Origin of the sequence: Flavobacterium alvei, from assembly GCF_002920895.1 — a bacterium.
In the GTDB taxonomy this organism is placed as follows: domain Bacteria; phylum Bacteroidota; class Bacteroidia; order Flavobacteriales; family Flavobacteriaceae; genus Flavobacterium; species Flavobacterium alvei.
Map to the genome: position 1 here is coordinate 1 of NZ_PQVG01000001.1, position 230,686 is coordinate 230,686.

Annotated in this window: 203 protein-coding genes, 1 tRNA gene, 1 pseudogene and 1 CRISPR repeat array (1 of these 206 cut by a window edge); of the genes and pseudogenes, 122 read left to right on the forward strand and 83 right to left on the reverse strand. The window is 34.0% G+C overall.

The genetic code is table 11. The annotated features are described in order from the left end of the window. Nucleotides 1-393: 393 nt before the first annotated feature. From thrS to rplT, 4 genes are all read left to right on the forward strand, one after another. Nucleotides 394-2,340: a threonine--tRNA ligase gene (gene thrS / locus C3L50_RS00005; protein ID WP_103803810.1), complete on the forward strand. Its 1,947-nt coding sequence runs from the start codon at nt 394-396 to the stop codon at nt 2,338-2,340. 16 nt (nt 2,341-2,356) lie between these two features. Next, complete coding sequence (gene infC, locus C3L50_RS00010; protein ID WP_394338020.1) at nt 2,357-2,914, forward strand: translation initiation factor IF-3; 558 nt, start codon at nt 2,357-2,359, stop codon at nt 2,912-2,914. A 98-nt stretch (nt 2,915-3,012) separates the two neighbouring features. Further along, nucleotides 3,013-3,210 (forward strand): 50S ribosomal protein L35, encoded by a 198-nt coding sequence (rpmI, locus tag C3L50_RS00015; RefSeq protein ID WP_011921545.1) that lies wholly within the window; start codon nt 3,013-3,015, stop codon nt 3,208-3,210. A gap of 169 nt (nt 3,211-3,379) precedes the next feature. Further along, complete coding sequence (gene rplT / locus C3L50_RS00020; RefSeq protein WP_103803812.1) at nt 3,380-3,724, forward strand: 50S ribosomal protein L20; 345 nt, start codon at nt 3,380-3,382, stop codon at nt 3,722-3,724. Nucleotides 3,725-3,935: 211 nt separating this feature from the next. Here the strand turns inward: rplT and C3L50_RS00025 are convergent, their stop codons facing one another. Continuing rightward, nucleotides 3,936-4,436 carry a hypothetical protein gene (locus tag C3L50_RS00025; protein WP_103803814.1) on the reverse strand — a complete coding sequence of 167 codons (501 nt, stop codon included), beginning with the start codon at nt 4,434-4,436 and terminating at the stop codon, nt 3,936-3,938. Next, nucleotides 4,433-4,927, reverse strand: a complete 495-nt coding sequence (locus tag C3L50_RS00030) for a glycosylhydrolase-like jelly roll fold domain-containing protein (RefSeq protein ID WP_165783942.1) — start codon at nt 4,925-4,927, stop codon at nt 4,433-4,435. Before C3L50_RS00030 ends, C3L50_RS00025 begins: the two co-directional genes overlap by 4 nt. Before the next feature lie 328 nt (nt 4,928-5,255). Between C3L50_RS00030 and C3L50_RS16575 the strand changes: the two are divergent. The 3 genes and pseudogenes from C3L50_RS16575 to C3L50_RS00045 all read left to right on the forward strand — a co-directional run. After that, nucleotides 5,256-5,480, forward strand: a pseudogene (locus C3L50_RS16575) (DUF6804 family protein); the annotation flags it as partial. A gap of 3 nt (nt 5,481-5,483) precedes the next feature. Beyond that, nucleotides 5,484-6,284 carry an endonuclease/exonuclease/phosphatase family protein gene (locus C3L50_RS00040; protein WP_103803820.1) on the forward strand — a complete coding sequence of 267 codons (801 nt, stop codon included), beginning with the start codon at nt 5,484-5,486 and terminating at the stop codon, nt 6,282-6,284. 108 nt (nt 6,285-6,392) lie between these two features. Continuing rightward, a complete protein-coding gene (locus C3L50_RS00045; RefSeq protein WP_103803822.1) occupies nt 6,393-8,525 on the forward strand; it encodes a S9 family peptidase in 2,133 nt (710 codons plus the stop codon). A gap of 93 nt (nt 8,526-8,618) precedes the next feature. Here C3L50_RS00045 and C3L50_RS00050 read toward each other — a convergent pair whose 3' ends face one another. Then, nucleotides 8,619-9,482, reverse strand: coding sequence for a hypothetical protein (locus tag C3L50_RS00050; RefSeq protein ID WP_103803824.1), 864 nt, complete (start codon nt 9,480-9,482; stop codon nt 8,619-8,621). 562 nt (nt 9,483-10,044) lie between these two features. Between C3L50_RS00050 and C3L50_RS00055 the strand changes: the two genes are divergently transcribed. From C3L50_RS00055 to C3L50_RS00075, 5 genes are all read left to right on the forward strand, one after another. After that, nucleotides 10,045-11,769, forward strand: a complete 1,725-nt coding sequence (locus C3L50_RS00055; RefSeq protein WP_103803826.1) for a tetratricopeptide repeat-containing sensor histidine kinase — start codon at nt 10,045-10,047, stop codon at nt 11,767-11,769. Nucleotides 11,770-11,780: 11 nt separating this feature from the next. Continuing rightward, entirely contained in the window at nt 11,781-12,449 is a 669-nt protein-coding gene (locus C3L50_RS00060) for a DNA-binding transcriptional response regulator (RefSeq protein ID WP_103803828.1), read from the forward strand. 202 nt (nt 12,450-12,651) lie between these two features. Beyond that, nucleotides 12,652-12,861, forward strand: a complete 210-nt coding sequence (locus C3L50_RS00065; protein ID WP_103803830.1) for a KTSC domain-containing protein — start codon at nt 12,652-12,654, stop codon at nt 12,859-12,861. Nucleotides 12,862-12,939: 78 nt separating this feature from the next. Beyond that, nucleotides 12,940-13,263 carry a hypothetical protein gene (locus tag C3L50_RS00070; protein WP_103803832.1) on the forward strand — a complete coding sequence of 108 codons (324 nt, stop codon included), beginning with the start codon at nt 12,940-12,942 and terminating at the stop codon, nt 13,261-13,263. 14 nt (nt 13,264-13,277) lie between these two features. Beyond that, the gene (locus tag C3L50_RS00075) at nt 13,278-13,484 is read left to right on the forward strand and encodes a hypothetical protein (RefSeq protein WP_103803834.1); all 207 of its coding nucleotides are present in this window, start codon (nt 13,278-13,280) and stop codon (nt 13,482-13,484) included. A 449-nt stretch (nt 13,485-13,933) separates the two neighbouring features. Here C3L50_RS00075 and C3L50_RS00080 read toward each other — a convergent pair whose 3' ends face one another. The 6 genes from C3L50_RS00080 to tgt all read right to left on the reverse strand — a co-directional run bounded on the left by C3L50_RS00080 (nt 13,934) and on the right by tgt (nt 21,407). Beyond that, nucleotides 13,934-15,196 carry an asparagine synthetase B gene (locus C3L50_RS00080; RefSeq protein ID WP_103803836.1) on the reverse strand — a complete coding sequence of 421 codons (1,263 nt, stop codon included), beginning with the start codon at nt 15,194-15,196 and terminating at the stop codon, nt 13,934-13,936. A 292-nt stretch (nt 15,197-15,488) separates the two neighbouring features. Beyond that, nucleotides 15,489-17,030, reverse strand: a complete 1,542-nt coding sequence (dnaB, locus tag C3L50_RS00085; RefSeq protein WP_103803838.1) for a replicative DNA helicase — start codon at nt 17,028-17,030, stop codon at nt 15,489-15,491. Nucleotides 17,031-17,170: 140 nt separating this feature from the next. After that, nucleotides 17,171-18,124 carry an acetyl-CoA carboxylase carboxyltransferase subunit alpha gene (locus C3L50_RS00090; RefSeq protein WP_103803839.1) on the reverse strand — a complete coding sequence of 318 codons (954 nt, stop codon included), beginning with the start codon at nt 18,122-18,124 and terminating at the stop codon, nt 17,171-17,173. Nucleotides 18,125-18,239: 115 nt separating this feature from the next. Further along, the gene (locus C3L50_RS00095) at nt 18,240-19,124 is read right to left on the reverse strand and encodes a DMT family transporter (protein WP_103803841.1); all 885 of its coding nucleotides are present in this window, start codon (nt 19,122-19,124) and stop codon (nt 18,240-18,242) included. After that, on the reverse strand, nt 19,111-20,199 hold the full coding sequence (locus C3L50_RS00100; protein WP_103803843.1) for an LptF/LptG family permease: 1,089 nt from the start codon (nt 20,197-20,199) through the stop codon (nt 19,111-19,113). Before C3L50_RS00100 ends, C3L50_RS00095 begins: the two co-directional genes overlap by 14 nt. Before the next feature lie 77 nt (nt 20,200-20,276). Continuing rightward, nucleotides 20,277-21,407: a tRNA guanosine(34) transglycosylase Tgt gene (gene tgt / locus C3L50_RS00105; RefSeq protein ID WP_103803845.1), complete on the reverse strand. Its 1,131-nt coding sequence runs from the start codon at nt 21,405-21,407 to the stop codon at nt 20,277-20,279. A 271-nt stretch (nt 21,408-21,678) separates the two neighbouring features. Here tgt and cas1 point away from each other — a divergent pair, with 271 nt between their 5' ends. Next, entirely contained in the window at nt 21,679-22,587 is a 909-nt protein-coding gene (gene cas1, locus C3L50_RS00110) for a type II CRISPR-associated endonuclease Cas1 (RefSeq protein WP_103803847.1), read from the forward strand. Continuing rightward, a complete protein-coding gene (gene cas2 / locus C3L50_RS00115; protein WP_103803849.1) occupies nt 22,563-22,892 on the forward strand; it encodes a CRISPR-associated endonuclease Cas2 in 330 nt (109 codons plus the stop codon). The genes cas1 and cas2 overlap by 25 nt, the downstream gene beginning before the upstream one ends. Before the next feature lie 153 nt (nt 22,893-23,045). Continuing rightward, nucleotides 23,046-24,202: direct repeats of the CRISPR family, unit length 36 nt; unit sequence AATATCGTGTTTTCTAATCTTTAATCAAACCACAAC. A 97-nt stretch (nt 24,203-24,299) separates the two neighbouring features. Here cas2 and cas9 read toward each other — a convergent pair. Next, on the reverse strand, nt 24,300-28,976 hold the full coding sequence (gene cas9 / locus C3L50_RS00120) for a type II CRISPR RNA-guided endonuclease Cas9 (RefSeq protein WP_103803851.1): 4,677 nt from the start codon (nt 28,974-28,976) through the stop codon (nt 24,300-24,302). A 415-nt stretch (nt 28,977-29,391) separates the two neighbouring features. Between cas9 and C3L50_RS00125 the strand changes: the two genes are divergently transcribed. The 5 genes from C3L50_RS00125 (at nt 29,392) to chrA (ending at nt 34,151) form a co-directional block, all read left to right on the forward strand. Continuing rightward, entirely contained in the window at nt 29,392-29,772 is a 381-nt protein-coding gene (locus C3L50_RS00125) for an HU family DNA-binding protein (protein ID WP_103803853.1), read from the forward strand. Nucleotides 29,773-30,032: 260 nt separating this feature from the next. Then, a complete protein-coding gene (locus C3L50_RS00130; RefSeq protein ID WP_133158828.1) occupies nt 30,033-31,688 on the forward strand; it encodes a sensor histidine kinase in 1,656 nt (551 codons plus the stop codon). After that, nucleotides 31,685-32,317, forward strand: a complete 633-nt coding sequence (locus C3L50_RS00135; protein ID WP_103803857.1) for a response regulator — start codon at nt 31,685-31,687, stop codon at nt 32,315-32,317. Before C3L50_RS00130 ends, C3L50_RS00135 begins: the two co-directional genes overlap by 4 nt. A gap of 115 nt (nt 32,318-32,432) precedes the next feature. After that, on the forward strand, nt 32,433-32,756 hold the full coding sequence (locus C3L50_RS00140) for a hypothetical protein (protein WP_243400305.1): 324 nt from the start codon (nt 32,433-32,435) through the stop codon (nt 32,754-32,756). Between the two features lie 264 nt (nt 32,757-33,020). Next, nucleotides 33,021-34,151 (forward strand): chromate efflux transporter, encoded by a 1,131-nt coding sequence (gene chrA, locus C3L50_RS00145; protein ID WP_103803859.1) that lies wholly within the window; start codon nt 33,021-33,023, stop codon nt 34,149-34,151. Nucleotides 34,152-34,170: 19 nt separating this feature from the next. Here chrA and C3L50_RS00150 read toward each other — a convergent pair whose 3' ends face one another. Further along, nucleotides 34,171-35,739, reverse strand: coding sequence for an NAD(P)/FAD-dependent oxidoreductase (locus C3L50_RS00150; protein ID WP_103803861.1), 1,569 nt, complete (start codon nt 35,737-35,739; stop codon nt 34,171-34,173). A gap of 123 nt (nt 35,740-35,862) precedes the next feature. Here C3L50_RS00150 and C3L50_RS00155 point away from each other — a divergent pair, with 123 nt between their 5' ends. After that, nucleotides 35,863-36,102 (forward strand): hypothetical protein, encoded by a 240-nt coding sequence (locus C3L50_RS00155; RefSeq protein WP_103803863.1) that lies wholly within the window; start codon nt 35,863-35,865, stop codon nt 36,100-36,102. A gap of 72 nt (nt 36,103-36,174) precedes the next feature. Here the strand turns inward: C3L50_RS00155 and C3L50_RS00160 are convergent, their stop codons facing one another. Next, on the reverse strand, nt 36,175-38,370 hold the full coding sequence (locus C3L50_RS00160; RefSeq protein WP_103803865.1) for a RecQ family ATP-dependent DNA helicase: 2,196 nt from the start codon (nt 38,368-38,370) through the stop codon (nt 36,175-36,177). Between the two features lie 85 nt (nt 38,371-38,455). Between C3L50_RS00160 and C3L50_RS00165 the strand changes: the two genes are divergently transcribed. The 5 genes from C3L50_RS00165 (at nt 38,456) to C3L50_RS00185 (ending at nt 41,719) form a co-directional block, all read left to right on the forward strand. Continuing rightward, complete coding sequence (locus tag C3L50_RS00165) at nt 38,456-39,421, forward strand: KpsF/GutQ family sugar-phosphate isomerase (RefSeq protein ID WP_165783943.1); 966 nt, start codon at nt 38,456-38,458, stop codon at nt 39,419-39,421. Further along, complete coding sequence (tatC, locus tag C3L50_RS00170) at nt 39,421-40,242, forward strand: twin-arginine translocase subunit TatC (protein WP_103803867.1); 822 nt, start codon at nt 39,421-39,423, stop codon at nt 40,240-40,242. Before C3L50_RS00165 ends, tatC begins: the two co-directional genes overlap by 1 nt. Then, complete coding sequence (locus C3L50_RS00175) at nt 40,226-40,576, forward strand: carboxymuconolactone decarboxylase family protein (protein ID WP_103803869.1); 351 nt, start codon at nt 40,226-40,228, stop codon at nt 40,574-40,576. Before tatC ends, C3L50_RS00175 begins: the two co-directional genes overlap by 17 nt. A 110-nt stretch (nt 40,577-40,686) precedes the next feature. Then, complete coding sequence (gene lptB / locus C3L50_RS00180) at nt 40,687-41,427, forward strand: LPS export ABC transporter ATP-binding protein (RefSeq protein ID WP_103803871.1); 741 nt, start codon at nt 40,687-40,689, stop codon at nt 41,425-41,427. 43 nt (nt 41,428-41,470) lie between these two features. Further along, the gene (locus C3L50_RS00185) at nt 41,471-41,719 is read left to right on the forward strand and encodes a DUF5808 domain-containing protein (protein ID WP_103803873.1); all 249 of its coding nucleotides are present in this window, start codon (nt 41,471-41,473) and stop codon (nt 41,717-41,719) included. Between the two features lie 3 nt (nt 41,720-41,722). Here the strand turns inward: C3L50_RS00185 and C3L50_RS00190 are convergent, their stop codons facing one another. Further along, a complete protein-coding gene (locus C3L50_RS00190) occupies nt 41,723-42,586 on the reverse strand; it encodes a glycoside hydrolase family 25 protein (protein ID WP_103803875.1) in 864 nt (287 codons plus the stop codon). Between the two features lie 7 nt (nt 42,587-42,593). Next, nucleotides 42,594-43,295: a CDP-alcohol phosphatidyltransferase family protein gene (locus tag C3L50_RS00195; RefSeq protein ID WP_103803877.1), complete on the reverse strand. Its 702-nt coding sequence runs from the start codon at nt 43,293-43,295 to the stop codon at nt 42,594-42,596. Nucleotides 43,296-43,487: 192 nt separating this feature from the next. Between C3L50_RS00195 and C3L50_RS00200 the strand changes: the two genes are divergently transcribed. Beyond that, nucleotides 43,488-44,558 (forward strand): putative type IX sorting system protein PorV2, encoded by a 1,071-nt coding sequence (locus tag C3L50_RS00200; protein WP_449528495.1) that lies wholly within the window; start codon nt 43,488-43,490, stop codon nt 44,556-44,558. 19 nt (nt 44,559-44,577) lie between these two features. Next, complete coding sequence (locus tag C3L50_RS00205; protein ID WP_103803879.1) at nt 44,578-45,714, forward strand: lipoprotein N-acyltransferase Lnb domain-containing protein; 1,137 nt, start codon at nt 44,578-44,580, stop codon at nt 45,712-45,714. On the opposite strand, the gene C3L50_RS00210 is transcribed toward C3L50_RS00205, so the two are convergent. The 4 genes from C3L50_RS00210 to C3L50_RS00225 all read right to left on the reverse strand — a co-directional run bounded on the left by C3L50_RS00210 (nt 45,715) and on the right by C3L50_RS00225 (nt 50,863). Continuing rightward, on the reverse strand, nt 45,715-47,112 hold the full coding sequence (locus C3L50_RS00210) for an exopolysaccharide biosynthesis polyprenyl glycosylphosphotransferase (protein WP_103803881.1): 1,398 nt from the start codon (nt 47,110-47,112) through the stop codon (nt 45,715-45,717). Between the two features lie 207 nt (nt 47,113-47,319). Continuing rightward, nucleotides 47,320-48,672, reverse strand: a complete 1,353-nt coding sequence (locus tag C3L50_RS00215; RefSeq protein WP_103803883.1) for an O-antigen ligase family protein — start codon at nt 48,670-48,672, stop codon at nt 47,320-47,322. Beyond that, nucleotides 48,669-49,748, reverse strand: coding sequence for a glycosyltransferase (locus tag C3L50_RS00220; RefSeq protein ID WP_103803885.1), 1,080 nt, complete (start codon nt 49,746-49,748; stop codon nt 48,669-48,671). Before C3L50_RS00220 ends, C3L50_RS00215 begins: the two co-directional genes overlap by 4 nt. Further along, on the reverse strand, nt 49,745-50,863 hold the full coding sequence (locus C3L50_RS00225) for a glycosyltransferase (protein WP_103803887.1): 1,119 nt from the start codon (nt 50,861-50,863) through the stop codon (nt 49,745-49,747). The genes C3L50_RS00220 and C3L50_RS00225 overlap by 4 nt, the downstream gene beginning before the upstream one ends. A 251-nt stretch (nt 50,864-51,114) precedes the next feature. On the opposite strand from C3L50_RS00225, the gene C3L50_RS00230 reads away from it, so the two are divergent. The 6 genes from C3L50_RS00230 (at nt 51,115) to C3L50_RS00255 (ending at nt 56,534) form a co-directional block, all read left to right on the forward strand. Beyond that, nucleotides 51,115-51,882 carry a ParA family protein gene (locus C3L50_RS00230; RefSeq protein WP_103803889.1) on the forward strand — a complete coding sequence of 256 codons (768 nt, stop codon included), beginning with the start codon at nt 51,115-51,117 and terminating at the stop codon, nt 51,880-51,882. 5 nt (nt 51,883-51,887) lie between these two features. Beyond that, nucleotides 51,888-52,787 carry a ParB/RepB/Spo0J family partition protein gene (locus C3L50_RS00235; protein WP_103803891.1) on the forward strand — a complete coding sequence of 300 codons (900 nt, stop codon included), beginning with the start codon at nt 51,888-51,890 and terminating at the stop codon, nt 52,785-52,787. Further along, nucleotides 52,787-53,347: a DUF5683 domain-containing protein gene (locus C3L50_RS00240; RefSeq protein ID WP_243400306.1), complete on the forward strand. Its 561-nt coding sequence runs from the start codon at nt 52,787-52,789 to the stop codon at nt 53,345-53,347. The genes C3L50_RS00235 and C3L50_RS00240 overlap by 1 nt, the downstream gene beginning before the upstream one ends. An 11-nt stretch (nt 53,348-53,358) precedes the next feature. Then, nucleotides 53,359-54,060, forward strand: coding sequence for a 4-hydroxy-tetrahydrodipicolinate reductase (gene dapB / locus C3L50_RS00245; protein WP_103803893.1), 702 nt, complete (start codon nt 53,359-53,361; stop codon nt 54,058-54,060). Nucleotides 54,061-54,141: 81 nt separating this feature from the next. Then, entirely contained in the window at nt 54,142-55,845 is a 1,704-nt protein-coding gene (lepB, locus tag C3L50_RS00250) for a signal peptidase I (RefSeq protein WP_103803895.1), read from the forward strand. A gap of 65 nt (nt 55,846-55,910) precedes the next feature. Continuing rightward, on the forward strand, nt 55,911-56,534 hold the full coding sequence (locus C3L50_RS00255) for a WbqC family protein (protein ID WP_103803897.1): 624 nt from the start codon (nt 55,911-55,913) through the stop codon (nt 56,532-56,534). Between the two features lie 9 nt (nt 56,535-56,543). Here the strand turns inward: C3L50_RS00255 and C3L50_RS00260 are convergent, their stop codons facing one another. The 6 genes from C3L50_RS00260 to C3L50_RS00285 form a co-directional block, all read right to left on the reverse strand. Continuing rightward, the gene (locus C3L50_RS00260; RefSeq protein ID WP_103803899.1) at nt 56,544-57,593 is read right to left on the reverse strand and encodes an endonuclease/exonuclease/phosphatase family protein; all 1,050 of its coding nucleotides are present in this window, start codon (nt 57,591-57,593) and stop codon (nt 56,544-56,546) included. A 74-nt stretch (nt 57,594-57,667) separates the two neighbouring features. Beyond that, nucleotides 57,668-58,525 carry a rhomboid family intramembrane serine protease gene (locus tag C3L50_RS00265; RefSeq protein WP_103803901.1) on the reverse strand — a complete coding sequence of 286 codons (858 nt, stop codon included), beginning with the start codon at nt 58,523-58,525 and terminating at the stop codon, nt 57,668-57,670. A gap of 66 nt (nt 58,526-58,591) precedes the next feature. After that, entirely contained in the window at nt 58,592-59,374 is a 783-nt protein-coding gene (locus tag C3L50_RS00270; RefSeq protein WP_103803903.1) for a rhomboid family intramembrane serine protease, read from the reverse strand. Further along, nucleotides 59,371-61,227: a DNA mismatch repair endonuclease MutL gene (gene mutL / locus C3L50_RS00275; protein ID WP_103803905.1), complete on the reverse strand. Its 1,857-nt coding sequence runs from the start codon at nt 61,225-61,227 to the stop codon at nt 59,371-59,373. The genes C3L50_RS00270 and mutL overlap by 4 nt, the downstream gene beginning before the upstream one ends. Nucleotides 61,228-61,395: 168 nt before the next feature. Continuing rightward, a complete protein-coding gene (gene ribH, locus C3L50_RS00280) occupies nt 61,396-61,965 on the reverse strand; it encodes a 6,7-dimethyl-8-ribityllumazine synthase (RefSeq protein ID WP_103803907.1) in 570 nt (189 codons plus the stop codon). Between the two features lie 81 nt (nt 61,966-62,046). Next, nucleotides 62,047-62,826 (reverse strand): tetratricopeptide repeat protein, encoded by a 780-nt coding sequence (locus tag C3L50_RS00285; protein WP_103803909.1) that lies wholly within the window; start codon nt 62,824-62,826, stop codon nt 62,047-62,049. Between the two features lie 241 nt (nt 62,827-63,067). Between C3L50_RS00285 and recF the strand changes: the two genes are divergently transcribed. From recF to C3L50_RS00340, 10 genes are all read left to right on the forward strand, one after another. Then, the gene (gene recF, locus C3L50_RS00290; protein WP_103803911.1) at nt 63,068-64,147 is read left to right on the forward strand and encodes a DNA replication/repair protein RecF; all 1,080 of its coding nucleotides are present in this window, start codon (nt 63,068-63,070) and stop codon (nt 64,145-64,147) included. Between the two features lie 84 nt (nt 64,148-64,231). After that, nucleotides 64,232-64,933 carry a thioredoxin domain-containing protein gene (locus C3L50_RS00295; protein WP_103803913.1) on the forward strand — a complete coding sequence of 234 codons (702 nt, stop codon included), beginning with the start codon at nt 64,232-64,234 and terminating at the stop codon, nt 64,931-64,933. A 10-nt stretch (nt 64,934-64,943) separates the two neighbouring features. Next, nucleotides 64,944-65,618, forward strand: a complete 675-nt coding sequence (locus tag C3L50_RS00300; RefSeq protein WP_103803915.1) for a DUF2461 domain-containing protein — start codon at nt 64,944-64,946, stop codon at nt 65,616-65,618. Between the two features lie 8 nt (nt 65,619-65,626). Further along, nucleotides 65,627-66,694 (forward strand): glycosyltransferase, encoded by a 1,068-nt coding sequence (locus C3L50_RS00305; RefSeq protein WP_103804652.1) that lies wholly within the window; start codon nt 65,627-65,629, stop codon nt 66,692-66,694. 2 nt (nt 66,695-66,696) lie between these two features. Then, entirely contained in the window at nt 66,697-68,544 is a 1,848-nt protein-coding gene (gene asnB / locus C3L50_RS00310; protein WP_103803917.1) for an asparagine synthase (glutamine-hydrolyzing), read from the forward strand. Nucleotides 68,545-68,584: 40 nt separating this feature from the next. Beyond that, a complete protein-coding gene (gene murB / locus C3L50_RS00315; protein WP_103803919.1) occupies nt 68,585-69,598 on the forward strand; it encodes a UDP-N-acetylmuramate dehydrogenase in 1,014 nt (337 codons plus the stop codon). 145 nt (nt 69,599-69,743) lie between these two features. Continuing rightward, nucleotides 69,744-70,850 carry a glycosyltransferase gene (locus tag C3L50_RS00320; protein WP_103803921.1) on the forward strand — a complete coding sequence of 369 codons (1,107 nt, stop codon included), beginning with the start codon at nt 69,744-69,746 and terminating at the stop codon, nt 70,848-70,850. Beyond that, nucleotides 70,841-71,392, forward strand: a complete 552-nt coding sequence (locus C3L50_RS00325) for an RNA polymerase sigma factor (RefSeq protein ID WP_103803923.1) — start codon at nt 70,841-70,843, stop codon at nt 71,390-71,392. Before C3L50_RS00320 ends, C3L50_RS00325 begins: the two co-directional genes overlap by 10 nt. Before the next feature lie 772 nt (nt 71,393-72,164). Further along, nucleotides 72,165-72,238: transfer RNA gene (locus C3L50_RS00335), tRNA-Pro, on the forward strand. 203 nt (nt 72,239-72,441) lie between these two features. Then, nucleotides 72,442-73,257 (forward strand): energy transducer TonB, encoded by an 816-nt coding sequence (locus C3L50_RS00340; protein ID WP_103803928.1) that lies wholly within the window; start codon nt 72,442-72,444, stop codon nt 73,255-73,257. A 108-nt stretch (nt 73,258-73,365) separates the two neighbouring features. Here C3L50_RS00340 and C3L50_RS00345 read toward each other — a convergent pair whose 3' ends face one another. Next, on the reverse strand, nt 73,366-74,238 hold the full coding sequence (locus C3L50_RS00345; RefSeq protein WP_103803930.1) for a M48 family metalloprotease: 873 nt from the start codon (nt 74,236-74,238) through the stop codon (nt 73,366-73,368). A 170-nt stretch (nt 74,239-74,408) separates the two neighbouring features. Here C3L50_RS00345 and C3L50_RS00350 point away from each other — a divergent pair, with 170 nt between their 5' ends. The 4 genes from C3L50_RS00350 (at nt 74,409) to C3L50_RS00365 (ending at nt 79,097) form a co-directional block, all read left to right on the forward strand. After that, nucleotides 74,409-75,035: a TetR/AcrR family transcriptional regulator gene (locus tag C3L50_RS00350; RefSeq protein WP_103803932.1), complete on the forward strand. Its 627-nt coding sequence runs from the start codon at nt 74,409-74,411 to the stop codon at nt 75,033-75,035. Continuing rightward, nucleotides 75,025-76,347 carry a TolC family protein gene (locus C3L50_RS00355; protein WP_103803934.1) on the forward strand — a complete coding sequence of 441 codons (1,323 nt, stop codon included), beginning with the start codon at nt 75,025-75,027 and terminating at the stop codon, nt 76,345-76,347. The genes C3L50_RS00350 and C3L50_RS00355 overlap by 11 nt, the downstream gene beginning before the upstream one ends. Before the next feature lie 11 nt (nt 76,348-76,358). Further along, complete coding sequence (locus C3L50_RS00360; RefSeq protein WP_103803936.1) at nt 76,359-77,438, forward strand: HlyD family secretion protein; 1,080 nt, start codon at nt 76,359-76,361, stop codon at nt 77,436-77,438. A gap of 69 nt (nt 77,439-77,507) precedes the next feature. After that, nucleotides 77,508-79,097 (forward strand): MDR family MFS transporter, encoded by a 1,590-nt coding sequence (locus C3L50_RS00365; protein ID WP_103803938.1) that lies wholly within the window; start codon nt 77,508-77,510, stop codon nt 79,095-79,097. Between the two features lie 75 nt (nt 79,098-79,172). Here the strand turns inward: C3L50_RS00365 and yaaA are convergent, their stop codons facing one another. Then, entirely contained in the window at nt 79,173-79,931 is a 759-nt protein-coding gene (yaaA, locus tag C3L50_RS00370; RefSeq protein WP_103803940.1) for a peroxide stress protein YaaA, read from the reverse strand. Nucleotides 79,932-80,176: 245 nt separating this feature from the next. On the opposite strand from yaaA, the gene C3L50_RS00375 reads away from it, so the two are divergent. The 3 genes from C3L50_RS00375 to C3L50_RS00385 all read left to right on the forward strand — a co-directional run bounded on the left by C3L50_RS00375 (nt 80,177) and on the right by C3L50_RS00385 (nt 83,037). Next, a complete protein-coding gene (locus tag C3L50_RS00375) occupies nt 80,177-81,418 on the forward strand; it encodes an ATP-binding cassette domain-containing protein (protein WP_103803942.1) in 1,242 nt (413 codons plus the stop codon). Nucleotides 81,419-81,591: 173 nt separating this feature from the next. Continuing rightward, complete coding sequence (locus tag C3L50_RS00380; protein ID WP_103803944.1) at nt 81,592-82,533, forward strand: TIGR01212 family radical SAM protein; 942 nt, start codon at nt 81,592-81,594, stop codon at nt 82,531-82,533. A gap of 3 nt (nt 82,534-82,536) precedes the next feature. Beyond that, entirely contained in the window at nt 82,537-83,037 is a 501-nt protein-coding gene (locus C3L50_RS00385) for a toxin-antitoxin system YwqK family antitoxin (protein ID WP_103803946.1), read from the forward strand. 227 nt (nt 83,038-83,264) lie between these two features. Here the strand turns inward: C3L50_RS00385 and C3L50_RS00390 are convergent, their stop codons facing one another. Beyond that, nucleotides 83,265-84,362, reverse strand: a complete 1,098-nt coding sequence (locus C3L50_RS00390; protein ID WP_103803948.1) for a 6-phosphofructokinase — start codon at nt 84,360-84,362, stop codon at nt 83,265-83,267. A 366-nt stretch (nt 84,363-84,728) separates the two neighbouring features. Between C3L50_RS00390 and C3L50_RS00395 the strand changes: the two genes are divergently transcribed. Next, nucleotides 84,729-85,307 carry a hypothetical protein gene (locus tag C3L50_RS00395; protein ID WP_133158829.1) on the forward strand — a complete coding sequence of 193 codons (579 nt, stop codon included), beginning with the start codon at nt 84,729-84,731 and terminating at the stop codon, nt 85,305-85,307. A 103-nt stretch (nt 85,308-85,410) separates the two neighbouring features. Here C3L50_RS00395 and C3L50_RS00400 read toward each other — a convergent pair whose 3' ends face one another. Beyond that, entirely contained in the window at nt 85,411-86,454 is a 1,044-nt protein-coding gene (locus C3L50_RS00400) for an RluA family pseudouridine synthase (RefSeq protein ID WP_103803951.1), read from the reverse strand. Further along, nucleotides 86,451-87,053 (reverse strand): PASTA domain-containing protein, encoded by a 603-nt coding sequence (locus C3L50_RS00405; protein ID WP_103803953.1) that lies wholly within the window; start codon nt 87,051-87,053, stop codon nt 86,451-86,453. Before C3L50_RS00405 ends, C3L50_RS00400 begins: the two co-directional genes overlap by 4 nt. A gap of 270 nt (nt 87,054-87,323) precedes the next feature. Between C3L50_RS00405 and C3L50_RS00410 the strand changes: the two genes are divergently transcribed. From C3L50_RS00410 to C3L50_RS00435, 6 genes are all read left to right on the forward strand, one after another. Continuing rightward, nucleotides 87,324-88,292 carry a D-alanine--D-alanine ligase gene (locus C3L50_RS00410; protein ID WP_103803955.1) on the forward strand — a complete coding sequence of 323 codons (969 nt, stop codon included), beginning with the start codon at nt 87,324-87,326 and terminating at the stop codon, nt 88,290-88,292. Between the two features lie 111 nt (nt 88,293-88,403). Then, nucleotides 88,404-88,628, forward strand: a complete 225-nt coding sequence (locus tag C3L50_RS00415) for a DUF433 domain-containing protein (RefSeq protein ID WP_103803957.1) — start codon at nt 88,404-88,406, stop codon at nt 88,626-88,628. Next, nucleotides 88,625-88,966 (forward strand): DUF5615 family PIN-like protein, encoded by a 342-nt coding sequence (locus C3L50_RS00420; RefSeq protein WP_103803959.1) that lies wholly within the window; start codon nt 88,625-88,627, stop codon nt 88,964-88,966. The genes C3L50_RS00415 and C3L50_RS00420 overlap by 4 nt, the downstream gene beginning before the upstream one ends. A 12-nt stretch (nt 88,967-88,978) precedes the next feature. Beyond that, nucleotides 88,979-89,557 (forward strand): TMEM175 family protein, encoded by a 579-nt coding sequence (locus C3L50_RS00425; protein WP_103803960.1) that lies wholly within the window; start codon nt 88,979-88,981, stop codon nt 89,555-89,557. Nucleotide 89,558: 1 nt separating this feature from the next. Continuing rightward, on the forward strand, nt 89,559-90,017 hold the full coding sequence (coaD, locus tag C3L50_RS00430) for a pantetheine-phosphate adenylyltransferase (protein WP_103803962.1): 459 nt from the start codon (nt 89,559-89,561) through the stop codon (nt 90,015-90,017). A gap of 70 nt (nt 90,018-90,087) precedes the next feature. Further along, nucleotides 90,088-90,648, forward strand: a complete 561-nt coding sequence (locus tag C3L50_RS00435) for a PhnA domain-containing protein (RefSeq protein ID WP_103803963.1) — start codon at nt 90,088-90,090, stop codon at nt 90,646-90,648. A gap of 224 nt (nt 90,649-90,872) precedes the next feature. Here the strand turns inward: C3L50_RS00435 and C3L50_RS00440 are convergent, their stop codons facing one another. Both C3L50_RS00440 and C3L50_RS00445 read right to left on the reverse strand, forming a co-directional pair. Then, nucleotides 90,873-92,219, reverse strand: coding sequence for a DEAD/DEAH box helicase (locus C3L50_RS00440; RefSeq protein ID WP_103803965.1), 1,347 nt, complete (start codon nt 92,217-92,219; stop codon nt 90,873-90,875). Nucleotides 92,220-92,334: 115 nt separating this feature from the next. Further along, entirely contained in the window at nt 92,335-92,940 is a 606-nt protein-coding gene (locus C3L50_RS00445; RefSeq protein WP_103803967.1) for an NUDIX hydrolase, read from the reverse strand. Nucleotides 92,941-92,947: 7 nt separating this feature from the next. On the opposite strand from C3L50_RS00445, the gene pyrE reads away from it, so the two are divergent. Together pyrE and C3L50_RS00455 are read left to right on the forward strand one after the other, a co-directional pair. Next, nucleotides 92,948-93,595, forward strand: a complete 648-nt coding sequence (pyrE, locus tag C3L50_RS00450) for an orotate phosphoribosyltransferase (RefSeq protein WP_103803968.1) — start codon at nt 92,948-92,950, stop codon at nt 93,593-93,595. A gap of 65 nt (nt 93,596-93,660) precedes the next feature. Further along, complete coding sequence (locus C3L50_RS00455) at nt 93,661-94,053, forward strand: SRPBCC family protein (RefSeq protein WP_103803970.1); 393 nt, start codon at nt 93,661-93,663, stop codon at nt 94,051-94,053. A 79-nt stretch (nt 94,054-94,132) separates the two neighbouring features. On the opposite strand, the gene C3L50_RS00460 is transcribed toward C3L50_RS00455, so the two are convergent. The 4 genes from C3L50_RS00460 to C3L50_RS00475 form a co-directional block, all read right to left on the reverse strand. After that, entirely contained in the window at nt 94,133-94,951 is an 819-nt protein-coding gene (locus C3L50_RS00460; RefSeq protein WP_103803972.1) for a tyrosine-protein phosphatase, read from the reverse strand. 28 nt (nt 94,952-94,979) lie between these two features. Beyond that, the gene (locus tag C3L50_RS00465) at nt 94,980-97,835 is read right to left on the reverse strand and encodes a TonB-dependent receptor (protein ID WP_103803975.1); all 2,856 of its coding nucleotides are present in this window, start codon (nt 97,833-97,835) and stop codon (nt 94,980-94,982) included. A gap of 262 nt (nt 97,836-98,097) precedes the next feature. After that, nucleotides 98,098-98,505: a helix-turn-helix domain-containing protein gene (locus tag C3L50_RS16245; protein ID WP_165783944.1), complete on the reverse strand. Its 408-nt coding sequence runs from the start codon at nt 98,503-98,505 to the stop codon at nt 98,098-98,100. Nucleotides 98,506-99,247: 742 nt separating this feature from the next. Continuing rightward, a complete protein-coding gene (locus tag C3L50_RS00475; RefSeq protein ID WP_103803980.1) occupies nt 99,248-99,976 on the reverse strand; it encodes a biotin--[acetyl-CoA-carboxylase] ligase in 729 nt (242 codons plus the stop codon). Between the two features lie 95 nt (nt 99,977-100,071). On the opposite strand from C3L50_RS00475, the gene rsfS reads away from it, so the two are divergent. From rsfS to C3L50_RS00510, 7 genes are all read left to right on the forward strand, one after another. Then, on the forward strand, nt 100,072-100,443 hold the full coding sequence (gene rsfS, locus C3L50_RS00480; protein WP_103803983.1) for a ribosome silencing factor: 372 nt from the start codon (nt 100,072-100,074) through the stop codon (nt 100,441-100,443). A 15-nt stretch (nt 100,444-100,458) separates the two neighbouring features. Further along, entirely contained in the window at nt 100,459-102,384 is a 1,926-nt protein-coding gene (gene ftsH, locus C3L50_RS00485; RefSeq protein WP_103803985.1) for an ATP-dependent zinc metalloprotease FtsH, read from the forward strand. Between the two features lie 112 nt (nt 102,385-102,496). After that, nucleotides 102,497-103,099: a lactate utilization protein B/C gene (locus C3L50_RS00490; protein WP_103803986.1), complete on the forward strand. Its 603-nt coding sequence runs from the start codon at nt 102,497-102,499 to the stop codon at nt 103,097-103,099. Between the two features lies 1 nt (nt 103,100). Beyond that, nucleotides 103,101-103,991 carry a phosphatidate cytidylyltransferase gene (locus C3L50_RS00495; RefSeq protein ID WP_103803988.1) on the forward strand — a complete coding sequence of 297 codons (891 nt, stop codon included), beginning with the start codon at nt 103,101-103,103 and terminating at the stop codon, nt 103,989-103,991. Next, entirely contained in the window at nt 103,981-104,634 is a 654-nt protein-coding gene (locus C3L50_RS00500) for a phosphatidylserine decarboxylase family protein (RefSeq protein ID WP_103803990.1), read from the forward strand. Before C3L50_RS00495 ends, C3L50_RS00500 begins: the two co-directional genes overlap by 11 nt. Beyond that, on the forward strand, nt 104,634-104,903 hold the full coding sequence (locus C3L50_RS00505; RefSeq protein WP_103803992.1) for an acyl-CoA-binding protein: 270 nt from the start codon (nt 104,634-104,636) through the stop codon (nt 104,901-104,903). Before C3L50_RS00500 ends, C3L50_RS00505 begins: the two co-directional genes overlap by 1 nt. Before the next feature lie 8 nt (nt 104,904-104,911). Then, nucleotides 104,912-105,682 carry a superoxide dismutase gene (locus C3L50_RS00510; RefSeq protein WP_103803994.1) on the forward strand — a complete coding sequence of 257 codons (771 nt, stop codon included), beginning with the start codon at nt 104,912-104,914 and terminating at the stop codon, nt 105,680-105,682. A gap of 62 nt (nt 105,683-105,744) precedes the next feature. On the opposite strand, the gene C3L50_RS00515 is transcribed toward C3L50_RS00510, so the two are convergent. Beyond that, nucleotides 105,745-107,610: an alpha-amylase family glycosyl hydrolase gene (locus C3L50_RS00515; protein WP_103803995.1), complete on the reverse strand. Its 1,866-nt coding sequence runs from the start codon at nt 107,608-107,610 to the stop codon at nt 105,745-105,747. Between the two features lie 282 nt (nt 107,611-107,892). On the opposite strand from C3L50_RS00515, the gene C3L50_RS00520 reads away from it, so the two are divergent. The 5 genes from C3L50_RS00520 (at nt 107,893) to C3L50_RS00540 (ending at nt 114,006) form a co-directional block, all read left to right on the forward strand. Further along, nucleotides 107,893-109,521: an OstA-like protein gene (locus C3L50_RS00520; RefSeq protein WP_103803997.1), complete on the forward strand. Its 1,629-nt coding sequence runs from the start codon at nt 107,893-107,895 to the stop codon at nt 109,519-109,521. Between the two features lie 164 nt (nt 109,522-109,685). Further along, nucleotides 109,686-110,879: an aspartate aminotransferase family protein gene (locus C3L50_RS00525; protein WP_103803998.1), complete on the forward strand. Its 1,194-nt coding sequence runs from the start codon at nt 109,686-109,688 to the stop codon at nt 110,877-110,879. Between the two features lie 114 nt (nt 110,880-110,993). Continuing rightward, nucleotides 110,994-112,388, forward strand: a complete 1,395-nt coding sequence (locus C3L50_RS00530) for a tetratricopeptide repeat protein (RefSeq protein ID WP_103804000.1) — start codon at nt 110,994-110,996, stop codon at nt 112,386-112,388. A gap of 150 nt (nt 112,389-112,538) precedes the next feature. Next, a complete protein-coding gene (locus C3L50_RS00535; protein ID WP_103804002.1) occupies nt 112,539-113,291 on the forward strand; it encodes a shikimate dehydrogenase family protein in 753 nt (250 codons plus the stop codon). A 127-nt stretch (nt 113,292-113,418) separates the two neighbouring features. Next, the gene (locus C3L50_RS00540; RefSeq protein ID WP_133158830.1) at nt 113,419-114,006 is read left to right on the forward strand and encodes a hypothetical protein; all 588 of its coding nucleotides are present in this window, start codon (nt 113,419-113,421) and stop codon (nt 114,004-114,006) included. 227 nt (nt 114,007-114,233) lie between these two features. Here C3L50_RS00540 and C3L50_RS00545 read toward each other — a convergent pair whose 3' ends face one another. The 5 genes from C3L50_RS00545 to C3L50_RS00565 all read right to left on the reverse strand — a co-directional run bounded on the left by C3L50_RS00545 (nt 114,234) and on the right by C3L50_RS00565 (nt 119,364). Continuing rightward, nucleotides 114,234-114,581: a DUF1508 domain-containing protein gene (locus C3L50_RS00545; protein WP_103804005.1), complete on the reverse strand. Its 348-nt coding sequence runs from the start codon at nt 114,579-114,581 to the stop codon at nt 114,234-114,236. Nucleotides 114,582-114,584: 3 nt separating this feature from the next. Beyond that, nucleotides 114,585-115,187, reverse strand: coding sequence for a GNAT family N-acetyltransferase (locus tag C3L50_RS00550; RefSeq protein ID WP_103804007.1), 603 nt, complete (start codon nt 115,185-115,187; stop codon nt 114,585-114,587). A gap of 70 nt (nt 115,188-115,257) precedes the next feature. Continuing rightward, nucleotides 115,258-115,614, reverse strand: a complete 357-nt coding sequence (locus C3L50_RS00555; RefSeq protein WP_103804009.1) for a hypothetical protein — start codon at nt 115,612-115,614, stop codon at nt 115,258-115,260. Between the two features lie 155 nt (nt 115,615-115,769). After that, a complete protein-coding gene (locus tag C3L50_RS00560) occupies nt 115,770-116,948 on the reverse strand; it encodes an AIR synthase related protein (RefSeq protein ID WP_103804011.1) in 1,179 nt (392 codons plus the stop codon). A 226-nt stretch (nt 116,949-117,174) separates the two neighbouring features. Continuing rightward, on the reverse strand, nt 117,175-119,364 hold the full coding sequence (locus tag C3L50_RS00565) for a glutamine synthetase III family protein (RefSeq protein ID WP_103804013.1): 2,190 nt from the start codon (nt 119,362-119,364) through the stop codon (nt 117,175-117,177). Between the two features lie 203 nt (nt 119,365-119,567). On the opposite strand from C3L50_RS00565, the gene C3L50_RS00570 reads away from it, so the two are divergent. Further along, the gene (locus C3L50_RS00570) at nt 119,568-120,581 is read left to right on the forward strand and encodes a glutamine synthetase beta-grasp domain-containing protein (RefSeq protein WP_103804015.1); all 1,014 of its coding nucleotides are present in this window, start codon (nt 119,568-119,570) and stop codon (nt 120,579-120,581) included. A 129-nt stretch (nt 120,582-120,710) separates the two neighbouring features. Further along, the gene (locus C3L50_RS00575; RefSeq protein WP_103804017.1) at nt 120,711-121,652 is read left to right on the forward strand and encodes a TerC family protein; all 942 of its coding nucleotides are present in this window, start codon (nt 120,711-120,713) and stop codon (nt 121,650-121,652) included. A gap of 61 nt (nt 121,653-121,713) precedes the next feature. Here C3L50_RS00575 and C3L50_RS00580 read toward each other — a convergent pair whose 3' ends face one another. Next, nucleotides 121,714-122,226 carry a hypothetical protein gene (locus C3L50_RS00580; protein ID WP_103804018.1) on the reverse strand — a complete coding sequence of 171 codons (513 nt, stop codon included), beginning with the start codon at nt 122,224-122,226 and terminating at the stop codon, nt 121,714-121,716. Nucleotides 122,227-122,667: 441 nt separating this feature from the next. Here C3L50_RS00580 and purU point away from each other — a divergent pair, with 441 nt between their 5' ends. Continuing rightward, nucleotides 122,668-123,522 carry a formyltetrahydrofolate deformylase gene (gene purU / locus C3L50_RS00585; protein ID WP_103804020.1) on the forward strand — a complete coding sequence of 285 codons (855 nt, stop codon included), beginning with the start codon at nt 122,668-122,670 and terminating at the stop codon, nt 123,520-123,522. 436 nt (nt 123,523-123,958) lie between these two features. Here the strand turns inward: purU and C3L50_RS00590 are convergent, their stop codons facing one another. The 4 genes from C3L50_RS00590 to prfA all read right to left on the reverse strand — a co-directional run bounded on the left by C3L50_RS00590 (nt 123,959) and on the right by prfA (nt 127,252). Then, the gene (locus C3L50_RS00590) at nt 123,959-124,744 is read right to left on the reverse strand and encodes an alpha/beta fold hydrolase (RefSeq protein WP_103804022.1); all 786 of its coding nucleotides are present in this window, start codon (nt 124,742-124,744) and stop codon (nt 123,959-123,961) included. A 148-nt stretch (nt 124,745-124,892) separates the two neighbouring features. Next, complete coding sequence (gene pyrF, locus C3L50_RS00595) at nt 124,893-125,705, reverse strand: orotidine-5'-phosphate decarboxylase (protein ID WP_103804653.1); 813 nt, start codon at nt 125,703-125,705, stop codon at nt 124,893-124,895. A gap of 37 nt (nt 125,706-125,742) precedes the next feature. Then, a complete protein-coding gene (locus tag C3L50_RS00600) occupies nt 125,743-126,102 on the reverse strand; it encodes a four helix bundle protein (protein WP_103804023.1) in 360 nt (119 codons plus the stop codon). A gap of 73 nt (nt 126,103-126,175) precedes the next feature. After that, nucleotides 126,176-127,252, reverse strand: coding sequence for a peptide chain release factor 1 (prfA, locus tag C3L50_RS00605; RefSeq protein WP_103804025.1), 1,077 nt, complete (start codon nt 127,250-127,252; stop codon nt 126,176-126,178). A 545-nt stretch (nt 127,253-127,797) separates the two neighbouring features. Here prfA and C3L50_RS00610 point away from each other — a divergent pair. From C3L50_RS00610 to C3L50_RS00645, 8 genes are all read left to right on the forward strand, one after another. Next, complete coding sequence (locus C3L50_RS00610; protein WP_133158831.1) at nt 127,798-128,376, forward strand: hypothetical protein; 579 nt, start codon at nt 127,798-127,800, stop codon at nt 128,374-128,376. Between the two features lies 1 nt (nt 128,377). After that, on the forward strand, nt 128,378-129,502 hold the full coding sequence (locus tag C3L50_RS00615; RefSeq protein WP_133158832.1) for a hypothetical protein: 1,125 nt from the start codon (nt 128,378-128,380) through the stop codon (nt 129,500-129,502). A 537-nt stretch (nt 129,503-130,039) separates the two neighbouring features. Continuing rightward, entirely contained in the window at nt 130,040-132,334 is a 2,295-nt protein-coding gene (locus tag C3L50_RS00620) for a DNA topoisomerase 3 (RefSeq protein ID WP_103804029.1), read from the forward strand. A 235-nt stretch (nt 132,335-132,569) separates the two neighbouring features. Beyond that, nucleotides 132,570-133,046, forward strand: a complete 477-nt coding sequence (locus C3L50_RS00625; RefSeq protein WP_103804030.1) for a DUF6265 family protein — start codon at nt 132,570-132,572, stop codon at nt 133,044-133,046. Between the two features lie 184 nt (nt 133,047-133,230). Beyond that, nucleotides 133,231-135,372, forward strand: a complete 2,142-nt coding sequence (locus C3L50_RS00630; protein ID WP_103804032.1) for a TonB-dependent siderophore receptor — start codon at nt 133,231-133,233, stop codon at nt 135,370-135,372. A gap of 70 nt (nt 135,373-135,442) precedes the next feature. Continuing rightward, the gene (locus C3L50_RS00635) at nt 135,443-136,579 is read left to right on the forward strand and encodes a PepSY-associated TM helix domain-containing protein (RefSeq protein WP_103804033.1); all 1,137 of its coding nucleotides are present in this window, start codon (nt 135,443-135,445) and stop codon (nt 136,577-136,579) included. Between the two features lie 169 nt (nt 136,580-136,748). Continuing rightward, entirely contained in the window at nt 136,749-139,004 is a 2,256-nt protein-coding gene (locus tag C3L50_RS00640; RefSeq protein WP_103804035.1) for a TonB-dependent siderophore receptor, read from the forward strand. A 69-nt stretch (nt 139,005-139,073) separates the two neighbouring features. Next, on the forward strand, nt 139,074-139,622 hold the full coding sequence (locus tag C3L50_RS00645; protein ID WP_103804036.1) for a PepSY-associated TM helix domain-containing protein: 549 nt from the start codon (nt 139,074-139,076) through the stop codon (nt 139,620-139,622). An 80-nt stretch (nt 139,623-139,702) separates the two neighbouring features. On the opposite strand, the gene C3L50_RS00650 is transcribed toward C3L50_RS00645, so the two are convergent. After that, nucleotides 139,703-142,336: a valine--tRNA ligase gene (locus tag C3L50_RS00650; protein ID WP_103804038.1), complete on the reverse strand. Its 2,634-nt coding sequence runs from the start codon at nt 142,334-142,336 to the stop codon at nt 139,703-139,705. A 208-nt stretch (nt 142,337-142,544) separates the two neighbouring features. On the opposite strand from C3L50_RS00650, the gene C3L50_RS00655 reads away from it, so the two are divergent. Both C3L50_RS00655 and C3L50_RS00660 read left to right on the forward strand, forming a co-directional pair. Next, the gene (locus C3L50_RS00655) at nt 142,545-142,934 is read left to right on the forward strand and encodes a DUF1573 domain-containing protein (RefSeq protein ID WP_103804039.1); all 390 of its coding nucleotides are present in this window, start codon (nt 142,545-142,547) and stop codon (nt 142,932-142,934) included. 24 nt (nt 142,935-142,958) lie between these two features. After that, a complete protein-coding gene (locus C3L50_RS00660; RefSeq protein WP_133158833.1) occupies nt 142,959-143,363 on the forward strand; it encodes a hypothetical protein in 405 nt (134 codons plus the stop codon). A gap of 47 nt (nt 143,364-143,410) precedes the next feature. On the opposite strand, the gene C3L50_RS00665 is transcribed toward C3L50_RS00660, so the two are convergent. Further along, a complete protein-coding gene (locus C3L50_RS00665; protein WP_103804042.1) occupies nt 143,411-144,739 on the reverse strand; it encodes a PDZ domain-containing protein in 1,329 nt (442 codons plus the stop codon). A 123-nt stretch (nt 144,740-144,862) separates the two neighbouring features. On the opposite strand from C3L50_RS00665, the gene C3L50_RS00670 reads away from it, so the two are divergent. The 5 genes from C3L50_RS00670 to lgt all read left to right on the forward strand — a co-directional run bounded on the left by C3L50_RS00670 (nt 144,863) and on the right by lgt (nt 149,789). Then, nucleotides 144,863-146,059, forward strand: coding sequence for a pyridoxal phosphate-dependent aminotransferase (locus tag C3L50_RS00670; RefSeq protein ID WP_103804044.1), 1,197 nt, complete (start codon nt 144,863-144,865; stop codon nt 146,057-146,059). Between the two features lie 134 nt (nt 146,060-146,193). Next, a complete protein-coding gene (folE, locus tag C3L50_RS00675; protein WP_103804045.1) occupies nt 146,194-146,865 on the forward strand; it encodes a GTP cyclohydrolase I FolE in 672 nt (223 codons plus the stop codon). Between the two features lie 97 nt (nt 146,866-146,962). After that, nucleotides 146,963-148,447, forward strand: a complete 1,485-nt coding sequence (gene cysS, locus C3L50_RS00680; protein ID WP_103804654.1) for a cysteine--tRNA ligase — start codon at nt 146,963-146,965, stop codon at nt 148,445-148,447. A gap of 70 nt (nt 148,448-148,517) precedes the next feature. Next, complete coding sequence (yidD, locus tag C3L50_RS00685; protein WP_103804047.1) at nt 148,518-148,766, forward strand: membrane protein insertion efficiency factor YidD; 249 nt, start codon at nt 148,518-148,520, stop codon at nt 148,764-148,766. A gap of 66 nt (nt 148,767-148,832) precedes the next feature. After that, the gene (gene lgt, locus C3L50_RS00690; protein ID WP_103804049.1) at nt 148,833-149,789 is read left to right on the forward strand and encodes a prolipoprotein diacylglyceryl transferase; all 957 of its coding nucleotides are present in this window, start codon (nt 148,833-148,835) and stop codon (nt 149,787-149,789) included. 61 nt (nt 149,790-149,850) lie between these two features. On the opposite strand, the gene C3L50_RS00695 is transcribed toward lgt, so the two are convergent. The 10 genes from C3L50_RS00695 to C3L50_RS00745 all read right to left on the reverse strand — a co-directional run bounded on the left by C3L50_RS00695 (nt 149,851) and on the right by C3L50_RS00745 (nt 166,435). Continuing rightward, nucleotides 149,851-151,395, reverse strand: coding sequence for a T9SS type B sorting domain-containing protein (locus C3L50_RS00695; protein WP_103804050.1), 1,545 nt, complete (start codon nt 151,393-151,395; stop codon nt 149,851-149,853). A 202-nt stretch (nt 151,396-151,597) separates the two neighbouring features. Further along, on the reverse strand, nt 151,598-154,567 hold the full coding sequence (secDF, locus tag C3L50_RS00700) for a protein translocase subunit SecDF (RefSeq protein ID WP_103804052.1): 2,970 nt from the start codon (nt 154,565-154,567) through the stop codon (nt 151,598-151,600). Between the two features lie 222 nt (nt 154,568-154,789). Next, nucleotides 154,790-155,725 (reverse strand): malate dehydrogenase, encoded by a 936-nt coding sequence (mdh, locus tag C3L50_RS00705; RefSeq protein ID WP_103804053.1) that lies wholly within the window; start codon nt 155,723-155,725, stop codon nt 154,790-154,792. Nucleotides 155,726-155,833: 108 nt separating this feature from the next. Continuing rightward, nucleotides 155,834-157,780, reverse strand: coding sequence for a DNA topoisomerase (ATP-hydrolyzing) subunit B (gyrB, locus tag C3L50_RS00710; protein ID WP_103804055.1), 1,947 nt, complete (start codon nt 157,778-157,780; stop codon nt 155,834-155,836). A 777-nt stretch (nt 157,781-158,557) separates the two neighbouring features. Then, complete coding sequence (locus C3L50_RS00720; RefSeq protein WP_103804058.1) at nt 158,558-158,755, reverse strand: hypothetical protein; 198 nt, start codon at nt 158,753-158,755, stop codon at nt 158,558-158,560. After that, nucleotides 158,752-159,411: a hypothetical protein gene (locus C3L50_RS00725; RefSeq protein WP_103804059.1), complete on the reverse strand. Its 660-nt coding sequence runs from the start codon at nt 159,409-159,411 to the stop codon at nt 158,752-158,754. Before C3L50_RS00725 ends, C3L50_RS00720 begins: the two co-directional genes overlap by 4 nt. Nucleotides 159,412-159,415: 4 nt before the next feature. Further along, nucleotides 159,416-161,185 (reverse strand): hypothetical protein, encoded by a 1,770-nt coding sequence (locus C3L50_RS00730; RefSeq protein ID WP_103804060.1) that lies wholly within the window; start codon nt 161,183-161,185, stop codon nt 159,416-159,418. 267 nt (nt 161,186-161,452) lie between these two features. After that, nucleotides 161,453-164,782, reverse strand: a complete 3,330-nt coding sequence (gatB/aspS, locus tag C3L50_RS00735) for a bifunctional amidotransferase subunit GatB/aspartate--tRNA ligase AspS (RefSeq protein ID WP_103804062.1) — start codon at nt 164,780-164,782, stop codon at nt 161,453-161,455. Further along, nucleotides 164,782-166,179, reverse strand: a complete 1,398-nt coding sequence (locus C3L50_RS00740; protein WP_103804063.1) for an amidase — start codon at nt 166,177-166,179, stop codon at nt 164,782-164,784. Before C3L50_RS00740 ends, gatB/aspS begins: the two co-directional genes overlap by 1 nt. 1 nt (nt 166,180) lies before the next feature. Next, nucleotides 166,181-166,435 carry an Asp-tRNA(Asn)/Glu-tRNA(Gln) amidotransferase subunit GatC gene (locus C3L50_RS00745; protein ID WP_103804655.1) on the reverse strand — a complete coding sequence of 85 codons (255 nt, stop codon included), beginning with the start codon at nt 166,433-166,435 and terminating at the stop codon, nt 166,181-166,183. 310 nt (nt 166,436-166,745) lie between these two features. Here C3L50_RS00745 and C3L50_RS00750 point away from each other — a divergent pair, with 310 nt between their 5' ends. Then, nucleotides 166,746-167,999: an LVIVD repeat-containing protein gene (locus tag C3L50_RS00750; protein WP_103804065.1), complete on the forward strand. Its 1,254-nt coding sequence runs from the start codon at nt 166,746-166,748 to the stop codon at nt 167,997-167,999. Between the two features lie 56 nt (nt 168,000-168,055). Here the strand turns inward: C3L50_RS00750 and C3L50_RS00755 are convergent, their stop codons facing one another. The 5 genes from C3L50_RS00755 to C3L50_RS00775 form a co-directional block, all read right to left on the reverse strand. Then, nucleotides 168,056-168,778 carry an RloB family protein gene (locus C3L50_RS00755; protein WP_103804066.1) on the reverse strand — a complete coding sequence of 241 codons (723 nt, stop codon included), beginning with the start codon at nt 168,776-168,778 and terminating at the stop codon, nt 168,056-168,058. Between the two features lie 3 nt (nt 168,779-168,781). Continuing rightward, nucleotides 168,782-169,996: an AAA family ATPase gene (locus tag C3L50_RS00760; protein ID WP_103804068.1), complete on the reverse strand. Its 1,215-nt coding sequence runs from the start codon at nt 169,994-169,996 to the stop codon at nt 168,782-168,784. Between the two features lie 106 nt (nt 169,997-170,102). Further along, entirely contained in the window at nt 170,103-170,552 is a 450-nt protein-coding gene (locus tag C3L50_RS00765; protein ID WP_103804069.1) for a hypothetical protein, read from the reverse strand. Nucleotides 170,553-170,810: 258 nt separating this feature from the next. Continuing rightward, entirely contained in the window at nt 170,811-172,562 is a 1,752-nt protein-coding gene (locus C3L50_RS00770; RefSeq protein WP_103804071.1) for a TonB-dependent receptor, read from the reverse strand. Nucleotides 172,563-172,634: 72 nt separating this feature from the next. Further along, nucleotides 172,635-175,649 carry a tetratricopeptide repeat protein gene (locus C3L50_RS00775; protein WP_103804072.1) on the reverse strand — a complete coding sequence of 1,005 codons (3,015 nt, stop codon included), beginning with the start codon at nt 175,647-175,649 and terminating at the stop codon, nt 172,635-172,637. A gap of 166 nt (nt 175,650-175,815) precedes the next feature. Between C3L50_RS00775 and C3L50_RS00780 the strand changes: the two genes are divergently transcribed. From C3L50_RS00780 to C3L50_RS00790, 3 genes are read left to right on the forward strand one after another with little or no spacing between them, the layout of a single operon-like run. After that, a complete protein-coding gene (locus tag C3L50_RS00780) occupies nt 175,816-176,499 on the forward strand; it encodes a cell division ATP-binding protein FtsE (RefSeq protein ID WP_103804074.1) in 684 nt (227 codons plus the stop codon). Continuing rightward, on the forward strand, nt 176,499-177,386 hold the full coding sequence (locus C3L50_RS00785; protein WP_103804075.1) for a glycosyltransferase family 2 protein: 888 nt from the start codon (nt 176,499-176,501) through the stop codon (nt 177,384-177,386). Before C3L50_RS00780 ends, C3L50_RS00785 begins: the two co-directional genes overlap by 1 nt. After that, nucleotides 177,387-178,313 (forward strand): glycosyltransferase family 2 protein, encoded by a 927-nt coding sequence (locus tag C3L50_RS00790; protein ID WP_103804076.1) that lies wholly within the window; start codon nt 177,387-177,389, stop codon nt 178,311-178,313. It abuts the gene before it with no gap. On the opposite strand, the gene C3L50_RS00795 is transcribed toward C3L50_RS00790, so the two are convergent. Together C3L50_RS00795 and C3L50_RS00800 are read right to left on the reverse strand one after the other, a co-directional pair. Further along, nucleotides 178,290-178,703: a sugar 3,4-ketoisomerase gene (locus C3L50_RS00795; RefSeq protein WP_103804078.1), complete on the reverse strand. Its 414-nt coding sequence runs from the start codon at nt 178,701-178,703 to the stop codon at nt 178,290-178,292. The two genes, C3L50_RS00790 and C3L50_RS00795, sit on opposite strands and share 24 nt — an antisense overlap. Next, nucleotides 178,700-179,527, reverse strand: a complete 828-nt coding sequence (locus C3L50_RS00800) for a glycosyltransferase family A protein (RefSeq protein ID WP_103804080.1) — start codon at nt 179,525-179,527, stop codon at nt 178,700-178,702. The genes C3L50_RS00795 and C3L50_RS00800 overlap by 4 nt, the downstream gene beginning before the upstream one ends. A gap of 43 nt (nt 179,528-179,570) precedes the next feature. Here C3L50_RS00800 and C3L50_RS00805 point away from each other — a divergent pair, with 43 nt between their 5' ends. Continuing rightward, nucleotides 179,571-180,722, forward strand: a complete 1,152-nt coding sequence (locus C3L50_RS00805) for a glycosyltransferase (protein WP_103804082.1) — start codon at nt 179,571-179,573, stop codon at nt 180,720-180,722. On the opposite strand, the gene C3L50_RS00810 is transcribed toward C3L50_RS00805, so the two are convergent. The 8 genes from C3L50_RS00810 to C3L50_RS00845 form a co-directional block, all read right to left on the reverse strand. Continuing rightward, on the reverse strand, nt 180,646-182,016 hold the full coding sequence (locus C3L50_RS00810) for a hypothetical protein (protein WP_103804083.1): 1,371 nt from the start codon (nt 182,014-182,016) through the stop codon (nt 180,646-180,648). The two genes, C3L50_RS00805 and C3L50_RS00810, sit on opposite strands and share 77 nt — an antisense overlap. Before the next feature lie 65 nt (nt 182,017-182,081). After that, nucleotides 182,082-183,551, reverse strand: coding sequence for a serpentine receptor domain-containing protein (locus C3L50_RS00815; protein WP_103804085.1), 1,470 nt, complete (start codon nt 183,549-183,551; stop codon nt 182,082-182,084). Next, nucleotides 183,552-184,922, reverse strand: coding sequence for a class I SAM-dependent methyltransferase (locus C3L50_RS00820; RefSeq protein ID WP_103804086.1), 1,371 nt, complete (start codon nt 184,920-184,922; stop codon nt 183,552-183,554). Beyond that, the gene (locus tag C3L50_RS00825) at nt 184,923-185,108 is read right to left on the reverse strand and encodes a hypothetical protein (RefSeq protein ID WP_103804088.1); all 186 of its coding nucleotides are present in this window, start codon (nt 185,106-185,108) and stop codon (nt 184,923-184,925) included. A 90-nt stretch (nt 185,109-185,198) separates the two neighbouring features. After that, nucleotides 185,199-186,473: an O-antigen translocase gene (locus tag C3L50_RS00830; RefSeq protein ID WP_103804090.1), complete on the reverse strand. Its 1,275-nt coding sequence runs from the start codon at nt 186,471-186,473 to the stop codon at nt 185,199-185,201. A 1-nt stretch (nt 186,474) separates the two neighbouring features. Continuing rightward, nucleotides 186,475-187,575, reverse strand: coding sequence for a DegT/DnrJ/EryC1/StrS family aminotransferase (locus C3L50_RS00835; protein WP_103804092.1), 1,101 nt, complete (start codon nt 187,573-187,575; stop codon nt 186,475-186,477). Continuing rightward, nucleotides 187,572-188,549, reverse strand: a complete 978-nt coding sequence (locus C3L50_RS00840) for a GNAT family N-acetyltransferase (RefSeq protein ID WP_103804093.1) — start codon at nt 188,547-188,549, stop codon at nt 187,572-187,574. Before C3L50_RS00840 ends, C3L50_RS00835 begins: the two co-directional genes overlap by 4 nt. Before the next feature lie 61 nt (nt 188,550-188,610). Beyond that, nucleotides 188,611-189,354, reverse strand: a complete 744-nt coding sequence (locus tag C3L50_RS00845; RefSeq protein ID WP_103804656.1) for an RDD family protein — start codon at nt 189,352-189,354, stop codon at nt 188,611-188,613. A gap of 20 nt (nt 189,355-189,374) precedes the next feature. Here C3L50_RS00845 and C3L50_RS00850 point away from each other — a divergent pair, with 20 nt between their 5' ends. From C3L50_RS00850 to nudK, 15 genes are all read left to right on the forward strand, one after another. After that, a complete protein-coding gene (locus tag C3L50_RS00850) occupies nt 189,375-190,340 on the forward strand; it encodes a stage II sporulation protein M (RefSeq protein WP_103804095.1) in 966 nt (321 codons plus the stop codon). Then, on the forward strand, nt 190,340-191,296 hold the full coding sequence (locus tag C3L50_RS00855) for a hypothetical protein (RefSeq protein WP_103804096.1): 957 nt from the start codon (nt 190,340-190,342) through the stop codon (nt 191,294-191,296). The genes C3L50_RS00850 and C3L50_RS00855 overlap by 1 nt, the downstream gene beginning before the upstream one ends. Beyond that, nucleotides 191,289-192,050, forward strand: a complete 762-nt coding sequence (locus C3L50_RS00860; RefSeq protein WP_103804098.1) for a DUF4129 domain-containing protein — start codon at nt 191,289-191,291, stop codon at nt 192,048-192,050. The genes C3L50_RS00855 and C3L50_RS00860 overlap by 8 nt, the downstream gene beginning before the upstream one ends. Continuing rightward, nucleotides 192,043-193,242: a hypothetical protein gene (locus C3L50_RS00865; RefSeq protein ID WP_103804099.1), complete on the forward strand. Its 1,200-nt coding sequence runs from the start codon at nt 192,043-192,045 to the stop codon at nt 193,240-193,242. Before C3L50_RS00860 ends, C3L50_RS00865 begins: the two co-directional genes overlap by 8 nt. Before the next feature lie 137 nt (nt 193,243-193,379). Continuing rightward, nucleotides 193,380-194,387 (forward strand): AAA family ATPase, encoded by a 1,008-nt coding sequence (locus C3L50_RS00870; protein WP_103804101.1) that lies wholly within the window; start codon nt 193,380-193,382, stop codon nt 194,385-194,387. 65 nt (nt 194,388-194,452) lie between these two features. Beyond that, a complete protein-coding gene (locus tag C3L50_RS00875) occupies nt 194,453-194,791 on the forward strand; it encodes a hypothetical protein (protein ID WP_103804102.1) in 339 nt (112 codons plus the stop codon). Between the two features lie 86 nt (nt 194,792-194,877). Further along, complete coding sequence (locus C3L50_RS00880) at nt 194,878-195,135, forward strand: hypothetical protein (RefSeq protein ID WP_103804103.1); 258 nt, start codon at nt 194,878-194,880, stop codon at nt 195,133-195,135. A 102-nt stretch (nt 195,136-195,237) separates the two neighbouring features. Beyond that, nucleotides 195,238-195,813: a hypothetical protein gene (locus tag C3L50_RS00885; protein WP_133158834.1), complete on the forward strand. Its 576-nt coding sequence runs from the start codon at nt 195,238-195,240 to the stop codon at nt 195,811-195,813. 26 nt (nt 195,814-195,839) lie between these two features. Continuing rightward, nucleotides 195,840-197,171, forward strand: a complete 1,332-nt coding sequence (locus tag C3L50_RS00890; RefSeq protein ID WP_103804106.1) for a DUF58 domain-containing protein — start codon at nt 195,840-195,842, stop codon at nt 197,169-197,171. A gap of 125 nt (nt 197,172-197,296) precedes the next feature. Then, a complete protein-coding gene (locus C3L50_RS00895; protein WP_103804108.1) occupies nt 197,297-198,082 on the forward strand; it encodes a TrmH family RNA methyltransferase in 786 nt (261 codons plus the stop codon). A gap of 79 nt (nt 198,083-198,161) precedes the next feature. Continuing rightward, entirely contained in the window at nt 198,162-199,712 is a 1,551-nt protein-coding gene (locus C3L50_RS00900; protein WP_103804657.1) for a serine hydrolase, read from the forward strand. Between the two features lie 79 nt (nt 199,713-199,791). After that, nucleotides 199,792-202,011 carry a RelA/SpoT family protein gene (locus C3L50_RS00905; protein ID WP_103804109.1) on the forward strand — a complete coding sequence of 740 codons (2,220 nt, stop codon included), beginning with the start codon at nt 199,792-199,794 and terminating at the stop codon, nt 202,009-202,011. An 85-nt stretch (nt 202,012-202,096) separates the two neighbouring features. Beyond that, nucleotides 202,097-202,564, forward strand: coding sequence for a Fur family transcriptional regulator (locus C3L50_RS00910; RefSeq protein WP_103804111.1), 468 nt, complete (start codon nt 202,097-202,099; stop codon nt 202,562-202,564). An 18-nt stretch (nt 202,565-202,582) separates the two neighbouring features. Beyond that, nucleotides 202,583-203,854, forward strand: a complete 1,272-nt coding sequence (locus C3L50_RS00915; protein WP_103804112.1) for an adenylosuccinate synthase — start codon at nt 202,583-202,585, stop codon at nt 203,852-203,854. 52 nt (nt 203,855-203,906) lie between these two features. Further along, complete coding sequence (gene nudK / locus C3L50_RS00920) at nt 203,907-204,488, forward strand: GDP-mannose pyrophosphatase NudK (RefSeq protein ID WP_103804114.1); 582 nt, start codon at nt 203,907-203,909, stop codon at nt 204,486-204,488. Between the two features lie 9 nt (nt 204,489-204,497). Here nudK and C3L50_RS00925 read toward each other — a convergent pair whose 3' ends face one another. Further along, nucleotides 204,498-205,409, reverse strand: a complete 912-nt coding sequence (locus tag C3L50_RS00925; RefSeq protein ID WP_103804115.1) for an AEC family transporter — start codon at nt 205,407-205,409, stop codon at nt 204,498-204,500. A gap of 226 nt (nt 205,410-205,635) precedes the next feature. On the opposite strand from C3L50_RS00925, the gene meaB reads away from it, so the two are divergent. After that, nucleotides 205,636-206,730, forward strand: coding sequence for a methylmalonyl Co-A mutase-associated GTPase MeaB (gene meaB, locus C3L50_RS00930; protein ID WP_103804117.1), 1,095 nt, complete (start codon nt 205,636-205,638; stop codon nt 206,728-206,730). A 62-nt stretch (nt 206,731-206,792) separates the two neighbouring features. Here meaB and C3L50_RS00935 read toward each other — a convergent pair whose 3' ends face one another. The 3 genes from C3L50_RS00935 to C3L50_RS00945 form a co-directional block, all read right to left on the reverse strand. Next, nucleotides 206,793-207,023 carry a hypothetical protein gene (locus tag C3L50_RS00935; RefSeq protein WP_072938897.1) on the reverse strand — a complete coding sequence of 77 codons (231 nt, stop codon included), beginning with the start codon at nt 207,021-207,023 and terminating at the stop codon, nt 206,793-206,795. A 75-nt stretch (nt 207,024-207,098) separates the two neighbouring features. Further along, on the reverse strand, nt 207,099-208,010 hold the full coding sequence (locus C3L50_RS00940) for a prohibitin family protein (RefSeq protein ID WP_103804119.1): 912 nt from the start codon (nt 208,008-208,010) through the stop codon (nt 207,099-207,101). Nucleotides 208,011-208,097: 87 nt separating this feature from the next. Further along, a complete protein-coding gene (locus C3L50_RS00945; protein WP_103804120.1) occupies nt 208,098-209,471 on the reverse strand; it encodes an MATE family efflux transporter in 1,374 nt (457 codons plus the stop codon). Nucleotides 209,472-209,596: 125 nt separating this feature from the next. Here C3L50_RS00945 and C3L50_RS00950 point away from each other — a divergent pair, with 125 nt between their 5' ends. The 4 genes from C3L50_RS00950 to C3L50_RS00965 all read left to right on the forward strand — a co-directional run bounded on the left by C3L50_RS00950 (nt 209,597) and on the right by C3L50_RS00965 (nt 213,949). Further along, nucleotides 209,597-210,427: a DUF6929 family protein gene (locus C3L50_RS00950; protein ID WP_103804122.1), complete on the forward strand. Its 831-nt coding sequence runs from the start codon at nt 209,597-209,599 to the stop codon at nt 210,425-210,427. 108 nt (nt 210,428-210,535) lie between these two features. Then, a complete protein-coding gene (locus C3L50_RS00955; RefSeq protein ID WP_165783945.1) occupies nt 210,536-211,036 on the forward strand; it encodes an RNA polymerase sigma factor in 501 nt (166 codons plus the stop codon). A gap of 2 nt (nt 211,037-211,038) precedes the next feature. Further along, nucleotides 211,039-211,974, forward strand: coding sequence for a hypothetical protein (locus C3L50_RS00960; protein WP_103804125.1), 936 nt, complete (start codon nt 211,039-211,041; stop codon nt 211,972-211,974). A 40-nt stretch (nt 211,975-212,014) separates the two neighbouring features. Then, nucleotides 212,015-213,949 (forward strand): vWA domain-containing protein, encoded by a 1,935-nt coding sequence (locus C3L50_RS00965; protein WP_103804126.1) that lies wholly within the window; start codon nt 212,015-212,017, stop codon nt 213,947-213,949. Nucleotides 213,950-214,002: 53 nt separating this feature from the next. On the opposite strand, the gene mtaB is transcribed toward C3L50_RS00965, so the two are convergent. From mtaB to C3L50_RS00985, 4 genes are all read right to left on the reverse strand, one after another. After that, nucleotides 214,003-215,331 (reverse strand): tRNA (N(6)-L-threonylcarbamoyladenosine(37)-C(2))-methylthiotransferase MtaB, encoded by a 1,329-nt coding sequence (gene mtaB, locus C3L50_RS00970; protein WP_103804128.1) that lies wholly within the window; start codon nt 215,329-215,331, stop codon nt 214,003-214,005. A 160-nt stretch (nt 215,332-215,491) separates the two neighbouring features. Further along, on the reverse strand, nt 215,492-216,694 hold the full coding sequence (locus C3L50_RS00975; protein ID WP_103804129.1) for an ATP-binding protein: 1,203 nt from the start codon (nt 216,692-216,694) through the stop codon (nt 215,492-215,494). A gap of 162 nt (nt 216,695-216,856) precedes the next feature. Continuing rightward, on the reverse strand, nt 216,857-218,032 hold the full coding sequence (locus C3L50_RS00980) for a GlmU family protein (RefSeq protein WP_103804131.1): 1,176 nt from the start codon (nt 218,030-218,032) through the stop codon (nt 216,857-216,859). Between the two features lie 143 nt (nt 218,033-218,175). Continuing rightward, on the reverse strand, nt 218,176-218,427 hold the full coding sequence (locus C3L50_RS00985) for a type B 50S ribosomal protein L31 (protein WP_103804132.1): 252 nt from the start codon (nt 218,425-218,427) through the stop codon (nt 218,176-218,178). A gap of 247 nt (nt 218,428-218,674) precedes the next feature. Between C3L50_RS00985 and C3L50_RS00990 the strand changes: the two genes are divergently transcribed. The 5 genes from C3L50_RS00990 to C3L50_RS01010 all read left to right on the forward strand — a co-directional run bounded on the left by C3L50_RS00990 (nt 218,675) and on the right by C3L50_RS01010 (nt 224,573). After that, nucleotides 218,675-219,202 carry a DUF4199 domain-containing protein gene (locus tag C3L50_RS00990; RefSeq protein WP_103804134.1) on the forward strand — a complete coding sequence of 176 codons (528 nt, stop codon included), beginning with the start codon at nt 218,675-218,677 and terminating at the stop codon, nt 219,200-219,202. A 7-nt stretch (nt 219,203-219,209) separates the two neighbouring features. Next, nucleotides 219,210-220,163 carry a glycosyltransferase family 2 protein gene (locus C3L50_RS00995; protein ID WP_103804135.1) on the forward strand — a complete coding sequence of 318 codons (954 nt, stop codon included), beginning with the start codon at nt 219,210-219,212 and terminating at the stop codon, nt 220,161-220,163. A gap of 54 nt (nt 220,164-220,217) precedes the next feature. Then, entirely contained in the window at nt 220,218-221,945 is a 1,728-nt protein-coding gene (locus C3L50_RS01000) for a phospho-sugar mutase (RefSeq protein WP_103804136.1), read from the forward strand. Next, on the forward strand, nt 221,946-223,775 hold the full coding sequence (locus tag C3L50_RS01005; RefSeq protein ID WP_103804138.1) for an ABC transporter ATP-binding protein: 1,830 nt from the start codon (nt 221,946-221,948) through the stop codon (nt 223,773-223,775). It begins immediately after the preceding gene. A 96-nt stretch (nt 223,776-223,871) separates the two neighbouring features. After that, entirely contained in the window at nt 223,872-224,573 is a 702-nt protein-coding gene (locus C3L50_RS01010) for a DUF2971 domain-containing protein (RefSeq protein WP_103804139.1), read from the forward strand. A gap of 54 nt (nt 224,574-224,627) precedes the next feature. Here C3L50_RS01010 and C3L50_RS01015 read toward each other — a convergent pair whose 3' ends face one another. Both C3L50_RS01015 and C3L50_RS01020 read right to left on the reverse strand, forming a co-directional pair. Beyond that, complete coding sequence (locus C3L50_RS01015) at nt 224,628-227,090, reverse strand: TonB-dependent receptor (protein ID WP_103804141.1); 2,463 nt, start codon at nt 227,088-227,090, stop codon at nt 224,628-224,630. Between the two features lie 11 nt (nt 227,091-227,101). Beyond that, complete coding sequence (locus C3L50_RS01020; protein ID WP_103804658.1) at nt 227,102-228,796, reverse strand: M23 family metallopeptidase; 1,695 nt, start codon at nt 228,794-228,796, stop codon at nt 227,102-227,104. Nucleotides 228,797-228,976: 180 nt separating this feature from the next. On the opposite strand from C3L50_RS01020, the gene C3L50_RS01025 reads away from it, so the two are divergent. From C3L50_RS01025 to rny, 3 genes are all read left to right on the forward strand, one after another. Next, a complete protein-coding gene (locus C3L50_RS01025) occupies nt 228,977-229,267 on the forward strand; it encodes a hypothetical protein (RefSeq protein ID WP_103804142.1) in 291 nt (96 codons plus the stop codon). Between the two features lie 6 nt (nt 229,268-229,273). Then, complete coding sequence (locus tag C3L50_RS01030; RefSeq protein ID WP_103804144.1) at nt 229,274-229,567, forward strand: cell division protein ZapA; 294 nt, start codon at nt 229,274-229,276, stop codon at nt 229,565-229,567. 216 nt (nt 229,568-229,783) lie between these two features. Then, nucleotides 229,784-230,686, forward strand: partial view of a ribonuclease Y gene (gene rny / locus C3L50_RS01040; protein ID WP_103804145.1) — the 5' portion only. 660 nt of this gene lie beyond the right edge of the window; 903 of the gene's 1,563 nt are visible here — the first part of the coding sequence; it begins with the start codon at nt 229,784-229,786; the stop codon falls past the right edge of the window.

Sequence of the window (230,686 nt, forward strand, 5' to 3'; positions counted from 1 at the left end):
TTTTAGTGGATAACTCTTCGTTTGAAACAAAGAGAGAATGGATTCATTAAAGCGAAAATTGGCGTTTTTAAACACCAAGAACACTAAGAAGAAACAAAGCTCACTAAGAAAAGACGCTATAGAACACACAAAGACGCTTCGCCTGTATTGATGTAATGAAATGAGCTTCTGATAATCATTACTATTATATAGAGAGAACTGCTTTCTACTACTCAATCCCTAGCCCTGATGGTAGCGGCATCCTCTTGTGCCGGGGTTCAGCACAAGAGATATAGCGGACAGCAGGAAAAAGCTCCTGAAAACACCATACCATATATTAATGTATAAACTTCTACATATATATTGTATGTATTTTAGTAATGCGCTATATTTGCATTCACAAAATTAAAAACAATGATTAAGATTACTTTGCCCGACGGGTCAGTTAGAGAATTTGATTCAGGCGTAACGCCGATGGAGGTTGCCAAAAGCATTAGTGAAGGATTTGCCAGAAACGTGATTTCGGCTTCTTTCAATGGTACAATTGTTGAAACCACAACCCCTTTGACTACGGACGGCAGTCTTATATTATATACCTGGAATGACGAAGGTGGTAAAAAAGCTTTTTGGCATTCGACTTCGCACGTGATGGCTCAAGTTCTGGAAGAAATGTATCCTGGGATTAAATTAACCCTTGGACCGGCTATCTCGAACGGGTTCTACTATGATGTAGATTTTGAAAACCATAAAATCACGGATGCTGATTTCAAAAAGATTGAAGATCGTGTTCTTGAAATTTCGAGAGAGAAACACGAATTCAAATTGCGTCCCGTAACTAAAGCAGAAGCATTGGAAGCTTACAAAGACAACGTTTATAAAACAGAATTGATTTCGAATCTGGAAGACGGAACGATTACTTTTTGCGATCACTCTACTTTTACTGATTTGTGTCGCGGTGGTCATATTCCAAATACCGGAATCATCAAGGCGATGAAAATTATGAGTGTTGCTGGCGCATATTGGCGTGGTGATGAAAAGAACAAGCAACTAACTCGTGTTTATGGGGTTTCGTTTCCTAAACAGAAAGACTTAACAGAATACCTAGAATTATTAGAGGAAGCCAAACGCAGAGACCATAGGAAATTAGGAAAAGAACTGGAATTATTTGCTTTTTCATCTAAAGTTGGTCAAGGTTTACCGTTGTGGTTGCCAAAAGGAGCTGCATTGCGCGATAGATTAGAGCAATTTTTGAAAAAAGCACAAAAGAAAGCGGGTTACGAACAAGTAGTGACGCCTCACATTGGACAAAAAGAATTATACGTAACTTCTGGGCATTATGCCAAATATGGAGCGGATAGTTTTCAGCCGATAAACACTCCTGCCGAAGGCGAAGAGTTTTTATTGAAACCTATGAACTGTCCTCATCACTGTGAAATCTTCAACACAAGACCTTGGTCATACAAAGATTTACCAAAACGTTATGCTGAATTTGGAACGGTTTATCGCTATGAGCAATCAGGCGAATTGCACGGTTTAACTCGTGTTCGTGGTTTTACTCAAGATGACGCTCATATTTTTTGTACGCCTGACCAATTGGATCAAGAGTTCAAAAATGTGATTGATTTGGTTTTGTATGTTTTTGGTTCGTTGGGATTCGAGAACTTCACAGCACAAATTTCGTTGCGTGACCAAGAAAATAGAGACAAGTATATTGGTAGCGATGAAAATTGGGAAAAAGCAGAAAACGCCATTATTAATGCTGCTGCCGATAAAGGATTGAAAACTGTTGTAGAATATGGCGAAGCGGCCTTCTATGGTCCGAAGTTGGATTTTATGGTAAAAGATGCTTTAGGAAGAAGCTGGCAATTAGGAACAATTCAGGTGGATTACAACTTGCCGGAGCGTTTCGAATTGACATACAAAGGCTCTGATGATCAATTGCATACACCAGTAATGATTCACAGAGCACCATTTGGATCGATGGAACGTTTTATAGCTATTTTGATCGAACACACGGCAGGAAAATTCCCGCTTTGGTTGATGCCAGAACAGGCTATAATATTGTCTTTGAGCGAGAAATATGAAAATTATGCAAAAAAAGTTTTAAGTCTGCTAGAAAATCACGAAATTCGCGCCCTTATTGACAACCGAAACGAGACTATCGGAAAGAAAATCAGGGATGCAGAAATGCAGAAAACCCCGTTTATGCTGATTGTAGGCGAGGAAGAAGAGAAAAACGGCACAATATCCATCCGTCGTCATGGGCAGGAAGGAAAAGGAAACATTACCGTCACAATTGAAGAATTTGCTGCAATTGTAAACGAAGAAATAAGCAAAACACTAAAAGTATTTACAGTTTAACTTAAATTATAAAGTCATAGCAATAAGAAGTAACAGAGGTTATCAACCTCGAGTAGAAAAAAAGGATGCCCACAGGATAAACAATCATATTCGTGGCGTACAAGAAGTAAGGCTGGTAGGTGAAAATATCGAGCCTGGAGTTTTTAAACTTTCCGAGGCATTAAGATTGGCCGACGAATTTGAACTGGATTTAGTTGAGATTTCGCCAAACGCTGAACCGCCTGTTTGCAAAATAATGGACTATAAAAAGTTTGTTTACATGCAAAAGAAACGCGAGAAAGAGCTTAAAGCAAAATCTACTCAAATTGTAGTGAAAGAAATTCGTTTTGGTCCTCAAACGGATGAACACGATTATGAGTTTAAAAGAAAGAATGCCGAAAAATTCCTGAAAGAAGGTTCTAAATTGAAAGCGTTCGTTTTCTTTAAAGGACGTTCTATCATCTATAAAGATCAAGGTCAAATCTTGCTATTGAGATTAGCCACGGATTTGGAAGAATTTGGAAAAGTAGAAGCAATGCCTGTTCTCGAAGGAAAGAGAATGATTATGTTCATCGCTCCGAAGAAAAAGAAGTAAGCAGTTTGCAGAACGCAGATTGCAGAAAATATAATGAGATTGCTTCGCAAGCTCGCAAAGACAAGTAAGTAAGAATAAATTAAAAACACTAGGAAAAAATGCCTAAAATGAAAACCAAATCTAGCGCCAAAAAACGTTTTAAAGTTACTGGTTCTGGAAAGATCAAGAGAAAACATGCTTTCAAAAGTCACATCTTGACCAAGAAATCTAAAAAACGTAAATTAGCTTTGACACATTCAGCGCTAGTTCACAAAACAGATGAGAAAAGCATCAAACAACAATTAAGAATTATATAATAGGTACAAGGTGTTAGGTCTAAGGTGCAGGGTAAACCCAAAACCTCAGACCCAAAACCAAAAACCAAAAAAATTCTTTAGGTTAAAACAATTTAAAATAACCTTGGAGTATGGCCTTAAGTTCCCTTGATTAAATTCGGGACGCCTACTACAAAAAAACAGAAAAATTATGCCAAGATCAGTAAATTCAGTTGCTAAGAGAGCAAGAAGAAAAAAGATAATGAAGCAAGCCAAAGGTTTCTTTGGTCGTCGTAAAAACGTTTGGACAGTTGCGAAAAACGCGGTTGAGAAAGCAATGTGCTATGCTTACCGTGACAGAAAAGCGAACAAAAGAAACTTCCGCGCTTTGTGGATTCAACGTATCAACGCTGGAGCCAGATTGGAAGGAATGTCTTATTCGCAATTCATTGGAAAATGCAAAGCTAATAACATCGAATTGAACCGTAAAGTTCTTGCCGATTTAGCGATGAATCATCCAGTAGCTTTCAAAGCCATACTTAATAAAGTAAAATAAACGTTTTATCAACTCAATTTAAGATTACTTACTTATAGAAAAACCCAGTCGAAAGATTGGGTTTTTTGTTTTTGTAGGACTCATGAAAATAGATTCTATACCATTTATAAATTGGTCTTATTGTCAATTCGAATTCAGTCGATAACCATTAGAGCATCTCGACTGCGCTCGATGTGACAAAAAAACAACTAGACTTTACTATTTCTAATTGCTATTCGTTCTTTTTTAAAATGTATTTTCCAATAATATATTTCGATATTGGTTTCAATGTTTTACCCGTTTCGGGATGCAAGCCTGGTTGATTGAAATACTGATATTCTTTTTTATCTGGAGATTTTCCATACCAAACAAGAGGATTGTCAGTATCTCCATTTTTGAAAAAAGTAGTCGTATCACAAACCGATATTTTTTTGAAATTGTCCAATATCCCTTGATTGAACGGACAAACTTCGGCCGTATCTTTTATTGCATCACATTCAGCTGCTTCATAATGGTTTTTGACCCAAACCATACAATTCTTGTCTCGAAAAAAAATGTCTTTGATGCCAAAACCCGCAGCACCAAAAACAAACAAAGGAATCACCGCAAAAGCTATTTTCTTTGAAACACTCTTCTTATTCAATTCTTGAAAAACAATCTCCTCCTTTTTATCCTCTTTTTTTACCCTTTCCTCTTTTTTTACAAACTCTTTTATAGCAACATCCTCTATCAATTCTTCTTTGTTTCCAGCAATAAATTTCCTGTAAGGTCATGAATTGAAGGTATTCTTTGCCCTTTTTGTATGTAAAGCGTTATATCTGCTTCCCATGGACTACACCAAACGGTCGAAACTTCCTTTCCATTAATCAACACGCGCGCAATAGAACCTAATTGTGGGAATCGAAGTAATACCTGCGTACCCGAAATGGGTTGATCCAATTTAATTGACTTTCGATATACCGATGTTCCAGAATAGTAATTTATTCGGTCATCCACATTCTTGGTCCAGTCCGTTAAGTTAGTAAAAACAACTTCACCAGGTCCTCCCCATTTTGGATCAAAAAAGACTTTCCATTCTCCTTCGATAGCAGTAATTTGTTCGTCGATTCCATTCAACTTTGTTGGAAGAGTGGATAAAGCTTCGTTAGATGTAACAATAAATCCAGATTCGTTGGGCTGCAAAACAACATTTAGCAAGAGTCCGTTTTTGCCGGATGCCGTCAATGAATCTATTTCTGATAAGGCTATTCCTTTTATCCAAAATCAATTGAATGACGATAGCAAAAAAAACAGTTAATAACTACAATGAATATTTAATCCAATACGGATTTCAAAAATTTGCTGGTAAATAGCGCTGTTTCATATAAAATAATTCATCCTTCGGAACATTTTGCATGATAAAGATGAAAAAAAAAATACTCAAAATGAGGTTTCCCGTAAAGAATTGATTTTTAATGGGTGTAGGTTTGGAGGATAAATAATTTTTAAATTAAAAGACTATGAAGTATTATGTAGACTTATAAATATGTCTATTTAAACGCCATATGGATATTACCAATTTGTAAGATATACTGTAATGCTAGGTTTCGCATATTTAGCATTTTCTCTTAACAGTACAAAAAACAAAAACGAAGTATTCCTATACATTACTTTAGCCATTTTATTTCAACCTTTTTTAAAAATTGCCTTAGGCAGAAACCTCCGGAATGTTGTCGATGTAATATTTGGAGTTGGTTTATTACTATCTTTAGCCATTCGCAAAAACATCAAAAAATAGTAAATGAAACAAATAATCCTATTCCTTTTCCTATTCACCACTTCCCTATTCTCCCAACCCAAACTCCTTTCATGGAATCTAGAAAACTTTGGTAGCTCGAAATCAAACACTGAAATCACTTTTATTGCCAATACTTTGAGAGAATATGATATTGTTGCCATTCAGGAAGTCGTGGCGGGCGATGGTGGAGCGCAAACTGTAGCCAAACTTGCGGATGAACTGAACCGGAAAGGAGCAAAATGGGATTACACCATCAGCGAACCAACGAGTAGTAGTGCATACAAAACGGAGCGGTATGCTTTTCTCTGGAAAACCAGCAAAATCAAGAAAATAGGAAGAGCCTGGCTCGAAAAAAAATACCATTTAGAAATAGACAGAGAACCGTATTTCTGCACTTTTGAATATGAAAACAAGCAATTCACAGTGGCCAATTTTCACGCTATAACCAAGAAGATGCAACCCGAAACGGAGATAAAATATTTCAAATTCCTACCCGAGGAATACCCTAATCTGAATTTGATCTTTGTGGGCGATTTCAACTGTCCGCAATCACACACGGTTTTTAATCCTTTGAAAAAGATGGGATATCAATCTATTCTTGTCAATCAGAAAACGTCTTTGAAACAAAAATGTGAATATGATACTTGTCTCGCTTCGGAATTTGACAATATGTTTTATAATTCTTCGAAAATTGCTAGACTCAATTCAGGAGTTCTTCCTTTTTACAAAAATTTCAATTCTCTAAAGGAAGCGAGAGTGATTTCAGACCATATTCCTATTTGGTTTGAATTTTCCCTGAATTAATATTGAAAAAAGGTATCTTCTGTAACAAAATTTTTTAATTTTAGACTGATACAATTATTTGGTAAAATCATTTTTGTACTTTTATTCCCTATCAAAAAACCTACATATATGAAGAATTTTTCTATTCTGGCTCTAAGTTGCTTTATAACAATTGCTACCTTTTCTCAAACCAAAAAACTGACTCTAGAACAAGGGGTTTTAGAACAAAACAGACTCTTCAGAGCCGATAAATTAATTGGATTTCAGTGGATTCCGAACACCACTAATTATACCTATTATACAGATAATTACACCAAAATGGTTGCTGCCTCTGCCACAGATTCAAAAACTATTGAAACGGTAACTTTAGCTGATATTAATTCCGCCTTAGGAACAAAATTGAAAAACTTTTTTGGCATACAATGGATTGATTCAAATGCCCTACTCGTTTCTGAAAGCGGAAAACAATACGCCTATTTAACGACTTCAAAAAAAGGGACGTTGATGCAAGAACCGAAAAGCAGTTGCCAAAATCTAACTTATGATATAAAAAAGAGAAATCTTGCCTTTACAGAAAACAACAATCTTTATTACTACAACGTCAATAAAGAAATAGTTCAAGTCACCAATGAAACCAACGAGGCTATTGTTTCTGGTCAATTTTTTGCTAGAAGTGAATTTGGAATAAGAGACGGAATTTTTTGGTCGCCAAAATCTAACTTTTTAGCTTTTTACCAAAAAGACCAAACTGAAGTTGCTGATTATCCTATATTAGACATTAACGAAACTCCAGGAAAATTAGTCAATATCAAATATCCAATGATTGGTCAAAAGAGCGAAAAACCAAGAGTAGGAATTTACAATCTCGCTAGTAAGAAAACAGTTTTTATTTCACCAAAAGGAAACCTTGATGATTATCTAACCAATCTTTCTTGGTCGCCAGACGAAAAATATGTTTTGATTGCTGAACTCAATCGAGCGCAAAATGATATGTCATTAAACGTTTATGATGCCCAAACGGGAAATTTTGTTCGAACTATTCTTAATGAAAAAAATGACAATTGGGTCGAGCCAGAACATCCTGCTTTTTTTCCGAGCAATGCCAACAATAATTTTGTTTGGATAAGCGAAAAAAGCGGTTTCAACAACTTGTATTATTATTCGATTGAAGGGAGATTAATCAAACAATTGACTCAAAACAAATTTCCTGTGAGAGAAATAATTGGAAGCAATACTGCTGGAAATGAAATTTACTTTAAAGCAACTGGCGAAAACCCTACCAATATGTTGGCCTACAAAGTAGATTTGAATGGCAAGCAAACTTTAATTACCAAAGACCAAGGCGTTCATAATTGCATTCCAAATTTTGATGGAAGTTATTTTTTTGATGAATATTCCAATCATTCAACCCCATCAAAATCGTTGCTGTATAGCAAAAACGGTAGCGCCAAAACACTTTTAGAAAGCAGCAACAAATATGCCGATTTCCAAATGGGAACTGCCGAAATCAAAACCATAAAATCGGCCGATGGAACTACTGATTTATATACTAGATTAATCAAACCCAGCAATTTTGATCCGACAAAAAAATACCCAGTACTTGTTTATGTTTACGGTGGTCCACATGCTCAATTGATAACTAATTCCTATTTAGATGGTGCCAATCTTTGGATGTATTGGATGGCAGAGCAAGGCTATTTAGTATTTACGGTTGATAATCGAGGTTCAGATAATCGAGGTTTTGCATTCGAAAGTGTGATTCACGGAAGATTGGGTGTAAATGAAATCGAAGACCAAATAAAAGGTGTTGATTATTTGAAATCCTTGCCTTATGTAGATGAAAACCGTTTGGCTATTCACGGTTGGAGTTTTGGTGGATTCATAACTACTTCTATCATGCTTCGAAAACCAGATGTTTTTAAAGTAGGAATCGCTGGTGGACCAGTAACCGATTGGAACTATTATGAAGTGATGTATGGCGAACGGTATATGGACACCCCCGCCGAAAACCAAAAAGGTTTTGACGAAGCAAGTACTTTGAATTATGTAAAAAACCTGAAAGGAAAATTACTTCTAATTCACGGAACTAGTGATGATACTGTGGTTATGCAAAACAATTTTGTATTACTGAAAAAATTTATTGAAGCCGAAAAACAAGTAGATTTCTTTGCTTATCCAATGCACGAGCACAATGTTATTGGCAAAGACAGAGTGCATTTGATGACTAAGGTTTTGAATTATGTGATTGAAAATAACAAATAAGTATTGGTGAGCTAAAAAAAGTACCTCAAGGTTTTAGAAACTTTTGAGGTACTTTTTTTTTACAATTCAAAAAAAATTCAACTCAAGATTCTTTCATTTACTAGTACGGATGTACTTGTCAATAATATAGGGCGTAATTTTCTTTAAAGTTCTCCCTGACACGGGATGTAGTCCTGGTTGATTAAAATACTCATATTCTCCCGTCGAAGGATCTTTCCCATACCAAATTAAAGGTTGGTTTTTATCTCCATTTTTGAAAAAAGTGGTTGTATCGCAAACTGCTATTTTCTTAAAATCATCCAGAAGTGATTGATTCATTGGTTGTGCATTATCAATATTTTCTAAATCAGCTAAATCAACAGCTACAAAATGATCTTTTGTCCATACAATCCCATTTTTAGTTGGAAAAAAAATGCTTTTTAAGCTAAAACCTAAAGAAGCAAGAATTAACAAACTCAAGGTTCCAATCAGTAGTTTTTTCTTTAAAGACCACTTTTTTACAATTCCAAAATCTGATTCATATTTAGGTTCGTCCAAAATGGGTTCTGTATTTTCATGAGTTGTTAATTCAATTTTTCTACCATTGATACCTTCAAAATCATCAGTATTTCGAAACTTACGATAAGGTCTAGGCTCGAAACCTACTAAAACTGCAATTAGATCTAAACTTTCTGTCTGACTGATGTCTGTGTTTTTTAATAAAAAATTCTGAAACGGTCTGAATTTATCTGTGTCAAAGCACATTATCTGCCTAATTTTATCTTCGCTTTCATTAAAATTAAAAAACTTTTTAAAAATTGCCAAATCCAAATGTACTGTGGTATGTTCAAATATCAGAGCACACAATCTTTTTAATTTAGCTGGCGAAGGATTCAAAAGATAGTCCGAATACTCTTTAGATTTCTCCTCTTCATATTTATTTTTCACTCCTTTTTTATACGTATCTAGAGCATTCATACTTCATTTTTTTATTAATTATTTAGAAATCATCGGAATCATTCGGAATTATAGGAATCATCGGAATTCCATTAAAATTATTCGACAAAGCTGGCATTTCTTTGCTTCTGAATTAGTTCCTGTCTTAACCTGCAATTAAGACAAATGTACAAAACTAGTTCAAAAAAAGTGTTGCTAAACAGTTTAGCAGGTTCATCCGGGAAGTATGAATTATACTATTCTGTTTCAGCACACTTACTTCCCAAAAAGCACAAAAATGAGCAAGGCAAATTAATGTCTTTTGCTCTGGCAAGAATTCGATTTCAAAATCGGACAGCCCAACTTATGTCTAATTTTTAATTCCAAAAAAATGAAAAGAATATTTTTAGTATCGATGTATATTATCGCTAGCATTGTAATGTATTCCTGTACAGATGACACGTTACCAACCACAAGTAACAACAAAGCGAGAGTCGTAGCAGACGACCCAGGAGATCCTATCAACCCAACTCCACCAATTAAACCGTAATAATAAATTTTCTAAATAGATTTATTATTTAATAAATTTCTGTAATTTCGGGGGATGATTCACAAAAAGTTACATTCCCCGATTTTGGTTTTAGCAACCCTATTTCTTCTTCTGCAATCTTGCGACAAGAAACCAATAATCAATCCCAAAAAAGAGAAAAATTTAGCAGAAATTGATCGTCTTATTGACCTTGGCGACCAATATCTTGAAAAAGTGAATTATGACAGTGCTTACTATTATCACAACAAAGCCAAATCGCTCTGTGATGTAAAGACTGACAATACCCGAATTATCTATTCTTTGGCAAGAATGTCAGAAATTCAACAAAATCAAGGAGATTATTCAGGTAGTGAAACAACAGCTATTGAAGCTCTCCCTTTTGTAAACGAAACCATGGATCCTTCCTACGAGAGTTCTATTTATAATTTACTTGGAGTAGTCTATTTGAAACTTTTCGATTACGATAACTCCCTTTATTATTATAAAAAGGGATTGAATTTAAAAATTGATAAAACCCGAAAATTAAAAATCCAGCACAATATTGCTGTGGTTTATATGGCTAAGCACGATTACAATCAGGCCATACAAATTCTGCTTCCATTGACATTAAAAAAAGAAGTTATAAATGATCCTGCTCCCTATTCAAAAGCACTGGATAATTTAGGTTTTTCTTACTTTAAAGTGGGGAATCCCAAAGGAATTGATTATTTAAATCAGTCATTGAAAATAAAAGAAAAATTAAAAGATGACTGGGGAATGGCGGCAAGCTACCTTCACCTCGCCCAATATTACAAACCAACCAACCCCAAATTAGCGAATGTCTATGCTCGATTGGCATTCGAAAAAGCTACAAAAGTGAATAATATTGATGACCGTTTGGAAGCTTTAGCATTATTAATCCAATCCAGCTCTGGAAATCAATCGAAATTCTATTCAGAAAAATACATACATCTCAATGACAGCATCAACAGAGTAAGACAAAATGCCAGAAACCAGTTTGCCAAAATAAAATATGATTCCAAGAAAGAAAAGGAAGAAAATTTGTTATTAAAAAATCAGAAATCCGAAAATTTACTTGAATTAGAAATACAAAAAAACAAAAATCTACTTTTGCGTTTTCTTATCGCAATAGGTATTTTGTCAACAATATTTTTATATTATTTTTTAAAAGCGATTAACAAAAAAGAAAAAATCCAAACCTCCTACGAGACCGAAACTCGAATTGCCAAAAAACTCCACGACGAGCTGGCTAACGATGTCTTTCAAACTATAGCTTTTGCCGAAACACAAGATTTGGCATCTGCTCAAAACAAAGAAACCTTATTGAACAATCTCGATACTATTTATACCCGAACTCGAAATATTTCTAAAGAAAATAGTGCTATCGAAACAGGCGAAAACTTTGTACCCAATCTCAAAGAAATGATGGCTCGTTTTAATACTTCGGAAATCAATATATTAATAAACGGATTGGATGACTTTAATTGGACTTTATTAGAAAACACTAAAAAAATAACAATTTATAGAGTGCTACAAGAGCTATTAGTGAATATGAAAAAGCATAGCAAATGCAGTTTAGTTGCCATTTCTTTCAAAAAAGAAGAAAATTTTTTACACATCAATTACAGTGATAACGGGCTTGGAGCGTCGCTAAACGAAATAAATTTCAAAAATGGACTCCAAAATGTGGAAAACCGTATTCTAGCTCAAAACGGAACGATTACTTTTGACACTAAATCCAATAAAGGATTCAAAGTCAGTTTTTCAATTCCAATATAATCCGTTTTTTTATGTTTCAAAAAGTGTTAGTTGCCGAAGATTTAGACTCCATCAGTATTGCTGTTGTTCAAGCCATCGAAGACCTTGGCATTACAGAAATACACCACGCCAAATATTGTGATGATGCCCTTTTGAAAGTAAAAAAAGCAATCAAAGACAAACGTCCCTATGATTTACTCATTAGTGATTTGTCCTTCAAAACCGATCATCGAGAGACACAATTGAATTCTGGTGACGAATTAATTGCAGCCGTAAAAAAACTTCAACCTACCATCAAAACCGTTGTTTTTTCTATCGAAGACAAATCCTTTAGAATCAAATCCCTTTTTAATGATTTAGGAATTAATGCTTATGTAGCCAAAGGAAGAAACAGTATTCCAGAACTCATCAAAGCCATTCAAAGCGTTTTTAACAATAACTCTAAAATCATTTCGCCTGAATTATCTCACGCCTTAAGAGACAAATCTCTTATCGAAATTGAAACCTATGATATTTTACTGCTAAAGTCATTGTCTAAAGGATTAACCGTAGATGAAATCGGATTAGATTTCAAAAACTCAGGAATAATTCCCAATGGTGGTAGCAGTCTCGAGAAACGAATCAGCAAGCTCAAAATATTCTTCAAAGCCAATAATAATGTACATCTCATTGCTATTGCTAAAGATTTAGGATTGGTGTGATTGTGGAGTATAAGGTTTAAGGTTAAAAGTTTAAGGGGGTAATTTCCAAAAACACCTAAGTTAATACAGAAGTTTAGTTTTTTTTACTTTCCTAGGTTCATTCCTTTTTCAATTTTTTTTTAAATTATTTTCTCGTTTTACGGTTTTCCGTAAAAAACATTTTTTTATTGGATTTACATTTGAAAAAAAACTGTAAGATCCAATGAATCGATATACCGTAAACGACCGCAACATCATCTCTGTAGGCTATGACGAAGTTCATAAAACCCTTGAAATAGAATTTAAACTTCAAGTAATTCACCAGTATTTTGGCGTAACCCTAGACGAATTTGTAGCATTAATGAAAGCTCCAGAAATTGAAACTCATTATTTTAATAATGTGTATTGCCATTATTATTATGATGTAGATTAATTTATTTTTCAGTTTACGGTTTTCCGTAAGGAATTCATTTAGAATGGATTTAATTTTGAAACCAAATACAATTATACTATGGAAAAGAGCCCAAAAATAAATTTGGATGAGCAAAAAAAGGCGGTCCAAACCAATTGTCCTAAAAAAATTTCAACTAAAAAATGGGACAAACGCTTAGCCGATTTTAAAAATTATACCAAAGAATATCTCAAACAATACAAAAAATCGCTAAAAGGAAATTTCATTTCATTTTGCAAATATCCCTATTTGAAAGCCAAATCAGAAGCCCTGTATGAAGAACTAAATGAAGCCCAAAGCCAAGGCATTTTGACAGAAAAACAACTCATACAAAAATCAAAAACTGAAATAAAAATAGGATCTAGCCCCAGTACACAAGTATAAATTATGCTCAAAACATGAAAAATCTTAACCTAATTATTTTACTAATTCTTGGCTACCAATTGTTTTCCTGTAACCCAAAAACAGAAAAAAAACAACCAACTATTTACAACAACTACAATCAAAATTACAAATTTGATGATGACGAAATGCAAAAAAGAAACACAAAGAAAGTCAAGGATACAAAACAAACACCAAAATACCAAACTAAAAAGAAAGCGTGAAAAATGCTCCAAATTAGGAAAACCCTAAGGAAGTGATTTTTAATCGCAGTAGGTTTACCAAAACAAACAATAAAAACATGAATATTCTAAATTTAAACAGCATAGACTTCAAATTATTATTCCAATTAACAATGGTTGTACTAGCAACTGTGTGGTTGATTTATTTAGTTTATAAGAGAGTGCAGAAGTGAGGAGGGAGAGAAACTATTTCAATTTTATACTTCTTAATTAAAGTCAAAATAGACAACCAATATGATTATTTTACAAATTGTAAAAGTCGTTTTTTAATAGTTAGTTGATAATATGCACTTTAATTCTTCAAAATGCAAGTCATTGCAAGCGGGTGTAATTGAATTTTATAAGGATTTTAATTCCTTGAAAGAAGCGCGTAGCATTTCGGACCACATTCCTATTTGGGCTACTTTTTCTTTGAATTAATACTTCCAGAATTAGGTTTTCAGTTTCTTTTTCCTTGCAGCAGGAAACAAAACATTATTCAAAATCAAACGATAACCTGGCGAATTGGGATGCAAGTCAAGCACCGTAACTGGGTCGCCCACTCTATGCTGGTAATCTTCGGGATCGTGACCGCTAAAAAAAGTAAACATTCCTTTGCCTTTTTCGCCGTGAATGTAACGAGCTTCGCCATTAAGTTCACAACTTCCCATAATCAAAACATTTGATTTGATTAAATTTTGGTCAAAAGCAGTTGTTTGTCCCATAAATCCTTTTACCAATTGCGTATGATTTTGACACAACATACTGGGAATGGGATCCCATTTGGCCGAGAATTCCATTAAGGTAAAATAGTCTTTCTCCATGGGAATCCTTCTTTTTTCGGTCATATCAATATCCGAAAATTCATAATGTTCTGGCTTTCGGTCTAATGTGAAATCTTTGAAAGCAAAAGTATTTCCGTACTGTATTTTTGATTGATAATTGAATTCACTCGGGTCACCATCAAACATAGGTTCGCAAATATCAACACCATCGGCCGATAAAGCAATATCGAAACTATCGGTTGCCGAACACATGGCAAACATAAATCCTCCTCCAATAACAAAATCACGGATTTTTTTGGCCACAGCTCCTTTGGCTTCAGACACTTTTTTGTAGCCTAATTTTGTTGCCAAAATTTCAGCTTCTTTCTTTTGATCGATATACCAAGGCGAATTTCTATTAGATCCAAAAAATTTTCCATATTGACCCGTAAAATCTTCGTGGTGCAAGTGCAACCAATCATAAAGAATCAGTTGATCGCTCAAGACTTCTTCGTCATAAATGGGCGTAAATGGAATTTCGGCATAGGTCAAAACTAAGGTAACAGCATCATCCCAAGGCTGTTTTCCTTTTGGAGTATAAACCGCAACTTTAGGCGCTTTTTCAAGTACAACGGCCTCCATATTTTGAGAAGGACTGGCTATTTCAGCTAGGATTTGATTGGTTTCATCATCACTTAAGACTTCAAAACTCACCCCTCGAATTTGGCATTCTTTTCTGATTTCGGACGCATCGGCTAATAAAAAAGCCCCCCCACGATAATTGAGTAACCAACTGGCTTTGTATTTTTTTTCGATACACCAATAAGTGATTCCGTAGGCTTTAAGATGATTTTTTTGGGTAGTTTCGTCCATTGGCAATAAAATAAACGAAGCTTTTGCCGCAAAGGAAGTCAGCAGTACAACAATAAAAAATATCTTTTTCGAACTCATTTTAAAAATTTATGAATCAAATGTACTGATTTCAATTGATAATGAAATTTATGACTGTCCGCTATTTGTATTAATCTCTTTTTGTCCACGAATTCACTAATTATAGATGAATTAAATGTTCTGAAATTTCACAAATTCTAATTGAATTTGACAATATTAGTGTAATCTAAGAATAATATATAAAAGAGCAATTCGTGAATTCGTGGCTGAAAATGGAGCTTGGACTATAAAGCGGATAGTTATATTGAAATTTATGAATTGTTAATTACCAATTGTCAATTAATCAATTATTTTAAAATGGAACTAAATCATCATCTTCCTCATTCAAATTACTTCCAAAAGCCTCATTTGGAGACGGGAGATTTTTAGTTTGAAAAGGATTCTCGTCCTGATTCATACTCGAAGGCAAATCATCATAACTGCTGTTGTAATCATCAAGATTGTCAAATTTACCAAGGTGACCAATAAATTTTAATCGAACGTTTTCGATACCTCCATTACGATGTTTGGCGATCATAATCTCGGCTTGTCCTGCGGTTGGCGAAGCTTCATCATCATCCCATTCGTCAATTTTGTAATATTCAGGACGGTATAAAAACGAAACAATATCGGCATCTTGCTCAATCGCTCCCGATTCACGAAGGTCAGAAAGCAAAGGTCTTTTGCTAGAACCACGAGTTTCAACCGCACGCGATAACTGCGAAAGTGCAATTACAGGAACATTCAATTCTTTGGCCAAAGCTTTCAAATTTCGAGAAATGGTTGATATTTCTTGCTCTCTATTGCCACCGCCTTTTCCATTACCTCCAGCTGTCATCAATTGCAAATAATCGACAATGATAATTTTGATGCCGTGTTGCGAAACCAAACGTCTGGATTTAGCTCTTAAATCAAAAATAGAAAGTGAAGGTGTGTCGTCTATAAACAAAGGTGCTTTTTCTAGATTTTTCACTTTGGTACTTAACATTGTCCATTCGTGTGGCTCTAATTTTCCGGTACGCAATTTCTCTGAAGACAAACCTGTTTCAGACGAAATCAAACGGGTAATTAACTGCACGGAGGCCATCTCCAAAGAGAACAGCGCCACTGGATGTCCGTAATCGATTGCAATATTTCTCGCCATTGAAAGTACGAATGCGGTTTTTCCCATCGCTGGCCTTGCCGCAATGATAATTAAATCGCTGGGTTGCCAACCCGAAGTCAGTTTGTCTAGATTGGTAAAACCCGTTTCGACACCACTTAATCCTTCTTGTTTGCTAATTTCTTCGATTCGTTTTTTGGCTTGCAAGACCAAACTTTGTGCTGTCTCGGAACTTCGCTTGATGTTTCCTTGGGTCACTTCATACAATTTCGATTCGGCTTTATCTAATAAATCGAAAACATCGGTAGTTTCGTCATAAGAATCTTCGATAATATCTGTAGAAATTCGAATCAAACTGCGTTGAATAAATTTTTGAAGAATAATTCTCGAGTGAAATTCGATGTGTGCTGAAGAAGATATTTTTTGAGTAAGTTGAATCAAGTACAAATCGCCTCCTGCCAAATCTAGTTTTGCATTTTTTCGCAACTGAGCCGAGACTGTTAATAAGTCAATAGGCTGTGTATCTGTAAACAACTGAACGATAGCCTCAAAAATATGTTTATGCCCCTCTTTGTAAAATGCATCGGGTTGCAAAATATCGATTACCTCATCAACCCCTTTTTTGTCAATCATCATAGCTCCAAGCACAGCCTCTTCTAGATCGACAACTTGGGGCGGTAATTTTCCTTTTTCGAGATTGATTATTGTTGTTTTATCGATTCGAATTGGGTTTATATTCTTCACATTTTCCATAGAGCGAAAGTAAGCAAAATTAAAAAAAGAAGCCAATTGAGTTATTAGAAACTATTGTTAATAAGCAATCTTTTTTTGTTAATAAGCATAAAAAAATCCGAAACGATAAGGCTTCGGATTTAGAACAAGTTTGTAAGTTTTTACTCTTTGAAATCCCCCATTTTACAGTATTTATCCATCCTTTGGGCAACTAATTCGTCTGTTGATAAGTCTTTCAATTCGTTGAAGCCTTTGATAATATATTGCTCTACTGTTTTGAAGGCTGATTCTCTGTCAAAGTGAGCTCCTCCAAGAGGTTCAGGAATAATATCATCGACTAATTTTTGTTTTTTCATATCCGCAGAAGTCAATTTCAAGGCTTCGGCAGCTTGTTCTTTATAATCCCAACTTTTCCATAAAATAGACGAACAAGATTCAGGAGAAATCACCGAATACCAAGTGTTTTCCATCATATAAACTCTATCTCCAACGCCAATTCCTAATGCTCCACCTGATGCTCCTTCTCCAACAATAACACAGATGATTGGCACTTTCAATCGAACCATTTCAAAAATATTTCTGGCAATAGCTTCTCCTTGTCCGCGTTCTTCGGCTTCAATTCCTGGAAAAGCTCCTGGAGTATCAATCAAAGTTACCACTGGAATTCCAAATTTCTCTGCCATTTTCATTAGTCGCAAAGCTTTTCGATAGCCTTCGGGATTTGGCATTCCAAAATTTCTATATTGGCGTGTCTTGGTATTAAATCCTTTTTGTTGACCAATTAGCATAAACGATTGTCCTCCAATTTTACCTAAACCACCAATCATTGCTTTATCATCTTTGAACCCTCTGTCGCCGTGAAGTTCAAGGAAAGTTTCTCCACAAAGTGCTTTTATATGATCTAAAGTATAAGGTCTATTGGGGTGTCTTGACAATTGTACACGTTGCCAAGCGGTAAGATTTTTATATATGCTTCTTTTAGTTTCTTCTAGTTTTTTGGTAATTTGCTTGCAGGTATTTGTCACATCAACCTCTGATTCCTGACCGATTACTAGACATTTATCTAACTGATCTTCAAGCTCTTTTATTGGAAGTTCAAAATCTAAATATTCCATAAATTATAGTAGTTTTTGTTTGATTTGAAATGCAAATATAAAATTTAAAATTATCAAAAACGTATAATTAGCATCTAATTACAAATAAATTGACAGTTAAAATCCTTGAAAAAAATTATTTCTTATTAGACAGGTAATGTTTGACAATACCGTTCAGAATTACCGTTAAAACAATCAATAAGGCTCCGATATAAAACTCTACGCTCATTTTTTCTTTTCCACCAAGGATAAAATACGCCAAAATAATTCCATAAACGGGTTCTAAACTGGTGGTTAGCATCACTGTATAAGGCGAAAGTACTCGCATCACCTTTACAGAAGCGGTAAAAGCATAAGCAGTACAAACCGAAGCTAAAATGAGGAGATAAATCCAATCATTGGTAGTCAGAATAAAAAAATCGACATTGAATTTACTAGTAAAAAAAAAGTAAATCGTTATAAAAAACACGCCGGCGAGAAATTCATAAAAGGTAATAACGGAAGATTCGTGTTTTTCGATTAGCTTTCCGTTCATTAAGGTGAATAATACTCCGATAATTATTGAAACCAAAGCATACATAATCCCTTCGAAATAATTGATTTCAACTTGCAAAATCATTCCTAATGCTGCAATAATTATAAGTCCAAAAAACACTTCATACCAAAGCACTTTTCGACCGTAAAAAATAGGTTCTAAAATAGAAGCTAAAAAAGCACCTAAAGAAAAAACGGCCAATGTCACAGAGACATTAGAAACATGAATAGCCTCAAAAAAGAAAATCCAATGAAGAGCAATCAGTAATCCGACAAAAATTAATTTGAAAAATTCTTTTATAGGAATTTGAAAAGATTCTTTTTTAAAGAGAATAAATAGAAACAAAAATACCGATGCAAATAGCATTCTATACCAAACCAAAGCATCGGCCTGAATTGAAATTAAAGCTCCTAATATGGCAGTAAAACCCCATATAAATACAATTAAATGAAGATTTAAATAACTCTTTAAATTACCTTTTTGCATTGCGTAATAAGAAAACAGCCAAAATTCCAAAAACTAGATTAGGAATCCAAACGGCCAATAATGGTGGGAAACTAGATTTTTCGGCCAAGGTTCCGAATATTTTATCGAAAAACACAAAAGAAAATGCCAATGCAATTCCGATGGCTAGACTCAATCCCATCCCTCCTCTTCGCTTCATAGATGAAACCGCAACTGCAATTACAGTAAGAATAAATGCCGATACGGGTATGCTGTACTTTTTATACAAAACGACCTTATAAACATTGATGTTTGAAGAACCACGCTTTTTTTCTTTTTCGATAAATTGGTTTAACTTACCCAAACTCAAGGTTTCGGCTATATAAATAACTGGTGTTATATCGTCGAGATCAAAACTAAATTTAGCATCTTTTTTATCCGATTTTTCAATTTTATCATCCAATCCTCCAACAGTTCGTTTGACATAATCATACATCGTATAATTTTTAGTTTTAGGATTCCACTGTATCCTTGAAGCCGAAATTTTATAAGCTAATTTATCTTTGGTGAATTTTTCATAAGTGAAATTATAAGCCGTTTTAGATGCTACATCAAAACTATTGACATAGATGTATTCATCATTGCTAAGCTGACGGAAAACATCTGTATTTTTTCCCCTTACAGTTTCTTTACCATCACCACGAAGATAAGTATATCTAAAATTATTAAAACCTTCATTCGATTTTGGAACGATAAAAAACCCCATCAACAAAACGATTAACGAAACAATAGTAGCTCCAATCATAAAAGGTCTCAAAAACCGAGTAAACGAAATTCCTGAACTTAAAATAGCAATAATCTCAGTATCATTGGCTAATTTTGAAGTAAACCAAATGACCGATAAAAACAAAAATATCGGAAACAACAAATTCATAAAATAAATTGTAAAATGATAATAGTAAACCAAAATTTCCATAATGGGAATCTTGTTTTCGATCATTTTATTAATCTTTTCCGAAATATCAATTACTATTCCAATAGGTGCAAATAAACCCAACATAACCCCAAATGTGGCCAAGTATTTCTTTAGAATGTATTTGTCTATTATTGTTAACATTTAGTTCGGTTTTGGGTTTTGGGTTTTAGGTTTTGGGTTGAATTACTATCAACTAAAAACTTTCAACTTTCAACTATTTACAATCTCTGGCTCATATTGCGAACCATCATCTCTTTCCAAGTTCTAAAATCTCCGGCTAAGATATGTTTTCTAGCCTCACGAACCAACCACATATAAAACCCAAGATTGTGAATCGTGGCAATTTGTTTTCCAAGGTATTCATTGGCGGCAAATAAGTGGCGCAAATAAGCTTTGCTGTATTCTGTATCCACAAAAGTATGGCCCATTTCGTCAATTACCGAGAAATCGTCTTCCCACTTTTTATTTTTGATATTGATGGTTCCATTGGCAGTAAACAACATTCCGTTTCTAGCGTTTCGAGTTGGCATCACACAATCGAACATATCAATTCCTAAGGCAATATTTTCCAAGATATTAATCGGAGTTCCTACTCCCATCAAATAGCGAGGTTTGTCTTCTGGTAGAATTTCACAAACCACTTCGGTCATCGCATACATTTCTTCGGCTGGTTCTCCTACTGAAAGTCCTCCAATAGCATTTCCTTGTTGACCTGAATTAGCAATATATTCCGCCGATTGACGGCGTAAATCTTTGTAGGTACTTCCTTGAACAATCGGAAAAAAAGTTTGTTCATACCCATATTTAAAAGGCACTTTTTCCAAATGATTGATGCATCTGTCCAACCAACGGTGCGTCATGTGCATCGAACGTTGCGCATAACGATAATCGCACGGATAAGGCGTACATTCGTCAAAAGCCATAATGATATCAGCACCGATGGTACGCTGAATTTCCATTACATTTTCGGGTGTAAAAACGTGGTAGGAACCATCAATATGCGATTTGAATTTCACCCCTTCTTCCTTAATTTTTCGGTTAGAAGAAAGCGAATACACTTGGTATCCACCAGAATCGGTCAAAATATTTCTGTCCCAATTCATAAATTTATGCAATCCACCCGCTTTTTCCAAGATTTCGGTTTGCGGACGCAAGTATAAATGATAGGTATTCCCCAAGATAATATCTGGGTTTATTTCTTCTTTCAGTTCGCGTTGGTGGACTCCTTTTACCGAAGCAACCGTTCCAACAGGCATAAAAATTGGGGTTTCAATAACACCATGATCAGTAGTAATACTTCCTGCTCTGGCTTTGGTATGTGGATCTTTTTGTAATAAATCAAATTTCATCTGTACATTTTTCAGTGCGCAAAGATAAGTTAATTGTGAATTGTGAATTGTGAATTGTGAGTTTTTTTAACAATGTATTTATTTGAGCGTGCCATCACCTCCTCAAGCTATGATGCTGTCAGGCTGTCCGCTATATCTCTCTGCTTCACTACGAGGATGTCGCTTCCATACTTCACGCAAACCAAAAAAAATTATGAAAATGAGGTTTCCCGTAAAAACACCATCATATCTATCAGTAAATTAGTCTTCTACAATATCTAATCCTACTATTATGCTAAAAAAATCCATTTTAATAGAAAATAAAACGGCTATTACTGCCAAAAACCTCCAATTAGTCATTAAATCTGAAATTCGGGAAAGCGCGATTCCCATTGAAGATATTGGTTTTTTGGTTTTAGACCATCAAGAAATTTACATTAGTTTACCAGCTATGAATTTATTGGTAGAAAACAATACATCCGTAATTATTTGTTCTAAAAATCATTTGCCCAACGGAATGTTCCTGAACCTCAACAGTCACCACATCCAGCAAGAAGTCTTCAAAAACCAAATTGATGCTTCCATTCCACTAAAAAAACAATTATGGCAACAAACCATTGTCGAAAAAATAACCAATCAAGGTTTGCTTTTAGAAAGAATCACCCAAAACAAAAACAGTTTCGAATTCCTAGCCAGCAAAGTTTTGAGCGGAGACACTTCTAATATGGAAGGCGTTGCAGCAAGCCAATACTGGAAATCTTTTTTTGATACTTACGACATCAAATTCAGAAGGGAACGTTTTGGAGATTATCCCAATAATTTCCTCAATTATGGCTATGCCATTCTTCGAGCAGCAACCGCCAGAGCACTTTCTGGCAGCGGTTTATTGAACACCTTGGGCATTCATCACAAAAGCAAATACAACGCCTTTGCTCTTGCCGATGATATTATGGAACCGTTCCGCCCCTTGGTTGACGAAAAAGTTTTTGAAATTATGCAAACCTATGACGAACAGGAATTAAACACCAAAATCAAAGCCGAACTCCTGCAAGTACTAACCCGAACCGTTTATTTCAAGGAAGAAAAAAGTCCGTTGATGGTAGCCTTGCAAAAAACGGCTAGCTCCTTGCAGCAATGCTTTATGGGACAAAGAAAGAAAATTAAATATCCCAAATTATGGAACTTAACGCCTACCGAATAATGTGGTTGTTTGTGTTTTTTGATTTGCCAACAGAAACCAAAAAAGACCGAAGAAACGCTTCGGGATTTCGGAACAACTTGCTCAAAGATGGTTTTTCGATGATGCAATATTCGGTTTATGTTCGCCATTGTGCCAGTGGCGAAAGTGCCGATGTACACGAAAAACGCATTCACAACCTTTTGCCTCCATTGGGCAAAGTGAGTGTTTTACGAATAACCGACAAGCAATTTGGCAATATCCTAAATTTTTGGGGCAAAGCCGAAGTCCCCAAAGCACCTCAACCCACACAATTAGAATTATTTTGATCTTCCCCTCCACTGGAGGGGTGCCCAAAGGGCGGGGTGGTTTCTAGAAACAAAAAAATGCCTCAATATTGGGTTATCAAACCAATAAAGAGGCATTTTTTTATACGATATTTACTTTTAATTCTATGAATATCAGAAGGTAACAAGCCAACTAATATCGTGTTTTCTAATCTTTAATCAAACCACAACTTCACGACTCAAAAGGGAATATTCTTTTACAATATCGTGTTTTCTAATCTTTAATCAAACCACAACTTTAGAAGCAGTTGTTTTTTTAGCTGCGTCAATATCGTGTTTTCTAATCTTTAATCAAACCACAACATAAAGCAGGCATTACTCTAGTCATCTTTCAATATCGTGTTTTCTAATCTTTAATCAAACCACAACTAGTAGAACCTAAAGCGTCTGGCAAATCAAAATATCGTGTTTTCTAATCTTTAATCAAACCACAACAGACAAATCGAAACATTATTAAAATCACTTAATATCGTGTTTTCTAATCTTTAATCAAACCACAACGTTGGAATTATAGCAAATCAAGGGGAATGCAATATCGTGTTTTCTAATCTTTAATCAAACCACAACGATGTCTTGTACTGTTGATAATTGATTTGCAATATCGTGTTTTCTAATCTTTAATCAAACCACAACGGTACGAAAGGATAATTTAAACAATGTTGAAATATCGTGTTTTCTAATCTTTAATCAAACCACAACAGTATTTATTTCATTTGTGATTAATGACAAAATATCGTGTTTTCTAATCTTTAATCAAACCACAACTTTACCTACAATTTTATTTGAAGCACCTCTAATATCGTGTTTTCTAATCTTTAATCAAACCACAACTGCAACCATTGCAGTATGTGAATTAGCTTTAATATCGTGTTTTCTAATCTTTAATCAAACCACAACAGAAACTCTTTTGTCGCATTTTTTAGATGAAATATCGTGTTTTCTAATCTTTAATCAAACCACAACACGTCGATTTTATGAAGTTTAGAGAAAAGAATATCGTGTTTTCTAATCTTTAATCAAACCACAACGCTAATACTAAGCACCGTTTCGGCTTTATTAATATCGTGTTTTCTAATCTTTAATCAAACCACAACTTTATCTTTTTGCCATTTAATTTCAATTTTAATATCGTGTTTTCTAATCTTTAATCAAACCACAACTCCTAAAGTAGTGTATATCTCTACATACATAATATCGTGTTTTCTAATCTTTAATCAAACCACAACTGGTCGTCATTACAGTAAACTGTTGATACAAATATCGTGTTTTCTAATCTTTAATCAAACCACAACTGAAAGCTACTGCATCCCTGCTGGGCGGATGCCATACCTTTCAGTTGTGGTTTGAGATGTTTAAGAGTTAGAACGAAATGTCAAAGAACATTCAAATTTACAACTTTTCAATTTTACCAGTAAATGAAATTCTAACTTTTATTGGATTCATTTCTTGATACTTTTTCATACTCGCTATTCTAACTTCCTCCATTTTATTTGTGACAGTTGACGCGAGATGGTGTCTAAATGAATAATCTCCATCTGAAATTTTCTGAACTCGATACAAATAATTACTTAAAAAAGTAAAGTCTTGTTTATTATCATTGAACTCATCATTAGAAAGTCCTAACAAAAACATATCGTTTTCCTGAAAAGTTAACACAAGTTCTTTAGGAGCTGGTTTACCAATTTCTATTTCAGGTAGTTTATAGATTTCATCTTTTTGTTTAACTCTTTCTACTACTTTCCAAAAATTAGTAATATCATCTTTCAACTCCTCATTTTCGTCTTTATAGATTACTATATGATGATTGTTTCTTGGGTTTACATATTGTTTTACTTTTGATTTTAATTGCTGTGCATTACTCATTTCCTCACTAACTCTAACTTTTTTTATTGGAACGGGTTCACCATTTTTATTAGGTAAAGTATAAAGCAATTTAATTTTAGTATGCAATGCTTCAATATTTTCTTTAAGCTCCTTTTCCTCTATTTCTGTGTTTTTTGGTGATTTTAATTGTTTTGAAAGTTGTTCAATTTCTTTATACAAAGGAATTTCTGCTTTTCTTGCCTTTATAATTATTTCTTTAACCTTAATATCAACAATCTTTTCTATTTGTTTATCCGTTTTTAAACTATCAATAGATTTTCTGATATGAAATCCACTATCTCCATTAGGTGGTGTCCTGTTCCCATACAGATTTTCTTTGTGCAGCTGCCCTCTCACAGCCATACCTACACTTTTAAAAGTTTGTCCGTTTTTGGTAATCTTCTTGGTGATTTTTGTTAGGATGTTTTTGTTTTGTTTGTGTGAGATTAGAATACTATTGATGACATTTTTGGCATCGGTATGAAATCCATTCCAAGGTTCTGGAAAATCTAAATGCTCTTTTTCGTGTTCATTCCCTCTTTTCTTGTTTTCAGTTGAGGCATTTTGTTTACTCAACCGCTGGAAAAAGGATTCTTTTGTTAAAGCAATAACTAAAGCATCAATGGCGTGATGGCGATGGTCTTCACGGTTTTTGATTGGGTCAAATTTTATTTCACCAGTATATTTATCAACCCAAGTTGTCCCTTCAACTATTGTTTGTCCTTCTTCGAGAACTGGCTTGGTAGTTTTAACTGGCGAAAATTCAGTTACTTCAGAAACGATGTCAAACAAAACATAATATTTCCCTTTGCCTTCTTCCATTTCAAAATGATGTTGATTGTCCATATCCGAAACAAATGTATTTTCATCATTTGTAGTGCCTTGAATCAAAATTTGATTTTCTTTTACAAGCGGTCTTTCGTTTAATGCTTTTTCAAACGAAACCTTTTCAAAATCTACATCTATGATAAGCCAATACTTTCCATCTTCTAATTCTGCTTCACATTCATAAATATAGGAAGAAAAAAGACCTTCTTTTACTTCTCCAAATAGAAGAATTTGCTTTCCGTTTTTCTTGGGTTGCTCTTCTTTAACTGGTTTTTTAAAATCCTTATTAGTTATTGAAAATGTAGCCCAATAAGTTCCGTTTTCCTTGCCAGTAGTATTTATGGCATTCAATCCATCATTTTTGAATTTATCCTTTTCAATCTTACCTCTTAAAACTATTTCATTTTCCAAAGTGCTTGGTTTGTCTCTAAATACTTGAAGAATATTTTTTGGATTAGACAAAACTAGTTTTGCCCAATAATCGCCATTTGCTAAATCTGGTGCATCTACCTGAAATTTAACATACTGCTCTTTCGATTTAAAAACTCCCTTTTCAATACTTCCAGACAAAAGTGTTTCATTTTCATTTGTTGTTGGTCTGTCATAATAAATTCGTTGTGACAAAACAGGCTTTTTATCATTGTCTAAAACTACATAGTGCTGTATATGTTTATTTTCTTCAATATGTAAATTTGGAATATCCACCGTCATAATAGGCTGTAAAATATTATTCAACCCCCAAAGTCGACGCAATTCGGCTGTTAAACTTCCTGGCATTACACGAACATCAGAACAAACTTGAGATAAGATTTCGCTCGTTTTTTTACTTATATAACGAGTGTCATTTAATTGTCGTTGGATAAAATCGTTGGTTTCAAATTTTGTTTTCGACACAAATCGCTTTGCTTTTGGGTAGGGCAAAACTTTAAAAACACGTCGTTCAATTTCTTCCCACGATTTTGCACCTCCCCAAAGATTTGGATCTTTATTAATTTCATAAAAATCGTGAGGAGTTCTATTTCCTTTTAAACCATTAAATTCTGAATCACACAATGTTTTATTTGCAAAACTATCATCTAAAGAGATTGATTTTGGGATGATATGCTCGATTTGAAATTTATTTTTACCTCCTAATAAATCCGATATGTTTATTGTTTTGTTTGTATAAGGACAAATAGAAATTGGCATTTCTTGATACAAAAGTACTCTTTGAATGTTCTCTCTACTTTGTCGCAAACCAAATTCAATCAATAATTCTTTTGCCTTTTCGTTTTTCTTGTCATTTTCTCTAATCTTATACCCTAATTCTTCTCGTTTCGTTTTACTATTCTTTAAATCCCGCCCAAGTTCAACTCTAATTTGATCAAACTTTCCTTGCTGAGCAATCAATTCATTTACAAGGCGTTTAGTTTCATTTACTCCTTGTTGCACAATTGGATTTCTCAAATTTTGAACAGTATCAATTTTATCTTTTAGTTTTACTTGAACTACCTCTTGACTATGGTGATACAGTTTTTTAAATCGAACATCATCTTCAATAAATCCATATTTATTTTCAATCAAATAGACTTTTATTTTCTCAATTGCTTCTCCTTCTTTGTTTGACTTTTGGTGATTTATTTTGAGCAAATCTTTCTCTAATTCAATATGGTCATTTTTATATAATTCCCATTTTTTGCCAAAAGCATTTCTAACTCCAGCTAATATAACAGCATCGCTTAAACGCAATCCCATTTTCAGATAGGGCAAGATATTTTTTATGGCTTTCAGAGAAACACTTGAATAATCTTCTTTTATATTTACTTTTTCGATTTTTTCAATTATTGCTTCATTTAAAACATAATCTATTTTAGACTCTTTAATAAGTTTTTCTATACCTCTAATTAACTTATCATTGTCTTCACAAAAATGAAATAAATGCCAAATACGCTCATATCCATATTCTGTTTTTTCTTCCTCGTTTACGGTTATAGAAAATTCTTTTTCAAGTATCGATTTTGGAAATAAAGCGTTCAAATGTTTTGTTGTATAATTACCTATAACTGGAGCATCGTCTTCATAATTAAACGTTTCATATTCTAATTTCAATTTCTTTTTTATCTCTATAAAATCAAATTTCTTGTCTCTTGAGTTTATTAATTCCAACACTTGCAAACGCTGTGATTCCTCCAATCGTTGTTTCTTACCGTATTCAATGTTATTGATATATTGTAAAGCTCGATATTCTTCATATAAAGGATGTGATATGTGGCAAGGTGTTTTACCCTTTTGTATAAACTTCCCATTTTCATCTTTCAAATCTGGCTCAAATCTGCATTTAGCTAAAAGTCCTTTTTGAGAACGTAAAGATCTTTGCCAAAACAAAACACTATCATTACTTTTAAATTTCAAGACTCCCTCCTCATCTTTATCTATTCTACCCGCCAAGAATTCTTTTAAAGGAAGTTTGGTTTTAATTTTAAGTAAATATTTCTGCTTATCATTTTTTGACAATTCATCATTCAACTCAACTACTTCAACATTGTTTTCTCCTTTTATCTTTTTGAGATGTTCGATTTTACTATTATTTCTTTTGTTTTTTAAACCGCCTTTTAGCAAAACTTTTTTCTCATTTAAGTATTCAATGGTTTCAAGACCTAAATTCGCAGCTTGCCTATTCCAAATTGTTTCGAATTCAGCCACATACATATCACGCAACGTATATCTTGAACGAACTCGCAATTCATTACCATTTTCATCTTGAATTACTTTAAAAGGTTCTCCATCCTTTGGCAAAATATCGAACAAATATTTTCCTAATGTAGAATTTTGTAATTCTTTTTGAGTATCCTCAATACCTTTAACACCGTCTTTTCCTTTATAAATCTTCCCATCATCTTTTCCTTTACGATTGCTCAAAAAACCTCTTCTTTGAATTAAATGATACAACACTCTACCAAATTCTTGTAGAGTTAAATCTTCATTTAATGCTTTATCTCTTAATAAATAGGGATTTTGCTTCAACCACAAACAATAAGAATGATTTTCAGGCAAATGAATTTCAGGAGCCATTCGTACTTCCTTCTTTTTTTGTTTATCCCATTTACTCCAAATATCTAGTTCCTCATTTTTAAGAGGACACATATTGAGATTAATAAGAGTTCTTAATAATTTTATCTTTCTTAACCTTTTACGATAAAAACCACGTCGTTGTTGGCGACTATTACGCCTACTCGCATTTTTACTTTCTTCTTTATCTCCTGTTCCAATAGTTTTTGCAACAACTCCTTCAGGAAAAATTCGCACTCCAGAATCAATTATTTTTTTATCAACATCATCCACAATCGCCCACCCAATCGAGTTTGTCCCTAAATCCAATCCTAATATTTTTGCCATACCAATCTATATTTTTTAAGAATTTCTAAAAATACGCAGAAAATAATTAACTGTTTTACGGTTTTCCTCATTCCAACTAAAGTTTTTTTTGTATATATTTGTAAACGATTAAAATTTCTAATCTTTAATCTTATCACAATAAGGCTATATGCCGTAGATGTAAAATCTTTAGTCCTGCTTCGGTGGGACTTTTTGTTTTTATAAAACAGCTAAAAATAGTTTACTACACCAACCGATCAAGATAAACTTGGCTTAATTAAAAGTGTGCAAAGCTCCTCAATCAATTTTACCGCGGTAACATACTAAACTTACCGCAGTAAATTACATAATCTACTGCGGTAAGTTAGGCGGCTTGTCAAATAAAATCGCTAACTTTGAAAAGATTATTTTTTTAAACCACCAAAACAATATAGCTATGGCTGTAAGCATCACTCCTATTGGAAAAAAAAGCCCTATAAATCCAGAACTTCCTATGTTGTATTATCCTAAAGTAACCAAAACAGGAGAAATAGAACTAGACGAACTAGCGGCACTAGCTGCCTATAATACAACAGTAACTCAAACAGATTGCTATGCCGTAATTATTAGTTTGGTAGATGTCATTTGTCAATCGTTAGAGGAAGGCAAAATTGTAAGGGCTGGGCATTTAGGTTCCTTCCAAATTAGTGTAAAAGGAACTCCGAGTATAATGCCTAATGAGGTTTCACCAAAAAATATAAAAAGTTCCTCGGTTACTTTTAGACCAGGAAAGAAGTTTAAATCGATGCTAGCCACACTAAAATTCGTTCGAAAATAATAATTCTATACTCTTTAATGATTCAGTAATCAAATTTCTAATCTTTAATGGTATCACAATAAGGCTATATGCCGTTGATAAAAATACTTAGTCCTGCTTCGGTGGGACTTTTTTTTTGTAATTTGCAATTTTCAACTACTTTTGGATTCGTAGTTACGGTTTAGATATTGGAATTCATCTGCAGTAAAAACTAACAATCTCTAAAGTAGGGTTGCAAAAAATGAAACACTTTTTATATTAATATTTTAAAATAGATTTTAGTGAGCATTAAAACTTCAATACTAATTATAATTAATAGTTTAATCGCATTTGTAATTGTGGTATTGGCTTTTTCTTCATACAAAGAGTTTTCAAACGTTTTAAACGACCGTATTTTACAGCAATTAAACTCTATTAAAACACTCAAAAAAAACCAGATTGAACATTTAATCCAATCGGAATGGCAAAAGTTTGAGTCTTCTGAATTGTACAACCAAAATAGCGATAGTATCCCATTTATACTACCAGATAGCATAAAAAAAATTAATGGAATTCACGATTTTACAAGGTATCATCCTAACAAAAAAACAACTATTGGTTTTATTTTAAATACTAAAAAAGGGGCGTTGATTAAAATTTTAGAGTATAACAAAATAAAAAACATACTCTTTGAACGCACAGGAATGGGAAGTAGTGGCGAATCCTATCTTGTGGGTAGCGATTATCGACTCCGTTCTGAATCTCGTTTTTATCCTAATACAATTCCTTACACCCTATCTGTAAAAGCAGAAAATGCAATAAAGGCCTTTAAAGGCAAAGATGTCTTTAATATTCGCAAGGATTATCGAGGTATCGAGGTATATGGTGTGTCAAGTCGTATTGAAATTAAAAACTTAAAAATGGCAATTCTATCTGAAATAGATGTTGACGAAGTTACTTTGCCCTTAAAAAATTTAAAAGAAAGACTGGCGGGCTTGACTTTTGGTATTTTTTTATTAGCCGTTATGCTCTCTCTTTTTCTTACCAGAATCATCACCAATCCGATAAAAAATATGCAAAAAAGTCTTAAAATTATGGCGGAAGGCGATTATAACCAAACCAATGATTTTATAAAAAACTCTACTGAAATAAAGGAAATGTTTGATGCTTTAGCCAATTTGAAAGCTTCTCTACAAGGTGCCATAAAATTCTCAGATGACATTGGCAAAATGAATTTAACCACCGACTATCAACTCAAAAGCACCAATGACCTCCTAGGAAAAAGCCTTTTGGCGATGCGGGATAAACTGATAGAATTTAGGAATAACGAAGAAAATACTAGAATACTATCACAACGGATGTTAGTAAACGGTATGGAAAACGAAAGAAGAAGGTTGTCTCGTGAGCTCCACGATAGTGTAGGACCCTATTTAACCTCTTTGAAACACTATATTGAGAATAAAGTGGAAAATGAAAAGATAAAAAAAGAAATGAAAAAAATAGTTGATGATACCATTGCAGAAATCAGATTGATGTCAAATGCATTGATGCCTGCTGCTATAGATGATTTTGGAATTGGAGTTACGCTAACTAACTTTATCGAAAATATCAAAAAATCAACAACAGTAACTATTGTATATGAAGATTTGACGAAGCAAGAGAACTCCAACATTACAAACCATCAAGCAATTAATCTTTTTAGAATTAGCCAAGAGCTAATTAATAATTCATTAAAACACTCTAATGCAAAAAACATCCGAATTACACTTTCAGAATTTGATGAATTTATGTCACTTTTTTATTTTGATGACGGTATTGGTTTTGATGTTACTACTATCAAATTAGGTTTAGGAATTAGTAACATCAAAGAACGTGTAGCGATTTGTAATGGCAAAGTCACAATCAATGCAGCAGCCGGAAATACAACCTTTGAAATTGAATTACCCATAGAATCATGAACGAAATCAAATTAATAATAGCTGATGACCATAAGCTTTTTAGAGAAGGACTTGAAGGACTACTAAAAAAACATGATAACATAAAAATAATTAAAAGTGTTGCCGATGGTGATGAGTTTATTGATATTGTAAAAAACCAATTGGTGGCAGATATTGTATTACTAGACATTACTATGCCCAATAGAGATGGTTTTCAAGTTTTGAAAGAATTAAAAACCTTGAATTCTACTATAAAACCTATTGTAATTTCTATGTACGATGACGGAAATTATATCGCAAAATGCGCCAAGTTGGGAGCCTACGGCTACTTATTAAAAAACACAGACGAATCCGAATTAATCCTTGCAATAAAAACGGTTAGTAAAGGAAAGAAATATTTTAGTCCTGAAATTTCTGAAAAAATGATCAACTTTATGTCAACGCAAAGCATCAGTGAAAATGTTTTATCAAATAAGGAAACCGAAGTTTTAGGATTACTATCGAAAGGATTGACTACTAATGAAATTGCTGCAAAACTATATGTTAGTTCACGAACAATAGAAACCCATCGAGCCAATATCCTAAAAAAGTTAGAAGTGAAAAATACCGCCGAACTTATTAAAAAAGCAGCAGAAATGAATTTGATTTAATGCTCTCAAAACAAAAAGCATCCGTATTTATACGGATACAAATAGCGTAGATTCACATAATCCTAATTTTCTATTACCGTATGTAATTTTGTAAAAAATCATAAAAGTAATAGTCATGAAAACAATAGCCTTAATTTTCGCAGTTTTAGGATTTTCATTTAGCTCAATTGCGCAAGAAGAAAGTAATGTAAAAAAGAATGATTTAAAGGGGCCAGCCTATAAAAATTATAAAGTTTGGATGGATAAATCTGAGCCGTTAAAATTATATTCTGAGAACAATAAAAAACCTTTAACTGGACCAGCTTATAAAAATCAGCAAGTTTCGAATGATTCTTCCAAAAAAGACCTAGTCGAGGTTAAAATTTCTGGTGGTGAAAGACAAAAACTAACAGGTCCAGCCTATAAAAACTACGGACCTTGGAGTAGAAGTACAAAGTAATCATTAAAAGTTTTATGAGGTGATGAAACAGCCAACATATCTTAAATATCAAAATATTTTAGTCCTGCTTCGGTGGGACTTTTTTTTGTTTTAAAGAAAAACTAAAATAGTTTCTGATAGTTACTGAAAATTAATAATTTTATCGAATCGATTTCCAATCAAAGAAAACCATTGTGTGGTCAAATGCAATTCTCTACTAAAAATACTTAAAAAATAATTCAACGGAAGTAGCAATTTGGTCTGTGGACAAAAACTTAATAAACAATGGAGAATAAAGCGGCCATTAAAGACATCGCAAAACTTTTTCTAAAATTAGGAATTATTGGTTTTGGTGGTCCTGCTGCCCATATTGCCATGATGCAAGACGAAGTGGTAAGCAAAAGAAAATGGCTAACCGAACAACATTTTCTGGACTTAATAGGTGCTACAAATCTAATTCCAGGTCCCAATAGTACCGAAATGGCGATTCATATTGGGTACGAAAAAGGCGGATGGAAAGGGCTAATTGTCGCTGGGCTTTGCTTCATTCTTCCAGCGGTTTTTATTACGGGATTTTTTGCTTGGGGTTACAAACAATACGGACAACTTCCAGAAGTACAACCCTTTGTTTACGGAATAAAACCAGCGATTATTGCCATTATATTGGGCGCTATTTTTCCTTTGGCTAAAAAATCTTTAAAATCAACCGAACTTATACTTATCGGAATAACCGTTTTAGCGGGATCCTTACTCCACTTCAGCGAAATTTACTTGATGTTTGGTGCTGGATTTTTCGCTTTGCTATTGGCCTATTTGAGAGACAAGGAACAAAAAAACTTAAGTAGTTTTCTACCCTTGACTTTTATACCAATAAGCAATACAACTCTAATTTCGGCAACCAATGCTAATCTGTTTTGGATTTTTCTGAAAATTGGTGCTATTCTTTACGGAAGCGGTTATGTTTTATTTGCCTTCTTAGACACCGAATTAGTTGCAACAGGACTTTTAACACGACACCAACTGATAGACGCTATTGCGGTTGGGCAGTTCACACCCGGCCCAGTTTTTTCGTCAGTAACATTTATTGGCTATCAAATTAATGGTTTGACGGGAGCCATCGTTTCAACAATTGCCATTTTTCTACCTTCTTTTGTATTTGTTGCCTTGCTCAACCCCATTGTAAAGAAAATGCGAAATTCTAAACTATTCTCAGCATTTTTGGATGCAGTAAATGTAGCTTCGGTAGCCATTATTCTAGCTATTTGTTTCGATATGGGTAAAGAAACCATAACAGATTGGCGAACCATTAGCATCGCGATTTTAAGCATTGCAACAGCCTTTGGATACCAGAAAATAAATAGTGCTGTTATTGTTTTGGGCGGTTCACTTATGGGTTATTTATTGACTCTTTTATAACCAAACACGATAAAGAAATCTACAAAGTAGCCTTCAAAACTTCCCCAATTTTCAACGCACATTTTTCACCATCAATAGCGGCCGAGATAATTCCGCCAGCATAACCTGCACCTTCTCCACAAGGATACAAGCCTTTTATTTGAAGGTGCTCTAAAGTTTCGGCATCTCTAGGAATGCGCACTGGCGAAGAAGTCCTTGATTCTGGTGCGTGAAGAACGGCTTCGTTGGTCAAAAAACCACGCATTGATTTTCCGAATTCAACAAAACCTTCTCTTAATATTTGGGTGAGGAATCCAGGAAAAACCTCCCCCATTTCTACCGAAGTCGTTCCTGGAACATAAGAAGTTTTTGGAATATTAGAAGACACTTTATTTTGAGTAAAATCGACCATTTTTTGGGCAGGAACTTTCTGCGTCTCTCCAGCCAAATGCCAAGCTTTCTGTTCGATGCTTTTTTGGAATTCCATTCCAGCCAAAGCACCAAATTTTGCAAATGGCTTGAAATCTTCGAGTTTCAATTCAACCACAATTCCAGAATTGGCGGTAGCTTGATCCCTTTTGGATGGCGACCAACCGTTTGTAACGACTTCGCCAGGACTGGTAGCGCAAGGTGCAATCACACCACCTGGACACATACAAAAAGAATACATTCCCCTTCCTCCTACTTGCTTCACAATAGAATAAGGCGATGGCGGCAAATGCTGTCCTCGATAATCGCAACTGTATTGGATACTATCAATTAACGACTGCGGATGTTCGGCTCGAACGCCCAAGGCAAAAGCTTTAGCCTCTATAAAAATTTGTTTTCTGTCCAATAATTCAAAAACATCACGAGCAGAATGTCCTGTTGCCAAAATTATTTTGTTGGCAAGAATCGTGTCGCCGTTTTTGGTCACGATGCCTTGCACTTCATTATTTTTAATGAGAATATCGGTCAATCGAGTTTCGAAAAGAACCATTCCTCCCATTTCGATGATTTTCTCCCGCATATCTTGGATGATTTGCGGTAATTTATTGGTTCCAATGTGTGGATGGGCATCGACCAAAATATCAGGTGAAGCCCCGTAAGCGACAAACAATTCCAAAATTCGAGTAACATCGCCACGTTTTTTGGAACGGGTATATAATTTTCCGTCCGAATAGGTTCCTGCTCCACCTTCGCCAAAACAATAATTGGAATCTTCATCTACGATATGATCTCTATTGATGGCTTTCAAATCGCGACGACGACCTCGAACATCTTTTCCACGCTCGATTACTATCGGTTTCAAACCTAACTCTATCAATTGCAAAGCGGCAAACAATCCCGCAGGACCAGCTCCTACAACAATTACTTCTAGTGCATTAGCAACATTCTTATATTCCGGTAACTCAATTTTAGCTTCTTGAATAGTTTCGCCAACTAAATAAATAGTGACTTTCAAATTGAATTTCACCGCTTTTTGGCGAGCATCAATCGAACGTTTTAAAATGGAAATATGTTGGATTTCTTTAACATCCACCCGAATTAATTTGGCTATGTGTTGTTTGAGCAACAATTCGTTTGTAGCTGTTTCTGGCGATGTTTGAAAGAGAAGTTCTTGTGGCATTGTAAATTAATAGTTATTGAATAGCAATAACGAAATGCAAAAATACTACTTTGATGTGAACTTTACTTATTGAATTTAAATCCATTTTCAATTTGTATTTTTACAGTCTAAAAACATCCAAAAATGTCCAGACAAATAAAACTAATATGGGATTTTCGTGGCCCAACTTCGGCAAAAACTGCTGAACATCACGAAATTCATTTGAAAGAATATATAATTGCAGAGAAATTAACGCCAAACATTACGGGTTTTCAAATCATAAATGAAATGTATGCAACAGCTTTTATGGTCGTTACTGATGAAACGATGATTCAAGTACGCGATGCCTTGAAACCACATCGTGGAGAGGTTTTTGAAGGTTAAAATCCAATAAAAAAATTCCAAATTCCAACTTAGAAGATTGGTATTTGGAATTTAAAAAATTGGAATTTATTTCTAATTCGCTACTTCGCTCATAAATTTGATACGCATCAGACGTAATTCATCAATATCATAATCGCCGTCAAATTCTTTTAGAGCTTCCTCTATATTATCGGAATGGGATTCCATAAAATAATCGTGAATTTCTTCTTGTTGATCATCGTCCAGCATTTCATCAATCCAATACTTGATATTTAATTTGGTTCCTGAATTGACTATTTGCTCCATTTCAGTAATCAAGGCTTCCATTGTCAACCCTTTGGCAGAAGCAATATCATTGAGCGGTAATTTTCTATCAATATTTTGAATAATATATAATTTATTGATCGAATTGGCTCCTGTGGATTTTACAACCAAATCTTCGGGACGAATAATATCATTGTCATCCACATATTGACTGATTAAAGCAATGAATTCCTTGCCATATTTCTTAGCTTTTCCTTCACCAACTCCGTGTGTGTTGATCAATTCATCCATTGAAATGGGATATTTCAAAGCCATATCTTCGAGTGAAGGGTCTTGAAAAACCACAAATGGAGGAACTCCTAGTTTTTTGGCTACTTTTTTACGTAAGTCACGCAACATTCCCATTAAAACTTCATCGGCAACTCCAGAGCCTTTTGCAGCAGTTACGATAGCTTCATCCTCAGATTCGTTGTATTCATGATCTTCAGACATCATGAAGGACTCAGGTTTTTTGATAAAATCCAATCCTTTTTGAGTGATTTTTATCACTCCGTATGTCTCAATATCTTTAGATAATAATCCATCAACCAAAACTTGACGCAATAAGGCCATCCAGTATTTTTCGTCGTGATCTGTCCCAGAGCCAAAAAAGGATTGAACATCAGTTCTATGCGCTTTTATAATAGCATTTACGCGTCCGATGAGGGTAAAAACAACTTCTTTAGATTTATAAATGTGTTTGGTATCACGAACTACTTCGAGCAATTTGACCACTTGATCTTTAGCTTCGACCTTCACTTTTGGATTGCGAACATTGTCGTCCATATCGCCACCTTCTCCAGTTTCAGTATCAAACTCTTCACCAAAATAATGAAGTAAAAACTTTCTTCGAGACATAGAAGTTTCGGCATAAGCTACAACTTCCTGCAATAAAGCAAAACCAATTTCTTGTTCGGCAACAGGTTTTCCTGACAAGAATTTTTCTAATTTCTCGACATCTTTATAAGAGTAATATGCCAAGCAATGCCCTTCGCCACCATCACGTCCAGCACGACCTGTTTCTTGATAATAACTTTCTAATGATTTTGGAATATCGTGGTGAATTACAAAACGCACATCGGGTTTGTCAATTCCCATCCCGAAAGCGATGGTTGCCACCACAACATCTACATCTTCCATAAGAAACATATCTTGATGTTTGGCTCTTGTTTTAGCATCTAATCCAGCGTGATAAGGAACGGCACTTATTCCATTTACTTGCAAAACTTCGGCAATAGCTTCTACTTTTTTGCGACTTAAGCAATAAATAATTCCTGATTTCCCTTTGTGTAATTTGATAAACCGAATGATATCCGCTTCAATATTTTTGGTTTTGGTACGAACTTCGTAATATAAATTAGGTCTATTGAAAGAAGCCTTATAAGTTGTTGCATCGACCGTATCTAAATTTTTCAAGATATCTTCTTGAACTTTTGGAGTTGCTGTTGCAGTAAGACCTATAATAGGAACGTTACCCAATTGCTTGATAATATGTTTTAGATTTCGGTATTCAGGTCTAAAATCATGTCCCCATTCAGAGATGCAATGTGCCTCGTCAATAGCAACAAATGAAATTGGCACATTTTGTAAAAAAGCTACATATTCTTCCTTAGTCAAGGATTCGGGAGCTACATACAAAAGCTTGGTCAATCCTGAAGTAATATCGGTTTTGACTTGAGCAATTTCGGTTTTAGTGAGTGAGGAATTTAATACATGAGCAACGCCATTTTCTGAAGATAAACTTCTAATAGCATCTACTTGATTCTTCATTAAGGCAATTAAAGGAGAAACAACGATTGCTGTTCCTTCTTGAACTAAAGCAGGCAATTGATAACAAAGCGATTTGCCTCCGCCCGTAGGCATAATCACGAAAGTGTTTTCTTTATTGAGAATACTTTTGATAACTTGCTCCTGTAAACCTTTGAATTGGCTGAAGCCAAAATACTTCTTTAATTCTCTGTGGATGTCAATTTCGTTTGAATTCATTCTTTATTAATGGTATTTTATCTAAATTTGCGTTTCATAAAGATACTAATTTCTTTCATACATACAAATTTTATAAAATTCTATTTTGAATACAAAAGAAAATATATTGATTTTGGCAAAAAAAACTATTCTCTCTGAGAGCGAATCTATTGCTAAACTCATTGATTTTATTGACTTTAACTTCGTAGAAGCTACACAAATTCTTTTTCAATCAAAAGGAAGATTGATTGTAACAGGCATTGGAAAAAGTGCCATTATTGCACAAAAAATGGTGGCAACATTTAATTCTACAGGAACACCATCGCTGTTTTTGCATGCTTCCGAGGCCATTCATGGCGATTTGGGAATGGTTCAGCCTGACGATATTGTGCTTTGTATTTCAAAAAGTGGCAACAGTCCCGAAATAAAAATTTTAGTTCCACTCCTAAAACGTTTTGGAAATACACTAATTGCTATGACCGGAAATATCAGTTCGTTTTTGGCAAAAGAGTCTCAATTTGTTCTAAACACCACTGTTGATGCGGAATCTTGTCCTCATAATTTGGCCCCAACAAATAGTACTACCGCACAACTCGTTATGGGTGATGCTCTTGCTATGTGTTTGATGAATTTAAGAAATTTCAGTCGTGAGGATTTTGCAAAATACCATCCTGGCGGTTCATTGGGTAAAAAATTATTACTTCAAGTGAAGGATATGCTTGAAAACTCCTTGAAACCAATGGTAACGCCCGATGCACCTATTAAAAAAGTAATTTTAGAAATTTCTGAAAAAAGACTTGGCGCAACAGCTGTTGTCGAAAATGACAAAGTAATTGGAGTTATTACTGATGGTGATATTAGAAGGATGCTCAATGAAAATGATACTTTTACGCATTTGACTGCCAAAGATATAATGACGAAAACGCCAAAAATGATTCAATCGACCACAATGGTGGTGCAAGCACTGAATATTCTTGAAGATTTTTCGATCACTCAATTAATAGTAGTTGATCACGAACAATACAAAGGAATTATTCATTTGCATGATATTTTAAAAGAAGGAATAGTATAATGGCGAATAAACAACTTAAAGAAATGTCTTTTTTAGACCATCTCGAGGAATTAAGATGGTTATTAGTTCGAAGTACGATAGCCATTATCATTATGGCATTCTTTACTTATTTTGTAAGCGATTATTTGTTTGACACCATCATATTTGGACCAACAAGACCTTCATTTTACACCTATCGCTGGTTTTGTGAATTATCACATTATTTAAATTTTGGCGAAAGTATTTGTATTGAAGAATTGCCTTTTATCATTCAGAATACTGAAATGGAAGGACAAGTAAATATGTTTGTTTGGATGTGTCTATTGGCTGGTTTTATACTTGCTTTTCCTTATATATTATTCCAAATTTGGGGCTTTATCAGTCCCGCATTGTATGCGAATGAAAAGAAAAACGCTAAATTTTTCATCTTTATTTCCTCTTTATTGTTCTTTTTAGGAGTACTTTTTGGCTATTTCATTATTATTCCAATGTCGGTCAATTTTGTTGCCACCTTTACTGTGAGCGAAATGGTTAAAAATCAATTTACCTTAGATTCCTATATCGGAATGTTTAAAACATCGGTTATAGCGGGAGGTTTATTTTTTGAATTACCCATAATTATTTATTTCTTGACAAAACTAGGATTAGTAACTCCCGAATTTCTGAGGAAATATCGAAAATATGCTATAGTCATAGTATTAATAGTTGCCGCAATTGTTACTCCTCCAGATGTTGTAAGCCAAACAATAGTTGCTATTCCGATGTTGATAATTTTTGAATTAAGTGTAATAATTTCTTCTATTGTTTATAAACGAAAAATAAAAAATGAGCAACTTAGTTAAAGAATTCAACGACTATCGTTCTAAAATGAACGAAAAATTATTGGCCGATAATAATAAAATTGTAAAGCGAATTTTCAATCTTGACACCAATGCCTATGCAGATGGAGCGCTTGATGTTAGAACCAAAGAATTATTAGGTTTAGTCGCTTCGACTGTTTTGAGATGCGATGATTGCGTAAAATACCACTTAGAAAATTGCTATAAAGAAGGTATTTCAAAAGAAGAAATGATGGAAGCAATGGGCATCGCCACATTAGTTGGCGGAACTATTGTTATTCCACACCTGAGAAGAGCTTATGAATTTTGGGAAGAATTAGAAGAAAGTCAGCAGTAATCAGTTTGCAGATTCTAAAATTGAAGTTAAATAGAAAAATCAAAACAATGATTTTTTGTTAATTTGTAAAATAAATTCCAGCAGAGATGCTGAAATAAATCCAGCATAAAATGAAGTTAAGAGCCGAAAATCTAGTAAAGACATATAAAGGGCGAAGCGTTGTAAAAGGCGTTTCGGTAGAAGTAAACCAAGGCGAAATTATAGGACTTCTGGGTCCCAATGGTGCCGGAAAAACAACTTCATTTTATATGATTGTTGGATTAGTAAAACCCAATATGGGCAACATCTATCTTGACGATCTAAACATCACTGATTTCCCGATGTACAAAAGAGCGCAACAAGGTATTGGGTATTTGGCACAAGAAGCTTCTGTTTTTAGAAAACTAAGTGTTGAAGATAATATTTTGAGCGTGTTGCAACTCACAAACCTTTCCAAAGAAGCTCAAGAAGAGAAAATGGAAAGTTTGATAGAAGAGTTTAGTTTGGGGCACATACGTACCAACAGAGGCGATTTACTTTCGGGTGGCGAACGTCGTCGTACCGAAATTGCTCGTTGTTTGGCTACCGACCCTAAATTTATTCTACTCGATGAACCCTTTGCAGGTGTCGATCCCGTTGCTGTAGAAGATATTCAACGAATTGTAGCGCAACTAAAAAATAAAAACATTGGAATCCTGATTACTGACCATAATGTGCAAGAAACTTTGGCCATTACAGACAAAACCTATCTTATGTTTGAAGGCGGAATCCTAAAAGCTGGAGTCCCAGAAGAATTGGTAGAAGACGAAATGGTTCGACGTGTATATTTAGGTCAAAATTTCGAGTTGAGAAAAAAGAAAATAGAGTTTTAACAACAGTGTTCCGTTTGAAAAAATTAAGTTAAAACATCTAGTTATGAATAACTCTAATGATTGGAGAGACAACGATCCCGATAAACAAACAGCGGAAAATTGGCGCAAAGACCCTAAGAATTGGATTTGGAATATCTTTTATTACAACAAAGAAGATCAACGTCTTTTTGTTTCAAAAAAAATAGAATGGATGGGAACAACACTTAATTTTGCAAACCCAAAATCGGTTTTGGTTTTAGTTGCGATGGGTTCTTTTTTGGGGATGGTTCTCTATTTTATCTTAAAAAACTAAAAACTACTCGATTGTAATAAACCGCAACTGCTCGACATCGCCATTAAAAATATTGACATCTACATTGCCTTTGATTCCTGAAACGGAAGCTTTTTCAGTAAATTGCCAAAAAAGCCAATCCTCTTCTATTTTTTCTCGATAAAAGTTATAATTGGCAATCCAAAAAAGGTAATCTGAAAAGTCTTTCTTCAAAAAATCATCATAATATTTCTCGCCTGTATAAATAATAGGTTTCACTTTATAATGCGCCTCAACAGCTTTCAACCAACGTCTCAATCCAATTTTCAAACTATCTAAAGATTGATCTTTAGGCAATTTTTCAATATCTAAAACAGGAGGCAAATCACCTTTTCTCAAACGAACTGTTTTTATAAAAAGTTTAGCTTGCTCTAATGAATTTTCGTTTGGACGATAATAATGATAGGCTCCACGAATGAGTTTTTGCTTTTTGACTGCTTTCCAATTCTGCTCAAATTGCTGGTCTTCGCCATCATTTCCAGCCGTGGCACGAACAAGAACAAACGAAACTGGATATTCTTCCTCTACATTTTGAACCAAATCCCAATCAATTTCTCCTTGATATTCTGAAACGTCTATACCAATGGCTTTGCCTTTATGATTATCTAAAACCTGATAATTCCGAATATCCGAAATTCGCTTGGATTGCTCTTGTTCGTATTTTAATTTATAGGATTTAAACCCCAAATAATACAAAAACCCATTTCGATAATGATACCCTAGACCGATAAATAGCAAAATAAAAAATCCAATTATAGAAAAACGCAACAGTTTTCCCGAGAAAAAGGAACCTTTTTTTCTAGGTTTTCGTCTAATTACAGGTTTGCTTCGTGTAGTTTTCCGCCTCATTGAAAAACTACTTTTTCAAAAATTTGTTATTGATAACAGACAACAAAACATAAGTAATAATGACTAAAGGAATGGCTAGGTATTGAAAGAAAATCAACAGCAAAACACACAAACTCAAAAAGACAATTTGAAGTGCATTTTTCTTAAAAGTAAAATCTTTAATTTTCAAAGAAAACAAAGGAATTTCGGCATTTAGAATGAAAGCGCTAAATAAAGTAATCCCTAAAAGAACCCAATAATTGGTCAGAATTTCAAGCAAAACTAAGGAATCTGAATATTTTAAAACCAATGGCAAACTCAAAATAAACAAAGCATTTGCAGGTGTTGGCAAGCCAATAAAAGAATCGGTTTGACGTGTGTCAATATTAAAATTCGCCAAACGATAACAAGAACCAAGTGCGATAATAAACCCTAAAAAAGAAAAATAATGATTGGGATTGGAACTATTTTCCATCATTGAAAACATCACAAAACCAGGAACAACTCCGCTTGTAACCATATCAGCTAAGGAATCTAATTGCAAACCAAGAGGACCTGCAACCTTAAACAATCGGGCAAAAAAACCATCAAAAAAATCTAGAAAAATTCCGAGACTCACAAAAAAGAAAGCCATTTCAAAATTCAATTCGGCTACAAAAACCACGGCAATACAACCGCAAAAAAGATTAAGCAACGTGATGATATTTGGGATGTGTTTTTTTATTTGCATGGTTATAAAAATTTAGATTGTCAAAGTTCACAAATTTAGTATAATAAGTCAATGAGAAGTGCGTTTTTTAGAAGAGATTTACCTTCCGAAGCTTTTATGTTTGGAATGGGTTGTTAAAAAAGAGATTAGCTCAGTAAAAAATTATATTTTTGGAAAAAATTAAACAGCCTTTGGGTTGCAAACGAATTCATGATTAAAAAAAATCAATTCTTCCTACTCCTTTTGCTTTGCGTTAGTTCGTATGCTCAAACCGTTAGAAAGTATTCGAACGAGTTTATGAATATTGGTGTAGATGCGGCAGCTTTAGGAATGTCAAACGCAGTTACTTCAAGCACCAACAATGTTAATTCGGGCTATTGGAATCCCGCAGGATTGGTTCATCTTGAAGACCATCAACTATCTTTGATGCACGCCAATTATTTTGCCAATATTGCCAAATACGATTATATCGCCTACGCCAATACTATTGATGACGAAAGTGCTTGGGGAATTTCTTTAATCCGTTTTGGTGTTGACGACATCATGAACACAACCGAATTGATTGACAGCCAAGGCAATATCGACTACAATCGCATCAGTCTTTTTTCTACAGCCGATTATGGCGTTACTTTTTCATACGCTCGAAAACTGCAAGTTCCTGGTTTTCAATTTGGTGTTAATGCCAAAATTATTCGCAGAATCATAGGCGATTTTGCAAGTTCATGGGGTTTTGGGTTTGATGCAGGTTTGCAATTCGAAAAAAATGATTGGAAATTTGGATTGATGCTTCGCGACATCACAACAACCTATAATGTATGGAGCATTGACGAAGCCGAATATAAAAAGATTGCAGATGCTATTTCAGGACAAAATCAGGAATTGCCCGAAAGCACAGAGATTACAGCTCCAAAAGCACAATTAGGATTATCCAAAAAATTTATTGTCCGATATGACTATAGCATTTTGGCAGCAGCCAATCTCAATATGCAGTTTGCCAAAACAAATGATATTCTTTCGACTGATTTCGTGAGTGTAGATCCTGCTTTGGGTTTTGAATTTGGATACACTGACTTAGTTTTCTTGAGAGCTGGCGTGGGGAATTTTCAAAACATTCAACAAATTGATACTACCGAAAAAGTAGGTTTTCAACCCAATATTGGTTTGGGTTTTAAATACAAAGGCATCCAAATTGATTATGCTTTGACCAATTTAGGAAATCAAAGTGCTGCTTTATATTCGAATATATTTTCGGTAAAAGTAGATTTGGGGCTTTTTAGAAATTAATTCTTAAATAAATTCAAAAATGAATTCATTGTCATTAAAAAAAATAGTGCTAATCCTTTTTTTAATTGGAACGCTGAGTGGTTTTGGACAAAATATAATACTGTCAAAAAGTGCTCGAACAAGCGTTATTACTTGTGACACTGGCAATGAATCCTATTCACTTTTTGGACACACAGCCATCAGAATTTCCGACCCAGAAAATAATTTAGATGTGGTTTATAATTACGGTGCTTTTGATTTTTCGACACCTAATTTTGTTGTAAAATTTGCCAAAGGCGATTTGCAATACTTTGCTATTGCCAATACTTTTTCGGATTTTATGAACCAATACACTTATGAGCAAAGAAGTGTTTTTGAGCAAGAATTATTGATTCCATTGGCATACAAACAAAAATTGTTTGATAATTTAACAACTGTATTATCTACAAGCGAAAGTTATTATACCTATAAATTTATAGATAAAAACTGTACTTCGATGGTGGTGGATATGCTGAACAAAACATTAGGTGTAAAAATAATAGATAAGAAATTAGACACTGACAAGACCTACAGAAGTATTTTGTTTCCTTATTTTGATAATTTCTTTTATGAAAAACTAGGAACCAGCATCATTTTTGGAACAAAAGTAGATAACTATAGCGATCATATCTTTTTGCCATTTGAACTTAAAAAAAGTTTGCAAGAAACTCAGTTCAAAAACAAACGTCTTTGTGCGCAAAGCAAAACTTTATTAGAATACAAAAAACAAGCGCCTAATTCTTGGTGGAACAATGTGTATTCGTATTTGTTGTTTCTTGTTTTCATCCTTATTTTGAACAAAAAATTTATCGATAATTTTTATCTTCTAATAATGGGATTATTGGGGATTTTCTTTATTGTAATGGGATTTTATTCTTTTCACCAAGAATTGGCAATGAATTACAATGTGTTGTTGTTCAATCCTGCCTTGCTCGTTTTGCTTTACTTTATAGTCAAGAAAAACAAAAAATGGATTGTAAATCTTGCTGTCCTAAACGGCATTTTTCTTGGAGTTTACCTGATAATGATGATTAATAAAGCCCATTTTTTAGTCGTTATTCCTTTGGTACTAACTACTCTAATTATAGTGTCAAAAATAGCTTATAAAAACAGTAAACGCATTCCAGTAGTTATTTGATTACTGACCTCGGTAAAACAATACGGTGCTGAATGTTTTAATAACTATGTCCAAATCCAAGAAAATACTACGGTGCTTAATGTAATATAAATCATATTGCAGTTTTATTAAACTATCTTCCATCGATTCGCCATAGGAATAATTAACTTGTGCCCAACCTGTTAGTCCTGGTTTTATAACATGTCGAGTTTCATAGAAAGGCATTATTTCGGCAATTTCCTTAACAAAGAAAGGTCTTTCAGGTCGTGGTCCTATAACGGCCATTTCACCTTTCAAAATATTGACAAATTGTGGAAATTCATCGATTCTTGTTTTCCTCATAAATTTCCCAAAAGGAGTAACTCGAGTATCATTCGAACCTGAGAAAACGGCCCCTCTTTTTTCGGCATTATTTATCATCGTCCTGAACTTGAGTATTTGAAATATTTCACCATTTTTGCCCACTCGTTCTTGTGTATAAAATAATTTACCTCGATTTCCTATTGCATTTCCTATTACAATAAAAGGAATTAACAGAGTGCCAATAATCAGTCCAATTACAGAAATTAATGTTTCCATTATTCGAACATGCAGTAAGTACAATTGGTTATTATTGGTTCGGTTAAATGGGAAGAATTTATAAAAATCTCTAGTAATGTATTGAAGAGGAATTCGATGTGTTTTATCTTCATAGACTTGAGTGTATTCGCGAATTGTTGTTCCCGATTCTAACAAATGAAGCATCTGCATATACAAATTTGAAGTAATATCTTCTGTATTTTGTGAGGCTACAACAATTTCAAATAATCTATTTTCTTTCAAAAACAAAACCAAATCATCAATTTCAACGTGTTGCACATAATGGTCTTCGAATTCATCCGTTTTTCCGGCATAGGAGTAGTTTACATAAGCTACAATTCTGTAATGAGGATCCGAATTTTCTAAGTCTGAAATTAATCCTTCAACTTGATCTCTATGGCAAACTAATAGTACATTCTGCACAAATCGATTGGAAGCTAATAGTTTAACATAGAATGTTCTCCAAAAAATCAGAGTAAAAAGCACGGTAAGATAAAACACTACAATTTCAAATCGATTGGAAGGTAATTCTGCAGAAAATACTGGAGTCAATAAATAAAACAAAACGGCAGTTGAAGCAGTTAGAATTGTACTTCGCATTACCTGAAATTGGTTACTTGCTACTTGAAGGTTATACATTTCGAAAACCGTGCCGATACTATTGAGATAAAGCGCAAATGCAATTAAGTAATAATAGTATTTCGTTGAATCTATGAGATATTGCAACCCTAACAATTGTCCTACAGCATACAGCGCCACCAAAACAAAAACTACATCAAAAATCTTGAGCAATACTTTTCGCTCGGAGACTTCAAAATGCATCTTCTTATTTTTTTTCATTACTATTTCTCTTATATTTTTTGCACGACAAATCTACATAATCCTACAATGAAATCAATAAAAAATCGATTAAAGTCAATTATAATCATCTTAACTCACTCAAAGAACGAATGTTTTATCAATTACATATTTAATTGAGGGAATTTTAGATATTTCGTATTCTATAAAAAACAAACAAAGTGCAATTCCTAATTAAATAAGCCTATATTATATATTTACCACTTTACTTTTTTTAGGGGTTGCCACAAAATAAACATTAAGTAATGATAAAGAATAAACAAATGCTGGTGCTGCAGTTCGCATTGCTGCGTGATTTATTGTTAAAAACCAGAAAGCCAGAAAACAGAGCAAATACATATTAAACTTATTCTCGATATACAAAAACAAGGGAGTAAAAAACAGAATTAACAAGCCTATAATTCCCAAAGTCCCATGTTCAGCAAGCATTCTAGTAATTTCGTCATGAGACAAAGTACCATCACCTGTTTCGGCAAATCGAACCTCTACCCCTTTTCCTACTCCAACTCCAAAAAATGGATTATCCAAAAAGACATTGATTTCTCCTTTGGCTACATCCTCTCTTCCTGTAAATTTGCTTTCCTTTTTTCTTCCTGACGCATCCTGATTTGCATATCGCTTATCAATTAGTCCTCCTGTCTGAAAAGAAGTGTATCCCCAAGTAGTAACCATAGCTATGAATACCAACATAATTAAATAATTCAGTTTAACTCTACCTCTAAAATTAGATTTTGCATATAGAAACAACAATAACAATATAATCATCAAAAAACCAGTAATCATTCCTCCTCTAGAAAAAGTTACCATCCCTCGATAACTGATATTAAGAGCTACAACCAAGTTAATGATGAGCAAATATTTGGTTTTAGATTCAAGAATAATCCTAGAAAAAAAGATAAACATTCCCAATCCTAATATTGTAGCAACCTGATTGGGACCAAACCCTCCAGAGGTCTCATAACTAGATTGGGTACTCGTAATTACATCACGAATATTGGGTGTATAAAAAGTTAAATAGGTCATACAAGTCACGATAGGCAAACCCATAAAAAGAAGAATTGTATTGATCTGATCTATTGGTATCTTGCGCCTAAAAGTATAAAGAGAAGACACAGCTAAACATACTGGACCCGAAATATTAAAAGCAATACTGTTTTTGACATTAGTACCATGATTCAACACAAAAGTAGTCAACACCACACTTGGAATTAGTAACAATAAAAAAATCCAATAGGGCGTAGCTCCTTTTGAAAATCCACTAAAATACATCCCAATAAATATAAATAGCATCACACCATATTTGGAAATTTCGTATAACGGATTTCCTCCTGTCATTCGCAAGAAAACCTCACTTCCTACCACATAAGCAGCAGCCATTAAGGCTTCATTATTTTTATTTTGCTTTTTTATTACATACAAAGGGCCTAAAATAAAAATAGCATACCCATATATTTTTGAAACAAACGGAAATAGAAACACTAAAAATCCAATTCCAACATGGAAAAGAATTATATTAAGATATAAAGCTTCGTCTTTTTTCATTTTATTCTTGTTTCAATCCAATTTGAATACTGCTGCAAAACAGTATTTTTAGAATATTTTGTTGCAATTGTATCTTGAAGTGCCCTACCAAAATCTTCTCTAATGCTATTGTTCTCTATCAATTTTACCAATGAATTGTAAAATAATTGAATCTCGCCTTGGGCAACCAAAAAACCATTAACCCCATCTCGAATCAATAAAGGAATCTCGCCTACTTGAGTTACCACTACAGGTTTCTGACACAAACCATATTCAAGCAAAGCGACAGGCAATCCTTCTGATTTAGAAGTTAATATCCCAATGGTTGACTGCTCAAGTATATTCTTTATATCGGGTTTAGAACCATATACAATTACGGTATTTTCTAAATTAAATTCAATAATTAACTCCTTAATTTTTTTCGAATAATCATCATCAAAATCTTTACCTACCAAATGAAATGTCCATTCAGGGTGTGAATTTTTAATTTTTTGGGCCACCTCAATCAATAATAAATGATCCTTTTGCGCCCTTAAATTGGCCAAAGATACTATTCGTTTTTCTGGAATGCCAAGTAAAATTGTTTGTTCCAAAACTTTATCATCTTCAGCAGGAAAATTAGGCAAATAAATAACATTTTTAAAATGCATTTTCTGTTCGGCCCATAATTTGAGTTGCTGATTTACTGCTATAATTCCAATAAAAAAAGGAAGAGTTAATTTTAAACTAAAAGAAGGTCGGCTCGACAAATATTCACTATCACCATAATGATCGTGCCAAATCAATTTAATTTTAGGATAGGTAATCTTCAAAAGAAAAGCAAGAAAAAAAGACGTGCTATGAGCGTGAACAACTTCAATAGTGTTCTCAACCACAAATTTTCGCAATTTAGATAGAGCTGTTAAATCAAATGCGCCTTTTCTATTCAAAAAAAGATAAGAAACCGTATCTTCTAATTGATTCAAAAGAGCTCCTTCTTTTCGAGTTGCCACTAATCCCGAAAACTCGATTTCTTTGGCAAGCGCATTGGCATAATTCACCGCCATTCGTTCAGCTCCGCCAGCCTCAAGAGAATCTATAATTTGTAGTATCCTCATGATGTCAACATTTTTTTAATTTCATCTTCAAAAACATCCAACGTATATTTTCTGGACCAATTAATCGCCTTTTGACTTTTCAAATTAAATTCGTTTTCGTTTTGCAAAAGCATTTCCAATTGATGAACATCTTTATCTAAAATCATTTCTAATAATACACCTCGATTTCCATAATCTAACATATACGGAACACAAGAAACCTTTGTTGCTATAGGAACACAACCCCAAAACATCCCTTCGGCAACTGCTTTTGGCCAGCCTTCACTTTCAGAAGGTAAAAGAACAAAATGACTTGATTCGTAGGCAGTTTTAACCGTTTCCGGAGTTTGATTTCCTTTTAATGAAACAATAGTACTTAAATCATTTTGACTAATATACTCTTGAAGACTTTTTCTTTCTAAGCCTTCTCCATATAAAGATAATGCAACATCAAACCCTTTTTTATACAAACTTTCAACCAGTTGAATAGCATATAACGGATTTTTTCCCGAAACCAAAGTACCAACAAATACAAAAGAAAATGGGCCATGAAAATCTCTTTGCAGGATTTCAACTTTATCAGCTTTATAATAGGTCGCTGTAAAAAAAGGTTTTATATTTTTAGAAATTTCATTCCATTCTCCATAAACCAAAACCTGCATATTCCGAGTTAGAAAAGTGTTATTCAAAATCCATTTTTGAAAACGATAGGTCCAAGGTTGTCGTGATTTTGGATCCCAATTCCCAGCATATTTAGCAGTTTTTGTTTTATTGGGAAATAAAATCTGAATAAAACATCCCAATAAACCTATGTTTCCAGGACAACGCAAATGAATGTGATCGGCTTTTTGCATGGCGGAATAAAGCTGCCAACTGATTTTTGGCAACTTCAAAACCGCGCCCAAAATAGCTTTGAAACTCAATACATCAAAACTTTTTATCGCAACAAAATCAATGTTTTTGTGTTCATATTCTATGTCGATTGGTGTCTTTTTGGATTCTAATTTTGGAGCTACAATAATCAACTCATCTACATATTTTGTCCAAATATTCATTTCACGAACATATGGGGCATAAGCAAAATACTGATTTTGCTCAACAATATGAGACACATGAGTTATGATTGCAAAAGTCATTAAAAAGTATTGGGTTGAAAATATAATTTTTTGACGGTAAATGTATTGCTAAATCTATTCAATATCAATACGAGAATTTAAATTTTATGGCAGACAATTACATTCAAACTAAACCCAGATAATTATTGAATCCCTAAGAACCTTTTGCAAAAAATACTACTGCTAATCAAACCTTAACAAATGTTAACAAAAATAGATTTTTAGAAACCATAAATAATTGTATTTTTACCGTTCAAAATTTAGAAAAATAAATGGGCAAAATCATTGCGATTGCTAATCAAAAAGGTGGCGTTGGAAAGACAACAACATCCGTAAATCTGGCAGCATCACTAGGTGTTTTAGAAAAAAAAGTGTTATTAATAGATGCTGATCCTCAAGCAAATGCGAGTTCAGGATTGGGAATTGACGTTAATAATGTAGAAATTGGAACCTATCAAATTATAGAACATAGCCATACGCCAAAAGAGGCTTTAATGGCGTGTACAGCTCCAAATGTTGATGTGATTCCATCGCATATTGACCTTGTTGCCATCGAAATTGAATTAGTAGATAAAGCTGAGCGAGAATATATGCTCAAAAAAGCATTGGAAAGTATCAAAGAGGAGTATGACTATATCATTATTGATTGCGCTCCATCGTTAGGATTGCTTACTTTGAATGCTTTGACCGCATCCGATTCAGTTATTATTCCTATTCAATGCGAATATTTTGCGCTCGAAGGTTTGGGAAAATTATTGAATACCATCAAAAGCATTCAAAAAATTCATAATCCAAATTTGGATATCGAAGGCTTGTTGTTGACCATGTTTGATTCTAGATTGCGTTTGTCCAATCAAGTAGTCGAAGAGGTTCAAAAACATTTTAACGATATGGTTTTTGAAACTATTATTCAACGAAACGTAAAATTGAGTGAAGCACCAAGTTTTGGCGAAAGCATTATAAACTATGACGCAACGAGCAAAGGAGCCAACAACTACCTACAATTAGCTCACGAAATTATAAAGAAAAACAGCAAATAATTTTTATGGCACAAGCACTAAAAAAACAAGCGTTAGGAAGAGGATTATCGGCATTATTGAAAGACCCAGAAAACGACATAAAATCGGTTAATGATAAAAATGCAGATAAAGTTGTAGGAAATATTATTGAGCTAGAAATTGAATCTATCGAAATCAATCCGTTTCAGCCTAGAAGCAATTTCAACGAAGATTCATTGAGAGAATTAGCGATTTCCATCAAGGAATTAGGAGTTATTCAACCCATTACTGTTCGAAAATTAGACTTCAATAAATACCAATTAATTTCGGGTGAACGACGTCTTCGTGCTTCTACTTTAGTTGGATTGACTACAGTTCCTGCCTACATTCGAATTGCAAATGACAACGAATCTTTGATCATGGCATTGGTCGAAAATATTCAACGCCATGATTTAGACCCAATAGAAATTGCACTTTCTTATCAAAGATTAATGGACGAAATTCAACTCACACAAGAGCAAATGAGCGAACGTGTTGGTAAAAAACGTTCGACAATTGCCAACTACCTACGACTTTTAAAATTAGACCCAATTATCCAAACTGGAATCAGAGATGGTTTCATTACTATGGGGCACGGACGTGCTATCATTAATATTGAAAATCAAGATGTTCAAACTGATATTTACCAAAAAATTGTTAGTCAAAATCTATCAGTCAGAGACACTGAAGCTTTGGTAAAAAATTATCAAGAAAGTTTGAAACCAAAACCTGAAGGAAAACCAAAATCAGCTTCTTTTGAACTTGCCGATGCCCAAAAAAATAAATTCAACACTTATTTTGGAACAAAAGTAGAAGTAAAAATAGCAGGAAATGGTAAAGGAAAAATAACCATCCCATTCCATTCAGAAGAAGACTTCAACAGGATACTTAAACTAATAAAAGACTAGTGCGTACTTTTTTTTTCATAGTTCTATGCTTTTTTGCTATAGGAAACACCTCTGTTTTTTCACAAAAGAAAACAGACGCTACCTTGGTTGCAAATGATACTTTGAAATCGAACGACATAGACCCTTTGACACCAGCAAAAGCGGCTTTTTATTCCGCTATTGTACCCGGTTTAGGACAAGCATACAACAAGAAATACTGGAAAATTCCAATTGTTTATGGAGCAATAGGCGTTAGTATGTATTATTATATTGACAGTAGCCAAAAATACCATCAATACAGAGATGCCTACAAGCGACGTTTAGAAGGATATACCGATGATGAGTTTTCCTATTTAGACAATGACCGATTAATTTCTGCTCAAAAATTCTACCAAAGAAACAAAGATTTCTCAGCATTATTTGTTGTAGGTTTTTATGTTTTAAACATCATCGATGCCAATGTTGATGCAGCTTTAAAACAATTCAATATCAATGAAAACTTGTCTGTTAAGCCCGATGTTCATCTGAATGATGTAACATTTAAGGCCAATGTTGGACTAACATTAAATTATAATTTTTAGAAATAAAAAAAATGAAAATTGCACTTTTAGGATACGGGAAAATGGGTCAAACCATCGAAAGAATTGCACTAGAAAGAGGACACGAAATTGTTTTGAAAAAAGACGAATTCAACACCTATGAAAGACTTTCAGATGCCGATGTTGCTATCGATTTTAGTATTCCAGCCGTAGCTGTAGAAAACATATCGAGTTGTTTTTATACCAACGTGCCTGTAATTTCAGGAACAACAGGCTGGTTAGACCGTTATGACGAGATGGTAGCACTTTGCGAAGAGAAAAAAGGAGCTTTTATCTCGAGTTCTAATTTTAGCTTAGGCGTAAATCTTTTCTTTGGACTCAATGAATATTTGGCAAAAATGATGTCAAAATTTGATTCCTATAAAGTAGATATGGAAGAAATTCACCATACTCAAAAACTAGATGCTCCTAGTGGAACCGCCATTTCATTGGCAAAAGGTGTTATCGAAAATAGCAATTACACTAATTGGACAATGGAAAATCCTAATTCAAATGAGATTCATATTGAAGCCCTAAGAATAGGTGATGTTCCTGGAACACATACTGTAACTTACAATTCCGGCATCGATTCTATAGAAATAAAACACACCGCTCACAATCGCGAAGGTTTTGCACTTGGTGCTGTAATTGCAGCCGAGTGGATTGTAGGAAAAAAAGGGGTTTTCTCTATGAAAGATGTTCTAGAAATGAACTAAAAAAGTTCTAAACATAATAAAAATATTTAGATTTTAAATTTCAACCGAAATCTAAAATCTAAAATCTAAAATCTAATAATTATGACACTATATCAATGGTTTGTATTTTTCCTAATTGTACAAATAATTCACTTTTTAGGAACTTGGAAATTATATGAAGCAGCAGGAAGAAAACGCTGGGAAGCTGCAATTCCAATCTATAACGCCATCGTTTTAATGAAAATTATTGGTCGTCCAACTTGGTGGACAGTCTTACTTTTCATACCTATTATCAACCTGATTATGTTTCCAGTTATTTGGGTAGAAACATTGAGAAGCTTTGGAAAACGTTCTTCATTAGATACCTTTTTAGGAATTGTAACTTTCGGTTTCTACATTTACTATATTAATTATACCCAACAATTAAATTACATTTCAGACCGAAGTTTAAATCCAGAAAACAAGGCTGCAGACACCGTAAGTTCTTTGCTTTTTGCCATTATTGTGGCTACAATGGTACACACTTATTTGATACAACCCTTTACAATTCCAACTTCGTCATTAGAAAAATCATTACTTATTGGTGATTTTTTATTTGTTAGTAAAATGAATTATGGAGCAAGAGTTCCGATGACCACAGTAGCTTTACCGATGGTTCACGACTCTATTCCTTTAACAAAAAACAAATCCTATTTGAGTTGGCCACAACTGCCTTATTTTAGATTACCTTCTTTTCAAAAAATTGCTAAAAACGACATTGTAGTTTTCAACTGGCCTGCCGATACAGTGTATCAATTTTTTGATAGATCAGGCAGAAAAGCAGTTCTGAAACCCATTGACAAAAAATCAAATTATGTAAAAAGATGCCAAGGAACACCAGGTGATGTTTTAGAAATAAAAGATGGTCAAGTATATATAAATGGTAAACCTTTGGTTCTTCCTGAAAGAGCAAAACCACAATACGAACATACTGTTTACTCCGCAAAAGGCGTTTCAAACGAAGTATTAATGACAACGGGCTCAACAGAGTTTAATAGAGTTTACATCATAAAACCAAATAGCGAGGAACAAATAAATGCAGTTCAACCTTATGTTTTAAGTGCAAATCAAAATAAAGACAAATCATTTAATGTGATAACTGGATTCAAAGGAATTCCGTTAAAAGTGATTGAAAGTTCAGGAATTTATGCCCAAGAGGTTTATGATGCAAAAGCCGATGTGAACCTTACTCTAAAAGCTGCTGCCGAATTACGTAAGAATACTACAATTGACTCTGTAATTAGGCATATTGCAAAAAAAACAACCGCATTTGACACCAGTATATTTCCACATAATACCAATTGGACTATTGATAATTTTGGCCCAATAACAATTCCTGAAGAAGGAAAAACAGTAGAATTAAACCAACAAAACCTACCTCTTTACAAAAGAATTATTGTAAATTATGAAGGTAATTCTCTTGAAAATAATGGCAGCACAATCAAAATAAATGGTGAAGTTACCAAATCATACACTTTCAAACAAAATTACTATTGGATGATGGGAGACAATCGTCATCGCTCTGAAGACAGCCGTTATTGGGGTTTTGTTCCAGAAGATCATATCGTAGGGAAACCCGTTTTCATTTGGATGAGTTGGGACACAAATGGGTCAGGATTGGGCAAAATTCGTTGGGAACGCTTATTCACAACCGTTGGTGGTGATGGTCAACCACAATCGTATTTTCAATTTTTCTTGATTGCCCTAGTTGCCTTTTTTGTGGGCGAGTATTTTTGGAAAAAAAGAAAAGATAAAAAAAATATTTAGTTATAAGTTTCAGGTTTAAAGTTTCAAGTTCCATAACCTGAAACTTTAAACAAAAAAACAAACAGATGGACACTTTATTACATCCCTCCTATTTCCCTTCAATTAGTCACTTTGTAGCTATGGCTCAATCTGACAAAATGGTGTTTGAAATGGAGGATAATTTCCAAAAACAAACCAATCGCAACCGGATGTATATTTACAGTCCAAATGGAATACAACTCTTGAATATTCCCGTAAAACATTCAAAACAAGCCCATCAAAAAACCAAAGAAATCAAAATTGAAAATGATTTCAATTGGCAAAAACAACATTTCAAATCACTAGAAGCTGCTTATAGAACTTCGCCTTTTTTTGAGTTTTTTGAAGATGAGATCCTTCCCATTTTCGAAAAAAAACACCATTTTTTGATGGATTTGAATTTTGAAACTATGGAATTTGCCGCCAAGTGTTTGCGAATGAAATTGGATTATGAAACTACAACCGAATATTTTCATAAAATAGATTCGAGTAGTATTTTAGATTTCAGATTTTTGGTTGATGGAAAAAAAGACGCATCACAATTCGAAAGTTACACACAAGTTTTTGGTGACAAACACGGATTTTTGAACAATCTTAGCATACTGGATTTGTTGTTCAATGAAGGGAAATACGCTTTGGATTATTTGAAAAATCAAACATTAATCAAATAATTTTCTCTTTTATTCCATCGACAATTTTGCCATAATGGGATAATGATCTGAGTTTTCAAAATCAGAAAAACTTTCAAATTTCTTGACTTTCATTTTATCATCTGCAAAAATATAATCGATTCTGGCAGGATAATATCTGAATTTATAAGTGGCTCCAAAACCTACTCCTGCTTCTTCAAAACTATCTTTCAAAGCACCTTTGATATTTCGATACACATAAGAAAAAGCACTATTATTCATATCGCCACAAATGATTATAGGATAGGGACAATCTTTTTTGTGGGCTTTAATCAGTTCTGCTTGTTGCTGTTGTTGCTTGAAAGCTTTGCTTATTCTATTAAAAAGTTTTTGTGATTTACCTTGATTGATGGCATCAATATTTTTTTCGTCCAATTCAGAAACATCAGGAGAAATTTTTATGGATTGAAGATGCATATTATAAACCCTAATAATGTCTTTTCCTCTTTTGATGTCAACAAAAACAACATTATTATTCGAATTGGGAAACGCAATATTTCCTTGATTTATAATAGGAAATTTAGAAAAAATAGCCTGAGCCGTTTTGATTTGATTTCCTTCCATCAAAACATATTTATGGCTATATACTTTCAAATCGATATTCGCAGAATTTGAAAACTCCTGAATGCACAAAATATCAGGATTTTTTTCGTTGATAAATGTCAAAATATCTTGTGGTACATCATCTCTATCCAGCCATTTAAAAACATTTAACAATCGAACATTATAACTCATTACCGTAAAATCATTCTCATCTTCGGGATATTCGTGAGCTGAAAACTTATAGAATTTATTAAAAAAAGTGATTCCCATCAAAAGAACCAAACCCGACAGAATCATTCGCTTCTTGAACTGAAACCCCCAATACAAGAAGAACAAGCCATTCAAAACAAAAAACAACGGCATAAACAAGGTAAAAACAGACAAAAGCGGAAAAAGTTTTGGCGCTAAAAAAGGCAAAACATAAGCAACTATAGTGGATACAGTTAGCACTATATTCAAAAAAAACATTATTTTATTAAACCACGAAAGGTTTTTCATTTCATATTAATTTCATTACTGCAAACTGCGACTGAACACTAAACACTGATTACTAAACACCAATTACTGAACGCTTATTTCCCTGCTTTAAACAAAAATTCTTTTTCTTCTTTTGTCAAACAATCGTATCCCGATTTACTGATTTTATCCAAAATCTCATCTATTTGCTGTTGCGTTTTATCTTTGGATACAATCCTAGAAGCGGGTTTAGAAACTGGTTTTTGATAATTTCTATGCACTTTTTTGAAAGGCTTAGATTCGGTTTTCGTAAACAAATTAACAAAAAAATCGAATAGGTTCGAAACAATTTTACTCAAATCGGTTCCGTTTTGAAGGAATTTAATAAATACAAACCCAAAAAAAGCACCAGCCAAATGCGCAATATGTCCGCCTGAATTTTCTAAACGGAGTTGCATCACATCAATTAGAAGTACAACAACTGTAACATGCCAAAGCTTGACATTGCCAATAAGCATCAAGCGTAAGTTCATCAAAGGTTGATAAACGGTAGTTGCAACCAAAATGGCCATTATGGCACCCGAAGCCCCAACAATAGGTGAAACAACCTCCATTAAATAGAATGCAACAACAAAAACAGCACCCGAAAATAGAGCCGATAAAAGGTACAATCCCAATAACTGTTTCTGAGTGAAAAAAGTCAAAAACAATTGGCCCGAAAAATGCAGCACTATCAGATTGAAAAAAATGTGAATGAAATCGGAATGAAAAAAAGAATAGCTAAGTATTGACCAAGGTTTCCACAACAAATCGGCTGGATTTGAAGACAAACTAACAAACGAAAGGAAATCGATTTGCAATAATCCAAAAATCACATACGAAACTATGAAACAAGCAATATTCCAGTAGATTAACCTTTGAGTTATTCCACCAAATTTGTACTGCTGTTTTAAATCGTCAATTATACTGCTCATATTGAGTTATGAATTATGAGTTATGAGTCATTAGTAAGCCTGCATTCTGAACACTGATTACTAAAATTAATTCCAACGATTGTTGTTAAACTGATTTTTCTTCCAATACCACATCATTAAGAAACCTGTCAAGGCACCACCAACGTGGGCAAAATGAGCTATCCCTGTACTTCCTGCGCCAAAAATGGATTGTCCTTTGAATCCCAAAAACAAATCAATAGCTAAAATTCCAGGTACAAAATATTTCGCCTTAATCGGAACTGGAATAAACATCAAAGCCAATTCAGCATTAGGAAACATAAAAGCAAAAGCGGCTAATAATCCATAAATAGCTCCAGAAGCTCCAACAACAGGCATATTATAGGCAAAAAACATGTCATGTAAAATTTGTTGGTCTAAATCTGGAGGTCTAACTGAAAAACTCATTCCGCCAGTTTTAAGAAAATTTTGAATTTGATTTTCCAAACCCAAATCAGTCAAATGGTTCAAACCAATTTGATAAGTATAAAAATTAATTCCTGAATGCAACAATGCCGCCCCTAATCCGCAAGAAATGTAGAAAAACAAGAATTTTTTTCCACCCCAAAAATGTTCCAAAGTAGAGCCAAAAGAATATAAAGCAAACATATTAAAAGCGATATGCATTAATCCTCCATGCATGAACATATGGGTAATTAATTGCCAAATATGAAAATCGGGATTCTCTGGAAAATATAAGGACAGAATTCTAAAAGCTGGATTATAGGGATTAAAACTTTCCATTGAAAAACCTCCTAATACAAAAGTTCCAATGAAAAAAAGAATATTAATAATCAATAGTTGCTTAACAACTGGTGTGATGTTCATCATAGTGCAAATTTTTTATCTAAATCTTCCACACGCATCGTGATGAAAGTAGGTTTTTGAAAAGGCGAAACATTAGGATCTTTGCAAGCAAAAAGTCCGTTGACCAAGTTTTCTTGTTCTTTTTCGGTTAAATAGGCTCCTGTTTTTACGGCCAAACTTCGAGCCATCGATTTGGCAATGGTGTCATTCTGACTAAAGCTACTCTCTGGAATTCCGTTTTGTAAATCACTCAAAAGTTGCTCAAAAACGATTGTAACTTCGCTTTCTGATATGTTTACAGGCAAACCAGAAATTACAACGCTTTCGTCGTTTGTCTCTTCAAAAACGAAACCGGTATTGGTCAAAGACGGCATCAATTCAGATAATAATTGCATTTCATCTTTCGAAAAATACAAATGTAACGGAAACAATAATTGCTGGCTTGAAGCCAATTGAACTGTAATATTGGTCAAAAATTGTTCATACAAAATACGTTGGTGTGCTCGCTGTTGATCCACAATTATCATTCCTGACTTAATCGGGTTTACAATATACTTCTTATGAATTTGATAGGTTTTATGAACTACTTGCTCGACTTCATCAGCATTAAACAAAGAGGAAGTTACTGTGTCATTCTCAAAAGTTAGCGTGTCATTTTCCTCAAAATCCTGTTTCAAACCCACATACAAACTCTCCCAATTTGATACTGATTCAGTTCTTTTGTAACTAGAATTGGAATTTGCATAATGTTTATTAGGTTTCTCCTCTTCTGAAAAAGGATTGAAATTGCCATCAACCTGAATAGTTGGAGTTGCTCCTTCTAAATCTTTATAATGATATGGTGTATCTAAATTGGCATCACGCTCGAAATCCAAAACAGGTGCCACATTAAATTGTCCTAAACTATGTTTTATCGAAGCCCGCAATATGGCATACAAAGCCGATTCATCATCAAACTTGATCTCCGTTTTGGTGGGATGAATATTAATATCTATAGTATTGGCAGGCACTTGAAGGTAAATAAAATAACTAGGCTGTACACCATCTTTCAACAGTCCTTCATAAGCAGCCATAACTGCATGGTGCAAATAACCACTTTTTATGAATCGGTCATTGACAAAGAAAAACTGCTCGCCACGACTTTTTTTAGCAAATTCAGGTTTACAAACAAACCCTTGAATGGATACAATTTCAGTTTCTTCATTAACAGGAACTAATTTCTCATTCGTCTTACCCGAAAAAACAGCCACAATTCGTTGTCTCAAACTTGAGGCTGGCAAATTGAACATTTCGCTTCCGTTGTGGAAAAAAGTAAAATATATTTTAGGATGTGCCAATGCTACTCGCTGAAATTCATCAATGATATGGCGGTATTCTACGATGTCTGACTTCAAGAAATTGCGGCGAGCAGGAATATTAAAAAACAAGTTTTTGACAGCAAATGAAGTGCCTTTTGGTAAAACCGCTACATCTTGCGATACAAACTTACTCCCTTCAATAACAATATGAGTTCCTAATTCTTCTTGATCTTGCTTGGTTTTCATTTCTACATGAGCAATCGCAGCAATCGATGCCAATGCTTCGCCACGAAACCCTTTGGTGTGTAAGGAAAACAAATCTTCGGCTTGGCGAATTTTGGAAGTAGCGTGACGCTCAAAACACAAACGAGCATCGGTAACACTCATTCCTTTTCCGTTATCAATGACTTGAACCAATGATTTCCCGGCATCTTTAATGATTAATTTGATGTCATTCGCTCCAGCATCTACTGCATTTTCAAGCAATTCTTTGACTACCGAAGCCGGTCGCTGAACGACTTCTCCAGCAGCAATTTGATTAGCAACATGATCAGGAAGCAATTGGATAATACTCGACATTTTTAGATTTCAGATGTTAGATTGCAGATTTCAGATTTCGAATTCAAAATCCGAAGTGAGCAAATTTAAGGATTTTCTATTGGGATTACTACCCAAAATAATCATAAAAAACAAAAAACCTATACCATCAAATGAATAGTATAGGTTTTTAGAATTATAAAATTTGTGTTATTCTTCAATCATCTTCAGTCCTTCAATTTGCAAAGGTCCTGAGGATAATAATTGTTGGTTTTTAATTTGGTGATTAAAAGAGGCTTGATGTCTCAAATATGCCATTTTAATAGCTGCAATAGCTGCTTCTGTTCCTTTATTTCCGTGTTTTCCTCCACTTCTGTCAATGGATTGTTGCATTGTATTGTCTGTCAAAACACAAAAGATAACTGGAATATCAGTTTCTACATTCAAGTCTTTAATTCCTTGTGAAACGGCTTCGCAAACAAAATCAAAATGTTTAGTTTCGCCTTGAATAACACATCCAATAGCAATTACAGCATCTACATTTTGAGTTTGCAACATTTTTTTAGCTCCGTAAACAAGTTCAAAACTCCCTGGAACATTCCAACGAATGATATGCTCTGATGGCACTTCATTTTCCAAAAGTCCCTTAACAGCACCGAAACAAAGCCCTTCGGTTATCGTATCATTCCATTCTGAAACAACAATCCCAAACCGAAAATTTTTCGCGTCTGGGATTGCATTTTTATCGTATTCGGATAAGTTTTTATTTATAGTTGCCATCTTATATTTAAGATTTTAAAGTTTAGATTTCTGATTACAAAAATACAAATCTAAAATCTAAAATCTACAATCTAAGATTATTTATTGTGCCAATCCAATCAATACATCAATTGTTGCACCTTCTGGAGTACTTTCATAATTGTCTTTAATATCGGTAAAATATTTAAGAGCATCTTCTTTATTTCCTAAAGCTAAAGCAGTTTTTCCTGCTTTCAATAAGAAACGTGGTGTTGTAAAATCGTTTTTATTAGATTCAGCTGCTTTTACATAATATTCTAAAGCTTCTTTTGGTTGATTTTTTTGCGAATAAGCATCTCCAATTGCACCAGTTGCCATAGCACTTATTACAAGATCATCCGATTTGAATTTTCCTAAATATTCAATCGCTTCAGCATATTTTCCTGTATTCAAATAAGCAATACCAGCATAATAGTTCGCTAAATTTCCAGCATCAGTTCCTGAATATTCATCGGCAATTTTCACAAATCCCCATTTTCCTTCAGAACCATTCAAGGCTAATTTATATAACGAATCACTTGCTACACCATTTGTTGCTTTTTCAAAATCTTGTTGTGCTACAAACATTTGGTTAGCTGCATCATCCTCTTTTGGCGCTGCTACAAATTTTTGGTAAGCTAAATATCCAACAGTTAATAAAGCTATTGCACCAACAACTCCAATAATAATTTTTTGATTTTTGGCTACAAAATCTTCAGTTTTTGAAGCAGTTGCATCCAAAGTTGAGAAAACTTCAGCGGTAGTACTATTCTTTTCTAATTCTGCTACATTGATATCCTCTGTAACTTCTTTAACTTCTTTTTCTTTTGCTGGTTTATATCCTCTTTTATTATAAGTAGCCATTTAAATTTTAATTTAGTGAGCCGCAAAAATAAAATTTTTATTTGTATAGTCACAAAAAAAATGTCTTTATATTCAAATAAAAATACATTATCCTTTTTTTATACTCTTGATTCTTCCGATTTGAAAAATATTTGTCCATTGAAATTGCCTAAAAGTAATTTTTATCGATATTTTTCGATAATTTGCACCCTCTTAAAAACAATACGAAAGGCCTGATTTTCTTATACCCGCAAGACTAAAAATGTATTTAAAAAAAATTTCACTATTCAATTACAAAAACTTTTCGGAAGCCAATTTCGAATTTGTAGGCAAAATAAATTGTTTTGTTGGCAAAAACGGAATTGGAAAAACCAATGTTTTGGATGCTATTTATCATTTGTCTTACGGGAAAAGTTATTTCAATCCGCTGGCGGTTCAAAACATCAAACACGGCGAAGATTTTTTTGTTATTGATGGCGAATTTGAAATCAAAGAAAGAAACGAGCAAATTATTTGTAGCCTCAAAAAAGGACAGAAAAAAATCCTAAAACGCAACGGCAAAATCTATGATAAATTTTCAGAACATCTGGGATTCATTCCTTTGGTAATCATCTCGCCAGCCGACACCGATTTGATTGTTGAAGGCAGCGAAACTCGCCGAAAATTTATGGATAGCGTTATTTCGCAATTGGATTCTAACTATTTAAAACATCTCATTCAATATCAAAAAGTGATAAGTCAGCGCAACGCTTTGTTGAAATATTTTGCATTGAATTTTGTTTTCGACAACGACACGCTTTCTATATACAATGAGCAACTCAACACTTTTGGGCAATACATTTTCGAAAAAAGAAAAGAATTCATCGAACAATTTATTCCTATTTTCAACTCCCACCATCAGGCCATTTCGGGTTCGCAAGAAACGGTTCAGTTGGTTTATGAAAGCCACTTATTCGAGAATGATTTATTGACTCTTTTGGAAGAAAACATAAGCAAAGATAGAGCTTTACATTATACGAGCGTAGGAATTCACAAAGACGATTTATCGTTTGAAATTGATAAATATCCCATAAAGAAATTTGGTTCTCAAGGCCAACAAAAGTCATTTTTAATCGCATTGAAATTAGCTCAATTTGAGTTTTTAAAAACTCAAAGTGGTCAAAAACCTATTTTATTATTTGATGATATTTTTGATAAACTAGACGAAAATCGGGTAGCAAAAATTGTAGAAATGGTCAATAGCGACACTTTTGGACAATTATTTATCTCTGACACACATCCCGAAAGAACAGAAAAAATTGTCAAATCTACCCATCAAGTTTATAAAATTTTCAGCCTTTAAAACGGTAGTATTTTAACTTTAAGTTTCAAAATCAAAGAAAGAAATTGCCTATTTTAGCCTTTTAAAAATCAAAATTATACCCTAATGAAACTCCTTTCAAAATTCTGTATATTATTCTTATCGCTATCGATAGTTTCCTGCAATGGACAAAATGCTAAAAATATAAAAAACCTTGAACCAAAGGCTTTTTCAGAAACCCTAAAGACGACTACAAACGCCCAAATCATAGACGTTAGAACCCCTCAAGAATTTGCCTCAGGACATCTTGAAAACGCCCAAAACATCGATTGGTTGGGAGATAATTTTGATGCAACTATTCAGAAATTAGACAAAACCAAACCTGTTTTCATCTACTGCAAAACGAGCAATCGAAGTTCGCAAGCTGCTGAAAAATTAGAAAAATTAGGGTTCGAAAACATCTATAATATGCAAGGCGGACTATTAAAATGGGATGCCGAAGGACTTTCTAAACCAACCGACCGAATTATTGGCGTTTGCCCGCAGGAATTTGCCGAACTATTAAACACCGATAAAAAAGTCTTAATCGATTTTTATGCCGAATGGTGTGCACCTTGCAAAAAAATGACTCCTTACCTTTTGAAAATGCAAAAAGAAATGGCTGACAAAGTCGCAATCATTCGATTGAACGCCGATGAAAACCCTACTTTAATTAAAGAGATGAAAATTTTAGAACTTCCCACCCTAATTATCTATGAAAATAAAGTGGAGAAATGGAAAAATTCGGGATACATTAGCGAAGAAGATTTGAAAAAACAACTGCAATAATTCATTAAATATGCTTTCAAAAAATAGTTTAGAATTTCTTGACGATTTAAAAGCCAACAACAATCGCGATTGGTTTTTGGATAACAAAAAAAGGTATGAAGCTTTCAAAAAAGACTATCATCAATTGGTTAGTGATTTTCTAAGCGTTATGAAACCACTCGACCCTTCTTTAGAAATGCTTGAAGTAAAAAATTGCACCTTTAGAATCAATCGTGACATTCGGTTTTCTAAAGACAAATCGCCTTACAAAGATCATATTGGTGTTTGGTTGTCCAGCGGTGCAAAAGGCAAAAATCGTTCTGGCTATTATGTTCACATTGCTAGAACAGGTAGTTTTATTGCAGGCGGATTCTATTGCCCAGAAGCCGAAGATTTGAAAAAAGTGCGCAAAGAAATTGCCTTTTTCTATGAGGATTTAGAAGAAATTCTTAATGAAAAAAACTTCAAAAAAGAGTTTACCGATTTTGACAGAAACGAAATAAACCTATTAAAAAACCCGCCCAGAGGTTACGAAAAAGACCATCCGGCTATTGAATTTTTAAAATTAAAAAGCTTCGAAACCTCTCAAAAATTCGACATAGAAGAAGTGACCCAAAAAGATTTTGTTGTCAAAATGAGCCAAAAGCTAATAGCTTTGAAACCATTGAATGATTTCATCAACCGTGCATTAACTTCTGAAGATTAATGATATCAATGGAGAAACGTAAAATACTTTTTCTGGGAGAAACCTATAGAGCCGATGCCATTACGTGGATGAATGGGTTGAAAGAATTTGGCGATTTTGAAATTATCACTTGGGAACTCAAAACACCCAACACCTCTTTTTTTAGCCGATTATTTCGAATTTTCGAATTTACTACAGCTCATTTCCAGATTAGAAAACGAATCAAAAAAGAGCATCCAGATATGATTATTGCCGAAAGAACCACGAGTTATGGTTTTCTTGCAGCATTATCAGGCGTAAAACCAGTAGCTATTGCACAACAAGGCAGAACCGATTTATGGCCAGAGAATTCCATTTTGTTACCACTCAAAATAATCATTCAAAATTATGCTTTCAAAAAAGCCGATTTGATTCACGCTTGGGGACCAGTAATGACCATTTCGATGCGAAATGCCAATGTCAATATGCAAAAAGTGTTGGTTATGCCAAAAGGAATCGATTTGCAACAATTTGAAAATAAACAAAATACACAATCCGATAAAATTACGGCAATTGTAACTCGGTCGTTAATGCCTGAATACCGTCATGACATTATTCTGAAAGCCTTTGATATCTTAAACCAAAAAGGAATTGATTTTAAATTGACCATTGTTGGCAACGGAAAATTACTTCCAGCACTAAAAGAATTGGCAACGAATTTAAAGATTGATGACAAAATTAATTTCACAGGAAGAATTCCAAATACTGAACTACCCGAACTTTTACAACAGTCTAATTTTTACATCAGTATGCCTATAACCGAAGGGGTTTCGGCTTCCTTATTTGAAGCAATGGCTTCTAATTGTTATCCTGTTGTGACCGATATTCCAGGAAACCAAAGCTGGATTACTCATCGTGAAAACGGTCAGCTGATTCCAATAGACAATACCAAAATGCTTGCCGAAGAACTACTTTGGGCTTTTGAAAATAAAGCACACCGAAATGTGGCAGTTCAAAAAAACAGAAAATTTGTAGAAGAAAATGCAGATTATAAATTGAATATGAAAATCATTGCCGAAAAATATCACCAATTAATTAACACATCCAAAACCAACTAACTATGTGTGGAATTAATGGCATTTTACATTTGCAATCACAAAAAAAAGTGGATGAGCGCATTCTAACAAAAATGCGGGATGCACTAGAACATCGTGGCCCAGATGACAAAGGATTATTTATCGAAAATAACATTGGTTTGGGGCATCGTAGGCTTTCTATTTTGGATGTTTCGGCGGCTGGACACCAACCTTTTCTATCCGATGACGGTCGCTATGTTTTGGTTTATAATGGCGAAATATACAATTTCAAGGACTTTTATCCCGAACTTCGAAGTCATGGTTTTGACATAAAAACTAGCTCAGATACTGAAGTTTTGTTGAAATTATTTCAGTTGTATGGTTTAAAAATGCTAAGCCGTCTCAACGGAATGTTTGCCTTTGCTATTTGGGATAAAACAGAGCGAAAACTGATTGCCGTGAGGGATAGAATGGGCGTCAAACCCTTGTATTACTCTTTTTACAACGAAACATTTTATTTCGCTTCTGAACAAAAAGCACTTTTTACGGCAGGAGTTTCTCTAAAAATGGCTCAAGACGGAATGGAAGAATACATTTTTAACCGGTTTGTGGCTGGCGAAAATACTTTGTATGAAAATGTCAAAAAAATACTTCCGGGACACATTTTGACCATTCACGAAAGTGGCAAAATTACTAATGAAAAATGGTGGGATTTGAAAACGGAAATTCAAAACCAACCCAAAATCAAAAATCCTGTTGAATGGTTTCGAGAAACATTTGACGATTCAGTACGATTGCGAATGGTGAGCGATGTTCCAGTTGGCGTTTTACTCAGCGGCGGGCTCGACTCCTCCTCTATTTTGGCGTCCTTAAACCAACAAAATTTTAACCATATTCAAACCTTTAATATTGGTTTCAAAGAAAAAGAACACAACGAATCGCATTTGGCACAAAGAATGTCCGAAAAATTCGGCTACACTTTTCACACCATGCAATTAGAAAATAAGGATCTTTTTGAAAAATTAGTCAGTGCTACTTATTTTCAGGATGAACCCATAATGCACTTGAGCGAACCGCATATTTTGGCATTGGCACAATTGGCAAAACCATCGGTAAAAGTGTTGCTTTCAGGAGAAGGCGCCGATGAATTAATGGGAGGTTATGTGAGATACAAAGCGCTGAAATACCCGTCATTGTTGAAAATAATTGCAACAGTCGGTCACATGGATTATTTCACAACCAAACCAAGATTCGAAAAATTAGCGCGTTATTCTCAAATAAAAGAAAAGGATGATTTGATACTTTATAACGGTTCTAATATTTATCCAAAAGACATTGCAAGCACTTTTGGTATCACAAATCAGCCCAAAAACGAATACCGAAATCAAATTCTGGAAGATGCAAAATCATTGTATCCCAATAATTCGAGACGACAAGCCCTTTATTTTGACCAACACACTTATTTATGTTCACTACTCGACCGAAACGACCGTTGCACGATGGGAGCTTCTATCGAATGTAGAGAACCTTTTCTAGACCAAAGACTTATTGCCGGATTGGGTTCATTAGAAGACCATTGGCTTTTTACTGGAAAAAAATGGAAATACATTCTAAAAGAAGCTATGAAATCGCGATTGCCCCATGAAATCCTACATTTCAAAAAAGTGGGTTTGAGTGTTCCTTGGGGTGATTATTTACTAAAAAGTCCCGGATTCATTGATGAATTAGAATCGTTTTCAAAAAGTGACTTGTTCAAAATGTCGTATTTTGAAAATATCGATTCTCAGAAACTAGTTTCAAATTTGAGAAAAGGAGACACCAAAATGATTCCGTTTATTATGCCTATGTTTATGATGCATATTTGGCTAAAAAACTATCCAACTCAATTTTAATACTTACTTTTGGACTAACGATTCAAAACGCACTTTCTTTATGGAAATACAGACTAATTTTTCTCTTAAAAACTACAATACTTTTGGCATTGAAGCCAAAGCCAAACAATTCGTTGCCGTTCATTCAATTGCAGAATTAAAAACCGTTTTAGAAGAAAACAAATCCCAAAAAAAATTCATTTTGGGTGGCGGAAGCAATATGCTTTTGACTCAAGATATCGATGCATTGGTGATTCACGTTGATTTGAAAGGTAAAAAAATCATCAAAGACGACGATAATTTTGTTTGGGTCGAAAGTCAAGCTGGCGAAAACTGGCACGAATTTGTACTTTGGACCATCGATCAAAACTTTGGAGGATTGGAAAATATGTCGCTGATTCCAGGAAATGTTGGAACCACTCCAGTTCAGAATATTGGCGCATATGGAACCGAAATCAAAGACACTTTTGTTTCTTGCGAAGCGATGGCAATCGAAAATCAAAAAACCAAAACTTTTAGTAAAGACGAATGCCATTTTGGCTACAGAGAAAGTGTTTTCAAAAATGAGGCTAAAGACCAATATATTATCACTTCGGTAGTTTTTAAACTCACCAAGCGCAACCATAAAATTAATATTTCCTATGGCGATATAGCTGCCCAACTTTCAAATAAAAACATCCAAATTCCAACACTCAAAGACGTTTCTAATGCTGTAATCGCTATTCGAACCAGTAAATTGCCCGATCCAAAAGAGTTAGGAAACAGCGGAAGTTTCTTTAAAAACCCCATTCTTTTAAAATCAGATTTCGAGAAAATACATCAGCAATTTCCAGAAATGAAATACTATGATATTTCTCCAACCGAAGTCAAAGTCCCTGCGGGATGGCTCATTGAGCAAGCTGGTTTCAAAGGAAAACGTTTTGGCGATGCAGGAATTCACAAGAACCAAGCTTTAGTTTTAGTCAATTATGGAAACGCCACTGGACAAGAAATTTTGGATGTTTCCAAAACCATCCAAGAGACTATTTTCAAAACTTTTGGTATTCATATTGAAGCCGAAGTGAATGTGATATAAAAGCGGGAAGTTAGAAGTGGGAAGTTAGAAGGCAGTTCTGAGTATCGTGATGAAATTTAGATTATAATAATTGCCGTTTGTCGATGGTTTATTGACAATTGATAATTACCTTTGCACAGATTTTAAAAAAAGAAGCCAAGCCTATATGTTACTCTTTACTTTATACTTTTTTATTGTTATAGTCGCCATACAACTTGCGTATTATCTGATTGTTTTTGCGAAATTTGCTTTCGCCAAAGCTCAAAAAGCAACACCAAAAAAAATCTCTGTTTCGGTAATTGTTTGTGCCAAAAATGAAGCCGACAATGTAGCTCGTTACATTCCATTGCTGGCAGAGCAGGATTATCACGACTACGAAATTATATTGATAGACGATGCTTCAAGCGATACTACTTTAGAAATTTTTGAAGAATTCGAGAAACAATATTCCAATATTAGATTGGTAAAAGTTAGAAACAACGAAGCTTTTTGGGGCAACAAAAAATATGCTTTAACATTAGGAATTAAATCGGCCAAAAAAGATTATTTGTTGTTTATAGATGCCGATTGCTACCCCTCTTCCAAAGATTGGATTACGACAATGTGTTCGCAATTTACGATGCAAAAAACGATTGTTTTGGGTTATGGCGCTTATGAAAAAGTAGCCAAATCGTTCTTAAACAAAATCATCCGTTTTGAAACTTTACTTACAGCCGTTCAATATTTTTCTTGGACAAAAATAGGGAAACCTTATATGGGAATTGGTCGTAATTTGGCCTATAAAAAAGAGGAATTTTATAATGTAAACGGCTTCATTAGTCACATTCAAGTACGTTCTGGCGATGACGATTTGTTTATCAATCAAGTGGCAACTAGCAAAAACACCACTATTTGTTATACTCCTGAAAGTTTCACTTATTCGCAACCCAAAACAACATTCAAAGGTTGGTTTAACCAAAAAAGAAGACACGTTTCAACTGCCACTTTATACAAACCTTTTGACAAAATTCAGTTGGCACTTTTTTATGTTTCGCAATTGTTGTTTTTCATTTTGGCCATACTTTTATTGGCGTTCCAATACCAATGGATTATCGTCTTGAGCCTTGTTGGTTTTCGATATTTAGTCACTTGGATTATCCTCGGATTTTCGGCAGGAAAATTAAAAGAAAAAGATGTGATGTATTGGTTTCCTATTATCGAAATTGTGCTTATCTTCACGCAATTAAATATCTTTATCACCAATCTTTTTTCAAAACCCGTACATTGGAAATAAACCTACAGATAGAAAAAGCAAAAAAAGGCGATCAAGCGGCTTTCACTTTTCTATTGAATTTTTATTGGAATGAAGTCTATGGTTTTATGCTTAAACGCACTGAAAACGAAACCAATGCCGAGGATATAACTATCGAAACCTTCTCGAAAGCTTTTGACAAAATAGCCAGTTACAATCCTGAATTCCAGTTCAACACTTGGCTGATTGCTATTGCTAAAAATGTTCATATCGACTTGTTGCGCAAAAAGAAAGCGTCACTTTTCATCGAAATCACCGACGACGAAGACCAACAAGCCTACAATATTGCCGACACCACTCCATCGGCCGAAGACGAATTGATTACCGAGCAAAACCTTTCGCAATTGCTACAATTCATCAAGGAACTCAAACCGCATTATCAGGAAGTGATTCAGTTGCGCTATTTTCAGGAAATGAGCTATCAGGAAATTGCTAACAAAATCGACGAACCCCTAAGCAACGTCAAAATAAAACTACTCCGCGCCAAGAAATTATTGGCAGAGATTATTCAAGATAAGCGGTAAATTTTTGACCGTGCTAATCAAAAGCATTCAATAAACAAAAAGTACTTTTGATGATTTGTAAATAATTGTTTATATATTTGATATTAAATAGTATATGACGTTTGTCACACCTATCTACCCTAAAATAGACGGCTTTGTGTGATTTTGTCAGACAGATAAAAAAGCTAGCGGTCAGTTGAGCAAAAACTGAGTAATAATGAAATGATCACTAACATTGAACTTTCTTAAGAACTAAAATTAATGAATACCGAAAAGAGAAATGCTTTATTATCAATAATATTTTATGTTATTTCCATAATAGCTGTAGTAATTATTAATTTATCAGGACAATTTAAATCTGGCCCTTGTACTCCAAATTTAGATTTTTTCTCAATTTTCATTGTTGCTATTTTAAACGTAATTTTATTAATAACTAATGCAATATCAACTTTTGGACTAAAAAAGGAAACAAAAAATTCTTTCTTTATCCATCTTTTCGTGTTTTCCCTATTTATAATTTGGATAATGACTTTAATTATAAATAGTTAAGATTGTTGTTTTATAAAATAACACTTAAAATTAAAAATTGAATTTTGAAAAATTTGTGCTAGTAGGAATTAGCAAACGAACTGAATCGAAAATCGGAATTGATAAACTTTATAAATAAACAACCGAACCGCTAACAGGTACTACAACTTATTTGCGCAATTTGCTTAATAGAAAGTTGGTTTTGTATTTGGATGATTTGGCAAATAAACGGTAAAAATATATCTTTGCAATCGCTTTGAAACTGCGGGATGTAGCGCAGCCAGGTAGCGTACTAGCATGGGGTGCTAGGGGTCGCTGGTTCGAATCCAGTCATCCCGACAACAACAAAAAGCTTGACTTATTTCACAGTCAGGCTTTTGTTTTTTTTTGCAAAGCCCCGAAAACAAAGACCTTTATTCTTCTTGTTAAAATATTTTAAAAATAATCAGCTTTTTATATATTAAACCAAACATCTTTTACGTTGTATGTTAAAAGACACTGCTTATGACATGATAAATACCTAACCATAAAAAACCTAAATTATGTCTAGATTAAGTATTTACGAAACCCGCTGGATTGACCTTATCTTCGAAAACAAAAACAAAGAATATGGTGCTTATCAATTGCGACGAGATAGTGTCAAAAGTTCCTTGACTGCGCTATTTTTAGGATTGCTATTTGTAGCTTCTATTGGAGTGATTTCAACTATTATTAGCCGTTTTGGTACTACAATTGAACCCGAAACTTTAATTCCTGAATTTTCTGATCCAGTTGTAGTCACCACAGTTCATCTTCAAGATATAGAAAAACCAGTGCTTCCTGAAGCAAAAAGCCAAGTTAGCGAAGCCACCATTGCAAAAGACCAATTAATCAATCCAACTATTGTTCATCCAACAGAAGCCACACCAGAAGTGGCCACAAATGCTGAAAATAAATTTGCCTCTAATGTTGCTTCAGAAGGAACTGGAACAGGCTCAAACACCACAACTTCTGGAAATGGAACTGGAACCGAAACTCCTCCTGCTGTTGATTATGGAACTACTGTTGTAAACACTGCTATTTTGGATAAAATGCCCGAATTCCCAGGTGGAATAGAGAAATTTTACAAATATGTGGGCAATAATTTCGAGAAACCCGATATTGATGCTATCAACACTTTTAGAGTTTATGTGTCATTCGTAATCGAAAGAGACGGCAGTATGACTGATATAAAAGTGATCAGAGATCCAGGCTACGGATTAGGACGTGAAGCCATTCGAGTTTTAAAATCTTTGAGAACCAAATGGACTCCAGGAATAATTGGTTCAAAACCCGTTCGAACCGCATACAACTTGCCAATTGTTGTTGATATGCAATAACTCTATAGGTCATCTCAACAAAACAATACACTATTCATAAATCTATAAAAACAAAAAAAGCAGAACCGAAAAGTTCTGCTTTTTTGATATATGACCACGAATTGAATTCTATTTTTTGGTGGTAGTTTTCTTTTTTGTGGTAGTCTTTGCTGCTGGTTTTGTCGTTTTTACCGGAGTAACCACTGGCGTTTGGTGCACATAGGGTTTATACAATCCGTCTTTCTCAGCTCTTTTTCTGGCATTTTCGGCTCTTTCTTTTGAGTCTGGATGCGAACTCATCATCTTAGTCAAGAAATCGCTTTGAGCTCCTTCGCTCATTTTAGCCAAAATAGAAAAGGCCGATTCAACCGCATTGACATCATAACCGTTTTTCTTCATAAATTCATAAGCAAACAAATCGGCTTCGGATTCTTGTTTACGGCTGTGTTTACTGTCGATCATAGCGCTTCCAATTTTCCCTAATTGACTATCGGTTACAGCGGCTATCGTTCCTGATTGTGAAGCTGCACCGTCAATCAAAGCTTCTTTTTGGTAAGCTGCTCTTGCTGCATCTCTAGAATCTTTATTTACTACGTGACCAATTTCGTGACCAATAACTACTAACAATTCGTTGTCATCCATAACATCCATCAAACCACTGTAAACACGAACACTTCCGTCAGCAGTAGCAAAAGCATTTACTTCTTTAATCACATAGACTTTGTAGTTTAATTCCAATCCATAAGCCTTGGTATATTTTCCAAAAATCTTGTTGAGTCTAACTGTGTAAGGATCGGTTGGCCCAGCAATAACGTGTTCTGCATCCATTTTGGCGACAGCTTCTTTAGACAACTTTGCAGCATCTTCGTTACTAAAGGTAAATCCTGTATATCCTTTTTGAACTGCTCCTAAGGCTTTTTCACCCAAATTAATTTGTGCTTTGGCAGTCGAAAAAACCATAAAAGCAACTAATGCCACTAAAAATACTGATTTTCTTTTCATCTTTTTAATATTAAAATAGAAGTACAAATATAAATAAGTTTAGCTTTTGCAAAAGAGTTTTTTCAATTTCAAAAAAAACTCTGCAAATGTTAAAAAAAAGTTAAACAAAAATTAAACAACTGTTTAATTTAAACAACTGTTTAATTTTGCATCATTAAAATCAAATAAAGATGCAAATTGATTTAAACGACAAACAAATAGAAATTCTGAAAGTAGCCGAAACGCTATTTGCCGAAAAAGGTTTTGATGGCACTTCGATTCGGGATATTTCGAAAGAAGCGAAGATAAACGTGGCGATGGTTTCTTATTATTTTGGCAGCAAGGAAAAATTACTCGAAGCCTTGATCTTGCATAAAACCTCTGGTCTCAAAGAACAATTGGTTCATTTGATAGACGAAAACCTGGAACCTTTCGATAAAATAAACAAGCTCATTGAACTTTACATCAATAGAATTGATTGTAATAAAGGGATTTATCGTGTGTTGCATTTTGAATTAGCTTCTAAAAAAAGAGTTTTAGAATTAGATTCTTTTTCAGAAATAAAAAAATCCAATCTAAAATCTTTGGAACTTATTATTCAGGAAGGACAGGCTAAAGGCGTTTTTAGAAAAGATATCATCATTCCTTTGTTGACACCAACCATTCTAGGGATCTATTTTCATTTTCAGATGAACAAACCTTTTTTCGAAGAAATTCTAAATCTAAATACAGATGAAGCTTTCAATAATTATGTAAAAACAGATTTAAAAAAACACATTCAACAAACTATAAAAGCACTTCTATTATATGAAAATTAAACAATTCTTACTCTTTGGTATTTCTTTTATTGGGATATCATCGGTAACCGCACAAGAAAAAATGAGTTTAACTTTGGATGAAGCTGTAAAACTGGCTTGGACGAAAAGTAACGAAGTTATACTGGCCAATACCAAAGTAAATTCATCGAAATACGAATTACAAAGTGTTAAAAACAATCAATATCCCGATTTTAAAATATCTGGACAATACCAACGATTGACAAATGCTTCGGTAGAAATGGCCAATACAGATCCGAATGCTGCCCCACTGCCTGCACCAGATCAAGTGATGCTAGCTCAAGCTAATGTTAGTTTGCCCATATTTTCAGGTTTCAAAATTCAGAATAATATTAAAATATCGGATAATTTATATCAAGCTGAAAATGCCAATGCTGCCAAAACAAAGGAAGACATTACGATGCGTGTGGTAAATTATTACACGGCTTTGTATAAGGCACAAAAAACAGTAGACATTTTAATTGAAAATCAAAAAAGTGCCAAACAAAGGGTGACTGATTTTACAGAATTAGAGAAAAACGGAATTATCCCAAAAAATGATTTATTGAAAGCGCAATTGCTGGTTTCAAGAACTCAAATTGCTATTGATGAAGCCCAAAACAATCTCAATAATATTAATTTCTATCTAGCTACCTTGCTAAAAATAGATACCAACACAAAATTGGAAGTTGACGAAAAGGATTTCTTTAATCTAAAAACAGATAATGCACCAAAATCTGATGCGGTAGCACTGCAAAACAGAAAAGATTTAGAAGCCATACATTTTCAACAAAAAGCTAGCGAGGCCAGTATTAAAGTTGCAAAATCGGGGTATTATCCATCTATTTCTTTAGTTGGAGGATATACTGCCTTGGATTTAAAAAATATTGTTACCGTAAAATATGCTATGAATTTTGGTGTAGGCCTTTCCTATGACATTGGAGGAATTCTAAAAAACAAAGCCCACGTAAAAGTAGCCGAAAGTAAAGCATTGGAAGTAAAAAACACCGAAGCCATCCTTACCGATCGCATCAAAAATGAAGTTCAAAAGGCTCTTGAAGATTATGATTTAGCCATTAACCAAAGTGTGGTTTATGACGAAGCTGTTCAGCAGGCATCTGAAAACTATAGAATTGTAAAAGACAAATTTGACAACGGTTTATCAGACACAAACGATTTAGTAGAAGCCGATGTTGAATATCTGAATACAAAATTAAACACTGCAGTATCTAAAGCCACTATCATTCAAAAATATTACGAATTACTTTCAGTAACAGGACAAATAGCACAATCTTTCAATCTTACTAAAATATAATATTAACCCTCATGGAAAAGAAAAAAACAAATACCAAATTCATCTTCATATTAAGCGCATTGGTACTAATAGGTGGTACTTATGGCATCTATAAATATATGCATTCTTTGTCTCACGAAGGAACTGATGACGCTCAAATCGAGAAAAAAATGAACCCAATTATACCAAGAGTTCCGGGTTATATCAGCAAGGTTTATGTAAAAGACAATGATTTTGTAAAAAAAGGAGATACATTATTTACTATTGACAAAAGGGATTATCAATTAAAAATTGATGAGGCCAATGCCGCTTTATTAGGTGCAGAAAGTCAATTTGAAGCAGCAAAAGCCGATATTGGAAGTGCCAATGCCAGTATTTCTGTATCGGATGCCAATATGAAATCGGCAAGTGGTTCTATTGAAAGTGCCAAAATTAGATTGAGACAAATTACTAGTGATTACAACCGTTACAATAATTTGTACAAAACGCATACGATTACCAAACAACAATACGAACAAGCATTGGCTGCCAAAGACGAAGCTGAAAGTCAAGTACGTGTTTTAGAACAACAACAAAGAGCGAGTTCTTACCAAAAATCGGTAATTGAATCAAAATCTAAAGCATCAGATAAACAAACTGAAGTGGCTGCGGCCAATATCAAAAGAGCCCAAACACTTTTAGATGTTGCCAAGTTAAACTTGACTTACACGGTTGTTACTGCTGCGATTGATGGACAAGTTTCTAAAGTAGATATCCAACCCGGACAATTGGTTCAAGCTGGACAATCTTTATTTTACATCATCAACAACAACGAAGCTTGGGTCGTGGCCAATTTCAAGGAAACCCAATTAGACAAAATGGTTGTTGGACAAAAAGTGAGCTTAAAAGTAGATGCGTATCCTGATTATGAATTTAAAGGAACACTAACATCCTTTTCGCCAGCCACGGGATCACGTTTCTCATTATTACCTCCTGATAATGCTACTGGAAATTTTGTAAAAACGATTCAAAGATTACCCGTAAAAATTAGCTTAGACAAAACCAACGATCCTGAAAAAGTAAAATTATTGCGTCCCGGAATGAATGTTGACGTGGACGTGCATTTGAAATAAGATTTCAGATTGCAGAATTTAGATTGCAGATTTCAGATTAGAAATCTAAAAAAATAATTTTAAAAAAAAATGAAAAAAGTACAAGCAATAGACGACGATTTAGTGGAATACGGCTACCGACGCGTCATCATCACGATTACGGCAGTACTTTGTGCGCTGTTGGAAATCGTGGACACGACCATCGTCAACGTGGCGCTAACCGATATGCGAGGAAGTCTTGGTGCCACCTTGACCGACGTGGCTTGGGTAATTACGGCTTATGCCATTGCGAATGTAATCGTGATTCCAATGACCAGTTGGTTGTCGCAACAATTTGGAAGACGCAATTATTTCGTGGCCTCGATAATCCTGTTTACGGTATGTTCCTTTTTGTGTGGAAATGCCACAAACATTTGGGAATTGGTCGCCTTTCGATTTGTTCAAGGTATTGGGGGCGGAGCTTTATTGGTAACCGCCCAAACCATCATTACCGAAAGTTATCCGGTGGCCAAACGTGGAATGGCGCAAGCCATTTACGGAATGGGCGTAATTGTGGGCCCTACATTGGGACCGCCATTGGGAGGCTATTTGGTCGATCATTATTCTTGGCCGTATATTTTTTATATCAATATTCCGTTGGGAATTATCGCTACAATTTTGGCCATTTCTTTCGTGAGAAGTCCTAAATATGGTGAAAAATTAAAATCAAATCAAGTCGATTGGTGGGGAATTGCATTGTTGGCCACTTTCATCGGTTCCTTGCAATTTGTTTTGGAACACGGTCAGCAAGACGATTGGTTCAATGATTCCTTGATTACCAGTTTGAGTGTAGTAACCATTTTTGGGTTGATACTCTTTATTTGGAGAGAGCTTACCTACAAACATCCCATCGTGAATTTGAGCGTGCTCAAAGACGGAAACCTCAGGATAGGAACCGTGATGTGTTTCATCCTCGGTTTCGGATTGTATGGTTCCACCTTGATTATCCCCATTTACACCCAGGCCATCTTGGGCTGGACAGCGACCGATGCGGGATTATTGCTGATTCCCGGTTCGATAACCACGGCTATGATGATGCCCATAGTGGGAACTTTAATTCAAAAAGGAGTGCCGCAAGGCTATATGGTGGCAGTTGGATTTTTGATCTTTTTCTTCTTTACCTTTATGATGTACAACAATATGACGCCCGATACCGGTGTCGAACATTTATTTTGGCCATTGATTCTAAGAGGAATTGGATTGGGATTGCTTTTCGTGCCCATCACCACGCTTTCGCTTTCTACTTTAAAAGGTAAACACATTGGCGAAGGTGCCGCCTTTACGGGAATGATGCGCCAATTGGGAGGTTCGTTTGGTATTGCCATCATTACCACCTTCATCACGCGTTTTACCCAAGAACACAGGGTCGATTTGATTGCCAATTTGGACCCTAGCAAATACCAAGTGCAACAACGAATACTGGGCATGCAAAGAAATTTTATGTCGAAAGGTTTCAGCAGCAACGAATCGCTGCAAAAAGCCTATCAAGCATTGGATTATTCTGTTCTAAAACAAAGTACTGTTTTATCGTATATGGATATTTTCCTTTATTTAGGAATCTTATTTTTATGTTGTATCCCGATTATTCTATTTATCAAAAAAGGAAAAAACAAGGTAAATCCTGCTGATGCAATGCACTAAGATTTTAGTAAAAACTAAAACCGCAGATTCGCAGATTATTAATTTTAAATATGCCAATCTGCGGTCTTTTTTTATCTATCTTGTAAAAACCAAATTATTCCCTTTAGATAAATTGGCGTCAAATCGATAGCCCTCATAATCGAAACCTTTCAAATCCTCAATGGTTTCGGCATTGGTATCGATGATGTAACGCACCATCAACCCCCTCGCCTTTTTGGCAAAAAAACTGATTATCTTGAGTTTTCCGTCTTTGTAATCCTTGAATTCCGGCGTGATTACGGGTACTTTCAAGGCTTTGACATCCACGGCCGAGAAATATTCGTTGCTCGCCAAATTAACGAACAACTCCCCTTTGTGAAGTTCCTTGTTCAAGGCTTTGGCAATAATGGGCTTCCAAAATTCATACAGGTTTTTGCTTTCGCCAATGGGCAATTTGGTTCCCATTTCCAGACGATACGCCTGAATCAAATCCAAGGGTTTCAAGAGTCCATACAAACCCGAGAGGATGCGCAAACGCTCTTGCAAAACGTCCAGTTTTTCCACTGGAATCGAATAGGCATCCAAGCCCATATAAACATCGCCATCAAAAGCAAAAACCGCCGGACGCGCATTGTCGGGCGTGAAAGGCGTTTTCCAATCTTGGTTGCGTTGCCAATTCAAATCGGCCAATTTATCCGAAATAGCCATTAATTCCGAAAGTTGCTTTGGCGATTTTTGCTTCAAGACTTTGTGGACTTGGCGCGACTCTTTCAGGAACAAAGAATCGGAAAAATCAGGAGTGGGCAATGCTTTTTCGAAGTTCAAGGATTTGGCTGGCGAGATGACGATTTTCATAATAGTGATTCTGGTTTGAAAGTTTCAAAAGTACAAATTGAAAAACCGAAAACGAAAATTGGGGAAGATTTTTTTCGTCCACGGATTCCAACGAATAAAACGAATTTACACAGATAGAAAATCCGTTTTATCCGCCAAAACCTGAGTCATCTGCGTGCCAATTTTTTACCACAAATTTCACAAATTAGCACAAATTATTTTTTAGTTTTACAAAAAATACGCTGCATTCAAACATTCCCCTTACAATGAACAACAAACCTCACTGGAATATCCTTTTATCTGATTCAGTCAACAAAAATCAACTCATCAAAACCTTGCTTTCTGGCAGCAGTACTGGCGAATTAGCCATTTACAACAACTTGAAAGGCATTCTTTTTTCGGATATCACCATCCAACAATTTATCGAAAAAGAAGAGCAATACGACACGCTCGAAGCCGCTTCCAACCGAAAATTGCGCAGTTTCTCGGCTGGCGAACAAAAAAAAGAATTCTTGAACTATTGCCTGAACCAAAAACCGGATTACATCATTCTGGACAATCCTTTCGACCATTTGGATCAAGCTTCCCGAAAAACTTTGGCTGATTCTTTGAAACAATTATCGGAATCATTGAGTTTCATCCAGTTGGTCAACCGCACGGAAGATTTGCTTTCTTTCGTCGAAAACAAGGTACAAATCACAGACGATTCTTTTGTGACGAAACCCATAGAAACTTCAAAAAAATCTACCGAAGAAAAACATACAACCCAAATCCCGAAACCCTTGCACTCGTTTGACAACACCAACGAAATTCTCGTGAAAATGGACGGTGTTTCGGTCAGTTACGACGAAAGACCTATTGTGGATTCTATTTTTTGGACCATCAAACAAGACGAATTTTGGCAATTGGTCGGTCCCAACGGTTCTGGAAAAAGCACCATTTTATCAATGATTACGGGAGAAAACCCAAAAGGCTACGAACAAGAATTGTATCTTTTTGGACGTAAAAAAGGAAGCGGCGAAAGCGTTTGGGACATCAAGAAAAACATCGGGATTTTCTCAACTTCGATGACGCAGATGTTCAAACGAAACCACACCGTGGAGCAAATGATTCTTTCGGGATTCTTCGATTCGATTGGATTATATACCCAACCCACGATTTTGCAAAAGCAAATAGCGGCACAATGGCTGGAAGTTATCGGGATGAGTGCTTTAAAAAATAAGTCATTTATGCAATTGTCTTTAGGGCAACAAAGAGTCATTTTGATTGTTCGTGCCGTCATCAAACACCCGCCTTTAATCATTTTGGACGAACCTTTGGACGGTCTGGACGACCACAATTCCGTCTTGGTGACCGACCTCATCAACCTCTTGATTCAGGAAACCAATATGACCATTATTTATGTTTCGCATCGAATGGAGCCTGCGCTGAAACCAACTTCGATTTTCGAATTGGTTCCATCCAAGACGGGTTCGATTGGGAAAATAAAACAAGACATTGTCTCATAAAAAAGCTGGCCACAAATTACACAAATTATCACAAATTATTAAACCACGTAGAATTCGTGAAATTCAATTTTAAAATTGATAAAATTTGTGCCAATTCGTGTAATTTGTGGTTGAAATTTTTAAAAGCAGCAATGAAATTCCATCAAACAAATCGAATTTTGTACTTTTGAGGAATGAATACAGAACCCAAAGGATACAAAAATTACGGCGCACACTTGCGTAAAAAATACAACGGACAACGCGTTTATAAAGTCATTGTCGATGGCGGTTTTTCCTGTCCCAACCGAGACGGAAACAAAGGCTACGGCGGTTGCACCTATTGCAATGTCGATTCGTTTACGCCCGAACTTTCCAGAAAAACGCCAACCATTTCCACTCAGTTGAAGGACGGAATGGAACGTGCCAAAAACCAATACAAAGCCGGTAAATTTATTGTCTATTTCCAGCCGAACACCAATACGTATGCGCCTGTTTCTATTTTAAAACCAATGTACGACGAAGCTTTGTCCATCAACACCGAGGATGTTGTGGGCTTTTCTGTGGGAACGCGTCCGGATTGCATCGATGCCGAAAAAGTGGCTTTGCTAGAAAGTTATTGCGATAGATTCGACGTGGATTTAGAAATGGGAATGGAATCCATTTATGACGAAACCCTGGAGCAAATCAACCGAGGTTGCAGTCACGCCGAATTTGTATCCGCAGTGGAATTGTTGAAAGACAGCCCACTCGATTTGTGCGTCCACACTATTTTTGGTTTTCCTTGGGAAACTCGCGAAATGATGTTGAACTACATTCACGAAATCAACCGTTTTCAGCAGATTAAATTCGTGAAATTCCACCATTTGCACATCGTCGAAGGCTCGATTATGGGGGTCAAATACAAGAGAGAACCTTTCAAGCTCTTCAGTTTGGAAGAATACACCGACTTGCTTTGCGAATTGATTCCAATGTTGCGGCCTGATATTGTTATCCAGCGTTTGTTTGGAATCTCCGATTGGAATTTGCTCATTGCACCCAACTGGGGCTTAAAAAAAACGCAGATTCAAAGTTATATCGAGAACGAAATCGAACGCAGGGGAATTGTGCAGGGGTCAAAATATAAAATTAGCTTATAGAAAATGAAAACAAAATTTATCCTGTATTTAATTATCTTTTTTTCACTAAATGTTTACTCACAAGATAGTCTGAGTATAAAAGAAATTTATAACGAAAATTATTTGACTTACCGAAAGGATAATAATGAATTATTCAACGGAATTGCTCATAAATTTAAGCATAAAGATCATTTACTTGGTACTGCAGAATTTAAAAATGGAGTGTTAATTAAACTTACAACCTATTTTAATGGAAAGAAAAGAATCATATCAGAGGAAAAATTATACAACGACAATGGGAAAATAGAAAAAAGAATTAATTATGAGTATTCAAAAGATTATAAATGGATTGAATATTATGATGAAAATGGTAACAAAATATTAGAAGAAGATTATAGCAATGGAAAACTAGTTTTTAAATGCCCCTTTTTAAATAATAAAAGAAATGGAATTCAAATATCAATAAATGAAAAAGGAGAAAAATCAGAATGTAAGTTTTTAAACGGAAAATACATAAAAAATTAACCTTTCAAAAAGGTAATCAAAGTTTTCAAAAACAGAAACTCCAATTGACTTAAAAGGATTTTTTACCACAAATTTCTCAAATTATCGCAAATTATAATTCTAAAAAATCTAATAAATAAAGTTCTAAAAAACAACAAACCGCAAATTCTCAAATGAAATTAAGAATCTCATTTTGTGAATTTGCGGTTTTATATTTAGACTATAAAAGTCCAGAATATTATTAAAAATTAATCTCCAAAACCAATTCCGACACCTTTAGCGGTTTTAACTAAGTCGCAAGTTGGATCTACTAATTTTGGATTATCGATAGCATCTTTGAACGGAACCGAGATAATATCGGGATGACGATAAGCCGCCATTTCACCAAATTTACCCTCCAGCACCATTTCGAAAGCTTTTACCCCAAATTGTGTAGCTAAAATTCTATCGTAAGCAATCGGCGATCCTCCTCTTTGTAAATGTCCCAGAACGGTTTCACGCATATCGGCTTCAAAACCAATTGATTTTAAATCGTTTACTAATTTGCGAGCCACTCCTCCTAAACGCACGTTTTCATAACCAATTTCATCACTTTTTTCGGATAGTAAAGTTCCTCCTTTTGGCATTGCTCCTTCGGCAATTACAACAATAGCATTTCCTTTTCCTCTACTATTGTATCTACTTTGTAATTTTTTGGCAACAGCCTCAATATCATAAGGAATTTCAGGAATCAAACATACTTCGGCTCCACCTGCAATAGCTGCATTTAGGGCAATCCAACCTGCATTTCTACCCATCACTTCTAGCACCAAAACCCGATTGTGACTCGCAGCTGTAGTTACTAATTTATCGACAGCTTCAGTAGCCGTATGAACAGCGGTTTGAAATCCAAAAGTAAAATCGGTGGCAGATAAATCATTGTCAATCGTTTTTGGAACACCAATGATATTCAACCCCTTTTCAAAAAGTTGCTGAGAAATTCTTTGAGAACCATCACCACCAATACTGATTACGGCGTCAACTCCCATATATTGCAACTTGCGTATCATTTCATCTGATCGATCAACAGATTCCCAAGTACCATCTTGATTTTTTACAGGCCATGCAAAAGGGCCTCCCTTATTGGTCGTTCCAATGATTGTTCCTCCATCGACATGGATTCCAGCTACTGCTTTATCGTCCAAAATCATGATTTCGGTGGGTTCGCGCAGAATACCATCATAGGATTGAACACTGCCAATGACTTCCCAATCTTTTTCTTGAGCAGCTCTTTTTACTATTGCTCTAATTACGGCATTTAAACCAGGGCAATCTCCACCACCCGTAACTACTAAAACTCTTTTCATTATATGTCTTTATTGAAATTATTCCTTCTGTTTTTTCACTAATCTTGACAGTAAATATAGTAAAAAATAAAATGCAAGTCTTTACTGTTCTTTGCAAAATAATCATAAAAAGGAGCAAGATTTAATAGTAACTTTACGAAAACGATTGAAATTTTAATTTTTATCCTTTAAAATACCCATAAAACCTTTTTCAATTTGTGCAATTGGAACTTCTTTAAAGAACCCATTTGAATACAAAATTATTCTTTAATAATTATTTGAAAAACTATCCTTTTTTTTTCGTTTTGTAGTATCTTTTCTATTACTTTGTTGAAAGAAAATTTGACACAATACAAACAAAAAAATAAAAAAAAGCATCAAAAAAAAATGAAAAAATCTCTTCTTGCCATTGCAATAGCAATTTCACTAACTTCTTGCAGTCCAACTTTGAAAGTAAAACAATTGGATGCCAAAACTGGAAAACTGCCTACAGAAACTACTCTTACTCAATCTGAAATCTTAGTCAAAAAGAATATAAATCTAAAAGAATACAATCAGTTTTTATTTGTAAAGAAAAGCGGTTTAAATATGGAAAAATATGAAACCTATATTTTAGGCACTTTAAAAAATATTGGAGGTTTTCAAAAATATTATATCCAAACTGAACTAGAACAATATGTGATTCAGAATGGTTTAACAGATAAAGTAACCAGCATTTCCGACAATATTGGATTGCTCAATTTAAGCAAAAATGTAGGTAAATTTCTAATTTGCGAAAGCAATGTGGAATACAAAGGGGGTTACGATTTCAGTTTTGAATACAAAGTAATCAATCCTACAAATGCTGAAATTTTACTTCACATCAAACACAATGCTTTCAATTGGGGAGGATTAGACAGACCGCTTTTTAATCCTGTATTCAACGAATATATTGATTGGTTAAAAGAAAATCAAAATCAACAATAATAATTCTCAATAAAAAAAGCCCTTTCAACAATTCTGAAAGGGCTTTTATTCTATAAAAAATTCCGTTTATCCGCCAAAATCAGTATCATCAGCGTCCCAAACCTTACTCCTCCTCCTCGCTAGCATGCGTTTTTGAATAGCTTCTCCATTTCTCGAGACAATCCTGAAAATCCTGTGGTAATTCGGTATCAAAACGCATATATTCTCCTGTTGTAGGGTGCATAAAACCAAGTGTTTTAGCGTGTAATGCTTGACGAGGCAATGCCTTGAAACAGTTCTCTATAAATTGCTTGTATTTGGTAAACGTAGTTCCTTTTAAAATTAAATCACCTCCATAACGGGCATCGTTGAAAAGTGGGTGACCAATGTGTTTCATATGAACCCGAATTTGGTGTGTTCTTCCTGTTTCGAGAATGCAAGAAACCAAAGTCACATACCCAAAACGCTCTAAAACCTTGTAATGCGTCACAGCTGGTTTCCCAATTTCGGGATCGGCAAAAACAGCCATTTGCATACGGTCTTTTAGGTGTCGGGCAATGTTGCCTTCAATCGTTCCTTCGTTAGCAATTACATTTCCCCAAACTAGCGCGATGTATTCCCTTTCGGTGGTTTTGGCTTCAAATTGCTTGGCGAGATGTGTCATTGCGGCTTCGGTTTTGGCAATAACCAAAAGCCCCGAAGTGTCTTTGTCAATTCGGTGAACCAATCCTGGACGTTCGCTACTATTCATGGGCAAATTCTCAAAATGAAATGCCAAAGCATTCACCAAAGTTCCTGTATAATTGCCGTGACCAGGATGCACTACAAAATCGGGCGGTTTATTGATCAGTAAAACAGCATCATCCTCATAGACAATGTTCAAAGGAATATCTTCGGGATCAACCCTATTTTCAAAAGGCGGATGCGACAACATTATTCGAATCACATCAAAGGGTTTTACCTTATAATTCGATTTTACGGGAATATCATTTACATAAATATCACCACCCGTAGCTGCATTTTGAATTTTATTTCGAGTAGCATTCGGAATCATATTCATTAAATATTTGTCAATCCTCAAAAACTCTTGTCCTTTAGGAACGTCAAATCTGTAATGTTCAAATAATTCGTCTTCTAAATCTACAATTTCTTCGTTATTTTCGCTCATTGAATGGAATCTTTTTGCACAGCCAAGCTATCCACTTCTTCTACATAACTTTCTTTTCCGTCGCCCAAAACCAAATCAATTTTAGAAGCTTTCAAAACGCGATCTCCAGCCTTTATATTTCTTCCTTTGCAACGCATTTCCAACACCATATCCTTTCCAAGATTCGGAATATAGGTAATTGTTCCTTCTTCAAGTCCCAAAGCTTTCAAAGTGGGAACCGCTTCACGATAGGTTTTGTCAATCAAATCAGGAATTTTCACAGACGAAAACCCCGAAGCGTTAATTTTTATATATACTTTTCTACCTTCTTTTACTTTTGCTCCCGGCAACGGATCTTGCTCTACCACACTGTATTTTGGATAATCACTATTATAATCCACACTGTCCAAAAGCACATAATCTAAGTCCAACTCGTCTAGCTTTTCTTCCACTTGTTCCTCGGTCAATTTAGCCAAATTGGGCACCGTGATTTCGTGACCATGATCGGTGGTAAAAGTCAACCAATGCATAAACAAATAACTCAAAACGGCAAGAATAGCTAAAGCTGCAATTGCTTGTCCAAAAAACACACGACTGGTAAGATACTTACGTAAGCTCATAAATTTATTTTTATAAGTCGCAAAGATAAAGCTATTTCGTTCCAAAAAAAATTCTAATTTTGTTAATAGTTTTTTAAGGAGCTATTTCCCGCTATCCGTTACAAACGAAGTTCAATGAACTCCGCTTAAAATAAAAGTTTAGTGAATTAATCTTTTGTGCCGGTGTTCGGCACAAAAGATTAATTCACTACTATCGGGGCTAGGGCATCCTACAATCAAAACTATTTATTTCAAACTAAAACCTAATACCCAGAACCCAATACCTAAAACATGAAAAACATTGCCATCATAATGGGCGGATATTCAAGCGAATATAAAATATCCTTAATCAGCGGAAACGTTGTCTATCAATTTCTTGACAAAACCAAATACAACGGATTTAGAATTCATATTTTCAAAGAAAAATGGGTTTATGTTGACGATAATGAAACTGAATTCCCTATTGACAAAAACGATTTTTCGACTACCGTAAACGGAACTAAAATTACTTTCGACTGTGTTTTCAACGCCATTCACGGAACTCCGGGCGAAGACGGATTGATGCAAGCCTATTTTGAACTAATTGGAATGCCGCAATCTTCATGCGATTATTATCAAGCGGCATTAACGTTCAACAAACGCGATATGCTTTCGGTTTTAAAACCATACGGAATCAAAACAGCTACTTCTTATTATTTGAACAAAGGAGAACAGATCGATACTGCCGAAATCGTAAAAACCGTTGGCTTACCTTGTTTTGTAAAACCAAATAAATCAGGGTCCAGCTTTGGAATTTCGAAAGTAAAAACCGAAGCCGAATTGCCAATTGCTATTGAAGTGGCTTATCAAGAGGACAACGAAATTATTATTGAAAGTTTCTTGGATGGTACCGAAGTTTCTGTTGGAGTAATCAATTATCAAGGAAAAGTAATTGTTTTGCCAATCACCGAAATTGTTTCTGAAAATGATTTCTTTGATTATGAAGCCAAATACCAAGGAAAATCTCAGGAAATCACGCCTGCCAGAATCTCCGAAGAAATGACCCAAAAAGTGAGTGAAGCAGCCAAACGCGCTTATGAAGTTTTGAAAATGAAAGGTTTCTCCCGAAGCGAATTCATCTTCGTAGATGGCGAACCTCATATGCTCGAAATGAACACCATTCCGGGATTGACAACTGAAAGTTTGATTCCGCAACAAGCCAAAGCAGCAGGAATTTCATTGACGGATTTGTTTACGAATGCTATTGAATTGGCTTTATAAAAAAGCAACTAAGAAGCTAAGTAACTGAGGGACAAAGTTTTTTTTTCGAATAAACGCCTCAGTTTCTGATATTCTTAGTAACTTAGAGCCTTAGAAACTAACCACTTAAAAATGATTGACTATAAACAATATATCGCAATAAATACTCAAATTCGTTTTGGGAAACCTACGATTATTGGTACTAGAATAACCGTATTTGATATTTTATATTGGATGGCAAACGGAATGAGCATAAATGATATTATTGAAGATTTTCCAGAACTAAATGAAAACCAAATCAAAGCTTGTCTTGCCTATTCTGCCGATAGAGAACATAAAATTCAAATTACATTATGAAATTGTTATTGGATCAAAACATCTCTCTTAGAGTTATTTCTAAAATTAAAAATAATTTTCCCGAGGCAAAACAAGTAAAAGAACTTGGAATCGAAAATTATTTAGATATTGAAATATGGGAATTTGCCAGAGATAATAAGTTTACAATTGTGACTTTTGATGCAGACTTTTATGATTTATCTCATTTAAATGGACATCCTCCAAAGATAATTTGGTTACGGTTTGGCAATACTACAAATGATTTAATTGCTTCAATCATAAACTCCAGATATTCAGTTATAAATGATTTTATTAACGCCAAAGACTATTCAGAAATTGTTTGTTTAAAAATAAAATAAAAAGATTAAAATATGAACAAAAGCAGACTCGAAGCCTTTAGCGATGGTGTATTAGCCATAATCATTACGATAATGATTTTAGAAATAAAAGCACCCGAAGACGATAGTTTCGAATCCTTGCAACACCTGATTCCTGTTTTCTTGAGTTATGTTTTGAGTTTTGTTTATGTTGGAATTTATTGGAATAATCACCATCATATGTTTCAGGTGGTCAAAAAAGTGAGTGGTTCTATTTTGTGGAGCAATCTGTTTTTGCTTTTTTGGCTTTCCTTGATTCCTTTTGCCACGAGTTGGATTGGAGAACATCAATTTTCGGCCGTACCTATGAGTGTTTACGGCTTTGTTTTGTTGATGTGTGCCGTTTCTTATATCATTCTTCAAAATAAAATCATCAAACTCGAAGGCAATGATTCGGTTTTGCATCGTGCAGTCAACAGTGACACTAAAGGCAAAATATCGATGGCTTGCTATATTTCGGCAATCCCATTGGCTTTCGTTTCACCTTGGATTTCTGGACTACTATATATTGCAGTAGCCCTAATTTGGGTAATTCCAGATTCAAGAATTGAAAAACAATTAAATAAACTTTAAAATGAGAAAAGCTATTTTTCCAGGTTCGTTCGATCCAATTACGTTAGGTCACGAAGATATTATCCGAAGAGGAATTACTCTATTTGACGAAATTGTAATTGCCATTGGTGTCAACGCCGAAAAAAAATATATGTTTACCCTTGAAGAAAGAAAACACTTCCTCGAAGATACTTTCAAAGACGAACCCAAAATTTCCATCATCACTTATGAAGGTTTGACAATTGATTTATGCAAAAAAATAGGTGCTAATTTCATCCTTCGTGGACTAAGAAATCCGGCCGATTTTGAGTTCGAAAAAGCCATTGCCCACGCCAACAGAAGAATGTCTAAAATTGAAACCGTGTTTCTATTAACTGCTGCAAAAACCTCTTTTATAAGTTCAAGCATTGTCAGAGACGTAATTCGACATAAAGGTCAATACGAATTATTGGTTCCTGATGCGGTGAGAGTAAAAAAATAGTGTTTCCTCCTTAAATTTGTAAAAGGCTTTAATTAACACTACTTTCGCAAAAAATTAGACAAAAACAGAAATGGAAAGAACATTAAATAAACGCAGCGGATCACAATGTGAACTTTGTGCAGCAACCGAAAACTTAAAAGTATATACCGTTTTACCAACAAAAAAAGGAGGCATTGACGAAAATATTTTGGTTTGCCCCACTTGTATCGACCAAATAGAAAATCCTGGACACGAAGACCAAAATCATTGGAGATGCTTAAACGAAAGTATGTGGAGCGAACATATTCCGGTGCAAGTAGTTTCGTGGCGTATGTTGAGCCGTTTACGCAATAATGAATTATTAGAAATGATGTATCTTGACGAAGATACTTTAGCTTGGGCACAAGCTACTGGCGAAGGCGAAGATGACGAAAACAAAGTCATTCACCGCGACAGCAACGGAGTAATTCTTGCCACTGGAGATTCGGTAGTTTTAATCAAAGATTTGAAAGTAAAAGGGTCGAGTATGGTTGCCAAACAAGGAACTGCCGTAAGAAACATCAGATTAGACCACGAAAATGCCGAATATATTGAAGGTCGTGTTGATGGCCAAACGATTGTAATTATTACGCAATACGTGAAGAAAATATAATTGGAAGTGGAAAGTTAGAAGTACCAAAAAACGAAAACGTCCTGAGAAATCAAGACGTTTTCGTTTTTAACAGGGATGTTTAACATTCTTAATTTGAAATCTGATCAGAGTGATAGAGAACGAATGTTATTAAGTTAAAGAATTTTGTCGATGATTTTGTCAGAATGACAAATAAACCTTAACTTAATGACATTGATAGCGAACGAGTGAAGAGAATCTGAAATCTACTCCTCTTCTTTCTTAATCACCTTTCTGGCAACTTCAATTTTAAATTTCTTGCCTTTCATTTTTTCGTCCTTAATGTTGTGAAGTAAATCTTTTACTTTATTGAATTTTACGGCGGCGAATGAAATAAAATCCTTCACTTCAATCAATCCTAAATCGCCTTTTTCGAGTTTCCCTTTTTGGGAAAAGAAACCTACAACATCAATTTTGTTCAATTTATTTTTCTTTCCACCACTGATGTAGATGGTTTGAAATTCGGGTGGTTTTGGTAAAGTTGTATTGTTTTTTACTTCCAAAACTTCCATTCCATAATCGATATAATCGAGTTTTTTCTCGCTTTCGTTTACAATAAGATAAGCCGTTCCAGAAGCTTGCATACGAGCTGTTCGACCATTTCTATGCGTGAATTCATCTTCCTTTAAAGGTAAATGATAATGAATAACGTGTTTCATTTCGGGAATATCGAGTCCACGTGCAGCTAAATCTGTTGTGATTAAATAGCTTACACTTCCGTTTCTGAATTGGATTAAAGCGCGTTCCCGTTCGTCTTGATCCATTCCGCCGTGGTAATAGGTGGCGTAAATCCCTTTTTCGTTCAACGTGTCGCTAATGCGTTCAGCAGCATCTCTGTGATTGCAAAAAACGATGGCCGATTGCGATTTCAGGGAACAAATCAGGTTGAACAAACTTCCCATTTTGTCTTTTTCCTTTGAAACAATCATTTTTGTGGACAGATTGCTCGTTTCTTCTTCATTAGGAATAAAATCCAAAATCGTAGGATTGACCACTCGGGTATATTTTGGAATTTCAATATCAGAAGTTGCCGAAACCAAAACGCGTTTGTTCAGTTTCGAAAGTTTTCCAATAATGAAGGACATTTGCTCGTGAAAACCCAATTGCAAAGATTTGTCGAATTCGTCGAGAATCAAGGTTTCTATTTTGTCTAAACGAAAAGTGCCTCGGTCAATATGATCGGCAATTCGTCCCGGAGTTCCAATTAAAACTGCTGGAGGATTACTCAAATTCTTGATTTCAGTGTCAATGGAATGTCCGCCGTAGCAAACGTTGACTTTGTAATCGGTTCCCATTTTTTTCCAAACTTGCTCAATTTGCAAACCCAATTCACGCGAAGGAACGAGAATCAAGCATTGAACAGAAAGAATTTCGGGTTTAAGCATTTCGAAAATGGGCAACAAAAAAGCCAAAGTTTTCCCGGAACCTGTTGGCGAAAGCAGTAAAACATTATTGTCGCTCAAAATGGTTTCCTGGGCGGCAACCTGCATTTCATTTAGGTTTTCGATTCCTAAATTGAACAATATATTGTTGGAATGGTGTTTTTTATTCATTTTGCAAAGGTAGTAGAAAAGTGTTCAGTAATCAGTTTTTATTGTTCAGATATGAAAACTGAAATAGAAAATGGAATGACTACTGAACACTGATTACTGATTACTGATCACTTGATTACTGAACACTAATCTTCTCTTCTTCGAACAATAATTTAATGTTCTCGTACGATTTTTTTAAGACCTCTGGAATCTCATTTGGTTTAATCCAAACTGCTTTTTCGATTCCTTCTTCAATTTGTCCCACTGGAATTCCATCAAAATCTGACTGCATTTCAAACCATTGTGTTATTTTTAGTTTATAAACACCGTTTCGTTTGAAAACGTGATAGGTTTTTTGAAGCTTTTTGGTAATCGTCAATCGATTAACTCCTGTTTCCTCTTCGACTTCCCGCATTGCGGTTTTTTCAATTTCTTCCCCTTTTTCTGTTCCGCCTTTGGGTAAATCCCATTTTCCACCTCTAAAAATAAATAAGACCTCGCCTTTTTTATTATAAACCAATCCTCCTCCTGCTTTAGAAACAGGAATTTTGGATTTCAAAGTTTTCATAATTTCCTTTTCATCAGGATAATAGAGGTAGGCTTTTTGAATTTTATTTTGAAACATTTTTACTATAAGCTGCACTATATCAACGCTTTCTAATAAAAATAACTGAAAATTAGTCTCTTTGGAGATTTCATTTGTCAAAAAAAGTGGTTTGTCGTTCACAAAAACTTTATACATTTGTACTATGATATTTAATAAAGATACTGCCGAAAAAACTGCCGAATTACTTTTGCAAATTAATGCAATTAAATTGAATCCAAGAAATCCTTTTACATGGGCTTCGGGATGGCAATCACCAATTTATTGTGATAACCGAATAATTCTCTCATTTCCAACTATTAGGAATTATGTTCGAGACGAATTTTCAAAAAACATCGAAAAACAATTTGGAAAACCTGATGTAATTGCGGGTGTTGCCACTGGAGCCATTGGAATTGGCATGCTAGTTGCCGAAAGCTTAGGATTGCCGTTTGTTTATGTTCGTCCAGAACCCAAAAAACATGGCCGTCAAAACCAAGTGGAAGGCTTCCTACAAAGTGGTCAAAATGTAGTAATTGTAGAAGATTTAATTAGTACAGGAAACAGTAGTTTGTTGGCTGTAGAAGCTTTGCGAGCAGCAGGAGCCAATGTAAAAGGGATGGCTGCCATATTTACTTATGGTTTTGATGTTGCCCAAGAAAACTTTAAAAACGCCAATGTCGATTTGTTTACTCTTAGTAATTATCAAAATCTATTGAATTTGGCAGTTGCAAAAAGATACATCACTGAAGAAGAAGAAGCTACTCTAAGAGAATGGAATTTGAGTCCTTCGACTTGGGGAGTTGAAAAATAAATTGATTTAATTTAGCATTGTTGATTGTATCCCAAAACTTCGGGATAAATATAAATTTTTAGAAAATGAACTTAGAAAGTCCCAAAGTCACAGTAGAAAAATCAGCTGAGTATTTATACACTCAATTGTCAGATGTTAGAAATTTCGAAAAATTAATGCCCGAAAACATTGCTAAATTCGAAGTTCTTGGTGATGATATTTTTAATTTTGGGTTAAAAGGCATGCCTGAAATTAAACTAAGATTAAAAGAAGGTGTTCCTTATTCTAAAATAATTTTGAATGCCGCCAGCGACAAATTACCGTTTACTTTGGTAGCAAATATTAATGCAATTTCAGAGTATTCGAGCGATGTAAAACTAGATTTCGAAGGCGAATTCAATCCGATGATGGCTATGATGATCAAAGGACCTATTTCGAAATTTATTGAAACTTTGGCTGGAAACATGTCGAAATTGTAAGATAATATTTTTTTATAAAACTAAATGAAAAGCCGTCAATATTAAATTGAACGGCTTTTATAATTAAAATATTTCAAGTCTATTTTACCAAATACTTTTTCTTTATTTCCTTTTTTACCTTTTCAGTAATACCAAATTCGGTAGCCAGCATAGCATCTATACTGCCGTATTTTTTAATGATATTATTCCAAGAGGCCTCTAGATAAGGTGCTTTTACTTCCATTAATTTTGCCATTCTTTCTTCTGGGATTCCGTAGGCTTTGTATTTAGACAAATCGGTTTTGGCTATTGCTTCATTAGATCTTAAGTAATCTTTCATAATTTCTTCATCAGAAACATCTAAAATGTGCAAAAATAAAGCCGATGCTAATCCTGTTCTGTCTTTGCCAGCCGTACAATGAAACAAAACCACAGATTCCTTTTTTGAAATTTCATCAAAGAAAGGTTTAAAGTCTTTGATATGGTTTGTAAAGCCATTACTTGTGCTAATCATTAACGAATCTAATGCCGTCTCACTAAATTTTGGAGACATTAAAACTTTCATAAATCCGCCCATTTCTTTGTCGTTGATAGATCCAATCATAGCTCTTTTGGTTTCTATTTTTTGGCTAACAGGAATAAAATCAGGGTCTTTTTGTATCTCACTATCCGATCTAAAATCTACAATTGTGGTAATATTCATTTCATCAAATCTTGTAATATCACTTTCTGTAAGTTTAGAAAAATTACCTGAACGATATATAATACCATCTTTAATTTTTTTCCCTTCTTTATTTTCAATACCGGATAACGATCTGAAATTAGGGCTATTTTCTATATTCATACTTTTTTGAGCAAAACCGCTTATTGCCAAAAATAGCGATAGCATAGTTGCTTTTAATTTGATTGTGTTTTTCATTTTATATTTTTTTAATACAATTTATTTTTTAAAAAACTTGATATCTGATGCCTAATTGTCCGTTTATTGATGACCACTCACTGTTTGTGATTCTACTTTGATTTGTTCCTAAATATTGTTGAAATGGCTCATTAGTAAGGTTTCTAACTTCCATAAATACTTTTATTTTATCACTAATAGAATAATCTGCTGATAAATCGACAGTGAAATTGCTTTTGGCAGAAATATAATAATTAGGGCCTAAATTTTGATTGATTGTTTCTACTGATTCTCCTCTATAATTTCCTGCAATTCTAAACATAAACCCATATTTTTCGTAAAAAACAGAAGAGTTAAACAATAATTTAGATTGGTTAGGCAAGGTAGTTTTGTCAGTAGCAGTTATTTTTCCAGTGGCATCGTATCTTGAAACATCCAATTTTGAATTGATTATTGAGGTATTAAAATCAACTCCAAAACCTCCCATAAAACCACTTAATTCTGTAAATCTTTTGGTAATTCCCATTTCAAAACCTAATAAACTAGCATCTTTTATATTTTTGGGTTGTGTTACTAAATAATCTACACCATTTATTTTTTCGTATGAAATATCTTTAAAGATATAATCCGAGATTCCTTTATAAAATACCCCAGCAGTAATTAGTCCGATGTCTTTTAAGAAATATTCCCCCATCAAATCAAAATTATTAGAAAAAGTAGGCAACAAATCCGTGTTTCCTCTAGTTATTTTGAATACAGAACCTGTAATATCTACTATTTCACTTGGATTTAAATCCGGCAAATTAGGTCTAGCAAAAGTTCTTGTATAAGCTGCTCTCAAATTGATGTTGTCATTCAAAGCATATTTGATATGCAACATTGGAAGAAAAGCATTGTAAGAAGATTTTTTTGTGACTGGCGAAACAACTTTGGTTTTTGCATCATAAGCGCTACTAGTCATAGTTACATCAGTGTTTTCATTTCTAACACCTGCAATTATTTTTGTTTTATCCGTAAGATCATAAACACCCATTATATATGTGCTGAAAACATCTTCTTTTCCATTAAATTTTGTGGTTGCATTGGAGGCCGAAGAATAATCTTTAAATCCATTTGCTGCAAAATATTCCGGAGAAAATATAGTAAACAATTGGTCTTTTGTAATTGGATTTACAATAAGGTTATTGAATGGGCTTCCAATTTCTGAAAAGAAGTTACCAGCATTAGGATAGCCTTCGGTTGCTAAATTGCTCATAGGAACTAAGGCTGGCGAACCAGGAATACCAAGAGCTGCACCTGGTAAGTAAGCCAAAGGTGTTTGTTCTCCTGAATAATTTTTGAATTTTAGCTTTGAACCCGCTTTGATGGTTAATTTATCAGTAGCATCGTAATTAAAATTTATTTGTCCTATTTGATCTTTGTCTCTTTGATCTAACTGATAAATTACCAATTGTTGCAAGGTTAATTTTGTTGGATCCATAACATCGTTTGGATTGGTCAACTTTGGGTCGATGGCAAAAATATCCACTCCTATTCCGTTTGGAGAATCGAATGTGTTGTAGATTAATCCGTCGGAAGATCTATTCCCAAAATCGCCCACTAATTTTTGATTGAATTGTGCTATTGGCAAGCCTTTTTTATTAGATGGCATATTAGGCGGCGTGTCTAATAGGTATGTCATTTCGTTATTAGAAAATGACCAATCCATTTTCAATTTAGAAATAATTCGATGTTCTCCACCAATTTCTATGGCATTCAAACTTGTTTTATAATCCGAGTAGCGATAACTAAAAGTGTATCTTTTTTTGGCAAAATCATAAAAAGATTCGTAAACAGGTCTTACATCTTGAAATTTATCATACAAAAATTTACCAAAAAATTTATTTTTATCATTCAACACATAATCAACAGAACCGCTAAAAGCTTTGGTAATTCTTTCTCCAAAATATCGTTTTGCATTTACAGTGTTGATAGCATACTTTTGAGATTGAGTTACTGCATTTACATTATAATCAACAACTTCTTCATCAGTAGCAAAATTTCTATCCCAAATTGAGGCGGCAAGAACAATTCCCAATTTATCTTTAAAGAATCGTTGCCCGTAAACAATAGATCCATTATAAGACCCTTTTCCAGATTTTTCATTATAACCACCACCCAAACTAGCATTTAGCATTGTTTTTTGGGGAGCAGTTCGTGATACAAAATTTACCGATCCACCAATAGCATCACCTTCCATATCTGGAGTAATGGCTTTTGAAAGTTGGATGTACTGAATCATTTCGGTAGGAATAGCATCTAAAAGTGTATTTCTTGTTCCTGTAACCGTAGCACTTGGCAATCGATTTCCGTTGTACAAAGTTGATGTCCATCCGTAAGGAGTTCCTCGAACACTTACCTGATTTGCTTCTCCGTGATAACGGTTTACACTTACGCTTGGCATTCTCTGAACGGCTTCGGCAGCATTACGGTCTGGTAATTTTCCAACAGCATCCGCCGAAAGTACATCCATAATTGCCAATGATTTTTTCTTAATACTCAATGCTTTAATTTGCGAAGGCCCTGTAAAACCTTTTACAATTACTTCATTCAAAGTCCCTTCTTCGGCAGGAAGTACGATTGTTCCTAAATTGTTTATACCAGAAACTAATTTTAGTTCTTTAGTTGTGGTCACATAGCCCATATAACTAATTGAAACTGTTATTTGTTCTTCGGGTACATTAGAAATTTGAAAATTTCCGTCTAAATCTGAACTTCCTAGAATCTTTTTTTCAATAATTGAAATATTTACACCTGGTAAATAGGATTTCCCGTCAGAAACTTTACCGATAATTGACGCTCGATTTTGAGCTATTATCTGTGTTCCAATCGACATCAATGCGAAAAGCAATACTAATTTTTTCATTGTTTTATTTGTTTTTAAAATATCTGAGGCAAAACTATTAGAAGATATTTTTTTAGAAGTCTTTTTAAATTTACACGTACAAAAACAAACAAAATAAACAATAAACAACTGTTTTTCAGTATTTTACACACAATATCAAATTGTTATCAAAGTGTAAATAAGTTGTTGAGTAGAACATTCAACTTTTTTAAGAGAAATTGTTTAAGACAAAATAGAGTGTAGAAAAATAATTAGCGAGATAAAAAATAAATATATTAGACAACTATTCTACCAACATCCTTTTATAGTCGCTAGGAGTTGCTCCCGTAATTTGTTTAAAATATTTATAAAAAGTAGATTTATTTTTAAAACCACTTTCGTAACCAATAGTAACAAAATTAGCATCTTGTTTTTTATCAATCAATCTTTTGGCTTCTTCAACTCGCAAAGTATTTATATATTGATAAAAATTAGTTTTCAATTGCACATTCAGAGCTTGTGTGATTTTTACTTTAGAAATCCTTAAATCCAATGAAAGCTTATCTAAATTGAATTCCGAATCCAAATAGCCTTTTTTAAATTTAAAATAAGCATTTATAGATGTGATTATTTCATCCATTTCCGCTGAATCCAACTCATAATTTTTATATTTTTCATCGGTTTTAACGCCCAAGGTCTCCTGTTTTTGCATTTCAAAAAATATAGCAAATCGAATGTGAATCACATAAACAAAAATGAATAACATCAAAAAGTAAAAAACAAATCTCAAATTGATTGCACTACTTATATTAAAAGCTAAAAAAATTAACCCCATAAAAGTTAATAGTCCCAAAAAATTAAAAATGATACTGATGACTTTTATAATCTTAATTTTTAGATCAAAAATAGGATTGCTATCTGTATAATTATCACGAATAAACTTTAAACTATAGATACTATAACCCAAAAAAGTAGGAACCAAAAGCAACATCACAACAAGATTCGAAAAATTGATAATACTGTCAAAAAGTGGATGATTAACAGATATAAACAATATGACTATATTGAGTACAAAACCAATAAAAAAAGGCAGACAATGATAAAAAATTTGTTTAGTTCTAATTTTCTTGCCAAATACCGATACCATATAAAAATAGATCATTGGCCCATATAAGAAAGAAAAACTCCCGTGTAGTTTTTCAAATAAATCAGCATTATTATATATAAAAATCAACGAAATTTTATAGACCAAATGACAAAAAACAACTCCAAAGAACATTGTTAGATAAAAATCCTCTTGTTTGAATTTTTTATTAAAAAAAATCAATAATGCCGTAATGAGTGATTGAATGGAGGTTAAATACAACAAAAATAACATAGTGAATTTTATTAAAAAACAAAATTACACCTTATCGATTATTTCTAAGTTACCTAAACATTAAGCTAATTTTTTATTAATACAACATTTGAATTTCTTTGATTTCAAACTCTGAAACCGAATCGTCTTCCAAAAGTATTTTGAGTTTTCCAATAGCCGAAACGCCTTGAATAATTCCCATGAAGTTGTGTTGATTTTCATCTGAAAAAGGCATTGGAATCCCTTTTTTGAAGAGTTTATTGGTATATTCCGACCACAATAAATGGGATTTTTGATTCCAATTCTGAATATTGTTTTCTAAATTTTCGATAATCTTCAAAAGAATTTTTTCTTTGTCGAAACTGGTATTACAAATCACTGCCAAAGAGGATGCTTTAGGCAAATTTTCAAAATTCATTTGGTTGACATTTAAGCCCAAACCCACTATTGAATTAATATTTCCGCCATTTTTTATACTATTTTCGATTAAAATTCCACCAATTTTCTTGTTGTATGACATAATGTCGTTTGGCCATTTGATGCTTAATTCTGGAATATTAAAATCTTCAAATACTTGAATTACTGCTAATGATACTGCAATATTAATATCAAATATCTGATTAATATCTGTAACAAAATCAGAAATCAAAACACTCATTATAAGGTTTTTACTCGGTTCAGACTCCCAAACAGCTCCCATTTGCCCCTTGCCTTTGGTTTGATTTTCGGCAGTAACAACGGTAAAATTTTCAAGTGATTGATTGCTCGATAACCCTTTTAAGAACTCATTTGTAGAATCTATGGCATCGAGTTTGATTAGTTTCATAGGAAGTTATTTGTGGAACAGAATTTAATATTATGTTAAGGTTCAAAAATAATCACAAAAAATGGTAACTTTACAAACTTATTTAAAAATAATTCATGACAAAAAAAGCAATAAATAATGATGTTCTTTTGGCAAACATCATCAAAGGAATTGAAGAAGTAAAAGGGAATGATATCGATATTTTGGATTTAAGAGAAATAGACACCGCCGTTTGTGACTATTTTGTAATCTGCAACGGTAATTCAAATACACAAGTTAACGCAATTGTTAACTCCATTCAAAAAGTAGTTTCAAAAGAATTGAAAGATAAACCTTGGCATGTTGAAGGATCTGACAATGCCGAATGGGTTCTTATGGACTATGTTAGCATTGTGGTTCACGTTTTCCAAAAGCACATCCGAGAGTATTACAACATCGAAAGCCTTTGGGGAGATGCCAAAATCACTAAAATCGAAAATAAATATTAAAGAAATATACCCGTAATGGCTAAAGACAATAAACCAAATTCGAATAATTTTAAAGTAAGCCCTTGGCTTGTTTATACTGCAATTTTATTAATTTTCTTGACTATAAGTTTTATTACTGGTGGGACTAATTTTCAAGAACCTGCCCAACTAAAATCGTCTGATATTGATAACATGCTATCTAAGGGCGAAATCAAAAATGTCATTATTTTTAATAATAAAGATGCCGAAATCTACCTAACGGATGCAGCATTAAAAGATCCTGCCAATAAAAAAGTAGCCAAAAATGTTTTGGATCAACCTAACAAAGGACCACATTATACTACAAAATTTGGAGATCTTAAATCATTTCAAGAAAAATTAGATAAAGCCAAGGCTGAAAAAAAATTAGTCGATTATGATTTTAAAGATGCTAGCAATTGGAGTGATATCATCATAAGTCTTCTTCCAATTATCATCATCATTGGAGTTTGGATATTCATCATGAGAAGAATGGGTGGCGGCGCTGGTGGTGGTGGCGGACAGATTTTCAATATCGGAAAATCGAAAGCAAAACTATTCGATGAAAAAACAGATATAAAAACCTCATTCAAAGATGTTGCTGGTTTAGAAGGTGCTAAAGAAGAAATTCAAGAAATTGTTGAATTCCTTAAAAACCCAGAAAAATATACCAATTTAGGAGGGAAAATTCCAAAAGGAGCCTTACTTGTTGGCCCTCCAGGAACAGGTAAAACATTATTAGCAAAAGCTGTAGCAGGCGAAGCCCAAGTACCTTTTTTCTCCTTATCAGGTTCTGATTTTGTTGAAATGTTTGTTGGAGTTGGTGCTTCACGTGTTCGTGATTTGTTCAAACAAGCCAAAGAAAAATCTCCTGCCATCATTTTTATAGATGAAATTGATGCCGTAGGTAGAGCTAGAGGAAAAAACAATATGTCAGGTGGAAATGACGAACGAGAAAACACCTTAAACCAGTTACTTACCGAAATGGATGGTTTTGGAACCAATTCGAATGTAATCGTTTTAGCCGCAACCAATAGGGCCGATGTTTTAGACAAAGCTTTGATGCGTGCAGGTCGTTTTGACAGACAAATTTTTGTGGATTTACCAGACATTCGCGAGCGTGAAGAAATTTTCAAAGTTCACCTTGCTCCATTAAAAAAAGTGGAAAATCTTGACACTGACTTTTTAGCCAAACAAACTCCAGGTTTTTCTGGTGCTGACATAGCCAATGTTTGTAACGAAGCTGCTTTAATTGCTGCAAGAAATAATAAACCTGCAGTAGATAAACAAGACTTTCTTGACGCTGTGGATAGAATTATTGGAGGTTTAGAAAAGAAAAACAAAATAATTACTGCCGAAGAAAAGAAAGCAATTGCCATTCACGAAGCAGGTCACGCCACTGTAAGCTGGATGTTAGAACACGCTGCACCTCTAATCAAAGTAACCATTGTTCCTCGTGGACAAAGTTTAGGAGCTGCTTGGTATCTTCCTGAAGAAAGACAAATCGTGAGAACTGACCAAATGCTAGACGAAATGTGTGCTACAATGGGCGGAAGAGCTGCCGAGAAAGTAACTTTTAATAAAATTTCAACTGGTGCATTAAGTGATTTAGAAAAAGTAACTCGTCAAGCACGTGCGATGGTCACCATTTATGGCTTGAATGAAAAAATTGGAAATGTTACTTATTATGATTCGTCTGGGCAAAGTGAATACAGTTTTTCTAAACCATATTCTGATGAAACTGCCAAAACAATTGATGAGGAAATTTCAATTCTTATAGAAAGTCAATATGAAAGAGCCATCAAAATTTTAGAAGAAAACAAAGATAAATTAAATCAACTTGCGGATATTCTGATTGAAAAAGAAGTTATCTTTAAAGATGATTTAGAAAACATATTCGGAAAAAGAACTTTTGACTCTAATTTAGGTGAAGTAGTCTCTTAATTCAATAAAAAATCATATTATTTTAAAATCTTAATTCAAAAGTGCCTTTTGAATTAAGATTTTTTTATCTTTGGACGTTTTCAATTCGTTTATCAAGTAGCATAGAAAAAGTATGAGTCTTTTTAAAAAAATTTTTGGTTCAAATAACCCCGATTCTGAAGAAGGAAAAAATAAGGAAAATATTGATTTTTCCCTAGAAAATGACGCCCCTTTAGAAGAGCAATTCATCTACAATTTCAAGAAGAATGGAGGGAAATTTTTGTACTGCGAAAATGAATCAGAAGTAAAAGACCATTTTGAAAACATTCTCGAAGAAAACGATTGGTTTGAAGGCGAAGCTTTGTGTTATGAGCCTAACCTTTTTGGCATTCTTGAAGAAAATAAAATTGTTTTTCAAAATGCAAATAACCCTTCCTTTCTTTTAGCAAATTGCGAAAATCTTATTGCTGACGAAGGTTCGATATTATTTTCTTCTAAACAAATCAAACAAAATAAACCGAACGAGCTTCCAACAAATATTATAATTATTGCAACTACTAGTCAAATAATTGAAACAAAAAGTGATGGTTTAAGCGTAATTAAAAAGAAATACATCAAAGATTATCCTACGAATATAACAACTATAAAATATTTCAAAAAAGTGGTTGAAGAAGATTTCACACAATATGGTAGTATTGCAAAAAATCTATATTTATTGCTTTTAGAAGATTTATAAGATGAATGAAACACTCAAGAGAGCAATATCTGGTGCGATTTATATAATTTTATTACTATCATCGATACTATATTCGACTGAAAGTTTTTTTATCTTGTTTGGAATATTTTTAGTAATTGCTATTTATGAATTTTGTAATTTAATTCAAACTCACAAACTTTTTCCTATTCTTTTTGGAACTTTATTATATATCGCTATAACATTAGTAAGCCATTACAATAAAATCACAACCAATGCCGTCAATACGTTTTTCAATACTGATTTTGAGATTCCTGTAAACATACAAGAATTAGATATTGTATTATTAGTGGTGTCCTTGGTAGTTTCTATAAAATGTATTCTATTTTTATTTTATGATAAATTTCAAAAAATAAGTACCTCTTCAAAATATTTATATTTATTAGGATACATCATCTTACCTTTCATATTTATAACAAAAATATCGTTTGGTATCAATGATTATAATCCAAAAATTATCATTGGGTTATTCATACTAATTTGGACAAATGACACTTTTGCCTATATCGTTGGAAAATCGATTGGAAAAAACAAATTATATGAAAAAATTTCACCAAAAAAAACAATAGAAGGATTCATTGGTGGAATTATTTTTGCCATTTTAGCAGGGTATTTAATATCCAAATATTACATAAAAGCCAGTCCGCAATTTAGCGACAAATCCATAATGATTTGGACTTCAATAGCATTAATTGTTGGAGTTGCTGGAACTATTGGAGACCTTATTGAATCCAAATTTAAACGTATTGCTGGAGTAAAAGACAGCGGAAAAATAATGCCGGGACACGGAGGCATTCTAGATCGACTAGATAGTGTTATATTTGTAGCACCAATTATATTTTTATTTTACCAAATTCTAAACTATGTTTCATAAAGAAGGCGCTCAATCAATACTAATAGGAACTGTTGTTACAGCAATTGTGCTTTTATTAACAGATAAATTCATTGACACCAATTGGATTAAAATGTCCATTCAAATCATAACTTTTTTGTTATTGATTATCATTTTGCAATTTTTCAGAAACCCAAAACGCAACTTTATACTCAATGAAAATGAAATTCTTTCTCCAGTAGATGGAAAAGTAGTTGTAATTGAAGAAGTGTATGAAGGCGAATATTTCAAAGAAAAACGAATTCAGGTTTCTATATTTATGTCGCCAATAAATGTACACGTAACCCGTTATGCACTTAGTGGTTTGGTGAAATTCAGCAAATACCATCCTGGAAAATTCTTGGTAGCTTGGCATCCAAAAGCGAGCGAAGAAAACGAAAGAACAACCATTGTAATCGAAAATAAAACCTTTGGAGAAGTTCTTTATCGCCAAATAGCAGGAGCATTGGCAAAAAGAATCGTCAATTATGCTCAAGAAGGAATGCAAGTCATTCAAGGTGAAGATGCAGGTTTTATAAAATTTGGTTCTAGAGTAGATCTTTTTTTACCTTTGGGAACGCCAATTAATGTAGTTCTAAACCAAAAAGCAATTGGAGGAAAGACAATTATTGCAACAAAATCTTAATGACAAATAAAGACTTAGATACACGATTTCAGGAAGCGGTTGAAATTGCTTCAAATATGACTCAGGCATCACTCCCGCAAGATGTCCAATTAAGACTTTATGCCTTTTATAAACAAGCCACTTTTGGTTCTTTAAGTTTCAATCATTCTGAAAGTGCTGATTTAAGAAATGCTTTCAAAACAAATGCGTGGATACAAATAAGTCATTTATCTATTGATGAAGCTAAAGAAAAATACATCGAAATAATCAATTCCATTATTCAAAAATAGTGATAACTATGAAAAAAATCAGTTTAATTCTAACCTATTTATTTCTACTCACAATTTTAATTTCTTGCGATAATAAAAAATATACCGAAGTTGTAGAAGTGCCTTTACCCTCTGCAGAAGAAAAGGTAGTCATGGGAATGCCTGATGATGTCAAAGCCGAAGAAGGTTCCTTTCAATTAGAAAAACTACCTCATTCATATGATGCTTTGGCTCCAAATATCTCAGTTTTTACTATGGAAAACCATTATTCAAAACATTATTTGACTTACACCAATAATTTGAATAAAGCCATAGCTGGAACTCCACTAGAAAATCTTACTATCGAAGAAGTGTTGGCAAAATTAGACCCGAGCATTCCTGAAATAAAAAACAATGCTGGCGGTTATTACAATCACTCGCTTTTTTTTAAATGTATGGCACCAAAAGCTGGTGGCCAACCCAAAGACACTTTGGCAGGAGCTATTACAAAAAAATTCGGCTCTTTTGAAAACTTTACCACAGCATTCAAAGATGAAGCTGCAAAACAATTTGGCTCTAGTTGGGTTTGGCTCATTGTAGATAGATCGGGAACCCTTCAAATTACAAGCACCCAAAATCAAGACAATCCTTTGATGCGAAATGCCCTTGTTCCTGGAAAACCAATTCTGGCTTTAGACCTTTGGGAACACGCCTTTTATCTAGATTATCAATACAAAAGAAAAAATTATGTCGATGCTTTTTTTAATGTAATCAATTGGAAAAAAGTGGGCGAAAATTATGAAGAAACCTTAAAAAAGTAGCAATAGCAATTAAAAAAAACGGGTTGAATGTTTGATACATTTAACCCGTTTTTTTTATCTTTTTACAACTGAAAAATAAACGATTCCGACGGACCAATACTAATTTGAGCCTTTCCTTCACCGTTTTCTACTCGCAATTGCGTAGTTTTTTGATGACACAATTGATCCGTGATAGTATAAGTTCCATCTTTCAAATTCCATTTTTGAATAATATCGGTTGGAATTCGAAGTTCGAAATTACTAGATGCTAGTGAATAAAAATTAGTTACAACAATCAATATTTGCGTGTCAGACCAACGAGTATAAGCGTAAATCGCTATATCATAACCTGGAGTTATGTTTCGATTGGCAGTTTGAATTTCTTGAAAATTCCCCATTAAGGCTGAACTATTGATGGTGAAATTCAATAATCTTTTATAAAAATCCCGCAACTCTTTTTCGTTTGCCGAAAGTTGTCCTCCATCAAATTTCCCTCCGTTCATCCATCGTTGATGATTGGGAACTCCTATATAATCAAAAATAGATGTTCTGGAATGAGTTCCAAAACCAGCATTTTCATTTGCTGCTTCCCCTACTTCTTGACCAAAATAAATCATCGTTGGTGCAGAACTTATGGTGGCTGAAACGACCATCAATGGTTTCCCTTTTTGTGGTGTACCTGCAAATTCTGGACTTGCCAAACGTTGTTCGTCGTGATTGTCCAAAAACTTCAACATATGATGTTCAATATCAGCCATTCTATGCTGAATATCTGTTAATCCATCAGGCCATGTTTTTCCTTGAATTACCGCTTTCAAATGATCGTAGGTTTCTACTTTATCATACAAATAATCCATTTTTCCGAGGCGAATATAATTTCGGTATTCGTTTGGATTGTAAACTTCGGCCATTAAAAAAGCATCCGGATTTTTAACTTTTATTGCAGAATTCATATAACTCCAAAATTCATACGGTACCATTTCGGCCATATCATAACGGAAACCATCGACTCCTTTAGAAGTCCAATACAAAGCAATATCACGGAATTTTATCCATGAATTTGGCACACTTTTATCTTTCCAAAAATCGAAATGTTCTTGATAAGATTTGGTATCAAAATCTGCGGGAAGTTCTGGAAAATCTTTCGATCCATCTGGACGAATTCCGTAATTAACTTTCACGGTTTCATACCAATCATTTTTGTCTGGTTTGGCCAATCGCGAACCGTTACCTGTCCATTTTGCAGGATATTCGTCGAATTTTCCATCTATTAACGGATTGCTTTCTCCGTTTAAAGGTTTGTCTGCATCCGGTATTTCAAAACGGGTATTCGGAATATAATAAAAGTTATTATCGCGTTTGTATTCAACCGAAACATCATCATCGGCACCAAAATCTTTAACCCCTTTTGGATTGCTTTTCCCTTCATATTTTCGGGCAATATGATTGGGAACAATATCAATAATCACCTTCATTCCTGCTTTGTGAGTTCGGGCAATCAAGGCCTCAAACTCTTGCAAACGATTGGCTGGGTTTACCGCCAAATCTGGGTTTACATTATAATAATCTTTTACAGCATATGGCGATCCGGCACGACCTTTTACCACTTCGGGATCATCATTTGAAATACCAATCGAAGTATAATCGCGAACCAAAGCATGGTGTGGAACTCCAGTGTACCAAACATAAGTTACTCCCAAATCCTTAATTTCCTTCAAGGCTTTGTCGGTAAAATCATTGAACTTCCCTACTCCATTTTCTTCAATCGTCCCCCAAGGTTTATTGGTCGTATTTTGGTTTCCAAACAACCTAGTAAACACTTGATATACAACCTCTTTCTTCTGCGGTGTCTTTTTCTTTTCTGTATCCATTTTCATAGCTGTAGTTTTGCAGGCTGTTGCCAAAAGTAATACGCTTATACTTGCAACAATAGTTATTTTTTTCATCATAGTAAATTATTTATCCTGATTTTTAGTGCTAATTATGAAATCCAATCTAAATGGATTAACAACTTTTAAAAATACTATTTTTTTGGCATCAATTTGAGAATTCATCAATATTTACCTGAATCTATTTGCTAGAATTGGAACTACAACGAAATATTATTCTTTTTTGTTAATAATTTTTTCTAAATCGAATGCTCCTCAAATCAATTGTAAGGAGTTATAAATAAATCATAATATGAATTCAGGTTGATTCCTTTTTCTTAAATTTGGCAAAAAATAAATCCATTGAAGAAATTATTCTTTTTCATAAGTTTTGGCTTAGCCGTTTTAAGTTTCCAAAACCTTTTGGCACAAGCCCCAAAAAAAATACTGGTAGAACATTCCGACTATTTTGATGTAAACCAAGTCGAAGCTCCAGATGCTGCATTGCTAACTGGAAATGTACGTGTCAATCACGATGGCATCATTATGACTTGCAACAAAGCTTATTATTTTCAAAAAGAAAACTACATCAAAGCCTTTGGAGATGTACAATTAGTGCAAGGCGACACTTTATTTTTAAACAGTAAATATGCCGAATACAATGGCAATATGAGAAAAGCTTTTGCTACAGGAAATGCCAAAATGCGTTCACCTGAATCTACCTTAGTTACAGATACTATCAACTTTGACCGCAACACTCAAGAAGTTTATTACAACACCAACGGAACGATTACCAACAGAGACAATACGCTGAAAAGCAAATCAGGAAAATATTATGTTGCTGAAAAAAAGTTTCAATTCCTCACGGCTGTTACCATCACGAATCCTAAATATGTAATCAAGTCCAATCATTTGGATTATTACAGCAATTCCGGACATTCTTACCTTTTTGGACCATCGACAATTACTAGTAAAACCAATTATATTTATACCGAAAAAGGGTTTTATGATACCAAAAAAAACGTATCGCATTTTCTTCGAAAGTCCTACATCAAATACGATGACCGACTCATTGAAGGAGATAGTTTGTACTACGACCGAAATAAAGAATTTGCCTCGGCAACACGAAATGTAAAAATAAAAGATTCCGTCAATCGAGGAATTATCAAAGGACATTATGCCGAATTGTACAAAAACAAAGATTCGATGTTTGTGACCAAAAGAGCCGTGGCAGTTAACTTTGTTGAAAACGATTCGGTTTACATTCACGGAAAAAAATTATTGGTTACTGGCCCAGAAGGCAACCGAATTATACGTGGTTTCAACAATGTTCGTTTCTATAAAACCGATATGAGCGGCAAATGCGATTCCATTCATTCCAGTACCAAAACCGCCTTGACAAAATTGATAGGAAATCCTATTCTTTGGAATGGAGAAAGTCAAATAACTGGCGATGTTATGCACCTTATTGGCGACCAAAAAACCCAAAAATTAGACTCACTAAAAGTCTTGAATAATACTTTTATAATCTCAAAAGACACCATCGGAACAGGTTTTAACCAAGTCAAGGGACAAAATCTATTTGGAAAATTCCTGGAAGGAAAACTCCATGAAGTCGATATCATCAAAAATGCGGAAGTCATTTATTATATGCGAAATGATGCCCAAGAACTCATTGGTATTAACAAAAACGTGAGTAGTAAAATCAATATTATTTTTGATAAAAAAGAAATAGAGACCATTACTTTTTTTAAACAGGTTGATGGTACTATTTATCCCGAAAAAGACCTGCCCGAACCCGATCGAAAACTAAAAGGAATGGTCTGGCGCGGAGATGAAAGAATCAAATCGAAAGACGATATTTTTCCTCCTGAAGAAAATATTGATAACGAAAAATTAGTCCAGCAAGGAAAAGACGAAAAAGCCAAGGAAAATGTCCCGATGAGAATCAGGAAAGAAACCTTGAATTACGACAAGAAGAAAAAGAAGTAGATTTCAGATGGCAGGTTGCAGATTGCATTTAGGTTCACCGAAATAAATAACCCATCTATTTGTCATTCCGACGAAGGAGGAATCCCAACAAACGAGAGCTACTACTATAATTACTTCTTCTCAGAAGAATGAGTTATAAGATAAAAAAAATCAACACATAAAACGTGAACAACGATTTCATAAAATACCAAGCCCAAACGTCTCCCTATCCTTTAGGAATGGAAGTTTCGCACGCCAAAGGCTCTTATATTTACGACACCAACAATAAAAAATATTTGGATTTTACAGCAGGAGTTTCGGCTTGCACACTCGGACACCAACCGCCAAGAGTCAATCAGGCGATAAAAGATCAACTGGACAAATATTCGCACGTGATGGTGTATGGCGAATATTCGCAAAGTCCAGCAGTGGAATTTTGCAAACTAATGGCTTCACTCCTACCGGAACCTTTAGACAAAACCTATTTAGTCAATTCTGGGACGGAAGCTATTGAAGGTGCGTTAAAACTCGCAAGAAGAACTACTGGCAGAAGCCAATTGATTTCTTGCCACAACGCCTATCACGGCAACACGATGGGTTCGATGAGCGTGATGGGATTCGAAGAACGCAAACAAATTTTTCGTCCGTTAATTCCCGATGTCGATTTTATCACTTTCAACAACGAAGCCGATTTAGAAAAAATAACCACCAAAACTGCCGGAATCCTACTCGAAACGATTCAAGGTGGTGCCGGTTTTATAGAACCTCATAATAATTTCCTGAAAAAAGTCCGCGAACGTTGCACCGAAGTAGGCGCAATGATGATTCTCGACGAAATCCAACCGGGTTTCGGCAGAACAGGTAAACTTTTTGGTTTCCAAAATTACGATGTCGTTCCTGATATTGTAGTGATGGGAAAAGGAATGGGTGGTGGAATGCCTGTGGGAGCTTTCACGGCTTCCTCAGAAATGATGGATTTGTTGAGCCACGATCCCAAACTAGGTCATATCACGACTTTTGGAGGCCATCCTGTCATTGCGGCAGCTAGTTTGGCCACTTTGCAGGAAATTACAGAGACAAACCTGATGGCAGAAACTTTAGAAAAAGAAAAGCTCTTCAAATCGCTTTTGGTACATCCTTTGATAAAAGAAATTAGAGGAAAAGGATTGATGTTGGCAGCAATGACGGAAACTGCCGAGATTACCAACGAAGTAATTCTGAAATGCCAAGACAAAGGATTGATTCTATTTTGGCTTTTATTTGAAGGATGCGCCATCAGAATTACACCTCCTTTAACCATTTCAGAAGATGAAATTAGAGAAGGTTGTGCTATTATGATCGAAGTCTTGAACGAAGTTCAATTGACAATTAATAATTGATAATTATCAATTCATTTTCTGTTGATTAAATTGTTCACAACAATTCCAAATTTTCCTCACATCAATACCTAGGTTGCCTACTTTTATTTTGGGCAAACTCAAAAAAAATTAATTATGCAATTAAGCGACGAGGAAGAAGACTATAACTTATCCCTATCCAAATTTGAGTCGATGTTGAAAACCAACAAAGTGCTCTTTTTTGACTCCGAGGAATTCGAGGATATCATTCTTCATTATCTCGATATGGGAAAAGCCAATTTGGCCAAAAAAGCTTTAAAATTAGCTTTGGAACAACACCCTAGATCAACTGGACTAAAATTAGTTCAGGTTGAAATGTTGGTGTATGACGACAAGCTCGATCAGGCTGAAAAGCTATTGAACGAATTGTATGCCATAGAACCAACCAATGAAGAAATTTACATTCAACAAGCCAATATTTTTTCTAAAAGAGACAACCACGAAAAGGCGGTTGAATTACTAAATATTGCTTTGAAATACACCGATGATTATGCCGATGTCTATAATTTAATGGGGATGGAATACCTGTTTATGGACAATCTCGAAATGGCCAAAGAAAGCTTTATCAAATGTTTGGAAGAAGATTTCGAAGATCAATCTGCCTTATATAATGTTGTCTATTGTTTTGAATTTCTAGATCAGAATCAGGAAGCCATTGATTATTTAACCAAATACATTGACAAAAATCCGTATAGCGAAATCGCTTGGCATCAAATCGGTCGTTTGCATTATGGCTTGAAAGAATACGAAAATGCCATTCGTGCTTTTGATTATGCGACACTTATCGACGACGAATTTTTAGGTGCTTTTATGGAAAGAGCCAAAGCTTTGGAACGCCTGAAAAAATACGAAGAAGCCATCGAAAGCTACAACAGAACTATCGAGTTAGACGATGCTACATCTTATGCTTTGCTTCGAATTGGAAAATGTTACGAAAAATTAGGCAACAAAGTTCAAGCCTTAAACTTTTTCAACAAAACGGTTCACGAAGATCCTCTTTTGGACAAAGGTTGGATTGCTATTACCGATTTTTATGTGCGTCAAAATAACTTTCAAAAAGCCCTGTTTTTTGTCAATAAAGCATTAGCGATTGACAATCAAAACAGAATGTATTGGAAACGCTATGCTACAATAAACAAACAAATGAACTTCTTTGAGGAGGCCGAATTTGGATACAGAAAAGCGGTAGAATTTGGCGATTATGCCTTAGATACTTGGCTGTTTTGGGTAGATATTTTACAGTTTTTGGGCGAATTCGAAACTTGTATTCAAACTTTATTACAAGCCTCAGAATATTTTCCAGAAGAAAACGAAGTCGAATATCGTTTGGTGGGATTATATTTTATGATTCAAGATACGACAAAAGCCAAGTTTCATTTGAGCAACGCTTTGCGATTGAATTTTGACAATTACATCATTTTGGAAGATTTATTTCCCGTAGTTTGGACACGAAAAATGGTGCAAAACTATATTGCGAAACACAAAAAATAAGTAATTTATTTGACCGCAAATTTAGCTCATAGGCGATGATCTATTCGGTATTCGCTAATTTTTCAATTCACAAATTTTCACAAATTAATTTGCGGTAATTTGTGAAATTTGTGGTTTTAAAAAACCTTTAAAAACTCAATATAAAATATAATGCTCGACACAATACGCAAACGCTTTGGTTTACTGGGACGCAACATTAGTTACTCTTTTTCGAAAGGCTATTTTACCGATAAATTCAGCAAAGACGAACTTTTCGAAGGTTGTACTTACGAGAATTTTGACATTCCTGAAATAACCGCTTTTCCTGAAATCATTAAAAACACGCCCGACCTAAAAGGGATGAATGTAACGATTCCGTACAAAGAAGTTGTGATTCCGTATTTGGACAAATTGTCTAAAAAAGCTACCGAAATTGGCGCCGTGAATACCATCAAATTCACTAAAAAAGGCAAATTGAAAGGCTACAACACCGACTATTATGGTTTTATGAAATCATTAGAACCGCTATTGCAACCTCATCACAAAAAAGCTTTGATTTTGGGAACTGGTGGCGCATCCAAAGGCGTGGCTTATGCCTTGAAAGAATTGGGAATACTATACACTTTTGTTTCCCGGGAAGCCAAAGAAGGCATCATCGATTACGACCGCATCAATGCTACTACTTTTGACAATTACCAAATCATCATCAATTCCTCTCCGGTGGGAACTAGTCCGAATATTGATGCTTTTCCACTAATTCCATATGAATATTTTACGAAGAAACACATTGCCTACGATTTGATTTACAATCCTGCCGAAACCCAATTTCTCAAAAAAGCGGCAGCAAAAGGAGCACAAACCAAAAATGGACAGGATATGCTTGTCTTTCAAGCAGAAAAGGCTTGGAGTATTTGGAATAAGTAATCACTCTAATTTAATTGACAAACTCAGTTCCAACCAAATTTTCCAAAAAAAGGAAATGGTTAGGAAGGCTAGAAATTAAAAGATAATTATTACAAGTTATATGGCATTAAAAAAAACATTTCAAATAATGAAAATTTTAAAAATATTTATTTTTATATCGATGGTGGGATGTTCTTCTCCATCACACATTATTGAGAATCCATACCAATTAGGTGTTGACTTTTCTTCTGGAAAGTGGCTTTTAAATACAATTGATGCTCCGCCAGACATAATTACCAAACTTCAAGAAAAGGTTATTAAGGATTTTACAAAAAAATTAAATAACCGATTCACTTATTACCCCGAATCACCAAATTTATTAATTCCTCAAAAAATAAAAACACAACCAAACAAAAACTTACTTAAAGCTATCCATTCTAGTACAAACTATGATTTTTTAATCAATTTTAAAGCTGGCAAAATTGAACCCAATATGAGTATAAAAGCGTCCTTGCAACCAGGTCAAAATTCAATATTCAATAATAAATCAGGTTATGTAGTAATGGAAATTTATGATTTAAAATCCGAAGAAATAATTTACTCGCAAAAAGTCATCGCCAGTGTAAATCATTCTATAAAAAATAATGATGTTAACATTTCGGAGTCTATTAACAATCTAATTATATTTGCTTATAAAAAATTGTTCGAACATTTAGAAAAAAAATCAACTCTGTAACAACAGCGTTAAACTAGCAATTAAAACATTAAAACTCAATCCTCCTGCTCCGCAAAGTCTCCAGACTTTGAGGTAGTGAATTTCGATTTTCAATCGATTGTTTTTAGAAGATTTTATGTCAGTCGCAGACTGACAAATATGTCCTCAAAGTTAAAGACTTTGTGGAGCGACAACAAATCAAGAATGTAGCAAAGAACTGCAATTAGAAAAAAAATAATTAATCAAACTCAATCCTCAAACACAAATTCATTCATCGTAAAATCTAAAACATCCGATTTTACGGCTGTGCGAATGATTTCGTCAATGCCTTTTTCGAGTAATAAAGGCGTGGTGTATTTTCGGCTGGTGGCAACTAGGGCATCGTCAAGCATCATTTTAAAAAAGTATTTGCTGTTGGCCGCCCTCGATTTTACGTAAGTATATTTTTCGATGTTTGCTTTTATGGCTTCGATGCTATCTTCGCAATCCATTTTGAGTTCTAATGACGGACTGGTAAAAATAGTTTTTCCTTTTCGGGAAGTAAATACAAATTTGTAACGATCATCAAACCGTTTGCTGATAACGAATGTGCCCATAAATTAGAGTTTACTTTTCAGATTTTCTTTTACAGAGTCAAACCATTCGTTGCGAAGAATACTCAAAATAATACTGTCGCGTCTAACTTCACTCTCAAAAGTGGGCATATGATTTCGTAACACGCCTTCGACTTGGCAACCAATGCTTTTCATTGCGGCGATGCTTCGCTCATTATTGTTATCGGCACGAAATTCGACACGTTCCATTCCAAGGGTTTCGAAAGCAAATTGCAATAGCAGAAACTTGCAATGTTTGTTGAGTCCCGTTCCTCTGAAATCTTTTCCGTACCAAGTGTACCCTAATTGCAGGGTTTTGAACGGCAATTGAATATCATAAAAACGAGTACTTCCAGCATATTTTCCAGATTTTTTGTCGAAAACAATAAAGGGAAATTCGGTTTTGTTTTCTCTGGATTTTACAGCGTGCTGAATGTATTTCGTCAAATTTTCTTTTCCGTGTGCGGGAACTAATGAATATTGCCAAGTTTCGGGTTCGTTGATGGCGATTTCCAATAAATTATCAACGTCAAATTCTTGCAACGGACGAAGTAATACAAAGTCGTCTTCGAGGATTATATTTTGCGGGAAGCTAGAATTTATTGACATAGAAAGTGTGTTGAATTAGCAACAGATGACGAAAATTAAACGAATTTATCAGAATTAAAATGAATAAAAACTACTCATTAAATTCATCATACCGAACTGGAACTTGTGGATCGTACAACGGACATTTGAATTCTTCCAAAGTATCGGCCAGCAAATTCATCGTTTTTCCTTCGGTTCCGTAACAATCAATTTGGATGCTTTGTGGAGTGGTTTTGATTTGAAAAGCGCCTTTTCCTTTGGGATTTTTCCAGCTGTTTTCATCTACTTTTTCCCAACTCTCAAAAACTTTATTAATACGATTGAGAATGACTGAAACAGGAAGTACTTCCAAACCTTCGACTTCTTGATTTTCGATTAAGGCTTCGTAAACCAAATGATGGTTGAGATAAATTCCGTCTTGATATTGCCAAAAAAGGAGTTCGTACATAGTTTTTTTTTTGCCACAGATTTACTTCGCCTGTTCGCTATCGCTCGAGTCACAGATTAACACAGATTTAAAAAAAAGAGGTTAAAAATCCGCTTTTATCCGCGTTTTTGCTTTAGCAAATCCGTTTCATCTGCGTTCCAAAAAGCTGACGTGATTTAATACTCAAAAATTCCGTATTCGCTGATAATGGTCAGTTTTTTGGCATCGGCTGCTTCTACCCTGCCCACGATTTGTGCGTTGACATTGAACGATTTCGAAATGGCGATAATGTCCTGGGCAACGGCTTCGGGAACGTAAATTTCCATACGATGACCGCAGTTGAAAACCTGATACATTTCTTTCCAATCGGTTTTGGACTGTTCTTGAATCAGTTTAAACAAGGGTGGAACTGGAAATAAATTATCTTTTATGATGTGTAGATTTTGAACGAAATGTAAAATTTTGGTTTGTGCTCCTCCACTGCAATGCACCATTCCGTGAATTTCATTAGAAGAATATTTATCTAAAATTTTCTTGATGATTGGCGCATAGGTTCTGGTTGGCGAAAGCACTAATTGCCCTGCGTCGATTGGTGAATTTTCGACAGCATCGGTCAATTTTACTTGTCCTGAATAAATTAATTCTTCAGGAACTGCAGCATCGTAACTTTCAGGGTATTTGGTGGCCAAATATTTCCCGAAAACGTCGTGACGCGCTGATGTCAGTCCGTTGCTTCCCATTCCGCCATTATAGCTTTTTTCGTAAGTCGCCTGACCGAAAGATTCCAATCCAACGATTACATCACCTGCTTTGATATTAGCATTATCAATTACTTTAGAACGTTTCATACGAGCCGTAACGGTTGAATCTACAATGATAGTTCGAACAATATCACCCACATCGGCAGTTTCTCCACCTGTTGAATGAATGGTTACTCCGAAAGAGTCTAGTTCTTTAATCAGTTCTTCTGTTCCGTTAATGATTGCTGAAATTACTTCGGCAGGAATCAGGTTTTTGTTTCTTCCTATCGTTGAAGAAAGTAAAATATTATCAGTTGCTCCTACACACAATAAATCGTCGATATTCATAATCAAAGCGTCTTGTGCAATTCCTTTCCAAACGGAGACATCACCAGTTTCTTTCCAATACATATACGCCAAAGACGATTTGGTTCCTGCTCCATCGGCGTGCATTATGAGGCAATACTCTTCGTCATTGGTTAAATAATCGGGAACAATTTTGCAAAAAGCCTGTGGAAATAATCCTTTATCAATATTTTTTATGGCGTTGTGCACATCTTCTTTAGATGCTGAAACTCCTCTTTGCGCATAACGTTTGCTAGAATCTGAACTCATTTTATCGGTGTGTAGTTGTGGGGGCAAATATAAATCTTTTTTTTGGGTTTTGCCTATTTAGACACAGCATTCGATTTTAAAATTTTCAACCACAAATTACACGAATTAGCACAAATTTTATTATTATTTTTTAAATTAAATTACACCAATTTTGACACGCAGATTATGGAAAACAAAAATGCCTTTCCTGTTTTTGGAAAGGCATTTTAATAAAAGTGAATTAGTCTTATTTTGTAAGCAACAATTCTCGGTATTTGGTCAATGTCCAAGTTTCGTCATCGACCAATAATTCTAATTTATCGCAGTGATTTCTAATTTCTTCAAAATACGGTTTTACTTTATTGCAGTAGGCTTCTGCCATTTCTTGAGCATTTGTAAGATGATTGGCTTTCTTCCTTTCGTTAGTCATTGCTTCCACTTTAGAATTGATACCTTCAATATGTCCGGAAACTTCCCTGATAAGAATAATTTGCTCTTTGGCCAATGTTTTGAATTCATCTCCGAAAATTTCTTTCAACCCTTTTACGTTTTCAATCAAGGTGTTTTGATAGCGAATGGCTGTTGGAATTACGTGATTTTGTGATAAATCTCCCAAAACCCTACCTTCAATTTGGATTTTCTTGGTGTATTCTTCCAGTTCAATTTCATAACGAGCTTCGACTTCTACGTGATTCATAATGCCCATTTCTGAAAATAAATCCAAAGCTTGTTTTGATGCTCTGGCTTTCAAAGCTTCGGGAGTGGTTTTATGATTGCTCAACCCTCTTTTGGCAGCTTCTTTTTCCCAAGCATCGCTGTAACCGTCGCCTTCAAAAAGGATTTTTTTAGACAATTTGATGTATTCTCTCAAAACATTGAAAATTGCTTCGTCTTTTTTCAACCCTTTGGTATCGATCAAAGCATCTACTTCTACTTTAAAATCTTTCAATTGTTTGGCAACAATAGTATTCAAAGTGGTCATTGCATTCGAACAATTCGCCGAAGAACCTACTGCTCTGAACTCGAATTTATTTCCTGTGAAAGCAAAAGGCGAAGTTCTATTTCTGTCGGTATTATCCAAAATTACTTCTGGAATTTTACCTACTACGTTCAATTTTAAATCGGTTTTTTCTTCTGGAGATAATTTTCCATCGGTCACACCTTCTAATTCCGCCAAAACCTTTGTTAATTGTTCTCCAATAAATACTGATATAATAGCTGGTGGCGCTTCATTGGCTCCCAATCGATGGTCGTTACTAGCTGTTGCAATAGATCCTCTTAATAAGGATTCATAATCATTTACGGCTTTGATGGTATTAATAAAGAAAGCCAAAAACTGTAAATTACTCATTGGCGTTTTGCTCGGACTCAACAAGTTTACGCCCGTATCTGTTGCCAAAGACCAGTTATTATGCTTTCCTGAACCGTTGACGCCTTTGAATGGTTTTTCGTGAAATAATACTTTAAAATCGTGACGCTCGGCTACTTTTTGCATTACATCCATCAACAAGCAGTTGTGATCTACAGCCAGATTTGTTTCTTCAAAAATTGGGGCTAATTCAAACTGATTTGGCGCTACCTCATTATGACGGGTTTTTACAGGAATGCCGAGCAACATACATTCTTGCTCTAAATCTCTCATATAAGTCAAAGCACGGGTTGGAATCGAGCCAAAATAATGATCGTCTAATTGTTGCCCTTTGGCAGAAGTATGTCCTAGTAAAGTTCTTCCTGTCATAATCAAATCAGGACGGGAATTTGCTAAAGCACTGTCAACCAGAAAATATTCTTGTTCCCAACCCAAAGTGGCGGTCACTTTTTTTACATTCTTATCGAAATATTTACAAACTTCAGTTGCCGCTTCATCTATAGCAGACAAAGCTCTCAACAATGGAATTTTATTATCCAAGGCTTCTCCTGTATAAGAAATGAAAACCGTTGGAATACACAAAGTTGTACCATAAATAAATGCTGGAGATGTTGGATCCCAAGCCGTATATCCTCTTGCTTCGAAAGTATTTCGGATTCCACCATTTGGAAAACTAGAAGCGTCTGGTTCTTGTTGAACCAATTGTCCGCCGCCAAATTTTTCTACAGATTCGCTACCATCATAAGAGGTCTCGAAAAAAGCATCGTGTTTTTCGGCAGTCGTTCCTGTAAGCGGTTGAAACCAGTGTGTATAATGGGTAACACCTTTCGATAACGCCCATTCTTTCATCCCCATAGCGATGTAATCAGCTAATTTTCGGTCAATTTTTGTTCCGTTTAAAACAGCACCTTGCACTGCTTTTAAAGCATCCGAAGTCAAATATTGCTTCATTGCTTTTTCGTTAAAAACATTCGAACCAAAAAGAATTGATTTTCTGTCTGTTTCCTCAAAAAGGATAGATTTTCTGCTAGAAGCTTCTTTCAAAGCTTGAAAACGTAATGTTGCCATAATTTTCGATAATTTTGAACAAAGGTAATTATTAATTTTTGCATATAAAAAATTTAATATTTACAATATTACCTATACAATTATGGGGTATTCATAAAAATAACATTATACAAATTAATTTATACCCCATTATTTTACACTAATAATACTTTTAATTTATATTTGCATAATAATAAAACAACACTTAATTAATTTATATTGTTATGGCAAAAATTAAACTAGAGTACCTTTGGTTAGACGGATACGAACCAACTCAAAATCTTAGAAGTAAAACTAAAGTAGAAGAACACGAAAATTTTCAAGGAACATTAGAAGAAATAGGAAACTGGTCTTTTGACGGTTCATCAACTAGACAAGCAGAAGGTGGTTCATCTGACTGTATGTTGGTTCCTGTTGCAATTTACCCAGATCCAACTCGTATTAACGGATATTTAGTAATGACTGAAGTTATGAATGCTGATGGAACTCCACACCCATCAAATGGTAGAGCTACTATTGATGACGATGGTGATTTCTGGTTTGGTTTCGAACAAGAGTATTTCATTATGGATACAAAAACTTTATTACCTCTAGGTTTCCCTGTTGGAGGTTATCCTGCACCACAAGGAATGTACTACTGTTCAGTAGGAGGAAAAAATACTCACGGAAGAAAATTAGTTGAAGAGCATGCTGATTTATGTATTGCTGCTGGTCTTAATTTTGAAGGAATCAATCAAGAAGTAGCTTGTGGACAATGGGAATTTCAATTGTTTGCAAAAGGAGCAAAATTAGCTGGAGATGAAATTTGGGTTGCTCGATATATTTTAGATCGTTTGACTGAAAAATACGGTTACTATATAGAATACCACCCAAAACCACTTGGAGATACAGATTGGAATGGCTCTGGTATGCACGCTAACTTCTCTAACGAAGTTTTAAGAACTTGTGGTTCTAAAGAAACTTACGATAAAATTTGTGAAGCTTTCCGTCCTGTAACTGCTGAGCACATTGCTGTTTACGGAGCTTACAACGATCAACGTTTGACAGGTAAACACGAAACGGCTTCTATCCACGATTTCTCTTATGGAGTATCTGATAGAGGATGTTCAATTCGTATTCCATTATACACTGTAAAAAATGGATGGAAAGGATATTTGGAAGATAGAAGACCAGCATCTAATGGTGATCCATATAAAATTGCTGCAAGAATCATCAAAACTGTAAAATCAGCTTTGTAATTCTAATTCAATTATACAAACAAATGCCTTCAGAAATGGAGGCATTTTTTTTGCAAACAGATTAAAAATAAGTTTCAATTCTATGCAATCAAGAAGTATCTTTGCTAAAACTATATAAATTATTTATTTATGACTGTCTGGATTATATTTTTATCAGCTATCGTTTTATTTCTAGCCCTGGATTTGGGAATTTTTAACAAAACACCGCACATTATTGGCGCTAAGGAAGCTAGCAAATGGACAGCCGTTTTTGTAACACTATCTTTTTTGTTTTCGGGAGTAATTTATTGGTTATACAACAACAATTACATTAAAAACCCCGATGGCCTAAAACCCATTACGGCATCCATAAAATACCTCACGGGCTATTTAATCGAGTTATCACTAAGCATCGATAATATTTTTGTTATTGCCATTATTTTTTCTTCATTCAAAATACCCAAAAAACTCCAACATAGAGTATTGTTTTGGGGAATAATAGGCGCCATTGTATTTAGAGGATTAATGATTTATTTTGGTGTATTAATCATCAACAAGTTTGCTTGGACGACTTATTTGTTTGGCATTTTCCTGATTTTTACAGCATTAAAAATGTTATTCACCAAAGAAGAAGATGAATTCAAACCTAAAAATTCATTTATTTACAAATTATTAGGAAAAATAATTCCAATTACCCATCAGGCCGACAAAGAACATTTTTTTGTAAAAATTGATGGAAAAACATTTGCTACTCCTTTATTTGTAGCGCTAATTGTTATTGAAGTTATGGATGTAGTATTTGCATTAGATAGCGTTCCAGCAATTTTAGCGATTACATCTGACCCATTTTTGGTATTTAGTTCTAATATTTTTGCCATCTTAGGATTGCGTTCCATGTATTTCTTTTTAGCCCATATGTTAGAAAAATTCAGTTATTTAGAATATAGCCTTATTGCGATTTTGAGTTTTGTTGGACTCAAAATGTTGCTCAAAGAACTTATAGAAGTTCCTGAATGGGCCTCATTAGGTTTTATTGCACTTTCACTGATTACTGGTGTTGTTGTTTCTCTAAAAAAGAACAAAGACGATTAAAACAGTAAGGCATAAAAAAAAGGAAATCTCACGATTTCCTTTTTTAATTTCAATTAATTTCTTAGAAATTTATCTTTTGAATTTGATTTTCTTTAAGCTTTAAAGCCGCCATAACAGCATTATAATTATTTGTATCTACAGTAGCAGAAAAACTTCCTGGCACGATAACAATTCTAAAAGTTTGATTATTCAAATACGTTGGAGTCAATGATAAATTATAATTTCCACCTGCGTAAATAGTAAAATCTTCTTTACTAAAATCGAAATCATAATCGAGTTCGCCTTGTGTTAAAAAAAGCGTTCTTGGAATGGGCTGCCAAATAGGAGTGTTCGAATCAATTGTTCCAGACAATCTGTAAATTAAAACAACATCTGAAGCATAAATGTTAGGAGTTAATTTTTGATAAATATGATACCCATCCGTAGCATCATATGCAAAATTCACATTTTTAAGTTCAAACACTTCGGCTATTAAACCATCTTGACCAGGTATCCCCGGGGCTCCCTCTGGTCCTGTACAACTTTGAAATCCAAACATTCCGATAACGGCTAAAAGTGTAATTATTTTTTTCATGATTTTAATATTTTATTGGTTCGAATAGGGTATTCCAAAAATCAAACCAAAAATACTGTTTTTAATGATTTTACTTAAAATAAATTGTTTTTAATTCGCTATTAGCCATATCTTGGGATATTTTGCAATTAGAAAAAGACACAAATTCGCAATAAAACTTGATTAAGGAGTAGATTGCACGAAATAAAAAAAGCCTAAATCAACTACAAAATACGCTAACAAACTATTTATTATCAAAAATAAGAGTAGTTTTGAGGAAAATTAGGAATTTATTTCTAGCCCTGATGGAAATGGAAAGCTCGGAACTTTAGAAAGTTATTTTTATTAGCAGAAAAAAGCGACAAATACCGATAGCTATCGGGACTTTTTCTGACTTAAAAAAATACTTTATAAAGTGAGGACTTGAAATGTACAGCAGGATTAGCTTCAAATTAAACAATTATGCAAAAAATTACCATTCTTATACATTGTGAAGATCAAAAAGCAATTATTGCTTCTGTAACCAATTATATTGCTTCAAAAGATGGAAACATCATTTATTTAGACCAACACGTAGATGCCGACGAAAACGTGTTTTTTATGCGTTTAGAATGTGAATTCAGTGCCAAAAACTGGAATTTAGAATCCCTAAAAAACGATTTTGAAACTCAGTTAGCCACACCATTCAAAATGTTTTGGGAAATGTACACTCAAGAAGAAAAACCCAAAATGGCACTATTTGTTTCTAAATACGACCATTGCTTGTACGACATTTTAGGACGATACAGCGCTGGAGAATTGCCCTTAGAAATTCCAGTAATCATAAGCAATCACGAGGATTTAAAACCAATTGCCGAACGTTTTTCTATACCGTTTCACCATGTTCCTTTTACTAAAGAAATTAAAGAAGAAGGCGAACTAGCCCAATTGGATTTGTTACAACACTATAAAATAGATTTCATTGTTTTGGCGCGATATATGCAAATTATCACACCCAACTTGATTGCAAAATACAGAAACAAAATCATCAATATCCATCACTCCTTTTTACCTGCTTTTCCGGGGGCAAAACCCTATCATTCGGCTTTTAAACGTGGAGTGAAAATTATTGGTGCTACCAGCCATTATGTTACCGAAGGTTTGGATGAAGGGCCAATTATTGAGCAAGATATCGCCCGAGTTTCACACAGTCTTTCTATTGAAGATTTTATTATGAAAGGACGTGATTTAGAACGTCTAGTTTTGGCAAGAGCCATAAAATTACACGCCGAACACAAAACAATGGTTTATGATAATAAAACGGTGGTGTTTTCGTAAAAATTCCTTCTGTAATTTGGTTTTACATTAATTCACAACTGCAATAAATATGAGTTCTTTGTTCGTTTTTCTTAATTTAAAAAAACATTAACGGAACTCCAACAAAGTAATAACATATCATTAACAGCAAAAAAAGGAAAACTATCTGATCTTTGCAGTGTAATAAACTGGTTATTTATTATTTTGGTTAGGTTAGTTAAAAATATGCCGATATCTTAGGATGTCGGCATTTTTTTTTTGCAGAATCTATTTGACAAAAAAACTACCTCATCTACCATAAAAAGTTAACGGAACTACAACAAACTAATAACATATCATTAACAGCAAAAAAAGGAAAACTGTCAGATCTTTGCAGTGTAATAAACTGGTTATTTATTATTTTGGTTAGGTTAGTTAGTAAAAAATTGTCGATGTCTTTGGATGTCGGCATTTTTTTTTATTCAATAGAACCAATAAATGATAAGACTTCATTATTGAAAACCATTGGTTGCTCGACATTGACTACGTGACCACATCGTTCAATTACAAATAATTTTGAAGATTTATAATGCTTTTCGACCACCAATCTAACCGAGGGCAAAAACATATAATCTTCCTCTCCCATTACATAAAGCGTTGGGATATTCAATTCTACTTGGCGAAACCATTTGAGCAATGGATTGATTTCGGCAGTGAGTTTGAACCATTTTATAAATTCTTTCTGGTATAATTTTTTGGCTTCGTTTATAAAAAGCAAACGAGATTGTTTGTGACTTTTTTTAGGCATAATCACAAAAGCAAAAAATTTGTACAACACCAAATAAGGCAACACATATTTGAACGTATTTCCTAATTTCATCAAGATTTGGGAGCGAAAATTCATTTTCAAAATGGCTCCACCCAGAATCATACTTTGTACTCGTTCGGGATGCATTTCGGCCAATTGTCTAATCAAAATCGTTCCGAGTGAAATGCCTACGAAATGTGATTTTTCTATCTTTAGATGATCGATAACTTCCAAAACATCATTGGCAATGGCTTCGAAAGTATATTTTTTTTGAAACGCTTTTTTTATAACCGATTTCGAGTCTCCGTGACCTCTCAAGTCCAACAACAACACATTATACTGACTCTTAAAATCCCTAATTTGCTTGAACCAAATAGACGAACTACCACCCGCTCCGTGAACAAAAGTCACCCACTGATCACTGTTTTCGTTTGTGTATGTGATGTAGTTTATCATTATTTTAAATGGAACACAAATTAAACGGATTCGCAAAAGCGAAAACACGGATTAAAACGGATTTTTTCAATAAATTTAATTCGTTGCAATGTAGAAAAATTTCAGCCACGAATTTCACCTATTCTCACGAATTAATTTGTGGCTAGTTTTATTTTAAAATTTCTTCCATTTCATGTTGCATTTTCAGGGCTTCTTCCCTTGCCTTTTCGGCAAAATCAGTTCCGTTGGAAGCATAAATAATCGCTCTTGAAGAATTAATTAATAATCCAACATTGGCGTTCATTCCGTATTTACAAACTTCAGAAAGACTTCCTCCTTGTGCGCCAACGCCAGGAACCAATAAAAAACTATCGGGAACAATTTTGCGAATTTCAGTAAAATATTCCGCTTTGGTTGCACCCACAACATACATCAGGTTTTCCGAATTTTTCCAATTTTTAGAAGTTTCTAAAACTTGTTTGTACAATTCTGTTCCGTCCACATTTAGGGTTTGAAAATCGAAAGCGCCTTCATTGGAAGTTAAGGCTAACATTATGGTGTGTTTGTTTTCGAAAGCCAAAAACGGCTCCACCGAATCTTTTCCCATATAAGGTGCAACGGTAATACTATCAAAGTTCAAATCTTCGAAGAAAGCTTTGGCATACATTGATGAAGTATTGCCAATATCACCCCGTTTGGCATCAGCAATCGTGAAAATATCGGGATGGTTTTCGTTGATATAGTTGATGGTCTTTTCAAGAGATTGCCAGCCTTTGATGCCATACGCTTCATAAAACGCCGTATTGGGTTTATAGGAAACAGCCAAATCGTGTGTGGCGTCAATGATGGCTTTGTTGAATTCGAAAATCGGATCTTCGAGTGCTAATAAATGTTGTGGAATTTTATTCAAATCGACATCCAATCCTACGCAAAGGAAAGATTTCTTGTTTTTGATTTGGTCTATGAGTTGTTGTGTAGTCATTTTTTTGGTGTTGGGTGTTGGGTGTTGGGTGCTGGGTTTAGACTTGAGAATCAACATATTTTTTTAAGGACTGAATTCTTTTTTGAATTACATTAAGCTCGGCAATAATTTCTAAGTGCAAAATTACATCCACAAAACCTATTTCTTTAGCAATTTCAATTTGAGTCTCTAATTCAAAGGCAGAACCTAAACTTATCTGTAAAAACCTGGAAAAATCCTTTTGAGAACTTCTGGAACAACCTTCGGCTATGTTCGACGGAATTGAAACCGCACATCTATTAATTTGAGAAACCAGTCCAAATTTTTCTTCGTTTGGAAAAGAACCTGTTATTGTGTAAATTCTTTTTACAAATAAAACAGAACTTTGCCAAACTTCTAAATCCCTAAAGTTTCTCATATATTTTATTTTTTACTAAAATCAGCACCAAAAACCTAAGACCTAACACCCAAGACCCAGCACCCAGCACCTGCTAAAATACCTCGCTCGCTTCTTTCAGTTTCTCCATATTGTTCACCAATTGCAATTCGTCAACAATTTTCTGAATGTCGCCATTCATAATATTTCCCAAATCGTACAACGTCAATCCCACTCTGTGATCCGTCACACGACCTTGTGCATAATTGTAGGTTCTAATTTTGGCCGAACGGTCACCCGAACTTACTTGCGAAGTACGTTTGGTCGCATCTTCCGCTTGTTTTTTGGCCAATTCCATTTCATACAAACGAGAACGCAAAACGATTAAGGCTTTGTCTTTATTCTTATGTTGTGATTTCTGATCCTGACATTGCGCCACCAAACCTGTTGGAATGTGCGTCAAACGAACCGCCGATTTGGTCGTATTTACCGATTGTCCACCAGGTCCTGACGAACAAAAGAAATCCACACGAACATCGTTCATATCAATTTGTACATCAAATTCTTCGGCTTCCGGAAGCACCATAACCGTTGCTGCCGAGGTGTGAACACGTCCTTGTGTTTCCGTTTGTGGCACACGTTGCACACGGTGAACACCCGCTTCAAACTTTAAAGTGCCGTAAACATCTTCGCCAGTAACTTCAAAAATCACCTCTTTGAAACCGCCCGAAGTGCCTTCGTTCATATCTACAACCGAAGTTCTCCAACCCATTCCTTCGCAATATTTGGTGTACATACGGAACAAATCTCCTGCAAAAATACTCGCTTCATCCCCACCCGTTCCAGCACGAATCTCCACCATCACATTTTTGGCATCTTCAGGGTCTTTCGGAATCAACATAAACTTGATTTCTTCCTCTAATTGAGGCAAACGTTCCTTGGCTTCTTCGAGTTGCATCTTGGCCATTTCGGTCATATCCGCATCACTACCGTCGGCTATAATTTCGTTAGCTTCATCAATATTGGCTAAAACTAAAATGTATTCCTCTCTTTTCTCCACCAAAGCTTTGATGCTTTTGTATTCCTGATTCAGTAGCACATAACGCTTTTGATCAGCAATCACATCGGGCTGAATAATCAAATCCGAAATCTCGTCGAAACGCTGCTTTACATATTGAAGTCTATCTAACATATTCTTGTTCCTTTTATTGGAGTGCAAATTTACAAAAAAGAATTGCAGTTTGCAAGATTGCTTTTTTGATGTGTACAGACGAGCGAAGTTATGCAATCAAGTATAGACTCAGTTTTGTCATTCCGACGCAGGAGGAATCTCATTAGTTGCTCGCATTATGTGATTTCTCCTTCGTCGAAATGACAAAAATCTTTCACTTCCCGTCACTTCGAGTGTTTTTTAATAGTAATGCGGCAGCTTTACTATTAAAAAATGTATAGAGAAGCCTACAAGAACTAACATTCCTCCAAAATTTAAAAAAAAATACAAAAAAAACACTCTTTTACGGTTTCCCGTAAAATTACTGATTCAAAAGGAGTTACTTTTGAAAAAGATTTAAAATTAATAGGAATTAATCAGTATTTTTGGTTAAAATTTCTATATTTGAATTAATAAAAAAACGTAGTAAAGTTGCGCCAATCAACCCATTTTGGGTTTATATCCGAAAGTTAATTGCGTATATTTGAGAGTTAGTGGCAACCACAGAAAAACAGAACGTTAAAACAATGGAAATAAATCAATTAAAAGATTTTATTAAAAACAAATCAAAAACTATTTCTGAAAATTTTCACAATATTTCAAAAAATGGCTTTTTACAAAGTATCAGTTTTGAAATAGATGTTAATAAACTTGATTCCAAATATTTGGACAAAGTTAACATTACAAAAGATGGCGATTTTTCAGAATATTTTCAAAAAATGATTAAATATGAAAACTTTCCAGCTTTGTATTTCTTTGAAATAAATGAAACTGTTGAGAAAGAAGAAATTGTAACTCTTATCAAAAAAGTAAACGAAGAATCTCAATTAAATATTCCAGCTCAAAATAATACATTAAAAAATCAAGGAGTTTTGTATGTCGGTAAAGTCAAAAGTTGTGCTTGGGGAAGATTAATTCAACATTTAGGTTATCACAAAAACAGAAAATCTCACGGATTACAATTAGATTTTTGGGCAAAAGAAATTAAATCAGAACTTAAATTAAAATATACTGTTATGTTTTTTGAAGAAAACATAAAAGAAGATATAAATATTTTAGAAAGAATTTTAGCAAATCAATTAAATCCTATTATTGGAAAACATTAAAATGAAAAGAACACTTTTTTTTACAGCAATCACTATTTTGTTATCTATTTCAGGATTTTCACAAATCGAAATGGGAAAAATTGAAAAAGCAACAGGAAATGAAACAAAAGTTTCATTTCCTGTTTATGACAATTCAGAAAACTTTATCATTCAATCAGAATATTATAAAGCAAAAATTACTAAAATACTTGAAAGTGGAAGCGGTAAAAATCCTTTTGAAGAAAAACAATGTGATGAAAATGAATATTACAAAAGATATAATGGCTTAAAAATATATTATCCAACATATTCTGATGAATACAAAAAAAACAGCATTCTTTTTTTAAAGAAAACTAATAAAATAGAAATTTTAAATTGGTCGCAAATTGGTAATAAATATTTTACCATTGTTAATATAAATTCTTTTCTTGACAAATCTGAATTGTACAATGAAGCTAAAAGTAATTTAAGTAAAGATTTTTATGCAGATATACTTTTTGAATTAAAAGATAATATAAGCAATGAAACAATCTTCGTTTTTGAATCTCAATATAATCCGCAATTTATTTTAGTTCCATTTTTTGAAAAAAAGAAAGAATTAATTAATGGGAAAAGTTTTATTGCAATTAGTGACTTTAGCGCAATTAAAAATCCAGTTTCAAAAACAGATTATAGTTTATACATTGACAAAGGAACTGAATGGAAAGCCGAGCTGACTTTATTAAGAAAAAAGGATTTAAAAACTGAAGATATTGACGAAAATAATGACCAAGAAACTTTACTTGCAGTTTTGTTAACCAACGAAAAAGATAAAGTTATTTTTGATTTGGAAGGAAGTAGATGGAACTTTGATAATGTGCTTTTAACAAAAAAAGATTTAGAGAATTTGAAAACAGAAAATCTAAATAAAAATAAGTTAAGTGAAAATGTCTACATAAAAAAATATGGAGAAAAATTTGGAAAATTAGTCTACCAAAAGAAAACAACAATAGGAATGTCAAAAGATATGTGTTCCGATATTTATGGAATAACATTAAATCGTAAAAAAATAAAAAATGAAAATGGAGAAATCGAGATTTGGGAATACACGGGAATTTTAAAATTATATTTTAAAAATGGAAAATTATCGCAAATAATAAACTACTAAAAAAATAAAGTTGCAGCCCCCCAGATAGCCCCCGATGGCGCGAGCGTCACGCTCGTGAACACACGCAAAAGCAAATAAATTTTTAATTGGGATGGGCACGAGCGGGACGCTCGCGCTAGCAAAATAAAATAAAAAACACAATACAAATCACCTACAACCCAGCTCCGCAAAGTCTCCAGACTTTGAGGTAGTGAATTTCGGTTTTCAACCGACTTCTTTTTAGATCTTTTACATCAGTCACAGACTGTTAAACACATCCTCAAAGTCGGAGACTTTGCGGAGCGAGTTGGCAAAATTTCCAAGGCATTCGCTTTTAACTTTAAATGTTAATTCATTTGGCAAAAAACTATTTATTTAACCACAAATTTCCACAAATTGTGACATCAATTGAAATTTGGGGAATTAAAATTTGAGAAAATTTGTGTAATTTGTGGTAAAAAGAAAAACCTGCTTTTTAAAAGTGAATGCCCTGCAAAATTTCATTTCGATACCAATTTCTAAATTCCTAATTTGCGGCTTCAAATTTAGCATCAAAAAATGAAGGTCTGTATTGCCGAGAAACCAAGTGTCGCCCGCGAAATCGCAACCGTTTTGGGAGCCAATACCAGACACGATGGGTATTACGAAGGCAATGGGTATCAGGTAACTTACACTTTTGGGCATTTATGCACTTTGAAAGAACCCAACGATTACAAACCGCATTGGAAAAGTTGGGACCTCAACAACCTACCGATGCTGCCCGAGAAATTCGAAACCAAGGTAGTCGATAATTCGGGGGTTCAGAAGCAATTCAAAATTATAAAAAGCCTGTTCGACAAAGCCGATTTGGTCATCAACTGCGGGGATGCGGGACAAGAAGGCGAACTCATACAGCGCTGGGTGATGAACGAAGCGAAGTACAAAGGCGAGGTCAAACGCTTGTGGATTTCGTCCCTGACCAGCGAAGCCATCAAAGAAGGATTCGAAAACCTGAAACCTGCCTCCAACTACGATAATTTATTCTACGCCGGATTTTCCAGAGCTATTGGCGACTGGTTATTGGGGATGAATGCCACCCGATTGTACACCGTAAAACACGGCGGCTACAAACAAGTATTGTCCATCGGTCGGGTGCAAACGCCAACATTGGCAATGGTTGTGGATCGCTTCAAGGAAATCGAAAATTTCAAACCGCAACCGTATTGGGAATTGCAAACCTTGTATCGAAAAACGCTTTTCAGTTATGAGGAAGGACGTTTTTTGAACAAAGAAGATGGTGAAATTTTGGCCAATAAAATCAAGGAAAGCGAATTTGAAATTGTTTCGATTGACAAAAAGAATGGCAATGAATATGCGCCCAAACTCTTTGATTTAACAGGTTTACAAGTCTATTGCAACCAGAAATTTGGATTCACGGCAGACGAAACCCTTAAAATTGTCCAAACTCTGTACGAACAAAAAGTTGTGACTTATCCCAGAGTAGATACGACTTTTCTGCCCAACGATATTTATCCAAAAGTGCCGGGGATTTTACAAAATTTAACCAATTATGCGACTTTGACTGAACCGCTTTTGGGGAAAAAAATTAAAAAATCATCCAAGGTTTTTGATGACAAAAAAGTCACCGATCACCATGCTATTATTCCAACGGGAGTTCAAAATAATCTACAATACAATCAGCAACAGGTTTACGATATTATTACAAAACGTTTTATTGCGGTGTTTTATGACGATTGTTTGGTAGCCAACACCACAGTAATCGGGAAAGCTGCCGACGTATTGTTCAAAACCACTGGAAAAGAAATCTTGAAAAAAGGTTTCCGAGTAGTTTTCGAAGATCCGAACGCCAAAGAAAAAGAAGCCGACATCTTGCCGAGTTTTGTCGTAGGCGAAAAAGGCCCACACGAACCTTCGTTTTTGGAAAAACAAACCAAACCGCCCAATCAATTTACCGAAGCTACTTTATTGCGAGCTATGGAAACTGCTGGAAAACAAGTCGATGACGAGGATTTAAGGGAATTGATGAAAGAAAATGGCATCGGCCGTCCATCCACCCGAGCGAATATTATTGAAACACTTTTTAGAAGACAATACATCGTTCGAAACAAAAAACAGGTTTTGCCAACACCCACAGGAATTCAGTTGATTGATACCATTCAAAATGAGTTGGTCAAATCGGCAGAACTGACAGGTTCTTGGGAAAAGCAACTGAAAGATATTGAAAAAGGAACTTTTACCGCTGGCGCTTTTATCAAAAATATGAAACTGATGGTCGAAACTTTAGTCTATGAAGTTCGATCTGAAACCCGACGTGCCAATATTTCACACACCGCAAGCGTTCAGAAACAAGAAGCCGTTGTCGAGAAAAAGAAAGCGGAAGGAATATTGTCTGAAATTTGCCCTAAATGCAAAAAAGCTACGCTCATCAAAGGAAAATCAGCTTATGGATGCGGCAATTACAAAGCAGGCTGCAAATTCGTTTTGCCTTATACATTTGCCGATAAAAAAATATCCGAGAATCAATATTTGCGATTGTTGCAAAAAGGTTCAACGGTAAATTTAAAAGATTTCAAAACCGATGCAGGAATCGTAGAAGGTTTGCTTCGTTTTGACGAGAATTTCGAATTGGTATTAGAACCAAAGAAAACGATCGTGAAAACTACATCAGAGACTTTGGAATGTCCCAAATGCAAAAAAGGAACGATTCTCAAAGGAAATACGGCTTATGGTTGCACCGAATATAAAACTGGTTGCGATTTTAAAGTCCCGTTTGAGGCAGTTCGGGCGAAACTAAAAGATCAAAAACCTACCAAAGAATTGGTTTATAACATCTTAAAAGAAAGTTTTTTATAACATCAAGACGAATTTACACTAGGACTTATTGCAATTGCTTTATCATTACATTCTACTCCATTTGTCACGCTGTAAGCGTCTCAACAAAGGTGAGCAACATAATCGAGATGCTTATAGCGTGACAAATAGTAAGAATCAAAAGTACTCAAATATCACTATTTAAAATACTGAATAATCATAATTGCAATCTTTTCGCTAATTTTGAAACGTAATTAAAGCCTAATAATATCCAATTATGAAAAAAGTAACTCTTTCTCTTCTTATGCTCTTGTTCTTAGCTTCTTGCAAAAAATCAAAAGAGGTTTCTAAAATTGTGGGCAACGATTGGTTAGTAGGCAATTGGGAAAACAAATCGGATGAAGGGAATTTATCCGAAACTTGGACAAAAGTAAACGACAGTATCTTTGAAGGAGAAGCCTATTTCATCAAAGAAAAAGACAATTTGCACGCTGAAAAAATGCAGTTACAACAAAAAGGAGAAACACTTCTTTACATTGCGACCGTAAAAGGTCAAAACAATGACAAGCCCATAACTTTCAGACACAATGACACCATCGTTAAACAATTAGTATTTGAGAATCCGAAACACGACTTTCCGCAAAAAATTTCGTATTCGAAGATTACAAAAGATAGCATCGTCATTGAAGTTTCAGGGATTCAACAAGGAAAACCAAGTTCAGAACGTTATTCGATGAAGAAAACCGAAAAATAAAATCACATTCAAATCATTAAAAACTGCCTCAAAAGGCAGTTTTTTTTTTACTATAAATACTTGACAAACAACTATTACAGAATTATCAATAAATATTATTTATATTTAGTCTAAATAAACTTTGCGTATTTAAAAATGCTTTCTATATTTGTATCGTTATTTTTAATTAATCTAAATAAGAATTATGAAATTTTATTTACTACCCACAATTTTACTTTGTTCTTTAGCAAGTTTAGCACAAGAAACCAAAAAAGATACTGTTAGCAAGCTAAAAGAAGTACAAATCAACAACAAGTACAAATACAAAAGAGAAAAAAGTACAACAGTTTCTAAAATGCCTTTGAATAATATTGAAAACCCACAGGTTTACAATACAGTTACAGCCGAATTACTAAAAGAGCAAGTGGTTACAAATCTTAACGATGCTATTAAAAACGCTACTGGTGTAGCTCGTCTTTGGGAATCAACTGGTCGTGGTGGAGACGGAGCCGAATTTTACTCGATGCGTGGTTTTCCAATTCAACCTACAATGATTAATGGATTACCTGGAATTAACAACGGAACTGTTGACCCTGCAAATGTGGATAATATTGAAGTAATCAAAGGACCATCTGGAACATTATATGGCAGCAGCTTGATTTCTTACGGAGGTTTAATCAATATTGTAACCAAAAAACCGTATTCTAAATTTGGTGGAGAAATTGCCTATAATTCTGGAACTTATGGAATGGACAGACTGACAGCTGATGTAAATATTCCGTTAAACGAAGATGTTTCGGTTAGGATTAATACGGCATACCAAAAAGAAAATTCGTTTCAAGATGCTGGTTTTGGCAAATCCTTTTTCTTTGCGCCATCATTGAGTTATAAAGTAAATGACAAGCTTTCATTTTTCATCAATACTGAATTTACAGATAGAACATCGGCCAAGGCTCCAATGATATTCTTGAGTAGATACTCGCCAATTTCTTTTAATTCGATTGATTTATTTGAAAAAAGCTATAAGAAATCATATACCTCTAACGAGCTAACAATGAGCAACCCCACTTTCAATTTGCAGGCTCAAATGAATTATAAACTATCCGATCAATGGACTTCGCAAACCGTATTATCCAGAAGCAACAGCAAAACAGATGGGTATTACTCGTATTTATGGGACTCTGCCAATGGGGATGAATTTACTCGTTACATCTCTAAAAGAAATGGTCAAACCTATGGCAGTGATATTCAACAAAATTTTATTGGCGATTTCAAAATTGGAAACTTAAGAAACCGATTGGTCGCTGGTGTGGATTATTATGTTTCAAACATTCAAAATGGCAGTACAGGATGGGTTGGCAACGGAACGGTCTCTTTAAAAAACCAAACCGATACTGGCGATTTAACTCAAGCTGGTGTTGACAATCTTTTAGTAGGTTCGTTTGACGGAAACTCAACAGCAGAGACCAAAGTTTTGAGTGCTTATTTTTCAGATGTATTGAATATTACCGATAAACTTTCGGTTATGGGAAGTTTGCGTGTAGATAATTTCAAAGGAAAAGTATCCTATTGGTCAGCAGACGAGGTAAAAAGTCAAACTACTTTGTCTCCAAAATTTGGTGCCGTTTATCAAATTATCGACAACAAAGTATCTGTTTTCACCAATTATATGAATGGTTTTATAAATCAAGCTCCTGCACAAGTTTCAGATATTGATGGTTCGAATACTCGAATGCAAAATTTTGATCCGGAACACGCCAATCAATTTGAATTTGGATTGAAAACCAATTTATACAAAGACATTATTTCGGCAACTGTAAGTTATTATAACATTGATGTTACCAACAAATTAATGACAGATCCAAACAATCCCAACAATTCTATTCAGGGTGGAGAGGTTGAAAGTAAAGGATTTGAATTAAGTTTCACAGCAAACCCAACAAAAGGATTAAACATTATTGCAGGATTCAGTAACAACAAAAATGAAGTAATAAAAGATACTGCAGGAAATGGATACGAAGGATTGCGTTCTGAAGATGCAGGACCAGAAACATTAATCAATTTTTGGGCAAACTATGCCATTCCTGAAGGGAAATTAAAAGGATTTGGAATCGGATTCGGAGGAAATTATGCTAGCGAATACAAAACATTAAACAGAAGTACGACAGGCTCTTTTGAATTGCCAGATTATACTATTTTGAATACCGCTTTATCATATAACAATGACAAATTCAACATTACTTTAAAAGTAAACAATTTATTAAATGAAGAATATTATACTGGATGGTCAACTGTTAGCCCACAAAAGTTAAGAAGTTTAACAGCTGGTTTAACTTATAAATTTTAGAATTAGTAGTTAGTTAGTTTTGTTTAATTAAACTCCTCATTTCGGTGGGGAGTTTTACCATTTAAAAAAAATGAATAAAGATCTCAAAAAAGCAATAGGAAAAATACATTTATGGCTTGGATTATCCTCTGGAATAATTGTTTTTATCATTGCTGTTACTGGTTGTTTGTATGCATTTCAAGAAGAAATTCAAAACCTCACCGAAGAATACCGCTTTGTAGAAAAACAAAACAAACCATTTCTGTTCCCTTCTCAATTAGAAGAAATTGCCCGAAAAGAATTTCCAGATAAAGCACTTCACGCCATTAAATACAATGGTTCCGAAAAATCGACAGAAGCCATTTTTTACCATTACGAACCTTCTTACTATTATATCGTGTATCTCAATCCTTATACTGGTAAAGTTCTAGAAAAAGCCAATATGGACGAAGGTTTTTTCAGATTCATCCTCGATGGGCATTTCTATCTTTGGTTGCCCCACGAAATCGGACAAGTTGTAGTTGCTTCGGCAACGCTAATTTTTCTACTGCTACTAATTTCAGGTTTAATACTTTGGTATCCTAGAAATAAAAATGCCAAAAAACAACGCTTTTCCTTCAATTGGAAAAAAGAAACCAAATGGAAAAGAAAAAATTATGATTTGCACAATATCACAGGTTTTTATGTTTTTTTAATTGCTCTTGTTTTTGCCATTACAGGTTTGGTTTGGGGTTTTCAATGGTTTGCTTACTCCTATTACACTGTTCTTGGTGGCGAAAAATCATTGGTTTATCAAGATCCTATTTCGACCAAAACCAAGTCAACTCTAGAAAAACCAGTGGACAAAGTTTGGATATTAATGCAACAACAATATCCAAATGCCAAATCCATTGAGGTACATCCTCCTGAAAACGACAGTACTTCTATTGCTGCCAATGCCAATCCAGAAGAAGAAACCTATTGGAAAACCGATTACCGTTATTTCGACCAGTACACATTAAAAGAAATCGAAGTCAACCACATTTTTGGAAAATATGAAAATGCGCAAATCTCGGATAAATTAATGCGAATGAATTATGACATTCACACTGGAGCTGTTTTTGGATTGGCCGGAAAAATATTTGCTTTCCTGATTAGTTTATTGATTGCCAGCCTTCCTATTACAGGATTTTATATTTGGTGGGGACGAAATAAAAAGAATATTGATGTTAGTCATAGTAAACTATAAAATAAAAATCTGCCTTATGGGGCAGATTTTTTTTGCTATAAACGCCTGACAAACAACTCTTAAAGAATTGTTAATAAGTATTATTCATATTTAGTCTAAATAAGCTTTGTGGTTTAAAAAATGCTTTTTATATTTGCATAGTTATTTTTATTCAATCTAAATAAACAAAATGAAAAATATTTTACTACCCGCTTTAATGTTATTATATTGCCTAAACGGCATTGCCCAAGATACTGCAAACGCAACTGAAAAATACGATACTATTGAAGGATTCTATTCGGATTCAGATACTACAAAAGGTAAAAAAAGACAAGTTCTTAAAGAAGTAATTGTTACTACCAATAAACACCAAAAAACAGTTACTGCTTTACGCTCTGGTTTGAAACCAATGGATATACCTCAAAGTATACAAGTAATTGATGCAGCAATTATTGAACAACAACAATCCATTCGATTGAGCGATGTTATTAAAAATACCAATGGTGTATATGTTAGTTCTGCCCGTGGTGGTGCTCAAGAATCTTTTTTTTCAAGAGGATATGATATGTCTGCCAATAATATGTTTAAAAATGGTTTTCGTTACAATGCCGGATCCATTCCTGAAGTTTCTGGTCTAGAAAAAGTAGAATTTCTTAAAGGTAGTGCTGCATTATTATATGGAAATGTCGCTCCAGGAGGTATCTTGAATTTGGTAACCAAAACACCTACATTCAAAAGTGGTGGAGAAATTTCGATGCAAGCAGGAAGTTACTCCTTCTACAAACCCAGTGTTGATTTTTATGGCCCGTTAAATAAATTTATAGCCTATCGATTTAATGGCTCTTATGAAAACTCAGAAAGCTTTAGAGATTTTGTAAAAAGAGAACGCTATTATGTAAATCCTTCTTTGCTCATCAATGCCAGCGACAAAACTCAAATTACCCTTCAAGGAGATTATATGAATGACGACTGGACTCCCGATTTTGGGACAGGAGCCATTACCACAAATACAGGATCTACAATTGTTGATGTTCCGCGTAACAATTATTACGGTGCGCTATGGTCAAACGGAAATACTAAAACAGCCAGTGCATCGGCATTAGTAAATCACGATTTCAACAAAAACTGGAAATTGAATTTCAACAGTTCTTTTCAAACTTATGATAGACAATCAAAATCAACTGCTCAATTAGCAACCGTACAACCCAACGGAGATTGGACTCGACCATTAGTGCAAAATAAAAATCTAGAACAAATATTGGGAGACCAATTGAGTTTGCAAGGAACTTTTTATACTGGAAACATTAAACATCAATTGTTTACGGGTGCCGATTGGGAAAATTCATTTGTTACCGCTTACACCTTTGCCTTTTCACCAGCCAATTACGACACTATCAATCTTTATACTTTCGATCCAAACACTCAAAGAATGGATGAACCTAATGCTAGAGCTACCCAAATTGTAAAAACAGAAACCAATCGTTTTGGTGCTTACTTTCAAGATTTAATTTCGATTACCAAACAAGTTAAAGTCTTAGCAGGACTTCGTTGGTCTTGGCAAGAAGCAGAAGTTAGTACTTATAAAGAAACATTGGTCAAATCAGTTCAAACAGTAGCTCCAGAAAATGCAGTTCCTACGGTTAGCGAAAAAAGATTCGACACTGCTTTTTCTCCAAAAATTGGAATTGTGTACCAACCACTAAGAGATATGTCGTTATTTGCCAGTTATTCTAATTCATTTACTCCAAATACAGGAACAACTGTAGATTTAAAACCCATCGAAGCTTCAATCATTGATCAATATGAAGCAGGAATCAAAAAAGATTTTTGGAAAGGAATTTTGAGTACCAATGTTACTGTTTATCAAATTACCAACAGTAATTTAGCACAAACAGCTCAATATAAAGCCGATGGCTCACTAAACACAGATACAAGCATCAAAATTTTGAGTGGCGAAACTAAAAGTAAAGGAATCGAAGTAGATGTAACTGCCAGACCTCTTGAAGGCTTGAACATTATTGCAGGATACAGCTATAACGATATGCGCTACACCAAAACCTCAGGTCTAAACGGAAGTTTTATAGAAGGAGATCGCGTGGTAAGAACTCCAGCCCATACTGCTAATTTAAGTTTCTTTTATACTTTGCCAACAGGAATTTTAAAAGGAGTTTCATTTGGAGCTATAGGAAATTATATTGGTGATCGAATAGGCGGATGGAACAATCAGTATGACAATACTAAACCAGGTGGAATATGGATCAGAGAGATTCCTTTGGAAGGATATACAACTGTTGATGTTTCTGCAGGATATACTTGGAAAAAGTTATCTATCTTATGTAAATTATCAAATATTACAAATGAATTGAATTATACCGTTCACGAAAATTATAGTGTGAACCCAATTGCCCCTCGCCAAGTAATGGTAAATTTGAAATATAAGTTATAATAATCTATTAAACCTTTTAATTTTAAAACAGTCCAAAACACAATTATAAAAAAGTAATATTTAAGAAAAATGAACAAACAAACTTTTAGAAATTTACACCGTGATTTAGGTTATTTTTATCTTGGATTAATCGTATCATTCGCCTTTTCAGGACTAATGATGAACCACAGAGAATCTTGGCATCCTGAAAAATACACCACCGAAACCAAAGCCATCGAAGTGAAACTTCCTGAGGAAAGTGAAATCAACGAAAAATTTGCCGAAGATTTAGGCAAAAAACTAGGCATCGACGACAAAATGAGACGTCATATGGTCAAAAAAGGCAACTTCAAAATTTCATTTGAACACAATGATGTCGAAATTGATATGAAAACAGGCAAAGGAGAAATCACCACTTTTGTAAAAACTCCAATCATTAGTCAATCAATGAGTTTGCATAAAAATACTTCCAATTTCTGGATTTATTATTCTGATATTTTTGCATTGAGTTTAATTATCATTGCTATTTCAGGAACCATTATGATTAAAGCTGGTAAATTTAGTTTCAAACAAAGAGGTTGGAAACTGGCCGTAGCTGGAGTTGTTTTTCCGTTGTTGTTTTTGATTTTGTTTGGATAAAATTCAATTATAAAAACATAAAAAATCCCAATCCTGAAAAATTTTCAGCATTGGGATTTTTATATAATAGGAACAAAATTTTACTTCAACCCAGCCAAACTCTGCTCAATCGTAGCAATTTTTGCTAAAGCATCAGCTTCTTTTTGTCTTTCGTTTGCCAAAACTTTTTCGGGCGCTCCGTTTACAAATTTATCATTCGATAATTTGCTTTGAACTGATTTCAAGAAACCTTGGGTGTAAACCAACTCGGCGGTTAGTTTTTCAATTTCAGCAGCCACATCAATATTTCCTGTAATTGGAATGAAATATTCATTCGATTTTACACGGAAAGACAAAGCGCCATCCACTTTATCCGAAACGTATTCCAATGAAGTGATGTTCCCCAATTTGGTCACCACCGCATCAAAATAAGTCGAAAGCTTGTCATTATTCACGACTTTCAATTCAATCGTGTCCTTGAACGGAATATTCTTGTCTTTACGAATCGTTCTGATTCCAGAAATCACTTCGATCGTGTTTTCGAAATCGGTGATTAATTGCGCATTGAAAGGCTTAATTTCCGGCCAAGTAGAAACAATCAGGGCTTCATCTGGTGTTCTTTCGGCAATGTGTTGCCAAATTTCTTCTGTCAAGAACGGCATAAACGGATGCAAGAGTTTCATATTGTTTTCCAGCATTTCAATCGCTTTTGCAAAAGTTACGCTATCAATTGGTTGTTGGTATGCCGGTTTTATCATTTCCAAAAACCAAGAACAGAAATCGTCCCAAACCAATTTGTAAATGCCCATCAAAGCATCAGAAATTCTATATTTTTCGAAATTATCTTCAATTTCCAAAAGCGTTTGTTGCAATTTGGCTTCATACCACTCAATCGCCACTTTAGAAGATTCGGGTTGCGGAATCGAATCCGAAACTTCCCAACCTTTGATTAACTTGAAGGCATTCCAGATTTTATTGGTAAAACCTTTTCCTTGATTGCACAATTCTTCATCAAACATAATGTCGTTTCCTGCTGAAGCGCTCAAAAGCAACCCTACACGAACACCATCTGCACCAAATTTTTCGATTAATTCCAAAGGCTCCGGAGAATTTCCTAATGATTTAGACATTTTACGTCTTTGTTTGTCACGAACCAAACCAGTCAAATACACATTCGAAAATGGTTTTTCGCCCGCATATTCATAACCCGCAATAATCATTCGCGCTACCCAGAAAAATAAAATATCTGGACCCGTAACTAAATCATTCGTTGGATAATAGTATTTAAAATCTTCGTTTTCAGGATCCATAATTCCACCAAAAACCGACATTGGCCACAACCAAGAAGAAAACCAAGTATCTAACGCATCGGCATCTTGCTTTAAATTGTGAATTGTGAGTTGTGAATTGTGAGTTTTGGCTTGCGCTAATTTTAAGGCATCTTCAATGTTTTCGGCAACTACGAAATCTTCTTTTCCGTCGCCGTAGAAATAAGCAGGAATTTGTTGTCCCCACCACAACTGACGAGAAATATTCCAATCGCGAATATTGTTCAACCAATGCGCATAGGTATTATTAAAACGTGCTGGATGCAATTTGATATCGCCATCTTCCAAAACAGATTTGATGGCTGGTTTTACCAAATCTTCCATTTTCAAAAACCATTGATCGGACAAACGAGGTTCGATTACGGCTTTGGTTCTTTCAGAAGTTCCCACTTTATTCAGGTAGATTTCAGTTTTTGCCAAAGCGCCAGTTTCTTCTAATTCTTTTGCAATTTCGGCACGAACCTCAAAACGATCTTTCCCTTGATAATGCAAACCAAAACTGTTCAAAGTGGCATCTTCATTGAAAATATCGATGATTTCTAGATTGTGTTTCTCACCTAGCGTTTTGTCATTCATATCGTGAGCCGGTGTCACTTTTAAGCAACCTGTTCCGAACTCTACATCAACATATTCGTCTTCGATAATTGGAATAATTCTTCCACAAATTGGCACAATCGCTTTCTTCCCTTTCAAATGAGAAAAACGTTCGTCATTTGGATTAATACAAATAGCTGTATCTCCAAAAATAGTTTCTGGACGCGTTGTTGCTACTGTCAAAAAGTCTTCAGAACCTTCGATTTTATATTTTAGGAAAAATAATTTTCCGTTTTGTTCTTCATAAATAACTTCTTCGTCAGACAAAGTCGTTTTGGCTTCTGGATCCCAGTTTACCATTCGATAACCACGATAAATTAATCCTTTGTTGTACAAATCAACGAAAGATTTAATAACAGAAGCTGACATATCAGGATCCATCGTGAATTTGGTTCTATCCCAATCGCAAGAGCAACCCAATTGTTTCAATTGTTCCAAGATGGTTCCTCCGTATTTGTCTGTCCAATCGTAAGCGTGTTTCAAAAACTCTTCCCGACTCAAATCCGATTTATTAATTCCTTCCGATTTTAATTTGGCCACTACTTTAGCTTCCGTAGCAATCGAAGCGTGATCCGTTCCAGGAACCCAACAAGCGTTGAACCCTTTTAAACGAGCACGACGAATCAAAACATCTTGAATCGTGTTGTTCAACATATGTCCCATATGCAAAACTCCAGTAACATTTGGTGGCGGAATTACAATAGAATATGGAGTTCTATGGTCAGGCTCCGAATGAAAATAATTGTTCTTCATCCAGTAGTCATACCACTTATTTTCAATGGTTTTAGCGTCAAATTGTGCAGGAATTGTCATTGTTGTATTTATTTGTTAATCGGTTATTTGTTTAGTCGATTGGGCGAAATAACCGATTAAACAAATAAACCTCTATTTTGGTCTGATTTTTGTAATTTAAATTGAGGACAAAAGTAAATAATAAAGTACAGTATAAAAAGCGAAATAAATAATTGTACTCTTAATTAAAAAAAAGTATTTTTACTAAACCAAATCTAAAAAAATGAAGATGAAAAATATAGCCACACTAATAGCAATTGTAGTAATAAGCAGTTTTGGTTTTGCTCAGAATGGTGCAAAAATCCAATTCAAAACCACGGACAACACAATAGATTACGGAACTATCTCGAAAAAAAATGATACAGGAATTCGATCTATAGAATTCACTAATACCGGTGATGCACCATTGATTATTTCGAATGTTCTCTCCACTTCTGGTTTTACTATTTCATCAAAACCAGCAGCTTCTATTGCTCCAGGAAAAACTGGTAAATTTGAAATTAAATACAATATGGTTTCAGGTCCTATTAGAAAAACCATTACTGTTGAATCGAATGCTGTAAACTATGACAGCGGAAGAATTCCATTGAAAATAAAAGGAGAAGTCATTGCTGATTAAGTAAATTAGTTGAAATTTAAAAAAATGAATACGCTACAATATCTAAAAGGATTAACGCTTCTATTACTATTAACAACAATGGTTTCTTGCACAGATACCGACGACACTAATACTTTGATAGGGACATGGAGTTGGACTGAAACTAGTGGTGGTATTGCGGGAATTCATGTAACGCCTGCCTCGACTGGAAAAACCATCGATTTAAAATTCACAAGTAACGGCCAATATTTCTATTATACCAATGGAGTTATTTCAAGTGAAGGAACTTATAAATTTTCAACTCAAAAAAGTATCGTTGATGGTACAACCAAAAAATCAATAGTGTTTTCAGTTGATAGGGAAATGGTAATAGCCAAAATTGATAATGAAAATTTAGAATTAGATGACAATGTTTATGATGGTTTTGGAAGTTCTTACATTAGAAAATAAAACTAGTTAACAAAACGCTTCTAAGAATAATCTAAGAAGCGTTTCTTTTATAAAGTATTTAGCAATTGAAATTTAAACTTTAGAATTTGATTTTCCCTTTCCACTTCAAAATGTATCCAGTTTTCTTCATCCGATTTCAACAACGAATTAATTTTTTCTAAAGAAAAATCATAGCCTTTCTTTTGATTTATACTAACAATTACATCTCCTTTTTTTAGTCCTGCCAAGTCTGCTGGTGAATTTTTCCGAACATGTACAATGATATAAATGGGTTTTAAAACTGTTTTATATTTAAAATCGCTGAAAATAGTATTGCTTTTTGCAGCAGATTCACTTCCTGCAAAAGTAACCGATTCTTGACTTACCGTTTCTTTAACCCATTGTACACCATAATGTTGCACTTCTATTCCACTTTTATTATAATTGAAAGGTAAATTATAATTTCTATTTTTCTTTAGAAACATCTTTTGATTGTGATAATCAAAAATCAAATTGAATCTTTTTAAAATTTCTGCTCCGATTGAACCCGCTCGATTCTTTACCATTCTCACATTTTTAATCGAAGACGAATCTGGAAAAGCTACTATTGGAGAATTAAATTCAAATTTTGAAAAAGTAAATTTCTTAATCTGGGCTCTTTTTCCTTCAACGTCACCACTAAAACCTTTACCTAAATAATCCTCGAAATTTTTTTGAGGAATAAATATCCCCTTTTCTTTATTTTCGAAAAGCCAAATTGCGTCACTATTGCCAATATCAACTAATAATTTTGCAGGAATTTCTACAGATTTTATTACTACACTACTCTGAATATAAGGTTTATTTCTTTCAATAGTTATCGGGAGCGTTTCAAACTTTTTTTGAATACGTTTTCTGCTTTTATCATTGTCTTTATATACAATAATTTTTCTTTTCGCATAGTTAATTTCAACTAAATTTGATTTTAAAAAGTTATAACCAATAATACCATTTACGGGAATCCCAACATGAGAAGATAAGTTAAAACTTTGATCTAAAACAATGTAAAACAAATGATTGGCAGATTTCAATCCTTTAATTTCTAAAATATTATTGGTGGATTTTAAACCTTCGATAGACGTTTCACTACCCAAACCTCTCAATGTAATCTTTTCAATATTATAAAAATTCACCTCTTTCCTATCTTCCATACCAAATAAAATGGTCTCTTCAACGCCTGAATCTAAGAGAAAGTTCAGTTCAACACCATTAACATTTATTGGAATAAAAATTAAGTTATTGATGGTTTTAAAAGGAATAACAGCTTTATCGACTCCTTTTTCAAATTGAAAGTCGTTCTGCCCAAAAACAGACAAAGAATTAATTATAAAAAGACATAAAATGATTATTCTCCTCATTCTAATTATTTTTATAAAGTTAGTGAAATCTTGAATAACAATGCCTTTTTATTAACAAATAAACAGAATTGAAGTAATTTATTTCGAAAAAAAAATCGCATTTTTGCACCAAATTTTTTAAACATGCCAAGTATTTCAATCAGAGGTCGAAAAATGCCCGAATCGCCAATTCGAAAGTTAGCTCCGTATGCAGATATGGCCAAAGCAAATGGTCAAAAAGTGTATCATTTAAACATTGGACAACCCGATATAAAAAGCCCAGAAATAGCCATCGAAGCCATAAAAAACATTGATTTAGACATCATAGAATATGGCCCGTCAGCAGGTTATGAAAGCTACCGTAGAAAACTAGCCTCCTTTTACACCAAACAAGGTGTAGAAGTCTCGTTTGAAGATATAATGATCACCACAGGAGGCTCTGAAGCCTTGTTGTTTGCCCTTGGAAGTATTATGGATCCGGAAGACGAAGTCATCATTCCAGAACCTTTTTATGCTAATTATAGTGCTTTTTCAGCAGAATCTAGTGCTAGAGTTGTACCTGTAATTTCGAATATCGAAAGCGGTTTTACGCTTCCTACTATTGAAGAATTTGAAAAAGCAATTACTCCAAAATCCAAAGCGATTTTAATCTGTAATCCAAATAATCCAACTGGCTATTTGTATTCAGAATCAGAAATAAATCAATTGGGAGAATTAGTTAAAAAACACGATTTATTTCTAATTGCAGACGAAGTATATCGTGAATTTATATACGACGATAGAGACAAACATTATTCTGTAATGAATCTAAAAGGGATTGAACAAAACGTCATTATGATTGATTCCGTTTCCAAAAGATACAGTATGTGTGGTGCTCGAATTGGCTGTATGATAACCAAAAACAGAGAAGTTATTGGTGCTTCAATGAAGTTTGCTCAAGCGCGTTTATGCCCGCCAACGATTGAACAAATCGCTTGCGAAGCTGCCATAGACACTCCACAAAGTTATTTTGACGAAGTAATTTCGGAATATAAAGATAGAAGAAATGCTCTAATATCTGAATTAAATAAAATAGAAGGTGTAGTGGTGACCACCCCAAAAGCAGCGTTTTATTGCATTGCTCAACTCCCTGTTGACAACACCGACGATTTTGCTCAGTGGTTGCTTGAAAGCTACAATCTAAATGGCGAAACTGTAATGGTTGCGCCCGCCGCAGGATTTTATTCGACTCCGGGTGTAGGTTTGAATCAAGTTCGAATCGCTTATGTATTGAAAAAAGAAGATCTAATTCGAGCAGTTCAAATCTTGAAAGAAGCGATTCAAGTTTACAATTCGAAATAGAAAAATTACATTATTTTTCTTTCAATTAGATTCCATTTAACCAAAATTAATTATGAAAAGCTTTAGAAATTCTTTAGCTTTAATTAATTATCTTTACCCACTAATTTATTTCACAATACTAATTGTAACTTTTAATGATAAATAACGAAGAATTTCAGGACGAAATAGGAAACAATCATATAGGTTCATCAGCAACAAACCCAGTGAGAAAAGATGCTTTTGACGTTTCTGACGATGAAAAAATCGAAAGAATTAAAAAAGACGTCGAAAATATGCTGTTAACACTTGGAATGGATATGACGGACGACAGCTTGAAAGGAACTCCCAATCGAGTAGCAAAAATGTTTGTGAAAGAAATTTTTGGTGGACTAAATCCAAGCAAAAAACCAAGTGCCTCTACTTTTGAAAATAGTTACAAATACGGAGAAATGCTTGTCGAAAAAAACATTACCGTTTACTCCACTTGCGAGCACCATTTATTGCCTATTATTGGAAGAGCTCACGTTGCTTACATTTCGAATGGTAGAGTTATTGGACTTTCTAAAATCAATCGAATAGTTGAATTTTATGCTAAAAGGCCTCAGGTTCAAGAACGTTTAACGATGCAAATTGTTCAAGAACTTCAAAATGCACTTGGAACAGAAGACGTGGCTTGCATTATTGATGCTAAACATCTTTGCGTCAATTCAAGAGGAATTAAAGACATCGAAAGCAGCACCGTAACCTCAGAATTTGGAGGGAAATTCAAAAATGAACAAACCCGCAGAGAATTATTGGAATATATTAAGTTAGAAACGAAATTTTAAAAAACCTTAGAAAACAGAGAAAAGAATAAAGACTGTGGCATACAAAAAACCTTTGCTAATCACAACTTTAAAGCCTTTTAACTTCAAAAAAACTACAATGCCATTATATAAATCCCAAACCTTAAAAATATACAATACTCTTTCTGGAGAAAAAGAAGTTTTCAAGCCCATTCACGAAGGAAATATCGGAATGTATGTTTGTGGACCAACGGTTTACAGTAATGTTCATCTTGGAAACGTGAGAACGTTTATGTCTTTTGATGTAATTTTTAGGTATTTTTTACATTTGGGATACAAAACACGTTATGTTAGAAACATTACCGATGCAGGCCATTTAACCGATGATGGAACAGTAGAAAACGATCGTTTTGTAAAACAATCTCGACTAGAAAAATTAGAACCTATGGAGGTGGTTCAAAAATATACAGTCGATTTTCATCAGGTTCTAGAAAAATTTAATTTTTTAGCACCAACAATTGAGCCTACTGCAACAGGTCATATTATTGAACAAATAGAACTCATTCAAAAATTGATAGAAGATGGTTTTGCATACGTAACTCAGGGTTCTGTCTATTTTGATGTTTACGAATACAACAAAAAAGGCTTGAATTACGGCGAATTGAGTAATCGAAATATTGATGAATTGTTTGCCAACACCAGAGATTTAGACGGTCAAAACGAAAAGAAAAACCCTCAAGATTTTGCTTTGTGGAAAAATGCTTCACCAGCACATATTATGCGTTGGAATTCCCCTTGGGGAGAAGGTTTTCCTGGTTGGCATCTGGAATGTACTGCTATGAGCACCAAATATTTGGGAGAACATTTTGACATTCATGGAGGCGGAATGGATTTAAAATTTCCGCATCACGAATGCGAAGTGGCTCAAGGAAAAGCCTGCAACGGAACAACTCCAGTAAACGTTTGGATGCACACCAATATGCTTACAATGAATGGTTTGCGAATGAGCAAATCGACTGGAAATTATATTTTGCCAATGGAATTGCTTTCGGGAGAAAACACTTTTTTTGAAAAGAAATTTCAACCCAATGTCGTTCGTTTTTGTTTTTTACAAGCACATTACCGAAGTGTTTTAGATATTTCAAACGAGGCTATGTTAGCCAGCGAAAAAGGATTAAATCGACTACTTGAAGGTGTAAAATTGGTCAAAAACATTCAACCAAGCACAACTTCTTCTTTTTCAGTAACGAATTGGATTCAGAGTTGTTATGACGCTATGAATGATGATTTTAACACCCCAATTCTAATAGCCAATCTATTTGAAGGAGTTCGTTTCATCAATTTATTAAACGATAATTCTGCTACTCTTTCTGCCGAAGATTTAAAATTATTCAGCCATTCAATAAGTACTTTCATCTTTGATGTTTTGGGACTTAAAGATGAAAAAGCAGTCGAAAATAATAACGAAAAACTAGAAGGTGTAGTTAATATGCTAATAGGAATGCGAAATGAGGCTAGAGCCAATAAAGACTTTGCAATGTCCGATCAAATACGAAATCAATTGCTTGTTTTAGGCATTCAGTTGAAAGATGGAAAAGAGGGAACATCTTTTAGTATTCAGTAATTGGATTACAGAAGTTAAAAGGCAGAGTTAAGAAAGTAGATTACAGATTTTGACGTTTATAATTTATCAAATGTTTCAAAAGATACTAATTTATCCATTTGTATTGCTCGTTCGGTTTTATCAAGGAGCGATTTCTCCATTTACGCCATCAGCTTGTCGATTTGAGCCTACTTGTTCGAGTTATATGATACAAGCTTTGCAAAAACACGGTTTATTTTATGGTGGATTTTTAGGAGTAAAAAGAATCTTAAGTTGTCACCCTTGGGGCAAAACGGGTTATGATCCTGTTCCTGAAAAAAAATGTTCGCACAAACATTAACTTTTTATAAAGACATACTATCCTATAAATATAAATTTTTAAATTAAATAAAAACATTTTTCCCTTATGGCACACGTATTAAACATAGTTTGGAATCCTTCAGAAGGAATTGATTTAGGTTTTTTTGTCATTCGGTTTTATAGCCTAATGTTTGTAGTTGCTTTTGGATTGGGTTGGTTCATCATGAAAAAAATATTCGACCGTGAAAACGAATCGATAGACAAATTAGATTCTTTATTTATTTGGATCGTTTTAGCCACCTTAATTGGAGCCCGTTTAGGCCATGTTTTCTTCTATGATTGGGAGAATTATTACCGCAATCACTTATGGGAAATATTACTTCCAATTAGAGAAAACCCAGAAGGAACACTTTTTCACTTTATACATGGCTGGGAATTTACAGGTTATACAGGATTAGCCAGTCATGGAGCAGCAATATCCATAATAATAGCAATGTACTTTTACAGCAAAAATATATTGAAAAGGCCTCAAATATGGATTTTAGATCGTGTTGCTATTGCGGCTGCTTGTGGTGGAATTTTTGTTAGATTAGGGAATTTTTTTAATTCAGAAATTGTTGGAAATGCAACCACTTCACCTTTTGGAGTTCAATTTGTTCGAGATCAATTTAGCCCAAGAGAAGCTATGAATGCAACACAAATAGCTTCACCAAAAGAGGCTTATAATGCTATTGCTACTAACCCGCAATTTTCGGATTTACTGCTACAAGTTCCTGCGAAACATCCTGCCCAATTATACGAAGCATTTTGCTATATTTTTGTTTTTGCAGCATTGTATTTCTTGTATTGGAAAACAGATGCAAGAGAAAAATCAGGTTATTTATTTGGACTTTACTTAGTACTTATTTGGTCTGTTCGTTTCGTGGTCGAATATGTAAAAGAAAGCCAAGGTGGATTTGAAAGCGCTTTGGGATTATTTTCAACTGGACAATGGCTAAGTATTCCGTTTATTTTAATCGGATTGTATTTGGTTTTTACCGCTGAAAAACCTGTTCATATATAATAGAATTTTATATGTTTCTTACTAAAACAGAAGCCTCACAAAATTGTGAGGCTTTTATATTTTATCTCTTTAAAGAAAAATGAGACTTGAATTTTTTGATACTATTATTTTCAGAATATTCAACTGTAAACCAATAATCGTCTGCGGGCATAGGCTGACCAATATAAGTACCATCCCAACCAGCGCCTTTTGGACTGATATCTTTCAATAATTTTCCATATCGATCAAATATATAAATCCTAGAATTTGAAGATAAATCACTCAACCCATTAATATTCCAAGTGTCGTTATAAGTATCGCCATTGGGTGTAAAATATTTAGGATAACCAATAATCAAGACATTGTTATTAGTTAATTGACTGCAACCATTGACATCTTTGACAGTAATGGAATGAGACCCAGAAGCCACATTTTCAAATACAGTACTGGTTTGATATGGACCTGAATCCATTTGGTATAAATAATTGATACCTACTGGCTCAGTAACAGTAACTATTTGAATTTTGGTAAATGCATCGGTTGTAGTCCAGTTCAAAGCATTAATCGTATTGGAAGGATTGACGGTTACATTAATAGTTTTTACAGAGGGTGAACAAGGCTGACCTAAATCAGGAGTAAAAACGTACGAACCACTCGCCATATTATCAACTGTTGCTGGGTTCCAAGTTCCTGTAATTCCATTTGGTGACACATTGCTTAAAGAAGGGACTACATCACCAGAACATAGAGAAAAATCACTAAAATCAGGCTCAATAGGTTCTACTGAAATACCGATAGTAGCATCCAATGCACACGGAAACAATATGGAATCTGGCGTAAAGGAATATACTATGGTACCCATTGCAGAAGTATTGATTGTAGATGGGCTCCAAGTACCAGTCATTCCATTCGTTGATGTTGTTGGCAAAACCACAACATCATTCAAACAATAGGTAGTTGGTGTTGAATTAAAAGTTGGTGTGACTTTTTGTGCTGCTGTACAAGTAGAATTACAAGTAACTGTAATTGGTTTTACACAAGGAAGACCTAATACTGACATAATTGTAAAAGTTACTGTTGTGCCAGGACCTGGAACTGGAACATCAAAATGAGAAGGAGCAACTTGAAATCCATATACTAAAGGACCACCTGCTACTGAATAGGAATAATTATACCCTAAATAACCTGTAACATTGTTCCAATCAAAAGCTACAGAAGTAGGTGTTGTATTTGCAGCATCGCAAAATAAAGTTAGTACTCCAGCCGTATCAGCAACTACATTAACCACTATTGGAGTTCGAGGCGTACTTTCTATACCTCCAACTGTTTCAGTTACATAATAGGTTGTTGATCCAACTGAAGTCGTTATAGGTGTTGGTGCTGCTGCCAATGCTGTCCCTCCTGTTGATGCAGCATACCAAGTCAAAGTCCCTCCTCCTGAAGGTGTTGCTGTCAGTGGTGCTGCTACACTATTCTGACACAAATATATTGGAGAAGTAACTACAGGTGGAACTGTAGCCAGAAACTTGCTTGATGAATTATTGATACTGGTTTTAGCAAAAATTGATGCATTTGACAAAGTAGTAATCAAAAAAAAACAGAAGAACGACTTGATTATTTTTTTCATCCTTTTTGGGTTTAAATTTGCTTTAAATTTGGGGAAACTATAGCAATATGGTGTAAATATATAAAATTTGATTCTTCAATAAAATTAATCCTAATCATTTATAGTCAACAAGTACAAAAGCATAACAAAAACAGAATGCAATATGACAAAAAAAAGACCCGAATAAATTCGAGTCTTTTCTATTATTTTAGAATTATACTACTTAAGAATTATGTTCTTTTTCAATTCTTAAATGTTCTTCTTCTGACATTGTATCACACAAAACTGGTGTTGCGATAAACAATGAAGAATAAGTTCCAACTATAATACCTATAAGCATTGCGAAGATAAATCCACGAATAGATTCTCCACCAAAAATAAACATGATTAACAATACTAAAATCATTGTCAACGACGTATTAATAGTTCTTGACATTGTACTATTAATAGATTGATTTACGATACTATTAAAATTACCTTTGGCTTTTTTACCTCCTAAAAATTCACGAACTCTGTCAAATACAATTACAGTATCATTCATAGAGTATCCGATAACGGTAAGAATCGCTGCAATAAAATGTTGGTCAACCTCCATACCAAAAGGCATATATTTATATAATAATGAATAAATACCTAATACAAAGATAACGTCATGCACAACTGCTGCAATCGCACCCAAACTATATTGCCATTTTCTAAAACTAACTACCAAATACAAACCTACAATAAGCATTGCACCTAGAACTGCCCAGTAAGCATTAGTTTTAATATCCTCAGCAATTGTTGGTCCTACTTTAGAAGCTTGCAAAATACCTAATGTTTTTCCATCATAAGCATTTACAAATTTATCATAAGTTAATCCTGCAGAATAATGCTGTTTTAGATTTTCAAATAATAATTTATTTACTTCTTCATCTGCTTCACTTCCGTGTTCTTGAACTTTATATTTAGTAGTAATCTTTAATTGATTGTTATTACCAAAAACTTTCGCCTCTGCACTACCAAAAACTTTTATCAATTCATCTCTAACTTCTTCAGCTTTTACTGGTTTTTCAAAACGAATTTGAAAAGTCCTACCTCCTACAAAATCCACACCTTGATCCAAACCATTTGTTGACAATGAGTAGATACTAACAATAGTTACAATAGCAGAGAATGCATAAGTCCATTTTTTAATTTTCAAGAAATCGAAGTGGAAATTGGTAAAGAAATTTTTAGAAAAACTTGTTACAAATGATAAGTCTAGATTTTTAGCTATTCTTCTATCAATAAAAATTCTAGCAATAAAGATTGAAGTAAATAATGAAGTCAAAATACCTATTAACAATGTAAGAGCAAAACCTTTAATTGGTCCTGAACCAAAAATAAACAATACACCACCAGTTAAAACGTGAGTTACGTTGGCATCAACAATAGAACGCATTGCACCTTTCCAACCGTAGGAAGCTTTCACTGATTCTTCAAGCGATTTACCTAAACGTAATTCCTCTTTAGCTCTTTCATAGATAATGATATTCGCATCTACAGCGGTTCCCATTGTCAAAACGATACCAGCAATACCTGGCAAAGTAAGTACAAAATTGAAACTTGCCATTATTCCAAAAATGAATAATAAATTGACTGCCAATGCAATATTAGCATACCAACCTGAACGTCCATAATAGATCATCATCCAAAGTGACACTAATAACAATCCTAAAAGTGCAGAATTAGTACCATTATCAATAGCTTCTTGACCTAAGGATGGTCCAACTACTTCTGATTGAATAATATCGGCTGCTGCTGGAAGTTTACCAGCTCTAAGAACGTTTGCCAAATCTTTTGTTTCTGAAATCTCAAAATTCCCTGAAATTTCTGATCTACCACCTGAAATTGGACCGCTAGTAACACCTGGCGCTGAATAAACAACATTATCTAATACAATAGCAATGTTAGTTTTTTGAGTATAAGCCCTTCCGGTTAATTCTTCCCAAGCTTTTGCTCCTTGACCGTTCATTTGCATAGAAACGGCTGGTTTTCCTAATTGGTCAAATGTATCACTTGCATCAGTAACAACACCTCCGCTCATAGCAGCAGTATTGTCTCTATTCCCTCTTAATGCGTATAATTCTACAGCATCAATATCTTTTCCCTTCTCATCTTTAATGACTGTAGGTTTTCCCCAAACAAATTTAGCATAATGCTGGTCTGCCGCCAATAAAATTCTGATATCCGCTCTTCGCAAATAACCTCCGATAGTAGCTGTATCTTTTGGTGAAAATAAACCTAATACTGGTCCACCACCTTGTTGAATAATTTTATCAAGAATTGGATTGCTTCCTTTTGCAGCGTCAACTGATTCTTTTTTATCTGTTAATAATGCACTTAAAGTATCCTTTGGAGCAGTTTTAACTTCGGTAGTTTTGATTTCAGTTTTTTTCAATGCCTCATTGGCAGCCATCAAGAAATTACCAATTTCATCTATTTTATACGTTTCCCAAAACTCTAATTGAGCGGTACTTTGCAATAATTTTTTAATTCTATCTACATCTTTTGCTCCAGGAAGTTCAACAAGAATTCTTCCAGATTCACCCAATTTTTGAATGTTGGGCTGTGTTACACCGAATTTATCGATACGTTTTCTCAATACTCCAAAAGCACTATCTACTGATTCATCAACTTTTTTTCTGATTACTTTCTGAGCATCTTTATCAGTCATTTGAAAATCGATTCCACCTTCTCCTTGCAATGATCTGTTTGCAAAAATATCAGGAGAAGCTAGTTTTACTGTTCCTTTTGAATTGGCTTCGAAAGCTTCGAAAAAGGCATCAATATAAGTTTGATTTCCTTTTTGATTTGCAGTTGCATCAGCCAATGATTTATTAAAAACTGGATTTTTAGAATTATTTGCTAATCCTTTTAAAACATCTTTTACTGAAATTTGCAATATCACATTGATACCACCTTCTAAGTCAAGACCTTTGTTGATTTGTTTGTCTTTTACTTCGTTGAAAGTGAATTTTGTAAATCCAAGATTAAAAACATCTTGTTTCCCAATGGAATCCAAATATTTTAATTCTTTATCAGGATTTCCGTTTGCGAAAGTTTTAGCATCGTTTTTGACTTTGCTTGAAACGAAAGTGAAAGAAAGTTGGTAAATGCTTACCAATGCAAATAGAATTGCGAAAAATTTAATAAGTCCTTTATTCTGCATTATTACTAAAAATTAATTATTTATTGTATATATTTGGTTAACCGATTACAAAACAAGCAGTTAAAACTATTTTGCTATAAAAACAAAACAGTTGTAACTATAGTTTTTTCCATAAACCGAGCAAATATATAATTAACGTTAAGATTAACCAATATATTTATTGATTAATATCAAAAAAAAGACTGCAAAAGTGCAGTCTTTTCATTTTTTACCCAAATATTCCTAACCTAATATAGATTTTAGGTCGCCATTCATATTTCTAACAGCATCAGCACTTTTTGCAAAAGTGGCTTTTTCAGCATCATTCAATGTAATGTCAAGAATTTGTTCAACACCGTTTTTACCAATGATACAAGGAACTCCGATACAAATATCGTCTTGTCCGTACTCACCTTCAACAAAAACCGAACAAGCAATCATTTTCTTTTGGTCATTCAAGATACTGTCCACTAAATAAGCAACAGAAGCACCCGGTGCATACCAAGCAGATGTTCCTAATAAACCTGTAAGTGTAGCTCCACCAACCATAGTTGCAGCAGCTACTTTAGCCAATTCTTCTTCTGATAAAAATTCAGATACTGGAATACCATTATAAGAAGCTAATCTAGTTAATGGAATCATAGTAGTATCACCGTGACCACCAATAACCATTGCCGAAACATCATTTGATGGTTTATCTAATGCTTTTGATAAATAATATCTAAAACGGGAACTATCTAAAGCTCCACCCATTCCGATAACTCTGTTTTTTGGTAAACCTGTAGCTTTCAATGTCAAATAAGTCATTGTATCCATTGGGTTTGAAACCACAACGATGATAGCGTTTGGCGAATGAGCCAATACATTATCAGCAACTGTTTTTACAATTCCCGCATTGATCCCTATTAATTCTTCACGAGTCATTCCAGGTTTTCTTGGAATTCCAGATGTAATCACTACTACATCGCTATTAGCTGTTTTTGCATAATCATTGGTAACACCTGTAATAACAGTATTAAAACCTGTGTTAGTGGCACACTGCATCAAATCCATTGCTTTACCTTCGGCAAAACCTTCTTTGATATCCAACAATACTACTTCGCTTGCAATTCCTCTATAAGAAATAGTATCTGCACAAGATGCACCTACATTTCCCGCTCCTACAATTGTAACTTTCATTTTTTTTAATTTAATTTATTATTTGTTGTTTGTTGTTTACTGTTTTTGGTTTATTATTTGTGGTTTATTGCTAACTATATACTATAAACCACAAACCCTAAACATTTTTTAAGCATCGATATTAGCATAAACTGCATTTTTTTCGATAAACTCTCTTCTTGGCGGTACTTCGTCTCCCATTAACATTGAGAAAACTCTGTCTGCCTCGACAAGACTATCAATATTTACTTGGCGCAAAGTTCTGAAATTTGGATCCATTGTCGTTTCCCACAATTGCTCTGCATTCATCTCCCCAAGACCTTTATAACGTTGGATAGCTGCACTTCCACCCATTCTTGCATTGGCTTGATCGCGTTGATCGTCTGTCCATGCATATTCTTTTTTATTTCCTTTTTTAACTAAATATAAAGGAGGAGCTGCAATATATACGTGTCCTTGCTCTATCAATTCTTTCATAAAACGGAAGAAGAATGTCAAAATCAGAGTAGAAATGTGACTACCATCGACATCGGCATCACACATAATAATTACTTTATGATAACGCAATTTCGAAATATTCAACGCTTTACTATCATCTTCTGTTCCAACAGTAACTCCAAGTGCCGTAAAAATATTTCGGATCTCTTCGTTTTCAAAAACCTTGTGGTGCATTGCTTTTTCCACATTCAAAATCTTACCACGCAAAGGTAAAATGGCTTGAAAAGCACGATCACGACCTTGTTTTGCCGTTCCACCTGCCGAATCTCCCTCGACAAGATACACCTCACACTTTTCAGGATCTTGCTCTGAACAATCAGATAGTTTTCCTGGCAATCCACCGCCACCCATTACGGTTTTGCGTTGCACCATTTCACGGGCTTTTTTAGCAGCGTGACGGGCTTGGGCAGCCAAAATTACTTTTTGAACAATGACACGAGCATCATTTGGATTTTCTTCCAAATAATTCTCCACCATTTCGCTCACGGCTTGGCTTACCGGTGAGACAACCTCTCTATTTCCAAGTTTGGTTTTGGTTTGTCCTTCAAATTGTGGCTCGGCAACTTTTACAGAAACAATCGCAGTAAGACCTTCACGGAAGTCATCCCCAGCAATTTCGAACTTCAATTTATCCAACATTCCAGAAGCATCGGCATATTTTTTCAATGCTCTAGTAAGACCTGTTCTAAAACCTTGTAAGTGTGTTCCTCCTTCGTGAGTATTGATATTGTTTACATAAGAAAAAATATTCTCTGAATAACTGGTATTGTAAATCAAAGCTACCTCAACTGGAATTTCGCCTTTTTCGGAATCCATGGAAATAACGTGTGCTATGATTGGCTCACGATTTCCGTCCAAATAACGAATGTATTCTTTCAATCCTTCTGTAGAATGAAAAACCTCTGACGCAAAATTACCGTCTTTATCTACTTCTCTTTTGTCTGTAAAAGTAATCGTGATTCCTTTATTCAAGAAAGACAACTCACGCATACGAGCTGATAAAGTATCATAAGAATACTCAACAGTTTGGGTAAAAATAGTTGGATCAGGGTAAAAGGTAACGATAGTACCTCTTTTTGAAGTTTCCCCAATTTGTTTTACAGGATATAAAGCTTTTCCTCTTTCGTATTCTTGCTCATAAATTTTTCCATCACTGCTGTGAACGGTTGCTCTCAAATGGTTTGACAACGCATTTACCACCGAAACCCCAACACCGTGCAAACCTCCAGAAACTTTGTAGGAATCTTTGTCGAATTTACCTCCGGCACCGATTTTAGTCATAACAACTTCAAGTGCAGAAACGCCCTCTTTCTTGTGAATTCCAACTGGAATACCACGTCCATTATCTTCTACAGAAATGGAGCCGTCTTCATTTATATCTACCCGAATAGTATCACAATGACCTCCCATTGCTTCATCAATCGAGTTATCCACTACTTCATAAACTAAATGGTGTAGTCCTCGAACCCCTACATCCCCAATATACATCGAAGGACGCATCCTTACGTGCTCCATTCCTTCTAACGCCTGAATACTATCTGCTGAATAATTATTCTCCTTCTTGATTTCTTCGCTCATATAAATTTACTCTAAAAATGTGTTTTTGGTATTATACGCAAATATATAAAAATGCAAGGGAATTTAAGAACAATATCAAGAGCTAAGTCGTTAAGTTATTAACAAAAAACTGTCAATTTCGATGGTAATGACAATAGCAAAAATCAATTTCAATGACAATGGCAAAAATCAATTTTTAAAGAAGAAAAACTACCCTAAAAACACAAATTTCCAAAACAAACATTTAAAATGCAGTTTTGGAAATTTGAAATTTAATCATTCCAATTATTTTAAGTTAACCCTAAATGATTGTCAAATATTTACACAAAAACTACACCTCTCTTATTATTAAATAATACTAATTCCTATACTATTTTTCACTATTTTTAAATTTATTCAATACCCATAGTAATTACCTCCCATTTTAAATAAGTACCATCTTTCAATTTATGGATTATAAATATTGGACTTGAATCTAAAGAAAAATTTTCACTTTACTCTTCTTCTGTAATATAACTAACCGAATCAAGGCATACTAATCTTTGAGGCTTCCTGTTAAAACAATAAAAATTAACTGAAAAATCAGACATAATTAAACCATAGTCTCTTTTTTTACTTTTTTTGAATTTTTCAAAGGTTTTCAACCTTTTTTCTTTAGATTGAAAACCATTTATATAAATTCCAAAAGATGCGCTAGTAGTATCTTTCCCAATAGAATAACTACTAACATATTTACTTTTAAAATCCAAATAAATAGTTTGACTTTTTTTCTCAATTTTCTCCTGACTAAATAACCAATTAAATGTGATTAAGCACATCAATAGAATTATTTTTTTTATTAATATTGACAGGCGGGTTTGTGTTTATAAAATTATCCCAAATATTTAATATTTGAATACGTTGTGCCTGCGGTAAATTTCTCCAAGCAACAGTAGAATTTGAAGATAAGCCTGTTTGATTATCTACAACATCTCCACTATTTTTTTTTAAATTCAATTAAATACTCCATCCTCATAAAAAACACTTTGCTCCCATTTACTATTTACTTTTCGCATTAGCACAGTAAAATGATTTATCGATGAAAATCCAAGTTGCCCATTTCCTATTTCAAAACTTATAAAAGCATTGTTTTCATCAATGATTAATGGTTTTGATAAGTATATAATTAATTTACTTGGAAGGGTTATGTAAGCACCTGTATTTATTATGTTTCTTAATTCCTCATATTTAAGTAAATTCACTCCTATATTTTTAAAATCAGAGACTTTCCAATGGTAAACTTCTTCTTTTTCTAACTTTATTTTTATTTTTTTAATTTGCAAAGTATCTAAAAAAAATCTATTTTCTATGTCACCAATTTTATTAATTCTATCCATAGATATCCACTCATCACAAGAATATTGATAGGCTTCAATAGATTTGTATTTTTTTAACGCTTCTTCAATTACTACAATTTCAAAATCTTTATAATTTTTATATCTTTCTTTTTCTAATTCAACATTCAAGAAACTATTAATAATATTACTTTCAACATCTATCAGGTTATTTCCCAAAAAGGCAGTAGATTTTTTTTTAGCATTTTGGTTACTGCTACTTTGAATTGAACAAGAAATCAGCATTAATCCTAAAAAAAAGAGAATAATGTTTTTCATCTTTTTAAAAATTACAAGGTTGACCTAATGGAGTTTGTTCGTCTGGCGTACCTGCACCCACTGGATGCCCTGTTTGTTCACAAGCCCCTCTATTTAAAATTCTTTGTCTATTAGGATTGCCTATTGGATATGTTACATCAAAAACTGGCGCATCTTTTAACCCAAACCAAGCTAAATCTTTATATTCTTGCTTAAGTGGATTGGCATCAGAAATAGGTGAATTAGTTTGAAATTCTTGCAATGACCTTGCTATAGCATCAACATAATCAGCCGCCATTTGCTGATGATGCACATCTGCTGGATTAATAGAAGTCGGATGTTTTAAAGTTACATAATAATTAAATAAAACTGCAAAATCATTATAGGAATTAAGGTTTGGCGGACTTGAATTATAATAATCATCATAAAGAGTCATGAAATAAGCATGTACGATTTCATGAAACATTGTAGCAGCTATAAATAATTTCGTTTTATCCGTATAGTCGGTACTGATATAAATAGTATAATTGTTTTTAGCATTTCGAATCGTTTGACCAGGTTGCTGACCACTTGGAGGCACTTCAGATCTAATGGTTGTGGTATAAATTGAATTATTAGCGTCGAGCTTAGCTAAGACTTGAGCAATGTCGCAAACAGTAGCCTTTTTAATTTTTTGAAAAACACTTTTACTACAAGGGTCAAGATTTATAAAATCTATATTTTTCTCAATTAAAAAAGGGGTTATAGAAGTAAATGTAGTTGGATTCATTTTTAAACTTTCAATCGTTTCTCTAGCAAAATTTCTAATTTCAACATTATCTTCTTCGTAAATTGAAAAGTAGATTTGATCAACAAACGTCTTATTAATTGGGTTTTGTAGCCAAGGAAGAATTGTAGAGTCGTCAAAACCAAGTTGATTAAGAATTAGCGCCTCTTTGCCTTGTGAAACAGGATAAAATAATTTAGGAACATTAGGAACTACTTTTATTGAATAATCACCTCCTCCTCCTCCAGAACCAAAATCAGAACCTGTGTTGCCTGAGGAACTACCCATATCTAAAGGTGTTATTGCTAGAACATATCCTGTGTTATTTGGATCACCTTGTGATGCAGAACTAAGACTAATATTACCTACTGCACTTGCTAGACCAGAAATGGCATTACCAATACTATTTAAAATGTTTATAAATTTATCAAACAATCGATCAATAAAAGAACATCTACATCTATCTATGCTACCACCACTTCCTTCGAAACCTCCTGTAGAAATAGCTGGCTCAACCATTCTTGCAGTGCTATTTTCAAAAGTTATTTTTCCAACTGGTTTATTAATCTCACTAAAAAACTCCATTTCTCCTGTAAAATTTCCAAAATCAACTGCTTGACTATCATTTGTAGGATTGTATCTCAAAATAAAAGACTCATAACTCACACCGTCAGTAATAATATTAAAGTTCTCAAAATAATAATCATCTCCTCCTGATGAATTATCAATAATAGGAATACTGTAACTGTCATTACCACCTGCATCATCATATTCAATTATGTTTTGCAAATCAAGCTCTTGAGACGCAGCAACTCTGGCTGTAACTCCTTTAACATTCGCCTTAGCCCGAAATTTTTGTACACTTGGCATCAAAAAAGGAACATCTTCAATAGTAACGTACTTGATTTTTCCACCAACTGCCTGTTGTGTGTTAGTCGTTTCTTCTTTTATGTCCGTTTCACAACTTGAAAATAGTATTGATAAAGTTATAAATAAAAAAGATACAAATAATTTAATTTTTAGTTTCATAGTTTTTTAGATTAATTAGTAGTTAAATTCAATCAAAATTAAAAAAAAAAAAAATCTAAATACTTTACTTTAATTCAACTATTTTCATAATCAATATTGGTTATAAATAATTATAAGCTAATAATTTAAAACACAAAACTACTATTAAGAGACAAATTTCCAAAACAAACATTTTAAAATGCCGTTTTGGAAATTTGAAAAAATAAAACAATTTCAATTATTCTCTAATTGCTCATTGAAATTGTCATTGCTATTGATATTGAAAGACTATCTCATAATCTTCACATTCATTTCTTCTACCTTTTTGTCAGATAAAAGAGATGGTGCGCCGAATAATAAATCTTCCGAAGTTCCTGTTTTTGGGAAAGCCATTACTTCCCTGATAGAAGCTTTTTTCTCCAAAATCATCATCAAACGGTCAATTCCCCAAGCGATTCCTCCGTGTGGCGGTGCGCCGTATTGGAAAGCTTTATACATTGTCCCTACACTTTTCATCATTTCTTCTTTATTGTAACCCATATTTCTATAAGTCGCTTCCAGAATTTCCGATTTATGGGCACGAACCGATCCTCCACCAATTTCGTAACCATTTAAGATAATGTCGTATTGCTGAGCGATGATGGTTCCGATTTTTTCATCATCCCCTTCCATATGCTTTTGCAAATCATAAATAGCCGGCATAGAGAACGGATTGTGTGTAAATGTCCATCTTCCTTCATCAGTTCTTTCGAACATTGGAAAATCTACCACCCAAGCCGGACGTAATTCCTTCGGATTAATCAAGTGTAACATTCTACCCATTTCCTGACGAACCGCATCCAAAGCTTTGTTAGCCGTTGCATAATCTGCCGCGGAAAAGAATACAATATCACCCACTTGTGCATTGGTCGCTTTTATGATTCCTGCAGCAATTTCTTCACCCAAGAATTTAATAATTGGTGATTGCAATTCGTCTTCGTTTACAATAATATAAGCCAATCCGCCCAAACCGTGTTGTTGCGCAACTGCTGTAAGCGTTTCAATCTGCCCTTTAGACATACGCTTGTTTCCTTGCTCTTGAGCCGAAACTTTGATACATTTTACAATTCCGCCTTCATCAATCGGCTTGCTAAATACTTGGAAAGTGGTGTCTTTTACAATATCAGTTATGTCTTGCATTTTTAAACCGTAACGCAAATCAGGTCTGTCGCAACCGTAAAAATCCATTGCATCTTTATAGGTAATCACTTCAAACGGATGCAAAATCCATTTTTTACCGTAGATTTTAGTCACTACTTCATTGAACATTTTGGTGTTCAAATCGATAATCTGCTGCATACTTGCGTAAGCCATTTCAATATCCAATTGCGTAAATTCCGGCTGACGGTCTCCACGGGAATCCTCATCTCTAAAACAACGCGCAATTTGGAAATATTTTTCATATCCACTCACCATCAACATTTGCTTAAACTGCTGTGGCGCTTGTGGCAATGTATAAAAGAAACCGGCTTGTTTACGTGTAGGAACAATAAATTCACGTGCACCTTCATCCGTTCCTGCGCTTAAAATCGGCGTTTCAATTTCTAAGAATTCTTCTTCATCTAAAATGTCACGCAATAATTTAATTACTTTATGACGGTTTACGATGGCTCGTCTTACCTCTTCGTTTCTGTGATCTAAAAATTTGTATTGAAAACGAGTCGTTTCATTTGTCTTAGCCGCTCTCTTGATTTCGAAAGGCAAGGTTTTGGATAAGTTTAAAATTTCTAAAACTGAAGTTTCCAATTCAATTTTACCGGTACGCAATCCTGCATTAAAATCATCTTCATTACGACCTACTACAATTCCTTTTACCGAAATAACCGATTCCGGTTTCAATTTCACTAACTCATCAATATTAGGGAATGATTCCCTGCTGATACGGACTTGGAAAATCTCATAACTGGAATCACGCAAATCGATAAACATCAACTCACCGTGATCACGAACACTAGCTACCCAACCCGACAATAGCACTTCATCTTGAATGTTTTCTTCTGATAACTGTGAAATTTTGTGCGTTCTATAAGTATCTTTTATAATAATTGGAATTTCAGGAAGCACTTCTTCTTGAATTTCTTTATTTTCTGCCACAGCTTCTTTGGAAACTTTCTCTGATGCTTCTGACTTTTCTAAAACAGCAGCAGCACCCAATTTATCTAAAATTTGCTGACGAATTACTTTTCCGTTAGCACCTTTTCCGATAATACCTAAAATCTTGCCGACTAAAATACCTGCTTTCCCTTGGTCTCCCGCTTTGATATCATTGGCAACAGCCTCATTTTCGGAAAGTACTTTTGCAATTACTTCCTGAATTTTATCTTCTGAAATGGTATTCTCAGCAAAGTAACTATTATAGTCAAAAGTTCTATCTTTTAGATAACCAATAATCGCATTTTGAACTAAAACAGCAGTGATTTTCTCGGCTTTGAATAATTGGAAAATTTCAATTAAATGATCAATACTGTGGATTTCGGCATAATCATCAACTTTCAAATTATTGGCCAAAGTTTTAGCTACAAACGAAGGATCGTTAATCACCTTATTTATCGCTACAAAAGTTCCAGAACGCAAAGCATCTGCTGTAAAAAACTTAGCATCTTGTGGCAATACACCTCCGTGAATTAAAATAGATTCGACCGCAAAAGGCAAAGCATCCGTATCCACTTTGATCGCTTCGATTTCCTTCTTGATGTTTACAAAAGGTAAATCTGGCTCAGAAATGAAACGGTAATCTGCTTCAAATTCTTTTTTACGCATTGTCTTGGTCTGCTTTAAATCGGCATCCCAAAGCACCGTCGTTTGGTCAGGTCTGAATTCTTTATTTTCAATAAAATAATTGAACTGTTTTTCTACTTCTTCTTTCAAGGCTTCGACCATAAACTTAAACGAGTTCAAGTTTTTGATTTCAGTTCTTGGATTCAAATCATAAGAATGTTTTTTGCGCAAAGACACAGAAACATCCGATTTAAATTCTCCTTTTTCCAAATTCGCTTCTGAGATTCCCAAGTTTTGAACAATACGCTGAATGTATTGAGCATAAGTCGAAGCATCCTCAATATTTCTGATGCAAGGCTCCGTAACAATTTCAATCAACGGCACACCGGCTTTGTTAAAATCAACTAACGAAATCTTCTTTTCGTGCATTAATTTGGCCGCATCCTCCTCGATATGAACCTGAGTTAAATTCACAGTGAATTGAGAACCGTCATTTCGGTAACAAGACACGTGTCCGTCAGGAATTATTGGATTATGATATTGTGTTATCTGAATATTTTTCGGGTTGTCCGGATATTCGTAATGCTTTCTATCCCAAGAGATCACTTCATTGCTAAATGACGAATCCACCGCTTTTCCAAAGTAAATCGCTTTTGTAATTGCCTCTTTGTTTATGGCAGGCAAAACGCCCATTTGTCCCGTACAAACAGAACATATATTTTGGTTAGGTGTTTCTATTTCTTGATTTGGACAAGAACAAAACAACTTGGTTTTGGTATTCAATCGAACGTGTGTTTCCAGTCCAATTACCAATTCTAAATCGTGGGCTTTTATCGCCGCATTTAATTGCTCCAATTCCATTATATTGTATCTTTTAAGAAGTTTGCAAATTGCAACACTAATTCATCATTATTTTTTGCTGCCGTAATTTGCAGTCCTGTACTCGTTCCTTGTGGCACGGTTAAAGTTGGCAATTGACCTAAGCTAAAACCAACCGTATAGGCATCGGACAAATACATAGCCAACGGATCTTTTAAACTGTCTCCGATTTTAGGAGGCGTACTTGGTGTAACTGGCGATAAAACGATATTTACTTCTTCAAAATCTTTGCTGAAATTTTGAGAAATCTGGTCTCTCAAAGCCAATCCTTTTAAATAAATTCCTTCTGAAAAACCTTGAGACAACACTTGATTTCCACCTACAATTCTGCGTTTAGTTTCTTCCGAAAAATTTTCAGAACGGGTAACGGCATAAGTATCAATTAAATTTTCGCCTTCAATACGATTCCCATAATTTGTTCCGTCCAAACGAGATAAATTAGAAGCCGTTTCAGCCATTGCCAATGTATAATAAGTAGAAACCAAAATATCAGATTTGAAAAAATCTAATTCTTTTACTTCAATTCCTTTGGCTTTTATCTTTTCGATACTTGCCAAGAAATCAGCTTTTATTTGAGGATCGATAGCATCGCTTTCGATAAAGTTTTTGAAATACCCAATTGTTTCAACTGTTGAAGTTGCAATGGCGCCTTCACTAATTTCAGTTGAAGTGACTGAAGTTTGATCTTTTGGATCTTTCCCACTCATTACATTCAGCACAATTCTAATATCTTCAATTGATTTCGCCAATGGACCAACGCAATCCGTAGAAGATGCATACGCCATCAATCCGTATCTTGAAATTCTTCCGTAAGTTGGTTTGAAACCGTAAATATGATTATACCCTGCAGGCTGACGAATAGAACCTCCTGTATCTCCACCAATAGAAAAAACAGTATAATCTTTGGCAACATTAACCGCAGAACCACCGCTTGAACCTCCTGCCACTAATTCTGGATTAATTGCATTTTTCACCGCTCCAAAAATGGTGTTTTCACTTGAAGATCCGTGACCAAAACTATCACAATTTTCTTTTACCAACGGAATTGCTCCGGCATCCAATAATTTTTGAATGGCAGTAGCTGTGTAAGGTGATTTATAATTTTTCAACAAATCAGAACTTGCTGTAGTGTAAGTTCCTTGCACCATATAAACATCCTTGATTCCAAAGGGAATACCTTCCAGAAGACCGATTGGTTCTCCGTTTGCAATTTTAGCATCTACTTTTGAAGCCAATTCTAAAGCCAAAGTATCTAAAACAGAATTTACAGAATTGTAGGTATTTTGTTTAAGTAAGTCTAATTTTTCCTGTACAAGAGCCGTACAACTTATTTGTTTTGACACCAATTGCTGGTGTATCTTTTTTATTTGAGATTCCATTTTATCCTTCTATAACTTTAGCAACCACTAAAAAACCATTTTTCTTGTTCGGGAAATTTTCCAAAATTAATTGTTTCTCCATAGTCGAACTTTCTACTACAACATCTTCTCTTAAATCACTTACTGACACGCAATTATAATTGACATTATTAGAAGGATTATTATTTGATGATGCATTTTTGATTACATCAAATAACTTGTTCACGCTTTCGGATGGCTGTGCTCCTTTAATACTCGACAATATGTCGACTGTCATTATTTTGCTCATAATTGTATTTGGTTTTAAAGTCAAACTTTTAAGGTGGCGAAATTACGAAAGTTTTATTAGAGAATGATGTTTTATTTTAATGATTTCGGTAGTTTTTTGTGAAAGAAGATATTAATTTAACATTATGTTAGATTTAAATTCTTTGAACGAAAACTATTAAAAATATATAAATAGACTAACAAAAACACAAACTATCAAATTTTAAAATTATTAAAAAAAAACAATCCAAACACAACCATTATTTCATTAAAAATGAATAAATTAGCACCACGATATAAACTTACAAAATAATACACAAATGAAAAATACTTTATATTTTTTGCTAATAATAACTTTCTTTTCGATGACTTTTATGTCTTGTGAGAATGGAGATGAAAATTATGAAACCTACAATATTGCAACTCCGGTCACTATGTCTTTGAGCGAGTTAAGAAGTTCTGTAAAAATATTACCTCCACAAAAAACCGCAAAATCTGGTAAAATATATGTTTACGATAATTTTATTTTTATAAATGACCAAGAAAATGGCATTCACATTATAGACAATACAATTCCAACGGCTCCAAAAAAAATATCCTTTCTTAAAATTCTTGGAAATACAGATATAGCGGTTAAAGATCAAATGCTTTTCGCCGATAGTTTTACAGATTTAGTCGTTTTTGATATTTCAGATATTAGAAATATAGTAGAGAAAAAGAGATTGAACAATGTTTTTCCACAACATATCATTTACCCAACTATTGACAATAATCTTCCACTTTTGTATGATTATCCAAATTATAATGCAGACAAAATCATTGTAGGTTGGAGTATCAAAAAAGAAAAAAGAAAACCTCAAAACATAGATTATTTAAGCAGTTCAGGTGGAATTATGTTCAATGCAGCAAGTTCTGAATCAACTACAGGACAAGGCGGTTCATTGGCTCGTTTTATGATTGTTGAAGATTATTTGTATGCTGTGGATAATCAGAAAATCAATATTTTCAACATTCAAAATTTGTCTGTTCCAACAAAAGTAAAAGAGCAAAATGTGGGTTGGGGAATTGAAACCATTTTTAACAAAAATGACTATTTGTACATAGGGAGCACCAACGGTATGTATATTTATGACATCAAATCGTTAGAAAATCCTGTTTTCGCATCAAGAATTGCCCATATCAATGCTTGCGATCCTGTAGTAGTTGACGAAAAATACGCCTACGTTACGTTGCGTTCAGGTAATTTTTGCGGAGGAACCAATAATGTCTTAGAAATTATTGACATCACTAATAAAGTGAATCCGGTAAAAACAGCATCGTTTGTTTTAGAAAATCCTTATGGTTTGGGAATAAAAGATCAAATGTTATTTATTTGTGATGGAAGTGCTGGACTAAAAGTATTCAACAAAACCGATGTCTTTAATTTGCAATTGACCAATCAATTTAAAAACATTAATCCGTTTGATGTCATTCCTTTGGATGACAAACTACTTTTGGTTGGTCAAAACACACTTTTTCAATACAAATACAAACAAAACGACATTGAACTCATAAGCACTTTTATGTTGGAATAAATAATACGAATCAAGAGTTGAATGCGGATCAAACGGATGCAAGTAGATTTATGATATTATTCGCTTTTTTGCCTGATTTGTTCATTAAGCTCTATCGAATCTCCATTTAACTCTTCTACTAATAAATGGACTCTAGTACAAGGATTATGAATCGCAAAATTGTTACAACTGTGATTTAAAATCAACTTTTCAGCATAAGTTATGGCTTGTTTTTGATTTCCATACTTTTCTAAAATGGAATACATTTCTACACTATTCTTTTTGTAAACAAATTTTTTAGGTTTCTTACTTTTTGATAGAATAGCAATTTTATCATTCACTTCTTTTTCAATAGCTCTTTTATAATCCTCTCGAGACATATAAGTATTTCTATACTGAAAATGTAATAAGTACCATAATTCAAAAGCTTCGTTTGACCAACCTACTTTAATCTCATTATTCTCAGCCAATTCAATTGCTCCATTAAAATTATTGGGACTAAAGCTATCTTTATCAAAAACTACCCAAACACTATCATATTCTTGACTTGAATTATCTCTTGCTTTAATTGTTCTTTCTACTAAATCTTTAGTATTAGAACCCTCACCCAAAGTATCAATTGTATAAACAAATGATTTTACATTAGTTTTAAAAGACTTAAAATAATTAGGCTCTGTTTTTTCACCTTCGCAAACAATTAAAAAGTAAACACGAACTTCTTTGGTTTCAATATTTCGCTTCTTCTCCTTGGTTCTTTCTCGTTTAGCAAGATGGTTTTGGATTTTTATGATATTTGCCATAGCCTAGATTTCCTGCAAATTAGAAATATACGGAATTGCACCATATCGTCCTCTTATGTAATCCGCTTCAAAACTCCTATCGTTTCTTACCGACTTACCATCTCCATCTTTAAACTCCAACAATGAATACAAATCGGTTGCTTCAAAATCATCTTTCTCTGTAAACCATATTTGGTCTCTTCTAAAAAGATTAGCCCCTAATAAATTAGTATCGTGAGTAGTAAAAATTAATTGGGCATTTTTAGGATTCGTCTCTGGATTATTAAATAATTTAATTATTTCTTGAGTTAAAATTGGATGTAGTTTTGAATCTAGTTCATCAATGATCAATTCATATCCATACATTAGTGAAAAAACAATACTTCCTGACAAATCAAATAATTTATTCGTTCCAGAGGATTCTTGCTCATTCAAATCAAATTCAAAATGAGAAACAAACTCTCCCTTTTTGTTGTATTTTTTATGTATTGTTTTAATTTTTTTTCCAAAGGTTAAATTTGCGTCATCTTTTACTATAAAACTATCAAAGCCAAGACTCAATTTATTAAGAAAAGACTCTATCATAAGCCTATCTTCTTCATAATTATATAAAACCCCAGTCATAGCTATAGCGATTTTATGATCTATTCCTGACAAGACTCTAATCCTTGAAATATTATATATCACTGTTTTTGCAACACTACTATTAAATTGGTCTAGTAAAGCAATAAACAACCCATTATCTCTAGTTTTACTTTCCAAACCTCTTGCCTCTTCAAAAACATCGGCTACACCAATACCTTCCAGTTCACGAACAAAATAAGGAATTTCTTTTTTTGAATTGGCTTCTAAAATAAACAACCATTCTGAATGAATTTTATCATTATCTAATTCAAAACCATAACGATAGCGACTTTCTCCTTCCGTAAAAAGAATCTCAAAATAACAAGGCTGATTTTCTGTTTCTGTATTTAACAAAAAAGGCTTGGTACCTAACTTATCAATCGAATTTAATTTTGAAGAGTTCTTTACAGTGTTAACCATAAAATCTAAAGCTTTTACAAAATTACTTTTCCCACTAGAGTTAGCACCATAAATAGCTGCCGAGCGAAGCACTTTGTATTTTCCGTTTTGAACAACATTATCTGGCAAAATGGTTTTAATACCTCCTGCTTCTAAACTAAAAGTTTTTTTGTCTTTAAATGATAAAAAATTCCCGACTGTGAATTCTAATAGCATAGTTACTTTTTTTAATTTTTTTGAGAAATTTTCTCAAAATTACCAACAAATGTAATGATAAATATTCACAACTAAATAAATTTGAGAAAATTTCACAAAACTATAACTATAAAATTTCTTCAATCGTGTAAGAGGTCGTATTAATTTCAAAAGTAAACCCCACTTCATTTCCCATCAATTTATTTCCCAAGGGCGATTGGGGAGAAAGTGCAATAACATTGATGCCATCAACAGCAATTTTAGGAAGTGCAGCACTTAAATAGAGATAAATTCCGTTGGCTTTGACCAAGCTGCCTACAATAATAGTTTTGGCAATTGTGGTGGAATCAATTTTGTCTAGAATGGTTTTTTGGGCCAATACTTCCTTCAATTTGTGATTGAGTTTTTCTTGTTCAATATGCATCATCGATAAAGCGGTTTCGTGTTTGTCGCCTGCCGAACCTTTGGCATCGTTTTTTGAATCTTCGGTCAAAGCCGAAATCATATCACGGAAAGCATCTTCACGGTCTTGAACAAGTTGCTGGTAATATTGGTGTATTTTTTGTTTGAAAGTCATAATATTGGAACGCGGATGAAACGGATTTAAACGGATTTCCGCAGATTTTTATTTTTTAGAATCTTCATTAACCCATTTTTTTAATTTCTCGTTTAAAGTTTTAAAACCAAATGTTTCTAGTATCATACCTATTGGCATTCCAATAATTGACCTCGTAAAATCTCTTGGATTCCTCTTATAATCTTAGTAATAACCAAAATAAATAAAAACAAAGACAAATAAGATAAAGACAGTAATAACCAGAAGCTTTATCATAATCTAAAAATCAAATTTATAATTCGCTCCCAAAACTACTTGAAATCCTTGAACTGGATAATTCATCCATTTTTGATAGTTTTGATTGGCAATATTATTGGCCTTTAAAAAAGCAGTTAATCTTTCATTGTATTTAAAACCTAGGTGTGCATTTAGATCAAAATAGCTATCCAAAGTTACCGGACTTGGTGTTGTAACATACACGATATCTGTATTTAATTTTTGGTCTTTTCGTTCGCCAACAAAAAACACATTCGCTCCAGCGTACCATTGTTCGGTTATGTTGAAATCAACTTTTGCATTTAGTTTTATGGATGGCAAATTCCAAGCTTCTTGCTGAATATCTGTGGTATAACTACTAAAAGTTCCGTCAATACCAAAAGCAAGGTCTTCAGAAATATCGGCTTTCAATTCACCATAAAAACTAATGGTTTTCATATCATCATAAACCACTTTCATAGAATTTCCGAGAGCATAATTTTCATTCGTACTTGTTTCTGTATAATCATTGCTTTTGAACAAAACTTTATCTCTTTCGTTCACATATGAAGCTTTAAGATTGTAGCTCACCGTATTGGTCAACTTTCCCTTCAAACCCGCATAAACATCATATTGTTTGTCGGTTGGAGCAATATTTAAGGTTGGAGACAAATAAGGATTCATAGCTACAAAATCGGTATAAGTATTTTGCTCCAAATTCCCTTCGGCTCCAGCATAGAAAATCATCAAATCACCAACTACTTTATAGGAAGCTTTGATTTGTGGATAAACTAGAAACTTATTGTCGTTGTTTTCTAAATCGGCACTATAAAAAACTCCAACGCCCAAATTAAACGTCCAATCGTCTTGCTGCATAGCGAAACTTGGCGCGACTCCGAAATTGGTAAAACCATATTTTATTGAGTTGGCGTTAGAATAATTTTTTTCGAAATTTCCTCCAACATAATCAACAATTATATTGGTTTTTATGGTAGTTTCGTTGATATCAAATTGCAAAGAAGGTTTTACATAAAATCTATTTTCAGAAGAACCAAAATTATCCGAAAAATGATTGAATTTGGCGCTCGCTTCTTTAAAAACACCTTCATTTATATCAATTCTACTTCCTAAATACAGATTGTTATAACTGTGTTGCGGATTAATTCCATTGATTAAATCATTTCTATCTACTGGCGATAATAAACTGCCAAAATCTGTTGGCAATCCATACCAGTTGTAAACTTGATTTTTATAACCCAAATCTACATTCCACGACAAATCTTTTTCGCGAACTCCATAAGTCAAATCAATGGCAGTATCATAAAACGCATCTTCCAATTCGACGCCTTTAATTCCGCCTTGCGAGGACAAATGACGAAACATTCCACCCACATAGTCATTATTTCCTAATTCTTGATTCACAAATAATTCCGCATTCAAAGTAGCATAATTTCCTATTCCAAAAGTGGCGTAATTATTAAACAAATGAGCTTGCTTTTCTTTTTCGACTCCTTCTGCTTTTCCTTTAGATGGCGTAAAAGTAGATGCGACAGGAAAAGAAAAAATCGAATATTTGATGGCCTCTTTTTTGGAATTATCTGCATCGTCAAGAACAGGATTTTCGCTTACTTTAAAGGCATCCGAAATGGTTGGCGTATAAGGCTTAACAACATTTACGACTTCTGTTCCGATGTTTTCTTCCTTTTTTTGGGCGAAAGAAAATTGAAAAGTTAGTAATAAAGCAAAGGCAATTATATTTTTGAAATTGATTTTCATATTTTGATATTTGGAACGCAGATAAACGCAAATTTGCTAAAGCAAAGACTCGGATTTCAACGGATATTATATTTAATTAGTTATCGACGAATTCGTTTTGGATTCTTCACTTTTGATGGCATCCAATTCTTTTTGAGCTTCTGAAACTACATCAGGGAAATCTGTGAAGTTTTTTATCACACTTTCCAAAATATAAGTCGCCTGAAAGCTGTCTTTCAATCCATAAAAATTCTTCGCCATCAAGATTAATCCTTTGGCTCCATAATATTTATAACTCGAATAATTCTTGGCTAATTTTTGAACTACTTCATTCGATGCTTCAAATTTTTGATCTTTATTTTTGAAATAGGCATCGTAATACAAGGCTTCGGCAGCCAATTCTCCTTTGGCTATGGTTTGCAATTTGGCGTAAGCAGAACGAGCTTTCACTTCATCTCCCGTTTGGATGGCGGCGCGGGCAATGATAATTTGTGCATCGCTTTTTACATTGTCATCCATTTTCGGATTGGCTAAAACATTTTCGGCATAAATAACCGAATTGGAATAATCCTTATTTTCATAATAGGATTTCATCAAATTAGATTGAGCAAAAATTTTGTTTTGCGGAAAATCGGCTTCGTTTTCCAAACGAGTTAATACTGGAATAGCTTTTGATTTATCATCATTTTTCAAGAAAATCTGCACCAATCTTGCCAATGATTGTTCTGTAAATTCATTTCGAGGTTGTGCAATAACATATTCATAATTTGGTATCGACTTTGTTTCTTGTCCGTCAGAAAAATAAGATTGTGCCAAATAAAAATTAGCTTTCAAAGAGTGAATTCCGTTTGGAAATTTACCCACATAACCGCTAAATCCTGAAATGGCTTGCTTGGTGTTGTTTTGCAAATATTGTTTTTCGGCAGCTTCATAAGTATCATTATCCAATTCGGCATCGGTAACGGCTACAAAATCCAAAGTGCGAACCCAACTGGCATATTCATCTACTTTTCCGTTATCTACATAAATCAATCTAGCGGTCGAAACGGCTTCGAGTGCTTCGGGAGTTTTAGGGAAATCGGCTGCTACTTTTTTGAATTTCGTCAAGGCTTGCTCATCTTTATCAGAATTGTAATAAATTAATCCTTGACGCAAAATGGCTTTTGAAGTAAACGAACCGTTTTTGAATTCAGCATTTAATTTGTCATACGTTTTTATAGCCAAATCTGGTTTATTCTGCGCAACATAAGTGTTTGCGAGTTCAAAATAGGCATCATCACGATATTCTGATTTAGGATACAATTGCAAAAAAGTATTGAGTTCCTCTATTTTTTTATCATTTTTGGTAACAAATCCATAGCAAATTGCCTTTTGAAAATAGGCATAATCTGCATCGACACTTTTCGAATCGATTACCTTATTATAAGCTTCGAGAGCCGATGTATAGTTGGAAGTCACGAATCGACAATCAGCCAAACGCAAGTAGGAATCATTCAAGCGTGCCTTGTCTGCTTTTGATTGATTAATATAAGATTGAAAATAATTTCCAGCCTGATCGTATTCCTTTTGTTTAAAGTAAGAATAAGCCAAATTGTAATTACTGTTTTTGAATTCTGGAGTGGTTTCGGCTCCAGCCAAATTCATAAATTGCTTGTAACTCAATACCGCATTTTTAAAATCGTTCAAAACATATTCGGTTTCCCCTTTCCAAAAAGTAGCACGAGCGGTGAATTTGGTGTCTTTTTGTATGTCTAACGATTTTTCGAATAAAGTGAGTGCTTCTTGATAGTTAGAATCGGTATAAAGTTCTAAACCTCTATAAAAAGTTACTTTTTGGTAAGCTAGTTTATTTTCTGGCGATTTATTCTTTTCTAATAAAATCAAGGCTTCTCTATAATTTCTAGAGGAAATATACGAATCTATCAACAATCTTTCTATCTCGGATTGATTGGCATTATTGGGATATTTTTTCATAAACGCTGTCAAAACATCGGGTGTGCTTTGGTAAGAATTTCCAATTTCATAGCTCAATTTGGCATAATTCAAACTGGCGTCTTCCTGAATTGCTTTATCAAAATCCATTTCGGAAGCATTCTTGAAAGCGTTCAAGGCTTGTTGCTTTTTATTCAATTCCAAATAACTTTCGCCCAAATGATAATAGGCGTTTTGAGCCACGAAATCTTTTCCACCAATAATTTTATTGAATTGTGAAATAGCATTTTCGTAATTCTTCTGCATATAATAAGCATAACCCAATTGGTAGAAATCGGTATTGTTCCATTTTCCTTTTTTGCCTTTATACAATTCTAAATACGGAATCGATTGATCGTATTTTTTCAAATTAAAATAGCTTTCGCCAATGATTTTGTTCAATTCCGATTGTTCGATGGCATTCGATTTTGGCATTGCTTTGATTCCTAAATCTATTGCTTTTTGGAAATTTCCTAATTTGAAATTCATATCGGCTTGATAATAGGACAATTTTTCTTTGTATTTTTCTTCGCCTGACACTTCGTCAAAATACTTGGTGGCTTGCTTGTAATCGTCTCCTTCATAAGCCATAAAACCTAGATAATACTTGGCTTGCGAACCGTATTCTTTTGAATTAGCCACTTTATTAAAATAAGTTGTGGCTTCTTTTTTGTTTTTAGAACTAAAAAAACTGTAGCCTTTTTGGAAATTATATTGATCTTGTTCGTTATAACTCAAATTATTTTCATCCACTTTTTCGAACCATTCCAGAGCTTGTGGATAACTTCCTTGATTGAAATAATAATGAGCCACTTCAATATAAGCTTGATTTTGTTTTCTACTTGTTGGATAATCGGTCACGAAACGCTCCATCAAAACATCTGCATCAGCTTGATTGGTACGAATGGCACAATTGGCAACATAATAAGAACAGTCCGATTTCAGTTCTTCATTGGCAGTAGCCGACTTTACTTTGTCAAAAATAAACTGTGCCGAAGCATATTGTTTGTCATTATATAACGCAAGTGCTTTGTCGAAATCTTTGGAATCGTGGGTATAAATAGCTGATTTTTGGGCTGAAAGGATTGAAAAACCTGTAAAAAAAAGTGCTATTATGAATCTATTTTTTTTTTGCATTGGATTTTTGTTAAGAAGTCAAATGTATTGCATTCTGTAGCCTATAACGAAAGGCTTTGGTGAATTATTATAAACATGTTTTTTAACAATTTAGAAAAAATTGATAATTGATAATTGATAATTGGTAATTGATTAATTACTTTTACCAAATAAAATAAATTGCACTATGTCACAACCTGTATTGTCTTTAAAAAATGTTACCATCGTTCAAGGAGGAAAAACCATTTTATCAAATATTAATCTTGAAGTAAATCAAGGTGAATTTATATACATCATTGGAAAAACAGGAACTGGAAAAAGTAGTTTTATGAAAGCACTTTATGCCGATTTACCATTGGCCGATGGAGAAGGAAGCATTATGGATTTTGATTTGGCCACTTTAAAAGAAGATGAGATTCCGTTTTTGAGAAGAAAAATAGGATTTGTTTTCCAAGATTTTCAATTATTGCCCGATCGCAACGTGAAAGACAATTTACATTTTGTATTAAAAGCAACCGGTTGGACAGACGAAACCGAAATTGAAAACAAAATTAACGAGGTTTTAGAAAAAGTTGGAGTAAAAGAATATGTTGACAAAATGCCGCACCAACTCTCAGGAGGCGAGCAACAACGTGTTGCAATTGCAAGGGCTTTGCTTAATAATCCTGATATTATTTTAGCTGATGAACCTACCGGAAACCTTGATCCTCAAACTAGTGCAGAAGTCCTTGAAGTTTTGAAAAAAATTAATGCTGCTGGAAAAACAGTTATTATGGCCACTCATGATTATGCGTTGCTAATGAAATTCCCTTCGAAAACTTTGAAATGTGAAGATGCCCAAATTTTTGAGGTTGTTCAAAAAACGGTTTAATGCTTTCTATTCTCATTCCAACCTATAATTATAATGTAGTTCCTTTGGTTTTGGAGTTACAGAAGCAATGTTTGGAATGCGATATCAATTTTGAAATCCTTGTTTTTGATGACAATTCAAAGCTATGTCTTGACGAAAATGAGAAGATTAATAGTTTTGAAAATTGCCGTTTTGAAGTATTAGAAAAAAATATTGGCCGTAGCGCCATTAGAAATTTATTGGCAAAAAAAGCAAAATTCGAATCCCTACTTTTCCTTGATGCGGATACCATTCCAATTCAGAATCATTTTATAAAAAATTACATTTCTCAAGTAAATGAGGATGAAAAAATTATTTATGGAGGAATCGAATACCAAAAAGAAAAACCAAAAAAAAATCAGGTTTTGCGTTGGAAATATGGCAATTCGAGAGAAGCGCTACCGGTTAAAAAACGCCAAGAGAATCCCTACTTGTCTTTCTTAACCTTAAATTTTTTAATTCATAAAAACATTTTTTCAACCGTTTCTTTCAACGAAACTATTCCCAATTTAAGACACGAAGACACTTTGTTTTCGTATAATTTGAAACAAAAAAAAATTAAAATTACACATATTGAAAACCCGGTTTATCATTTAGGGTTAGATGATTTTGAAGATGCCATAAAGAAAGAAAATGAATCGATTTTGGGTTTGAAATATCTTATTGATCACGAATTATTGCCCACGGATTATGTCCGACTTTCAAAAATAGCTTCAAAAATTGAAAAACTAAACCTCAACTTTGCTTTTGCTTTTTTTTATAGAATAACCCAATCCATTTTTCTCAAAAATATAGCAAGCAACAATCCTTCGTTATTAATTTTTGATTTGTATCGATTGGTACATTTGTGTAATTTAAACTCTAAATAAATGGCTTTCTTCACTGTCATTATACCTCTTTACAACAAAGAAAATTTTATTGAAAGCACACTAAAAAGTGTTCTCAATCAAAGTTTCGGAGATTTTGAAGTGCTTATTATTAATGATGGATCGACTGACAAAAGCGAAGAAAAAGTATTGAATTTTAAAGACCCAAGAATACACTATTTTTACAAAGAAAACGGAGGCGTTTCGACAGCTAGAAATTTTGGTATAGAAAAAGCTTCATCCAATTATATCACTTTTATTGATGCTGATGATTATTGGTATCCTGATTTTCTTCAAGAAATATCTAAAAATATTTATCGTTTACCTGACCTTAAAGTATTTTCGGCAGCAATTGAAGTTGAAACTTCAAAAAAAGTTATTCGTTCAAGTTATTCAATAGTAAAAACTGGAGATTGTGAGATGGTAAATTATTTTGAGGCTAGCCTGAAAGAAACTGTCATTTGTACATCGTGTGCTGTTTTTCACAAAAGTGTTTTTGAAAAAGCTGGTGGCTTTGATATCCAATTAAAAAGCGGAGAAGACACTGATATGTGGATTAGAATTGGATTAATTTTCCCAATATTGTTTTCTTGGAAAGTTTTGGCACGTTATGTTTATGATGAAAAAAGTTTATCAAAAAATCATAAATATCCGATAGAATGCATAGATTTCTATAAATATGCTTTGCTAGAAAAAACAAATCCAAGTTTGAAAAAATTTCTAGATTTGAATCGATTTTCATTGGCTATAAAGTCAAAAATAATAGGAGACAAAACCAATTTTTTAAAGTTTTATAAGGCAATCGATTTAGAAAATATGTCTCTAAAAAAAAGAATCCTATTGAAGTTGCCCGCTTTACTATTAAACCCGCTTATTGACTTAAAGATTTTACTAGCCAATTTTGGATTAGGAAATTCTGTTTTTAAATAATTTGAATTCCTTAAAATTTCTAATATAATCGTTTTCATTAAACTCTGCCGAGGCAAGAACCAAACAAACTGAACCTGACGAAAAATTTTGCAATTCTCTCCAAATTCCTGTTGGAATTAAGAGCCCAAAATTGGGTTTATTGAGTGTTATCACTTTTTGTGAATTTCCATCTTTTAACACCACATCAAAACTGCCACTCAAAGCCACTAAAAGTTGATGTAGATTTTTATGTGCGTGACCACCACGAACACTAGCCGTTGGAATATCATACAAATAATACACTCTTTTAATTTCGAAAGGTATTGTATTTCCTTCTATAACCGATAGATTTCCTCTCACATCGTGTGCTTTTGGGACTTCAATCAGGTGAACATCATCAATAGTTGTCATTGCTTTAATTTTACTAATTCTTTGTATTTCTGAATTCCATTTAAGCCTATTTTATATTTACTCATGCATTCATTCCAATTGATATAATTATTTCTGAAAAGAAAAAACACATATTTAATCAACCAAATGTAAGCTAAATTCCTTTTTGTTTTATAAAATAAAGCTGCTCGTGCAAATAAAATTTTATCGTCTCCTTGATGTTCTCCAGAAGACAATAAAGGATGAGAAACGATAACAAATGGACTAAATATTACATTTAATTTCAGTTTAATAGCAGCTAGTAAAAACAAATATTCTTCTGCCGTTTCAAAATAAGAACCCAATCCAAAATTCTCATCAAAACAAATATTGTTATTTTTAATAGCATTTAATTGAAAACCTATTTCAATCGAACATACATTTTCTATAGTTTTTTGGGAATGAGAATATACTTTTTTTGATCTGTTATGAGGCTCTTTTTTACCAATACGTTGATGATTAAATGTAATTATAGATGCCTTGGGATTCTGATTGAAAGCAGTTATTATTTCAGTATCGAAGTTGGGAAAATAAACCACATCATCATCTGCGATTAAGCAAATCTTTTTTGAAGCATTTTTAATAGCTAGATTTCTACTTTTAGACAACCCTCTTTCATCGACATTAATCACTCTAACCGTTTCAAATTCAGATGACAAAACAGTATCTTTGGACTGATTGATTATCAAAATATTGAAATTAGAAAAAGACGCGAATGGAAACATAAGTGCTAAAAAGTCAAGATTATCTCGGTTTTTTGTTGCAATTAGGATTTCTAAATCATTTTTCGAAAAGATATTTGTCATTTTCTTATATATTTACGTAAATATAAATATTTCTATCAAAAAAATGAAAATACTTTTAGTTGGCGAATTCAGCAGGTTACACAATTCATTAAAGGAAGGCTTATTATCACTAAATCAAAAAGTTAGTATTATTGGAAGCGGAGATGACTTCAAAGAATTTCCTGTAGATTTTTCTATAGCTCCAAAAATTATTTCTTCCTTTTCTCTACTAAAATTCCTTAATAAAGTATTTTTTAGAGTATTCAAAAGTGATTTACAATTATTAGAAAAAGGAATTCGTTTCTATTTTTTATTACCCAAATTAAAAAACTACGATATTGTACAATTAATCAATTCGGATGCCATAGAAACCTACCCTTTTGCTTCTCGATATTTACTAAAAAAACTCTTTTCTCAAAACAAAAAAATAAGCCTGTTAATTTGTGGAGAAGAAACGCCAATTATAGAATATTTATTAAAAAAAGAAATGAAATACTCTATCTTAAATCCTTTGCTTTCAGATCCAAAATTAGAAAAGAGTTACAACTATACTCTAAAATATGTACAACCCAATTATAGAAAAACATTCGATTTTATAACCACAAGAACATCCTCAATTATCACTTCCGACTTGGATTATAAACTACCTATGGAAGCTATGGGATTTCATTCGCAGTTTATTCCAAACCCAATAAACAAGGACAAAATAGAATATAAACAGTTACTAATTAATGATAAAATCATTATTTTTCTAGGAATAAACGAAAGTAGTGCTGTAAAAAAAGGAAGTGTATTTTTTGAAAAAGCACTAGAAATAATTAAAAAAAAATATCTCAACCAAATCGAAATCATCATCACCAGAAGTATTCCTTACGAACAATACATTGAGGCTTACAACAAAGCACATATTTTGCTAGACCAAGTGTATAGTTATGATCAGGGTTACAATGCTCTGGAAGCGATGGCAAAAGGAAAAGTTGTTTTTACAGGAGCTGAAAAAGAATTTGAGGAACAATATAATTTAACCGAGAAAGTGGCGATAAATGCCTTGCCTGATGTAGATTATTTAGTAACAGAATTGTCTTTTTTAATTGAAAATCCCGAAGAAATAATTGCCATTGGAAATCGTGCAAGAACCTTTATCGAAAAAGAGCATAATTATTTAAAAATTGCCGAAATGTATTTAAATGTTTGGAAAAATAAATTTCCCTCTTAAAAAATGATATTACAACAAGTATCATAATAAATTCAAATGGGAAACTAAATCTATTATTTGTTCCATAAGTAGCGAGACCCTGCAAAATAGAACCAGAAAAAACAATTATTGACACTATAAATTCAATTGAAATCTCTCTTCTTTTAAATGCAAAATAGGATAAAATTGGAATAAGCAATACAAAAGTGAATTTAAAAAAAACAGTAATTGGAACTTGAATATACCAAATGAGCAGAACAATTTTCTTTGCATATTCAAAATTAAATTTGTCGAAATTCCAATAAATTGAAGGTTTCCAAAAATCAAACCATGAACGAGTAAAAACTTGTTTTAAATAATCAATTGGGTTGTTCCTAATGGTTTCTTTAGCAAAGTCCCCCAATTCACTTGACAAATCACACAATTTCAAGTTATAAGAAGCAAAAGCACCATGTTTTCTTGCAAACCAAATTGACATAGCCACATCTTTATCTTGCTTAATTGCCATTTCCCTATATTTTACGTATGGTTTAGCAATCCAATCGAACTCTTTTGGAGCTTTTTCAGCAAAATAAACACAATTTTGAGAAAGATTAAGTCCAAAAAAAGTTGTTGAAACAAAATGTCCAGTATTTATTTTATTAACATAGGACCAGCCGAAAAACATAATTAATGGCAAAATCAAAATAACAATTTTATTAAATATTAGCCTTTTTAAATTGTGGTTTTTTAAAATAACAAACAAATAAATTACAAAGGGAATATAGATATAAAATGGCTTTATAGCAACTAAATAAGCAATTAAGAAACCTATTAAAAAATCATTTTTCAAACTTCTGTTTTCAAAATAATTATCAGTTAGCATAAAGACAATTACTGAAATAAAAAACAAGCTTAAAGATTCTACAAGAATAGCAGTTTCATAAAAGTAAACATTAATAAAGCTTTGAAGAAAAAGAGTAACACAAAGTGCTTTTTTTGAAGAAAACTTCAAATTGATTAGCGTTTTGTACCAGTAAATTGAAGTAATAATCCCTAAAATGAATTGATATAAAAGGGTTATTATGGTTGAACCGAAAGCAAAAGAAATCAACAATGGATAACCTAAACTTCTTTCGCCATTGTAGTGGCTTAAATTAAAACTTAAAATCTTTTGACTCAGAAAAAGATACCCTTCAGAGTCAGGATAAATTGTTATATGAAAGTAAAAAACAGAAAAAATAATACGATATAATAATCCAAAAACAACAAGTATTTTGATTTCCTTACTATTAATCTTGGCTAATAAAGTGCTATTTAAAATCTTTGACAACATAATTACTAGTATTGATACTTAACCCTCTAAACAAACTCGTTAAGCTCATTATTGGGTCTTGCTTTTTAAAATTTAGCTGTACTTCCGTTTTCATCAATAGCCTTATACACTTTTGTAAAATCTGTAGGATCATAGCAATTGTAACTTGCATCAGGCTGCAAATGATTCAATAAGTTTTTATCCTCACTCAAAAAAGAGAAAACGGTTCTAAATAAATTCACAGGAGTTTTTAATTTAGAATCATATTCTGAATGTTGCACATTATTCCACTTTATAGCTAATTTGGCTCCGAAAATTGATTGAATTAACATGGAGTCAGTCACTTTTTTTTGAGCTTCTAAAGCATAATCAAAACCAACAAATCCACCGTGGTCAGCACCAATAATTATCATAGCTCCTGGATCTTTTGCTTCGATAAAAACAATTATTTGCTGCAACCATTGGTTTGCCTCTTCAATACTTTCAATATATTTTATTCTTTCTTTTTCTTTGTTAGTTCCAGCGAATTTATAAGTTGCAATATGACCCGGCTTAAATTTTTCGATAAAGAAAAAATTATTTGTATCTTTATTGTTTATGATTTGTGTTTTAATAGTGTTTGTAATTTCTCTAAAATCAGACCAACCATCACTTAAATAAGGAAGTTCACCCACTTTAAAATTACAATAATCATAAAAAACTTCAGGTCTATTCATCAATAAATAAGGCCTTTCGGTTATAAAAAATGTTTTGTAATTATTATTCTTTAAGATTTTAAGCACTGGATTTTCGCCAATAATCAAATCTCTGGCATACTTAAATTTCGAAAATTCATTCGAAAAATGATGTTTCATAAAAAAACAAGACGAATTAGAAAACAAAGTCGATTCGTAATTACTGCGATAATTTGGATATAAAGTAAATTTTTTCTCTTTCAAAAAAGTATCGAATGCGGAATTGTCATAACGATATAAATTCCCTTTCAAATTTACTTCTCCAGCATAACCATCTGGTTGAATGTAATAAATATTTGGTTTTTTTTTGAATTCGGCTTTTAAAATAGCATCGGGTTGAAGCTTCCATTCTGTTGAATTGGTATAATTTAAGTAAATTATTTTTCCCAATTTAATAACCGGAATAACCGACATCAAAAACAAGAGAACAATACAATATTTGTAATTTTTTATTTTAAAAATGAACAAGGACAAAATTAGAATCAATACTAAACCCATTTTTTTATTGGAATCCAAAATGTTTGAAATTCCAAACAAATAAATCGGTAATAGCAATAGCATCGAAACAAAAATAGCTTGCGAAACAAAGCTATTATACTTACTTTTTTCTATTATTTTCGAAATAACGAAAACAACTCCAACAGATACAATTATATAGTAAAATAAAAAAAATAAGGTCTGCTCCCAAGAATTGACTAAATCGAAATTGTTGGAAAAATAAAAAACCATCGCATAAAACCCGACACTAAACCCCGCTAAAATAGGATAATCCGCATCATTTTTCAAAAAATAATTTAATTTGTCTTTTATTTTCAAATTCATTTATCGTCGTTTTAAACTGTATAAAATTCTTTCTGAAGAATCAATTTTTACTTTGTGAACAATTTCAAAATAAACAGCATATTCATTTTCGAAATTCTCTTCATTATAAAAATCAAAATGGCTTTTGAATTCTCTTTTGCTATCCAATAAAAACTGTACCCAAGAATCAGCTCTTGTTGGGAATTCAATTAATAAATTGGGTGCCATTTTGGAGAAAAACTGTGCTGATAAAGAGAAGGGAATATTTCCAGACAATGTAATATGATGAATCACCGCCAAAGCCAAACCAGCATCCAAATTTGCCTCTTCTACTCGATCAATAAAGGAAAAACGCTCTTGATTATTAAAACCGTAATTTGCCACTGGATTTAAAACATCAACAACAATGGGAAGAATGGATTTTTCTTTGTTTTTTAAAATTTGTTTATAATTCTGCTCTACAGCATTGGCATCAACATCAGCAACAATCATAAAATCAGCAAGTTCCTTTAATTCTCTCGAAAAAGTACCATCATTGCCTCCAATATCAATTAAGGATTTCCCCTTTATTGAGCTAAACCAATCTTTGACAAACTCTTTCTTGACTTGATAAGCAACCTCATTATAATTGATTTGATTGTAATAATGATCCCATTCTGTCTTTTCATTTACGGATAAATTCAGAATATAATCATACAATCCGTCCAATAATTTGATTTGAGAAGCTTTTGATAAATTGTTGTTTACCTTCTTTTTATCCGATTCATATTTCTTATCGTATTTGGCCAACAAATGAATATTAGTCAACAATATTGGACTCCAATAACTTTTTAAAGGCAATAAATTGGATAGTTTTTGCAACGAAATGCCTTCAAGATGCAAAGCCAAAGTTTTGAGATGATCTTGACCAAAATATTTTGTCAAAACCAAAGGGCCTAAAAAATGCATTACAAATTGCTTATAAGCCAACCAAGGATTGTTTTCCTGATAAAAATCGAAAGATAAAGTATCTATAAAAATGGGTTTCCCTTCGTGAAAAGTAATATTAAAAGCTGAAGCATCTTTCAGCGTAAAATTATTTTCTAAACACAATTTCTGAATCTTCAAAGTCAGTAAAGCGGCGTGTTTGTATTGCAAAAAACTCCATTCATAAGGATAATTTATAAAAGGAATCTTGGATGCTTCGATAATAATTTCTGAGTCTGTTCTAGAAACTTCTTGATGAGAAACTAAATATTTTTTATCGAAAAGAAGTTGATAAAAACCACTAGAAGTTAATTGATTGTACTGCTCAAAATAGATGTGATTTACAACTCTTTTAACGCTGTCATCCTCGATAAAAACATAACCCGACGGATCTCTAAAAGACGAAGTATTTCGTTTAGATTCCATTTATTTAGTGTCTTCCGAGTTATCAGTTTCATCCATAAAATCATCTTCTTCTTTGTTTTTAATACCGAAAATAGATTTTATCTTATGCAATACAGTCCTGTAAAACAACAAAATACCAGCAACTGCTGCTGCCAAAAATTGTACAATCAAAGCTCCAGTACCTGGATCAAAATATAGTGGAATCATTTTTATTTTTTTTCAAAAATACCTATTTTCTGTGCGAATTCAAATAAGATTCCCATTAATTAATCTATTCGAAAAATAGGAACTAAAAATTCAAAATAAACTTTTACGAAAATAGATAGCCAATACCAAGAAATAAATAAAATTATCTAAGGCTTGGGCCATAACAATTCCTTGAATTCCACAAATAGCAATCAAATAAATGCTAGAAAAATACAAAACAGCTAGCGACGCCATTTCCGAAATAATAAAAGCCAAGGTCATTTTTTTGGCATAAAACTGATAGCCTAAAATCATTGCTGCTACCTTCAAAACATCACCAAATAATTGCCATAAAAACAAGTCTGTAACGGGGAGAAATTCGCTTGTAAAAAGCAATTTTATAAGTAGTGTTCTTGAAAAATAAATCAGTACTAATCCAATTGCAAAAAGTGGTAGAATGTTTTTGTAAAAGCTCCAAAAGACTTTTTTTGTTTCTAAATTATCTTTGGCAACAGCCAATTTTGGCAAAAAATAAACCGTCAATATAGTGGAAACAAACATCATATAATAGGTTGAAATTCGGGACATTGTTTCCCAAAAACCAGCTTCTTGTATCCCAAGAACTACAATTACATTTTTCCGAATGTCCAAAAAAACCAAAGGCCCCAAAACGGAAGAAACCAATGCCATAAGCGAATAAGAAGATAGATTCTTAATTACATGAAAATCATAAGATTTATATTGAATGAATTTTGAGAAATGAAACTCTTTGGAAATAAAATAATAAGTCACAAAAAACAATAAAGCTGGTGTAATCACAATAGAAAGTAAGGCTCCCAAAGTTTTATATTGCAAAATCATTCCAATTGAAACCAGTAATCCTATTATATTTCCAACAATATTAATCCAAATAACTTCTTTAAATTTTCCCAAACCATTAATTACGGCAAGTAAAAAAACAGCAATAGCAAACCATGGCAGAGCTAATGCCATTGCCCTAATAACTATTTCATATTCATAATTTGTTCCAAAAATTTGTTGGTTCCAAAAGGCAGCAAAAAAATACAAAATGCTACTCAACAGCATTGCAATTACTAACAAACTAATAAAAATAGTAGATATCGTTTTCTGAAGTTGATGCTTATCTTCTTTGCTTTCTGCAACATATTTGACAATTCCGTTTTGAAAACCAAGAGTTGAAATACTTTCTAATGAAGTTGAAAAATTTCTTAAATTCCCAACCAAGGCCATTCCACTTGGACCCACAAAAACAGCCAATAATTTTGAAGTTACCAATCCAATACCAATTTTGATTAGAACACTTACACTATTTAAAGAAGTGATCTTAAATAAATTAGTTTGGGTAATTTTTTTGATAAATTCCAATTTAATACTGATTTAAAATTGAAATTACAAAATCCGCCTCATCCATAGTCAATACTGGACTTATGGGCAAACTCAAGACTTCCTCGTGAATTTTTTCGGTAATTGGAAAAGACAAATTACTCCAAGATTCAAAAGCTTTTTGCTTATGTGGCGGAATCGGATAATGAATCATCGTTTGAATGCCGTTTTCTAATAAATACTGTTGCAATTCATTCCTTTTTGGGGTTCGAATGACAAACAAATGAAACACATGATTGTCGGACAAATCCCAAAATGGCAAAGTAATTTTATTGTTTTTTATTTCAGTCAAATAGCGTTTAGCAATAGATTTTCGAATCGAATTTTCAGCATCTAATTTAGGTAATTTTACGTTTAAAAAAGCGGCTTGCAATTCATCTAATCTGGAGTTTACACCAATAAATTCATTTTGATATTTGGCTTCCGAACCATAATTTCTTAGTGACTGAATAACTTTTGCTAATTCAGCATCATTAGTAACAACAGCTCCTCCATCGCCCAAAGCACCTAAATTTTTTCCTGGGTAAAAACTGTAAGCGATTGCTGACTGCTCACTGCTCACTGCCAACTGCTGACTGCTAGTTGCTCCGTGCGCTTGAGCGGCGTCTTCAACAACAATCATTTTTTTTAGTTGAGCAATTTCATTAATTGCATCCATTTCGGCCAACTGTCCATACAAATGAACCACTAGAATAGCCTTAGTTTTGGCTGTGATTTTTTCAAGAATCAAATCAGGATTAATGTTATAAGTTTCCAACTTGGGTTCGACCAAAACAGGCACCAAATCGGCCTGCATAATAGCCAAAATACTGGCGATATAAGTATTGGCAGGAACAATCACTTCGTCTCCTTTTTGCAATTTCCCCAATTGGATATAGCCTTTGAATATCAAAACCAAAGCATCAAAACCATTGCCTACTCCTATGCAATGTTTCGTCCCGCAATAGTTGGCAAAATCACTTTCAAATGCAGCGACTTCATTACCCAAAATATACCAACCACCTTCTAAAACCGATTTCAATTTATCTTGAAATTCAGCTTCATACCGTTGGTTTATTTTTTTTAAATCGAGGAATTTTATCATTTTAAAACGTTGCCTAATAATTTATAATTTACTGTTTCCACTTCATAAAAATCCTGAACAATAGTACTTGCACCAAAACTTTCTTTCCAATACGACAAACCATTATTAAGTTTTCGTCCTTGATTTTCGTTAGAAATTCCAAAGTCAAAAAAGCGTTTGTGTTTGAAAATATCTGAAATCAAATGTTGAAATAATACATCCAATCCTCCCAATTCGTTTTTATCTTCTCTACCTGAAATATACTGACAATGAGCCACCGTTGAAGTTTCAAAAATGGTAGTTCCAGCAATAATAGTTCCTCCTTCATAAACATTAAATTGCCTAATATTTTTAGGAAACAAAACTTTTAATTTGGTAATTTCTTCCAAACTATGAACGGGTTTTGCTTGGTGTTTTTGTTCTAAATTTGGAATTAATATCTCATCCCAAAATTTCTCAAAATCATTTACTTCTTTTATCGAAAAATCATTCGAAATCCCTTTTTGAATGCTTCTTTTTCTCAATTTTGACCAACTATTTTGCTGCGAAAAATCAATAACTGCCAAAGTATCTCTTCGAATTAGTTGGGCTTCTGTCAAAAACAAAGCATAATTCAATTCCTCGGCTGGCTTTTGATTATAAATAGATGGGATTAATTTTAAATGCAATTTCACGATTTTATTTTCATTCAAAAACAATAAAACACTTTTGAATATTTCAATTACAGAGGCTAATTTTAGTTTTTCAGTATAAACTAATCCGCCATAAGTCAATCCTTGATGCGAGAAAACTGAATTGCCAACCACATTGGCAGGAAGTACCGCTACCCATTTTTCGCCATCTAAAACAATCAAAGAATAATCCTCAAACCTATCGTTGTGGTATTCCATAAAATCACGATGAAAAAGGAAAGTAGCATTTTTGGCTTGGCCAATAAAAGCATTCCAATTTTCAAAATCGTTTTTTTGGTATTGTTTTACAGAGAATGTTTTCACTATTTTGATTTAGACATTGTGAAATTAAACAATTTAAATTGAAGTTCTAAAAAACTTCTTTTTACATGTTTTGAGTATAAAAATTATAATCTTTCAAAACAGTTCTTAAAAAATCTATTTGATTGCCCGATTGATTTTTTATACCTGTAACAGCTTCGATTTTTCTAGATAATTTCAAAATGGTTTCAGTGTCGTTTTTCTTTTCGGCGATTAAAAAAGTGTCTTTAATAATTCGCATATCATTATCCGAAAGCTTGATAACCAAAGGATAAATGGGCTGATATGCATCACCTATTTCCTCGAGAATCGTATTATTGATAGAAATATTATTTTTCAGCGTTATGACAGCTGTACCGGCAGCAACATCTCCCATTCGCTGCGTTTTGTTACTTACTAACATCGCAACCAATCCAATTAATCCACCCATCAAATTATTTTCGACAAGACGAAAAAGCCATCGAATAAGATAATCACCAAAACCGGCTTGATAACCGTCAATTTTCACCACTTTTATTTTTATTAATTTTTTTCCAATCGTTTGTCCTTCAAAAATACTTTCGAGTGTTACCGAATAAATCATTACTGGAAAAAAAAACAGAATTACTATCGCCATTTGAGACCAAAAATCTAACTTATCCATAATTCTTGAGATCCCTAATAAGTTGAAAAAAACATAAGCAACTACAATAACATAAGCCACTTTAATTAGGAAATCCAGTAAACTAGCCAACATTCTCTCGCCGACAGAAGCTGATTTAAAATTTATTGTAACATTTTGTGTTGTATTTATAGATAATTCTGACATATTTCTTATTTTAGCACTCGATGAGAGAAATTGCATTTATAAAAACGAATAAGGACAAATGGCTTAAATTTGAACAAGCTATTTTTGGTAAAGCTAAAAAAAATCCTGATGAAATGGCAAATTTATACATTCAATTAATGAATGATTTGTCGTATGCCCAAACTTATTATGCCAAAAGCAAAACGGTAGTTTATCTAAACTATTTAGCTTCACAGATTTACCAAAAGATTTACAAGACCAAACGAACCGAAAGCAACCGATTGGTGTATTTCTTCAAAACCGAAGTACCATTAATTCTTTACGATTACCGCAGGTATTTACTTTACGCTTTTGTGCTGTTTTTTGTAACTGTTCTCATCGGAGCAGTTTCTGCCAGATACGATGCCGATTTTGTTCGATTGATTCTTAGCGACGGCTATGTGAATAAAACGCTAGAGAACATTAAGGACGGAAATCCAGTGGCTATTTACAAATCGGGAAGCAATTGGGGCAGTTTTATTGGCATTACTTTCAATAACCTAAAAGTAGGAATGATGTGCTACATTTTTGGAATTTTTGGCGGCATTGGCACTTTCTTGATTTCGTTGCAAAATGCCATTATGTTGGGTTCTTTTCAATATTTCTTCTTCCAACAAGGGGTTTTCTGGAAAAGCGTTCGAGGTATATGGATTCACGGTGCAATGGAAATTTTCGGAATCGTGATAGAAACTGCTGCGGGTTATATTTTGGGTGCTTCTATCCTATTTCCTAAAACCTATTCGAGAATGAATTCTTTTAAAATTGGCTTCAAAAACAGTTTCAAAATATTTTTGAGTACCGTTCCATTCACGATTGCAGCGGGTTTTCTCGAAGGTTTTATCACTCGTTATTCTATTGATATGCCCAACTGGCTAAGTAGTTTTATTATTTTATTTACCTTGGCAATCATATCCTTTTATTACCTGATTTATCCTTTTATTGTTCACAAAAAAATACCTACTATCTAATGTTCGAACTCTATAAAAAGCGTGATTTAAGCGCCAATTTCTCTGACACCACTACTTTTTTCAAAACTTTTGGAAAGCATTATTTCAAAAATTATTTTGTCATCAACGGAATATTCCTGATGATTTTGGTGGTTTTGATTTATTTTATTTCCAAAGTCTATATGGAGTTGATTTTCTCCGGAATAACCAATATGCAGAACAATCCCAACTACCTGATGGCTTATTTCAACAACAATATGGCGCTCATTGTTGGTGGTTTCATCGCCACTCTTCTGCTCATTGTCATTTTGTCAATGCTCAACATTAGTTTTCCTGTCATTTACTTGAAACTTTACGAAAAAACAGGTAATACTGATTTTTCAACCCAAGAAATCATTAGCGGTTTGAAAGTAAATGTGGGCAAGATGATTTTGTTTTTTCTGGGTTGTTTGTTCATCATAATGCCAATTGCTTTCATCGTTTTAGGCTTACTTTTTTTACTATGCTTTATACTTATCGGAATTCCGTTGCTTATCATTGTAGGGTTTGCCTTTATGTCTTGGATTACGTTGTCTTATTACGAATATATCTTGAAAAATGTTGGTTTTTTCACTGCGTTGTCTCGTGGATTTGGCTTAGTCAAACAACAATTTTGGACTACAGTAGGCACCACATTTTTGATGATGATGCTGACCCAAATCATTCAAGGTTTTATCACGATGATTCCATATGTAATCAGTATGATTTGGATGTTTGTTTCTACTCAAGACATTCAAGCACAAACATCAAAAGCAGATATCTTCTCCACAATGGGAATTCTAGTCGCTGTAATAATGGTGTTTTCGGTCTTGTTGAGTTATGTTTTTAACAATTTCATCCTCATCAATCAAGGACTTATTTATTATAGTTTGCAGGAAGAAAACGAAAATAATTCTACCAAAAGTCAAATCGATTTAATTGGCACTGACTTTGAATAAAATCCTAATTATAGTATTCTTTTTCTTTTGTTCCAATATCGGAGCACAGGATTCTGTGGCTGTAGCCAAAAAGGAAAAAATCATTTTCACCGAAAAAGATATTGTTGTTGATTCGGCAACTATCGAACTGAAACCTTTTGCCAAAAATTTCAAAAAGAAATACACCGAAAAGGAATTCATTTACGAATTCAAAACACCCGAAAAAAATGCTTGGGATCGTTTCAAAGAATGGTTGTCTGATTTCTTTAAAAATTTATTCCGCTTTACTGACAACAAAACGGCCACCAATTTTGTCGATATTTTATTGAGAGTTATCGCAATTCTGATTGTTGTTGTGGTAATTTATATGATTGTAAAAGCCTTAATGAACAAAGAAGGGCAATGGATTTTTGGTAAAAACTCCGATAAAAAAATTATCAATTATGACGAAATCGAGAAAAACCTGCATTTGGTGGATTTCGAAAAACTCATTCAAAACAGCCTGAAATCTGATGAAAAACGATTGACGATTCGCTATTATTATTTGTGGTTGCTCAAAAAAATGTCCAACAATCAAATCATAGAATGGGATGTCGAAAAAACCAACTCGGATTATCTTTATGAAATAAAAGACGAAGCCCAAAAAGAGGATTTTGCTTATTTGTCGTATCTGTACAACAATATTTGGTATGGCGAATTCGAATTGGACGAAGCCACTTTTACAAAAGCCAGAAACGCTTTCGAAAAATCTATAAAAAAAATCAACAATGGATAAAACGCTGAAAATCTACATCGCCCTTTTGGTGTTGCTCATTGCGGCTATTGTTGTAATCGACAGCAATCGTCCAAAACCCATTGATTGGACACCAACCTTTTCCCTCAAAGACAAAATCCCTTACGGAATGTATGTTTTTGACCAAGAAATTGAGTCGCTTTTGAAAGGTCAAAAAATCAGGAAATTCAACACGACTCCTTATGAATATTTCGACAGCAAATACGATTATGATTCCCTCGTGAATGATTACCGAATAAAAGGAACTTTTCTAAGTATTTCCAAAATGGCAGATTTTGACGCAGCATCAATTACCGAAATTTGTACGTTTGTCAATCACGGAAACAATGCTTTTATTAGTTCCGAAATGATTCCGAATACCTTGTTGGACAGTTTGAACCTGAAAATGGACAGCGAATACAAATACTCGGACAGTATTTACAATTGGGTCGCTAACAAAAAACTGGGCAACCAAAAATACAAAATCACCGAAGGCGTCAACAATAATTATTTTTCCAAAATCGACACGTTGAACACCACGGTTTTAGGCTATCAAAATGGTGACAGCACGAGAGTCAATTTTATAAAAGTGAACTATAAAACTGGTGTATTTTATTTGCATACGCAACCCGTGGCGTTTACCAATTTTCATTTATTGAAAGGCAATCATCGCGAATATGCCGAAAAAGTCTTGTCTTACATCCCGAAAGGAAAAGTGTTTTGGCATATCAAAGACCAAACTGGGGAAATAATTTCGGATTCGCCAATGCGGTATATTTTGAGTCAACCCGCGCTAAAATGGGCTTGGTACATTTTCTTGATTGGAATGCTTGTGTTTATCTTTTTCAATGCCAAACGAAAACAACGAATCGTTCCAATTATCAAACCGCTCGCCAACACAACGGTCGATTTTACCAAAACCATCGGGAATTTGTATTATCAAGAAGGCGATCACAACAACATTATCGATAAAAAAATTATTTATTTTCTCGAAAAAATTCGCAACGAATACTTGATGGAAACCCATAGATTGGACGATGATTTCATTAAAAAATTGCACCATAAATCAGGAAAAAAACTGGAAGATATTCAAAACGTGGTCTCGTTAATAAACGCCTATCGAAAAAACAATTACATAAGCATTGAAGACGATTTGCTTCAAATTAATAATGCTATAGAAAAAGTGACTAACTAATCAACAATTTATAAAAACCACAAATTACACAAATTTTCACAAATTTTTTTTACCTAAATAGGAATTTGTGCAATTCAAAACAACGATGAATTTGTGAAAATCTGTGTAATTTGTGGTAAAAAAAATAAAACAAAAATATGGAAGAAATAACCAACACCGAAAATTCAACCGAAAACGTAAATTTTCAATCCCGAATCAACTTGGAACCGCTTTTGGAAAGCATCAACACCATCAAACAGGAACTGGGAACTGTTATCGTGGGACAAAACAAAATGATTGACCAATTGTTGGTTGCCATTTTGTCGAACGGTCACGTTTTGCTCGAAGGCGTTCCCGGTGTTGCCAAAACCATCACGGCAAAACTATTGTCCAAAACCTTGAATATTGGCTTCAGCCGAATCCAGTTCACGCCCGATTTAATGCCTTCGGATATTTTGGGAACCTCGGTTTTCGACTTGAAAAAATCGGAATTCGAATTCAAAAAAGGTCCTATTTTTTCGAACTTGATATTGATTGACGAAATCAATCGTGCTCCGGCAAAAACCCAAGCCGCCCTTTTTGAAGTGATGGAAGAACGCCAAATCACTATCGATGGGACTACTTATATTTTGGACACGCCTTTTTTAGTAATTGCCACCCAAAACCCTATCGAACAAGAAGGAACTTATCGTTTGCCGGAAGCGCAATTAGACCGTTTTCTGTTCAAAATCTCCATCGATTATCCAAAAATGGACGAGGAAATCCTGATTATCCAAAGAGAACATTTACTCCAAAACCAAGGTAAACTCGACAATATCAAAACCTTGCTTTCTTCGGAGGAAATCAAGCACTATCAAGCCTTGGTCAAACAAATTATTGTTGAGCAAAACCTGTTGGAATACATTGCCAAAATCGTGATCAACACCCGCGAAAACGCCTTTTTGTATCTCGGTGCTTCGCCTCGTGCTTCCATCGCCATCTTGAATGCTGCCAAAGGTTTTGCCGCTATCCGAGGACGTGATTTCGTGACGCCGGAAGACATCAAGGAAGCCGCCATTCCTGTGTTACAACACCGTGTCATCGTAACGCCAGAACGCGAAATGGAAGGCATTACGAGTATTGAAATTATCAAACAGATATTGGAAAGCGTGGAGATTCCGAGGTAGAAAATGGCACACAGATGAAACGGATGGAACGGATTTTCACAAATTAATATAAAACAAATAAGAATATGAAAAAAACAATCTCAACCATTATTCTTCTTTTATCTTTTTCAATTTATTCTCAAAATAGATATGAACTCGTCGATGAAGGAAAAGACAAATTATTTCTATCAGACTCAATATCAAAAATGGCAGTAAAAAATTTGATAACAGATAAACCAATAGTAGTAATTGATGGAAAACCATTTCGATATCAAGATTTAGAAAATCAAAAATTATTATTAAACAAAGCAGAAATTGAAAAAATTGTGGCAATTGATAAACAAAAAGGAATAGCAATTTTTGGAAGTTTTGGAGAAGCAGGCGTTATAATTATTACGACAAATAGCCCCCAAAAAGACAATTAAACATTTGACCACTTTGTCAAAGTTTTGAACTTTGACAAAGTATAAAATATTAAGCCTTTACTCAAATTGTCAAATATCTAACCACTATGAAAAAAAAATATAGTAACACCTTATATTTAGCAATTACAATTTTTGCTATGGTGATTTTTTACTTGAATAGTCCTTATTACATAGAAAAACAATTTTGGAAATATAATAACGGAAAACATATTGGTGATGTTATCAATAACATTAAACAAATAGATAATTCTAAATGTCAAATCGTATTCTGTTTTGGGAAAAAATTAATTATTGAAGATTTAAAAACTGGAGAAAATGGTTATTATGAAAACAAAAACTGGTAGTGATAAACCAAACTGGATTAATGCATTAAAATTTCAAAATAGTTTATGTTTAATTCTCAGTTTTAATCATCATAAAAATTATAACATTAAATTAGTTGAATAATGAGAATTAACATCTACTATGTATTCTTAATTTTATTAACATCATGTTCAGGCAGACAATTCTCACTTGAGCAGTATCAAAATTACCCCGTGAAATTTGCAAAAGAAAAAATTAAATATCCTGACGGTTCATTTGAGTTATTCTTACCAAAAAATTGGAACTGGAAAGTTGAAAATTACGAAAATAAAAGTGAAATAATATTAGGAATTGATGCTATATCTAAACCAGATAAAGAAAATTATATTAATATAATTTCTATCCAAAAAACTAAAGGATTTAGTATTGATAAAAGTTTAGAATCTGAATATAATATGGCTTTAAATAACTTTCAGAAAAACAAAAGTTTAAAACTTATTGAATCAGGAAAAACAAAACTATTAGAGAATTTGTCGTATTATATTCATTCAAAATCAAATACTGGAAATTATGGAGAAGTTGAAATTATAACATTAATCACAAAAAGTAATGACAATAATTTTTACCATTTAACAGTATCAGCATCAACTACAAAAGAGTTAAAATTAAATATGGCGGTAATGATACAATGCTTAAAAACATTTAAACAATATAAATAATTTTCAAGGTTCCAAACTCAAAAACTATGAAACTATTAAAAAGTTTATACATTAACAATTTCTTTTTCTATGCGCTTTTGGGCGTGGTGGGATTATTTGTTTTGGCCTTCATATTTCCTGCATTGTACAACGCCACTTGGTATGTTTTGTTGATGTTGTTGACTTTTTTGGTTTTGGATGTCCTGATTTTGTTTTTTACCAAAAACGGTATCGAAGGCAGTCGAATGATGCCCGAAAAATTGTCCAATGGCGATGAAAACGAAATAAGAGTCGGCATCAAAAACTATTATACTTTCCCGATTTCGGTAAAAATAATTGACGAAATTCCTTTTCAATTTCAGGTTCGTAATTTTGAAATCAAGCAAAAAATCAAGGCTTCTTCGGAAAAAGAAATCCAATATTATTTGCGTCCCACCGAGCGTGGGGAATATTATTTCGGGAATTTGAATCTGTATGTTTCTTCGCCCCTATTTCTAATTTCGAGACGATTCCAATTCGACAAGGAGCGAATGGTGCCGACTTATCCGTCCTACATTCAGCTGCGAAAATACAGTTTGATGGCTTTTTCTAACAATTTGTTTCAATACGGCATCAAGAAAATCCGCAGAATTGGTCACACAATGGAATTTGAGCAAATCAAGGAATACAATCAAGGCGACGACATCCGAACCTTGAACTGGAAAGCCACTGCCAAGAAAAACGCCTTGATGGTCAATCAATTCCAAGACGAAAAATCGCAATCGGTTTACATGATTATCGACAAAGGTCGCGTGATGAAAATGCCTTTCAACGGCTTGAGTTTGCTGGATTATGCTATCAACGCAACATTAGTTTTATCGAATGTCATCTTGAAAAAACAGGACAAAGCGGGAATGTTGACCTTTTCGAAAAAAGTGGAAAATCGTGTTTTTGCCGAAAGGCGTGCTTCGCAAATGCACAAAATTCTGGAAACCTTGTACAACATCAAAACCGATTTTTTCGAAAGTGATTTCAGCCGTTTGTACACCGACATCAAGAAAAACATCAATCAAAGAAGTTTGATCGTTTTGTACACCAATTTCGAAACGATGGACGGTTTGCATCGCCAATTGCCGTATCTGAAAGGCATTGCCAAAAACCATTTGTTGGTCGTGGTTTTCTTCCAAAATACCGAACTCAACGAACTCATCAGCAAAAAAGCCGAAAACATCCAAGAAGTTTATGATAAGGTGATTGCAGAGAAATTTTCGTTCGAAAAACGATTAATCGTCAACGAACTCAAGAAATACGGCATTTATTCCGTCCTCACCCAACCCGAAAACCTGACTTTGGACACCATCAACAAATATTTGGAAATCAAGGCGAGAGGGATTTTATAGATTTTAGATTAACGATTTCAGATTTGAAACATAGCACCGAAAAATCTGTGAAAATCTGTGAAATCTGTGGCAAAAGAAAAAAACCTGAGTACCTTTGCAACTTAGTCTCTCAGAACCTTCAAAAAATGAAACAAATCACTTCCGTTCAAAATCCATTCATCAAATCCTTGGTGCTATTGCAGGAAAAAGCAAAAGCCCGCAAACAATCCGGCACTTTCTTGATTGAAGGCAAAAGAGAAATCGAAATTGCGATGAAAGGCGGTTACGAAATGGAAACGATTTTGTTTTTGCCCGAATTAATCTCGGAAACCGAACCCAGAAAACTTTCCAAAACAGCTGAATTAATCGAAATTTCGAAAGAAGTCTATCAAAAACTGGCGTATCGCGATACCACCGAAGGCATTTTGGCCGTGGCCAAATCGAAATCCCTGCAATTGTTGGATTTGAAATTATCCAAAAACCCTTTGATTCTCGTGGCCGAAGCTCCCGAAAAGCCAGGAAATATTGGTGCACTATTACGCACCGCCGATGCAGCAAATCTGGATGCCGTGATTATTGCCAATCCCAAAAGTGATTTATACAATCCGAATATCGTTCGCTCCAGCGTGGGTTGCTTATTTACCAACCAAATCGCCACGGGAACCACGACCGAAATTATTGCTTTTTTAAAAGATCAAAACATCAATATTTTTTGTGCGACTTTGCAAAATTCAACTTCCTACCATACCCAAGATTACACCAGTCCGACCGCTTTGGTTGTCGGCACGGAAGCCACGGGACTAACCCAAGAATGGCGAGATGCCGCCACACAAAACATCATCATCCCAATGCAAGGCGAAATTGACAGTATGAACGTTTCGGTTGCCGCTGCCATCTTGATTTACGAAGCCAAAAGACAAAGGGGATTTTGATTTTCGATTGTAGATTAACGATTTTGAATTCAGATTTATTGAAATAGATTAGTGATTTTAGAAATAAAAAATTATGAAAATGAAAAAAATAATTTCCTTAGTAATATTGCTTGTTAATTATCATTCTTTCGCACAAATTAGCGAAAAACAAGTTGATGAATTAGTCGAAAACACGCTAAAAAGCTTTAACGTACCTGGAATTGCTGTGGCTATTGTTAAGGACGGAAAAGTGGTTCTTGCTAAAGGCTACGGACTAAAATCGATCCTGACCAAAGAGAAAGTGGATGCCAACACCTTGTTCGGGATTGCTTCAAACAGCAAGGCTTTTACCACTGCAGCTTTGGCGATGTTAGTCGATGAAAAAAAGCTCAACTGGGACGATAAGGTGATTCAATATCTTCCTGATTTCAAAATGTACAACGACTATGTAACCAATGAATTTACGATTCGGGATTTGGTGACGCACCGCAGTGGATTGGGACTTGGCGCAGGCGATTTGATGATTTGGCCAGACGGAAGCGATTTTAAAGCAACGGACATCATCGACAATTTGAAGTATTTAAAACCTGTTTCGGCTTTTAGGACCAAATACGATTACGACAATTTATTGTACATCGTGGCTGGCGAAGTCATTGCGAAAGTGAGTGGAAAATCGTGGTGTAATTTTATCGAAGAACGCATTATGAAACCTTTGGAAATGAATCATAGTGCAGCTTCTTTTGTGCGATTAAAAGATAGCACCAATATTATTGCGCCACACGTTCCGACAGATGGGAAACTAAAAATAATTTCACGTTATAAAAACCAAACTTTCGATGCGGCTGCCGGAATTTATTCGAATGTAAACGATTTGAGCAAATGGATGATTCTGCAATTGCAAAACGGGAAATATGGCTCAGAAAAGCAATTTCAATTATTTTCAAAAAAAGAGCAAAACGAAATGTGGAGCCTTCAAACTATCATTCCCGCCAATACAAGACCTCCTTATAATACTCATTTCAGCGGATATGGATTGGGTTGGTTTTTGAGCGATGTTAAAGGTTACAAACAAGTCACTCACACGGGCGGACTCGAAGGAATTGTTACTCAAACCACCTTATTTCCAGAACTGAACCTGGGAATTGTAGTTTTGACTAATCAGCAATCGGGAGCAGCTTTTACGGCCATTACCAATACCATCAAAGACAGTTATCTCGACATTCCGTACACCAATTATGTCGAAATTTATAGCAAAAGAGAAAAAGACAATATCACCGAAGCGGATAAAACAACCTCTGAAGTTTGGGCAACAATTGCCAATAATCTAAAAGAAAAAAAGAAAATTGACCTAAAAAATTATGCAGGTGTCTTTGTTGACAATTGGTTTGGGAAAATTGAGCTTTCAGAAAAAAAAGGAAAATTATTTTTCAAATCGGTTCGTTCTCCTCAACTTGCGGGCGAAGTTTTCTTTTACAAAGACACTACTTTTGTTGTAAAATGGAATACACGAAGCTTCAATGCCGATGCGTTCTTACTATTTGAAATGGATGAAAACGGAAAATCAAACGGTTTAAAGATGAAACCGATTTCAGACTTAACCGATTTTAGTTATGATTTTCAAGATTTAGATTTTGTTAGAGTTAAAGAATAATTTTAAACACGATAAATTTTAATCCCGGTTTGCATATCTCATTAGTTATGCCTATTTTTAAGAAATCAACCATTTTTTTATGTTAGAAATAGATTTAGAAAAGGAAAACAAAGCGATATTACAGGAATACAAAGAGTTACTTCGAATTAGTTACCAAACTTTAAGCCCCGAAGACAAGAAACTCATTCGTAAAGCTTTTGATGTAGCTATGGATGCGCACAAAGATCAGCGTAGAAAATCGGGAGAAGCTTACTTTTTCCATCCTATTGCTGTGGCCAAAATTGTAGCTTCGGAAATTGGTTTGGGAGCCACTGCCATCGCGGCTGCCTTGATGCACGATGTTGTAGAAGACACACCGATAACGGTTGAAGATATTGAAAAAATGTTCAATCCCAAAGTGGCACAACTAGTAGAAGGATTGACCAAAATTTCGAAAGTTCAAAAAGAAATGAACGTTTCGATGCAAGCCGAGAATTTCAGAAAAATGCTTTTAACGCTTCACGATGATGTGCGTGTGATTCTAATAAAAATTGCCGATAGACTGCATAATATGCAAACTTTAGGCAATATGGAAGATCACAAACAGATTAAAATTGCCTCCGAAACCTTATATATTTATGCTCCTTTGGCTCACCGATTGGGCTTGTATAAAATCAAAAACAAACTCGAAGATTTAGGTTTAAAATATACCGAACCAGAAACCTACAACGACATTGTAAGTAAAATAAAAGAAACCAAAGAAGAGCAAGACGCTTACATAAAAGATATTTCTGATATTCTAAAAAAAGCATTAGATACAGAAAAGCTCGATTATATCATTAAAGGAAGACCCAAATCTATTTATTCTATTTATAGAAAAATGAAAGTTCAGGGAGTTGGATTTGATGAAGTTTATGACAAATTTGCTTTGCGAATTGTTTACAAATCAAGCCCTCACGAAGAAAAATTCTTGGCGTGGAAAATTTACTCCATAGTAACCGATCATTACAGACCCAGTCCTAGCCGATTAAGAGATTGGATTTCTTCTCCAAAAACCACGGGTTATGAAGCCTTGCACATCACAGTTATGGGACCAAAAGGTCGCTGGGTTGAAGTGCAAGTAAGAAGCGAACGAATGGACGAAATTGCCGAAAAAGGATATGCAGCCCATTACAAATACAAACAAGGCGGATCTGAAGAAAGTGGTTTAGACATTTGGCTTAACCTTTTAAAAGAAGCCTTAGAAAGTTCAGAAACCAATGCGGTAGATTTTGTAGAAGATTTTAAAATGAATTTATATTCAAAAGAAATCTTTGTGTTTACTCCAAAAGGAGAAATAAAATCACTGCCAAAAGGGGCTACATCATTAGATTTTGCTTTCAGCATCCACTCCGAAGTTGGAATTCGTACACGAGGAACACGCGTCAACGGGAAATTAGTTCCATTGAATCACGAATTAAAAAGTGGCGATCAAATTGAAATTATTACCTCTCAATATCAAAAACCCACTTTGAACTGGCTTGATTATGTAACGACTTCTAGGGCAAAAACTAAAATTAAAAATGTTTTAAACGAAAATACCAAAAAAATAGCCGAAGAAGGAAAAGAAGTACTTACCCGAAAACTCAAACACTTAAAAATCACTTTGAGCGAATCGGTAGTCAATGAATTGGTCAATTATTTTAAATTAAAAACCAGTTTAGATTTGTTTTACCGTGTGGGAGTTGGCGCTATCGAAAACCAACAATTAAAAGACTTCGCTGCCCAAAAAAGCAACACTTTTATCAATTTTTTCAAGAATAAAATCAAGAGAAATTCAAGCACAGCAAGCGAAGACATTCACAAACAAGTGCTCAATAGCAATTATGACATGCTGGTTTTTGGATCTGACCAAGATAAACTAGATTACAAATTATCCACCTGTTGCAATCCTATTCCAGGTGACGAAGTTTTTGGTTTTGTCACTATAAATGAAGGAATTAAAGTTCACAAAAGAGATTGTCCAAACGCCATAAGTCTTCAATCGAATTATGCGTATCGAATTATGCAAGCCAAGTGGATCGACTCTTCACAACAAGAATTTAAAGCGATATTGCATATTACAGGAATGGACACCATTGGATTAACCAATAAATTGACCAAAGTAATTTCTGATAATATGAATGTGAATATCCAAAGTATTTCCTTGAGTGGCGATGCGGGAATTTTCAACGGACAAATAGCCGTAATCGTTCAAAACAATAACATTTTGAAAAGATTAATCGATAATATCAAGCAAATTGACGGTATTGATAAAGTGAGTCGTGAATACAATAATTAACAAAAAGAGAGAAATATGTTTAGTTCTTGGTTTATTCTAACCTTTTAAACTTCTAAACTAAAAAATAAAATTTATCTTTGCAGATATGACACAGATTTCAGTTGATAATAGTAGTAATCAAGAAATTGTAAAAAATGTTTTTACACTCTATCTTGAAAATAAAGGACATCGCAAAACGCCTGAACGCTATGCTATACTCCAAGAAATATATGATAGCGAAGAACATTTTGATATAGAAAATTTGTATATCAAAATGAAAAATAAAAACTACCGTGTGAGTCGAGCTACACTATACAACACCATAGAACTTTTATTAGAATCAGGTTTGGTGCGCAAACATCAATTTGGACAAAATCAGGCTCATTACGAAAAATCCTATTTCGACAAGCAACACGACCATATAATAATGACCGATACTGGCGAAGTTATCGAATTTTGTGATCCTAGAATTCAAACTATCAAAAAAACGATCGAAGATATTTTTGATATAGACATTACAAATCATTCCCTATATCTATACGGAACAAAACGAAAAAAAGAAATAACAAACTAACTACAAATAAAAATTAGAATGACCGCAGATTTATTACTAGGATTACAATGGGGAGATGAAGGAAAAGGGAAAATTGTTGACGTACTTACGTCAAAATATGACATTATTGCCCGCTTTCAAGGCGGTCCAAATGCAGGACATACATTAGAATTTGACGGAATTAAACACGTTTTGAGAACCATTCCTTCTGGAATTTTTCACAAAACCGCAGTAAATGTTATTGGAAATGGAGTAGTAATTGATCCTGTTGTATTTCAAAAAGAAATTGAAGGATTAGCAAAATTTAATTTAGACCTAAAAGGCAAATTAATCATTTCTAGAAAAGCACATTTAATTTTACCAACCCACCGTTTGCTTGATGCCGCTTCTGAAGCTTCAAAAGGAAAAGCAAAAATTGGTTCTACTCTTAAAGGAATTGGCCCAACGTATATGGACAAAACTGGAAGAAATGGAATCCGTGTTGGCGATATCGAATTAGAAGATTTCAAAGAAAGATACCGCTCATTGGCCAACAAGCACGAAGAAATGATAGCATTTTATGATGTTGATATTCAGTACAACTTAGATGAAATGGAAAAAGAATTCTTTGAATCTATCGAAGAATTGAAAAAAATAGATTTTATAGACAGCGAAGAATACATCAATCAAGCCCAAAGAGCTGGAAAGTTAATTTTATGCGAAGGCGCTCAAGGTTCGTTACTAGATGTTGATTTTGGAACATATCCATTTGTAACTTCATCAAACACAACTGCTGCAGGGGCTTGTACTGGTTTGGGAATTGCTCCAAACAAAATAAAAGATGTGTACGGAATTTTCAAAGCCTATGTAACTCGTGTAGGAAGTGGTCCGTTCCCAACAGAACTTTTTGACGAAGACGGAGAAACAATGGCAAGAGTTGGTAATGAATATGGTTCAGTAACTGGCAGAAAACGTCGTTGTGGATGGTTGGATTTAGTGGCTTTGAAATATGCAGTTCAAATCAATGGAGTTACTCAATTGATGATGATGAAAGGAGACGTTCTTTCTGGATTCCCAACCTTGAAAGTATGTACTCAATACAATTACAAAGGAAAAGCGATTTCACATTTCCCATACAATATCGAAACTGAAAACGTAACTCCAATCTATACCGAATTAAAAGGATGGGAAGCTGATTTAACTGGAATGACGACTTATGATGAGTTGCCAAAAGAGTTAAAAGAGTACATCGAATTTATCGAAAAGGAAATTGAAGTGCCAATAAAAATTGTTTCTGTTGGACCAGACAGAAAACAAACCATTCTAAAATAATAACTTAACGTCCCGATTAATCGGGACGTTTTTTTTAAACATTAAAAATCCGATGAAAGATCCCAAAATAACCATTCAAAAAACCGAATTACTTTCAGACAATTGGTATTTATTAAATAAAATAACTTTCGATTATCAAGAAGAAAATAAACCGACAGAAACTCACATAAGAGAAGTATATGATCGAGGAAACGGAGCCGCCATTCTACTATATAACCCTGCTGAAAAAACCGTGATTTTAACACGTCAGTTTCGATTGCCATCCTATTTAAATAAAAACCAAACCGGAATGATGATTGAAGTTTGTGCTGGACTTTTAGACCAAGATCATCCAGAGCAATGTATTATTCGAGAAACCGAAGAAGAAACTGGATATCGAATTTCAAAGGTTCAAAAAGTGATGGAAACCTATATGTCACCTGGCGCCGTAACCGAAATTTTGTATTTATTTATTGGTGAATACAATGCTTCAATGAAAGTACACGAAGGTGGCGGACTCGATGCAGAACAAGAACATATTGAAGTGATGGAACTTCCTTTTGAAAAAGCTTTTGAAATGATTGCAACTGGTGAAATTAAAGATGCTAAGACCGTGATGTTGTTGCAGTATGCGAAGATTAATGAGTTGGTATGATTAAAAACATCAAATACAACCTGCCACAAAATACCAAAAAACCAAGGTGATAAAAGAAATTGGAATTCCAAAACCAATCATCATACTGCACAATCGGGGTTTCAAACCGTGAGTAGCTGCAATAATACTGGACGAAATCATTGGTGCCATCGCTCCTTCCATAATTGAAACTTGTATCATTTTTGAATGTTGGTCAAAAACAACTACATACAACAAATAAATTAGTGCTGGTGTCAAAATCAATTTATAAAAAAGTCCTAACCTTAAGAATTTCCAATGCTTGCTCTTTTTATCAAAATGAAGTTGGAGTCCAACGGATAGCATCGCTAATGGCGTCATCACACTTCCAATTTTCAGTAAACCAAACTGAATGTATTGATGAAAATCAAATTGAAAAACATTCATAAAACACGCCAACAAAAAAGCGATAAACGGAGGAAAAAAGATAATTTTTTTAGCAATTTGAAATCCATTTGAACTTCCGTTAGAATACAAAGTAGCTACAACAACTCCCAAAGTGGAAAGCACAACAAAAGTTCCCGGCTGATCAACAATTATAGCTATTTTCAGACCTTCTTCTCCATACAAAGCTTGAATAATTGGAAAACCCAAGAAGGAAGTATTGCCAAAACCCGCCGTTAAAATCAAACATCCCGTCAATTTTCTGGACCATCCCATTCTTTTCCCTAACAAACTAAAAAACAAAATTGCTGTGGTAAAACTAATCCAAGTGACACCAATGGGAAACAACAAATGCGAATCTAATTTGATTTTTGGAATGTAATAAAGTGCCAAAGCTGGAAGACAAAGATAAATTACAATCTTATTTAATACTTTATAAAAATCTGTTGGAAATTGCTTTATCTTTTGCAAAACAACTCCAAGAAATAAAAAAACAAAAATTAGAATAAAGTTGTTCATAGTAGTAGATTGACTGCAAAAATACCACTAAAATTTATTTTGAAAATGAGGAAATCTATTTTTAATCTTTTATTTACCCCAGATAAAAGAAATTATTTGCTACCAGAGTTTAGCCTTGAAGTGATAACTACAAAATACAACCATTTATAACAAACCAGATTCAAAGAGCAATCCCTTTTTGAAACTGTTTTTGTTTTCACTACTTTTACTACTCAAACAAAGCATTTTGGACAATAAAAATCAACATCCAAGCAGTTTACACGAAAAAGATGGAATTTCACCTCCAGAAATTATCAGTTCGAAAGCTGTGGAACAAATTCAACTACTTAGAAAAAAACAACGCACAACTCAGGAATTAATCAATGGAGTTTTAGCAGGAAATATTTCAGATTTAAGCCGAGCCGTAACTCTAATTGAAAGTACAAATGCCAACCATTTGGCGAAAGCCAATGAAGTACTAAACGCTTGCTTACCTCACGCCAATAAATCAGTAAGAATAGGAATAACGGGAGTTCCTGGTGTTGGAAAAAGTACTTTTATTGAAGCATTTGGAAAACATTTAACTGGTCTAGGCAAAAAAGTAGCCGTGCTTGCCGTTGACCCAAGCAGCACCATTTCGCACGGAAGTATTCTAGGCGATAAAACCCGAATGGAAGAATTAATTAAAGACCCTAATGCCTATATCAGACCTTCCTCTTCAGGAGAAACGCTTGGCGGTGTGGCTCGAAAAACTAGAGAAACCATTATGCTATGTGAAGCTGCTGGTTTTGACACTATTCTCATTGAAACTGTTGGTGTTGGACAAAGCGAAACTGCAGTTCATAGTATGGTCGATTTCTTTTTGCTTTTGAAAATTTCAGGCGCTGGCGATGAATTACAAGGCATCAAACGAGGTATTATGGAAATGGTCGATGCTATTGTCATCAATAAATGTGATGGCGATAACATCAAAAAGTCCAAATTAGCAAAAACTGAATTTGAACGTGCTTTGCATTTATTTCCTGCCAAAAAATCGGGTTGGATTCCAACAACCTCAACTTGTAGTTCGATAACACTAGAAGGAATTCCGGAAATTTGGCAAACAATCGAGCAATTTATCGAAATCACTAAAGGGAATACTTATTTCTTTGAAAAACGGGCAGCACAAAATCAATATTGGTTACTTGAAACCATTAATGAACAATTGAAAACTAATTTCTACAACAATCCTGAAATCCAGAAAGTTTTGGAATCTACTAAAAAAGCGGTACAAAATGATGAAATTTCACCTTTTGCAGCCGCTCAATTCGTATTGGAAAACTATTTCAAAAATTTAAAATAATCTCCGACTAAATAGCATCAGTTACAGCTCTTTTTGTTATGGAAAAAATTTTTGAAAAAATATTATTCTTTTTCGTAACGTTCCATTTCTCGGTCATAAAAGGCATTGGCTTGTTCAATCAAACCTTCCATTTCGGCATTTAATTCAGCTTCATCAAGATCTTCAGCTTCTTCCATAAATTCTACTTCATCGTCTTTTAGATTGATGATGAATCTTGGATAATCCAAATGAATGATGAAAATATCATCTGGAAAATCAGTGTTATCGCCTAGTAAAAATTTTGGTAATTCCATTTTATAATTTTTGAATTTAGATTTTAGATTTTAGATTCCCTTTGAAATTTTGAATTTCAATTTTGGAATTTAAGTTTATTTATCAGACAAAATTACTGGTGCACTTCCCCCTTTTCCCATAAAAATAATTTTGGTATTTGGCGAAGTTGCAATTTCTTTTTGCGCTTTTATTTGTTCGTATTGCAATTGTTTATCGGTCAATCCCATAGAAATAATCCTTTGATAATCAGCGATACCTTGTGCCTCAACTCTTTTTCTTTCGGCTTCTTGTTTTTCTTTTTGTAGCACGAAAGTCATTTTTTGAGCCTCTTGCTCTGCATTAATCTTGCTTTCGATAGTTGCTTTTACAGATTCGGGAAGATTTATATTTCGAATCAATAGTTGTTCTAAAATCAAACCTCTAGCTTTAAAATCGTCTTCTATACTTTTTCTAATTCTTTGTTGAAATTCATTTCTTTTGGTCGAATACAAAGCCACGGCATCATAATAAACAGCATTATCTCGAATACGAGTTCTTGTAATTGGACGCACAATTTTATCGCTGTAATTTACTCCAATTTGCTTGAAAATATTTGGAGCATCAGTAGGAGTTATTCGATACAAAACGGTCAAATCAATCACCACTTCGAGTCCATCATTCGACAGAACTCGAATAGCATCATCGCCTTCCTGAGCGCCTTCGCCGTGAACGGCTGACATAGTGTAGTTCTGGGTTTGAATGTCAAAATCGGTTACATCCAAAAGTGGGTTTATCAAATGCAAACCACTTTCTAAAATATCGGGTTGAACGCTTCCATAAAGTGATTTTACACCTACTTTTCCCGCATCAATTTGTTTGAACATCGACGAGAAAATTCCCAAAGCAATTACAACAAATCCAACTAATTTAAGCGTATTCGAAAACTTGAAAAACGGATTGCTGGCATTACTTTTTACAGCAAAACTCACAATCAATAAAATAACCCCAATAATAATTAATAGTATCATTTTTTTTCAAAATTAATTTGTTCGATGATTATACGATAAATCAGATTATAAGTTACAATGTTTTAAGAAAAAACCTAAAAAATTTTATTAGTTTTCCAATGCTAATCTTTTGGTCAATCTCGCAAAGCGAATGTACAAAAATAAAGCTGCCGCTGTTAATCCTGCCAAAAGTCCAATCCAGATTCCAGTTGCAGCCAAATTGGTGTGTGTTCCTAAAAAATACGAAATCGGGAAACCCACAATCCAATATGCCACAAAGGTAATGTACATCGGGATTTTTACGTCTTGCAACCCTCTTAAAGCCCCCAAAACTACTACTTGGATTCCGTCAGAAATTTGAAAAACAGCTGCCACCAAAAGCAATTGGGATGCTATGAATATTATTTCGGCATTATCCAATTCTTGTGTGACATCGGACATATTCAAGAACAAATGGGGCAAGAAATTATGAAAAATTACGAAAACCAACCCGAAGAAAGTTTCGACCATAATCGCCAACAAGAAAATTGAGCGAGCCACGGTAATTAATTGCTTGTAATCTTTTGCCCCTTTGGCATTGCTCACTCGAATCATCGCTGCCACGCTAAACCCCATTGCCACCATAAAAGTGGACGAAGCCAAAGTCAACGCAATTTGATTGGCTGCCTGACTGTTTTTTCCAAGCGAACCCGAAAGCCAAATCGCTGCAGTAAACAAAGCTACTTCAAACAACATTTGCATAGCCGAAGGTAAACCCAAATTAATGATTTTCTTTAAAATTGATTTCTTAATTTCTTTGAAAGTAAAATTCTTGAAATAATGTTTGAATGCTGAATTTTTCCTCAAAATAAAGTGCATAAAAACCACCATCATAATTCTAGAAATTACAGTTCCCAATGCTGCGCCCAAAATACCCAATTTAGGAAAACCAAAAACCCCATAAATCAACACATAATTGAAGAAAATATGTACCACATTGGCCAGATAAATGGCATACATCGAATATTTAGTTTGCGACAAACCATCGGCAAATTGCTTATAACCTTGGAAAATAATTACGGGAATTAAGGAAAAAGCCACCCAATTAATATAAGGCGCGGCCAATTCGACAACCGCTTCTGGTTGGTTCATTAATTGCATTATGGGCTTTGCTAAAATAATCAAAACAAATATGACGATTCCTAAAAGCGTACACAACAACAAGCTGTGATGAAATGTAGTTCTGATTTTTTTGTTGTCTTTCTCTGCATCAGCTTCCGCAATCAAAGGTGTGATGGCGGTAGAAAAACCAATTCCCAACGACATTCCAATAAAGATAAAACTATTGCCCAATGAAACGGCTGCCAATTCGGTTGAACCCAAATTTCCAACCATAAAATTATCTACAATCCCAATTAATGTATGCCCTAACATTCCAAGAATAACTGGAAAAGCTAGTTTCAAACTATAAGAGAACTCTTTTGTATATTTGGAAATATTCACATTAATTTATTTTGGTTGGCAAAGATATAGCAAAAACACAACACAAATTCGATTGATTTTTACTAATTTCGAAAAGTTTACAATTGTCCTCCATTAGAAAACCCAAACTGTCTCTTCATTATTAAATGGAAAAATTTACACTCGAAGCCTTATTTAAAATCATCGGTCTTGGCTCAGCTTCTGGGCTAGTTTACAAAGACAATTCCTTGTTTATCATTTCTGATAACAGTACTTTTCTATATCAATATCACATTCAGGAAAAGCAACTTTCTAAAATACAATTATTAGAAAAAGGCGAAGAAAACATTCCAAAAAAAGACAAATACGATTTTGAATCCATTGTTTTAAAAGGAAATAAACTTCATCTTTTGGGTTCCGGTTCCACTTCCAAAAGAGAAAAAAGAATAACCTATAATCTTGAAACCAAAGAAATAATTGAAAAAGATTTATCACAATTGTACCAAAATCTAAAACAAACGGCTTCCATTTCTGATAATGAATTAAATATTGAAGGCGCTCTTTTCTGCAATAAAAAATGGCTTTTATTCCAAAGAGGCAATGGTGTTAATTCTAAAAATGGAATCGCAATAATAAACGGCAAACTCAATAAAAACAGTACGATTGAGTTCATTCCAATACAATTGCCAAAAATCAAACACATAGAAACTTCTTTTACAGATGCCATTTTTGTCGATGAAAAAATTTACTTTTTGGCCACAGCCGAAGATACTACTTCCACTTACGATGATGGCGAAATATTGGGAAGCCTAATTGGACGAATGGACAGCAAAACATTCGAAATAGAGTTTACCCAGAAAATATCCGATACCCAAAAATTTGAAGGATTAACGCTTTATCAAAAGAGTGAAACCCAAATTGAGTTCCTACTTTGTGAAGACAATGATTCGGATGTTTTGGAAACCAATATTTATAAAATCTCGGTTCCAAAATTTTAAATAACAAAAATATTTCAACCGCTTCCCAACCTTTTACCCTTAATCATCCTCTTTAGTAGAAAGACAACAATTGTGATAAACGAAAAACTAATTTCTGATTGCAAAAAAATGCACCGCGATGCCCAGCGTCAGGTGTATGAGCTGATGGCTCCCAAACTGTATCGTACTTGCAAGCGATATCTAAAGAAAGAAGAAGAAATAGAAGAAGCCTTGGCCGACGCTTTCTATACAATTTTCACCAAACTCGATCAACTCAAGGAATTGGGGGCTTTCGAAGCTTGGAGCAGAAAAATTACTGTCAATCATTGCTTGGCAACCATCAAAAAGAAAACAAATTTCAATTTGTACCTCGAAGATGTCAAAACTATTTCTCAACCTTTTACCGATGAAGTCACCGAACTCGAAGAAGAAGATTTGCTGAAATTGCTCAACCACATTCCCGAAGGTTGCAAAACTATATTTAATCTTTTCGTTATCGAAGGTTATGGTCACAAAGAAATCGCAGCAATGCTCAACATTTCCGAAGGCACATCCAAATCACAATTGAATGCTTCGAAAACTAAATTAAGGGAATTAGTAAACAATTTGTATTACCAAAAAGCGAAATAGTCATGGACAATCAAGATAAAATATTCGACAAAATAAAGAACGCTGCTCACAAAGCTGAAGAAAAAGACTTTCCCGGAATGGAAAGGATTTGGCAACGAGTGGATGCCAAATTGGAACAAAAAGAACTACAATCCAAAAACAAAAATTGGAAAAAAATTGCCATTGCAGCATCGGTTATCCTCTTGGTTTCCTTGGGGTATCAATTCTTAAAACCAACTGAAATCACTTCAATAAGCAAAGAGGTTGTAGTAAAAAAAGTGCCTTCAAAAAATGATTCTAAAAAAGCGATTGTTAGTTCGCAAATTGACACCGCCAAAGTAATAAATATCCTTAATGTAACAAAAACAACTCTTGTTGAAAAGGAAAATCAAAGCCCAGTTGTTGCATCAAGCGCAATGGATTCAGCAGAAAAACAGAGTGAAATAGCAGATGGAATTATAGCATCGGATTATACAAAAAGTGAAAAGGAAACTATTTTAAGGAATAAAACCAATACTTTCCGAAACCAAGTTTTTGATGCGATCGTGGTGCGATCGTCTTATTCCGAATTAGAAAAAAAGAAGCAAAAAGATAGTATTGCCCCCCAGAAAGCAGCCGAAACCAATGGGCCTTTGGTTGTTGTGAATGGAAATTTAGCACAAACAAAATTCAAATCAGTTCAAGAAGCAAAAAAAGAAATGCCCAAAAAACTAGATAACGAAGAAATTGAATCGCTCATTGTTCTCAAAGAACCTTTGTATATCATCAATGGTGTCGAATATACTGAAGAATCGCTTTTCGGAACACATCCAACAAGTCCTTATGCTCCTTTGAATAAACAAAAAATTGAAACTCTAACCATTTTACAAGACGACGAAGCCATAGAAAAATATGGAGAAAAAGGTAGCAAAGGAGTCGTAATTATTACCACCAAAAACAGAGTACCCATCCAAAAATAATTCGAAAAAAATCATTTCTAACATACTAAAAACAACTATTATGAAAACTACAAAACGTATTTCATTAGCTCTACTTATGCTTTTTTCTGTCCTAAGTTTTGGCCAAAAAACGACTATTACAGGTATCGTAACCGAAGACACGGGCGCGCCACTTCCTGGTGTATCTATTTACATTAAAGGAACTAAAAATGCAACTAGCACGAACATCGATGGGAAATACAGTATTCTCGCAGAAAAGGGTGATAAACTCGTTTTCTCTTACATTGGGTTTGAGACAAAATATGCTACAGTTGGAAAATCAACCATTATAAACATTACTCTAAAAAGCAGTTCGAATCAATTGAATGAGGTGGTTGTTGTGGGTTATGGAACATCCGAAAATGCCGATTATTCAGGCTCGGTTGCAATGATTTCTGCTAATAAATTAAATAAACAAAAATCAGCTAATGTTAATGATGCGCTTCAAGGAAGAGTAGCTGGAGTTCAAATAAGTTCTAAATCAGAAGAAAAAAAACGAATAAAAAATAGAAAAATTAAAGACACTATAATTACTGCAAAACCTGTAGAACTTAATGATGAAGATTACGGAATTTTCATAGAAAACCCATTCGAAAGTCCAAAATCGGCTCCGCTTTCTACTTTTTCTATTGATGTGGACAATGCTTCTTATACAAATGTAAGACGTTTTATCAACAACGGGCAAACCGTTCCTAAAGATGCCGTAAGAGTCGAAGAAATGGTGAATTTTTTCAAATACAAATACCCGCAACCACAAGACGAGCATCCGTTTTCGATTAATACCGAATACAGCGAATGTCCTTGGAATTCGAACCACAAAGTATTGAAAATTGGCTTGCAAGGCAAAAATATTTCAACCGAAAGTTTACCCGCTTCCAACTTGGTCTTCTTGATTGATGTTTCGGGTTCGATGAGTTCTGATAATAAATTGCCTTTACTGAAACAATCGCTAAAAATTTTGATCAATGAACTCCGAAAAAAAGATAAAGTTGCCATTGTAGTTTATGCAGGAGCAGCAGGAATGGTTTTACCACCAACAACTGGAGATGAAAAACAAACCATCATCAGTGCGTTGGAAAATCTAAATGCTGGCGGTAGCACAGCAGGTGGAGCTGGAATAGAATTGGCTTATAAATTGGCTCAAGAAAATTTCATCAAAGGTGGAAATAACCGAGTAATATTGGCTACTGACGGCGATTTTAATGTGGGAGCATCTTCGAATACTGATATGCAAACCTTGATTGAAGAGAAAAGAAAATCAGGTGTTTTCTTGACTTGCCTAGGTTATGGAATGGGAAATTACAAAGATAGCAAAATGGAAACTTTGGCCGACAAAGGCAATGGAAATTATGCTTATATCGACAACATTCAAGAAGCCAATCGTTTCTTGAGCAAAGAATTCAAAGGTTCGATGTTTGCCATTGCCAAAGACGTGAAAATCCAAATCGAATTCAATCCAAAACAGGTTCAGGCTTATCGATTGATTGGTTATGAAAACAGAAAATTGCGCCCCGAAGATTTCACAAACGATGCTATTGATGCGGGAGAATTAGGAAGCAATCATACGGTTACCGCTTTGTATGAAGTGATTCCAACCAGAGTAAAAAGCGAATTCCTGAACAACCAACCCGAATTGAAATACACCAAAACAACTGCATCCGAAGATAATTATTCCGATGAATTGGCTACCATCAAATTCCGTTACAAAAAACCCGATGGAGATAAAAGTATAGAAATGGCAAAAGTGATTGAAAACAAATCCATTCCATTGAAAAATGCTTCTGATGATTTCAAATTTAGTGCTTCCGTAGCCTGGTTTGGATTGAAATTAAGAGATTCCAATCTGGCACCAAATAAATCTTCAGAAGAAATCAAAAAACTGGCAAAAGAAGGATTGTCCAATGACGAAGACGGTTACAAAGCAGAATTCATTCGCTTAGTAGAAACTGTGAAATAAGAGATTCTATAAAAAAACACCCGACAGGTTTCAAAAATCTGTCGGGTGTTTTTTTAAACTTCAACATTCAAGAATTCCAATCTCACACTTCCATCTTCATCTATTTTAGTCAAATTGATTTCGTGTAAAGTGTTGGCCAATTCTGGATTCCAAGGCGTTTTTACTCTCACATAATTTTCGGTAAATCCGTGAATGTAACCTTCTTTATTTTCAGCTTCAAACAAAACGGTTCTGTTGGTTCCAATTTGACTTTCATAAAAAGCTCTACGTTTTTTAACTGATAATCCACGCAACATTTTACTTCTTTTGGCACGAACGTTATTAGGAACAACACCTTCCATTTCTGCAGCTTCTGTATTATCTCGCTCTGAATAAGTAAAAACGTGTAAATACGAAATATCTAAATCGTTCAAAAAGTGATACGTTTCAAGAAAATGTTCGTCAGTTTCGCCCGGAAAACCAACAATCACGTCCACACCAATACAGGCATCTGGCATCACTTCTCGAATTTTATTTACTCGTTCCGTATAAACCTCCCGAAGGTAACGGCGTTTCATCAACTTCAGAATTTCATTGCTTCCAGATTGCAACGGAATGTGAAAATGCGGCACAAAAGTTCGGCTTTTCGAAACAAATTCTATTGTTTCGTTTTTCAATAAATTTGGTTCGATGGAGGATATTCGCAATCTTTCGATTCCTTCTACTTGGTCTAAAGCCTGAACTAATTCCAAGAAAGTATGCTCGTGTTTTTTATTTCCAAATTCTCCTTTGCCGTAATCACCAATGTTTACACCGGTCAAAACGATTTCTTTGATTCCTTGTTCCGAAATTTCTTTGGCATTTTTGAGTACATTTTGCAATTCGTCACTTCGGGAAATTCCTCTCGCCAATGGAATCGTGCAATAAGTACATTTGTAATCGCAACCGTCCTGCACTTTCAAGAAAGCACGGGTTCTGTCGCCAATGGAATAACTTCCTACATAAAAATCAGCTTCTTCTATTTCGCAAGAATGTACTTCTCCAAAATTATTTTTGGACAAATCGTTGATGTAATCAGTAATTTTAAACTTTTCTGTAGCACCCAAAACCAAATCCACTCCATCGACATTGGCTAATTCTTCGGGTTTTAATTGGGCATAACAACCAATGGCGGCAACAAAAGCCTTGTTGTTGAGTTTCATCGCTTTTCGAACGACCTGTTTGAATTGTTTATCGGCATTTTCCGTCACCGAACAGGTGTTGATGACATACATGTCGGCCACTTCTTCAAAATCGACGCGTTCAAAACCTTCGTCCTGAAAACTTCTGGCAATGGTTGAAGTTTCCGAAAAATTCAATTTACAGCCTAAAGTATAAAAGGCTACTTTTTTCTTGTTTTCCATAAAATAGCTCAATTAATGAAATCGTTGTCAAAAAATTGAGGTTGCAAATTTACAAACAATATTTCTATAATTGACAAAATAAAAATCCCGAAAATAAAACCGCTGATTCGCAAATGAAATAATTAATTTGCGAATTTGCGGCAATCAAAATAACGAATCTCTAAAACAGCAACTCCATCTTTTTCCACCACCAAAACTCCAAAGGAAAATCAGGATAATTTTGTATAAATTTATTGTATTTGCTTGACTTTACTTCCTGCTCGCCGAACTTTACTTCTACTGCAAAACCTTTTAAATAAGAGGTTTCTACCACAAAATCGACTTCATTTCCATCGGCGGTGCGCCAATATTTTACTTGATCTTGATCAAACCTTTCAAAAAGTAATCTAAAGCACAAATTTTCCAAAACCATTCCTTTATCAGCTCTTTGTTCTAAAGGCGAAAAATAATTAATCAGCACATTTCGCAAGCCCAAATCGTTGATATATACTTTGGGCATCTTGGTCAATTCCTTGCGCAAATTGTTGTAAAATGGTTTTACCAGCGTAATATGAAAACATTTTTGCAACACATACAAATAATTTTCGACAGTGGCATTGGTCATTCGCAACGTATTCGAAATTTCGTTTACATTCAACAAATTCCCTGATTGACTTGCCAAAAGCATCAACATTCTGTAAAACTTGGTTTCATCCGTAATACCCGATTCTAGAATATCTCGCTTGATAAAGGAATCTCGAATATCTTTCAATAATTCTATTTTTTGAGCAATATCATTTTCTAAAACCACGGCAGGATAACCACCATAATTCACAAATTCATCCATAAAAGCCCAAAGTACATTCTCTTGAATGGATTTTTGTTTTTTTTTGTTTTTGAGTTTCAAAACTTCTTCTACCAAATCATTTCTTCCCTTAAAGATCAAAAACTCCTCAAAATCAAGTGTTCCCATCTGAAAAATTTTCTTTCTCCCTACAAGCGAATCATTAAATTGCTTGTCGATATAAAAAGCAGAACTTCCTGTGGCAACAATCTTCAATCGATCGGAATATTCGTCGAAAAGTAATTTTACAAAAGTAGTCGCATCTTTTAGGTATTGGATTTCGTCAATAAAAACAATGATTTTTTTATCGGTTTGCAACGGACAAATTTTAAACAAATTTTCAGGACTTTCGTCCAATTCGTCTAAAATTTCTTTTCGATCTAAATTCAAGAAATAAACCGTTTCTCCTTTTTGGTTCAAATCCTCGAACAATTGCTTCAATAGCGTGGACTTCCCTATTTGCCTAGCGCCAATAAGAATAGTAAACTCTTTTTTCGAAAGATGTTTTACAATTTCGATATATTTTTTCCGTTGTACCATACTACAAATGTAAACATAAAATACAAAATATCGGATAATTTTAAAATATTTTTTAAAATTATCCGATATTTTTTACTATACACAATAAAAAATATCCGATAATTTACATTGTGTAGTATATAAATTATCGGATATTTTTAGTTTTAAACTCTTAAAAGAAACTTATTCTTTCCTCCAAATTTTGGTTTCGTCAAAAACGTGTTGCAAGATGGCTGCTTCCTTTTCGTCAAATTCAATATTTCTGCGACTCATTACTAGTCGAGCCGTTTCAAAGGCTTTGCGAGTCATATAAACCGTTATACCAGCTGCTCCTCCCCAAGAAAAACTCGGCACAAAGTTTCGTGGAAATCCAGCACCAAAAATATTAGCACTCACTCCAACCACAGTTCCTGTATTGAACATCGTGTTGATACCGCATTTACTATGATCTCCCATCATTAATCCACAAAATTGAAGTCCTGTTTTTTCAAAACTTTCAGTTTCATAGTTCCATAGTTTTACTTCTTCATAATTATTTTTTAAGTTGGAAGTATTTGAATCGGCACCAATATTACACCATTCACCAAGCACTGAATTGCCTAAAAATCCATCGTGACCCTTATTAGAATGGGCAAATAAAACAGCATTATTCACTTCACCACCAATTTTCGAATAAGGTCCAATGGTAGTTGCTCCATAAATTTTCGCCATCATCTTAACGATAGCACCTTCACACAGCGCAAACGGCCCTCGAATAACAGAACCTTCCATTATTTCGGTATTTTTCCCAATATAAATTGGTCCATTAGTAGCATTCAGTGTAACGAATTCCAATTTTGCTCCTTCTTCTATGAATATATTTTCAGGTGCAATGGTATTGACACTTCTAGGAATAGGTTGTGATTTTCTTTCTTCGGTCAAAAGCTCAAAATCTTCTTTAATGGCAGCTGCATTTTTAGAAAAAATATCACAAGTATGTTCAATTCGGATACATTCGCCTTGAAACTCTATAATTTCATAAGTTTCAAAATCAACTTCTTGCTGATTTTCGTGCGTATGAAAGGCAATTACATCATCGCCTTGAAAAATAGCTTGATTGATTTCAAGATTAGTTACCATTTCCACCAAATCTGAATTGGGCAGAAACGATGCGTTTATCATCACATTCTCCTCCATTTCCACCATCGGAAATTTTTCGGATAAATATTCCTCAGTGATAGTAGTCGTGGTTGAACCTAACCGCATTTCCCATTTTTGACGAATCGTCATAATACCCACAAGAATATCAGCAACAGGTCGCGTGAAAGTAAAAGGTAATAATGCATTTCTGGCTGGTCCGTCGAAAAGGATATAATTCATTTTGTTTTTTTTTATTTTGTTAGAGACATTGCACTGCAACGTCTATACTTTAGAAATTCAAAGTTACAAAGTTTTAGATAGCAATAAAAATAAAAAAAGCCTCACGATTTGTGAGGCTTTCTATATTATTAAACTGATAATTATTATTTACCGTGTTTAGCGTATTTAGTTTTGAATTTATCAATACGACCTGCAGTATCGATAAGTTTAGATTTACCTGTGTAAAAAGGGTGAGAAGTTCTAGAAATCTCCATTTTTACAACTGGATATTCAACACCATCAACTGTGATAGTTTCTCTAGTTTCTGCAGTAGATTTAGTGATAAAAACGTCTTCATTAGACATATCTTTGAAGGCAACTAATCTGTAATTTTCTGGGTGAATTCCTTTTTTCATCTTTATTTTTTTTTATTTTTTTGAGCGTTTTAATTTTGAAGCTTTCTCGACTTTCGAAAAAGGTGTAAATGCAACTACTCTTTTTGTTTAAAATCCTTTTCTCATTTTGAGTTTGCAAATTTACACTTATTTTTTAATAAACAAACCTTTAGATTACTTTTTTTATATAATTCTAAAAACCGATTTTTACTCGTCAATATATTGGGAATTACTATATTTGTAGATTAATAAATAAATACTTTCAACGATGAATGAAATTATAAAGAAAAACGGGATTTCCTTTGGGATTATTACTGGTGTTGTGAGCGCATTACTAACCACAGCCATATATTCAATTGATTTAAATCTTTTCACAAAATGGTGGCTAGGCATTTTGATGATTATAGTTTACATTATTATTGGAATAGTTTTATTATCAAAAACTAAAAAAGAGCTAAAAGGCATCTTCTCCTTTAAAGAAGCATTTACCACGTATTTTATATCTGCTGTAATTGGAATATTAATTTCAGTTGCATTCAATATTTTATTATTCAATGTTATCGACCCTTCAGTAAAGGAAACATTAAATGAAATTGTCATAAAATATACAGCTGAAACAATGCAAAAATTTGGCGCACCATCTGCTGCAATTAATGAAGCTATAAAGAAAATGCAAGAAAACAATCCTTATTCTACAATTGAACTATTAAAAGGTTCTGTTTTTAGCATAGTTGGAAGTTCTCTTTTTGGATTACTATTGGCTTTAATCTTTAAAAGCAAACCTTCTCAAGAATAAAAAATAAATGAATTTATCCATACTTATTCCGCTTCTCAACGAAGACGAATCGATCAAAGAATTATATACTTGGATTATCTCTGTAATGAAATCCAACAATTATTCGTACGAAATCCTTTTTATTGACGATGGAAGCACCGACAAATCTTGGGCAATCATCGAAAATTTGGCTGCCGAAAATCCGAATGTAAAAGGCATTCGCTTTATGAAAAACTTTGGAAAATCGCAGGCTTTGCACGCTGGTTTTGCCAAAGCTCAAGGCGATGTCATTATCACGATGGATGCAGATTTACAAGACAGTCCAGAAGAAATTCCAGGTTTGTACGAAATGATTACAACTCAAAATTTCGATTTGGTTTCAGGTTGGAAAAAGAAACGCTACGATTCGGTTGTTGCCAAAAATCTTCCTTCAAAATTATTCAATTGGGCAGCGAGAAAAACTTCGGGCGTACAATTGAACGATTTCAACTGCGGATTGAAAGCCTACAAAAACGTGGTCGTGAAAAACGTGGAAGTTTCGGGCGAAATGCACCGTTACATTCCGGTTTTGGCGAAAAATGCTGGTTTTAATAAAATTGGAGAAAAAGTAGTACAACATCAAGCTAGGAAATACGGCGAAACCAAATTTGGAATGGATCGTTTCATCAATGGTTTTCTGGATTTAATTACTATTTGGTTCTTGTCAAAATTTGGCAAAAGACCGATGCACTTGTTTGGTGCTTTAGGATCAATAATGTTTATTATCGGATTCTTTGCCGCAGGCTTTATCGGATGTTCGAAACTTTACCATATGTATAACGGAATGCGTTACAGTTTAGTAACCAATAATCCTTGGTTTTATATTTCGTTGACCACAATGATTTTAGGAACACAATTATTCTTGGCGGGATTTCTTGGCGAAATTATTTTGCAAACCAAAAATAATGACAAACGGTATAAGGTTTCGAAAGAAATAAATTAAGAACACAATTTTTGTACTCAAATTAAAGATATTAAAATTTTAAAAATAAATAAAATGGAAATCAAACAAAACATTTTAGACGCAGTAAACGAATGGTTGACACCAACTTTTGACAAAACAACACAAGAAGCCGTTATCGAAATGATGACTTCTTCTCCAAAAGATTTAGAAGAGAGCTTTTATAAAAATCTGGAATTTGGAACAGGTGGAATGCGTGGTGTGATGGGCGTTGGAGACAACCGAATCAATAAATACACTCTTGGAAAAAGCACACAAGGATTGTCGAATTATTTGAAAATTGCCTTTCCAAACCAACCCTTAAAAGCCGTTATTGCTTTTGACTGTCGTCACAACAGCAAAACTTTGGCTAAAACAGTTGCCGATGTTTTTTCTGCCAATGGCATTCAAGTGTATTTATTTTCAGATTTGAGACCTACCCCAGAGTTGTCGTTTGCCTTGAAATATTTAGGTTGTCAATGCGGAATTGTTTTAACCGCATCGCACAATCCACCAGAATACAACGGTTACAAAGTGTATTGGGAAGATGGTGGACAAATTGTTCCTCCGCAGGATGGTGCCATTATTGACACTATCGAAAAATTGAATTACAACCAAATCAAATTTGATGCTAACGAAGATTTGATTCAATATATAGATGCCGAAATTGACCAAGCATTCATCAAATCGACTATCGAGAATGCTAGTTTTGGCACTTCGCAAGCAGCCAAAGACAATTTGAATATTGTTTTTACTTCTTTGCACGGAACTTCTATCACTTTAGTTCCTGATACTTTTGCGCAAGCAGGATACAAAAACGTGAACATTGTTGAAGAACAAAGAGTACCAAATGGTGATTTCCCAACGGTAAAATCTCCAAATCCTGAAGAGCCAGAAGCTTTGACATTAGCATTGGCATTGGCAGACAAAACCAACGCTGATATTGTGGTTGGAACCGATCCTGACTGCGACCGTTTGGGCGTTGCAGTTCGAAATAACGAAGGCAAAATGATTTTGTTGAACGGAAATCAAACAATGATTTTGATGACTGCCTTTTTATTGGAAGAATGGAAAAAAGCAGGAAAAATCAACGGAAAACAATTTGTAGGTTCGACTATCGTTTCTACTCCGATGATTATGGAATTGGCTTCGGCTTATGAAGTTGGTTTTAAAGTAGGCTTGACGGGTTTCAAATGGATTGCCAAAATGATTAAGGATTTCCCAGAATTGGAATTCATTGGTGGTGGTGAAGAAAGTTTTGGTTATATGGTAGGCGATGCCGTTCGTGATAAAGATGCCGTTGCAGCCACTTTATTGATTTGCGAATTGGCAGCTCAGGTTAAAGCTAACGGAAGTTCGGTTTACAAAGAATTACAACAATTGTATGTAGAACACGGTTTTTATAAAGAGCATTTGATTTCGTTGACCAAAAAAGGAATGGATGGTTTGGCTGAAATCAACCAAATGATGGTTTCCTTGAGAGAAAACCCAATAAAAGAAATCAGCGGACAACGCGTGATTATGCTAGAAGATTACAAATCATCCGTTGCCAAAAACTTGTTGACTGGCAAGGAAGAAACGATGAACATTCCAAAATCAGATGTGTTGATTTATTATACTGAAGATGGTTCAAAAATTTGTGCCAGACCAAGCGGAACCGAACCAAAAATTAAATTTTACATCAGTGTCAACACCGAATTAGATTGTGTGGAGAATTTCACGAAAGTAGAAGCTGTTTTAGATAATAAAATTAAAAACATTATTGCAGCAATGCAGTTGAGCTAAATGGATAAAAACTTAATAAAACTTTTTCCTTATACAAAACCCTATCAATCCCATATCGTTTGGAATGTGATTTTTAATATTTTGTATGCCTTGTTCAGCACCATTTCGATGTTGACTTTATTGCCAATGCTTGAAGTTCTTTTTGGCAAAACCAAAATCATCGAAAAAGCACCAGTCTATGAAGGAATAGGAAGCATGATGCGTTTTGGAAAAGAATACTTGTATTATCAAATCTCGGAATTAACAAAAGACAGTGGCCCTCAATTCGCATTATTGCTAGTGGTAGTTTTGGTAATTTCAACTTTTTTATTAAAAAACTTATTCAACTATCTGGCTTCTTACCACATTATGCACCTAAAAAATGGTGTATTGCGTGATTTGAGAAAAAAAATGTTTGACAAAATAATCGAATTGCCCATTTCTTATTATTCCGAAAAAAGAAAAGGAGATGTAATGGCTCGAATGCTTGGTGATGTCAACGAAGTTCAAAATTCGTTTTTTTCTATTTTGGAATTAGTCGTAAAAGAGCCCTTGACAATTGTATTTGCTCTTGTAACTATGTTTGTAATTAGTGCAAAATTGACGTTTTTTGTCTTAATTTTTATACCGATTTCAGGATTTATTATTTCAAAAATTGGCAAAAATTTGAAAGCAAAATCATTAAAGGCACAAGGTGAAAGTGGTTTTTTGATTTCAATAGTAGAAGAAAGTTTGGGTGGTTTGAAAGTGGTAAAAAGCTACAATGCCGAAACAACGTTCAAAAACAGATTCAACGATTCTATTAATCGATTGCTAAAATTGTCTAACAGTATTGGAAACAAAAATAATTTGGCTTCGCCATTGAGTGAGTTTATGGGAATTACCACTATTGCTACACTACTTTGGTATGGAGGAAATTTAGTCTTGGTTGACAAAACTTTGGATGGCTCGGCGTTTATTGTTTACCTGACTTTGGCTTACAATATTCTAACACCAGCAAAAGCAATTTCAAAAGCTTCATATGCTGTGAAAAATGGTTTGGCAGCTGCTCAAAGAGTTTTTGAAGTATTGGAAGTTGAAAACGAAATCACCTCCAAAGCTAATGCTCTAGAAAAATCAACTTTCAATTCTGAAATTAGTATCAAAAACATCAACTTCAAATATGAAGAGGATTATGTTCTAAAAAACTTTTCAATCGAAGTGAAAAAAGGACAAACCGTTGCTCTAGTTGGTCAATCGGGAAGCGGAAAAAGCACGATTGCCAATTTATTGACTCGTTTTTATGATGTCAATGAAGGAACAATTGCCATTGATTCAGTCAATATTAAAGACTTGAATTTGCAATCGCTTCGTGGTTTGATGGGATTGGTGACTCAAGATAGCATTTTGTTTAACGATACCATAAAAGCTAATATTGCACTTGGAAAATTGGACGCTACCGATGACGAAATTATCGAAGCCTTAAAAATTGCCAATGCGTATGAGTTTGTCAAAAATTTGCCTCAAGGAATCTACACCAACATTGGCGACAGCGGAAACAAACTTTCGGGTGGACAGAAACAACGTTTGTCGATTGCTCGTGCCGTTTTGAAAAATCCACCAATTATGATTTTAGACGAAGCTACCTCAGCTTTGGATACCGAAAGCGAAAAATTCGTGCAAGTGGCATTGGAAAATATGATGCAAAACCGAACTTCCATCGTGATTGCACACCGCCTTTCGACCATTCAAAAAGCCGATAAGATTGTGGTGATGCAAAAAGGAGAAATCGTTGAACAAGGAACTCACGAAGAACTGATTGCCTTAAACGGAACTTATAACAAACTGGTAATGATGCAGTCACTTGAATAATACTTTCGATGAAACACTGATGAAACGGATTTGCTAAAGCAAAAACACAGATTTCGACGGATTTTTCAATTCTTAAATCTTTTAGGTTAACTAAAAATGTATCTCAACAACAAAAACATAACACTTCCAGAAGATCCCGACACTGTTGTTTGGAAATACTTAGACTTGTCCAAGTTTCTCGATTTGTTATTGTCAAGAAAGTTGTTTATGTCGCGTTCCGACAAATTTGAAGACCAATACGAAGGCACTTTTAGCGAACCAACCTATCAAGAGATTAAAAAAATTGCTGAGGATAATCCTGAATTTTTGCACTATTACAAATCACATCGCGAAAAAGTAGCGGTTAGTAGTTGGCACATCAACGAATACGAATCCTTTGCGATGTGGCAGATTTTCACCCAAAACAGCGAAGGATTGGCGATTCAATCTACCGTGAGCCGATTGAAAAATGCTTTTGATTCTGAAACCCAGCACCAACAATACATTGGCGAAGTCAACTATATTGATTACAAAAAAGAATACATTCCGTTTGACGATATGTTTTTCCCGTTTTTGTTCAAGCGCAAAAGTTTTCAGTACGAAAGAGAAATTCGCATCATTTCGGATGTAAGTGAAAGCAACATTAAACTAAATGAAGGTCTAAAAATAAATGTGGACATCAATCAACTGATTGAAAAAATCTACATTCATCCCAAATCCGAAAATTGGTATAAAAACCTCGTAATTCAATTAGTGGAGCAATTGGGTTTTGATTTCACCATAGAAAAATCAGATTTAGAAAGTGATATTTTGATTTAAAACACTTTTAAAAATGACCGCAGATTCGCAGATTATTTCGATTTAAACTGCAAATCAAAACCTCATATTCACCTTCACGTTAAAAACTCGTGTAGTCATATAATTAGGAATCGCATATTGATTTTTGGAATACACATCACGAACCCAAGTATTGGTAATGGCGTTTTGATTGTCGAAAAGGTTGAAAATTTCCAATCCAATGGCTAATTCCTTGAAAGGTTGCAACCATCTTTTTGTGGAAGGATTTTGTTCATCAATCAAAACTTTAGAGAAACCTACATCGGCACGGCGGTAATCATTCAATCGGTTTTGGTATAAATAAGGATCGGAATAAGAAGGTGAACCTCCTGGTAATCCGGTGTTGTAAACTAAATTCAGGTATAATTTTATGCTTGGAATCTTCGGCATATAATCTTGGAACAAAAGGGCAAATTTCAATCGTTGGTCGGTTGGTCTTGAAATATAGCCTTTTCCATCTCTATTTTCTTCGGTTTTCAGATAACCAAAACTAAACCAAGATTCTGTTCCAGGAACAAATTCTCCGTTCAATCTAAAATCAAACCCTTGTGCATAAGCTTTGGCATTATTGGCGGCGGCATAACGAATTCGAACATTATCCAAAGTATAAGGATTGACATCGGTCAATGCTTTATAATAAATTTCGGAAACCATTTTGAAAGGACGCTCCCACATCTTGAAACTATAATCGTTGCTCAAAACAATATGTATGGATTGCTGTGCTTTGACCTCGGGCTGCACTACTCCATCGGCATCACGCAACTCCCGATAGGATGGCGGTTGATGATACAATCCTCCCGAAAGTCGGAAAAACATATCTTTATTCCAATTCGGTTTTATGGAGAATTGCGCTCTTGGACTAAAAGTAAATTGGGTTGAACTTGTAATTCCATCTCCGGAAACCGTCCAATTTTGTGAACGAACACCCGCATTCATCCAAATTTCGTTGTCGCCAATGTAGCCTTTTCTACTCCATTGTACATAACCCGAAAATCTATTAATATCAACAAAATTGGTCGCTCTCACATTTTGATACGGAACCAATGGCCCAGTGTAAGGCGCATAAGGTTGGTCGTTTTTGAGCAAAATTTTTGGTGGATTTATAGAAAATCCCGCCGAATCAATCACTTCCCATTCAATCACTCGATCACGAATAGATTCACGGGTGAATTTTGCTCCCCATTCGAATTGATTTTTTTTCCAATTATGAATTCCTTTTAGCTCGGCATTTACAATTAAAGCGTCTAAATCATTTCGAGCGTGATTGAGTTGTCCACCAATTGCACGAGTGAATTTCACATCACCAAAATTTTCAGAACCCAAATTAGCATCTACTTCGCCTAAACGGTATTGTGCCAAAATATCATAATATTCCTGTTCTTGAGTATGATAAGCCGAAGCAATCAATTTGTAAGTGGAATTTTTTGAAGGCGTATAAGTGGTTTTCACAGCTCCAAAAACGGTAGTGTATTTGTCTTTTTCTTGCCCTTCATAATAAATCAGTAATGCCATTGGGTCATCGATGGTTCCAAAATTGGTTTGTCGTGTCAAAGGCTGATATTTATAATCGTTGGAAGAAATATTGCCTAAAAAACTAAATTCTAACTTATCTGAAGGTTTGAAATTAACATTCGTCTGAAAATCGGCAAATGTTGGTGTATAATTGGATTGCGTTTCTTGACTATTTACCAAAAGAGAATTGTTTCGGTAGCGAATTCCAGAAACTTCAGACCATTTTCCGTTTTTGGAAACGGCATCAACGGCAACACTTGCACCAAGAAAACTAGCTTCGGCAACTGCACCAAATTGGGTTGGTGTTCGATAGGTAATATCCAAAACTGAGGATAATTTATCACCATATTTAGCTTGAAAACCTCCAGCAGAAAAATCAATATTTTGAACTAAATCGGTATTGGTAAAACTCAATCCTTCTTGCTGACCCGAACGAATCAAAAACGGACGATAGACTTCAATTTCGTTTACATAAACTAGATTTTCGTCATAATTGCCTCCACGAACGGCATATTGGGTACTCAATTCATTATTGGAATTAAAGCCTGGCATAGATTTCAAAATGTTTTCGACTCCAGCATTGGCTCCAGGAATTTTCCGAATTGTTGCAGGTTCAATAGTTGTGATTCCTTGAACTCTTTTCTTGTTATTTACCGTAACAACAACTTCGCCCATTTGCTCGTCTTTATCGTTCATCACCAAATTAAATTCATAGTCTTCATCTGATTTTAAATTAACAGCAACAGTAGCTTTTTTTAATGAAACGTGTGAAAAAACCACAACGACTTTCTGATTTGCAGGCACAGTCAAAATATAAAATCCATTGACATTGGATCTTGTTCCAACACTTTGGCATGATACATTTACATTAGTTGCAGGCTGATTGTTTTTATCGAGAATTACACCTTTTATACGGGCGGTTTGAGCAGATGTTACTACCCCAAAACAGAAAAAAAGGACAACAAGTATTATTTTATTTAGACCCAAGGAATTTGATTTTATTGTTTTTGACTTCTAAAAAATTGAGTTTCAAAGATAGTAGAATTTCCACAATTATCCACCACAATAATTTTTAATTCATTGGCTCCTTCAGCAACAATTCCATCGCTAAAATTATGTATGATTTTCTTGGTTTTATTATCGTATTCAAATAAAATCCACTTCCCGTTCAAATAGCCATTATAGGATTTTATACCTGATAAATCATCGGCAATAGTGAACTGAATGTATTTATTGTTGGTCAACCATTTCCCTTCAATGGGTTTTGCAATACTGATTTTTGGAGGAATCACATCTAAAACTAAAGCATATTTTCCAAGAGTTTTGACTTTGGTCGAAAACACATCTCCTTTTCGAAAAGTATAATTGTACCCAATTTTGCTAGAGCCTAGAGATCCAATAAACAATTTATCTTTTTGAGTTTCACTAAACTTATGGTCTTCGATTTCGATAGTAAAATTAGTGTGTGCTGGAACGATATCTGTATGGAGAAATAATGTGTCGTTTTTTACATCAAAATTCAAATTGAAATCTTCATAAAAAGTATTGACTGGAAAGAAAACAGACATGTTTTCTTTAGAAAAATTAGATTCGTTTTTAGCCTTTACTCGATATTTCGAAACGGGTTCTTTGGCAATAATCACTGGCAAATTATCATTAACAATCGGAATGGTTACTTGAGTTCTATTGCCATAAAAATCAGAAACTTCAATTCGATATTGAGAAGTCAAATTAGGCTGTGTTACTAAAACCCCATTAGTTGCGTCAGACTTGATAAAGCTTAAATTATATGGCGTATTCATAAATAATTTTTGCACTCTTTGTTGCGTTTTTTTATACATCGAATAATCAATCAATGCATTCACATAGCGCATTTCATCAAAAGAATAAGTATCGAATTGATAACAAAATACGGGTGTGCCGTTACAAAAACTTTGCACTTTGTAAACTCCATTTTTATTGAAAGAAACGTCATCATAATCGAAGGTGTTTATGCCAAAACCAACTTTTCCATTAGCCACTACCTTATCAGCTAAATAGGTACCATCTTTTTGCAAAACAAGATTTAACAACAAAGGTCTTTTGGATTGATTTACGATAGATTCTTCCCCTACAGGATAAGCATAAACATTGAAAAGGATAGGTTTCTTGGTGTCTTTCATGAATTTGTCAAATCCGAAAAGCATTGGGTTTATAATATTCTCTGTGATATTATCTCTAAATTCGAAATGCAAATGTGGTCCTTCTGAAGCGCCAGTATTTCCCGAAAGCGCGATGATTTGACCTTTTTTGACCACTAATTCACCTGGTTTAAGATATCTTTCTATTTCGAAAGATTGCTCCTTATATTGTTCTTTTTTTATAAAATCTTCAATAGAATCGGTAGCTCTTTGCAAATGACCATAAACCGAAGTATATCCATTAGAATGGGTGATATAAATGGTTTTTCCGTTTCCAAAGGTTGAAATTTTAATTCTGGAAATATATCCATCGGCGACAGCGTGAACCTCTAAACCTTCCTTTTGTTGGGTTTTTAAATCAAAACCAGCATGAAAATGATTGGGTCTTAACTCGCCAAAATTGCCAGACAATTGCATTGGAATATCTAAAGGAGGACGGAAATAATCTTTTGGATAATTAACTTGGGCAAAAACAGAACCATTAAAAAGGATAAAAAACAGACACAATCTCATAGAATACATTTTTGCTAAGATAAATAAAAGTAGATTATAAAAAATTTTATTGCCTTATAAAATCACAATAAGCTGTTATACTGACAATTGATTATTTTTAAGATAAAAAAGCCAATAAAATATTGTAAAAATAAAAAGGAATACTAACTTTGTAAGATTAAGTAATCGTTAGGAATCAGTATGAGTGTAATTGCAGAAATAATTGATACTCTTGAAAATAAGATTGAAAAACTATTTGGAAAAATAAATAGTTTAGAAAGAAAATCTCAAGAATTGAAAATTGAACTAACAAAATCTGCAGTTATTATACAAAAACAGTCTCAAGAGATTGAAGCTTTAAAAACGCAGTATGAAACTCTAAAAATGGCTAATGCATTACTGGGCAGTGAAGAGAATAAAAGAGATACCAAGCTTAAAATAAATTCATTAATTCGTGAAATTGATTACTGTATAGCTCAGCTATCAGATTAGAAAGATATGGACGAAAAGCTTAAAATTAAGATATCGATTGCGGACAGGGTTTATCCACTAACTGTGGAGCTCTCTCAGGAAGAAGGGCTAAGAAGCGCTTCTAAAAAAATTGATATTATGATTAAGCAATTTGAAGAAAATTATGCCGTTCGTGACAAGCAAGATGTACTGGCCATGTGTGCTTTACAATTTGCATCACAAGTTGAACAAAAACAAATTGATAATGCAATAGATGGTGTAGAAACTATCGAAAGAATTAAAAAAATCAATGCGCTTTTAGATCAATATCTCCTAGATTAACAGATTAAACACGTTCTTTACAGAAACTAAGATACTGCCTACATTAGTTCATATTTGGTAAACTCAACACTAACAATTTAGAATGAGCAAATCATCGTTACTATAGCAAGCCAATTTAGTTTGGAAGCTTGAACAGCGAGTTAGCTCAAAACTTGTATATCAGAGTTTATACAAGCAATCTAATGTAGGCTTTTTATATATAAATTTTAATAAACTATGGACATTTTAACAATAATTATTCTAGGAATTGCAGGTGTTGCAGGAGGTTTTGGTATAGCCAAAATAATAGAAAAAAGCAATATTTCTAACTTGATAAAGAACGCCAAAAAAGAAGCTGCTTCTATCCTAAAAGACGCTAATCTTGAGGCCGAAAACATCAAAAAAGACAAAATTCTTCAAGCTAAAGAGAAGTTTATTGAATTAAAATCAGAACATGAACAAGTTATTTTGTCTCGTGACCAAAAGATGGCTGAAGTCGAAAAAAGAATTAGAGATAAAGAATCTCAAGTTTCAAACGAATTATCAAAAGCCAAAAAGGTAAATGACGATTTTGAAGCAAAAACACTTGAATACAATGCTAAAATAGAAGCTTTAGATAAAAAACAAGCTGAAGTTGACAGATTGCACAAAAGTCAGTTGCAACAGCTTGAAGTAATTTCAGGATTATCAGCTGAGGAAGCAAAAAGTCAATTGGTAGAAGGTCTGAAAGCCGAAGCCAAAACCGAAGCGATGTCACACATTCAAGACACTATCGAAGAAGCCAAATTGACAGCACAACAAGAAGCCAAGAAAATCATTATCAACACCATTCAAAGAGTTGGAACTGAGGAAGCTGTAGAAAACTGCGTTTCTGTTTTCAACATCGAATCGGATGATGTGAAAGGTAGAATTATTGGTCGTGAAGGTAGAAACATTAGAGCCATTGAAGCCGCAACAGGAGTTGAAATCATTGTTGACGATACTCCAGAAGCAATTATTCTTTCTTGTTTTGACCCAGTTCGTAGAGAAATTGCACGTTTGGCTTTGCATAAATTGGTAACAGACGGAAGAATTCACCCTGCTCGAATTGAAGAAGTGGTAGCGAAAACTACCAAACAAATTGACGACGAAATTATCGAA

Bases quoted from the DNA above. Each gene is read 5' to 3' on its own strand.
- C3L50_RS00555 (WP_103804009.1), bottom strand. From the start codon at position 115,614: ATGTACGAACTCCTTTTTTGGCAATATCAAGACGGAATTTATCTCAAC.
- C3L50_RS00845 (WP_103804656.1), bottom strand. From the start codon at position 189,354: ATGTCAGAATTATCTATAAATACAACACAAAATGTTACAATAAATTTT.
- C3L50_RS00305 (WP_103804652.1), top strand. From the start codon at position 65,627: ATGGAGAAACGTAAAATACTTTTTCTGGGAGAAACCTATAGAGCCGAT.
- C3L50_RS00815 (WP_103804085.1), bottom strand. From the start codon at position 183,551: ATGAATTTGAAAATAAAAGACAAATTAAATTATTTTTTGAAAAATGAT.
- C3L50_RS00805 (WP_103804082.1), top strand. From the start codon at position 179,571: ATGAAAATACTTTTAGTTGGCGAATTCAGCAGGTTACACAATTCATTA.
- pyrE (WP_103803968.1), top strand. From the start codon at position 92,948: ATGATATTTAATAAAGATACTGCCGAAAAAACTGCCGAATTACTTTTG.
- C3L50_RS00190 (WP_103803875.1), bottom strand. From the start codon at position 42,586: ATGAGGCGGAAAACTACACGAAGCAAACCTGTAATTAGACGAAAACCT.
- C3L50_RS00855 (WP_103804096.1), top strand. From the start codon at position 190,340: ATGTTCGAACTCTATAAAAAGCGTGATTTAAGCGCCAATTTCTCTGAC.
- rsfS (WP_103803983.1), top strand. From the start codon at position 100,072: ATGACAAAAAAAGCAATAAATAATGATGTTCTTTTGGCAAACATCATC.
- C3L50_RS00385 (WP_103803946.1), top strand. From the start codon at position 82,537: ATGAAAACAAAATTTATCCTGTATTTAATTATCTTTTTTTCACTAAAT.
- C3L50_RS00220 (WP_103803885.1), bottom strand. From the start codon at position 49,748: ATGAGGATACTACAAATTATAGATTCTCTTGAGGCTGGCGGAGCTGAA.
- C3L50_RS00410 (WP_103803955.1), top strand. From the start codon at position 87,324: ATGAAAAACATTGCCATCATAATGGGCGGATATTCAAGCGAATATAAA.
- C3L50_RS00885 (WP_133158834.1), top strand. From the start codon at position 195,238: ATGAGAATTAACATCTACTATGTATTCTTAATTTTATTAACATCATGT.
- cas1 (WP_103803847.1), top strand. From the start codon at position 21,679: ATGCTAAAAAAATCCATTTTAATAGAAAATAAAACGGCTATTACTGCC.
- C3L50_RS00790 (WP_103804076.1), top strand. From the start codon at position 177,387: ATGGCTTTCTTCACTGTCATTATACCTCTTTACAACAAAGAAAATTTT.
- C3L50_RS00625 (WP_103804030.1), top strand. From the start codon at position 132,570: ATGAAAAAAGTAACTCTTTCTCTTCTTATGCTCTTGTTCTTAGCTTCT.
- C3L50_RS00435 (WP_103803963.1), top strand. From the start codon at position 90,088: ATGGAAAGAACATTAAATAAACGCAGCGGATCACAATGTGAACTTTGT.
- C3L50_RS00175 (WP_103803869.1), top strand. From the start codon at position 40,226: ATGAGCAACTTAGTTAAAGAATTCAACGACTATCGTTCTAAAATGAAC.
- mtaB (WP_103804128.1), bottom strand. From the start codon at position 215,331: ATGGAAAACAAGAAAAAAGTAGCCTTTTATACTTTAGGCTGTAAATTG.
- C3L50_RS00755 (WP_103804066.1), bottom strand. From the start codon at position 168,778: ATGGCAAATATCATAAAAATCCAAAACCATCTTGCTAAACGAGAAAGA.
- C3L50_RS00895 (WP_103804108.1), top strand. From the start codon at position 197,297: ATGAAACAAATCACTTCCGTTCAAAATCCATTCATCAAATCCTTGGTG.
- C3L50_RS00155 (WP_103803863.1), top strand. From the start codon at position 35,863: ATGTCCAGACAAATAAAACTAATATGGGATTTTCGTGGCCCAACTTCG.
- C3L50_RS00055 (WP_103803826.1), top strand. From the start codon at position 10,045: ATGATTCACAAAAAGTTACATTCCCCGATTTTGGTTTTAGCAACCCTA.
- C3L50_RS00320 (WP_103803921.1), top strand. From the start codon at position 69,744: ATGTTACTCTTTACTTTATACTTTTTTATTGTTATAGTCGCCATACAA.
- C3L50_RS00345 (WP_103803930.1), bottom strand. From the start codon at position 74,238: ATGAAAAGAAAATCAGTATTTTTAGTGGCATTAGTTGCTTTTATGGTT.
- rpmI (WP_011921545.1), top strand. From the start codon at position 3,013: ATGCCTAAAATGAAAACCAAATCTAGCGCCAAAAAACGTTTTAAAGTT.
- C3L50_RS00820 (WP_103804086.1), bottom strand. From the start codon at position 184,922: ATGGAATCTAAACGAAATACTTCGTCTTTTAGAGATCCGTCGGGTTAT.
- C3L50_RS00640 (WP_103804035.1), top strand. From the start codon at position 136,749: ATGAAAAATATTTTACTACCCGCTTTAATGTTATTATATTGCCTAAAC.
- thrS (WP_103803810.1), top strand. From the start codon at position 394: ATGATTAAGATTACTTTGCCCGACGGGTCAGTTAGAGAATTTGATTCA.
- C3L50_RS00540 (WP_133158830.1), top strand. From the start codon at position 113,419: ATGAAAATTTTAAAAATATTTATTTTTATATCGATGGTGGGATGTTCT.
- C3L50_RS00785 (WP_103804075.1), top strand. From the start codon at position 176,499: ATGCTTTCTATTCTCATTCCAACCTATAATTATAATGTAGTTCCTTTG.
- C3L50_RS00355 (WP_103803934.1), top strand. From the start codon at position 75,025: ATGAAAATTAAACAATTCTTACTCTTTGGTATTTCTTTTATTGGGATA.
- C3L50_RS00905 (WP_103804109.1), top strand. From the start codon at position 199,792: ATGTTAGAAATAGATTTAGAAAAGGAAAACAAAGCGATATTACAGGAA.
- C3L50_RS00265 (WP_103803901.1), bottom strand. From the start codon at position 58,525: ATGAGCAGTATAATTGACGATTTAAAACAGCAGTACAAATTTGGTGGA.
- gatB/aspS (WP_103804062.1), bottom strand. From the start codon at position 164,782: ATGGAATTGGAGCAATTAAATGCGGCGATAAAAGCCCACGATTTAGAA.
- C3L50_RS00995 (WP_103804135.1), top strand. From the start codon at position 219,210: ATGAATTTATCCATACTTATTCCGCTTCTCAACGAAGACGAATCGATC.
- lepB (WP_103803895.1), top strand. From the start codon at position 54,142: ATGACACTATATCAATGGTTTGTATTTTTCCTAATTGTACAAATAATT.
- tgt (WP_103803845.1), bottom strand. From the start codon at position 21,407: ATGAAATTTGATTTATTACAAAAAGATCCACATACCAAAGCCAGAGCA.
- tatC (WP_103803867.1), top strand. From the start codon at position 39,421: ATGGCGAATAAACAACTTAAAGAAATGTCTTTTTTAGACCATCTCGAG.
- rplT (WP_103803812.1), top strand. From the start codon at position 3,380: ATGCCAAGATCAGTAAATTCAGTTGCTAAGAGAGCAAGAAGAAAAAAG.
- C3L50_RS00730 (WP_103804060.1), bottom strand. From the start codon at position 161,185: ATGAAACTAAAAATTAAATTATTTGTATCTTTTTTATTTATAACTTTA.
- coaD (WP_103803962.1), top strand. From the start codon at position 89,559: ATGAGAAAAGCTATTTTTCCAGGTTCGTTCGATCCAATTACGTTAGGT.
- C3L50_RS00550 (WP_103804007.1), bottom strand. From the start codon at position 115,187: ATGTCAATAAATTCTAGCTTCCCGCAAAATATAATCCTCGAAGACGAC.
- mutL (WP_103803905.1), bottom strand. From the start codon at position 61,227: ATGTCGAGTATTATCCAATTGCTTCCTGATCATGTTGCTAATCAAATT.
- C3L50_RS00670 (WP_103804044.1), top strand. From the start codon at position 144,863: ATGCCAAGTATTTCAATCAGAGGTCGAAAAATGCCCGAATCGCCAATT.
- C3L50_RS00350 (WP_103803932.1), top strand. From the start codon at position 74,409: ATGCAAATTGATTTAAACGACAAACAAATAGAAATTCTGAAAGTAGCC.
- C3L50_RS00610 (WP_133158831.1), top strand. From the start codon at position 127,798: ATGGAAATAAATCAATTAAAAGATTTTATTAAAAACAAATCAAAAACT.
- lgt (WP_103804049.1), top strand. From the start codon at position 148,833: ATGGCACACGTATTAAACATAGTTTGGAATCCTTCAGAAGGAATTGAT.
- murB (WP_103803919.1), top strand. From the start codon at position 68,585: ATGGAAATACAGACTAATTTTTCTCTTAAAAACTACAATACTTTTGGC.
- C3L50_RS00545 (WP_103804005.1), bottom strand. From the start codon at position 114,581: ATGGGCACATTCGTTATCAGCAAACGGTTTGATGATCGTTACAAATTT.
- C3L50_RS00935 (WP_072938897.1), bottom strand. From the start codon at position 207,023: ATGGAATTACCAAAATTTTTACTAGGCGATAACACTGATTTTCCAGAT.
- C3L50_RS01020 (WP_103804658.1), bottom strand. From the start codon at position 228,796: ATGAGATTGTGTCTGTTTTTTATCCTTTTTAATGGTTCTGTTTTTGCC.
- C3L50_RS00835 (WP_103804092.1), bottom strand. From the start codon at position 187,575: ATGATAAAATTCCTCGATTTAAAAAAAATAAACCAACGGTATGAAGCT.
- C3L50_RS00090 (WP_103803839.1), bottom strand. From the start codon at position 18,124: ATGGAATATTTAGATTTTGAACTTCCAATAAAAGAGCTTGAAGATCAG.
- C3L50_RS00140 (WP_243400305.1), top strand. From the start codon at position 32,433: ATGAAAACAATAGCCTTAATTTTCGCAGTTTTAGGATTTTCATTTAGC.
- C3L50_RS00760 (WP_103804068.1), bottom strand. From the start codon at position 169,996: ATGCTATTAGAATTCACAGTCGGGAATTTTTTATCATTTAAAGACAAA.
- C3L50_RS00780 (WP_103804074.1), top strand. From the start codon at position 175,816: ATGTCACAACCTGTATTGTCTTTAAAAAATGTTACCATCGTTCAAGGA.
- purU (WP_103804020.1), top strand. From the start codon at position 122,668: ATGCAAAAAATTACCATTCTTATACATTGTGAAGATCAAAAAGCAATT.
- C3L50_RS00230 (WP_103803889.1), top strand. From the start codon at position 51,115: ATGGGCAAAATCATTGCGATTGCTAATCAAAAAGGTGGCGTTGGAAAG.
- C3L50_RS00095 (WP_103803841.1), bottom strand. From the start codon at position 19,124: ATGCAAAAAGGTAATTTAAAGAGTTATTTAAATCTTCATTTAATTGTA.
- C3L50_RS00420 (WP_103803959.1), top strand. From the start codon at position 88,625: ATGAAATTGTTATTGGATCAAAACATCTCTCTTAGAGTTATTTCTAAA.
- C3L50_RS00515 (WP_103803995.1), bottom strand. From the start codon at position 107,610: ATGATGAAAAAAATAACTATTGTTGCAAGTATAAGCGTATTACTTTTG.
- C3L50_RS00195 (WP_103803877.1), bottom strand. From the start codon at position 43,295: ATGCAAATAAAAAAACACATCCCAAATATCATCACGTTGCTTAATCTT.
- C3L50_RS00040 (WP_103803820.1), top strand. From the start codon at position 5,484: ATGAAACAAATAATCCTATTCCTTTTCCTATTCACCACTTCCCTATTC.
- nudK (WP_103804114.1), top strand. From the start codon at position 203,907: ATGAAAGATCCCAAAATAACCATTCAAAAAACCGAATTACTTTCAGAC.
- prfA (WP_103804025.1), bottom strand. From the start codon at position 127,252: ATGTTAGATAGACTTCAATATGTAAAGCAGCGTTTCGACGAGATTTCG.
- C3L50_RS00960 (WP_103804125.1), top strand. From the start codon at position 211,039: ATGGACAATCAAGATAAAATATTCGACAAAATAAAGAACGCTGCTCAC.
- C3L50_RS00510 (WP_103803994.1), top strand. From the start codon at position 104,912: ATGAAAAAAATCAGTTTAATTCTAACCTATTTATTTCTACTCACAATT.
- C3L50_RS00980 (WP_103804131.1), bottom strand. From the start codon at position 218,032: ATGAATTATATCCTTTTCGACGGACCAGCCAGAAATGCATTATTACCT.
- C3L50_RS00045 (WP_103803822.1), top strand. From the start codon at position 6,393: ATGAAGAATTTTTCTATTCTGGCTCTAAGTTGCTTTATAACAATTGCT.
- C3L50_RS00065 (WP_103803830.1), top strand. From the start codon at position 12,652: ATGAATCGATATACCGTAAACGACCGCAACATCATCTCTGTAGGCTAT.
- C3L50_RS00235 (WP_103803891.1), top strand. From the start codon at position 51,888: ATGGCACAAGCACTAAAAAAACAAGCGTTAGGAAGAGGATTATCGGCA.
- gyrB (WP_103804055.1), bottom strand. From the start codon at position 157,780: ATGAGCGAAGAAATCAAGAAGGAGAATAATTATTCAGCAGATAGTATT.
- lptB (WP_103803871.1), top strand. From the start codon at position 40,687: ATGAAGTTAAGAGCCGAAAATCTAGTAAAGACATATAAAGGGCGAAGC.
- C3L50_RS00765 (WP_103804069.1), bottom strand. From the start codon at position 170,552: ATGACTTTCAAACAAAAAATACACCAATATTACCAGCAACTTGTTCAA.
- C3L50_RS00415 (WP_103803957.1), top strand. From the start codon at position 88,404: ATGATTGACTATAAACAATATATCGCAATAAATACTCAAATTCGTTTT.
- C3L50_RS00645 (WP_103804036.1), top strand. From the start codon at position 139,074: ATGAACAAACAAACTTTTAGAAATTTACACCGTGATTTAGGTTATTTT.
- C3L50_RS00600 (WP_103804023.1), bottom strand. From the start codon at position 126,102: ATGAGAAACTTTAGGGATTTAGAAGTTTGGCAAAGTTCTGTTTTATTT.
- C3L50_RS00425 (WP_103803960.1), top strand. From the start codon at position 88,979: ATGAACAAAAGCAGACTCGAAGCCTTTAGCGATGGTGTATTAGCCATA.
- C3L50_RS00205 (WP_103803879.1), top strand. From the start codon at position 44,578: ATGAATTCATTGTCATTAAAAAAAATAGTGCTAATCCTTTTTTTAATT.
- C3L50_RS01025 (WP_103804142.1), top strand. From the start codon at position 228,977: ATGAGTGTAATTGCAGAAATAATTGATACTCTTGAAAATAAGATTGAA.
- C3L50_RS01000 (WP_103804136.1), top strand. From the start codon at position 220,218: ATGGAAATCAAACAAAACATTTTAGACGCAGTAAACGAATGGTTGACA.
- C3L50_RS00630 (WP_103804032.1), top strand. From the start codon at position 133,231: ATGAAATTTTATTTACTACCCACAATTTTACTTTGTTCTTTAGCAAGT.
- C3L50_RS00875 (WP_103804102.1), top strand. From the start codon at position 194,453: ATGAAAAAAACAATCTCAACCATTATTCTTCTTTTATCTTTTTCAATT.
- C3L50_RS00465 (WP_103803975.1), bottom strand. From the start codon at position 97,835: ATGAAAAAATTAGTATTGCTTTTCGCATTGATGTCGATTGGAACACAG.
- cas9 (WP_103803851.1), bottom strand. From the start codon at position 28,976: ATGGCAAAAATATTAGGATTGGATTTAGGGACAAACTCGATTGGGTGG.
- C3L50_RS00295 (WP_103803913.1), top strand. From the start codon at position 64,232: ATGAAACTCCTTTCAAAATTCTGTATATTATTCTTATCGCTATCGATA.
- C3L50_RS00210 (WP_103803881.1), bottom strand. From the start codon at position 47,112: ATGAAAAAAAATAAGAAGATGCATTTTGAAGTCTCCGAGCGAAAAGTA.
- C3L50_RS00490 (WP_103803986.1), top strand. From the start codon at position 102,497: ATGAGTCTTTTTAAAAAAATTTTTGGTTCAAATAACCCCGATTCTGAA.
- C3L50_RS00390 (WP_103803948.1), bottom strand. From the start codon at position 84,362: ATGAAAAGAGTTTTAGTAGTTACGGGTGGTGGAGATTGCCCTGGTTTA.
- ribH (WP_103803907.1), bottom strand. From the start codon at position 61,965: ATGGCAACTATAAATAAAAACTTATCCGAATACGATAAAAATGCAATC.
- folE (WP_103804045.1), top strand. From the start codon at position 146,194: ATGATAAATAACGAAGAATTTCAGGACGAAATAGGAAACAATCATATA.
- C3L50_RS00255 (WP_103803897.1), top strand. From the start codon at position 55,911: ATGGACACTTTATTACATCCCTCCTATTTCCCTTCAATTAGTCACTTT.
- chrA (WP_103803859.1), top strand. From the start codon at position 33,021: ATGGAGAATAAAGCGGCCATTAAAGACATCGCAAAACTTTTTCTAAAA.
- C3L50_RS00375 (WP_103803942.1), top strand. From the start codon at position 80,177: ATGAACAACAAACCTCACTGGAATATCCTTTTATCTGATTCAGTCAAC.
- C3L50_RS00795 (WP_103804078.1), bottom strand. From the start codon at position 178,703: ATGACAACTATTGATGATGTTCACCTGATTGAAGTCCCAAAAGCACAC.
- C3L50_RS00590 (WP_103804022.1), bottom strand. From the start codon at position 124,744: ATGATAAACTACATCACATACACAAACGAAAACAGTGATCAGTGGGTG.
- C3L50_RS00380 (WP_103803944.1), top strand. From the start codon at position 81,592: ATGAATACAGAACCCAAAGGATACAAAAATTACGGCGCACACTTGCGT.
- C3L50_RS00575 (WP_103804017.1), top strand. From the start codon at position 120,711: ATGACTGTCTGGATTATATTTTTATCAGCTATCGTTTTATTTCTAGCC.
- C3L50_RS00260 (WP_103803899.1), bottom strand. From the start codon at position 57,593: ATGAAAAACCTTTCGTGGTTTAATAAAATAATGTTTTTTTTGAATATA.
- secDF (WP_103804052.1), bottom strand. From the start codon at position 154,567: ATGCAGAATAAAGGACTTATTAAATTTTTCGCAATTCTATTTGCATTG.
- C3L50_RS00495 (WP_103803988.1), top strand. From the start codon at position 103,101: ATGAATGAAACACTCAAGAGAGCAATATCTGGTGCGATTTATATAATT.
- C3L50_RS00475 (WP_103803980.1), bottom strand. From the start codon at position 99,976: ATGAAACTAATCAAACTCGATGCCATAGATTCTACAAATGAGTTCTTA.
- C3L50_RS00500 (WP_103803990.1), top strand. From the start codon at position 103,981: ATGTTTCATAAAGAAGGCGCTCAATCAATACTAATAGGAACTGTTGTT.
- C3L50_RS00775 (WP_103804072.1), bottom strand. From the start codon at position 175,649: ATGCAAAAAAAAAATAGATTCATAATAGCACTTTTTTTTACAGGTTTT.
- cysS (WP_103804654.1), top strand. From the start codon at position 146,963: ATGCCATTATATAAATCCCAAACCTTAAAAATATACAATACTCTTTCT.
- C3L50_RS00560 (WP_103804011.1), bottom strand. From the start codon at position 116,948: ATGAGTTCAGATTCTAGCAAACGTTATGCGCAAAGAGGAGTTTCAGCA.
- asnB (WP_103803917.1), top strand. From the start codon at position 66,697: ATGTGTGGAATTAATGGCATTTTACATTTGCAATCACAAAAAAAAGTG.
- C3L50_RS01005 (WP_103804138.1), top strand. From the start codon at position 221,946: ATGGATAAAAACTTAATAAAACTTTTTCCTTATACAAAACCCTATCAA.
- C3L50_RS00900 (WP_103804657.1), top strand. From the start codon at position 198,162: ATGAAAAAAATAATTTCCTTAGTAATATTGCTTGTTAATTATCATTCT.
- C3L50_RS00655 (WP_103804039.1), top strand. From the start codon at position 142,545: ATGAAAAATATAGCCACACTAATAGCAATTGTAGTAATAAGCAGTTTT.
- C3L50_RS00395 (WP_133158829.1), top strand. From the start codon at position 84,729: ATGAAAAAATCTCTTCTTGCCATTGCAATAGCAATTTCACTAACTTCT.
- mdh (WP_103804053.1), bottom strand. From the start codon at position 155,725: ATGAAAGTTACAATTGTAGGAGCGGGAAATGTAGGTGCATCTTGTGCA.
- C3L50_RS00185 (WP_103803873.1), top strand. From the start codon at position 41,471: ATGAATAACTCTAATGATTGGAGAGACAACGATCCCGATAAACAAACA.
- yaaA (WP_103803940.1), bottom strand. From the start codon at position 79,931: ATGAAAATCGTCATCTCGCCAGCCAAATCCTTGAACTTCGAAAAAGCA.
- C3L50_RS00440 (WP_103803965.1), bottom strand. From the start codon at position 92,219: ATGAATAAAAAACACCATTCCAACAATATATTGTTCAATTTAGGAATC.
- C3L50_RS00650 (WP_103804038.1), bottom strand. From the start codon at position 142,336: ATGACAATTCCTGCACAATTTGACGCTAAAACCATTGAAAATAAGTGG.
- C3L50_RS00060 (WP_103803828.1), top strand. From the start codon at position 11,781: ATGTTTCAAAAAGTGTTAGTTGCCGAAGATTTAGACTCCATCAGTATT.
- C3L50_RS00620 (WP_103804029.1), top strand. From the start codon at position 130,040: ATGAAGGTCTGTATTGCCGAGAAACCAAGTGTCGCCCGCGAAATCGCA.
- C3L50_RS00985 (WP_103804132.1), bottom strand. From the start codon at position 218,427: ATGAAAAAAGGAATTCACCCAGAAAATTACAGATTAGTTGCCTTCAAA.
- C3L50_RS00460 (WP_103803972.1), bottom strand. From the start codon at position 94,951: ATGAAAAACACAATCAAATTAAAAGCAACTATGCTATCGCTATTTTTG.
- C3L50_RS00880 (WP_103804103.1), top strand. From the start codon at position 194,878: ATGAAAAAAAAATATAGTAACACCTTATATTTAGCAATTACAATTTTT.
- C3L50_RS00225 (WP_103803887.1), bottom strand. From the start codon at position 50,863: ATGACTTTTGCAATCATAACTCATGTGTCTCATATTGTTGAGCAAAAT.
- C3L50_RS00750 (WP_103804065.1), top strand. From the start codon at position 166,746: ATGAAAAATACTTTATATTTTTTGCTAATAATAACTTTCTTTTCGATG.
- C3L50_RS00975 (WP_103804129.1), bottom strand. From the start codon at position 216,694: ATGGTACAACGGAAAAAATATATCGAAATTGTAAAACATCTTTCGAAA.
- C3L50_RS00745 (WP_103804655.1), bottom strand. From the start codon at position 166,435: ATGACAGTCGACATATTGTCGAGTATTAAAGGAGCACAGCCATCCGAA.
- C3L50_RS00150 (WP_103803861.1), bottom strand. From the start codon at position 35,739: ATGCCACAAGAACTTCTCTTTCAAACATCGCCAGAAACAGCTACAAAC.
- C3L50_RS01030 (WP_103804144.1), top strand. From the start codon at position 229,274: ATGGACGAAAAGCTTAAAATTAAGATATCGATTGCGGACAGGGTTTAT.
- C3L50_RS00565 (WP_103804013.1), bottom strand. From the start codon at position 119,364: ATGGCAACATTACGTTTTCAAGCTTTGAAAGAAGCTTCTAGCAGAAAA.
- C3L50_RS00580 (WP_103804018.1), bottom strand. From the start codon at position 122,226: ATGAAAAAAATAATTACACTTTTAGCCGTTATCGGAATGTTTGGATTT.
- C3L50_RS00535 (WP_103804002.1), top strand. From the start codon at position 112,539: ATGCTCGACACAATACGCAAACGCTTTGGTTTACTGGGACGCAACATT.
- C3L50_RS00285 (WP_103803909.1), bottom strand. From the start codon at position 62,826: ATGGCTACTTATAATAAAAGAGGATATAAACCAGCAAAAGAAAAAGAA.
- C3L50_RS00365 (WP_103803938.1), top strand. From the start codon at position 77,508: ATGAAAAAAGTACAAGCAATAGACGACGATTTAGTGGAATACGGCTAC.
- C3L50_RS00445 (WP_103803967.1), bottom strand. From the start codon at position 92,940: ATGTATAAAGTTTTTGTGAACGACAAACCACTTTTTTTGACAAATGAA.
- C3L50_RS00955 (WP_165783945.1), top strand. From the start codon at position 210,536: ATGCACCGCGATGCCCAGCGTCAGGTGTATGAGCTGATGGCTCCCAAA.
- C3L50_RS00810 (WP_103804083.1), bottom strand. From the start codon at position 182,016: ATGTTGTCAAAGATTTTAAATAGCACTTTATTAGCCAAGATTAATAGT.
- C3L50_RS00340 (WP_103803928.1), top strand. From the start codon at position 72,442: ATGTCTAGATTAAGTATTTACGAAACCCGCTGGATTGACCTTATCTTC.
- C3L50_RS00455 (WP_103803970.1), top strand. From the start codon at position 93,661: ATGAACTTAGAAAGTCCCAAAGTCACAGTAGAAAAATCAGCTGAGTAT.
- C3L50_RS00800 (WP_103804080.1), bottom strand. From the start codon at position 179,527: ATGACAAATATCTTTTCGAAAAATGATTTAGAAATCCTAATTGCAACA.
- C3L50_RS16245 (WP_165783944.1), bottom strand. From the start codon at position 98,505: ATGCAAAAACAGGAGACCTTGGGCGTTAAAACCGATGAAAAATATAAA.
- C3L50_RS00925 (WP_103804115.1), bottom strand. From the start codon at position 205,409: ATGAACAACTTTATTCTAATTTTTGTTTTTTTATTTCTTGGAGTTGTT.
- C3L50_RS00100 (WP_103803843.1), bottom strand. From the start codon at position 20,199: ATGTTAACAATAATAGACAAATACATTCTAAAGAAATACTTGGCCACA.
- C3L50_RS00635 (WP_103804033.1), top strand. From the start codon at position 135,443: ATGAATAAAGATCTCAAAAAAGCAATAGGAAAAATACATTTATGGCTT.
- C3L50_RS00825 (WP_103804088.1), bottom strand. From the start codon at position 185,108: ATGATTCCACTATATTTTGATCCAGGTACTGGAGCTTTGATTGTACAA.
- C3L50_RS00940 (WP_103804119.1), bottom strand. From the start codon at position 208,010: ATGATACTATTAATTATTATTGGGGTTATTTTATTGATTGTGAGTTTT.
- C3L50_RS00160 (WP_103803865.1), bottom strand. From the start codon at position 38,370: ATGAATTCAAACGAAATTGACATCCACAGAGAATTAAAGAAGTATTTT.
- C3L50_RS00070 (WP_103803832.1), top strand. From the start codon at position 12,940: ATGGAAAAGAGCCCAAAAATAAATTTGGATGAGCAAAAAAAGGCGGTC.
- cas2 (WP_103803849.1), top strand. From the start codon at position 22,563: ATGGAACTTAACGCCTACCGAATAATGTGGTTGTTTGTGTTTTTTGAT.
- C3L50_RS00915 (WP_103804112.1), top strand. From the start codon at position 202,583: ATGACCGCAGATTTATTACTAGGATTACAATGGGGAGATGAAGGAAAA.
- C3L50_RS00770 (WP_103804071.1), bottom strand. From the start codon at position 172,562: ATGAAAATCAATTTCAAAAATATAATTGCCTTTGCTTTATTACTAACT.
- C3L50_RS00405 (WP_103803953.1), bottom strand. From the start codon at position 87,053: ATGAGCTTACGTAAGTATCTTACCAGTCGTGTGTTTTTTGGACAAGCA.
- C3L50_RS00125 (WP_103803853.1), top strand. From the start codon at position 29,392: ATGGCTGTAAGCATCACTCCTATTGGAAAAAAAAGCCCTATAAATCCA.
- C3L50_RS00400 (WP_103803951.1), bottom strand. From the start codon at position 86,454: ATGAGCGAAAATAACGAAGAAATTGTAGATTTAGAAGACGAATTATTT.
- C3L50_RS00270 (WP_103803903.1), bottom strand. From the start codon at position 59,374: ATGATGAACATCACACCAGTTGTTAAGCAACTATTGATTATTAATATT.
- C3L50_RS00865 (WP_103804099.1), top strand. From the start codon at position 192,043: ATGGATAAAACGCTGAAAATCTACATCGCCCTTTTGGTGTTGCTCATT.
- C3L50_RS01010 (WP_103804139.1), top strand. From the start codon at position 223,872: ATGTATCTCAACAACAAAAACATAACACTTCCAGAAGATCCCGACACT.
- C3L50_RS00740 (WP_103804063.1), bottom strand. From the start codon at position 166,179: ATGGAATCTCAAATAAAAAAGATACACCAGCAATTGGTGTCAAAACAA.
- recF (WP_103803911.1), top strand. From the start codon at position 63,068: ATGTATTTAAAAAAAATTTCACTATTCAATTACAAAAACTTTTCGGAA.
- C3L50_RS00965 (WP_103804126.1), top strand. From the start codon at position 212,015: ATGAAAACTACAAAACGTATTTCATTAGCTCTACTTATGCTTTTTTCT.
- C3L50_RS00570 (WP_103804015.1), top strand. From the start codon at position 119,568: ATGGCAAAAATTAAACTAGAGTACCTTTGGTTAGACGGATACGAACCA.
- C3L50_RS00725 (WP_103804059.1), bottom strand. From the start codon at position 159,411: ATGAAAAACATTATTCTCTTTTTTTTAGGATTAATGCTGATTTCTTGT.
- C3L50_RS00505 (WP_103803992.1), top strand. From the start codon at position 104,634: ATGACAAATAAAGACTTAGATACACGATTTCAGGAAGCGGTTGAAATT.
- C3L50_RS00870 (WP_103804101.1), top strand. From the start codon at position 193,380: ATGGAAGAAATAACCAACACCGAAAATTCAACCGAAAACGTAAATTTT.
- C3L50_RS00360 (WP_103803936.1), top strand. From the start codon at position 76,359: ATGGAAAAGAAAAAAACAAATACCAAATTCATCTTCATATTAAGCGCA.
- C3L50_RS00135 (WP_103803857.1), top strand. From the start codon at position 31,685: ATGAACGAAATCAAATTAATAATAGCTGATGACCATAAGCTTTTTAGA.
- C3L50_RS00660 (WP_133158833.1), top strand. From the start codon at position 142,959: ATGAATACGCTACAATATCTAAAAGGATTAACGCTTCTATTACTATTA.
- C3L50_RS00695 (WP_103804050.1), bottom strand. From the start codon at position 151,395: ATGAAAAAAATAATCAAGTCGTTCTTCTGTTTTTTTTTGATTACTACT.
- dapB (WP_103803893.1), top strand. From the start codon at position 53,359: ATGAAAATTGCACTTTTAGGATACGGGAAAATGGGTCAAACCATCGAA.
- C3L50_RS00990 (WP_103804134.1), top strand. From the start codon at position 218,675: ATGAATGAAATTATAAAGAAAAACGGGATTTCCTTTGGGATTATTACT.
- pyrF (WP_103804653.1), bottom strand. From the start codon at position 125,705: ATGACTACACAACAACTCATAGACCAAATCAAAAACAAGAAATCTTTC.
- C3L50_RS00215 (WP_103803883.1), bottom strand. From the start codon at position 48,672: ATGAAAAAAGACGAAGCTTTATATCTTAATATAATTCTTTTCCATGTT.
- C3L50_RS00665 (WP_103804042.1), bottom strand. From the start codon at position 144,739: ATGAGGAGAATAATCATTTTATGTCTTTTTATAATTAATTCTTTGTCT.
- C3L50_RS00530 (WP_103804000.1), top strand. From the start codon at position 110,994: ATGCAATTAAGCGACGAGGAAGAAGACTATAACTTATCCCTATCCAAA.
- C3L50_RS00910 (WP_103804111.1), top strand. From the start codon at position 202,097: ATGACACAGATTTCAGTTGATAATAGTAGTAATCAAGAAATTGTAAAA.
- ftsH (WP_103803985.1), top strand. From the start codon at position 100,459: ATGGCTAAAGACAATAAACCAAATTCGAATAATTTTAAAGTAAGCCCT.
- dnaB (WP_103803838.1), bottom strand. From the start codon at position 17,030: ATGGAAAATGTGAAGAATATAAACCCAATTCGAATCGATAAAACAACA.
- yidD (WP_103804047.1), top strand. From the start codon at position 148,518: ATGTTTCAAAAGATACTAATTTATCCATTTGTATTGCTCGTTCGGTTT.
- C3L50_RS00615 (WP_133158832.1), top strand. From the start codon at position 128,378: ATGAAAAGAACACTTTTTTTTACAGCAATCACTATTTTGTTATCTATT.
- C3L50_RS00950 (WP_103804122.1), top strand. From the start codon at position 209,597: ATGGAAAAATTTACACTCGAAGCCTTATTTAAAATCATCGGTCTTGGC.
- C3L50_RS00300 (WP_103803915.1), top strand. From the start codon at position 64,944: ATGCTTTCAAAAAATAGTTTAGAATTTCTTGACGATTTAAAAGCCAAC.
- C3L50_RS00890 (WP_103804106.1), top strand. From the start codon at position 195,840: ATGAAACTATTAAAAAGTTTATACATTAACAATTTCTTTTTCTATGCG.
- C3L50_RS00850 (WP_103804095.1), top strand. From the start codon at position 189,375: ATGAGAGAAATTGCATTTATAAAAACGAATAAGGACAAATGGCTTAAA.
- C3L50_RS00050 (WP_103803824.1), bottom strand. From the start codon at position 9,482: ATGAATGCTCTAGATACGTATAAAAAAGGAGTGAAAAATAAATATGAA.
- C3L50_RS00080 (WP_103803836.1), bottom strand. From the start codon at position 15,196: ATGAGTTCGAAAAAGATATTTTTTATTGTTGTACTGCTGACTTCCTTT.
- C3L50_RS00075 (WP_103803834.1), top strand. From the start codon at position 13,278: ATGAAAAATCTTAACCTAATTATTTTACTAATTCTTGGCTACCAATTG.